General features: G+C 69.3%; 185 protein-coding genes, 1 tRNA gene and 2 pseudogenes (2 of these 188 only partly in view). 111 read left to right on the top strand and 77 right to left on the bottom strand.

Annotated elements, in window-relative coordinates:
- The 11 genes and pseudogenes from LV79_RS10155 to LV79_RS10200 all read left to right on the top strand — a co-directional run.
- Positions 1 to 6,744: pseudogene (locus LV79_RS10155) on the top strand (type I polyketide synthase); its annotated part reaches 7,539 nt to the left of the window's first position; the annotation flags it as partial.
- 141 nt (positions 6,745 to 6,885) lie between these two features.
- Positions 6,886 to 7,935 (top strand): annotated as a pseudogene (locus LV79_RS34875) (alpha/beta fold hydrolase); the annotation flags it as partial.
- Positions 7,932 to 8,825, top strand: coding sequence for an ABC transporter ATP-binding protein (locus LV79_RS10160; RefSeq protein WP_253834431.1), 894 nt, complete (start codon positions 7,932 to 7,934; stop codon positions 8,823 to 8,825). The pseudogene LV79_RS34875 and the gene LV79_RS10160, both read left to right, overlap by 4 nt.
- A 10-nt stretch (positions 8,826 to 8,835) precedes the next feature.
- Positions 8,836 to 9,573 carry a hypothetical protein gene (locus LV79_RS10165; RefSeq protein WP_253834433.1) on the top strand — a complete coding sequence of 246 codons (738 nt, stop codon included), beginning with the start codon at positions 8,836 to 8,838 and terminating at the stop codon, positions 9,571 to 9,573.
- Between the two features lie 15 nt (positions 9,574 to 9,588).
- Positions 9,589 to 10,194, top strand: a complete 606-nt coding sequence (locus tag LV79_RS10170; RefSeq protein ID WP_253834435.1) for a dTDP-4-dehydrorhamnose 3,5-epimerase family protein — start codon at positions 9,589 to 9,591, stop codon at positions 10,192 to 10,194.
- Positions 10,191 to 11,126 (top strand): NAD-dependent epimerase/dehydratase family protein, encoded by a 936-nt coding sequence (locus LV79_RS10175; protein ID WP_253834436.1) that lies wholly within the window; start codon positions 10,191 to 10,193, stop codon positions 11,124 to 11,126. The genes LV79_RS10170 and LV79_RS10175 overlap by 4 nt, the downstream gene beginning before the upstream one ends.
- 1 nt (position 11,127) lies before the next feature.
- Complete coding sequence (locus LV79_RS10180) at positions 11,128 to 12,318, top strand: macrolide family glycosyltransferase (RefSeq protein WP_253834437.1); 1,191 nt, start codon at positions 11,128 to 11,130, stop codon at positions 12,316 to 12,318.
- A 63-nt stretch (positions 12,319 to 12,381) separates the two neighbouring features.
- Entirely contained in the window at positions 12,382 to 13,611 is a 1,230-nt protein-coding gene (locus LV79_RS10185) for an activator-dependent family glycosyltransferase (RefSeq protein WP_253834438.1), read from the top strand.
- Positions 13,598 to 14,311 (top strand): class I SAM-dependent DNA methyltransferase, encoded by a 714-nt coding sequence (locus LV79_RS10190; protein ID WP_253834439.1) that lies wholly within the window; start codon positions 13,598 to 13,600, stop codon positions 14,309 to 14,311. The genes LV79_RS10185 and LV79_RS10190 overlap by 14 nt, the downstream gene beginning before the upstream one ends.
- 90 nt (positions 14,312 to 14,401) lie before the next feature.
- A complete protein-coding gene (locus LV79_RS10195) occupies positions 14,402 to 15,829 on the top strand; it encodes an NDP-hexose 2,3-dehydratase family protein (RefSeq protein ID WP_253834440.1) in 1,428 nt (475 codons plus the stop codon).
- Positions 15,826 to 16,935 carry a DegT/DnrJ/EryC1/StrS family aminotransferase gene (locus LV79_RS10200; RefSeq protein WP_253834441.1) on the top strand — a complete coding sequence of 370 codons (1,110 nt, stop codon included), beginning with the start codon at positions 15,826 to 15,828 and terminating at the stop codon, positions 16,933 to 16,935. The genes LV79_RS10195 and LV79_RS10200 overlap by 4 nt, the downstream gene beginning before the upstream one ends.
- 43 nt (positions 16,936 to 16,978) lie before the next feature.
- On the opposite strand, the gene LV79_RS10205 is transcribed toward LV79_RS10200, so the two are convergent.
- On the bottom strand, positions 16,979 to 18,166 hold the full coding sequence (locus tag LV79_RS10205; protein WP_253834442.1) for a fibronectin type III domain-containing protein: 1,188 nt from the start codon (positions 18,164 to 18,166) through the stop codon (positions 16,979 to 16,981).
- 425 nt (positions 18,167 to 18,591) lie between these two features.
- Between LV79_RS10205 and LV79_RS10210 the strand changes: the two genes are divergently transcribed.
- Positions 18,592 to 19,872, top strand: a complete 1,281-nt coding sequence (locus LV79_RS10210) for a cytochrome P450 (RefSeq protein WP_253834444.1) — start codon at positions 18,592 to 18,594, stop codon at positions 19,870 to 19,872.
- A 206-nt stretch (positions 19,873 to 20,078) separates the two neighbouring features.
- A complete protein-coding gene (locus LV79_RS10215) occupies positions 20,079 to 20,675 on the top strand; it encodes a copper resistance CopC family protein (RefSeq protein ID WP_253834446.1) in 597 nt (198 codons plus the stop codon).
- Between the two features lie 698 nt (positions 20,676 to 21,373).
- Here the strand turns inward: LV79_RS10215 and LV79_RS10220 are convergent.
- Complete coding sequence (locus tag LV79_RS10220) at positions 21,374 to 21,967, bottom strand: DinB family protein (RefSeq protein WP_253834448.1); 594 nt, start codon at positions 21,965 to 21,967, stop codon at positions 21,374 to 21,376.
- Between the two features lie 124 nt (positions 21,968 to 22,091).
- Here LV79_RS10220 and LV79_RS10225 point away from each other — a divergent pair, with 124 nt between their 5' ends.
- On the top strand, positions 22,092 to 23,795 hold the full coding sequence (locus tag LV79_RS10225) for a PstS family phosphate ABC transporter substrate-binding protein (RefSeq protein ID WP_253834450.1): 1,704 nt from the start codon (positions 22,092 to 22,094) through the stop codon (positions 23,793 to 23,795).
- Here the strand turns inward: LV79_RS10225 and LV79_RS10230 are convergent.
- From LV79_RS10230 to LV79_RS10240, 3 genes are all read right to left on the bottom strand, one after another.
- Positions 23,792 to 26,218: a P-loop NTPase fold protein gene (locus LV79_RS10230; protein ID WP_253834452.1), complete on the bottom strand. Its 2,427-nt coding sequence runs from the start codon at positions 26,216 to 26,218 to the stop codon at positions 23,792 to 23,794. The two genes, LV79_RS10225 and LV79_RS10230, sit on opposite strands and share 4 nt — an antisense overlap.
- An 83-nt stretch (positions 26,219 to 26,301) precedes the next feature.
- Positions 26,302 to 27,210, bottom strand: coding sequence for a hypothetical protein (locus LV79_RS10235; RefSeq protein ID WP_253834453.1), 909 nt, complete (start codon positions 27,208 to 27,210; stop codon positions 26,302 to 26,304).
- A gap of 653 nt (positions 27,211 to 27,863) precedes the next feature.
- Entirely contained in the window at positions 27,864 to 29,063 is a 1,200-nt protein-coding gene (locus tag LV79_RS10240) for a cytochrome P450 (protein WP_253834454.1), read from the bottom strand.
- Between the two features lie 410 nt (positions 29,064 to 29,473).
- Here LV79_RS10240 and LV79_RS10245 point away from each other — a divergent pair, with 410 nt between their 5' ends.
- On the top strand, positions 29,474 to 29,734 hold the full coding sequence (locus LV79_RS10245) for a hypothetical protein (protein ID WP_253834455.1): 261 nt from the start codon (positions 29,474 to 29,476) through the stop codon (positions 29,732 to 29,734).
- A 184-nt stretch (positions 29,735 to 29,918) separates the two neighbouring features.
- Here LV79_RS10245 and LV79_RS10250 read toward each other — a convergent pair whose 3' ends face one another.
- Positions 29,919 to 30,365, bottom strand: coding sequence for an ester cyclase (locus tag LV79_RS10250; protein WP_253834456.1), 447 nt, complete (start codon positions 30,363 to 30,365; stop codon positions 29,919 to 29,921).
- Positions 30,366 to 30,370: 5 nt separating this feature from the next.
- Positions 30,371 to 30,925: an acyl-CoA thioesterase gene (locus LV79_RS10255; RefSeq protein ID WP_253834457.1), complete on the bottom strand. Its 555-nt coding sequence runs from the start codon at positions 30,923 to 30,925 to the stop codon at positions 30,371 to 30,373.
- A gap of 366 nt (positions 30,926 to 31,291) precedes the next feature.
- Here LV79_RS10255 and LV79_RS10260 point away from each other — a divergent pair, with 366 nt between their 5' ends.
- Both LV79_RS10260 and LV79_RS10265 read left to right on the top strand, forming a co-directional pair.
- Positions 31,292 to 34,270, top strand: a complete 2,979-nt coding sequence (locus tag LV79_RS10260) for a glycine--tRNA ligase (protein ID WP_253835974.1) — start codon at positions 31,292 to 31,294, stop codon at positions 34,268 to 34,270.
- 676 nt (positions 34,271 to 34,946) lie between these two features.
- A complete protein-coding gene (locus tag LV79_RS10265) occupies positions 34,947 to 35,348 on the top strand; it encodes a histone-like nucleoid-structuring protein Lsr2 (protein ID WP_092775693.1) in 402 nt (133 codons plus the stop codon).
- A gap of 72 nt (positions 35,349 to 35,420) precedes the next feature.
- Here LV79_RS10265 and LV79_RS10270 read toward each other — a convergent pair whose 3' ends face one another.
- The 4 genes from LV79_RS10270 to LV79_RS10285 all read right to left on the bottom strand — a co-directional run bounded on the left by LV79_RS10270 (position 35,421) and on the right by LV79_RS10285 (position 39,462).
- A complete protein-coding gene (locus LV79_RS10270; RefSeq protein ID WP_253834459.1) occupies positions 35,421 to 35,768 on the bottom strand; it encodes a hypothetical protein in 348 nt (115 codons plus the stop codon).
- Between the two features lie 397 nt (positions 35,769 to 36,165).
- Entirely contained in the window at positions 36,166 to 37,221 is a 1,056-nt protein-coding gene (locus LV79_RS10275; protein WP_253834461.1) for a hypothetical protein, read from the bottom strand.
- Between the two features lie 54 nt (positions 37,222 to 37,275).
- On the bottom strand, positions 37,276 to 37,491 hold the full coding sequence (locus LV79_RS10280) for a hypothetical protein (protein ID WP_253834463.1): 216 nt from the start codon (positions 37,489 to 37,491) through the stop codon (positions 37,276 to 37,278).
- A gap of 807 nt (positions 37,492 to 38,298) precedes the next feature.
- Positions 38,299 to 39,462: a cytochrome P450 gene (locus tag LV79_RS10285; RefSeq protein ID WP_253834465.1), complete on the bottom strand. Its 1,164-nt coding sequence runs from the start codon at positions 39,460 to 39,462 to the stop codon at positions 38,299 to 38,301.
- Between the two features lie 86 nt (positions 39,463 to 39,548).
- Here LV79_RS10285 and LV79_RS10290 point away from each other — a divergent pair, with 86 nt between their 5' ends.
- The gene (locus tag LV79_RS10290; RefSeq protein ID WP_253834468.1) at positions 39,549 to 40,583 is read left to right on the top strand and encodes a TetR/AcrR family transcriptional regulator; all 1,035 of its coding nucleotides are present in this window, start codon (positions 39,549 to 39,551) and stop codon (positions 40,581 to 40,583) included.
- Positions 40,584 to 41,104: 521 nt separating this feature from the next.
- On the opposite strand, the gene LV79_RS10295 is transcribed toward LV79_RS10290, so the two are convergent.
- From LV79_RS10295 to LV79_RS10310, 4 genes are read right to left on the bottom strand one after another with little or no spacing between them, the layout of a single operon-like run.
- Positions 41,105 to 41,728 carry an alpha-ketoglutarate-dependent dioxygenase AlkB family protein gene (locus tag LV79_RS10295; protein WP_253834470.1) on the bottom strand — a complete coding sequence of 208 codons (624 nt, stop codon included), beginning with the start codon at positions 41,726 to 41,728 and terminating at the stop codon, positions 41,105 to 41,107.
- On the bottom strand, positions 41,719 to 42,192 hold the full coding sequence (locus tag LV79_RS10300; protein ID WP_253834472.1) for a hypothetical protein: 474 nt from the start codon (positions 42,190 to 42,192) through the stop codon (positions 41,719 to 41,721). The genes LV79_RS10295 and LV79_RS10300 overlap by 10 nt, the downstream gene beginning before the upstream one ends.
- A complete protein-coding gene (locus LV79_RS10305; RefSeq protein WP_253834473.1) occupies positions 42,165 to 42,920 on the bottom strand; it encodes a methylated-DNA--[protein]-cysteine S-methyltransferase in 756 nt (251 codons plus the stop codon). Before LV79_RS10305 ends, LV79_RS10300 begins: the two co-directional genes overlap by 28 nt.
- The gene (locus LV79_RS10310; protein WP_253835976.1) at positions 42,917 to 43,495 is read right to left on the bottom strand and encodes an RNA polymerase sigma factor; all 579 of its coding nucleotides are present in this window, start codon (positions 43,493 to 43,495) and stop codon (positions 42,917 to 42,919) included. Before LV79_RS10310 ends, LV79_RS10305 begins: the two co-directional genes overlap by 4 nt.
- Before the next feature lie 115 nt (positions 43,496 to 43,610).
- Here LV79_RS10310 and LV79_RS10315 point away from each other — a divergent pair, with 115 nt between their 5' ends.
- Positions 43,611 to 44,894, top strand: coding sequence for an aminotransferase class V-fold PLP-dependent enzyme (locus LV79_RS10315; RefSeq protein WP_253834475.1), 1,284 nt, complete (start codon positions 43,611 to 43,613; stop codon positions 44,892 to 44,894).
- Here LV79_RS10315 and LV79_RS10320 read toward each other — a convergent pair.
- On the bottom strand, positions 44,891 to 45,928 hold the full coding sequence (locus LV79_RS10320) for a TRM11 family SAM-dependent methyltransferase (protein ID WP_253834477.1): 1,038 nt from the start codon (positions 45,926 to 45,928) through the stop codon (positions 44,891 to 44,893). The genes LV79_RS10315 and LV79_RS10320 overlap by 4 nt on opposite strands.
- Positions 45,929 to 46,052: 124 nt before the next feature.
- Here LV79_RS10320 and LV79_RS10325 point away from each other — a divergent pair, with 124 nt between their 5' ends.
- Together LV79_RS10325 and LV79_RS10330 are read left to right on the top strand one after the other, a co-directional pair.
- A complete protein-coding gene (locus tag LV79_RS10325) occupies positions 46,053 to 46,646 on the top strand; it encodes an ArsR/SmtB family transcription factor (protein WP_253834479.1) in 594 nt (197 codons plus the stop codon).
- A 20-nt stretch (positions 46,647 to 46,666) separates the two neighbouring features.
- Positions 46,667 to 47,374, top strand: a complete 708-nt coding sequence (locus LV79_RS10330; protein ID WP_253834481.1) for an SRPBCC family protein — start codon at positions 46,667 to 46,669, stop codon at positions 47,372 to 47,374.
- A gap of 277 nt (positions 47,375 to 47,651) precedes the next feature.
- Here LV79_RS10330 and LV79_RS10335 read toward each other — a convergent pair whose 3' ends face one another.
- Positions 47,652 to 48,002, bottom strand: a complete 351-nt coding sequence (locus tag LV79_RS10335; RefSeq protein WP_253834484.1) for a hypothetical protein — start codon at positions 48,000 to 48,002, stop codon at positions 47,652 to 47,654.
- A gap of 160 nt (positions 48,003 to 48,162) precedes the next feature.
- Here LV79_RS10335 and LV79_RS10340 point away from each other — a divergent pair, with 160 nt between their 5' ends.
- The 7 genes from LV79_RS10340 to LV79_RS10370 all read left to right on the top strand — a co-directional run bounded on the left by LV79_RS10340 (position 48,163) and on the right by LV79_RS10370 (position 54,847).
- The gene (locus LV79_RS10340) at positions 48,163 to 48,981 is read left to right on the top strand and encodes a helix-turn-helix domain-containing protein (RefSeq protein ID WP_253834487.1); all 819 of its coding nucleotides are present in this window, start codon (positions 48,163 to 48,165) and stop codon (positions 48,979 to 48,981) included.
- Between the two features lie 206 nt (positions 48,982 to 49,187).
- Entirely contained in the window at positions 49,188 to 50,315 is a 1,128-nt protein-coding gene (locus tag LV79_RS10345) for an efflux RND transporter periplasmic adaptor subunit (RefSeq protein WP_253834489.1), read from the top strand.
- Positions 50,312 to 50,998 carry an ABC transporter ATP-binding protein gene (locus tag LV79_RS10350; protein ID WP_253834491.1) on the top strand — a complete coding sequence of 229 codons (687 nt, stop codon included), beginning with the start codon at positions 50,312 to 50,314 and terminating at the stop codon, positions 50,996 to 50,998. Before LV79_RS10345 ends, LV79_RS10350 begins: the two co-directional genes overlap by 4 nt.
- A complete protein-coding gene (locus LV79_RS10355; RefSeq protein WP_253834493.1) occupies positions 50,995 to 52,194 on the top strand; it encodes an ABC transporter permease in 1,200 nt (399 codons plus the stop codon). The genes LV79_RS10350 and LV79_RS10355 overlap by 4 nt, the downstream gene beginning before the upstream one ends.
- A 9-nt stretch (positions 52,195 to 52,203) precedes the next feature.
- Positions 52,204 to 52,719, top strand: coding sequence for a DUF5666 domain-containing protein (locus LV79_RS10360; protein WP_253834495.1), 516 nt, complete (start codon positions 52,204 to 52,206; stop codon positions 52,717 to 52,719).
- Positions 52,716 to 53,399, top strand: coding sequence for a response regulator transcription factor (locus LV79_RS10365; protein WP_253834502.1), 684 nt, complete (start codon positions 52,716 to 52,718; stop codon positions 53,397 to 53,399). The genes LV79_RS10360 and LV79_RS10365 overlap by 4 nt, the downstream gene beginning before the upstream one ends.
- Before the next feature lie 5 nt (positions 53,400 to 53,404).
- On the top strand, positions 53,405 to 54,847 hold the full coding sequence (locus LV79_RS10370) for a sensor histidine kinase (protein WP_253834504.1): 1,443 nt from the start codon (positions 53,405 to 53,407) through the stop codon (positions 54,845 to 54,847).
- On the opposite strand, the gene LV79_RS10375 is transcribed toward LV79_RS10370, so the two are convergent.
- From LV79_RS10375 to modA, 4 genes are read right to left on the bottom strand one after another with little or no spacing between them, the layout of a single operon-like run.
- Positions 54,803 to 55,558 (bottom strand): 2-phosphosulfolactate phosphatase, encoded by a 756-nt coding sequence (locus LV79_RS10375; protein WP_253834506.1) that lies wholly within the window; start codon positions 55,556 to 55,558, stop codon positions 54,803 to 54,805. The two genes, LV79_RS10370 and LV79_RS10375, sit on opposite strands and share 45 nt — an antisense overlap.
- A 38-nt stretch (positions 55,559 to 55,596) precedes the next feature.
- Positions 55,597 to 56,619 (bottom strand): ABC transporter ATP-binding protein, encoded by a 1,023-nt coding sequence (locus tag LV79_RS10380; RefSeq protein ID WP_253834508.1) that lies wholly within the window; start codon positions 56,617 to 56,619, stop codon positions 55,597 to 55,599.
- Positions 56,616 to 57,413, bottom strand: coding sequence for a molybdate ABC transporter permease subunit (gene modB, locus LV79_RS10385; protein WP_253834512.1), 798 nt, complete (start codon positions 57,411 to 57,413; stop codon positions 56,616 to 56,618). The genes LV79_RS10380 and modB overlap by 4 nt, the downstream gene beginning before the upstream one ends.
- Entirely contained in the window at positions 57,410 to 58,135 is a 726-nt protein-coding gene (gene modA, locus LV79_RS10390; RefSeq protein ID WP_253834514.1) for a molybdate ABC transporter substrate-binding protein, read from the bottom strand. The genes modB and modA overlap by 4 nt, the downstream gene beginning before the upstream one ends.
- 171 nt (positions 58,136 to 58,306) lie before the next feature.
- On the opposite strand from modA, the gene LV79_RS10395 reads away from it, so the two are divergent.
- A complete protein-coding gene (locus tag LV79_RS10395) occupies positions 58,307 to 58,840 on the top strand; it encodes an EF-hand domain-containing protein (RefSeq protein WP_253834516.1) in 534 nt (177 codons plus the stop codon).
- 87 nt (positions 58,841 to 58,927) lie between these two features.
- Here LV79_RS10395 and LV79_RS10400 read toward each other — a convergent pair whose 3' ends face one another.
- The 4 genes from LV79_RS10400 to LV79_RS10415 form a co-directional block, all read right to left on the bottom strand.
- Complete coding sequence (locus LV79_RS10400; protein ID WP_253834518.1) at positions 58,928 to 59,518, bottom strand: hypothetical protein; 591 nt, start codon at positions 59,516 to 59,518, stop codon at positions 58,928 to 58,930.
- Between the two features lie 11 nt (positions 59,519 to 59,529).
- On the bottom strand, positions 59,530 to 60,210 hold the full coding sequence (locus tag LV79_RS10405; protein ID WP_285469362.1) for a response regulator transcription factor: 681 nt from the start codon (positions 60,208 to 60,210) through the stop codon (positions 59,530 to 59,532).
- 50 nt (positions 60,211 to 60,260) lie between these two features.
- Positions 60,261 to 61,391 carry a hypothetical protein gene (locus LV79_RS10410; RefSeq protein ID WP_253834522.1) on the bottom strand — a complete coding sequence of 377 codons (1,131 nt, stop codon included), beginning with the start codon at positions 61,389 to 61,391 and terminating at the stop codon, positions 60,261 to 60,263.
- Positions 61,392 to 62,010: 619 nt separating this feature from the next.
- A complete protein-coding gene (locus LV79_RS10415) occupies positions 62,011 to 63,141 on the bottom strand; it encodes a sensor histidine kinase (protein ID WP_253834524.1) in 1,131 nt (376 codons plus the stop codon).
- Positions 63,142 to 63,353: 212 nt separating this feature from the next.
- On the opposite strand from LV79_RS10415, the gene LV79_RS10420 reads away from it, so the two are divergent.
- On the top strand, positions 63,354 to 63,638 hold the full coding sequence (locus tag LV79_RS10420; RefSeq protein ID WP_253834526.1) for a hypothetical protein: 285 nt from the start codon (positions 63,354 to 63,356) through the stop codon (positions 63,636 to 63,638).
- On the opposite strand, the gene LV79_RS10425 is transcribed toward LV79_RS10420, so the two are convergent.
- From LV79_RS10425 to LV79_RS10435, 3 genes are read right to left on the bottom strand one after another with little or no spacing between them, the layout of a single operon-like run.
- Positions 63,635 to 64,459, bottom strand: a complete 825-nt coding sequence (locus tag LV79_RS10425) for an ABC transporter permease (protein WP_253834529.1) — start codon at positions 64,457 to 64,459, stop codon at positions 63,635 to 63,637. The two genes, LV79_RS10420 and LV79_RS10425, sit on opposite strands and share 4 nt — an antisense overlap.
- Entirely contained in the window at positions 64,460 to 65,284 is an 825-nt protein-coding gene (locus LV79_RS10430) for an ABC transporter permease (protein ID WP_253834531.1), read from the bottom strand.
- On the bottom strand, positions 65,284 to 66,243 hold the full coding sequence (locus LV79_RS10435) for an ABC transporter ATP-binding protein (RefSeq protein WP_372495302.1): 960 nt from the start codon (positions 66,241 to 66,243) through the stop codon (positions 65,284 to 65,286). The genes LV79_RS10430 and LV79_RS10435 overlap by 1 nt, the downstream gene beginning before the upstream one ends.
- A 183-nt stretch (positions 66,244 to 66,426) precedes the next feature.
- Here LV79_RS10435 and LV79_RS10440 point away from each other — a divergent pair, with 183 nt between their 5' ends.
- On the top strand, positions 66,427 to 66,789 hold the full coding sequence (locus LV79_RS10440; RefSeq protein WP_253834535.1) for a hypothetical protein: 363 nt from the start codon (positions 66,427 to 66,429) through the stop codon (positions 66,787 to 66,789).
- A 12-nt stretch (positions 66,790 to 66,801) separates the two neighbouring features.
- Entirely contained in the window at positions 66,802 to 67,560 is a 759-nt protein-coding gene (locus LV79_RS10445) for an SDR family oxidoreductase (protein ID WP_253834537.1), read from the top strand.
- A 607-nt stretch (positions 67,561 to 68,167) separates the two neighbouring features.
- On the opposite strand, the gene LV79_RS10450 is transcribed toward LV79_RS10445, so the two are convergent.
- The 7 genes from LV79_RS10450 to LV79_RS10480 form a co-directional block, all read right to left on the bottom strand.
- On the bottom strand, positions 68,168 to 69,880 hold the full coding sequence (locus LV79_RS10450; RefSeq protein ID WP_253834539.1) for a carbamoyltransferase family protein: 1,713 nt from the start codon (positions 69,878 to 69,880) through the stop codon (positions 68,168 to 68,170).
- 15 nt (positions 69,881 to 69,895) lie between these two features.
- On the bottom strand, positions 69,896 to 71,038 hold the full coding sequence (locus tag LV79_RS10455) for a glycine amidinotransferase (protein ID WP_253834541.1): 1,143 nt from the start codon (positions 71,036 to 71,038) through the stop codon (positions 69,896 to 69,898).
- A gap of 189 nt (positions 71,039 to 71,227) precedes the next feature.
- The gene (locus LV79_RS10460) at positions 71,228 to 72,262 is read right to left on the bottom strand and encodes an isopenicillin N synthase family dioxygenase (protein ID WP_253834543.1); all 1,035 of its coding nucleotides are present in this window, start codon (positions 72,260 to 72,262) and stop codon (positions 71,228 to 71,230) included.
- The gene (locus tag LV79_RS10465) at positions 72,259 to 77,991 is read right to left on the bottom strand and encodes a type I polyketide synthase (protein WP_285469353.1); all 5,733 of its coding nucleotides are present in this window, start codon (positions 77,989 to 77,991) and stop codon (positions 72,259 to 72,261) included. The genes LV79_RS10460 and LV79_RS10465 overlap by 4 nt, the downstream gene beginning before the upstream one ends.
- A 37-nt stretch (positions 77,992 to 78,028) precedes the next feature.
- On the bottom strand, positions 78,029 to 83,896 hold the full coding sequence (locus LV79_RS10470; protein ID WP_253834545.1) for a type I polyketide synthase: 5,868 nt from the start codon (positions 83,894 to 83,896) through the stop codon (positions 78,029 to 78,031).
- A 13-nt stretch (positions 83,897 to 83,909) separates the two neighbouring features.
- Entirely contained in the window at positions 83,910 to 88,106 is a 4,197-nt protein-coding gene (locus LV79_RS10475) for a type I polyketide synthase (RefSeq protein ID WP_253834547.1), read from the bottom strand.
- Positions 88,103 to 95,050 (bottom strand): type I polyketide synthase, encoded by a 6,948-nt coding sequence (locus tag LV79_RS10480; RefSeq protein ID WP_253834549.1) that lies wholly within the window; start codon positions 95,048 to 95,050, stop codon positions 88,103 to 88,105. Before LV79_RS10480 ends, LV79_RS10475 begins: the two co-directional genes overlap by 4 nt.
- Positions 95,051 to 95,498: 448 nt before the next feature.
- Between LV79_RS10480 and LV79_RS10485 the strand changes: the two genes are divergently transcribed.
- Genes LV79_RS10485 through LV79_RS10500 form a run of 4 tightly spaced genes read left to right on the top strand, consistent with a single transcriptional unit; the run spans position 95,499 to position 98,900 of the window.
- Entirely contained in the window at positions 95,499 to 96,359 is an 861-nt protein-coding gene (locus tag LV79_RS10485; RefSeq protein ID WP_308208937.1) for a 3-hydroxyacyl-CoA dehydrogenase family protein, read from the top strand.
- Positions 96,360 to 96,605: a phosphopantetheine-binding protein gene (locus tag LV79_RS10490; RefSeq protein WP_253834554.1), complete on the top strand. Its 246-nt coding sequence runs from the start codon at positions 96,360 to 96,362 to the stop codon at positions 96,603 to 96,605. It begins immediately after the preceding gene.
- Positions 96,605 to 97,807: a class-II aminoacyl-tRNA synthetase family protein gene (locus LV79_RS10495; RefSeq protein WP_253834556.1), complete on the top strand. Its 1,203-nt coding sequence runs from the start codon at positions 96,605 to 96,607 to the stop codon at positions 97,805 to 97,807. Before LV79_RS10490 ends, LV79_RS10495 begins: the two co-directional genes overlap by 1 nt.
- Positions 97,791 to 98,900, top strand: coding sequence for an acyl-CoA dehydrogenase family protein (locus tag LV79_RS10500; RefSeq protein ID WP_253834558.1), 1,110 nt, complete (start codon positions 97,791 to 97,793; stop codon positions 98,898 to 98,900). Before LV79_RS10495 ends, LV79_RS10500 begins: the two co-directional genes overlap by 17 nt.
- A gap of 317 nt (positions 98,901 to 99,217) precedes the next feature.
- On the opposite strand, the gene LV79_RS10505 is transcribed toward LV79_RS10500, so the two are convergent.
- From LV79_RS10505 to queC, 4 genes are read right to left on the bottom strand one after another with little or no spacing between them, the layout of a single operon-like run.
- A complete protein-coding gene (locus LV79_RS10505; RefSeq protein WP_253834561.1) occupies positions 99,218 to 100,171 on the bottom strand; it encodes a TIGR01777 family oxidoreductase in 954 nt (317 codons plus the stop codon).
- Positions 100,172 to 100,202: 31 nt separating this feature from the next.
- On the bottom strand, positions 100,203 to 100,559 hold the full coding sequence (queD, locus tag LV79_RS10510; RefSeq protein WP_253834563.1) for a 6-carboxytetrahydropterin synthase QueD: 357 nt from the start codon (positions 100,557 to 100,559) through the stop codon (positions 100,203 to 100,205).
- Positions 100,559 to 101,197, bottom strand: coding sequence for a 7-carboxy-7-deazaguanine synthase (queE, locus tag LV79_RS10515; protein WP_253834564.1), 639 nt, complete (start codon positions 101,195 to 101,197; stop codon positions 100,559 to 100,561). The genes queD and queE overlap by 1 nt, the downstream gene beginning before the upstream one ends.
- Positions 101,197 to 101,886, bottom strand: coding sequence for a 7-cyano-7-deazaguanine synthase QueC (queC, locus tag LV79_RS10520; protein WP_253834565.1), 690 nt, complete (start codon positions 101,884 to 101,886; stop codon positions 101,197 to 101,199). Before queC ends, queE begins: the two co-directional genes overlap by 1 nt.
- Before the next feature lie 146 nt (positions 101,887 to 102,032).
- Between queC and LV79_RS10525 the strand changes: the two genes are divergently transcribed.
- Positions 102,033 to 103,052: a tRNA-guanine transglycosylase gene (locus LV79_RS10525; protein WP_253834566.1), complete on the top strand. Its 1,020-nt coding sequence runs from the start codon at positions 102,033 to 102,035 to the stop codon at positions 103,050 to 103,052.
- A gap of 12 nt (positions 103,053 to 103,064) precedes the next feature.
- A complete protein-coding gene (locus tag LV79_RS10530) occupies positions 103,065 to 103,910 on the top strand; it encodes a class I SAM-dependent methyltransferase (protein ID WP_253834567.1) in 846 nt (281 codons plus the stop codon).
- Between the two features lie 45 nt (positions 103,911 to 103,955).
- Here LV79_RS10530 and LV79_RS10535 read toward each other — a convergent pair whose 3' ends face one another.
- The 3 genes from LV79_RS10535 to LV79_RS34380 all read right to left on the bottom strand — a co-directional run bounded on the left by LV79_RS10535 (position 103,956) and on the right by LV79_RS34380 (position 107,487).
- Positions 103,956 to 105,272, bottom strand: coding sequence for an ATP-grasp domain-containing protein (locus LV79_RS10535; RefSeq protein ID WP_253835980.1), 1,317 nt, complete (start codon positions 105,270 to 105,272; stop codon positions 103,956 to 103,958).
- A gap of 368 nt (positions 105,273 to 105,640) precedes the next feature.
- Positions 105,641 to 106,309: a response regulator gene (locus tag LV79_RS10540; RefSeq protein ID WP_253834568.1), complete on the bottom strand. Its 669-nt coding sequence runs from the start codon at positions 106,307 to 106,309 to the stop codon at positions 105,641 to 105,643.
- Positions 106,285 to 107,487: a sensor histidine kinase gene (locus tag LV79_RS34380; RefSeq protein WP_253834569.1), complete on the bottom strand. Its 1,203-nt coding sequence runs from the start codon at positions 107,485 to 107,487 to the stop codon at positions 106,285 to 106,287. The genes LV79_RS10540 and LV79_RS34380 overlap by 25 nt, the downstream gene beginning before the upstream one ends.
- A 109-nt stretch (positions 107,488 to 107,596) precedes the next feature.
- On the opposite strand from LV79_RS34380, the gene LV79_RS10550 reads away from it, so the two are divergent.
- The 7 genes from LV79_RS10550 to LV79_RS10580 all read left to right on the top strand — a co-directional run bounded on the left by LV79_RS10550 (position 107,597) and on the right by LV79_RS10580 (position 116,714).
- Positions 107,597 to 108,334, top strand: coding sequence for an ABC transporter ATP-binding protein (locus tag LV79_RS10550; protein WP_253834570.1), 738 nt, complete (start codon positions 107,597 to 107,599; stop codon positions 108,332 to 108,334).
- Positions 108,328 to 110,721 (top strand): ABC transporter permease, encoded by a 2,394-nt coding sequence (locus LV79_RS10555; RefSeq protein ID WP_253834572.1) that lies wholly within the window; start codon positions 108,328 to 108,330, stop codon positions 110,719 to 110,721. The genes LV79_RS10550 and LV79_RS10555 overlap by 7 nt, the downstream gene beginning before the upstream one ends.
- 424 nt (positions 110,722 to 111,145) lie before the next feature.
- A complete protein-coding gene (locus LV79_RS10560; protein ID WP_253834574.1) occupies positions 111,146 to 112,312 on the top strand; it encodes a sensor histidine kinase in 1,167 nt (388 codons plus the stop codon).
- A 5-nt stretch (positions 112,313 to 112,317) separates the two neighbouring features.
- Positions 112,318 to 113,070, top strand: coding sequence for a response regulator (locus LV79_RS10565; protein WP_253834576.1), 753 nt, complete (start codon positions 112,318 to 112,320; stop codon positions 113,068 to 113,070).
- Positions 113,067 to 113,480 carry a hypothetical protein gene (locus LV79_RS10570; RefSeq protein WP_253834578.1) on the top strand — a complete coding sequence of 138 codons (414 nt, stop codon included), beginning with the start codon at positions 113,067 to 113,069 and terminating at the stop codon, positions 113,478 to 113,480. The genes LV79_RS10565 and LV79_RS10570 overlap by 4 nt, the downstream gene beginning before the upstream one ends.
- A gap of 106 nt (positions 113,481 to 113,586) precedes the next feature.
- Positions 113,587 to 113,967 (top strand): hypothetical protein, encoded by a 381-nt coding sequence (locus LV79_RS10575; RefSeq protein WP_253834580.1) that lies wholly within the window; start codon positions 113,587 to 113,589, stop codon positions 113,965 to 113,967.
- A gap of 344 nt (positions 113,968 to 114,311) precedes the next feature.
- Entirely contained in the window at positions 114,312 to 116,714 is a 2,403-nt protein-coding gene (locus tag LV79_RS10580; RefSeq protein WP_253834582.1) for a hypothetical protein, read from the top strand.
- Positions 116,715 to 116,841: 127 nt separating this feature from the next.
- Here LV79_RS10580 and LV79_RS10585 read toward each other — a convergent pair whose 3' ends face one another.
- On the bottom strand, positions 116,842 to 117,483 hold the full coding sequence (locus LV79_RS10585) for a TetR/AcrR family transcriptional regulator (protein WP_253834583.1): 642 nt from the start codon (positions 117,481 to 117,483) through the stop codon (positions 116,842 to 116,844).
- Between the two features lie 84 nt (positions 117,484 to 117,567).
- Here LV79_RS10585 and LV79_RS10590 point away from each other — a divergent pair, with 84 nt between their 5' ends.
- Together LV79_RS10590 and LV79_RS10595 are read left to right on the top strand one after the other, a co-directional pair.
- Entirely contained in the window at positions 117,568 to 119,271 is a 1,704-nt protein-coding gene (locus LV79_RS10590) for an ABC transporter ATP-binding protein (protein WP_301320965.1), read from the top strand.
- On the top strand, positions 119,268 to 121,025 hold the full coding sequence (locus LV79_RS10595) for an ABC transporter ATP-binding protein (RefSeq protein ID WP_253834585.1): 1,758 nt from the start codon (positions 119,268 to 119,270) through the stop codon (positions 121,023 to 121,025). The genes LV79_RS10590 and LV79_RS10595 overlap by 4 nt, the downstream gene beginning before the upstream one ends.
- Here the strand turns inward: LV79_RS10595 and LV79_RS10600 are convergent.
- From LV79_RS10600 to LV79_RS10610, 3 genes are read right to left on the bottom strand one after another with little or no spacing between them, the layout of a single operon-like run.
- Positions 120,985 to 121,167, bottom strand: a complete 183-nt coding sequence (locus LV79_RS10600) for a hypothetical protein (protein ID WP_253834587.1) — start codon at positions 121,165 to 121,167, stop codon at positions 120,985 to 120,987. The genes LV79_RS10595 and LV79_RS10600 overlap by 41 nt on opposite strands.
- Before the next feature lie 30 nt (positions 121,168 to 121,197).
- Complete coding sequence (locus tag LV79_RS10605; protein WP_253834589.1) at positions 121,198 to 121,626, bottom strand: nitroreductase family deazaflavin-dependent oxidoreductase; 429 nt, start codon at positions 121,624 to 121,626, stop codon at positions 121,198 to 121,200.
- 58 nt (positions 121,627 to 121,684) lie between these two features.
- On the bottom strand, positions 121,685 to 122,188 hold the full coding sequence (locus LV79_RS10610; protein ID WP_253834591.1) for a hemerythrin domain-containing protein: 504 nt from the start codon (positions 122,186 to 122,188) through the stop codon (positions 121,685 to 121,687).
- A 1,080-nt stretch (positions 122,189 to 123,268) separates the two neighbouring features.
- On the opposite strand from LV79_RS10610, the gene LV79_RS10615 reads away from it, so the two are divergent.
- From LV79_RS10615 to LV79_RS10660, 10 genes are all read left to right on the top strand, one after another.
- Positions 123,269 to 123,664: a hypothetical protein gene (locus LV79_RS10615; RefSeq protein WP_253834593.1), complete on the top strand. Its 396-nt coding sequence runs from the start codon at positions 123,269 to 123,271 to the stop codon at positions 123,662 to 123,664.
- A 518-nt stretch (positions 123,665 to 124,182) separates the two neighbouring features.
- Entirely contained in the window at positions 124,183 to 125,358 is a 1,176-nt protein-coding gene (locus LV79_RS10620; protein WP_253834595.1) for a glycosyltransferase family 4 protein, read from the top strand.
- Complete coding sequence (locus LV79_RS10625) at positions 125,358 to 125,855, top strand: hypothetical protein (RefSeq protein ID WP_253834597.1); 498 nt, start codon at positions 125,358 to 125,360, stop codon at positions 125,853 to 125,855. The genes LV79_RS10620 and LV79_RS10625 overlap by 1 nt, the downstream gene beginning before the upstream one ends.
- Positions 125,852 to 126,466 (top strand): glycosyltransferase, encoded by a 615-nt coding sequence (locus LV79_RS10630; protein ID WP_253834599.1) that lies wholly within the window; start codon positions 125,852 to 125,854, stop codon positions 126,464 to 126,466. Before LV79_RS10625 ends, LV79_RS10630 begins: the two co-directional genes overlap by 4 nt.
- Positions 126,466 to 126,963 carry a hypothetical protein gene (locus LV79_RS10635; RefSeq protein ID WP_253834601.1) on the top strand — a complete coding sequence of 166 codons (498 nt, stop codon included), beginning with the start codon at positions 126,466 to 126,468 and terminating at the stop codon, positions 126,961 to 126,963. Before LV79_RS10630 ends, LV79_RS10635 begins: the two co-directional genes overlap by 1 nt.
- 46 nt (positions 126,964 to 127,009) lie before the next feature.
- Complete coding sequence (locus LV79_RS10640) at positions 127,010 to 128,644, top strand: hypothetical protein (RefSeq protein ID WP_253834603.1); 1,635 nt, start codon at positions 127,010 to 127,012, stop codon at positions 128,642 to 128,644.
- A 717-nt stretch (positions 128,645 to 129,361) separates the two neighbouring features.
- A complete protein-coding gene (locus LV79_RS34385; RefSeq protein WP_308208932.1) occupies positions 129,362 to 129,541 on the top strand; it encodes a hypothetical protein in 180 nt (59 codons plus the stop codon).
- 414 nt (positions 129,542 to 129,955) lie between these two features.
- Entirely contained in the window at positions 129,956 to 131,473 is a 1,518-nt protein-coding gene (locus tag LV79_RS10650) for a type I restriction-modification system subunit M (protein ID WP_253834605.1), read from the top strand.
- Positions 131,470 to 132,690 carry a restriction endonuclease subunit S gene (locus LV79_RS10655; protein WP_253834609.1) on the top strand — a complete coding sequence of 407 codons (1,221 nt, stop codon included), beginning with the start codon at positions 131,470 to 131,472 and terminating at the stop codon, positions 132,688 to 132,690. Before LV79_RS10650 ends, LV79_RS10655 begins: the two co-directional genes overlap by 4 nt.
- Positions 132,691 to 132,738: 48 nt before the next feature.
- Positions 132,739 to 136,173, top strand: coding sequence for a DEAD/DEAH box helicase family protein (locus LV79_RS10660; RefSeq protein ID WP_253834610.1), 3,435 nt, complete (start codon positions 132,739 to 132,741; stop codon positions 136,171 to 136,173).
- Between the two features lie 212 nt (positions 136,174 to 136,385).
- Here the strand turns inward: LV79_RS10660 and LV79_RS10665 are convergent, their stop codons facing one another.
- The gene (locus tag LV79_RS10665; RefSeq protein WP_308208938.1) at positions 136,386 to 136,913 is read right to left on the bottom strand and encodes a phosphotransferase family protein; all 528 of its coding nucleotides are present in this window, start codon (positions 136,911 to 136,913) and stop codon (positions 136,386 to 136,388) included.
- Between LV79_RS10665 and LV79_RS10670 the strand changes: the two genes are divergently transcribed.
- Together LV79_RS10670 and LV79_RS10675 are read left to right on the top strand one after the other, a co-directional pair.
- The gene (locus tag LV79_RS10670; RefSeq protein ID WP_253834611.1) at positions 136,912 to 137,316 is read left to right on the top strand and encodes a hypothetical protein; all 405 of its coding nucleotides are present in this window, start codon (positions 136,912 to 136,914) and stop codon (positions 137,314 to 137,316) included. The two genes, LV79_RS10665 and LV79_RS10670, sit on opposite strands and share 2 nt — an antisense overlap.
- Before the next feature lie 248 nt (positions 137,317 to 137,564).
- Positions 137,565 to 138,410 (top strand): pentapeptide repeat-containing protein, encoded by an 846-nt coding sequence (locus LV79_RS10675; protein WP_253834613.1) that lies wholly within the window; start codon positions 137,565 to 137,567, stop codon positions 138,408 to 138,410.
- 5 nt (positions 138,411 to 138,415) lie between these two features.
- Here LV79_RS10675 and LV79_RS10680 read toward each other — a convergent pair whose 3' ends face one another.
- Positions 138,416 to 139,204 (bottom strand): hypothetical protein, encoded by a 789-nt coding sequence (locus LV79_RS10680; RefSeq protein ID WP_253834615.1) that lies wholly within the window; start codon positions 139,202 to 139,204, stop codon positions 138,416 to 138,418.
- A 1,042-nt stretch (positions 139,205 to 140,246) separates the two neighbouring features.
- On the opposite strand from LV79_RS10680, the gene LV79_RS10685 reads away from it, so the two are divergent.
- A complete protein-coding gene (locus LV79_RS10685; protein WP_253834617.1) occupies positions 140,247 to 140,510 on the top strand; it encodes an AAA family ATPase in 264 nt (87 codons plus the stop codon).
- A gap of 99 nt (positions 140,511 to 140,609) precedes the next feature.
- The gene (locus LV79_RS10690; RefSeq protein ID WP_253834619.1) at positions 140,610 to 142,154 is read left to right on the top strand and encodes an ATP-dependent nuclease; all 1,545 of its coding nucleotides are present in this window, start codon (positions 140,610 to 140,612) and stop codon (positions 142,152 to 142,154) included.
- A 487-nt stretch (positions 142,155 to 142,641) separates the two neighbouring features.
- Here LV79_RS10690 and LV79_RS10695 read toward each other — a convergent pair whose 3' ends face one another.
- The gene (locus tag LV79_RS10695) at positions 142,642 to 143,499 is read right to left on the bottom strand and encodes a DUF2690 domain-containing protein (RefSeq protein ID WP_253834623.1); all 858 of its coding nucleotides are present in this window, start codon (positions 143,497 to 143,499) and stop codon (positions 142,642 to 142,644) included.
- 412 nt (positions 143,500 to 143,911) lie between these two features.
- Here LV79_RS10695 and LV79_RS33785 point away from each other — a divergent pair, with 412 nt between their 5' ends.
- Complete coding sequence (locus LV79_RS33785; protein WP_285469322.1) at positions 143,912 to 144,427, top strand: C40 family peptidase; 516 nt, start codon at positions 143,912 to 143,914, stop codon at positions 144,425 to 144,427.
- Between the two features lie 841 nt (positions 144,428 to 145,268).
- Positions 145,269 to 150,365 (top strand): hypothetical protein, encoded by a 5,097-nt coding sequence (locus tag LV79_RS10705; protein ID WP_253834625.1) that lies wholly within the window; start codon positions 145,269 to 145,271, stop codon positions 150,363 to 150,365.
- Positions 150,366 to 150,423: 58 nt separating this feature from the next.
- On the opposite strand, the gene LV79_RS10710 is transcribed toward LV79_RS10705, so the two are convergent.
- The 5 genes from LV79_RS10710 to LV79_RS10730 all read right to left on the bottom strand — a co-directional run bounded on the left by LV79_RS10710 (position 150,424) and on the right by LV79_RS10730 (position 155,141).
- Positions 150,424 to 153,255: a CHAT domain-containing protein gene (locus LV79_RS10710; protein ID WP_253834627.1), complete on the bottom strand. Its 2,832-nt coding sequence runs from the start codon at positions 153,253 to 153,255 to the stop codon at positions 150,424 to 150,426.
- Positions 153,256 to 153,354: 99 nt separating this feature from the next.
- Positions 153,355 to 153,600, bottom strand: a complete 246-nt coding sequence (locus LV79_RS10715; protein WP_253834629.1) for a hypothetical protein — start codon at positions 153,598 to 153,600, stop codon at positions 153,355 to 153,357.
- The gene (locus LV79_RS10720) at positions 153,597 to 154,286 is read right to left on the bottom strand and encodes an RNA polymerase sigma factor (protein ID WP_253835984.1); all 690 of its coding nucleotides are present in this window, start codon (positions 154,284 to 154,286) and stop codon (positions 153,597 to 153,599) included. The genes LV79_RS10715 and LV79_RS10720 overlap by 4 nt, the downstream gene beginning before the upstream one ends.
- 62 nt (positions 154,287 to 154,348) lie before the next feature.
- Positions 154,349 to 154,618: a hypothetical protein gene (locus LV79_RS10725; protein WP_253834631.1), complete on the bottom strand. Its 270-nt coding sequence runs from the start codon at positions 154,616 to 154,618 to the stop codon at positions 154,349 to 154,351.
- Positions 154,619 to 155,066: 448 nt separating this feature from the next.
- Positions 155,067 to 155,141: transfer RNA gene (locus LV79_RS10730), tRNA-Arg, on the bottom strand.
- A 196-nt stretch (positions 155,142 to 155,337) separates the two neighbouring features.
- Between LV79_RS10730 and LV79_RS10735 the strand changes: the two genes are divergently transcribed.
- Positions 155,338 to 156,438, top strand: coding sequence for an ABC transporter ATP-binding protein (locus LV79_RS10735; protein WP_253834633.1), 1,101 nt, complete (start codon positions 155,338 to 155,340; stop codon positions 156,436 to 156,438).
- On the opposite strand, the gene LV79_RS10740 is transcribed toward LV79_RS10735, so the two are convergent.
- Positions 156,435 to 157,580, bottom strand: a complete 1,146-nt coding sequence (locus LV79_RS10740) for a lytic transglycosylase domain-containing protein (protein WP_253834635.1) — start codon at positions 157,578 to 157,580, stop codon at positions 156,435 to 156,437. The two genes, LV79_RS10735 and LV79_RS10740, sit on opposite strands and share 4 nt — an antisense overlap.
- 153 nt (positions 157,581 to 157,733) lie before the next feature.
- On the opposite strand from LV79_RS10740, the gene LV79_RS10745 reads away from it, so the two are divergent.
- Positions 157,734 to 158,648, top strand: a complete 915-nt coding sequence (locus LV79_RS10745; protein ID WP_253834637.1) for a cation diffusion facilitator family transporter — start codon at positions 157,734 to 157,736, stop codon at positions 158,646 to 158,648.
- Between the two features lie 635 nt (positions 158,649 to 159,283).
- On the opposite strand, the gene LV79_RS10750 is transcribed toward LV79_RS10745, so the two are convergent.
- The 3 genes from LV79_RS10750 to LV79_RS10760 all read right to left on the bottom strand — a co-directional run bounded on the left by LV79_RS10750 (position 159,284) and on the right by LV79_RS10760 (position 161,625).
- Entirely contained in the window at positions 159,284 to 159,964 is a 681-nt protein-coding gene (locus tag LV79_RS10750; RefSeq protein ID WP_253834639.1) for a DUF305 domain-containing protein, read from the bottom strand.
- Positions 159,961 to 160,803, bottom strand: a complete 843-nt coding sequence (locus LV79_RS10755) for a thioredoxin-like domain-containing protein (protein ID WP_253834641.1) — start codon at positions 160,801 to 160,803, stop codon at positions 159,961 to 159,963. The genes LV79_RS10750 and LV79_RS10755 overlap by 4 nt, the downstream gene beginning before the upstream one ends.
- A 126-nt stretch (positions 160,804 to 160,929) precedes the next feature.
- A complete protein-coding gene (locus LV79_RS10760) occupies positions 160,930 to 161,625 on the bottom strand; it encodes a thioredoxin-like domain-containing protein (RefSeq protein WP_253834643.1) in 696 nt (231 codons plus the stop codon).
- 81 nt (positions 161,626 to 161,706) lie between these two features.
- Between LV79_RS10760 and LV79_RS10765 the strand changes: the two genes are divergently transcribed.
- From LV79_RS10765 to rho, 6 genes are all read left to right on the top strand, one after another.
- Positions 161,707 to 162,567 carry an arginine--tRNA ligase gene (locus LV79_RS10765; protein ID WP_253834645.1) on the top strand — a complete coding sequence of 287 codons (861 nt, stop codon included), beginning with the start codon at positions 161,707 to 161,709 and terminating at the stop codon, positions 162,565 to 162,567.
- Positions 162,568 to 162,572: 5 nt separating this feature from the next.
- Positions 162,573 to 164,009, top strand: coding sequence for a diaminopimelate decarboxylase (gene lysA, locus LV79_RS10770; RefSeq protein ID WP_253834647.1), 1,437 nt, complete (start codon positions 162,573 to 162,575; stop codon positions 164,007 to 164,009).
- Positions 164,006 to 165,313, top strand: coding sequence for a homoserine dehydrogenase (locus LV79_RS10775; protein ID WP_253834649.1), 1,308 nt, complete (start codon positions 164,006 to 164,008; stop codon positions 165,311 to 165,313). The genes lysA and LV79_RS10775 overlap by 4 nt, the downstream gene beginning before the upstream one ends.
- Positions 165,310 to 166,386 carry a threonine synthase gene (gene thrC, locus LV79_RS10780; protein WP_253834651.1) on the top strand — a complete coding sequence of 359 codons (1,077 nt, stop codon included), beginning with the start codon at positions 165,310 to 165,312 and terminating at the stop codon, positions 166,384 to 166,386. The genes LV79_RS10775 and thrC overlap by 4 nt, the downstream gene beginning before the upstream one ends.
- Positions 166,383 to 167,279: a homoserine kinase gene (gene thrB, locus LV79_RS10785; RefSeq protein WP_253834653.1), complete on the top strand. Its 897-nt coding sequence runs from the start codon at positions 166,383 to 166,385 to the stop codon at positions 167,277 to 167,279. The genes thrC and thrB overlap by 4 nt, the downstream gene beginning before the upstream one ends.
- A gap of 448 nt (positions 167,280 to 167,727) precedes the next feature.
- Positions 167,728 to 169,845, top strand: a complete 2,118-nt coding sequence (gene rho, locus LV79_RS10790; protein ID WP_253834655.1) for a transcription termination factor Rho — start codon at positions 167,728 to 167,730, stop codon at positions 169,843 to 169,845.
- 6 nt (positions 169,846 to 169,851) lie between these two features.
- Here rho and LV79_RS10795 read toward each other — a convergent pair whose 3' ends face one another.
- Complete coding sequence (locus LV79_RS10795) at positions 169,852 to 170,244, bottom strand: hypothetical protein (RefSeq protein ID WP_253834657.1); 393 nt, start codon at positions 170,242 to 170,244, stop codon at positions 169,852 to 169,854.
- 278 nt (positions 170,245 to 170,522) lie between these two features.
- Here LV79_RS10795 and rpmE point away from each other — a divergent pair, with 278 nt between their 5' ends.
- The 3 genes from rpmE (at position 170,523) to prmC (ending at position 172,773) form a co-directional block, all read left to right on the top strand.
- The gene (gene rpmE / locus LV79_RS10800) at positions 170,523 to 170,744 is read left to right on the top strand and encodes a 50S ribosomal protein L31 (protein ID WP_253834660.1); all 222 of its coding nucleotides are present in this window, start codon (positions 170,523 to 170,525) and stop codon (positions 170,742 to 170,744) included.
- An 81-nt stretch (positions 170,745 to 170,825) separates the two neighbouring features.
- A complete protein-coding gene (prfA, locus tag LV79_RS10805; protein WP_253834662.1) occupies positions 170,826 to 171,902 on the top strand; it encodes a peptide chain release factor 1 in 1,077 nt (358 codons plus the stop codon).
- A 4-nt stretch (positions 171,903 to 171,906) separates the two neighbouring features.
- Entirely contained in the window at positions 171,907 to 172,773 is an 867-nt protein-coding gene (gene prmC / locus LV79_RS10810; RefSeq protein WP_253834664.1) for a peptide chain release factor N(5)-glutamine methyltransferase, read from the top strand.
- 217 nt (positions 172,774 to 172,990) lie between these two features.
- Here the strand turns inward: prmC and LV79_RS10815 are convergent, their stop codons facing one another.
- Positions 172,991 to 173,569: a serine/threonine kinase C-terminal domain-containing protein gene (locus tag LV79_RS10815; RefSeq protein WP_253834666.1), complete on the bottom strand. Its 579-nt coding sequence runs from the start codon at positions 173,567 to 173,569 to the stop codon at positions 172,991 to 172,993.
- Between the two features lie 173 nt (positions 173,570 to 173,742).
- On the opposite strand from LV79_RS10815, the gene LV79_RS10820 reads away from it, so the two are divergent.
- The 11 genes from LV79_RS10820 (at position 173,743) to atpD (ending at position 184,265) form a co-directional block, all read left to right on the top strand.
- Complete coding sequence (locus tag LV79_RS10820; RefSeq protein ID WP_253834668.1) at positions 173,743 to 174,570, top strand: tetratricopeptide repeat protein; 828 nt, start codon at positions 173,743 to 173,745, stop codon at positions 174,568 to 174,570.
- Between the two features lie 461 nt (positions 174,571 to 175,031).
- A complete protein-coding gene (locus tag LV79_RS10825; protein ID WP_253834670.1) occupies positions 175,032 to 175,679 on the top strand; it encodes an L-threonylcarbamoyladenylate synthase in 648 nt (215 codons plus the stop codon).
- Positions 175,680 to 175,785: 106 nt separating this feature from the next.
- Positions 175,786 to 176,940, top strand: a complete 1,155-nt coding sequence (locus LV79_RS10830; protein WP_253834672.1) for a glycosyltransferase family 4 protein — start codon at positions 175,786 to 175,788, stop codon at positions 176,938 to 176,940.
- Positions 176,937 to 177,434, top strand: coding sequence for a Cg1360 family ATP-synthase-associated protein (locus LV79_RS10835; protein ID WP_253834674.1), 498 nt, complete (start codon positions 176,937 to 176,939; stop codon positions 177,432 to 177,434). The genes LV79_RS10830 and LV79_RS10835 overlap by 4 nt, the downstream gene beginning before the upstream one ends.
- Before the next feature lie 235 nt (positions 177,435 to 177,669).
- Entirely contained in the window at positions 177,670 to 178,455 is a 786-nt protein-coding gene (atpB, locus tag LV79_RS10840) for a F0F1 ATP synthase subunit A (protein ID WP_253834676.1), read from the top strand.
- A gap of 62 nt (positions 178,456 to 178,517) precedes the next feature.
- Positions 178,518 to 178,772 (top strand): ATP synthase subunit C-like protein, encoded by a 255-nt coding sequence (locus LV79_RS10845; RefSeq protein ID WP_253834677.1) that lies wholly within the window; start codon positions 178,518 to 178,520, stop codon positions 178,770 to 178,772.
- 34 nt (positions 178,773 to 178,806) lie between these two features.
- Positions 178,807 to 179,358 (top strand): F0F1 ATP synthase subunit B, encoded by a 552-nt coding sequence (locus LV79_RS10850; RefSeq protein ID WP_372495303.1) that lies wholly within the window; start codon positions 178,807 to 178,809, stop codon positions 179,356 to 179,358.
- Between the two features lie 12 nt (positions 179,359 to 179,370).
- Positions 179,371 to 180,207 carry a F0F1 ATP synthase subunit delta gene (locus tag LV79_RS10855; RefSeq protein WP_253834679.1) on the top strand — a complete coding sequence of 279 codons (837 nt, stop codon included), beginning with the start codon at positions 179,371 to 179,373 and terminating at the stop codon, positions 180,205 to 180,207.
- Between the two features lie 44 nt (positions 180,208 to 180,251).
- Positions 180,252 to 181,892 (top strand): F0F1 ATP synthase subunit alpha, encoded by a 1,641-nt coding sequence (gene atpA / locus LV79_RS10860; RefSeq protein WP_253834680.1) that lies wholly within the window; start codon positions 180,252 to 180,254, stop codon positions 181,890 to 181,892.
- A gap of 10 nt (positions 181,893 to 181,902) precedes the next feature.
- Positions 181,903 to 182,829 (top strand): F0F1 ATP synthase subunit gamma, encoded by a 927-nt coding sequence (locus tag LV79_RS10865; RefSeq protein ID WP_253834681.1) that lies wholly within the window; start codon positions 181,903 to 181,905, stop codon positions 182,827 to 182,829.
- Positions 182,829 to 184,265 (top strand): F0F1 ATP synthase subunit beta, encoded by a 1,437-nt coding sequence (gene atpD / locus LV79_RS10870; RefSeq protein WP_121390066.1) that lies wholly within the window; start codon positions 182,829 to 182,831, stop codon positions 184,263 to 184,265. The genes LV79_RS10865 and atpD overlap by 1 nt, the downstream gene beginning before the upstream one ends.
- 63 nt (positions 184,266 to 184,328) lie before the next feature.
- Here atpD and LV79_RS10875 read toward each other — a convergent pair whose 3' ends face one another.
- A complete protein-coding gene (locus LV79_RS10875; RefSeq protein WP_253834682.1) occupies positions 184,329 to 185,654 on the bottom strand; it encodes a hypothetical protein in 1,326 nt (441 codons plus the stop codon).
- Position 185,655: 1 nt separating this feature from the next.
- Positions 185,656 to 186,171 carry a SigE family RNA polymerase sigma factor gene (locus LV79_RS10880; protein WP_253834684.1) on the bottom strand — a complete coding sequence of 172 codons (516 nt, stop codon included), beginning with the start codon at positions 186,169 to 186,171 and terminating at the stop codon, positions 185,656 to 185,658.
- A gap of 108 nt (positions 186,172 to 186,279) precedes the next feature.
- Here LV79_RS10880 and LV79_RS10885 point away from each other — a divergent pair, with 108 nt between their 5' ends.
- Positions 186,280 to 186,645: a F0F1 ATP synthase subunit epsilon gene (locus LV79_RS10885; RefSeq protein WP_253834686.1), complete on the top strand. Its 366-nt coding sequence runs from the start codon at positions 186,280 to 186,282 to the stop codon at positions 186,643 to 186,645.
- Between the two features lie 27 nt (positions 186,646 to 186,672).
- A complete protein-coding gene (locus tag LV79_RS10890) occupies positions 186,673 to 187,110 on the top strand; it encodes a DUF2550 domain-containing protein (protein ID WP_253834691.1) in 438 nt (145 codons plus the stop codon).
- Here LV79_RS10890 and LV79_RS10895 read toward each other — a convergent pair.
- Complete coding sequence (locus LV79_RS10895) at positions 187,103 to 187,507, bottom strand: hypothetical protein (protein ID WP_253834692.1); 405 nt, start codon at positions 187,505 to 187,507, stop codon at positions 187,103 to 187,105. The two genes, LV79_RS10890 and LV79_RS10895, sit on opposite strands and share 8 nt — an antisense overlap.
- A 240-nt stretch (positions 187,508 to 187,747) precedes the next feature.
- Here LV79_RS10895 and LV79_RS10900 point away from each other — a divergent pair, with 240 nt between their 5' ends.
- On the top strand, positions 187,748 to 189,058 hold the full coding sequence (locus LV79_RS10900; RefSeq protein ID WP_253834693.1) for a helix-turn-helix domain-containing protein: 1,311 nt from the start codon (positions 187,748 to 187,750) through the stop codon (positions 189,056 to 189,058).
- Here LV79_RS10900 and LV79_RS10905 read toward each other — a convergent pair.
- A complete protein-coding gene (locus LV79_RS10905; protein ID WP_253834694.1) occupies positions 189,055 to 189,627 on the bottom strand; it encodes a cob(I)yrinic acid a,c-diamide adenosyltransferase in 573 nt (190 codons plus the stop codon). The two genes, LV79_RS10900 and LV79_RS10905, sit on opposite strands and share 4 nt — an antisense overlap.
- A gap of 62 nt (positions 189,628 to 189,689) precedes the next feature.
- Between LV79_RS10905 and murA the strand changes: the two genes are divergently transcribed.
- From murA to LV79_RS10920, 3 genes are all read left to right on the top strand, one after another.
- Complete coding sequence (gene murA / locus LV79_RS10910; protein ID WP_253834695.1) at positions 189,690 to 190,961, top strand: UDP-N-acetylglucosamine 1-carboxyvinyltransferase; 1,272 nt, start codon at positions 189,690 to 189,692, stop codon at positions 190,959 to 190,961.
- 126 nt (positions 190,962 to 191,087) lie between these two features.
- The gene (ggt, locus tag LV79_RS10915; protein WP_253834697.1) at positions 191,088 to 192,896 is read left to right on the top strand and encodes a gamma-glutamyltransferase; all 1,809 of its coding nucleotides are present in this window, start codon (positions 191,088 to 191,090) and stop codon (positions 192,894 to 192,896) included.
- Between the two features lie 89 nt (positions 192,897 to 192,985).
- Positions 192,986 to 194,041, top strand: a complete 1,056-nt coding sequence (locus LV79_RS10920) for a pentapeptide repeat-containing protein (protein ID WP_253834699.1) — start codon at positions 192,986 to 192,988, stop codon at positions 194,039 to 194,041.
- Between the two features lie 238 nt (positions 194,042 to 194,279).
- Here LV79_RS10920 and LV79_RS10925 read toward each other — a convergent pair whose 3' ends face one another.
- Positions 194,280 to 194,567 (bottom strand): hypothetical protein, encoded by a 288-nt coding sequence (locus LV79_RS10925; protein WP_253834701.1) that lies wholly within the window; start codon positions 194,565 to 194,567, stop codon positions 194,280 to 194,282.
- An 88-nt stretch (positions 194,568 to 194,655) separates the two neighbouring features.
- Between LV79_RS10925 and LV79_RS10930 the strand changes: the two genes are divergently transcribed.
- Complete coding sequence (locus LV79_RS10930; RefSeq protein WP_253834703.1) at positions 194,656 to 196,716, top strand: ethylmalonyl-CoA mutase; 2,061 nt, start codon at positions 194,656 to 194,658, stop codon at positions 196,714 to 196,716.
- Here LV79_RS10930 and LV79_RS10935 read toward each other — a convergent pair.
- Positions 196,702 to 197,253, bottom strand: coding sequence for a cysteine hydrolase family protein (locus tag LV79_RS10935; protein WP_253834705.1), 552 nt, complete (start codon positions 197,251 to 197,253; stop codon positions 196,702 to 196,704). The two genes, LV79_RS10930 and LV79_RS10935, sit on opposite strands and share 15 nt — an antisense overlap.
- Positions 197,254 to 197,324: 71 nt before the next feature.
- On the opposite strand from LV79_RS10935, the gene LV79_RS10940 reads away from it, so the two are divergent.
- Complete coding sequence (locus tag LV79_RS10940) at positions 197,325 to 198,266, top strand: GlxA family transcriptional regulator (protein WP_253834709.1); 942 nt, start codon at positions 197,325 to 197,327, stop codon at positions 198,264 to 198,266.
- On the opposite strand, the gene LV79_RS10945 is transcribed toward LV79_RS10940, so the two are convergent.
- Entirely contained in the window at positions 198,263 to 198,418 is a 156-nt protein-coding gene (locus tag LV79_RS10945; RefSeq protein ID WP_253834710.1) for a hypothetical protein, read from the bottom strand. The two genes, LV79_RS10940 and LV79_RS10945, sit on opposite strands and share 4 nt — an antisense overlap.
- A gap of 27 nt (positions 198,419 to 198,445) precedes the next feature.
- On the opposite strand from LV79_RS10945, the gene LV79_RS10950 reads away from it, so the two are divergent.
- Positions 198,446 to 199,087, top strand: a complete 642-nt coding sequence (locus tag LV79_RS10950; protein WP_253834711.1) for a C40 family peptidase — start codon at positions 198,446 to 198,448, stop codon at positions 199,085 to 199,087.
- On the opposite strand, the gene LV79_RS10955 is transcribed toward LV79_RS10950, so the two are convergent.
- Both LV79_RS10955 and LV79_RS34390 read right to left on the bottom strand, forming a co-directional pair.
- Positions 199,084 to 199,731: a response regulator gene (locus LV79_RS10955; protein ID WP_285469282.1), complete on the bottom strand. Its 648-nt coding sequence runs from the start codon at positions 199,729 to 199,731 to the stop codon at positions 199,084 to 199,086. The genes LV79_RS10950 and LV79_RS10955 overlap by 4 nt on opposite strands.
- Positions 199,728 to 200,876, bottom strand: coding sequence for a sensor histidine kinase (locus LV79_RS34390; protein ID WP_253834713.1), 1,149 nt, complete (start codon positions 200,874 to 200,876; stop codon positions 199,728 to 199,730). Before LV79_RS34390 ends, LV79_RS10955 begins: the two co-directional genes overlap by 4 nt.
- 372 nt (positions 200,877 to 201,248) lie before the next feature.
- Between LV79_RS34390 and LV79_RS10965 the strand changes: the two genes are divergently transcribed.
- Positions 201,249 to 202,793: a chitinase gene (locus tag LV79_RS10965; RefSeq protein ID WP_253834715.1), complete on the top strand. Its 1,545-nt coding sequence runs from the start codon at positions 201,249 to 201,251 to the stop codon at positions 202,791 to 202,793.
- A 63-nt stretch (positions 202,794 to 202,856) separates the two neighbouring features.
- On the opposite strand, the gene LV79_RS10970 is transcribed toward LV79_RS10965, so the two are convergent.
- From LV79_RS10970 to LV79_RS10980, 3 genes are all read right to left on the bottom strand, one after another.
- Positions 202,857 to 203,630: an enoyl-CoA hydratase-related protein gene (locus LV79_RS10970; protein ID WP_253834717.1), complete on the bottom strand. Its 774-nt coding sequence runs from the start codon at positions 203,628 to 203,630 to the stop codon at positions 202,857 to 202,859.
- A 9-nt stretch (positions 203,631 to 203,639) separates the two neighbouring features.
- Complete coding sequence (locus tag LV79_RS10975) at positions 203,640 to 207,413, bottom strand: HD domain-containing protein (RefSeq protein ID WP_253834720.1); 3,774 nt, start codon at positions 207,411 to 207,413, stop codon at positions 203,640 to 203,642.
- Positions 207,414 to 207,658: 245 nt separating this feature from the next.
- Positions 207,659 to 208,201, bottom strand: coding sequence for an NUDIX domain-containing protein (locus tag LV79_RS10980; protein WP_253835988.1), 543 nt, complete (start codon positions 208,199 to 208,201; stop codon positions 207,659 to 207,661).
- A 35-nt stretch (positions 208,202 to 208,236) separates the two neighbouring features.
- Here LV79_RS10980 and nucS point away from each other — a divergent pair, with 35 nt between their 5' ends.
- Positions 208,237 to 208,896: an endonuclease NucS gene (gene nucS / locus LV79_RS10985; RefSeq protein WP_253834722.1), complete on the top strand. Its 660-nt coding sequence runs from the start codon at positions 208,237 to 208,239 to the stop codon at positions 208,894 to 208,896.
- 21 nt (positions 208,897 to 208,917) lie between these two features.
- Here nucS and LV79_RS10990 read toward each other — a convergent pair whose 3' ends face one another.
- Positions 208,918 to 209,544 carry a hypothetical protein gene (locus LV79_RS10990; protein ID WP_253834724.1) on the bottom strand — a complete coding sequence of 209 codons (627 nt, stop codon included), beginning with the start codon at positions 209,542 to 209,544 and terminating at the stop codon, positions 208,918 to 208,920.
- A gap of 406 nt (positions 209,545 to 209,950) precedes the next feature.
- Here LV79_RS10990 and LV79_RS10995 point away from each other — a divergent pair, with 406 nt between their 5' ends.
- From LV79_RS10995 to LV79_RS11045, 11 genes are all read left to right on the top strand, one after another.
- Positions 209,951 to 210,733: a phytanoyl-CoA dioxygenase family protein gene (locus LV79_RS10995; RefSeq protein WP_253834726.1), complete on the top strand. Its 783-nt coding sequence runs from the start codon at positions 209,951 to 209,953 to the stop codon at positions 210,731 to 210,733.
- On the top strand, positions 210,733 to 212,541 hold the full coding sequence (locus LV79_RS11000; RefSeq protein WP_253834728.1) for an NAD-dependent epimerase/dehydratase family protein: 1,809 nt from the start codon (positions 210,733 to 210,735) through the stop codon (positions 212,539 to 212,541). The genes LV79_RS10995 and LV79_RS11000 overlap by 1 nt, the downstream gene beginning before the upstream one ends.
- Positions 212,542 to 212,623: 82 nt before the next feature.
- Complete coding sequence (gene asnB / locus LV79_RS11005) at positions 212,624 to 214,429, top strand: asparagine synthase (glutamine-hydrolyzing) (protein WP_253834729.1); 1,806 nt, start codon at positions 212,624 to 212,626, stop codon at positions 214,427 to 214,429.
- 104 nt (positions 214,430 to 214,533) lie between these two features.
- Positions 214,534 to 215,757, top strand: a complete 1,224-nt coding sequence (locus tag LV79_RS11010; RefSeq protein WP_253834731.1) for an MFS transporter — start codon at positions 214,534 to 214,536, stop codon at positions 215,755 to 215,757.
- 22 nt (positions 215,758 to 215,779) lie between these two features.
- Entirely contained in the window at positions 215,780 to 217,069 is a 1,290-nt protein-coding gene (locus LV79_RS11015; RefSeq protein WP_253834733.1) for a UDP-glucose dehydrogenase family protein, read from the top strand.
- 165 nt (positions 217,070 to 217,234) lie between these two features.
- Positions 217,235 to 218,923: a sodium:solute symporter family protein gene (locus tag LV79_RS11020; RefSeq protein WP_253834735.1), complete on the top strand. Its 1,689-nt coding sequence runs from the start codon at positions 217,235 to 217,237 to the stop codon at positions 218,921 to 218,923.
- A 10-nt stretch (positions 218,924 to 218,933) separates the two neighbouring features.
- Positions 218,934 to 219,185 (top strand): hypothetical protein, encoded by a 252-nt coding sequence (locus LV79_RS11025; RefSeq protein ID WP_253834737.1) that lies wholly within the window; start codon positions 218,934 to 218,936, stop codon positions 219,183 to 219,185.
- Positions 219,186 to 219,230: 45 nt separating this feature from the next.
- Positions 219,231 to 220,208 carry a DUF3558 family protein gene (locus LV79_RS11030; RefSeq protein WP_253834739.1) on the top strand — a complete coding sequence of 326 codons (978 nt, stop codon included), beginning with the start codon at positions 219,231 to 219,233 and terminating at the stop codon, positions 220,206 to 220,208.
- A gap of 480 nt (positions 220,209 to 220,688) precedes the next feature.
- Complete coding sequence (locus tag LV79_RS11035; RefSeq protein ID WP_253834741.1) at positions 220,689 to 222,470, top strand: 3-hydroxyacyl-CoA dehydrogenase family protein; 1,782 nt, start codon at positions 220,689 to 220,691, stop codon at positions 222,468 to 222,470.
- A 13-nt stretch (positions 222,471 to 222,483) separates the two neighbouring features.
- Complete coding sequence (locus LV79_RS11040) at positions 222,484 to 222,690, top strand: FmdB family zinc ribbon protein (protein WP_253834743.1); 207 nt, start codon at positions 222,484 to 222,486, stop codon at positions 222,688 to 222,690.
- 230 nt (positions 222,691 to 222,920) lie between these two features.
- Positions 222,921 to 224,690, top strand: a complete 1,770-nt coding sequence (locus tag LV79_RS11045; RefSeq protein ID WP_253834745.1) for a DUF262 domain-containing protein — start codon at positions 222,921 to 222,923, stop codon at positions 224,688 to 224,690.
- Positions 224,691 to 224,723: 33 nt separating this feature from the next.
- Here the strand turns inward: LV79_RS11045 and map are convergent, their stop codons facing one another.
- A complete protein-coding gene (map, locus tag LV79_RS11050; protein ID WP_253834751.1) occupies positions 224,724 to 225,488 on the bottom strand; it encodes a type I methionyl aminopeptidase in 765 nt (254 codons plus the stop codon).
- 46 nt (positions 225,489 to 225,534) lie between these two features.
- Here map and LV79_RS11055 point away from each other — a divergent pair, with 46 nt between their 5' ends.
- Positions 225,535 to 225,801 carry a helix-turn-helix domain-containing protein gene (locus tag LV79_RS11055; RefSeq protein WP_253834752.1) on the top strand — a complete coding sequence of 89 codons (267 nt, stop codon included), beginning with the start codon at positions 225,535 to 225,537 and terminating at the stop codon, positions 225,799 to 225,801.
- A gap of 575 nt (positions 225,802 to 226,376) precedes the next feature.
- Here the strand turns inward: LV79_RS11055 and LV79_RS11060 are convergent.
- Positions 226,377 to 227,312: a carbohydrate kinase family protein gene (locus LV79_RS11060; RefSeq protein WP_253835990.1), complete on the bottom strand. Its 936-nt coding sequence runs from the start codon at positions 227,310 to 227,312 to the stop codon at positions 226,377 to 226,379.
- A 208-nt stretch (positions 227,313 to 227,520) separates the two neighbouring features.
- On the opposite strand from LV79_RS11060, the gene LV79_RS11065 reads away from it, so the two are divergent.
- Positions 227,521 to 227,754 (top strand): hypothetical protein, encoded by a 234-nt coding sequence (locus LV79_RS11065; protein WP_253836061.1) that lies wholly within the window; start codon positions 227,521 to 227,523, stop codon positions 227,752 to 227,754.
- A gap of 147 nt (positions 227,755 to 227,901) precedes the next feature.
- Here LV79_RS11065 and LV79_RS11070 read toward each other — a convergent pair whose 3' ends face one another.
- Positions 227,902 to 228,264 carry a HesB/IscA family protein gene (locus tag LV79_RS11070; RefSeq protein ID WP_253834753.1) on the bottom strand — a complete coding sequence of 121 codons (363 nt, stop codon included), beginning with the start codon at positions 228,262 to 228,264 and terminating at the stop codon, positions 227,902 to 227,904.
- Between the two features lie 122 nt (positions 228,265 to 228,386).
- The gene (locus tag LV79_RS11075) at positions 228,387 to 229,415 is read right to left on the bottom strand and encodes a glycerate kinase family protein (RefSeq protein WP_253834755.1); all 1,029 of its coding nucleotides are present in this window, start codon (positions 229,413 to 229,415) and stop codon (positions 228,387 to 228,389) included.
- 44 nt (positions 229,416 to 229,459) lie between these two features.
- Here LV79_RS11075 and LV79_RS11080 point away from each other — a divergent pair, with 44 nt between their 5' ends.
- Positions 229,460 to 230,110, top strand: coding sequence for a DUF3043 domain-containing protein (locus LV79_RS11080; RefSeq protein WP_253834757.1), 651 nt, complete (start codon positions 229,460 to 229,462; stop codon positions 230,108 to 230,110).
- 10 nt (positions 230,111 to 230,120) lie between these two features.
- Positions 230,121 to 230,686 carry the 5' portion of an aldo/keto reductase family protein gene (locus LV79_RS11085; protein WP_253834759.1) on the top strand. The gene runs 418 nt beyond the window's last position, so only the first 566 of its 984 coding nucleotides appear in the window; the start codon lies at positions 230,121 to 230,123; its stop codon lies off the right edge, out of view.

The following is a 230,686-nucleotide window of genomic DNA, read 5'->3' on the forward strand; positions in this document are numbered from 1 at the left end:
GTGGCCTGCGATCTCACCGACCGCGCGGCGGTAGTGGAGCTTGTAAGGCGGTTCAAGGTCTCTGCTGTGGTCCACGCGGCTGGGGTACTTGATGACGGCCTCCTTGCCGGGTTGACGCCGGAGCGGTTGTCGGCGGTAGAGGCCGCCAAGTCCGGTTCGGCGGAGTTGCTGGATGAGCTGATTCCCGCAGATGCGGTATTCGTCGCCTTCACCTCTCTGGCTGGTGTGCTCGGTAGTCCTGGGCAGGGCGCTTACGCCGCCGCGAACGCATACGTTGACGCGCTCGTGGAGCGCAGGAGGCTAAGAGGCTCTCCCGCGTTGTCCTTGGCATGGGGAGCCTGGGCTGGTGAGGGGATGGCCGCAGCTGTGGCCGACCGCCTTGTCCGGACCGGGATGCGCCCCATGGCCGTCCCACGCGCGGTCAAGGCGTTGTCGGACGCGTGGGGGCAGCAGGGTTCGCTCGTCATCGCGGATATCGACTGGGATCTCCTCGGGCCGGGATTCACCTCGGCCCGACCGAGCCCGCTGCTCTCCGACCTCGTCCACAAGGCCCCCAACCAGCCACAGCAGCAACCGCCCAGCCGTGTCCGCGGGGACCTGGCCGCGGTTGTCATCGAACTGGCCGCGTCCGTGCTCGGGCACGCCGACACCAGCGCTATCGAGGCGGGACGCCCATTCCGCGACCTGGGGTTCGACTCGTTGACCGCCCTGGAACTGCGCAACCTGCTCTCCACAGAGCTCGGTGTGCCGCTCCCCGCCGGTCTCGTCTTCGACCACCCCACCCCGGCGGAACTCGCCAAGCACCTGGCTGACCTGGCAGGTGGGGCTAACACCGTCGAGATCGTCGATAGGCCCACCGAGCGCGGTGTGGTCGAACCGATCGCCATCGTCGGTATGAGCTGTCGGTTCCCCGGCGGCGTCGACAGCCCGGAAGCACTGTGGTCGCTGGTGCGCGACGGCGGCGACGCGATGGTCGACTTCCCGACCGATCGCGGCTGGGACCTGGACGCGCTCGGCGGTTCAGCCGCTCGCGTCGGCGGTTTCCTCAATGACATCGCCGGGTTCGACGCTGGACTGTTTGGCATCTCCCCGCGCGAAGCCCTGGCCATGGACCCGCAGCAACGCCTCTTGCTGGAAGCGTCGTGGGAGGTGTTCGAGCGGGCAGGCATCAACCCGCTGTCGGTTCGTGACAGCGACATCGGCGTGTTCGCGGGCACCAACGGTCAGGACTACGCGACGCTGCTCCTCGGGTCCGACGCCGCTGTTGAGGGGCATCTAGGCACGGGCAACACCGCGAGCGTCCTCTCAGGACGGATCTCCTACGCGTTCGGTCTCCGTGGTCCCGCCATCACTGTTGACACTGCCTGCTCCAGCAGCCTGGTAGCGATGCATCTGGCCGCTAGGGCACTACGGGATGGCGAGTGCTCAATGGCGTTGGCCGGAGGCATCACGGTCATGCCTCAGCCCAGCACCTTTATCGAGTTCAGCGTTCAAGGCGGACTTGCCTTCGACGGCCGGTGCAAGGCGTTCGCGGAGGGCGCGGACGGAACTGGGTGGGGGGAGGGCGTCGGCGTTCTTCTGCTGACCCGCCTGTCTAACGCTATCGCCAAGGGGTACCGGGTCTTGGCGGTCGTGCGCGGTAGCGCTGTCAACCAGGATGGTGCCTCCAACGGGCTGACCGCTCCTAACGGCCCGGCTCAGCAGAGGGTCATCCGGGCAGCACTAGAGGACGCGCGGCTCCAGCCGTTGGACATCGACGTCGTCGAGGCCCATGGCACCGGCACCACACTCGGCGACCCGATCGAAGCGGAAGCGTTGCTCTCCACCTACGGCCGCGACCGGCAGGCTCCCCTGTGGCTCGGCTCGGTCAAGTCCAACATCGGCCACACGCAGGCAGCAGCCGGGGTGGCCGGGGTCATCAAGATGGTCATGGCGTTGCGGCACCGCGAGCTGCCCAAGACCCTGCACGCCACCCGGCCCACATCTCACGTGAACTGGTCGGCGGGCTCGGTAGCGCTACTCACTGAGAACCAGCCCTGGCCGTCAGAGGGCCTTCGCCGCGCGGCAGTGTCATCGTTCGGTCTTAGCGGCACCAACGCGCACACGATCATCGAGGAATACCCGCTAGAGGAACGGGACAGCACACGGTCCGAGGATGGCGACCTCCCGTGGCTGCTATCCGCGCGCAGTTCCGCAGCACTACGCGACTTGGCCGTGCGACTCGGCCAGGTCGACGCTGACCCGGTCGATGTAGCGACAACGCTGGCCAGCGCCCGGGCGGTCCTAGAGCACCGCGCGGTGATCGTGGGCGACTACGCGGCAGGGTTGAAGGCGCTGGCCGCAGGTGAGGAATCGCCGCACCTGCTCCAAGGCGTCGTGCGGACGCCGGTCCCGGCCGTAGAGCCGTTGCCGGATGACTTGCTGGCGCTTGCCCGAGCTTACGTCGAAGGTGTCGACATTGATTGGCCCGCGAAGGCTGGCGACTGGGGCGGGAACATCATTGACCTCCCCACCTACCCGTTCGACCGCGCTCGGTACTGGCCGGACACCGCTAAGCCTGTCTTCGCCGTCGACCCGGGGGAGCAGATCTTCTGGACGGCGGTAGAGCAAGAGGACGCTGCGGCGATCGCCGACACCCTCAGGGTTGACGTCGACACGCTCGCCGACCTCCTGCCCGCCCTGTCAGCCTGGCGCAAGACCCGACGCGATGAGTCCACTGTTGACTCTTGGCTCTACCGCGTCACCTGGCGCCCGATAGAGCTACCTGCCGCCAAGCCGACGGGTCGCTGGCTCCTCGTTACCGCTGACGACTGCCCCGCGGACCTTCGCGACCTCCTCCCAGACCTGACCGTGGCGAACCTGTCCGCAGGGCTCCCCGCAGGCGACTGGGACGGCATCCTCTCGTTGCTCCCAGCCCGGGACACCATCACGCTGCTGACCACGGTCGACGCGCCGATCTGGGCGCTCACCAGGGGCGCCGTGAGCACCGGCCGGGCCGACGCGCCACCCGACCCCGACCAGGCGCTCCTCTGGGGCCTGGGCCGGGTCGCCGCCTTGGAGCACCCGGCCCGCTGGGGTGGCTTGATCGACCTCCCCACCGCACTGGACGACCGGGCGCGCACCCGGCTCCTAGCCGTCCTCGCGCAGCCCGGCGAGGACCAGGTCGCCATCCGGCCGTCAGGGGTGTTCGCGCGACGACTCACCCGCGCTACCAACACTCACCGCCCAACGGCAGCCCCCGCAGGCCAGATCCTCATCACGGGCGGCACCGGCGCGCTCGGCGGGGCAGCGGCGCGGTGGTTGGCCGACCGTGGCGTGACCGAGCTGCTGCTGGTCAACCGTTCCGGCGCGCCGAGCCGCGACCTCGTCGACGACCTGGCCAGCCGGGGCGCCACCGCGAAGGTCGTCGCGTGCGATGTGGCCGACCGGGACGCGCTCGCGGCGCTGCTGGCCGAGCACCAGGTCACCGGCGTGATCCACGCGGCGGGTGTGGCGAGCACCGTCCCGCTGGAATTCACCTCGCCTGACGAGTTCGACGACGCCCTGAGCGCCAAGGTCCTCGGTGCGCATCACCTCGACGAACTCGTCCCCGATGCGGAGTTGTTCGTCCTCTTCTCGTCAATCGCCGGTGTCTGGGGTAGTGGCGGACAAGCCTCTTACTCTGCTGCGAACGCTTACCTAGACGCGTTGGCTGAGCGTCGTCGAGCACAAGGCAAGGCTGGCGCCGCACTCGCGTGGGGACCATGGGCAGGCGCGGGTATGGCCGAACGCGCTCATGACTACCTGCGCAAGCGCGGCATCAACCCGCTACGACCCGACCTCGCTGTCACCGCGTTGGCGTTGACCGAGTCGACCACCGTGGCAGACATCGACTGGGCCAGGTTCGAGCCCTCTTTCACCACTGGGCGACCTAGTCCGCTCTTGGCCGAGTTCGCCACGGTCACCGCTGACACGCCCGTTGTCACCAGCATCGATGGGATCCGCGAGCTGGTCTGCCTAGAGGTGGCCGGCGTTCTCGGTTACCCCGAACCCGTGGCCGCTGACGTGCCGTTCACCGACCTCGGTGTCGACTCGCTGACGGCCGTCCAGGTCAGGGACCGGATCGCGGCCGCGACCGGCGTCCGGCTGCCGTCAACCCTGGTCTTCGACTATCCGACCCCGGACGCTGTGGCGGACGAACTGGTGGCCCGGATCGGGGGCGACGCAAGTACCGCCATAGAGGCTGCGACACCCGCCGAGGTCGCGGACGACGCCATCGCCATCGTGGCCATGAGCTGTCGCTTCCCAGGCGGGGCTACCTCGCCAGAGGCGTTGTGGGACCTCGTGGCCGATGGGGTCGACGCGATGTCGCCGTTCCCCGATGACCGAGGCTGGGACCTCGCGGCCGCCGGTGAGATCACCGCTGAGGGCGGGTTCGTGCACGACGCCACGGACTTCGACGCGGAACTCTTCGGCATCTCACCCCGCGAAGCCGCCGCGATGGACCCCCAGCAGCGCCTCTTGCTCGAATCCACCTGGGAGCTCCTAGAGCGCGCAGGCATCGCACCCGACTCGCTGCGCGGCAGCACTACCGGCGTGTTCGTCGGCGCCTCAGCCTCTGGTTACGGGGCTGGCGGTGTGCTTCCGGCAGGGTCGGAGGGCCACGCGATGACCGGGACGTCCAACAGCGTCCTGTCCGGCAGGGTCGCCTACTCGTTCGGCCTGGAAGGCCCAGCGGTTACCGTTGACACTGCCTGCTCCAGCAGCCTTGTCGCGCTACACCTGGCTGCCCAAGCACTGCGCTCCGGAGACTGTGCCTTGGCGGTCGCGGGTGGCGTCGCGGTCATGCCGACGCCCACGGTGTTCGCCGAGTTCTCGCGCCAAGGCGGGCTTGCCACCTCCGGTCGATGCCGCTCGTTCGCGGAAGGCGCGGACGGCACGGGATGGGGCGAGGGCGTCGGCCTCTTGCTCGTGGAACGGCTCTCCGACGCGCGGCGCAACGGCCACCAAGTGCTGGCCTTGGTCCGCGGCTCGGCCGTGAACTCCGATGGTGCCTCCAACGGCCTGACCGCCCCGAACGGCCCTTCCCAGCAGCGAGTCATCCGGGCCGCGCTCGCGGGCGCCGGGCTGGCTCACTCCGATGTGGACGCGGTGGAGGCGCACGGTACGGGCACCGCTCTGGGCGACCCGGTCGAGGCGCAGGCCTTGCTCGCCACCTACGGGCGCGATCGCGTCGAACCGCTGTGGCTGGGGTCGGTGAAGTCGAACATCGGCCACACGCAGGCGGCGGCGGGCGCGGCCGGGATCATCAAGATGGTCGAGGCCATGCGGCGCGGAGTGCTGCCCGGCACCCTGCACGTCGACGAACCGTCCAGCCACGTCGACTGGGACTCTGGCGCGGTGCGGCTGCTCACCTCGCCGCGCCCATGGCCCGAGGTCGACCGCGCCCGTCGGGCCGGTGTGTCGTCGTTCGGGATGAGCGGGACCAACGCGCACGTCATCATCGAAGGCGTCGCGGAGGTTGCGGTAGCGCAAGAGGACGGCACCGCGCCGACCGTCGTGCCGTGGGTGATGTCGGGACGATCCGATGCCGCACTACGAGCCCAGGCACGACAACTGCTGACCGTTGCGGACTACGACCTAGTCGGTGCCTCTAGGGCTCTAGCAACCGAACGGGCCAGGTTGCCCCACCGCGCTGTCGTCCTCGCTGGCGATGCCGTCGGACTACGTCGCAGCCTCACCGCGTTGGCCGAAGGGCACACCGATGCCGCTGTCGTGCGAGGTACCGCAGGCAAGGGCGGGTTGGCCTACCTGTTCCCCGGCCAAGGCGCGCAGCGTGCTGGCATGGGCAAGGGGCTCTACGCCGCCTTCCCCGCTTACGCCGACGCTTTCGATGCCGTCTGTGCGCATCTTGACCTACCGCTGCACGACGTCATCGACACCGAGGGCGTTCACGAAGCCATCTATACCCAGACCGGCCTCTTCGCGGTCGAGGTCGCGTTGTTCAGGCTGCTTGAGTCGTGGGGGCTAACGCCTGATGTCCTAGCCGGACACTCCTTCGGCGAACTGGCGGCCGCGCACGTGGCTGGCATCCTGTCGCTTCAAGACGCGTGCACGCTGGTGAGCGCCCGGGCCCGGTTGATGCAGGAGTTGCCTGATGGCGGCGCCATGCTCGCCGTCCGTATGACCGAGGCCGAGGTTCTTACGGCCATTGAAGGCCACCAGGTCGACATTGCCGCCATCAACGCCCGGGACTCGGTAGTCCTGTCTGGCGACGTTGACGTCATCGACGAGTTGGAAGCTCTAGCCCGCTCCTCCGACCGGCAGGTCAAACGCTTGCGGGCCGCCCGTGCCTTCCACTCGCACCGCATGGAGCCGGTGCTTGAGTCCTTCGCGAAGGTCGCGCGAACCGTCCACTACGACCCCGCGAGGCTCCCGATTGTGTCGACCCTGACCGGGCAACTCGACACCGGCGACATGTCGACACCGGACTACTGGGTCCGCCAGATCCGTTCTACTGTCCGCTTCGCCGACGCCGTCCGCGCACTACGCGATCGCGGCGCGACCAGGTTCCTGGAGATCGGCCCCGACAGCCAGCTCACGGCCCTCGCCGACCAGACCCTCACCCACCCCGGCGACACGCGCCCGGCGACCGCCGTCGCGGCCCAGCGCGCGGGCAAGGACGAGGCCGCCTGGCTCGTGGCCGCGGTGGCTGCCCTGCACGTCAACGGCCAAGACGTCGGCTGGGAACACCTCCTGCGGGGTTGGGGCGGCCAACGAGTCGCTCTACCCACCTACGCATTCCAGCGGAAGCGCTACTGGGTCGACGCCGTAGGCACGCCCGTCGCCGCCGAGCACACACCCGCACCCCTGGCGACGACATCCACGCTCGACCTAGTCCAAGCCGCGACAGCGCGCGTCCTCGGCCACGCCGACCCGGCCGCCGTCGAAGTCGACCGCGAGTTCCTAGAGCTCGGCCTGGACTCTCTTACAGCGCTGGACCTGCGCGCGCTGCTCAAGGACGAGACCGGCGTCGACCTGCCCGCGAGCATCGTGTTCGACCACCCGACGCCCGCCGACCTAGCCCGCCACCTGGAGGGCGAGCCCACCGCCGCCACGACCTCAGGACTCCTGGAAGGCCTCTATAAGGAGGCTCTCCGTACCGGCAGGGTGTCCGAGTTCCTGGCCTTCCTCGGCGACGCCGCCAAGTTCCGCCCCGCCGCCGACCGCCTCACCGAGATCACCAATCCCGCGCGCCGGGTAGCCCTAGCGAGCGGCGACGCACCAGGGCTCCTCTTGTGTTGCAGTGGCCTAACCGCTGGCGGCGGCCCCCACGAGTTCGCACGACTCGCCGCCGCGCTGCGGGGCAAGCGGGCGGTGTCAGCTATACCGCTGCTCGGCTACGGCCGCGACGACCTTCTCCCGTCCACTCAAGAGGTCGCGTTGGACTGGCTGGCCGAAGCAGTCCCACAGGACACCCCGGTCGTCCTGCTCGGGCACTCCGGTGGCGCCACCCTCGCCCACAGCCTTGCCAGCAGACTTGCCGCTCTAGGCAGGCCCCCGGCCGGACTCGTCCTTGTCGACATCTACCCCTTAGACCACCCGGTGATGACTGAGTGGTCAGGCGAGCTGTCCGAGGGCGTGTTCGAGCGCCGCGACCAGTACGTGTCCATGGACGACGCCAGGCTGACCGCGATGGCCTGGTACGGACGGCTGTTCTGGCGGGTGCCCGACGCGGAACCCGCCATCCCCACGCTCTTGGTGCGCGCGACCGAGCCGCTGGGGGAGACGACCGGTGAGTGGCGCAGCGCATGGCCCGGGGCGTCCACTGTGGACGTCGCGGGCAACCACTTCACCATGATGGCCGAACACGCCGGGTCGACCGCCGACGCGGTCAACCACTGGATCGCCGAACTCGTCGGCGACCAGCCCCAGGAAAGGAAGCACCAGCGATGACCGAAGTCCTGGCCCGCGCGAGCGGCGTGACCCGCCGCTACGGCGACGTGGTCGCCGTGGACAACCTCACCGTGGAGATCCCGGCCGGGCAGCTGCTCGGCCTGCTCGGTCCCAACGGCGCGGGCAAGTCCACCCTGATCAACATGTTCGTCGGCCTGCGCAAGCCCAGCTCGGGCACGGTCGAGCTGTTCGGCCACGACCCGCGCGACGTGCGGGCGCGGCGGCGGATGGGGATGACCCCGCAGGAGACCGGCATGCCGGAGACCCTGCTCGCCGGTGAGGTGATCGAGTTCGTCGCCGCGCACTACCCGAACCCGATCTCGCGCAAGGAGCTGCTGGCCCAGTTCCACCTCGAGGACGTCGAGCGCCGCCAGACCGGTGGCCTCTCCGGCGGCGAGAAGCGCAGGCTGGCCATCGCGCTGGCCTTCGTCGGCCGCCCCGACCTGGTGTTCCTCGACGAGCCCACCACCGGCCTGGACGTCGAGGTGCGGCGCGCGCTGTGGGACGGGGTGAAGGCCTACAACGCCGCGGGCGGCACGGCCGTCATCACCAGCCACTACCTCGAGGAGATCGAGGAGCTGGCCCAGCGGGTCATCATCATCGACAACGGCCGCGCGGTCGCCGACGACAGCGTCGAGGCGCTGCGCCGGGTCAGCGGGCTGCGCAAGGTCACCATCCGCGCGCTCGAGGTCCCGTCGCTGCCCGGTGTCGTCGGCGTCGAGCAGTCCGGTGACGTGGTCAGCCTCATCACCGCCGACTCCGACCAGCTGGTGCGCGACCTGGTCGCCTCCGGGGCCCCGTTCGCCGACCTCGAGGTCAGCTCGGGCTCGCTGGAGGACGCCTTCCTCGCCTACACCACCAAAGCCCCGACCGCGGCCCCCACGGCCTAGGAGACCTGACGTGAACACGATCGCCGCCTACACCAAGTTCGAGATCCTGGGTGCGATCCGCATCCCGATGGTCTTCGTCGCCCTGCTGTTCCTGCCCACCGTGGGCATGCTGCTGTTCGTGGTGCCCGCGCTCGGCGACGACCCGGTCGCCGCGACGCTGAGCACCGGCTCGATGTGCCTGTTCACCGTGCTGATCATCTGCTCCGCCCAGTACGGGCTGGGCATCGCCGACGCGCGGATGAAGCCGTGGGGCGGCTACGTGCGCACCCTGCCCGGCGGTCCGCTGCCCAAGATGGTCAGCATGATCGTGATGAGCTCGGTGTTCGTGGTCGCGGGCAGCATCCCGCTGATCGGCATCGCGGTCATCGGCACCGAGGCCACCGCGTCGTTCCTCGACATCGTGCTCGGCCTCGGCGCGCTCGTGCTCGCCGTGGTGCCGTTCTCGCTGCTCATGCTCGCCATCGGCTACGCGGTCAACCCGTACCTGGTCAGTGTCATCACCAGCATCGCGCCGATCATCTTGGCCTACCTCGGTGGTCTGTTCACCGATCCCAACAGCACCGGTGGCTTTACCGCCAACGTGTCGCCGTTCATCCCCACGCGTGGATCGGCCGAACTGGTGTGGGCCGCGATCGGGGACTACACCCCCAACGCACTCTCGATGGTGATGCTGGGTGTGTGGACCGTGGTCCTGGCGTTCCTCGCTTACCGCGCCTACCGGTCCGACGAGGGCAAGCGTTTCCGCTGACACAGGAGGAGCAAGGTGCAGTTCCGCAAGCTCAAGGTCGATGGCGCGTTGGAGTTCACCCCCAAGGTGTTCCCCGACGACCGCGGGTTGTTCCTGTCGCCGTTCCAGGAGCCCACGTTCGTCGAGGCCACCGGGCACAAGCTGTTCCCGGTAGCGCAGACCAACCACAGCCGATCCCAGCGCGGTGTGGTGCGCGGCGTGCACTTCACCGTCACGCGGCCCGGCTCGGCGAAGTACGTGTACTGCGCGCGCGGTAAGGCCATCGACATCGTGGTCGATATCCGCGTCGGTTCCCCCACCTTCGGGCAGTGGGACTCGGTGCTGCTGGACCAGGACGACTTCCGGGCGATGTACTTCCCGGTCGGGTGCGGCCACGCGTTCATCGCGCTGGAGGACGACACCGTCATGTCTTACATGGTGTCCAGCAGTTACGTGCCGGAGCACGAGTTGGCGCTGTCCGTGGTTGACCCGGCGTTGGGGCTACCCATCCCGGACGACATCACCGAGCCGATCATCTCGGACCGCGACCAGGTAGCGCCGACGTTGGCCGAGGCGAAGGACGCGGGGATCCTGCCCGTGTACTCGCTCTGCCAGGAGATCGAGCGGGAGCTCTACCGGTGAAGGTCGTCGTCCTCGGTGCATCGGGCTTCATCGGCACCGGCATCGTTCGTGCTCTCGCCCAGCGTGAGGTCCAACTGCGGCTGGTAGCCCGGCGGCCGACCCCGGTGCCCGCGGACGCGGTCGCCGAGGTCGAGACGCGGGCGGTGGACCTGCGCGAGGGCGTGGCCGAGCACGTCGCCGACGCGGACGCGGTCGTGCACCTTGTCGCGTACACCGACGGTGGGTGGCGCGTCGCTGATGGGGATAAGACCGCTAAGCGGGTCAACGTCGGTCTTGTCGCGGACCTCATCGAGGCACTGCGGTCACGCCCGACCCCGCCAGTGGTTCTCTTCTCCGGCACCGAGACGCAGGTAGGTCTAGCTGACCGCGTCCGGATCGACGGGACGGAGACAGACAACCCGCTCAGCGCCTACACCCGTCAGAAGCTCGCCGCGGAGACCCTGCTCAAGGACGCCACCCGGGACGGCGTTGTCCGCGCGGTGTCACTCCGGTTGCCGACCATCTATGGCGAACAGGGTGACCGCGGTGTGGTGGCGTTCATGGCGCGCAAAGCCTTCGCGAACGAGCCGCTGACCATGTGGCACGACGGCACCGTCCGCCGCGACCTGGTGTTCGCCGACGACGTGACCTCCGCGTTCCTCGCCGCCCTCGACCACGCCGACGTCCTCGCCGGGCGGCACTACGTGCTGGGCAGCGGTGTCGGCGTGCCGCTGCGCAAGGTGTTCGAACTGGTGGCCGCCGAGGTTTCCGCCGTCACTGGGCAGCCGCCCGTGCCGGTGGTGTCGGTGCCCCCGCCCGGGCACATGGAGCCGACTGACCTCAAGAGCGTGGAGGTGGACGCCTCCGCGTTCCGCGAAGTCACCGGATGGACGACCCAGGTGAGTCTCGAAGAGGGCGTTCGTCGCACGGTCGCCGCCGTCGCTGGGAGCTGACATGCGCGTGTTGCACCTGAACAACTCCGGGTTCGGCCACGTCATCCCGTCGCTGGGGGTGGTCGAGGAGTTGGTCCGCCGTGGTCATGAAGTCACCTATGTGACAGCGGCAGGCCCAGTGGCGAAGGTAGAGGCAACCGGCGCGACCGTGCTGCCCTACGAGTCACGCCTGCCGGGCATAGACCTCTCGGAGTACAACACCGCCGACGAGACGGCAGCGCTCACTGGGATCTACCTGACCGAGAGCGAGGAGATCCTTAAGGCGGTCGACAAGCACTACGAGGGCGTGCCGGACGTCATCTGCTATGACCTCACCGTCTACCACGCCGCCCGGGTGCTCGGTCGCCAGTGGGATGTGCCGCTCGCCCAGTGCCTGCCGGTGTTCGCGTCCAACGACCACTTCTCCCTGCTGGAGAAGATGGTCGAGAAGATGGGCCGCGCGGACCTGTCCCACCCCGAGCTGCGGGCGTTCTTCCGCAGGCTCACCGGCTTGCTGGCCGACCGGGGCCAGGGCGACACCGACCTGGAGGACTTCATCGGGCGCACCGAGGACCTCAACCTCGTGTACTTCCCGCGCGCCTTCCAGTTCGCTGGGGACACCTTCGACGACCGGTTCGTGTTCGTCGGCCCCGGCCTGGCCGCCGACCCGACCGCGTGGACACCGCCGGACGACGGCAAACCCCTGCTGTTCGTCTCGCTCGGCACCTGCGTGAACCGCCGCGCGGGCTTCTTCCGGGCCTGCGTCGACGCCTTCCGCGACCAGCCGTGGCACGTCGTCATGGCCGTGCACGAGGGCGTCGACCGCGCCGAGCTGGGGCCGATCCCGTCCAATGTGGAGGTGCACGGCTGGCTGCCGAACCTGGACGTGCTCGCCCACACGACCGTGTTCTTGTCCCACGCGGGCCTAGGCAGCGTCATGGGTGCCCTCTCTCGTGAAGTCCCCTTGGTGGTGGTGCCTTCATCGCCAGAGGACTGGGTCAACGCGCGGCGAGTAGCGGAACTGGGACTCGGCAAGGTAATCCGCGACGAGTTGCCGCCACCGGCTCGCCTGCGTTCCGCGGTGCTAGAGGTCAACAGGGACAAACGGACCCGCGAGCGTGTCGCCCGGATGCGTGCCGACATCGAGGCATCTGGCGGTGGCGCTGCCGGTGCGGACGCCCTTGAGACACACGCTGCCAAGAGGGGCTTATAGGGGTTGTTAGCCCTCTCAGACGGCCCTTAGCGTCCTGGGCAAATAGGACGATAGGGGCAAGACGTGCGAATCCTGTTCGTGGCGCACTCCGAGAAAACCCACTACTTCAGCATGGTGCCGCTGGCCTCGGCGCTGCGCACCGCGGGCCACGAGGTGCGGGTCGCCACGCAGCCCGACATGGCCGCCGCGGTGGTCGAGTCCGGACTCGTCGCCGTGCCGCTGGGCGCCGACCACAAGTGGAAGCAGGTCATGCAGGAGAAGGGCGACGACTCGTGGGCGGGCCGGGTCGTCGACGCGGTCACCAACGACGTCGACCACGACGCGCTGTTCACCTTCTTCGACGAGACAACCCGGGACTACTTCCGCACGGTCAACAACGAGGAGTTCGTCGCCGACCTCGTCGCCCACGCGAAGTCCTGGCGGCCCGACCTCCTCGTGTGGGAGCAGTTCACCTGGGCGGGCGCGGTGGCGGCCGAGGCCATCGGCGTGCCGCACGCCCGCATGCTCTGGGGCGCCGACGTCGTCACCCGCAGCCGGCTGCGCTTCCTCGACGGCGTCGACCACCGGGGCGATCCGCTGGCGGACTGGCTGACCGAGCTGCTCGAGCGCCACGGTGGCCAGTTCAGCGAACGCGTCGTCACCGGCCACTGGACGATCGACCCCGGCCCGCCCAGCCACCGCATCGACAACGGCCTGGACGTCCAGCCGGTGCGCTACATCCCCTACAACGGGCCCGCGTCGCTGCCCGCGTGGCTCGCCGAGCCGCCCACCAAGCCCCGGGTGGCGGTGACCGCGGGCGTGTCGGTCCGCGGGTACTTCGGCTTCGACATGTTCTCCCTCGGCGCGCTGCACGCCTTCGCCGACCTGGACATCGAGATCGTCGCGACCCTGCTGCCGATGCCCGGTGAGACTGTCGACGCCGCACCGCCCAACGCCAAGGTGTTCGACTTCGTCCCCATGGCGGGCTTGCTGCCCACGTGTGCCGCTGTCGTGCACATCGGCGGCGCGGGCATCCAGTCCACCGCAGCCGTGCACGGTGTCCCGCAGCTCGTCTTACCCGGCTTCTGGGACACGGTCGTGCGCGCTACCAAGCTGGTCGAGTCTGGTGCGGGGCTGTCCATCCTGCCGCACGAGGTGACGCTAGAGCGCGTGCGTGACGATCTAGTCCGACTCCTGGAAGACCCGTCCTTCGCCGAAGGCGCCAAGAGGCTGCGTGATGACGTGCTCTCCGCGCCCTCGCCCAACGCCGTAGTGGCCGAGCTGGAACGGCGGGTCGCCGATGTACGGGCGTGAGTTCGCGGAGATCTACGACCTGCTGCACCACGGCCGGGGCAAGGACTACCACGCCGAGGCCGCGTTCGTCGCCGACCTGATCCGCGCCAGAGCACCGCACGCCAGGTCCCTTGTGGACATCGCGTGCGCCACCGGTGCCCACCTGGTCGCGTTCGCTGGCCTGTTCGACGAGGTCGCAGGCGTGGAGCTCTCCGAACCGATGGTCCAGGTCGCGCGCAAGAAGTTCGACGGCGAGGTCGTGCACCCCGGCGACATGCGGGACTTCGCCCTCGGGCGCCGCTTCGACGCCGTCACCTGCATGTTCGGTTCCATCGGGCACACCATGTCCGAGGCGGAACTCGACGCCGCGCTGACCTGCTTCGCCAACCACCTCAACCCCGGCGGCGTGCTCGTCGTCGACCCGTGGTGGTTCGCCGAGACATTCACAGAGGGCTACATCGCCGGTGACATTGTCGAGGTCGAGGGCCTGACAGTGGCAAGAGTCTCGCACGCGACAAGAGTGTCCGGTAAGTCGCGCATGGAGGTCCACTACACCGTCGCGCGGCCCGAGGGCATCACCCACTTCGCAGAGACCTACCTGGCGTCCCTCTACACCAGACAGCAGTACGAGGACGCGTTCGCGCGCGCGGGGTTCACGGCCGAGTACCTCCCCGGAGTCCAGAACGGTCGGGGTGCCTTCGTCGCGGCGCGGAAGTCCTAGGGGTGGCAAGGGGTTGTCGCTGGTGAGCGGCGTTCATAGGTTCGCAGTGACGGGGCGATTCGCCGACACCGCAGGCGTTGGGACACCACCGTGACCGAACTCTCCGAGGCCATGCGGGTGGACTTCGCCGCCGGGGTCGCCAGGTCCGCGCTCGCGGGCCCCACCGGCGACTTCGCGGGCTGGCTCGCCGACTGCCGCGCCCGGTTCCACACCCGCGTCGAGCCGGTGCCGCTCGACCGGCTCGACGGCTGGTCGGTGCACCCCGAGACCGGCGACATCGGCCACCACAGCGGCAAGTTCTTCACCGTGCGCGGGCTCGACGTCGAGGTCGCGGGCGCCCCGGTGCCCCGCTGGAGCCAGCCGATCATCAGCCAGCCCGAGATCGGCATCCTCGGCATCCTGGTGCGCGAGTTCGACGGCGTGCCGCACCTGCTGATGCAGGCCAAGGTCGAGCCGGGCAACGTCAACGGCGTGCAGCTCTCGCCGACCGTGCAGGCGACCCGCAGCAACTACACCAGCGTGCACGGCGGCAAGGCGGTGCCGTACCTGGACTACTTCCGCGACACCGGCAGGCACACCGTGCTCGCCGACGTCCGCCAGTCCGAGCAGGGCGCCTGGTTCCACCGCAAGCGCAACCGCAACATGGTGGTCCTCGTCGACGAGCCGGTCGAGGTGCTCGACGGGTTCTGCTGGCTGACCCTCGCCCAGGTCCACCAGCTGCTGCGGCTCGACGACCTGGTCAACATGGACACCCGCACCGTGCTGTGCTGCCTGCCGTTCTCCGGCGCGGGCCTGGCCGAGCGCTACCCCGGCGTCGACGGGTTCCGCGCCGACCTGGTGCACGCGCTCGACGAAGGCGCCGCGACCGCGCACACGATGGGCGAGGTGCTGAGCTGGATCACCGAGGCGCGCACCCGCCACGACGTGCGGGTCCGCGAGATCCCGCTCAACGAGGTCACCGACTGGCGGTGGACCGACGGGCGGATCAGCCACGACACCGGCCTGTTCTTCGACGTCGTGGGGGTCGGGGTGACGGCGGCGGGGCGCGAGGTCGGCCGCTGGCACCAGCCGATGCTGCGACCGCGCGGGCAGGGGCTCGCCGCGTTCCTGGTGCGCCAGGTCGACGGGGTCCCGCACGTCCTCATGCACGCCAGGGTCGAACCCGGCTACTTCGACGTCGTCGAGCTGGCCCCGACCGTGCAGTGCACCCCCGACACCTACGACAAGCTGCCCGCCGAGGCCAGGCCCGAGTTCCTGGACGAGGTGCTGGCCGCCGACCCGAGCCGGATCCTGTTCGACGCCGTGCACTCCGAGGAGGGCGGCCGGTTCATGCACGCGCGCACCCGGTACGTGGTCCTGTCCTCGGACGCCGACGTGGCCGCCGACCACCCCGACTACCGCTGGCTCGCCCCGCACCAGCTGGCGACCCTGCTGCGGCACAGCCACTACCTCAACGTCCAGGCGCGCAGCGTGCTCGCCTGCCTGCACAGCCTGGTCACCCCGGAGGGAACGCCATGACCACCCGCGTCTGGGACTACCTGCCCGAGTACGAGAACGAGCGCGAGGACATCCTCGACGCGGTCGACACCGTGTTCCGGTCCGGCCAGCTCGTCTTCGGGCCGAGCGTGCGCGGGTTCGAGGAGGAGTTCGCGGCCTACCACGGCCTCGGGCACTCGGTCGGTGTCGACAACGGCACCAACGCCCTGGTCCTGGCCCTGCGCGCGCTCGGCGTCCGCCCGGGTGACGAGGTCATCACCGTGTCGAACACGGCGGCCCCCACGGTCATCGCCATCGACCAGGTCGGCGCCACCCCGGTGTTCGTCGACGTGCACGAGCGCAACTACCTGATGGACGTCAGCCAGGTCGAGGCCGCGATCACCCCGCGTACGACCTGCCTGCTGCCGGTTCACCTCTACGGCCAGTGCGTCGACTTGGCGCCTCTAGAGGCGTTGTCGGCCAAGCACGGGATCCCGATTCTGGAAGACTGCGCACAGTCGCACGGTGCCCGGCAGAACGGTCGCATCGCTGGCGCTACCGGCAAGGCAGCAGCGTTCTCGTTCTACCCCACCAAGGTTCTTGGCGCATACGGCGACGGTGGTGCTGTCGTCACCGATGACGCCGCCGTGGACGCCGAGCTGCGCAGGCTCCGGTACTACGGCATGGACAAGCAGTACTACGTGGTGCAGACCCCCGGCCACAACTCGCGCCTCGACGAGGTCCACGCCGAGATCCTGCGCCGCAAACTCCGCAGGCTCGACGGCTACCTAGAGGCCCGCCGCAAGGTCGCGGCCCGCTACGCGGAAGCCCTGTCCGACACGGATCTGATCCTGCCGTCGGTAGAGCCGGGCAACGACCACGTCTACTACGTCTACGTCGTTCGCCACCCCCGCCGGGACGCGATCCTGGAGGCCCTCCAGGCCTACGACATCTCCCTCAACATCAGCTACCGCTGGCCGGTCCACACCATGAGCGGCTTCGCCCACCTCGGCTACGCCCCCGGCTCCCTCCCGGTGACCGAACACCTGGCCGACGAGATCTTCTCGCTCCCCATGTACTCCTCCCTGTCCGAAGACCTCCAGGACAAGGTCATCTCCGCCCTCCGGGAGGTCCTGCGCACGGTGTGACGCGAGTGCCCTGGTGGACCCGCTCCACCAGGGCACACCCGTCTCAGGAGTACGGGGTGTAGATCAGGTTCGCGGTGTTGCCGGAGCCGGGCACCGTGTAGTTGATGAGATTGGTGAACTGCCCGCAGTTCGTGAACGGCGGGATCGTGAAGGTGGCGGCTAGAGTGCCACCATCGTTGGGGTTGAAGTTAGGGCCAGAGCTCAGCGGTAGGTCCACCTCCGTCGAGCAGTTCGGCAGATTGTGCACCTGCCCCTGGACCGTTATCCGCGACAGCGTCACCTTCTGCCGGGACGCCACGGTGTAGACCCCGCCCTGATACGTACCTGTTGCGGTAGCGATAGGCGAGAACTCCGCGTGCCCGGTGCCATAGCGGCCCAGGCGGATGTCCGTCGGGTTGAAGGCCAGGGATGACGCGTGCGTGCCAGTGGCCAAGTCCATGGTCCCCACGTGCTCGCCGCGCACCGCGGTCTTCGAGCCCTTGACGGTGAAGGTGCCGTTGGTGTCGAAGTAATGCGTGGTGTGCGTTCCCAGGGTTCGCAACAAGAGCGGATTGCTGCGGCGTTCGCCACCCAGCTCGATAGCCTTAACGCGTAGCCAGTACCCGGTGTCGGGCTTGAGTCCGGTTACCGTGCCGGTGAGCGTGTCGGCGCCCATGACCCGGGTCGCCACGACGTCGTCTAACAGGATCTCGTAGCCGTAGGGCGGACCCATCAACCCGTAGCTCTTGTTCCAGGCCAAGGTGATGCTGTCTGTGGTCGTCCCGGTGACCCGGAAGTTGTTGGGGGCCGGGTGGAACTCGTAGATAGCGCTATCGGTGACGATCGACATCCAGCGCGCGGGCGGGGTGGAGCACAGGGCGGTGATGCCCTTGCGCGGCCACGGCGCGGTGTCTGCCCGACGGGTCTTGAGCGCCAGGTCGACCCCGGTGACGTCCACGAAGGTGTCGCCGCTCAGGTAACTGGCGTAGGCGCCCGCGTAGCCGACGACTTCGACCACCAGGTCTTGGCCCGCGACGACCGGGGTTCGTGGGAAGTGCAGTGTGGTCGACGCCCGCCAGCTGAACTTGCCGGTGATCGCCAGCTGCAAGGTCACCTGACCTTCGACGGTAGCCACACCGAGCGCGGCGATGGTGTCGGCAGGCAGCGTGGCGGTGCCGGTGATCCGCCGGTGCTCGGGGACGGGGCCGAGGTGGGCGGGGTTCTCGATGTCAGCGCTAACGGCTACCCGCACCGAGGTGACTGTCGGGTCGGAGCACTGTGCTGTCGCGGTGACCGGCATGACCTGGCTGCCAACTGCCGCAGGCAGGCTAAGAGCAACAGGTGGGCTAAGAACGGTAATGGCTGCCGCGGTGAGGGTGGCCGCGGTAAGTCTTCTTTTTCGCACCGGAATTCCATTCTGTAGGGAATCGGGGCGCGCGAATTCTAGGGCCGCCACCCGCGGCACCCAATGGCGTTCGCCCGAAAGCAGGCCGGTCGTTCCGCCGTCGAGCGATTCGGTGACCGGGTGCCACGACCGGCCAAAGCGGACTGAAGTTCGCCAAGCGGACACCGGTGTGAGTTGGGTCATGTCGGTGGCCGCCGGGCTGAGAGGTCGCTGAGACCGCCGCGGGCACCCCGGTAGGGTCGGGCCGGGCAAGCGTCCCGGGGGAGGTCGCCATGGGTCTCATGCGGACGGTCAGCGGGACCGTCGCGTCCAGGCTGGCGCGCACCGCGCTGGCCCGGTTCGTGCTGCGCAAGGCGGGCACCAGGGCGTTGTCCCTGCTGCCCGAGGGCGCGCTCATCCCGCTGCGCCGCGACGGGCTCGAGCCGGTCGCCGAGCTGGACCGGATCCGCGAGCAGGCGCCGATCACCAAGCTGCCCATCCCGTTCGCGGTCAACATCTGGCTGGTCACCGGGCACGCGGAGAACAAGCGGGTACTCGCCGACACCACCTCGTTCAGCAACGACTACACCCACCTCGGCGAGCTCGTCGGCGCCCAGGACCAGAACCCCGGCGGCCTCGGGTTCGCCGACCCGCCCGACCACACCCGGCTGCGCAAGCTGCTCACGCCGGAGTTCACCATGCGCAGGCTGTCCCGGCTCGGACCGCGCATCGACGCGATCGTCGCGGGCTGCCTGGACCGGATGGCCACCTCACCCGATCCGGTCGACCTGGTCGAGCACTTCGCGCTGCCCATCCCGTCGCTGACCATCTGCGAACTGCTCGGCGTCCCCTACTCCGACCGCGACGAGTTCCAGCGGCTCGCGGTGGCCAGGTTCGACCTGTTCAGCGGCGCGGGCGCGTCCATCGGCGCCATCTCCGAGTCGCTGGTCTACCTGGAGGGCGTGGTCAAGGCCCAGCGCGCCGACCCGGGCGACGGGCTGCTCGGCATGATCATCCGCGAGCACGGCGACCAGGTCGACGACAAGGAACTCGCGGGCCTTGCCGACGGCATCCTCACCGGCGGCTTCGAGACCACCGCCAGCATGCTCGCCCTCGGCGCCCTCATGCTGCTGCGCGACCCGGCCACCGGCACGCTGATCCGCACCGACGACGCGGCCATCGGCCCGTTCGTCGAGGAACTGCTGCGCTACCTGACCGTCGTCCAGGTCGCTTTCCCCCGCTTCGCCCGCCGCGACCTGGAGATCTCCGGCGCGCACATCAGCGCGGGCGACGTGGTCGTCTGCTCGCTGAGCGCGGCCAACCGCGACGACGCGCTGGTCGGCGGCGAACCCGCGTTCGACCCGGCCCGGCTGCCCACCCAGCACATGGCGTTCGGCCACGGCGCGCACCGCTGCATCGGCGCGGAACTGGCCAGGATGGAACTGCGCGCCGCCTACCCGGCGCTGATCCGGCGGTTCCCGGACCTGCGGCTGGCGATACCGGAGTCGGAGCTGCGCTTCCGCAAGACGTCCATCGTCTACGGCGTCGAGGAAATCCCGGTCACCACGCGCTGAACGCCGGGAATCACCGGATCGGGTGGTGCGGGGACGGGTAACCTGAGGTCAGGCGTCTTGGCGGTCCGTGGCTGGGGACCCGGGGTGGCTGGGTACGCTGCGCCCCCGAGGGATCACGGCACCCGCTCGCGCCGTCCCCGTCGGGGCAGGCCCCCGACGCGCGAGGCGCCCGCGGTCCCGCCTGTCCCGACGAAGGAAGGTCCCCGATGGTCCTCCGCCGCCTCGCCGCCACCCTGCTCCTGGCGGGCGCAGCTGTCCTGGGCGCCGCGCTGCCCGCCTCGGCGCACGCCGAACTGAAGTCGAGCGACCCGGCCAAGGGCGCCACCGTCGCCCAACTGCCCACCACGCTCACCCTGACCTTCACCGACACCGTCACCACCGTGGTCGACTCGATCTCGGTCACCGGCCCCGACTCGGTCCGCTGGGTCGTCGGCACCCCCCAGGTCGCGGGCGCCGTGGTCACCGTCGCGGTCCAACCCCAAGGCCCGGCAGGCCCCTACCAGATCGAATACCGCGTCAACTCCGACGACGGCCACATCGTCAGCGGCGCCATCGACTTCACCATGGCCATCGCCGCCCCCGCACCGACCACCACCACTGAGGAAGCGGCCCCAACCACCTCCCAGGAGGTGGCCACCGAGGCCCCAGCCACCACCACGCCCCCCGCGGCCCAACCCGCCGCCGCGGACTCCGGCCTCCCAAAGTGGATCTGGTTCGTCGTAGGCCTAGCCGCCCTAGCCGCCATCGTCGTAGCCCTCCTAGCCCGCTCCCGCCGCAGCGGCCCCCCAGGACCCACCAACTAACACCCCCCTCCGGCGGGTCAGGCCCCCAGCCTGACCCGCCACCCCAATGCCTATCGAGGCCGCTGACGGCATGGGTAAAGGCCACCCAGAGCAGACAGTCCGGTGGCCAGGCTCCCCCAACTCAACGCCCTACCTCATTTGGCCCGTCGCAAACGACGTTGGCCCCAAGCACCCGCCAAACGACGTTGGCCCGCCACCGCTCCACGAAGGCGCTGGTGCCAACTGCTCGATGGGGCGGACTTGTTGTGTGTGGGGGAGGACCACCCGTAGCTTCGGTAGCGGACAGGGCCATGCTTTTCGGCCTCGGCTTTGCGGTCCTGCCACGGGTGGTCTCGGGGCCCCGCGCAAAATAAGTTCGCCCCATCGAGCTCTTCGCATTCTCGCGCCTGTTCGATGCCGCAGGCGAGCCGTCCACCGCAGCGAAGCGAAGGCCACGAGACCCGGACTTCCCCAGCTCAACGCACTGCCGCCCACGGCCAGCAAGATCAACCCGCCCCAAAGACCCCCGAATACACAGGCTACCCGCGGGAACGCAAGCGCAGAGAGGCTGAAAGCCGCCCCTGTGGACAACTCAGCCCCTTGTGGACAACTGACACACAGCCAACGCCACCGCAGATCGCGCACTTGGCACGCGCCGCAGTCCATTCGCGGCCGACCGGTCGACCGACGATCCGGCCAGCAGCGGCGATGGTTCGCCGTCAGACCTCAGTGCCACCAGCCTCCCGCGCAACCCGTTCCAACTCGCTCCGATACTTCGCCCACCAAGCCGCATCCCCTTCCGGCATGTTGTCCGCCGATTCCCGATGGCCAGCGGCGCCGTCCAGGGTCTCGCGGAGGATGTCGGCGTGGCCTGCGTGGCGGTGGGTTTCGGCGATCATGTGGATGAGGAGGCGGTGCAGGGTGGTTTCGGCGCGGTCGGCTGGCCAGTGGGGGACGACGGCGCGGGCTTCGAGGGGGTGGGTTTCGATTGTGTGGTCGGAGTGGGCCCAGACGTCGCGGTAGAGGGTGGTGATGTGGGCTCGGGATTCGGTGGCGGTGGCCCACATGTCGGCGTTGGGGGGCGCGTCGTCGGCGAGCCAGGGGTAGGTGGTGGGGTAGGGGCGGGCGAAGCTGGCGCCGAAGTAGGCGATCTCGCAGCCCGCCACGTGCTTGACCAGGCCGAGCAGGTTGGTCCCCGTGCTGGTCATCGGCCTGCGGATGTCGTAGTCCGAGAGCCCGTCGAGCTTCCACAGCAGGGCCTCGCGGGCGACGGTCAGGTAGCGGTGCAGGTCGGCCTTGGGCTCGGAGGTCATGGCGCCAGCATCCCACCGGCCGCCGACACTTGCGCGGGGCTGAACCGCAGGTGAACGGATGGCGGCAGTGGTGTCCGGCCGCCGCGCCGCTGCCTAGGCTCTCGCGCGGGGGAGGGAGATCATCGTGACCGAGCTCAGAGACGCGTTGCGGGCGGTCCTGGACTTCCTCGGCGCGGGCAACCTCGTGCTGGGCATCGTGCTGCTCGTCGCCACGCCGTTCGTCGACCGGTTCCTGATCCGGCGCAAGCGGGTCAGCTTCCGGGTGCACTACAACTCCAAGATCGGGCTCGGGCCGGAGAAGCTGACCGACGAGACCTCCGACTCCGGCCAGCTGACCAGGCTGACCCGGCTGCTCGACCGGCTGAGCATCGTGGTGATCCGCATCCGCAACACCGGCGGGTACGACATCGACCCCGACGACTTCGACCGCCCGTTGACCTTCACCTTCGGCGAGCGGGTCGTCTGGAACGCGCGCATCTCCGAGGCAGGCTCGGCCGAGGTACGGGAGAAGCTGCGCGCGGGCCTGCGCTTCTTCCGTACTGATGGCACCGATAGCGCTAACGGGACCAACGGCCAGGTAGGCCCACCGGTGGCCGACGAGCGAGACAGTCTGCGCACGGTCCGGGACAAGATGGCGCAACGCATGGTCCGCTGGATCGGCGGCCAGGCGCCCGCGCCCAAGGAGCCCGAGGCCGAGCCGCGCTGGCACGGTGTGCGGCTGGAGACCCTGGCGCTCAAGCGCAAGCAGAAGATCAAGCTGGTCGTGGTGCTGGAGGAACCCGAGGACCACCCGGGCGGCGAGACCAGCAAGGAGATCACCGCCACCGGCAAGCTCGCGGACAACGGCATCATCAAGGACGAGAAGCGGCAGCGGCGGTTCACCCTGCCCCGGCTCACCGGCGCGCTGGCGCTGGTCCTCACCGCGTTCCTGGTGCTGAGCCTGGTGTTCGCCTCGCCGCCGGACGACCCGTCGGTGCGCTGCGTGTCCGGCGACATCACCATCCGCGGCTCCAGCGTCTTCATGCCCACCATGAAGGCCATGGCCGCCGACTACACCGCGGCCTGCGCGGACGCCACGATCACCACCCAGGCCACCGGCAGCATCGACGGCGTGCGCTGGCTCGCCTCGGCCGACCCGGCCACCTCCGCCGCGCTCTCGGACGGCCTGCAGCAGAACCCCGGCGGCCTGGTCGCCCAGCAGCTGGCTGTCGTCGTCTACCACGTTGTCGTGCACGCCGGGGTCCCGGTGGAGACGCTGAGCACCGAGGACCTGCGCCGGATCTACGACGGCACCTACACCGACTGGAACCAGGTCAGCCCTGGGTCGCCGTCGCTGCCGATCCGCATCGTCGGCCGGGGCCAGTCCTCCGGCACCCGCCAGCTGTTCGAGAAGCAGGTCCTCAACGGCGGCGAGGGCGGCCTGTCGTCGGACGAGTGCGTCGAGAAGAACCGCGACCCCAGGGCCCGCACCACCCGCTGCGAGCGCGAGTCGAACTCCGACGTGGTCGCGATGATCGGGGCTGTGGCGGGCGCCATCGGGTACGCGGACGCGCCGTCGGTCGCCGAGGCCCGCAAGAAGGGCGACCTGAAGGCGGTCAGCATCGACGGCAAGACCTTCGACACCGCGGCCGGTCTGGCGTCGAACTACCCGTTCTGGACCGTCGAGCACCTCTACCTCAAGGGCGAGCCCGGCGCGGACTCCCTGCTGGCCGCGTTCGCCGAGCACGTCCGCAAGCACGACAGCGCGCGGCTGCGGCTCAAGGACTCGGGCTACCTGCCGTGCGTCACACCAGAGGGGACACCGCTGGAGCTCTGCAGCACCCGCTAGCTCCCGCAGGACTGGCGGATCAGCTCGGGGGTGAGCAGTGCCGCAGGACCGACCAGGGCCGGGTCGGCGAAGACCTGCCGCAGCGCCTCGGGCACCTCGTCGGTGGCGGCGTCGACCAACTCGATCGCCTCGGGGTGCGCGCGCAGGTGGTCGGCGAGGCCGGGCCAGCGGATCTCGATGACCGTCCACGCCGCGAGGGCCTGGACCGGGACCGGGTTGCCCTCCAGGGTCCGGACGGCCCGCGCCATGCTGTAGGTGTTGATGAACCGCTTCATCGCGCGCGGGTTCGGCGGCAGCATCCCGGCGTACCGCTGGAGGCTGTGCTCGGTCGCCGCGACCGCGCCCGGTGTGGTCATCTTGCGCAGCGCCTCCGCCGCGACCCGGCCGCGCACCACCGGGCTCGCCGTGCTCAGGGCGTCGACGACCTGCTCCTCCGTGGCGCTGCTGTCGAGCTGGGCCCGCACGCGGCTCTCCTCCGCGGCGGCACCTCGCGGCTGGGCGACCTCGCTGGAACGCAACAGGTGGCTCAGGTAGTCCTCCCGGCGCGGGGAGTCGATCGCCGGTACCTGGACGCGGAGCTGGAAGAACTTGTCCAGGAACAGGTAGCCCAACGGCCTGCCCGGTTCGGCGACGGCCGTGGCGAACCGCTCGTAGGCCTGTTCGTAGCTCGCCCGGATCCAGGCGCCGTCCGCGGCGACGATGAAGTGCGGGCCGGTGTCGCGCACCAACGTCTGCACGGTGTCCAGCAGTTCGACCACAGTGGACTCCTTGCACCGGTCGAGATCGTCCACAAGGAACACGACCGGCCGTTTCGCCTTGCGTGCCAACCACCCGAAGTGCCGGTTGACCTCCAGCATCGGGTTGGTGTTGGACTGCTCGAACAACCGAGCCCCGCGCGCGGAGTCCCACAGCAGGAACCGGCTGGCCACCAGCAAGCCCGCCCAGATCGTGCCCACCCCGGCGATCGCCCCGGTGACGGTCTTGGCCACCTCGGCGATGCCCTTGACGTCGGAGACGAACAGCCAGACACCGCCGCCCAACGCCAGCAGCAGGATGAAGGCGAACACGATCGGCGCGCCGACTCGTCGCAGTCGCGCCACGGATTCGCTTATCCGCAGCCAGATCCGGCCTAAGAACCCGCGTTGCCCTCGGACGGCGGTGCGCATGGCGGTCAGCAGCGCCCACCAGGACGGGCCGACCCCCGCCTCGCGCCACGCGTCGAACGGCACGGTGGTGAAGTCGCGATCCAGTTCCGCGCGCAGGAAGCCGAGGATGGTGCTCTTGCCGGATCCCCACGGGCCGTCGAGGTGGACGAGGAAGGAGGAGTCGACTTGGCGCAGCTGTTGGGCTATCAGGTCGGCGAGGGGGCGGCGTTGCAGCCAGTCCTGGGTGGCGGGGGCGTCGGCGGCCCAGTCGACGTGGTCGGTCATCGGGCGCGCCCACACCCGCACGGTGCCGTCCTCGCCGCCGCTTACCACGACCGGGCGCTCGTCGACGGTGCCGAACGCGACGCCCCGCACCGGGCCCGCGTGGCCGGGGAGGTTGCTGAGAGCGCCGGTTTCGGGCTGCCACAACCGGATCAGGCCGTCGGCGCCGCCGATGGCCACGGTCGTGACGTCGTCGACCTTGGTGACGGCGATGGACCGGGGCTCGGCGCTGAGCCGGAGCACGGACCCGTCGACGTGGACCTCGTTGTCCGCTGTGCCCAGGGCGGTCGTGGACCCGTGGGCCGCGACGCAGGTCGCCTGGATGAGGGCGCCCCTGGGCCGGTCGTGCTTGTCCCAGATCAGCCACTGCCCGTCGGTCGAGATCGACACGGGCGTGATCTCGTCGGTCAGGGCGACCCCGGTGACGAAGTCGGTGTGGCCGCGCAACTCCCGCACGTCGCCGTTGGTCCAGCGGAACACGGCGTTGTCGTCGCCACCGCTGACGACCGTGCTGCCCCGACCGGCGGCGACCGCGTTCGCGATGCCGTTGTGCTGGTAGAGGACGACGCCGTCGCCGGTCCCGTAGAGCGACCACGCGCGGACGGTGCCGTCCTGGCCGCAGCTGAAGACCTGGCCGGGGGAGTACCTGCTGGCCGCGACCGACCAGACCGGTCCGGCGTGACCGCGGAACTCCCGCTCGCCCGGCTCGCCCAGGTTCCACGCGCGGACCACGCTGTCCTCGCAGCCCGCGACCAGCAGGGGCGGCGCTTCCTCCGCGACCGCGACTGACGTCACCGGCGTCCCGACCTGGATGAGTTGCTGCTCGCGGAAGGGCGCCATCGCGGGCTGCGCCAATCCGGTGATCGCGTCGGGGGTGATGACCTGGTCGGCGTCGCCTGGAGCGGCGACCAGCACGTAGCCCGCGTCGATCAACGCGTCCGGCAGCCGTTCGGTGGCACCGTCGACGAAGAGTCGGGTCTCCCACTGCGATGCCATGCTCCGAGGCTAGTGGCCCGCGGTGGTTCCCGGACAGCCAAACAGCGGCACCGGGAGTCGGCGCCGCTGGTGGTGGCGGGGGCTCAGCCGAAGAAGACCGAGGTGGCGAGGTTGTCGAAACCGAGCGCGGCCAGGTCGGGGACGTCGCCGGTGACGACCAGCGACTTGCCCTTGCAGTCCTTCTCCGACCACAGCTTCAGCGATCCGAGCGCCGACAGCGACGACGCGTTGCCCGGTCGGGCGAGGTTCTTGCAGCCGCTGCCCGCCGTGCCCTCGGCGGCGCCGTCCTCGCTGAACCTGGGCTCGTCGAACAGGACGACGCTGGTCGCCTTCTGGCCGCTGGGCGCGGTGGTGGGCGGGGCGGTGGTGGTTGGGGTGCCCGCTTTGGCGCCGGTCGGGGTCACGCCGAACCAGGTGCCGCCGACGCCCTGGCCCTTGGTGTCACCCGCCTTGGTGTCCTTGGCGAAGCGGTACACCGGCCAGCCGCCGATGGTCACCTGGGTGCTGCCGTCGTCGCGGGTGACGAACCCGACCGCCGACTTCGGTACGCCTGCCACGAACACCTTGCTCCCCTTGGCCACGGTCACCGGCGGCCACGTCTTCGCGCAGTCACCGGCGCACACCGACTTCGACGGCGCCGCCGAGTCCTTGTCGAACCGGTACAGCGTGAGCCCGGACCCGTTGACCACCACCGGGTCCAACGCCCCCGCCTTGCCCGCCTTCAGCTGAACCCACTTGCGCGAACTCTCCGCCCGCGCCGAGTTCACCGTGCCGTCGTCCCCCTTCGCCCAGTCCCCGGTCCCCTCGGCGGCGTTGTTCGCCTTGGCCGTCCCCGCGAAGAACGACACGTCGCTCCGCTCTTTGTCCACACTGTACTCATCGGTCGCTGTGACCTCTGTGGACACCGGCGCGGCCTTCTCCCCGCAGGCCGACAACACGACCGCCCCCACGGCGACCAGCGCAGCGACGGACAACGCGTACTTGCGATTCATCTCGACTCCCCATTCCCCGGCATCTTCAACACCACCACCACGTGGCCCCGCCCCCGCCGGTTCACCACCGAGTGAACTTCCCCGCTCCCCCTGCTCTTCCCCCAGGTCGCGTTGTCCACAACCCCTCGAGTTGTCCACAGGCCAACCGCACCCCTAGGTCGCCACCCCCACCCCCGGTAGACTGGCACTGGGGACGCCCCCCGGAGAGGGTGGGGGCTGGGGTGCCGGAGGCGGCCCCTGCGACGGCTGGCCAGGCGGTTTCCGCGGCCGTGGATCAGGCGTTTCCGGGACGGCGGACCGGGTGGTTCCCGGGGTGTCGGGCGGGCGTTGGGGGGATGCGGGTCTGATGGGGTCAGCGGCCAGGCGTTTGCGCTGCGGGGCTTGGTGCGGCCGAGACTGGCGCGGAGCGGATCTCCCGGAGCCGGGCTAGGGCGGCGCGTTGAGGCCTGGGTGATGTGGGTCGACATGCTGCCAACCAGGCGAGCGGTCCAGGACCGCAGGCGGCGGAGGCTGGTCCGGGCGCGGTGGGCGGCGCGGGCAGAGTCGAATTGAGGCGACCCGGGGTAAAGGATGAGCGGGGGCGATTTCGGGGGTATATCCGCGGCTCGAAGGCGAGGGCGAAGGCGGGAAGTCGCGGGGGGAAAGCGGGGTATTCAGCGGCCCAGGTGGAGGGGGAGGTGGGTGAGGCCGCGGAGGTTGAAGTGGGAGTGCCAGTGGAGGTCGTCGGTCGCCAGTTCGATGGTGGAGTAGCGGGAGAGGAGTTCGGTGAAGACCGTGCTCGCTTCGAGTTTGCCGAGGACGGCGCCGAGGCAGTAGTGGTTGCCGGAGCTGAAGGCGAGGGATTTGGGGTCCGTGCGGCCCAGGTCGAGGCGGTCCGGGTCCGGGTAGCGGTCGGGGTCGCGGCCCGCGGCGTCGAAGAGGACGAGGACGGTCTCGCCCGCGGGGATGACCTTGTCGCCGATGGGGGTGTCCTGGGTCATGATGCGGGCGGCGAGTTGGACCGGGGGGTCGAACCGGGACAGCTCCTCCACCGCGGTGCCCATCAGGGACGGGTCGGCGCGCAGGGCGGCCAGCGCCTCGGGCTGCTGGAGCAGGGCGAGCATGCCGTTGGCGATCAGGTTGACGGTGGTCTCGTGGCCCGCGTTGAAGATGAGCAGGATGTTGGCGACGATCTCTTCGTCGGTCAGCTTCTCCCCGTCGGCGTCGGCCTGCATCAGCACCGAGAGCAGGTCGTGCTCGGGGTCGGCGTCGCGGCGGGAGTCCATCAGGTCGAGCAGGTAGGCGCGGAACTCGGGCTCGGCCTTGTTCATCGCGATGCGGCGCTGCGGGGTGACCCCGGGGTCGATGACGTAGCCGACCTTGTCGGTCCAGTCCCGGCACTTCGCGCGGTCCTCCGGCGGGATGCCCAGCAGCTCGCCGACCACCAGGATCGGCATCGGCAGCGCCAGGCCCGCGATCAGGTCGACCTGGCCGTCGCCCATGTCGTCGATGAGCCGGTCGACGACCTGCTGGATGCGCGGCCGCATCCGGTCGATGCTGCGCGGGGTGAACACGCGCGCGATGAGCCTGCGCATCCGGCGGTGCGCCTGGCCGTCCTGCATCAGCATCCACTTGCTGGTGCTCTTGACCACCGGGCAGGTCGGGCCGCCGCGCACCATGGCCCAGCCTGGGTCGGCGGGGAAGTTGCTCGACGCCGACGGCGCGCGCAGCAGGGCGTCCACGTCGTCGTAGCGGGTGAGCACCCAGTAGCCGAAGGGCGAGCGGTGCACCGGGTCGGTCTCGCGCAGCCGCCGGTAGTAGCCGAAGCGGTCGGCGGCCAGTGCCGGGTCGTTCAGGTCGAACAGTGCGGTCATAGCGGGATCCGTCCCTGACAGGCCTGGTCGGGTCCGATCGTGCTTTTTGTCATACGTACCGTCAACCCCTAGGTAGACCCCTAGTGACCGAGGCGGTCACGCTCCGGAGTTTCCCAAGGCCATCACGTTGCGTGATCACGACGATGGCGTTCGGTACAAGATCACTCGGACGCGGGCCATCTAGGAGCGTCGTCCCCGATGGGCGCGTCGTTACTTTACGGTTCAACGTGTACGCCGTACGAGTGATACTTGGTTGCGAGTCGGTTGTCATAAGTCACGACCTGTAACTGATGTTATGGGTCGGTGCGATGGAACGGGCAACAGAGCCCCCGTGCGGACCAACGAGCGCCAGGACCTCCGCGCTCAGATCGGCACCCGGGCTTGGCAATACGAGAAGAATCGACATCGCCATGACACTGCTGTGGATCTTCGGTGGACTCGCGGTCATCGCCGCGCTCACCTGGCGTCTGCGCCGGGCCTCGGCACTGGTCGACCGCATGCTGCTCGAGGAGCGGGTCGGCGCGGAACACGACGCCAGGATGGCTGAGCACGCCCGCGGGCTCGAGGTGGAGCAGGCACCCGAGCGGACCGTCGACTGGCCGCACCCGCCGCGCCTGGCCTGGTCGCGGCCGAGGCCGCGCGCAGGCGCGCACAACCGGCTCGCAGGCTGAGCGAAAGACCCGATCACCCGGGCCGGGTGGCCCTGGCCGGTGCACGCGGAAGGGGTCGACCATGGAACGGACGAGCAGGGACTGGACGCGGTGGGCGCCGCGTCGCGGGCGGGGAACGCACCCGCTCGGTCCCCCGGTCGGTGGGCGCCGACCGGGGGACCCCTCCAGCGGAGCTGGGGCAGCGTCAGTACGGGTCGCCGAGCGCGGCGCGCAGACCGCGGTGGTCGACCCAGCCCAGGTGCGCGTGCGCTAGCGGGCCGCGGAAGGACCACAGGTGGTGCTGGCACCAGGTCGCCGAGCGGCCGTGCCGCTGGCTGGGTGCCAGGTTCGACCCCAGGTAGGTGCCGGAGAGCTCCAGCCGGGTCTCGACCGTGTCCGGCCCGGTGCGCCGGGCGCTGAGCACCCTGGCGTGCAGATCGGGCATCAACCGCCGGGCGGCGAGCACGCGGTGGCGCAGCCCGGGAATCCCGTCGTCGAATAGCCGGACGTCGGAGAGATCTCGGATATCGGGGTGCGCGAACTCCGCGAGAACGGCGCAATCCCCCTCGTTCACCGTTTCCCGGATGAACGCGACAGCGATGTCGACCTGCTCGGTCGCGCGGACCGACGGCGGCGACGGCAGGGCGAGCACGCCGGTCACCTCGGTGCGGGCAGCGCGACCTCGGCCAGTGCCGCGGAAAGGGCTCTGCGGTGCTCGCGGCGGATGGCCGCGGCGCGGTGCTTGGCGTACTCCGCGTCGGTCTCCGGGTGCACCGGGCGGACCGGGCGGGGCGCGCCGTCGGCGTCGACCGCGACGAACACCAGGTGCGCCTCGGCGATCACCTCCAGCTCGTCGCGGCCCTGCCAGCGCCGGGCGCTGACCTGCACGCCGACCTCCATGGAGGTGCGGCCGGTGCTCTCCACGTGCGCCACCGCGGTGACGATGTCGCCCGCCCAGAACGGGGTGAAGAAGGTCATGTCGTTGACCGAGGCGGTGACCGCGTGCCCGTCGCTGTGGCGCACCGCGGCGGCCCAGCCGACCTCGTCGGCCAGTTCCAGGATGAGCTTGCCCTTGCCGGAGCCGAACATGTTCTCGTCGCCTGGCCAGATCACCCGGGACAGCTCGCAGCGCGAGTGGCCCATCGGCCGCCCGGTCGGCAGCGGCGGCGAGTCGGCCAGCGGTGCCCGTGTTGGTGTGTCGACAGGGGTCATCGGAAGAGGTTCTCCAAAGTGGGGTATTCGGTCACGTCGGGCGGAAAACGGCGCGGCGGGGGAGATGCGGCCAGTCTAAACGATCACTTGGGTGACCCCGGCCAATTTCGCATGATCACCGAATATCTCCCTGTGTCGGGCGACAGAGTTCACTGATAGTGATTGAACTCGGCGCAAAATGTCGGATACGACTAACTCGATCCGGTGATGGGGACGGCGGAGTCCGGGCCGCCCGGGTGCTCCGGTGCTCAAGCCTGTGGGTGACCCCACTCGCCCGCCCGCGTGCGCGGGGATGACCGGGAGGCACCCCTCTAGACTTCGCGGGCACCCCCCACCAGCCCATAGTGAGGTTTCGCCGTGCTGACCATGCAGGACGCGTTGCTGGCGTTGACCAGGTACTGGACCGAGCGCGGCGCCATGGTGGTGCAGCCGTTCAACACCGAGGTCGGCGCGGGCACCCTGAACCCGGCCACGGTGCTGCGCGTGCTCGGCCCCGAGCCGTGGCGGGTCGCCTACGTCGAGCCCAGCGTGCGCCCCGACGACGCGCGCTACGGCGAGAACCCGAACCGGCTGCAGACCCACACCCAGTTCCAGGTGATCCTCAAGCCGGACCCGGGCAACCCGCAGGAGCTCTACCTGGGCAGCCTGCAGGCGCTGGGCATCGATGTCGCCGCGCACGACGTCCGCTTCGTCGAGGACAACTGGGCCTCGCCCGCGCTCGGCGCCTGGGGCCTCGGCTGGGAGGTGTGGCTCGACGGGTTGGAGATCACCCAGTTCACCTACTTCCAGCAGGCCGGTGGCCAGACCCTGGACCCGGTGTCGGTGGAGATCACCTACGGCGTCGAGCGGATCATGATGGCGCTGCAGGGCGTCGACCACTTCAAGGACATCGCCTACGCCCCGGGCATCTCCTACGGCGAGGCCTTCGGGCAGGCCGAGTACGAGATGAGCCGGTTCTACCTCGACGACGCCGACGTCGAGACCCAGCGCAGGCTCTTCGAGGACTACGCCGCCGAGGCCCGCAGGCTGCTCGACGCCCGGCTGCCGGTGCCCGCGCACATCCACGTCCTCAAGTGCTCGCACACCTTCAACGTCCTCGACGCGCGCGGCGCGGTCAGCACCACCGAGCGCGCCAAGGCGTTCGCGAGGATGCGCGGTCTGGCCCGCGAGGTCGCCGGCCTGTGGTCGGAGCGGCGGTCCGAACTGGAGCACCCGCTCGGCACCGTCCCCGCCCTGCCGCTGGCAGCCGCGCCCACCGAGTTCGCCGCCGTCGACGGCACGCACCCGCTGCTGTTCGAGATCGGCACCGAGGAACTGCCGCCGCACGAGGTGACCCGCACCGCGGCCGCCGTCGAGCGCGCGCTGACCGACAAGCTCGCCGCCACCAGGCTCGGCCACGGCACCGTCACCACCTACGCCACCCCGCGCCGGGTCATCGCCGTCGTCGACGCCGTCGAGCCGGTCGAGCCGGACGCCGAGCGCACGGTGCGCGGACCGCGTGCCTCCGCCGCGTTCGACGCCGACGGCAACCCCACCAAGGCCGCCGCCGGGTTCGCCAGGGGCCAGGGCGTGGACCCGGCTGAGCTGCGCCGCATCGACGTCGACGGCGTCGAGTACGTCGGCATCACCCGCACCGACATCGGCAAGGGCGCGGTGGAGGTGCTCAGCGGGGTCCTCGGTGAGGTCGTCGCCGAGCTGCGGGCCGACAAGAATATGCGGTGGAGCGACCCGAAGCTGTCGTTCACCAGGCCGGTGCGCTGGCTGCTCGCGCTGCTGGGCAGCACCCCGGTGCCGGTCGCGGTGTCGGCGCTCGCCGCCGGGACCACGACCCGCGTGCACCGCACCGCTGGCGACCCCGTCGTCGCGGTGTCCACCGCCGACGGGTACCTGGACTTCCTCGCCGGGCACGGCATCGTGGCCGACCAGGACAAGCGCCGGGCGCTGGTGGTGTCCTCCGCCGCCGAGTTGGCCGTGACGGTCGGCGGTGTGATCGACGGCGACTCGCCGCTGGTCGACGAGATCACGAACCTGGTGGAGGAGCCCAACGCGCTGCTCGGCTCGTTCGACGCCCGCTACCTGGAGCTGCCCGCCGAGATCCTCACCACCGTCATGCGCAAGCACCAGCGGTACCTGCCGGTGCGCGACGCCGACGGCGCCCTGCTGCCGCACTTCGTCGCCGTCGCCAACGGCGCGTGCGACCACGACAAGGTCCGCGCGGGCAACGAGGCCGTGCTGCGCGCCCGCTACGAGGACGCCAGCTTCTTCTGGCGCGCCGACCTGCGCACCCCGCCGGAGCGGATGAAGGAGGGCATCGCCAAGCTCGCGTTCGAGGAGCGGCTCGGCTCGGTCGCCCAGCGCGCCGACCGGATCGCGGGCGTCGCGCTCGTGCTCGGCGCGGCGGCCGGTCTGTCCGAAGAGGACTCGGCGACGCTGCGCGCGGCGGCCGGGCTGGCCAAGTTCGACCTCGGCTCGCAGATGGTGATCGAGCTGACCAGCCTCGCGGGCACCATGGCGCGCGAGTACGCCCGCCGGGCCGGGCAGCCGGAGGCGGTCGCCCAGGCGCTGTTCGACATGGAGCTGCCCCGCTCGGGCGGTGGCGCGGTGCCGACCACGGTGCCCGGCGCGCTGCTCGCCCTCGCCGACCGGTTCGACCTGCTCGTCGGGTTGTTCGCCGTCGGCGCCAAGCCGACCGGAAGCTCCGACCCGTTCGGCCTGCGCCGCGCCGGTGCCGGTGTCGTGGCGATCCTGCGCGCCTTCCCGGCGTTGGCCGAGCTGACTGTCCCGTTCGGACTGTCCACCGCGGCGGAGAAGGTGCGCGCGCAGGGCATCGCGGTCGACGACGCGGTGCTCGCCGAGGTCGCCGAGTTCGTCAAGCGCCGCTACGAGCAGGTGCTGCTCGACGCCGGTGTCGCGCACGAGCAGGTCGCCGCCGTGCTGCCGCTCGCCGACGCCCCCGCGCTCGCGGACGCGACGGTCGCGGAGCTGGCCGGTCTCACCGCCGACCCCGGGTTCGCCGGTCTGGTCGCCGCGCTGCAGCGCGTCCGCCGCATCGTGCCCGCCGACACCGGGGCGGGCTACGACCCGGCCGCGCTGGTGGAACCCGCGGAGCTGGAGCTGCACCAGGTGTTCACCAAGGCGAGTGCGGTGGGTGGCACCGGGCTGGCCGGGTTCGTCGTGGCCGCCTCGCCGCTGACCGACCCGATCAACACCTTCTTCGACGCCGTGCTCGTCATGGCGCCGGAACCCGCGCTGCGCGCGGCCCGGCTCGGCCTGCTCGCCGCCGTGCGCGACTGGGCGGCGCCGGTGCTCGACTGGCAGGCGCTGGGCACCACGCTGGAGGCCTGAGCGCGCACGTCCCGCCCGAGAACCCGGTCCAGGTCCGCCTGGGCCGGGTTCTCGCTATCCGGGGCCGGGCGCGGTCAGTCTTACTGCGCAACCCACTCGGCCCATTGTCCCGGGACGGGGCCATTCGGCGCACCGGTGCGGGCTTCGGCATATGTCGAACCGCCCGCGCCGCCGGTGTCGCTTTTCGGCGCGGGCGGCGGCACCGTTAACGAACACCCACGGTGGTCGCCCGGTGGCCGAATTGCGTGGTCACCTCACCCGCCGCGCGGTCGTTCGCCGACCATTCGCCCACCGCCCGACCGGTGCGGCGCGCGGCCGGGCGACCGTAATCGCCCGGTTCGGGTGAGTGGCGGTCCGGGTAATCCTGACGCCGCCCGTCGCCCGGATTGCCCGGACCGGCTTTCGTATGGTGTCCGCCGCGCCGCCCACCCGCTCGGCCCGACCGGCGGAATGGCCACCTCCCCGGGGGTGGCCGGTGTGCGGCGAAATCGGGGTGGACCGGCGGATATGTGCTCCGGCGACCCGGTTTCGCCGAACCGGGGCGCGCCAGCGGCCGACACGCGGGCATTAGCCGAACGACACCTATTTGAAACACCGTTGCGCAACGGGTACTGTTCACGCCAAGTGGGTAGCTGTTTTCAATTCCCGTGACACCCCGTGTGCAGTGAGGTGCCCTATGGCTCAGAAGACCATCGTCCAGCTTTACGACGACCTCGACGGCTCGGCTGGCGAGGACATCCGCCCGGTCGAATTCAGCCTGGACGGGGCGAACTACGAGATCGACCTGAATGAGGCGAACGCGACCCGGCTGCGCGAGCAGCTGGCGGAGTTCGTCGCCGCGGCCCGGCGCACCGGTGGGCGGGTCAAGCGGCACTCGGCGCCGTCGACCAAGCCCGCGGGTGACACCAGGTCCAAGGAGCAGACCAAGGCGATCCGGGACTGGGCGCGGCAGAACGGCCACGACATCTCCGAGCGCGGGCGCATCCCGTCCGCCGTCGTGGAGGCCTTCGAGGAGGCGCACACGGTGAAGGCCAAGGGCAACGGCGGCAAGGCCAAGAAGGCCGCGTTCTCCGGCTGAACCAGCCACCGGGACGGACCGCGGCGGGGATGACCCGCCGCGGTCCCGCTGTGTGCGGGGGCGTCCCCGCGCTCAGAAGCTGACCCCACCCTGGATGTCGCGGGCCTGCAGCACCTTGCCGTTCACGGTGCCGGTGATCTGGTTGATCACGCCGCCGTGCTCGGCGCGCGTCCCGGCCGATTCGACCGCCCAGTTCGCGCGCAGCTCCTCGGCGAACTCGGGATCGACCCGTTCGACCTGTTCCAGTTCCGCGGCGAGCACCGCCACTTCCGCGGACTCCGGTGCCGCCCCGGCCGCGGCGGTGAGCGCGGCCTCGGCCTGCTCGCGCCGGGCGAACCTGGTCCGCACCAGTTCGTAGAGCGCGCCTGCCGACTTGGCCGCCAGGGCCGCCGCGATGGATACCAACACCGGTTCGGGCATCCGAACCCCTCCTTAGCCTGCGTTCGGTTCCTCCCCACCGTACGACCTTCTCCTCGGCGGGCGCACCGCCGACCCGGGTCCGCTTCCGCTCGGCATTCGTGCCGCCGCCGGTCGGTTTCTTGCCCTCCCGCCGCCGCTAAGCCCGGTCGACGTCCGCCCGGCGTTACCCGGTTATTCACGTTCCACCCGCCGCCTGCTGGCCGGGTGTGGGGGATTGCGCCACCAGGGGGCGCTGCGCGAGATCCGTGGGTTATCCACCACCAAGATCCACTGGCCGGACCCCGCGAATCGATTCGCCCGGTGCGGCCCGCCGGTGGACCGGCGTTGGTCCCCCGAGGGGAAACACGTGGTGCAATCGGCGCCATACCGGCTGGATTGGGCCGGGGCGCACTCGTGATCAGCCCGCAGGCGGATCCACCGCGTGTTCGGCCAATCCGGTGAGCACGGGTCGCGCCCCGACCCGGGCGGCGGCGAGCAATTCGGCGTCCGCGATCGGCAGGGTGTTCGCCAGATCACGCAACAGCGGCGTCACGATGTCGGCGGCCACCGCTTCCCGGTCCCGCACATCCGCGTGCAGCGTTGTCGCCGGGTCGACTCCGCGCGGCACGACGTCGCCACCATTCACCACGACAACGACCGGTGCACCCGCTTCGCGCAACACCACCGCCGCGCGTGTGTCGGCGTCACACCAATGGCCCCGGACCACCTGCAGGACGACATCCGCGGCCAAGTCGTCGACCACGTGCAGATCGGTGCTGACCGCGACCGCGCCGGTGCCGGGCAGGTCCCAGAGGGCGATGGGCACCCGTTCGCGCTCGACCACCACCTCGCGGACCGCGTGGGGTGCCTCGGCCGCGATCGTGGCGGCCGTGCGCGGGTCGTCGACCAGCAGCGGGCCGCCCTGGCGGTCCAGCAGCTCCACAGAGGACGAGCGGATGGCCCGCAGGTCGGCGAGCAGGCTGGGGTGGGCGCAGGCCAGGTAGTCCTGGTCGCCGGGCTCGGGGTAGCGCCAGGTCCGGAGGTCCGCCGCGGAGGTCGGGATGTCGGGGAGGCCGAGCAGCAGGTGCCGGGGCCGCAGGTGGGTCGCGCGCAGGTCGGCGAAGGTGCGGGGGACGACGGTGGCGGCGCGGCGCGGACCTGCCCGCAGCGCCAGCCGCACCCCCGCGACGGACGGCAGCGCGGCGGGACCCAACCCGGCGATGGCCCGCACCAGCGTCGACTTCCCCGTCCCCGGCTTGCCCCCGACGGCGACGGTGATCGCGCCCTGGTCCGCCCTGGCCAGCACCCGGCGCAGGTCGCTGATCACCCCGGACACCCCGGCGAGCAACCGGGACCCCGCCCCGGCCCTGGTCAACGCCTGCTCCACCCGGCGCCACCCGGCGACCTCGGCCACCACCCCCGGCACCCACGCCCGCCTGGCCGCCCCCACCGCGGCGACCTCGTCCTCAAGCACCGCGCGACGCTATCGCCGTTCTCCCCCTTGCCGGCCTGATCGGCGGATTCCCGCTCAGCCCGCGCCGACGTACCGGACCGGCGTGTAGTCGAGCTCCCCCGGTCCACCCCAGACGTAGACGCGGTGCTTGACCGGCGTGGAGCCGAAGTCGTAGGCCAGGTACCGGCTCCGCTCCCGGTCGACCCAGCGCTCGAACAACCGCACGTGCTCCCCGGCCCGCACCAACGCGTCCCCGGCGACCAACGCCGACCGCTCCACGACCCGCGTCACATCCCCCAGGTCCCTCCCCGCCCCATCCCGCGGGGTCGCGTAACTGACCGGCAACCCCCACGCCATCGACACAAACCCCGGACAATCAGTCCGATACGCCGGTCGGTGGCACCCACCCAGCACCCCAGCCAGTCGGTGCCGCTGTACCCGGCAACGGGGTCGAAACACCCATCTTGGTTGTAACTGGGCCCCGCCCGAAACCGCATCTCCGCCCGGGCCCCCGCCGCCACCCCAAAGTTCCCCCAACGCGACCCGATCCGGCCCAGCCGCATCCGCCGCCACGACCAGCCCACACACGGCCACCACCACAATCCCCCTACGACCAGCCCTTTCTAACACGCCCCCCTCCCACGGTGCTGGCCTAGACCACCCACCCCTTGGCCGGTTCCGAGACGGACCTCGGGACAACTCTCCTGGTCCATCAGCACATCCGCCGCCCATCTCCTGCAGCGCGAGATGAGACTTGACGAGTGACCCCCCCGCCGCGTTGCGCCAACCTGCCGGAATCCGCCCCGCACCCTGCTGGCCGACACCGACCGGAGACGCTCCAGCAGCCGTCAGCCGCCGCAGCTCCGGCCGCCTTCGCCAGTCCGCTGGGGGCCATCCCCGGCCGCTCAAACCCCGCCGGGCAGTGCTTGGCGGAGGGCGTCCCCGTGAACCCCGGCCCCCACCCTGTCCCGGGGGGCGTCCCCAGGCCCAGTTTACCGGGACCCCCTCCCCCGAAGGGGTGACGGCGAAAACCTGTGGATAACTCGAGGGCCTGTGGACAGCGGCGACCTCGGCATCAGGCGCGGTGGAGGAAAGGAATCACCCGGTCAGGGAGACGGGGAGTTCGGCCAGGCGCCAGGTTCCTGGGTCGGGGGTGCGGGTGGTGTGGGGGCTGGTGGGGGTCAGGTTGGGGAAGCGGTGGAGGAGGGTGGTGAGGGCTAGTTCGGTTTGGAGGCGGGCCAGCGGGGCGCCGAGGCAGAAGTGGGGGCCGTGGGAGAAGCCGAGGTGGCCGGGGGCGCCGAGGGGGCGGGTGATGTCGAGGCGGTCGGGGTCGGCGAAGGCGGCGGGGTCGCGGTTGGCGGAGCAGATGGCGACGGTCATGGCGCCGCCCTGGGGGATGGTGGCGCCGTCGATGGTGATGTCGGTGGTGGCGAAGCGCGGGGTGGTGAGCAGTTGCGGGCCGCACCAGCGCATCAGCTCCTCCACCGCCTGCGGCGCGAGCCCGGGGTCGCCGCGCAGCAGGTCGAGCTGCGCGGGGTGGGCGAACAGCGCGGCGACGCCGTTGCCGATCAGGTTGGTCGGGGTCTGCCCGGCCAGCGCCAGGTGCCACACGAGCGTCACCAGCTCGGTCTCGGTCAGCTCGCCGCCCAGCAGTTGCGACAGGATGTCCGCGCCCGGTGAGACCCGCTTCGCCGCCACGGCCGCCTGTGCGCTGGCGATGATCCCGGGGATCGCGGCGAGGAACCCGGGGCCGTAGCCCGCCGCCACCGCCGTCCCGTACCCGCGCCAGTCCGGTCGGTCCGCCTCTGGGATGCCGATCAGCTCGCAGATGACCTCCATCGGCAGCGGTCCGGCGAAGTCGCGCAGCAGGTCGGCGTCCGGCGCGAGCGAGTCGAGCAGCCGGTCGACCACGGCCTGGATCCGGGGGCGTAAGGCGGCGGTCCGACGCGCGGTGAACGCGGGCGCGGCGGCGGCGCGGACGCGCGCGTGCTCGGGACCGTCCATCTCGGCCATCGTGTGCAGGTAGCGCTGACAGTGCTCGGGGATGCCCGGCGGCCGCATGAAGCTGGCCTCACTCAGCACGAACCGGGGGTCGGTCAGCACCGCTCGTGCGGGTTCGTGCCGGGTGACCGCCCACATCGGCGGCATGCCCGCGCCGGTCAGCTTGGCGACCGGTGAGACCGCCCTGGCCTGCGCGTACGCGCTGAACGGGTCGGCGAGCACGGCCGGATCGGTGACCGCTACCTCGGGGATGGGACCCACGTCGGACCTCCGCTGTCGTTCGGATGTTCTTGTCAGATGATGACATCATCTGAAACTGGAGTCGCGAGAGGGGGGATGATGTGCCGGTGAAGGGTGCGCTGAGCCGGGCGGAGATCCAGGAGATCAACCGGGACCGGGTACTGGACGCCGCGCGCGGGGAGTTCCTCGCCCGGGGGTACCGGGACGCCAAGGTCGACGAGATCGCCGCGCGGGCAGGGCTGACCCGGGGCGCGGTCTACTCGAACTTCCCCGGCAAGCGCGCCCTCTATCTAGAGGTGCTCGCCAAGCAGGCCGAGAAGTTGCCTCTACGCGATCCGTCGGCCAGTTCGCTGTGGGACGCGGTGGGCGCGTTCGCGCACAGCTGGGTAGCGCGGCTAGAGGAACCTGGCCTCGGTACATACCTGGCCCCGGAAGTGCTGACGGATCTCGCGCTGCCGTACGCGCGCCTCCAGCAACTTAGCGCTCTCTTGCTCGGGCTGGCCATGGAGCGGATCGAACCCGTGCCCTCTTCGGAAGACGCGCCGCCCGCCCGACGAGTCCGGCAAGCGCAGATGATCCTGACGACGCTGCACGGTGCTACAGCGCTCGCGGCAGTCGCGCCAGGAACAGTCGAGCCGTTCGACGTGATCAGCGCGTGCGAGCAGCTGTCGCGACTAGAGCTGAACGACTGGTGGTCTTATCCGCACAGTCCCGCTCCCGCTCACGCCGTGAACGAGCCCTGGGACGGGTCGACCGCGCGAGACCTCGTCAGCGGTGAACCGCTCCCGGAAGACGACGGCGTGGTTGCGATCGTCGGTACTCACCGGCTGGTGGCGGTAGAGGAAGCGTTGCGCCTAGGGCATCGCGTGACCCTGGTGGTGGTGACTAGCCAACCCGCGGAACTGGATCCCTTGACGCGCCTGGTGCTCGCCGAGTCCGTCGCCTGCTTGCGACAGTCGTTCGGGGGTGGCTTGCCGCTCACGGTGATCCGCGATGACACGCTGGCCGGGCGGGTGGGGATCACGGCGGTGAGCGACGCGACCGAGGTGGCGCTGCTGGTGCGCGGCGGCCGGATCGTCGCCAGGGCCGAGGGCTCCGGTGCCTGCCACGCCGTGGCGACCGAGGATCGAATCCGAGTCTGAAATGCCGCGCCCCAAGGGAAATTCGAGTTCCAAGAGGACAGTTCATCCTAATAGGACAGTGTTCCGATAGGGCAGTGGTGTGCGAACTGCAGTGGTGTCCCGGACCCCGCCACAGCGGAGTGACCCCGCGGGGCCCGGGACGGTGGGTCCGCGCTAGCCGAGCAGGCCTCCGATGAGACCCGTGACGGTTCCGATGACGGTGTCGAGGATGCTGGTGACCACGCCGAGCAACTGGCTGAGCATTTGTGGACCTCCTCTATCTCTGGACCGTCGGAGCGGACTACCCCGACACCGTCCTTTGTACGGTTCGGACGGTGCCCGGGGCGAGCAAGTCCGCACTGTGGGGTGACACCCAATCGAGTGGATTGGCGAAACGTTCTTGACCCCTGATCGGGGGTATGGCATCTACCAGCGGTTTGTTCGGAAACCGAGGAATGCTCATCGGTGGGGTGCTTTGCCCCGTTCGGTACGGAGCGCGTCACGCAGTGCGGCTGTGTGGGTGACCTTCGGCGCTGGACGGACTAGTCCATCCCGGACACCCGCAGGGTGATGTTGAGCCTGCCGCTCAGGCCGAGGTCCGGATCGGCCGTCCCCGGCCGGATCTTGGTCACCCCGTGGTAGGCCAGCCGGGACTCGCCGCCGAACACGACCAGGTCGCCGGAGCGGAGGTCGACGTCGGTCCACGGCCGCCCCCGGTTCTCGGTGTTGCCGAACCGGAACACCCCGGTGTCGCCGAGGCTGAACGAGACGACCGGGTCCATCGACCGCTCGTCCTTGTCCTGGTGCAGGCCCATCCTGGCGTCGGCGTCGTAGAAGTTCACCAGCGCGATGTCCGGCCGGTAGTCCACGGCGAACCCGGCCGCTGCCACCGCCCGCCTGCCGAGGTCGCCGAGCCACTCCGGGAACGGCAGCACGGCCGTCCCGTCGTCGAGCACCCTCGTGTAGCGGTAGGGCACCCAATGCCACCCCAGGCACACCATCCGCACCGACATGACACCGCCGTTGGGCAGTCGCTGCTGCCGCATCCCCGGCGCCCACTCCCGGCAAGCGGCCAAGAGATCGCGCTGGGTAGCTAGGTCGAGCCAGTCCGGCAGGTGCACCGCCCCCGGAGCCAGGTCGAGCCGGGGACGTGGGATCAGTTCCACGTGGACTCTGCCGACCAGTGCAGGTCACCGTCGAAAAAGGACCAGCTCGACCCGTCCGAACCCGCGCCGCACAACCCGTCCACATCGCCGACGAGCGCAGGCAGGTCGGGGCTGGCCAATCCGGCGAACGCGATCGTCCGGTTGGGACGCCACTGCGGCAGGGTCGCCAACCGCCGTCCCATGCCCGCCCAGGTCGCCGCGTCGTCGGCGATCACCCACAGGTCCGGGCTGCCGTCGGCGAACCGGCACGCCTGCCGCAACCACGACGCCGCCACCGGCGGCCACGACACCACCGCGCACACGGTCCCCTCCCAGGCCGCGGCGAACGCCTCCGCCGCGGCCGTCGAGACCGGGTCCCGCCCATGTCCCACGGTGACCAACCCGCCCCCGCGCCGCCGCGCCAGGGCCAACACCGTCGCCAGTTCCCGGTCGGTCATCAGCCTGCCGGGGTGCAGAGGTCGCACGGGCGCAGACCGGCCGCCTCCGCCGCCGCGAGGGTGCGGAACCCGCGCGGGTCCGCCGCCGACCGCGCACGGGTGCACGTCGGGTAGCAGACCACGCCGTCGGCGCCCACGTAGGCGATGCGGGACCTGGCGAAGTCCAGCAGTTCGTCCACATTGGTCTCCTCGGCGCGCAGCAGCCGCTCCTTGGTGTCGGCGCCGAAGACGTACTGGCCGAGGTTGCCGTCGGACCGGGTGACCCGGTGGCACGGGATCAGCAGCGGCACCGGGTTGTTGCCCAGCGCCGTGCCGACCGCGCGGACCGCCTTGGGCCGCCCGATCGCCCGGGCCACCCAGGCGTACGGGCGGGTCTGGCCGGTCGGGATCGCCCTGGTCGCGGTCAGCACGTCCCGTTCGAACGCGGTCAGCACCCGCAGGTCGACCGGGACCTGTGCGGCACCGTGGCCGCGCACCGCCTGCCGCAACCCGGCCGGTGCGTCGCTGGTGCGCCGCAGCGGGCGCTGGAACAGGGCGTGGAAGCGCTCGCGGAAGGTGTCGTCGTCGTCACCGACCGACTCCGCGGTGCGGATGTAGCTCACGCCGACCTCGGTGAAGGCGACCAGCAGCTCGCCGACCGGGCCGTCGAGCCTGGTCCAGTCCCCGTACACGGCCCCGGTCAGGTCGCGTGGTGGGGCCACCGCCAGCCCGCCGAGGCGCAGCGCGAACTCGTCGAAGCTGTCGTCGCCGGTCATCGGACCACCTCCTTCGCGTACTGCTCCCGCAGCCGGGCCAGGCCCCGGGAGATGTGTGACTTGACGGTCCCCTCGGGGATCCGCATGACGGCGGCGATCTCGGCCACCGGCAGCTCGACGACGTGGCGCAGCACCACGGCGAGGCGCTGATTCTCCGGCAGCGCCGACACCAGCGCGCCCAGCTCGCCCCTGGTCTCGGTGTTGGCGACCACGTCCTCGACGGTCGGGCCGGGCGCCGGGCGGTCGGGCAGCTCCGCCATCGCCACCGCGGGCCGCCGGGTGGCGCCGCGCACGGTGTTGCGCCAGGTGTTGAGCAGGATGGTCAACAACCACGACCGCGGCCGCAGCGCGAGGATGCGGGACCGGTCGTAGCCGAGCAGGGCGCGGTAGGCCCGCAGGAAGCACTCCGCGGCCAGGTCGTCCGCGTCCGCCCCGGCGCCCACGCGCAGGGCTACCGAGTAGACCACCCGCTGGTACCCGCGGACCATCCCCGCGAACCCCGCGTCGAGGTCGTCGGCGATGGCCGCGAGCATCGCCACGTCGGTCTCGGCGTCGCTCTCGGGCAGGTCATCCATACTCAAGTGAACACCGAGGGACCTTCCGGCGTTGCACATCCGTTCGGTATCCAGCGTACCTGCCCGAACGGGCGCGGGCCTGCGACACTGGGGCGCCCCGGACCGAGGAGCGCCCATGGACCTGACCCGTCGACGGTTCCTCGCCGCGGGCTCCGGGCTCGCCGTCGCGGCGGGTGCGGCGGCCTGCACGGCCGAGGTCGCGGCCACCGAGACCCCGTTCGACCCGGCCGACTGGGCGTCCGTGCGCGAGCAGTTCCCGCTAACGCGCGAGGTTCGGCAGTTCTCCGCTTACGTGCTCGCTGCCCCGCCGCGACCGGTGAACGACGCGATCAACCGCCACCGCGCTGGGTTGGACCGCGACACACACGCTTACCTTGACGCTCAAGCAGGTCCTGCCGTAGATGCTGTTCGTACTGCCGCTGCCGAGTACCTGGGTGGGCGCGCCGAGGACATCGCGCTAACCGACAGCACGACCATGGGGCTCGGCTTGCTCTATGCGGGCATCCGCCTCTTACCAGGGCAACAGGTTCTCACGACGGAACACGACTTCTACTCCACGCACCACGCGCTCAAGCTCCGTGGTGTGGAGGTCCACCGGGTTCGCCTGTATGACACCGCCGCTGCCGCCTCCGCCGAGGAGATGGTCGCCAGGCTCCGCGCGGGGTTGACGCCCCAGACCAGGATCGTCGCTATCACGTGGGTGCACTCCGTGACCGGGGTGAAGCTCCCCGTCCGCGCCATCGCCGACGCCATCGCGGCGCACAACGCGTCCTTACCACCAGGGCAACACGCCCTGCTGTGCGTCGACGCGGTGCACGCGCTTGGCGTCGAGGCGGCCACCCCGGCCGACCTCGGCTGCGACTTCTTGATCTCCGGCACGCACAAATGGTTGTTCGGACCTCGGGGAACGGGGGTCATCTGGGCGCGCCAGGGTGCCTGGGAGGCGACCGCGCCCGTCCTGCCGTCGTTCAGCGGACCGGCCTTCGACGAGTGGCTCAACGGCACCCCGACCGGTCCGACCACCGCCGAGGTGTTCACCCCGGGGGGTTATCACTCGTTCGAGTACCGCTGGGCGTTGGCCGAGGCGTTCCGGTTCCACCTGGCCATCGGGCGGGACCGGGTCCAGGCGCGGACCAGGGCGCAGGTCGAGCGGGTCCAGGCCGAACTGCGGTCGAACCCGTCGATCACCGTGGTCACCCCGGCCGCGCCGGAGCTGTCGGCCGGGATCATCTGCTTCGACGTGGCGGACACCCCGCCGCAGGCCGTGGTCGCGGCTTTGGCAGGCAAGGGCGTGTCGGCCTCGGTGACCCCGTACAACGAGCGGCACGTGCGGGTCGGCCCGAGCATCGTCACGTCCGATGAGGACGTGGACGCGCTCATCCGGGCCCTGCGTCCCTAGAGGACCTGCTTCCGCGCTACCACCACGTCGCGCACGATCGCCTGGTCGACTCGGTGGGAGAAACCGAGGTAAGCGCCCTCATCGAGCGGAGTCAGGTCTGCCGCCGCCAGTGCGTCGACAAGGGCCGCGCGCGGGACGACGTTCGTGTTCCACGACAGTGCGATCGCGCCTCCGGGGCGCAAGACCTTCGCCCAGCCAGGTAGCGCTGCCTGCATCAGTTCCAACGGGCCTCGGTGAAGGCCACCGCCAGCTCGGCTGCCGTGCTGCACGCCGTAAGGGGCGTCCGCGACGATGACGTCGAAGGTGGCCGTGCGGTGGAACCTCGGCGCTTCAGTCGTGTCCGCGTTGACGTAGTCGAGGTTAAGAGCCTCGCCCGCCTTGTAGCTCTCCTTGTCCACGCCGACCGACGCGGTCAAGCGGCGCGCGACGACCTTGCCGTCGCGGCGGACCCGGGTCACGTCCGCGGTGTGCTTGAGCCGTTTGCGCTTGAGCCAGGTCTGCAGGAAGGCCGCGTAGATGTCGAAGTCCTTGGTGTCCAGGTCGATCCCGGCGGTGTCGTAGCCGTACATCAGCGCCTGGTTGAGCGTCGTGCCCCGGCCGCACAGCGGGTCGAGCACGCGCAGCCTGCGGTCGAGCATCTCCCCGGCGAAGTCGGACGACGCCACCGCCAGGTTCAGCATCAACTTGGTGAAGTGCTCGTTGGTCTTACCCGAGTACTTCTGGATGGTGATCAGGTCGTCGTCGAACTTGTCCAGCGGCGTTAGCTCTACCGGAGCCAGGAGATCACCCTGCCGCTCGAACAGGGCGTACGCCGACGACAGGTTCGCCAGGTACCGGACGTCCCGCTCCTCGAGGTCCTGGGCCTCGAAGCCGAGGTAGGGCACCCCGCCGATCCGCACCGGCTCGATCCCGCCGACCCGCCCGCCCAGCGCCCGGTCGCCGAACACCGCGAGCTCGGCGGCCATCAGGTCGACCGAGGAGTCGGCGTAGACGCGGTTGAGCGCGGGCCGCACGAGCAGCGCGTAGGAGGGCATGAGCTCCCGATCTTCCAGGGGTGGGTTGGGGTGGATGGCCAGGTCGGAGGCAGGGTACGGGCTGCGCGCACCGACAACTCACGTCGTCCTTGACAAGAAAAGTTGTCGGTGAGAGGCTGGGCCCATGTTCGACGTGGCGGTGATCGAGGACCCGGCGGCTGCCGAGGTCACGCTGGACCCGGTGCGGTCGGCCCTGCTGGCCGCGCTCGCGGAGCCCGGTTCGGCCAGTTCGCTGGCCGCGATCGTGGGACTGCCGCGCCAGAAGGTCAACTACCACCTCCGCGCGCTCGAGAAGCACGGGTTGGTCGAGCTCGTGGAGGAGCGGCGCAAGGGGAACTGCACCGAGCGGGTTCTTCGCGCGACCGCTGCCTCTTACGTCATCTCGCCCGCCGCGCTGTCCGCTGTCGCTCCTGACCCGTCCAAGTCGCCGGACCAGCTCTCCGCGCGCTGGCTGCTCGCCCTCGCCGCGCGCCTGGTGCGCGAACTGGGCCAGCTCATCGTCGGGGCGACGGCGGCCAAGCAGCGGCTGGCGACCTACGCCAGCGACGCCGAGATCACCTTCGCGTCGGCGGCCGACCGCGCCGCCTTCGCCGGTGAGCTCCAGGACGCGGTCGCCGACCTAGTCCGCAAGTACCACACCGAGAACGCGCTGAACGGTCGCAAGCACCGGTTCATCGTCGCGCTGCACCCCAGTCCCAAGTCCTCGCAGGACCGCTGAACCCCTTGAAGGAAAGAGTCATGTCGAAGCCGTTCGAGATCCGCCGCGAGGTCGTCGTCGAGGCCACCCCCGAGCAGGTCTTCAACGCCATCACCGAGAACAACGGTTCCTGGCTGTTCCCGATGCCGTGGCCAGGGGCGGACGGCGCGGTCGACGAGTCGGGCAGCCGGGTGACGGTGTGGAACCCGCCGCACGAGGTGTCCGTGCGCACCGAGGGGCCGGACGGCTGGTTCAACGCTTTGGAGCACATCATCGAAGCGCGTGACGGTGGCACTACCGTGCTCCGGTACGTCCACAGCGGCATCTTCACCGACGACTGGGACACCCAGTACGACGGCGCGGGCAAGCACACGGACTTCTACCTGCACTCGCTCGGCCAGTACGTGAAGTACTTCCCGGGCAAGGCCGCGACCTACGTCGCCGCCGACGGCCCCGTTGCCTCTACCGCGCCAGGTTCGGTTGACGTGCTGCGCGGCGCGCTCGGCGTTACCGCTGTCGGTCAGCGTGTACGCATCGAGGTGCCCGGTATCGACGCGGTCGACGCGGAGGTCGACTACCTGGAGGGCCAGTTCGTCGGCCTCCGGTCCGGTGACGCCCTCTACCGCTTCTACTGCCGCGAGCCCTGGGGCGCGCCGGTGTCGCTGGCCCACCACCTGTTCGTTGCCCCTGCCGACCAGGACAAGACCTCCGCCGCGTGGCAGAACTGGCTGAACGCGGTGTTCGCCTGATTGCGGTAAGAGGGCTCGTTGCGGCTACCGCACCGGATTGTCGAACGGCCTAGGACCATTTGTGGCGAAACGCCCCGGGGCAGGAACCCGGGGCGTTTCGCCGTCTCCGCTCACATCCGTCGAACCGGACCCAAAACCAGCGGCTGGCCTGCGAAAGGTGTGCCTACAATCAATTACCTCCACCGGTCTCGGGAACAGCCCCACCACACCAGCGCCGCGTAGATCAGCAGCACCGGCACGATGAGTCCTAGGACCATCTGCCACACCTCGCCCGCGCTCACGGGATCCACAGCGAACTCGGCCGGATGACCAGGGCGGGTGCCCCCGGTTCACCGGGCGCGGGCAGGGACAGCAGGTCGTTGACCACTTCCACCAGGTCGTTCCCGTCCTTCATCCACACCACGCCGTCCTCGACGAGGCGGTTCGCCAGCACGTGGTGCTGGTCGAACACGAACACCGCGTCGGTGTAGCGCTCCTCGGTGTGCGTCGCGGCGACCGCGACCAACTGGTCGTTCTCGGTCAACAGGTGGAATCGCCACTGCCGCTCGCGCAGTGCCACCAGGGCGCCGAGTTCGGGGAAGCGCCGCAGCGCTTCCTCGGGCGAGATGGGCTCGCGGGTACCGGTCATCACCAACTCCGTGTGATCTACAATCGAAAACCGAATGCCAGGAGTTTCGCGCCACCGAGCCGACTCCGGCGACGGGTGTGCCGTACGTGCATCAAGCGATTCCACCACCCGGCCGGTCACTCTTCGTTGTCTCCGGCCTGTCAACACAAAGGGGAGAACCATGGCGAGGACACCCAAGGCCGCCGTGCTCGGCCGCGTGCTGCGCCGGGCCCGGGAGGCGTGCGAACTGTCCCTGCGCGAGGCGGCGCTATCGCTCAACCGTGACGCGCCAACGCTTTCGCGCTACGAGAGCGGCGTCCGGGTCCCCAAGCCCGAACTGGTGGCCCGCATGCTCACCACGTTCGGCGTCACCGGCGCGCGCCACGACGACCTGATGACCCTCGCCCACCGGGTGGGTGATCCGCAGTGGATCGCCACCACCGACGCCGAGCGCCGCCACCAGGCCGAGGCCTATGTGGAGTACGAGCGGAACGCGACCAGCATTGTGCAAGTCTCGCCCTTGGTCTTGCCCGAACTCCTCCAGACCCCGGCGGTTCTCCGGTCCACCCACCACACCGAGGAAGAGGTGCGAAGCACGCTGGAGCGCCAAGAGGTCCTCGCGGGCCGCAACCCGGCCAAGCTCACCGCTCTGATAGGCCTATCCGCTCTCCAGCAACACATCGGCGGCGTTGATGCTGCCGCTGAACAACTCGAACACCTCATAGAGCTATCCCGCCGCCCACATATAGAGCTGCGGGTCACCCCCTCCGGCCTAGGCTGGCACCCAGGCTTGGAAGGCCCCTTCACCGTCGTCGACTCGACCGCCATCGGCCAGATCGCCTTCGTGGAAACGAAGTTCTCCACCCTGTGGCTGCACCACCCCAAAGACGTGGCCACCTACCGCCAAGACGCCGAATCCATCCGCTCGCTGTCCTGCACCCCCACCAAATCCACCACCCTGCTCGCCGCGATGACCCGCCGCCTCCTCCCCGCCTGCTGACATCAGTCCTCAATGGATTTGGCCATCAGTTGGGTCGTCGTGTGCGGGCGCGTGGCTCGGCGGGCGGGCCGAGATCGCTGGTACGCGTTCTGGGAGTGCCTGGGGCTGCAGTTCCAGCGGGGGTCGGCGGCCTGCGGCGGGGTTCACAGGGAACTGCCGGCTTGCGCGTAGGTGGGGCACAGGGTCGGTGCCGAGGATAACCGGCCATGAGACGTGGGTGGCTCGTCAACGGGCTGTTGGTCGTGGTGTTGGTCGGGGTGGGCCTCGGCGGGTACTTCCTGTTCTTCGACTCCGGGACCGAGCAGGCGGCGGCCGCCACGACGCGGACGGCGGAGGTGGTGGCGCGCGACGTCACCGAGACGGTGACCGCGTCCGGGACGGTGGCCAGCGGGTACACCGGCACGGCGTCGTTCGGGACGTCCGGGGCGGTGGCCACGGTCAACGTCAAGGTCGGGGACGTGGTGACCAAGGGGCAGACCCTGGGGACGCTGGACACCACCGAGGCGAAGCTGGAGCTGTCGATCGCCCAGAACAGCCTGGCGCAGGCGGTGGACAGCCGGGACACGGCCGCGGCCGAGGGCAAGGACACCGACCAGCTCGACAACCAGGTCACCCAGGCGGTGCTGAACCGGGACAAGGCGAAGGCCGCGTTGGCCGGGATGACGCTGGCCGCGCCGGGCGATGGCACTGTCACGGCCGTTAACGTCACCGTCGGCGGTAAGTCGGGATCTGGTGGGTCGTCGACGGGCACTACCGCCTCCGGTGACTTCGTCATCACCGACCTCAAGAACCTCACCCTGCAAGCGAACGTCGCCGAAAGCGATGTCAGCAAGCTCAAGGTAGGACAAACGGCGACGGTTACCGTCAACGCGTTGCCCACCCAGCCCATCCAGGCGGCGGTAGCGGCGATCGACCTCCTGCCCACCACAGCCAACAACGTCGTCCAGTACGGCACCACGCTCTCGCTGACCAGCCCGCCCGCCAACCTCAAGCCCGGACAGTCCGCGAGTGTCACCATCACTGTCGCGAACGCGGCGAATGTGTTGGCGGTGCCTTCGGCGGCAGTGCAAACGGTCGGCAACGCCAGTTCTGTCACCGTTGTCGTCAACGGGCAAGAGACCCGCCGCACGGTAGAGCTAGGGGTCAAGGGCGACACCTACGTTGAGGTCACCTCTGGGCTTACCGCGAACGAGCAGGTCCTCTTGCCGCAGGTGGCCACTAGCACCCAGAACAGCAACAACAACCGCAACGCGGGTGGGCTGGGTGGCGGTACGGGTGGCTTCGGTGGGGGCACCAGGCCCGGCGGCACTGGTGGAACCGGACCGGGCCGGTGAACGCCCCCGTCATCGAGGTCCGCGATCTGCGTAAGACCTACGGCACCGGCGATACGGCCGTCCACGCGCTTAGAGGCTTGGATCTGACCGTCGCGCGTGGGGACTACCTGGCCATCATGGGAGCATCCGGCTCAGGCAAGTCAACCCTGCTCAACATCCTTGGCTGCCTGGACATCCCTAGCTCCGGTCGCTACCTGCTCGACGGCATCGACACCGCCGAGTTCGGCGAGGCGCAGCTGGGCATCCTGCGCAACCGCAAGATCGGGTTCGTCTTCCAGTCGTTCAACCTGATCCCGCGCACCTCCGCGCTGGCCAACGTCGAACTGCCGCTGGTCTACGCGGGTGTGCGGCGGGCCGAGCGCCGGGAGCGGGCGATGGCGGCGCTGCGCCTGGTCGGCCTGGACGACCGCGCCCACCATCGGCCCAACGAGCTCTCCGGCGGGCAGCAGCAGCGGGTCGCGATCGCCCGCGCGCTGGTCACCGCGCCCGCGATCGTGCTGGCCGACGAGCCGACCGGCAACCTGGACACCCGCAGCAGCCAGGACGTCATGGGCATCCTCGACCGGCTCAACGCCAGCGGCCGCACCGTCGTGCTGATCACCCACGAGGACGACGTCGCCGCGCACGCCGACCGGGTGGTCCGGGTGGTCGACGGCCGCGTCGCGCAGGGGGTGCCCGCGTGAGGTGCACCGAGGTCCTGGCCTTCGCGGTGCGCGGGGTGACGGCGAACAAGCTGCGCTCGGCGCTGACCACGCTCGGCATCATGATCGGCGTCGCCTCGGTGATCCTGCTGATCGCGGTCGGCAACGGCGCGTCCCAGTCGGTGCAGCAGAGCATCGCCGGGCTCGGCACCAACGTCCTGACCATCTCACCGCAGCGCGCCCAGCCCGGGTCCTCGGCCAAGGAGCTGACCACGGCCGACGCCAGGGCGCTCGCCGACCCGGTCGAGGCGCCCGCCGTGCGTTCGGCGTCCCCAGTGGCCTCCACCTCGGCGACCGCCGCGCACGCCGACGTCAGCTACAGCATCTCCCAGTTCATCGGCACCGACCCGGCCTACTTCTCCACCACGAACAGCGCCGTCGCCCAGGGCGCGTTGTTCACCGCCGACGACCTCGCCCAGGGCCGCAAGGTGGTCGTCATCGGCGCGACCGTGGCGACCCAGCTGTTCCCGTCGACCAGCCCGGTCGGGGAGTCGATCCTGGTCAACAACATCCCGTTCACCGTGGTGGGGGTGCTGGCCGGCAAGGGCTCGAGCGGGCTGCAGGACGCCGACGACACCGCCGTCGCGCCGCTGAGCACCGTGCAGAACGCGCTCACCGGGTACGGCAGCCTGTCGCAGATCGTCGTGCAGGCCACTAGCGCCGACACCATCAGCACGGCGCAGGCCCAGGTCACCACCATCCTGGACGGCCGCCACAAGGTCGGCTTCGGGCAGACCGCCGACTACCGGGTGCTCAGCCAGGAGCAGTTGCTCACGGCGCGCACCGCGACCACCGACACCTTCACCGTGCTGCTGGCCTCGGTCGCGGCCATCTCGCTGCTGGTCGGCGGGATCGGCGTCACCAACATCATGCTGGTCACCGTCACCGAGCGGATCCGCGAGATCGGCATCCGCAAGGCGGTGGGGGCCCGGCGCGGCGCGATCCTCGGGCAGTTCCTGCTGGAGGCCACCATGCTCAGCCTCTTCGGCGGCCTGCTCGGCGTGGCCGCGGGGTTCCTCGGCGCGCGGTTCACCATCGCGGGCATCACGCCGGTCATCGTGCCGTCCTCGGTGCTGCTCGCGTTCGCGGTGTCCGCGCTGATCGGCCTCTTCTTCGGCAGCTACCCGGCCAGCCGCGCCGCCCGCCTCCGTCCCATCGAAGCTCTGCGACACGAATAGGGGAATCCGTTGACCACACCAGACCAGGACCCGCTGTTGGCACAACCGGTCGGTGGTGACATCGACAAGGAGTTGCGCGCGGCGGGTAAGGGGATCAGCAAGGTCACCATCGGTCTTGCGGTCGCCGTGCTCGTAGTGCTGGCATTCGGTGGCGGGGCTCTAGCGCATAAGGCGCTCGCGACGACAACGACGGCCGCGCCCGCTACCGGTGGTAGAGGCGCCGGTGGCTATGGCGGCTTCGGCGGCGGACAGGGTGGACAAGGCGGGCAACCCGGGCAGGGCGGTCAGGGCCGGGGAGGGACAACGGGCACGATCGACCACGTCGACGGTTCCACCGTGTACGTGAAGACCCAGGACGGTAGAGTGATCAAGGTGTCCACATCGGACTCCACGACGGTAGACCTGACCAGCGCGGGCAAACTCGCCGACCTCGCCGCGGGCGACACCGTCGTGGTGCTCGGCCAGCAGGCCGCGGACGGGTCGGTGACCGCGCGGTCGCTGACCCGCAGGCAGGCGGCGGGGTGAGCCAGGCGTCGCTGCTGGTCGTCGAGGACGACGACGGCATCCGGGACCTGCTGGCGACCAGCCTGCGCTTCGCCGGGTTCACCGTGGCGACCGCCGCGACCGGCGCCGACGCGCTGCGCCAGGCCGAGCGGCTGCGCCCCGACCTGCTGGTGCTCGACGTGATGCTGCCCGACCGCGACGGCTTCGACGTGCTGCGCAGGCTGCGCGCGGGCGGGCACGGGGTGCCGGTGCTGTTCCTGACCGCGCGCGACGCCAACCAGGACAAGGTCACCGGGCTGACCATCGGCGGCGACGACTACGTCACCAAGCCGTTCAGCCTGGAAGAGGTCATCGCCAGGGTCTCCGCGATCCTGCGGCGCACCCGGCCTACGGACGGCGAGCCCGAGCGGTTGACCGTGGCTGACTTGGAGCTAGAGGTCGATAGTCACATAGTGCGCAAAGCAGGCCGCGCGGTCGAGTTGTCGCCGACCGAGTTCAAGCTCTTGCACTACCTGCTGCGCAACGCTGGACGGGTGGTGTCGAAGGCACAGATCCTCGACCAGGTGTGGAACTACGACTTCAACGGCGAGGCTGGTGTCGTCGAGTCCTACATCTCCTACCTGCGCCGCAAGGTCGACGATGGTGAGACCCGTCTTATCCACACCGTGCGTGGCTTCGGCTATGTGCTGCGGGCACAGTGAAGGGCATGGCGCGGGTTAGAGCTGCCTTCGGGCGGTTGCCGCTACGGGTCCACCTGGTCTTGGTCGTCGTCGTCCTCGCTGCGGCAGGGCTATTGGGCACGTGGGCGATCGGCGCGCAGGTGATGCAGGACTACCTGCTCGGCCAGGTGGACTCGCGGCTGGACCGGATGAGCGGGCTGGTCCAACGCCAGTTGACCACTGGCTTCGAACCGGCCCGCACGAACCGGGGGCAGGCCTGGACGCAGCAGGAGATTGTGCTGCTGCGCCACGCGGACGGCCAGGTCGTCGACCTGGCACCGCGCCGGGAGAGCGGGGCCCGGCCCGTGCTGCCCGCGTTCGGCGCGGTCGAGCCGGGCAGCTACCTGACCGTGGACTCGGCGGACGACGCGACGCCGCGGTGGCGGCTGCTGGTCCGGCCGTCGGGGGACGACGAGCTGGTGATCGCCACCAGCCAGGCCGATGTCGACACCGCCGTCGACGACCTGCGGCGGACCTTCCTGCTGATCAGCCTCGGCGCGTTGGTGCTGCTCGCGGGCACCGGGTACGCGCTGGTGCGGGGGAGCCTGCGGCCGCTGGAAGAGGTGGAGGGCACCGCGGAGGCCATCGCGGCGGGCGACCTGTCGCGCCGGGTACCGGTGCGGCGGCCGGGCAGCGAGGTCGGTCGGCTGGCGGTGTCGCTCAACGGCATGCTCGGCCAGATCGAACAGGCCTTCCACGCGCGCGCCCGGTCTGAAGAGGCCGCGCGGGTGTCGGAGGGACGCATGCGCCGGTTCGTCGCCGACGCCAGCCACGAACTTCGCACGCCTCTTACGTCTATCCGTGGCTACGCGGAGCTCTACCGGCAGGGTGCCGCTTCTGACGTCGGCGAAGTCATGTCCCGTATCGAGGGGCAGGCTGAACGAATGAGCGCGCTGGTAGCCGACTTGTTGTTGTTGGCGAGCTTGGACCGTCAGCGCCCGTTGGAGCTAGCGCCCGTCGACCTGGCGGTCATCGCCGTTGACGCTGTGCACGAGGCAACGGTGGTCGAGCCTGGTAGGTCTATCGCGCTGAAGCTAGACATCGGCGACCAGCAGGCGATGGTGCTGGGGGACACCCAGCGGCTCCGGCAGGTCGCGTCGAACCTGGTCGGCAACGCACTCCGGCACACCGACGGGGCCGTAGAGGTGCGGGTTCGACTGACCGGGCCAACAGCGGCGTTGGAGGTCATCGACGAAGGGCCAGGTCTGGCGCCCGAGCACAGACAGCGGGTATTCGAGCGCTTCTACCGGGCAGACCCATCACGAACGCAGGAAAGCGGCGGCACGGGCCTAGGACTGGCTATCGTCGACGCGGTAGTTACGGCCCACGGCGGCTCGGTCGCGGTGCAGTCGGAGCTGGGCAAGGGGACCACGTTCTCGGTACAGCTACCTCGCCTGGCGGAAACTCAGGCCTACCAGCACCGAGACTGAGGTACTGCTGTCGATCTCGGCGGCGATCTCAACGTCCTGTCGATACCCCATCTCTATGAGTTCGCGGCCGCTGGCGCAGTCGTGCAACTGCGCCGCGATGTCGCCGGACACGTCGCGGAACGCCGACGCGGCCAACCGCGCCTCGGGGGAGAACGGCCCGTGCTCGCTCAGGGCCGCCAAGTAGGCGCCCGCTCCCCACAGGTCCTCGGCGCCGGGCCGCAACGCTCCGGTGGACCGCCAGACCTCGCCTGCCGCGACCACCGCCACGCCCGCTGCCGCACCCGTTCGCAGGCGTTCCGCTGTCCAGGCGGCTGCTGCGGTGGTGTTGCGCAACGACACCCCGATGACGTCGTGCCCCTTGCTGCTCATCGCCTGCGCGATGGTCGACCCGTTGGGTGAGGGCAACACCAGCCGTCGCAGGTCACGGGCATTGCGCACGGTCTCCGGCGACAGGCTTACTGCGCCCGGTTCTGAACGCCCTACGGCTAGGACCGCGTCTTGCTTCTTCGCGAACTCCGCAGCCGACTCGTCTCGCCACCGGTAGGGGAAGACCTCGATACCGGCGTCAACCGCGACGGTCAGGGTTGTCGTGAATGACAGCACGTCAACGACCGCGACGATCCACGACGGCTCTGCGATCTCTTGTGCTCCCGACAGCCCCCAGTCGAAGCGGAATCGGTAGCCATCCTGCGCATACGGACTCTTGCCCACACGCGCGATCTTGCCCTGACCGGGTAAGACTGGACGAGCTATTTGTACGTCTGAAGACTTTCCGGATGGACCGTTGCCCATAGAGGCGTGTTGAGTTCCAGGTCGGCCACCGTGGCAGGGGTTAGATCGGCTGAGACGCCGTTGTCCAGGTGGATGCGGGTGGTGTGGGCGTGTTGCTCCACCCCGGTGACGGTCGCCAGCCACGTGTTGGGCTCTGAGGACCGCACGTGGTGCAGTGAGATTGCTGATGGGGGAAAGGCGACGTAGATAGAGCCGGAGTTAGCGCTAACCGTGGTGAGTGTGGTGCCGGTGTCGAGCGTGACGGTGGTGCCGTTGGCTTTGCCGCGTAGGAGGTTCAAGCCGACCAAGTCCGCGATGTAGGCCGTGCGTGGGTGTCGAGCTACCTCACGCGGGGCGCCCGTTTGCGTTACCTGGCCGTCCTCGATGACGACCAGACGATCGCCGAGGGCCATCGCGTCCACGGGATCGTGGGTGACCAAGACCGTGCGTCCGGGGAAGTCCCGCAGGTGGCGGGCCAGTTCCGCGCGGACCTTGAGCCGGGTCCCCGCGTCCAGTGCGGCGAGCGGCTCGTCCAGCAGCAGCACCTCCGGCTCGGTCGCCAACGCCCGGGCCAACGCCACTCGCTGGGCCTGACCGCCAGACAACGCGCCAGGTCGCTTCCGCGCTTGGTCCCCGATTCCCACCGCGTCCAGCCAGGTCATGGCCCGCGCTCGAGCCGCGTCCCTGGGCGTACCGCGCGCCCGGAGTCCGAAAGCGACGTTCTCTAGGACGGACATGTGCTGGAACAGGAGGTAGTCCTGGAAGACCACGCCGACCCGACGCTGTTGAGCGGGCACAAACGTGCGTGGCGGCTCGTCCCACACCTGGCCGTTGAGTCGGATGTGGCCCTCTTGCAACGGGAGCAGACCTGCGAGCGCACGCAACGCGGTTGTCTTACCGGCACCGTTAGGCCCCAGTACGACGACTACCTCGCCAGGTTCAACGGTGAGCGGTAGGTCTAACCCGGCTCGGTCAACCCGTAGTACTGCATCGAGGGTCATCCGCCCACCCACCGGTCACGCAGACTGGCCAAGACCGCGACGGACACGGCCAACAGCACCACGCTCAACACGATCGCGGCTTGCGGATCGGTCTCCAACGCCAGGTACACCGCTAGCGGCATCGTCGTGGTCTCGCCGGGGAAGTTGCCCGCGAACGTGATCGTCGCACCGAACTCGCCCAACGCGCGCGCCCAGCACAACACCGTGCCCGCCACGACCCCCGGCATCACCGACGGCAGTGTGATCCGGCGGAAGGTCAGCCACCGTGACGCCCCGAGCGTCGCAGCGGCCTCTTCGGCCCGGGGATCGGCGGCCCGGAGCGCGCCCTCCACCGAGATCACCAGGAACGGCATCGCCACGAACGCCTCGGCGACCACCACCCCGGCGGTCGTGAAGGGCAACGACACCCCGAACCAGCTCTCGAGCAACCCACCTACCGGCCCGCGTTTACCCAAGACCAGCAGTAGAGCCACACCACCCACTACGGGCGGTAGCACCAACGGCACAGTCACGAGTGCACGCACCAACCGGCGCCCAGGTATGTCCCCGCGAGCCAACATCCACGCCAGCGGGACACCCAACACCACACACACGACCGTCGCCAGGCTCGCGCACACCAACGACAACCGCAGCGCTTCGCCTACCTCCGCGCTCAGCAGTCGCGAAGGGAACTCAGACCACTCGGTCCGCGCGAGCAGACCCACCAGCGGTAGGACTAAGAACGCCAGACCGAGAACGGCGGGCACGACAAGGACAACGGGGAGCCGTCCCTTGCGCACCCGCCGACCGCTCACGGCGCGGAGAACCCGGCCTCGGCGAGCACGGCCTTGCCCCGGTCGGACCGGACGAAGTCGACGAACGCCTTGGCCTGCGCGGAGTTCGGCGCCTTGCCGAGCACCGCGATCGGGTAGTCGTTCACCGCCTTCGCGGCCTCGGGGAAGTCGATGCCCTCCACCTCGGCACCCGCGGCCTTGACGTCCGTCCGGTACACCAGCGCCGCGTCGACCTCGCCGAGGCGGACCTTCGTCAGCGCGGCCTTGACGTCCTGCTCCAAGGTGTCCGGCTTGGCGGTGATCCCGGCGGCGGCCAGCGCCTTCTTCGCCGCCGCGCCGCACGGCACCTGCTCGGCGCACAGCGCGATGTCCAGGCTCTCGTCGGCGAAGTTCGCCAGCCCGGTGACCTTGCCCGGGTTGCCCTTGGGGACCGCGATCTCCAGCTGGTTCTTGGCGAAGGTCACCGGCTCCTTGGCGTCGCCGACCTGCTGCATGTTCGCCGGGGCCGCCGAGGCGAACACGTCGGCGGGCGCGCCCTGGTTGATCTGCTGGGCCAGCGCGGAGCTGCCCGCGAAGTTGAAGGCGACCTGCACGCCGGGGTTGGCGGTCTCGAACTCCTTGCCGAGCGTGGTGAACGCCTCGGTGAGTGACGCCGCGGCGAACACCGTCACCGTCCTGGGTGGTTCTTCCTGGCTGGAGCAACCGGCTAAGACGAGGAGCACCGTGAGGAGCAGGGCACGCATCCAATCCTCCGCGTTTTCGGCGACATCAGCAGTCTAGTCACGCGGATGCGGTTCCGATGCGTCCTGATGGCTGTGGGTAACCGCCCGTTTGCCGTCCCGCACCACCGGGGTGGGGGCTGCCGGGACCGCGGTGGTGGGTGAGGCTGGACCTCCACCGAGCGGGGAGGCGGCATGGCCAGCGGGTTCCAACGCGACAAGATCACGGCGGTGTTCACCGCGATGGACCACGACGGTGACGGCCTGCTCACCGAGACCGACTTCGCCGCGCTCACCGACCGCTGGTGCCGGGAGCGCGGGGCGGCGCCCGGCTCCACCGACCACCAGCGCATCGCGACCATCATGCTCGGCTGGTGGCACACCCTGCGCGCCGCAGCCGGTGGCGCCGACCAGGCCACCATCGACGACGTGCTCGGCGTCGTCGACCAGCTCAGCGCCGCCCCCGACGCGGTCACCGAGACCGCCCTGGCCATGTTCGACGCCGTCGACGAGGACCGCGACGGCCGCATCACCCCCGCCGAACACCAACGCCTCGTCGACGTCTGGAACGGCCGCCCCACCCCCCTCGGCGACGCGTTCCATACCCTCGACTTAGACGCGAACGGCACCCTCTCCCGCGCCGAGTTCACCACCCTCTGGACCGAGTTCTGGGCGGGCGACGACCCAACCGCCCCCGGCAGCGCGCTGTTCGGCCCGCTGGGGGCGTGAAACCAGCGGTCACGGGTAACCGGGCTTGACCTGACAGGACGGAGATCGTCGGGCGACGAAAGCGCTTGCGGCCAACCCTGCGGGAAATCAGGGCAGGTTGAGGCGGGGGGTGTAGCCCGCGGTGAGGATCGCGACTGTCGTGGGTGGGGTGAGTACCGCGACAGGGCTGTCTGGCAGGGGGCGGGTTTCGGAGTAACCGGCCGGGGTCCAGAGGTGGAGTTGGTTGTGCGCGACCAGCCAGTGTTCGTGGTCGACGGTGATGAAGCTGCCGTGCGGGGGATTGGTCATAGATGTGGTGCGGCGTTGACCGTCTACTAGCGCGCGTTCGGCATCTAGGACCCGATCCATGGCGTCCGCGCTTTTGGGTTCCTCTGTGGATGGCCAGAGTGCGCGGTAGCGGAGGTAGTCCGCACGGCGGCACTCAGCGCAAGGGCGGTGGCCGGCGGCTAGAGCTACCGCTTCGTCCAAGAAGAACAGTTCCGTGTACCGGCCGGGCGCCATGATGGGACGGCGGCGGCCGCGGAACTGGAGTTCGCAGGTGATCCAACGGCGCACCTGGGCTCTACGGACGATCGCGCCGTTAGGGTTGTGCAGGACGCCGCGGTTACCGAACAAGGTGCCGCGGTGCGAGGTCTCGAAGAGGTCGCCGGTAGGGCTAACTCGGTTGCGTCGCGCCACGTTTACCCAGGCTACTGGTCCCCGGCGGCGTGCGAGCGGTACTCCCTGATCTCGTCCGCGCGGATGAGCCCGTCCTCGATGGCGCGCGCGAGCAACGCCGTCTTGGTCGGCGCCGGACGCCCCAGCTTCGCGTACTTCACCCTGGCCCGGTCGATGTACTGGCGCACCGTCGCCTCGCTCAACCCCATCCGCCTGGCCACCGACGCCTTCGACATCGACTGGAACCACAGCAGCAACGCCGTCCGCTCCTGCACGGACAGGTGCGGCGCCTCCGCCAACAACGCCCCCGCCACCGACGGCGTGACGTAGGGCCGGTCCGTGGCCACGGCGACGATCGTGTCCACGCAGTGACTGCCCGCCTCGTGCTTGGACAGGAACGCGGACGCACCCGCCTCCAACACGGTCAGGATGGTCTCCGGATCATCAAGCGCCGAATACACCACTACGCGCCTGCCCTCGGTGCACAACTGCGCGACCCGGTCGACTACAACTGTGTCGCCCAACTGCAGGTCGAGCAGCAACACATCCGCCTCACCGCCGGGCCCCGCGAGCACGACGTCGACATCGTCCCCACTCCCCACCACAACCGCCCGCCGCTCCGGATCAGCCCCAATCCACGTCGTCACCCCATCCACCACCACCGGGTGATCCTCGACAATCGCCACCGTCACCGGCCGCTCAGCCCCCACCATCGCTCGCCTCGCTCCTCTCGGTCATCCCCGGTCAACTCGGTAGCAGGCCCTCAGCCATGCCCACCACCGGTCGCGGGTGCTGGTTGGTTGTTGTTGGTCCACTTGGTTTGCAGCCACAGCTCGGTGCCGTCGTGGTCGTGGTCGAGGGTGACGCCGGTGGGGGTGGTGGGGTGCAGGTCGGGGGCGTCGGCGACCACGGCGACGGTTACCTCCTGGGTGCTGGCCACGACCGTCACCCTGGCCAGTGACCGGGCGGCGCTCAGGCCCACGATCGGGGCCTCGGTCAACGCCCGGCGTAGGTCGACGGGGAGTTCGGGCACTGTGCCGACCACCGACAGCGACACCTGGACCCCGCGTCGTTCGGCCACGTCGGCGCCCGCGCGTAGTTCGTGCAGCAGGGAGTCGGGTACGTCGTCGGTCTCGGCCATCAGCCTGCGGAGTCGGGCCGCGCCCACGGCCGCCCTGCGCCGGATCGCGGGGTCGGAAGGGTCGGCGCCCGCGGCCAGCTCGGCGAGCAGTGTGGCGGTGACCCGGTGCAGCTCCTGGTACCGGACGGCCCGGTCGGCGGCCACGGCCTCGGCAGCGGCGCGGTTCGCGGTCGCCGCCGTCCGGGCCGCCGAGCTGCGGGCTGCCCACTGCGCCGCCGCGTGCAGGCCGTGCGCGCCGAGGCTGTAGCCGAGCTGGAGGGTGAACGCGCCCAGCAGCACCATGATCGCGCGGGACACCTGCTCGCTGCTGCCCACGTCGAGCACCACCATGCCCGCCACCAGGATCGCGGTGTCCGCCACCACGAACGCCACCAGGTGCGCCGCCCGGTGCCGCCAGAACGCGATCACCGCCACCCAGCCGACCGACCCCCACGCCCAGTTCGCAGGCAACACCACCGCCCCCGGCGCCGCGACGAGCAACAACACATCCACCCCGAGCGCCCCCAGCCCCAACACCCACGCGTACGCCCGAGACCCGCCCCGCAACAACAAGACCGACGCGACACCCCCGACACCCAGGTACAACACCCACCCAGCGGCGGCCGCCCACGCCCTGCTGTAGACACCCCAATTCGTCACCGTGGCCACCAGGTCATACCCCAGATGCCAAAACCCGGCGATCACCACCGCCGCCACCGTCGCCCCACGCGCGTACCGCTCAGCCACCAGCACACTGGGATCAGCCTTCACCACACCCCTTCACCTCCCCAGCGCAGAGTTCGAGCTTTTCCTTGCCCCAGTGGCAACCCTGACCCCGCACCACTGGCCTGCCTCGCCCCACGCCCGACGCGCGGAGTTGGCCCCCAACTCCGACAACGCTTCGGCCCCATCCCCCAGCCTCGAGCGCGCCCCAACCCTGACCGCGTTCCGGCCTCTGCCCGCAGGTCCGACCCCAGTCCCCGACAGCGCCTCGACGACCGCGCTCCGGCCTCTACCCGCCGGGCCCAACCTCCGACAGCGTTCCGGCCTCTGCCCGTGTGCCTGCCCCTCGCCCCGACAGCGCCCTGGCCTTGGCCGCTGAATGCGCTCTGGCCTCCGCCCACGCGGGCCCGACCGCTGTCCGTCCGCGCCTCGGGCGTCAGCCCAGAACAAGCCCCCCACCAGCGCCAATCGCGCCGTGACCTGCCCGGATTTCCCCTGCCCCGCACCGCCTCGCGCGCGCGAAAAGCGAGTGCCCGGCCCCCACCCTCTCCGGGGGGCGTCCCTGGGCCAGTCTACCGGGACCCCCCGACAGTGGATCTTGGAAGCACCCCGGTGGAGATCCACATGTGGATAACTTCTGTACCCCATAAGAGGGAAATTCGAGGGGAGGTCAGGGGGCATCGGGGCTCCCGGCGGGCCAGCGGAGGGTGATGGTGGTGCCGGTGGGGGTTGAGTCGACGGTGGCGGTGCCGTCGACGGTGCGCATTCGGCCGATGATGCCTTCGCGGACGCCGTAGCGGTGGTGGGGGATGGTGCGGGGGTCGAAGCCGGGGCCGGTGTCGGTGACGGTGACCAGGACCGAGGTGCAGTCGGTGGTCAGCGAGAGGCGGGCGGCGGTGACCCGCGTGTGCCGGGCGGTGTTGGCCAGGGCTTGCGCGGCCGCTGCGGCGAATGCTGTTGCGACGTGGACCGGGACCTTGCACGGCACCAAGTCCGCTGTCACAACGATGTCCGCTCGGTCCGCCACGACGCGCAACTGGTGGCGTAAGTCGACATCGGTGTCCGGTTCCCCGACGTCGATGCTCCCCTCGACCACCGCGAGGTCAGCCGCCGCTCTAGTGCGCAACGCTGTCGTCGACGCGGTAGCGCCATCTGTCCCGATGGTGGTTAGCGTCGCCAGCACCGTGTCGTGCAGCCTGCGCTTGTGTTCCCGCTCGTCCGCGCGGCGTGCGTGCATGACGGCGGCGGCGCGTTCGGTGGCGCGCAGGTCGGCGAGCACGTCGTCGGCCACCCCGGCGGCCCGGCGCAGCACGGTCATCAGCGCGGCGGTCGCGGCGATCTGCAGCAGGTGGATGCCCAGCGTGCCGAGCGCGCCACCGGTCTGCCACGCGCCGACCACGTGCGCCAGGGCGACCACCAGACCGGCGGGGACGGCCAGGCGCGGGCGCCACGCGAAGTGGGCGATGACGATGGTCATCGATGTCAGGCCGTCCACCCAGCTCGCCCCGCCTGACCGCAGCTCCGGCGCGACGAGCCACGGTTGCAGCAGGCACAACGCGGTGGTCAGGGCGATGTCGACAACCACGACCCGGCCGCGTACCCCGCGCTGGATCACCGTCCACGCGAACACCACGGACCACACCACGCTAACGGCGACAGCTAGCGCTACCCACGCCAACGACACTGGTGGCGCTACCGAAGCGATCGCGGCCACCCCGCCCAAGACCGCGACAGCACCACGCATCGCCGCACCGCACCGCGCGGTCACCCTGTCTAACGCGGCCTGAGCGTCTTCGGTCACCGGTCCCGCCACGCCCCTGTGATCGATCCGGGCCCCGCCGCCGTTTCGCGGTCCACGCCACTTCGGCGGGTGACCGCCGCCGCGGCCACCCTGTGCAACGCGTGCGACGGCCCCGGGATACGTGACGGTCGAACGGCTGTCAGCCGAACACCCGTCGTTCCCCCGTCCGCCGCCGGGGGCTCTACTGGCGGCATGGAATCGCACCGGAAGGCGTGGGCACCGTGGTCGGCGGGACGGACGCTCTGATCATCACCCGGTTGGCCGCGGCGGTCGGGGCCGTGGTCGCCGACCGCGGCCCCATCGACCTGCGCTTCGCTGTGGTCGCCCGCACCTCTGGGCTCGCGGCGGGACTGCGCTGGCTCATCGGCGCGCTCCGCGTGACCGGCGGCGTGGTCGGCCTGGTCGCGGTGCTGCGCGGGTTGCTGGAGGCCGTCGAGTCCGGTGAGTCGCGCCGGACCGTGCTGCGCGTCATCGCCGTCATCGAGGCGGCCCGCTAGTTCAGCAGCAGCTTGCCGATGCGCCGGGACGTCCCGTAGAGGCCCGCCGCCGTCAGCGCCACGAGGTAGGCGGTGTGGCCGAGCATCGACGGCGACAGCACGCCGACCGAGAAGCCCCTGGCCAGTTCCACGCCGTGGTAGAGCGGCGAGAGCTCCGCGAGGACCCGCAGCGGCAGCGGGTAGCGGTCCACGGCGAAGAACGTGCCGGAGAACAGGAACATCGGCACGACGATGAGGTGGATGTACTCGAACTGCGCCGACGACCGCAGCAACGTCGCGCACACCATCCCGATCGCGGCGAACGCCATCGACACCAGCAACGCGACCGGCACCAGCAGCAACGCCCACGGCGTCGTGACCAGCCCCATCACCGACATGACCGCGAAGAACGCCACCGCGTACAGGCCGCTGCGCAGCACCGTCCAGGTCAGCTCGCCGAGCGCGACGTCGTAGGTGCCCAGCGGGGTCGCCAGGACCGAGTCGTAGAGGCCGTCGAAGCGGAGCTTGTAGAACATGCTCATCGTCTCCGACACCGCGCCGTTCATCGCCGACGCGACCAGCAACGCGGGCGCGACATAAGCGACGTAGCTCAGTTCGACGCCGCCGGGACCAACGACGACCGGTACCAGCGCACCGAAGCCGATCTGGAACGCCAGCACGTAGAACAGCGGCTCGAAGATGCCCGACAGCAGCACCATCCACGCCCGCGCGTACAGCAGCGCCGAGCGCTCGACCAGCCGGCGCGCCATCCCGGCGTAGCTGCCCGAGGGCAACACCCGCTGCAGCACGGCCGTGCGCCGCCCAGTGTCCACAACAGACATTCAGACCACCAGCCTGCGTCGGAAGCACCGGCGGCCCAGCACCAGGCCGAACGCGAGCAGACCCAGCAGCACCGCGACGTGGCCGAGCGCTGGCCACAGCCGCAGCCCGCCCAGCGCCACGCCCCTGGCCAGCTCGTTGCCGTGCCACAGCGGGGAGATCCAGGCCAGCGGCCGCACCACCTCGGGCAGCCGGTCGACCGGGAAGAAGGTGCCCGCGAACAGCGTCATCGGCATGACCACGAACCGGTTCACGGCGGCGAACGCGTGCCCGTCGCCCTTGGTCGTCGCCGCGAAGGCCATCACCGGTGTCGCGCAGGCGGCCCCGGTCAGGATCGCGATCGGCGCGACCAGCAGCGCCCCCGGGCTGGTCCAGCCGCCCACCAGCGCCGTGACCACCAGGTACAGCGCCGCGCCGAGCACCAGCCGCAGCGTGATCCACAGCAGTTCCGCGGTGAACAGCTGCCCCGGGGTGACCGGCGAGGACGCGACCGCCCAGTAGTCCTGCTTCCACTTGAACCCCGACAGCACGGGCAGACCGGCCTCGGCGACCGCGATCGTGATCAGACCGCTGACCAGGATCGTGGGCGCGACGTAGGCCAGGTACGGCTCACCGCCGGTCAGCGGGCCGGGCCGCACCTGCGAGCCGAAGCCGATGCCCATGGCGGCCAGGAACAGCACCGGCTGCAACCCTGACGACAGCAGGCTCGCGGTCCAGTGTCTGCGGTACCAGGTCCACTGCCCCTCGATGCGCAGCAGCACCGCGCGCCACGGCCGGACCACCACACCGGTGGCCACCGCGATTGGCTGCTCTACCGTCGCGGTCATCAGTCGACCAGCGTTCGGCCGGTGAGCCTGAGGAACACGTCTTCCAGCGTCGACCGGCGCACCAACGTGGACGTCGGTCGCACACCGCGGTCGTGCGCGCAGGCCGCGGCCTTGTCGCCGTCGGCGGTGTAGAGCAGCAGCCGGTCCGGCAGCACCTCGACGCGGTCGGCGAGGTCGAGCACGGCGTCGACCGCGTTGTGCTGGTCGCCGGGGGAGAAGCGCAGTTCCAGGACCTCGCGGGTCACGTGGCGGGCGATCAGCTCGGCCGGGCTGCCTTCGTCGACGATCTTGCCCGCGTCCATGACCACCAGCCGGTCGCAGAGCTGCTCGGCCTCGTCCATGTAGTGCGTGGTGATGATGAGCGTGACGCCGCGCTGCTTGAGCGCGAACAGCTTCTCCCACAACAGGTGCCGCGCCTGCGGGTCGAGCCCGGTGGTGGGTTCGTCGAGCAGCAGCACCTCGGGGTCGTTGACCAGCGCGCGGGCGATGGTCAGCCGCCGCTTCATGCCCCCGGAGAGCGGCTCGACCTCGTGGTCGGCGCGGTCGGTGAGCCGGGCGAACTCGATCAGCTCGACGGCCTTGGCGCGCACCTGCTTGCGGGTGAGGCCGAAGTAGCGGCCGTACACGTGCAGGTTCTGCCGGACGGTCAACTCGCGGTCGAGGTTGTCCTCCTGCGGCACCAGGCCGATCCTGGCGCGGATCGCCGGGCCGTGCGTGTCCGGGTCCATGCCGAGCACCCGCAGGTCGCCGCCGGTGCGCGGGGACATGCAGGACACCATGCGCATGGTGGAGGACTTGCCCGCGCCGTTGGGGCCGAGGAAGCCGAAGGCCTCACCCCGGCGCACCTGGAAATCGATGCCGCGGACCGCTTCGAAATCAGCGAACCGCTTCACCAGACCGCTACTGGAGATGACCGGTTCCCCCACGGCGGAGCTGACCTCCGAACCCACGAATACCATCCTCTTCGGTGTGCGGTGACCGTCCCGACACTACCAGCGAGCGACTCGCCGGGGCGAGGGTCGGTTACTCACCCACCGGCGCCCGCCGGGTGTACGGTCACCGGTTCCGTTGATCCACTGTGTCCGTCCATTGAGGACGATCAACTTCCGTTGGGGTCGCCCACAAGGGTGATGTTGTCCACCGTGGACGAACATGTGTTCGACGATGGGGCTAGGGTGGCGGTCATGTACGACAACCGCCCGGCCGACGTGGCCGTCCGTTACCGCACGAGCGACATCGGTGAGCGCGTCGCCATCCTCCCCGCCACCTGCAAGGTGGGCGCGCACTCGCTGGCCCGCGTCGGCTACCGCGCGCAAGCGAGCGAACAGGACGGCGTGGTCCGCGTGTCCTGCAACGCCTGCAACGAGAACGTCGACGTCGACCACTTCTGGGCGCTCACCCTGGTCGGCGCCCCACCGGCCAGGGTCGAACTCGACGACACCCCGTACGCCGACGTCGTCCCGGTCATGGTCGACCCGAGGGGCAAGTCGGCGCGCGTGCCCTGATAGACAGCGGGGGTGAACGACCTCCCGCTGACCGGCCGGGTCGCCCTGGTGACGGGGGTGAGCAGGCGCGCGGGCATCGGCTACGCCGCCGCCGCCCGCCTCGCCGCCGCGGGCGCCACCCTGTTCCTGCACCACCACGCCCCGCACGACACAACCCAACCCTGGGGCGCCGACCCCTCCGGCCCAGAAGCCATCGCCGCCGAACTGGGCGCTGGGCACCTGGGCCTTGACCTGGTCGACCTCGGCGCGCCTGAACGGCTGATCGCTTCCGTGCCGGGTCATGTCGACATCCTTGTCTGCAACCACGCTCGTAGCGGTGGTGATGGTCCGTTGGGTGAGCTGGACGCGGCGATGCTTGACGCGCACTGGGCGGTGAACACCCGCTCGACTTTGCTGTTGGTGCAGGCATTTGCTGCCCAACACGATGGTCGGGCTGGTGGGCGGGTGGTGCTGATGACGTCGGGGCAGGACCTCGGGCCGATGACGGGGGAGATCGCTTACGCCGCCAGCAAGGCTGCGCTGTCTGGGATTACGCGGACGTTGGCTGATGCCTTGGCTGATCGGGGGATCACGGTGAACGCGGTGAACCCTGGGCCGGTTGATACGGGGTGGGCGTCCGCGGAACTGTTGGAGCGTGTTCGGCCCGCGTTCCCGGCGGGGCGGTGGGGACGGCCGGATGATGCGGCGCGGCTGATCGGGTGGCTGGTTTCTGGTGATGCTGAGTGGGTTACCGGGCAGGTGATCAATTCGGAGGGCGGGTTTCGGCGGTGAGGGGGGTGGGTGTGCGTTGGGTTGGGGGAGGTTGTCCACAAGGGGTTGAGTTGTCCACAGGGGCGAACTTCAGCCTCTCTGGCCCTGGCGTTCCCTGGGTAGGCTGTGTATTCGGGGGTCTTTGGTTCGGGTTGATCTTGGCGGCCGCGGCTGGGTAGGCGTTGAGCTGGGGGAAGTCCGGGTCTCGGGCCTCCGTTGCGCTGCGGGAAACGCCTCGGCTGCGCCATCGGACTGACGCGAGTTTCGAGCAGAGCTCGATGCGGCGAACTTGTTTTGCGTGGGGCCCCTACGACACCCGCGGCAGGACCGCAAAGCAGAGGCCAAAAAGCATGGCCCTGTCCGCTGAACGACGCTACGGGTACCGCTCCCCCACACAAAACAAGTCCACCCCATCGAGCCGGCCTGGCACCAGCGACTTCGTGGAGCGCGGGAGGCCAACGTTGTCAGCGGGCGGTCTTGGGCCAACTTTGTCGGCGGGCGCTTGTAGTCAACGTTCTGGGGTCTTGCCAGTCGTGGCGGGTGGGTTGGGACTGGGCGCGGGGGCTTGGTGGAGCGGGGGAGGGCTGGGCGGCGGCGCGAGGGGAAGGGGGCGCCGCCGCCGAGGGGGTTAGGGGGTGGGGGGTTTGGTGACCAGGTAGGGGCCGATGGCCAGGTAGTCGATTTCGGTTTTTTGGTAGGTGGTGATGGCGTCGGCGGGGGTGCAGATGATGGGTTCTTGGTCGTTGAAGGAGGTGTTGAGGACCATGGGGACGCCGGTTCGGGTGCGGAATTCGGTGATGATGCGGTGGAAGGTGGGGTTGGTGGACTGGTGGACGGCCTGGATGCGGCAGGTGTTGTCGACGTGCAGGACGGCGCCCATGTCGGGGTGTTTGGCGGGGTTGGCCGGGTAGGCCATGAGCATGTAGTCGGCCGCTGTGGTGGGTTTGGCGACGGTGAACCAGTCCGCGACGTGTTCGGCCAGGACGCTGGGGGCCAGGGGGCGGAAGTACTCGCGGTGCTTGACCTTGTGGTTCAGGGTTTCCCGCATGGCGCGGGCGCGGGGGTCGCCGATGATGCTGCGGTTGCCGAGGGCGCGGGGGCCCAGTTCCATCGCGCCCTGGAAGAGGCCGATGACGTTGCCCTCGACCAGCAGGTCGGCGACGGCGGCGGCGAAGTCCGGCGGTGAGGTGACCACCAGCGACGGGTGCTTCGCCAGTTCCGCCGCGATCTCCGCGTCGCTGAAGGACGGGCCCCAGTACGCGTGCGGCATCTCGGGCGACCGGGACTGCCCCAGCACGTGGTTCCACACGTGCAGCGCCGCGCCCACGGACAGCCCGCCGTCGTGGGCCGCTGGTTGGACGTAGAGTTCGGCGAAGTCCGAGTGCTCGAACGCGATCTGGTTCGCCACGCAGTTCAGCGCCACGCCGCCCGCCAGGCACAGGCGGGTCGAGCCGGTGGTGCGCTGGAGGTGGTTGGCCATGTGCAGCACCAACTCGTTCGTCTTCTCCTGCAGTGCCGCCGCGACGTCCTGGTGGACCTGTTCCAGCTCACCGGTGCGCGGCTCCACCCCCAGCGCCGCGACCAGGCCGGAGGTGTCGGCGGACGGCGGGTAGTACAGGATGTCCGCGAACCGCAGCACATCCGTGGCCATGTCGAAGCCGCCGTCGGGGGTGGTCCAGGCCAGCTGGTCGAACGCGGCGGCGAAGCGCTTGGGGTCGCCGTAGGCCGCGAGGCCCATGACCTTCGCCGCGTCGTACACGCCGAATCCCAAGTAGATGGACACCAGCTCCCACAGGTACCCGATGGACGCCGGGTAGCGCACGCTCTGCACGCACTCCAGCTTCGTGCCCTCCGCGCGGTAGAACCGCGTCGAGAACGCGTCGTCGCCGAGCGCGTCGATCACCAGGACCGCCGCGTCGTCGAACGTGGACGCGAAGTAGGCCGACGCGGCGTGCGCGGTGTGGTGGGCGACCCAGTGGAACTCGCCGGTGAAGCCGAGTTCGGTGAACCGGCGCGGGATGTCGGGCAGCTTGCCCAGGAACAACTCCTGCTTCTCCCGGTTGTTCCACGGCGACGGCCGCCCCTGCCGCAGGACGTCGGCGATGATCTCCGGGTCCGCCGCCACGGTCACGTGGTCGACCTCGGCCAGGGTGATGCCCGCCTCGGCGAGGCAGAACTCGATGGCGGCGCTCGGCAGCTCGTCCGGGTTGTCCGCGCGCGCCTCCTTGCCGTGCTTGACCCGGTTGAACCGCTCCTCCTCGGCGGCGGCGAGCACCACGCCGTCGCGCAGCAGGCAGGCCGAGGACTCGTGGTAGACGGAGTTGATCCCGAGGATGTACATGGCGACCCCTTCCGGTCAGGCCAGCGGCTGGTAGTCGGCGTTCGGGAAGTAGTCCTCGCCCGCCCCGGTGCGCCGCACGTCCCAGGTGGCGCAGTGCAGCGACCCGCCGTACTCGAACACGTTGCGGAAGGGGATGGGGAACACCTCGAAGTCCAGCGCGTACAGCAGCTCCTGCAGCGGCTTCTCCTGCTGCTCGCAGATGACCTTGTTCGGCCCGATGCTGAGCACGTTCATCGACAGCCACTTCGACGACTGGCAGAACTCGGGCATCTCGTTGTTGCCGGTGGTCGGCTCCGGCGCCGCCACCAACTCCCAGTCGTTGCTCTCGAACAGCTTCTCCTCACCCTCGCGCAGCGGCCGGTCCGGGTTGGTGAGCACCAGACCCGGGCGCAGCGGCACGAAAGTGCAGTCGATGTGCGAGGGGAAGAAGTCCAAGGGGAAGTGCACTGGGCGGATCCGGAACCCCTTGGGCTCCAGGTGCCGCTTGAGCCAGGTGATGCCCGCGCGGTTGGTGGTCATCGACTCCTGCACCACGATGTCGCGCCCGAACCGGCTCATGTCGGCCGCGTCGAACACCACCTCGTCCTGGGTGACGCAGAACTCGAAGGAGTGCATCCGCTCGTGCCGCTCGGCCAGCGGCCAGTCCCAGAACCCGTCGCGGTACATCTTGTCGGCCATCGACGGCTTCGGCGCGGTCGTCCAGACCACCCGGGGGTCGGCGTTCCAGTACTCGTACACCAGCTCCCGGTACGGCTGGTACTCGAAGTACCGCGACCGCCGCGACATCGGCGCCTCGATGATCTCGTTGCCGATGGTGATCATCACGTCCCGCGGGCACACCGCGCAGTACTGGTTGGCCGCCTCGAAGTCGGGCGTGCGCACCGGCTGGGAGAAGTCGTGCGGCGCGGGCCTGCGCACCCGGACGCCCTCGGACTCCAGCAGCGACACCAGACCGGCGAGCTCCTCGTTGGCCCGGTCGACGGCCTCGGCCGACTTCGGCCCGCTCGGGAACGGCGTCCCCGGCGGCGCGTTGCGGATCTGCGGCCGGTTGCCCGGCTCGGTCGGCTCGAAGTTGGCCCCGTCGGCCGACCCGACGACGATCTCCTCCAGCGGGTCCCACTCGTTCCACGAGTTGACGACCTCGGACACTTGCTGCATGCGGCGCCTGCCTTCAGTGTGCGGAAACGGACTTCTCGAACGGGTCGAACGGGACGGGTGTCAAGTGGACTGTGTCGGCAACGCCGCCGAGTCGGCAACGGTGCCGGGCCAGGAAACGGGTGGTTGTCGAGTGGACGCTGCCAGGTCGGGCACGATGCCGGGCGGGGGCGGGCGGCGGGAAGGAGTGTTTCAGTCGTATGCCTTGGAGAACAGGCCCACCACGTAGGGGCCGAACTCGCACGGCTCGTAGCGCGGCGGGTTGTCGGCGTCGACGCACTGCGGCAGCGGCTCGACCACCGCGTCGAAGCGCGGTTCGAAGAAGAACGGGATGGAGTACCGGTCGCTGGTGCCCGGGATCTGCACCCGGTGCCAGGTCGCCTGGTAGCGGTCGTTGGTCCAGCGCTGCATCATCAGCCCGATGTTGACCAGGAACGTGCCGGGGATGTGCGGCGCGGCGATCCACTCGCCCTCGGCGTTGCGCACCTCGAGCCCGCCGACCCCGTCCTGGTGCAGCACCGCCAGGAACCCGTAGTCGACGTGCGCGCCGAAACCGAGTTCGGTCTGGTCGATGCTGACGCCCTCCGGCGCGTGCGGGTGCGCTTCCCTGGTGAACGGCGGGTAGTGCACCATCCGCAGGTCGCTGAGCTCGGCGCCCTCGAACTGGGCGAAGAAGTGCTCGTCGAGCCCGAGGCTCAGCGCCATCCCGGCGGCGATCCGCGCGCTCAGCGCCCACAGCTGGTCCCAGGACCGCATCATCACGGTGCGGAACTCGGGCAGGGCGGCTGGCCACTGCTCGGGGTCGTCGAGCGGGTGACCGGCGCGCGGGGCGCGGACGGTGGCGGCGCTGGCCGCGTCCCTACCCCACTTCGGTTGCAGGTCAAGGCATTCGTGCCAGTCGGTCTTGCCAGCGGTGACCTCGCCGCCGAGCGGGACGAAGCCGCGGAACTGGTCGGTGGTGCCGCCGAGCCGGATGGCCATCTTGTCCGCGAGCGGCAACGCGAAGAACGCGCGGGCGGCGGCGAACATCTCGGTGCTGTCGGCCGGGTCGATGCCGTGGTTGGCGACGTAGAAGAACCCGATGTCGCGGCACGCGGCCCCGATCTCGGCGACCACCCGCGCCAGCGCGCCGGGGTCCGGGTCGGCGGCCACCAGCGCACCGATGTCGATCACCGGGACCTCGGTGAACGCGGTGTGGTTGTCCACGGCCGGACTGCTGGTCGTCATCGGGTCGCTCCTGGGGTGGGCAGCTGGTCCAGGGGTCGGTCCTGGTCCGCCAGCGCGGTCAACAACGTCAGGTAGTGCTCGCACCACCGGCGCGCGGTGGCCTCGTCGAACGACCCGGCCCGGTAGTCGCAGTCGAACCGGATACCGCCGTCGGTCTCGATGCCGTCGACCCGGAAGTCGACCAGGGCGTACCGCGCGGGCACCGGCTCGAAGCGGCCGGTCAACCCGGCGAACTCCGGCACCGGTACGGACCGGTCCAGGTTGAACACCGTGCGCAGCGGTGCCGGGTACTCGCCGCCGGGGTGCACGCGGGCGAACGGCAGGTCTTGGTTCTCGAACGCGGCCAGCACGGACTCCCTGGTCCGCCGCAGGTGCTCGCCGACGGTCAGGCCGGGGGTGAGGGTGCTGCGGATGGGCAGGAAGTGGGCGCAGTAGCCGACGACCGAGCCGCTGCCGGGGAACCCGCGACCGGCCTGCGGCACCCCGACGACGATGTCGTCCTGGCCGGTGACCTGGTGGGTGAGCAACGTGTACCCGGCGAGCAACGCCATGAACAACGTTGCTTTCGCCGCCTTCCCGGCGTCCTTCAGCGCGGCCACCCGCGCCGATCCCAGCTCCAGGGTGACCCGCTCACCTCGCCGCGAGGTCGACGGCGTTTCCGTCGGGAACACGGTGTCGGGGAAGCCGTCGGCGAACCTGTCCGCCCAGTAACGCTCTTGCGACACCAGGTCACGGGGGTGCTCGACGAAGTCCCGGTACTGGAGTGGTTCGGGCAGGTCGGCCGGCTTGCCGTCCCGGGCGGCCGAGTACGCGGCGGCCAGCTCCTCCAGGACGACCGCCATCGACCAGCCGTCGGAGATCACGTGGTGGGTCAGCAGCGCCAAGTGCTGGGTTCCTGCGTCGACGCGCAGCACCGCGACCCGCAGCAACGGGCCGTTGACCAGGTCGAACGGCTCCGCCAGCGCCCGGTCCCACCACTCCCGCCCGCCCTGCTCGACCGGCACGTCGACCGACGGCAGCACGACCGCCCCGTCGCGGAACACCGTCCGCAACGCCTCGTGCCGTGACGTCACCACCCGGACCGCCTCGCGCAGGGCCCCGAGGTCCAGGTCCCCGGTCAGCAGCACGTCTTCCGCGACTGTCCACGATGGACCGCCTGCGGGGAGCGCCAGCACGGCTCCCTGCTCGTCACCGATCGGCGCGGCCACCGGGGTCGACGACGGCAGGAACCCGCCCACGCGCATCGCCGCAACGGTGTCCTTCACCGCCGTGATCACCGCAACGATGTCCTCGTCGGTGTGCGCGGTCGACAGGAAGCAGGTGCGGCCCTCCCACAGGTAGACGCCGCGGTTGAGCAGGTGGAAGTGGAAGACCTCGATCTCCAGCGGCTGGTAGGCGTAGCTGGCGTTGCCCTTCCACGCGAACCGGAACACCGAGGCGAAGCGCAGCACCCGGATCGGCACCGACTCGGCCTGGAAGAACCCGTTGAGCGTGTCGGCCAGGTGCGCGGCTCGCTCGGTCAGCCGCCGTTGCAGGTCGGGGCCGTGCTCGCGCAGGTGCAGCAGCATGGCGCGGGTGGAGGCCATGGCGTACGGGTGCATCTCGAAGGTGCTGCCGATGTAGGTCTTCTGGCTGTCGGGGTCCGGCCCCGGCCCGTCGACCCAGTCACCGCCGTCGACCTGGTCGAGGAACTCGGCCCGGCCCGCAACGATGCTCACCGGCAGACCGCCGCCGACAACCTTGCCGTACGTGGCGATGTCGGCCCGGACCCCGAAGTGCGCCTGCGCGCCGCCGGGGTGCACCCGGAACCCGGTGATCACCTCGTCGAAGATCAGCGGGATTCCCAACCGGGTGGTCAGCGCGCGCAGGTCGCGCAGGAACACCTCGGGCTGCAGCGTCGGGTTGCGGCTCTGCACCGGCTCGACCAGCACGCCCGCCAACTCGTCGGCGTGCGCCTCGATGGCCTGCAGCGCGGACGCGGCGCCGTAGGTGAGCACCAGCGCGTCCGCGGCCGCCCCAGGTGCGATGCCGGGTGCCATCGGGACGGATCGCTCCGGGTCGCCGAGGACGTCCGGCAGGGCGAGGACCCGGTCGTCCTGGCCGTGGTACGAGCCGGAGAACATGGCGAACCGGGTCTTGCCGGTCTTGGCCTGCGCGATCCGCAGCGCCCCGCGCACCGCGTCGCTGCCGGTGACGGCGAAGAACATCCGCTCCATGCCGGTCAGCTCGCGCACCAGCTCCGCGACCTCGTCGGCCAGGTCCGTGATGGGGCCAAGCTGCAACCCCCGGTCGAGCCGCTCGCGCACCGCCGCCGTCACGAAGTCCGGGTCGTGCCCGCAGAGCAGCACCCCCACACCCATTGCGATGTCCACGTACTCGTTGCCGTCGATGTCGTGGAACCGAGCACCGTTGCCCCGGTCGGCGATGATCGGGTACGACACCGACCTGGTCTCCGGCCGCACGGACCGCATCCGGGTGTCGGCCCGGATCGCCCGGTGGTCGGTGGCCCTGGCCAGCGACCCGGCGGTGCGCTTCTTGTGCGTCGCCAGCAGGTCGGCGAGGTGGTCGCGCTGCTGGTCGGTCAGCTCGCGGACCGGGGCAGGGGCGGGCTTCGGCGCGCGGGCCGGGGGTGCCTGGGGCTGGGGGCGGGCCCCGGAGAGGATGTCGAGCTGCCGGGACATGATCTCCAGCTGAGTGGCGAACAGCTTGCCCACGGCGTCCTGGTCACCGGCGTCGACCGGGGCCGGGGCCGGGGCCTGCGGGAGAACGGGCGCGGCCGGGGTCGCGATCGGGGTCTGGCCGGGCAGCGGATGCCCCGCGGGCACCACGGCGTCCAGATGGGTGGCGACCGCCTCCACCGTGTCGAGCTCGTCGAACAGGTGCCCGACGGTCAACACCACCCCGTACAGGTCGATGATGTCCTGGATCAGCTTGGCGATCAGCAGCGAGTCGGCGCCCAGGTCGACGAACGTGGTGCGCGGCGGCAGGTCGGCCAGCTCCAGGCCCGCCGCCAGCCGGTCGCGCAGGTCGTCCAGGATCGCCTGCCGCCGGTCGCTCGACTGGGGCGCGGTGCTCACCCGTGGTCCTCCCTGGGGCTTCGACTCGGTGAACCAGTGCCGTTCGCGCTGGAACGGGGAGGTGGGGACCGGGATCCGGCGACGCGGGTAGGGCCGGTCGAACTCGGCCCAGTCGATGTCGACCCCGGCGGCGTGCAGGTCGGCGACGCTCTGCAGCACCTGCTTCCAGTCGTCGCGCCCCTCCCACAGCGACGACAGCCAGCGCACCGGCGGCCCCTGCCAGCTCTGCCTGCCCAGCAGCTGCAGCACCGGCTGCGGGCCGATCTCCAGCACCACCTGGCAGCTCTCGCCCGCCAGGGTCGTCATCCCGTCGGCGAAGAGCACCGGCTCACGGGTGTGCCTGCGCCAGTGCTCGGCGTCGATCGACGACACGATCCCGCCGGTCACGTTGGAGATCATCCGCACGACGGGTTCCCGGTACGCGGCCTTCTCCGCTGCGGCAACCAAATCGGGCAGCACCGGCTCGACAAGGGGAGAGTGCGGGGCGTGCGGGATCTTCAGCGGGCGACCGTCCAACCCGGACGCCTTCGCCGCGGCCACTGCTTCAGCCACCGCGTCGGACTCGCCCGCGATCAGTGTCTCACGTGGACCATTGACGCCCGCCACGCTGACCCTGCCAGCAAATGGTGCGAGGACGGGTTCGACCTCTTCACGCGAAGCCAACACCGCTGCCGTGGCGCCACCGCCGGTCGCGTCCTCGATCAGGCGAGCCCGGCGGGTGAGCAGAGCCAGAGCGTCCTCGACGTCCAGGAACCCGGCGGCGCAGGCGGCGGCGAACTCGCCGGTGCTGTGCCCCATCACGACGTGCGGCCGTACGCCCCAGGACTCCCACAGCTGGGTGAGGGCGTACTCCAGCGCGAAGATCGCGGGCTGGGCGTAGGCGGTGCGGTCGATGAGGCCGGTGGTGTCGGAATAGAGCACCTCCAGCAGCGGCACGTCGTGCGCGCGGAGGATCTCGTCGCAGCGGATCAACGCGTCGCGGAAACCGGGGTGGGTGTCGAACAGGGCCTTGCCCATGCCCGTGTACTGCGAGCCCTGGCCGGTGAACAGGAAAGCCACGCGGGGCGTCTCATCGACCTGCCCGCTGGCGCTGGGCCTGCCTTCGGTGAACCGGGTCAGCGCCTTGGCGGCTTCCTCACCGGTCGACGCGGTGATCGCCAGCCGGTGCGCGAAGGTGGTGCGGCCGGTCGCGGCGGTGTGGAAGTGATCGCCGATGGTGGTGGAGTCGGCCAGTGCGGCCGCGTGACGTGCCGCCAGCTCCCGCAGGGCCTCCGGGGACCTGGCGGACAACGGGAGGACGTGTCGCGGGCGATCCGTCGCGTCTGATGTGGACACAGGTGGGGCGGCGGTGAGGACGACGTGGGCGTTGGTGCCGCTGAACCCGAACGAGCTGACGCCTGCCGCCGTCGTGCCTGCGGGCCAAGGTGTCACCTCAGTCGGGACCGACACCGGCGCCGATTCCCAGGGGATGTGCGAGCTGGGCTGGTGGAAGTTGCGGTTCGGCGGGATCTCGCCGTGGCCGAGGGTGAGCACCGCCTTGATCAGCCCAGCCGCGCCCGCCGCCGCCTCCAAGTGGCCGATGTTGGTCTTCGCCGCACCCAGCAGCACCGGCGTGGGGCGGCCCGCGAACACCGCGCTCAACGCCCCGACCTCCACCGGGTCGCCGAGTTGCGTCCCGGTGCCGTGCGTCTCGACGTAGCCGACGGCGGCGGGCTCGATCTTGGCATCAGCGAGGGCGGCGCGGATCACCTCTTGCTGTGCGGGACCATTGGGTGCCGTGAGGCCGTTCGTGCGGCCGTCCTGGTTGACGGCGCTGCCCCGGATGACCGCGCGAATCGGGTCACCAGCGGCGATGGCGTCATCGAGCCGCTTCAGCACGACTACCCCGGCACCCTCGCCTCGGCCGTAGCCGTCGGCGGACGCGTCGAACGTCTTGCACCGGCCGTCGGCCGCCAACGCGTTGCCGTCGGCGAACGCCACGAACGCGTCCGGTGACACCATCAGGCTCACGCCGCCCGCCAGTGCGAGATCCGACTCGCCCCGCCGGAGGCTGGCGACCGCCAGGTGCACAGCGACCAACGCCGACGAACATGCTGTGTCCAAGGCCAGGTTCGGCCCACGCAGACCGAGCAGGTACGACAGCCGTCCACTGGCGACACTCAGCGCGTTGCCGGTGAGGTCGTGCATCTGGACGGGGCTCTCGGTGTTCGCGCGCATGACCGGCAGGTACTCGGCCTCGGAGATGCCGACGAACACCCCGGTCTTGCTTCCTGTCAACGACCTCGGATCGCGCCCGGAGTCCTCAATGGCCTCCCAGGCGACTTCGAGGAGCAGCCGCTGCTGTGGGTCGATGTGCCTGGCCTCGCGCGGCGAGATGCCGAAGAAGGCCGGATCGAACCCCGCGATGTCGGAAAGGAACCCGCCACGCTCGGTTCCGCCATCCCAACGACCGGCGGGCACGGTCGAGATCGCTTCGCCGCCGGAGCGCAGCAACTCCCAGTAGGCCGCCGGATCCGGTGCCCCGGGGAAGCGGCACCCCAAGCCGACAACCGCGATCGGTGAGTCGGCGGCTTCCAGTTCCTTGACGCGGCCTTGGAGGGTGCGGATGGCTGACAGCGCCCGGTGTAGCCGCTGCTCGTCAGTGGTCGTCACAGGTCCCCCTCCGAGAAGTCGAGCGAGGTGCGGGTGCTCACAGTTCTCCCTCCGGGAAGTCGCCCAGGAGGGCGTCCAGTTCGGCGCGGGGATCTGCGGTGTCCAGGCCGAGGAGGGTGGTGAGGTGGGTGTGGAGTTGGCCCACGGTCGGGTAGTCGAAGGCGATGGTGGCCGCCAAGGGCACGTCGAGGTCCCGGTGGAGGCGGTTGCGGAGTTCGACCACCATCAGGGAGTCCATGCCCAGTTCGGTGAAAGCCGAGCCCGGGTCGACGCGGTAGGCCGGGGGCAGGCCCAGGAGGCGCCTGAGATCCTGGGTCAGGTGCTCCAGGAGTGCCTGGGGATCCTGTGGGCGCGATGACCTGGGAGCAGAACCCACAGCGGAGCTGGTGGGCTCCGAGGAGATCACGAGCTGGGCTGTCGGGGCACCGAGCAGACTGACGGCGGCGTCGGTGCCCTCGCTCGGGGGGATCAGGCCGGTGCTGGGCAGGCGCTCGGTGCGTGCGGCCATGCCGATCTCGGCCCACGGGCCCCAGTTGAGGGACAGGCCGGGCTTGCCCTCGGCTCGGCGGCGGGCGGCGAGGCCGTCCAGGAAAGCGTTTGCGGCCGCGTAGTTGCCCTGGCCGCCGTCGTCGAGCAGGGCCGCGACCGAGGAGTACGCGACGAAGAAGTCCAGGTCTCCGGCGAGTTCGTGCAGGTGCCAGCCCGCGTCGACCTTCGGCGCCAGGACAGCGTGGAACCGGTCGGCGCTCTGGTGGGCGAGGATGCCGTCGTCGAGCACACCCGCCGCGTGGACGACACCCCGGAGCGGCCCGTGCTGAGCCACGATCCGTTCCACAGTAGACCGATCGCTGACGTCGCCGATGTGCACGTCCACCCGAGCGTCGATCGCGGCGATCTCCGTCTCCTGCTCTGGGCTCGGTGCGCGCCGACTGGTCAAGACCAGGTGCCCGGCCCCACGCTCAGCTAGCTCCCGTGCTGTCCGCGAACCAAGGGCGCCAAGACCGCCGGTGATCAGGTAGGTCCCGTCTTGTCGTAGCCGCACCGGCCGGTCGAAGGTGAGCACCACCTTGCCGACGTGCCGGGCCCGCTGCATGAACGTGTACGCGCCCACCGCGTCGGCCCGGGGGAACGGTGTCACCGGTAGCGGCCGGAGAGTGCCCTCGACGAACCCAGCTGCGATCTCGGCGAACAGGCCAGGTATCAGCGCAGGGTCTCGCTCGCCGTCGTCTCCGAGGTCGAACGGGAAGTACTCGATGTCGGCCCGGATCTGTTCGGGCGAGCGGATGTCGAGCTTGCCCATCTCGACGAACCGGCCACCCTCGGCAAGGACAGACAGGCCCGCGTCGATGAACTCGCCCGTCAGGCTGTTGAGCACCACGTCGACCGGCGCCAGCCCCTCGGCGAACGAAGTCGACCGCGAGTCGAGCACCTGCGTGACTCCCAGCGCCCGCACCGCGTCCCGTTTGGACTCGCTCGCGGTCGCGATCACTTCGGCGCCGAGAGCCAACGCGATCTGCACGGCCGCCTGCCCGACCCCGCCCGACGCGGCGTGGATCAGCACCCGCTCACCCGCCTTCAGCTTGGCGAGCCTGGTCAGTGCGTACTGCGCGGTGAGGAAGGCGAGCGGCACCGTGGCGCCCTCGATCAGTGAAAGGCCAGCGGGCAGGGCCGCCACGTAGGAGGCGGCCACGGTGACGTAGTCCGCGAACCCGCCTTCGGCCATGGCGATCACCTTGTCGCCGGGGGAGAAGGCAGTGACGTCTGCGCCGACAGCGACAACCGTGCCCGCGCATTCGAAGCCCAATGCCACGTCCCGCGCGCGGTCGATGCCGTATGCCTCCGCGTAGTGCTCGCACATCATGCCGAGCGACACCAGCACGTCACGGAAGTTGAGGCCGGATGCGGCGACTTCGATCTCGATCTCCCTGGACCCGGGCTCCCGGCGGGTCATGGGCTCGGCCCGCAGGTTCTCAGGCGACCCGTACGAGTCCAACACCAACCGCGTGGGTTGACCGGATACATCCACAGTGGCCTTCCGGAGGACCGGCACGTGAACGGTGCCAGCCCGAACGGCGGTGTGCGGATGGGTCGTGCCGTAGGGGATCGAGTCGAGCGAGTCGACGTCGATGGTGGTCGCCTGGAGTTCGGGGTGTTCGGCGGTGATGGTGTGGGTGAGCCCCCACAGCGCCGTGTGCGCTGGATCCGGGAGGTCGCCGGGAGCGACTGCCTGCGCGGAGCGGGTGATGACGTACAGCCGTGGCGGCACGAGTTCCTGGGTCAAACGCTGCACCAACGCCAGCAGTTCGGTCGTCAACCGGTGCGCGTGCGCGGCGGTCTCGGCTGGCGTCGAAGGCTCCGGACGGTAAACGACAGCGTCGATGCCATCCAGGGAGTCCATGGCCACACTTTTCACCACGAGCAGACGGCCGGGGTCGGACTCCTCGGACTCGACCGGCTCCCAGTGGATCTCGCGCAGCCACTCAGTCCAGGCCCGGGTCAGCGTAGGCGCTGGGCGGTCCTCGAAGCCCTCCGCCCGTACGACCGCGTTGCCGTCCACGTCGAGCAGGTCGATGTCCCACCGGTCACCGGCACGCCGCGCGTGCACCCACCGACCACGGAGGTCCGCGTCCGCGCCGACCCACAGCCGCCGCACGGCGAACGGCACCCGTGCGCCATCCTCGGTCCGCGCGGCCTCGGTGGCCTGGAACAACGCGTCCAGCAGCCCCGGGTGCACGGGCGCGACCTTCCGCGTACCCGACGGCCGGGTCACGGCAGCCAGCACCTCGTCGCCACCGGCGTACACCTCGGTCAACCAGCGGAACCTGGGACCGAGTTCGATACCACCGTCAGCGAGCCGCTGGTACAGCTCACCCGCGTCGACCTGCTCGGTCAGCCTCGCCCGAATCGCGTCCAGCGCCCCCGCCTCAGGTGCTCCGCCCTGTCCGATGGACCCGACGGCGTGCACGGGAGCGGCTGCCGCCAGGTCCTCGGGCACGCTGATCAGCTGGAAGTCATCCCCGGTCAGTTCGATTTGGACAGTCTGGGTTCCGCTGTCCGGCAGTGCCAGCGGCTCCGGGAACACCACGTCGGTGAGGACCACGTCACCAGGAGCAACAACCTCGGCCGCGCTAGCGACTATGGCCAAGTGCGCCGCGGCGGGCGAGACGACTCGACCGCCCACCCGGTGCTCGGCGAAGAAGTCCGTCGCGCCGATCTCGGACTGGAACACGGTCGACCGGTGCGCGGGCAACCGCAGCCGCACGTCCAGCAACGGCCGTACGTTGCCCTTGCTCGGGGCCTTCGGCTCCAGCCAGTGGCGGTCCCGCTGGAACGGGTAGCTGGGGATGGCCACCTTGCGGTGCCCACCATCCACAGCGGACCAGTCGACCGGCACGCCACGCAGGTGCAGCGCGGCAGCCGTGGTCAACGGTTCTGCCCAGTGGCGGTCCTGTCGCAGACTCGGCAGCCAGGTCGCCTCCGGGGCACTGATCTGCGCCGATGCCAGGAGTACCGGCTTCGGGCCAACCTCTACGAACACCCGTGCCCCAGCAGCGTGCGCGGCCTTGACCCCGTCGGCGAAGCGGACCGGCTCCAGCGCGTGCCGCACCCAGTACTCCGGGTCAGCCAGATCCTCGACGACCTCGCCCGTCAGGTCCGACACCACGCTGATCTGCGGCGAGGCGAACGTGATCCGGCGGGCAGCCTCGCGAAGCCCATCCGCGACCTGGGCCATCAGAGGTGAGTGGAACGCGTGCGACACCGGGAGGTACTTTCCCTGCACGCCCAGTTCTGCCAGGGCGGTTGCCACCTGGTCGCGGTCGCCGGAGAGCACGACCTCGCCAGGCGCGTTCACCGCCGCTACCGAGACCAGCGGGAACTTGGCGACCACGTCCGCGACCTCGGCCCGGACCGCGACCATCACCCCTGTGGGCTGCTCCTGCATCAACCTGGCCCGTTCAACGGCGAACGCCATGCCGTCCGCCACGCTGAAGACACCGGCGACGCACGCCGCCACGATGCCGCCCACGCTGTGCCCCAGCACGATGTCCGGCCGCACGCCCCACGACTGCCACATCCGGGCCAAGGCGTACTCGACGGCGAACAACACGGGCTGAGTGTTGGCGGTGCGGTCCAGGTCGCCGCCCTCGTAGAGCAGCGGGACAAGTTGGTCGTGAACCTCCGCGCACTCCAGGATCGCTTGTCGGAACGCCGGTTCGCTGTCGAACAGCTCCCGCCCCATGCCCGGGTACTGCGATCCCTGCCCGGAGAACAAGAACGCGACCTTGGGCGGCGCCTGGTGGGTCGGCACGTGGCCGGTCGGCGCGTCCGCTCGCAGTCGCTCCGCCAGCTCGGCGCTCGTGGCCCCGACAACGGCCATCCGGTGCTCGTGGTGGTCGCGGCCGGTGTTGGCGGTGAAGCAGACGTCGGCGACCGGCGGATCCGTGGCCAGGAACCCGGCCATCCGCGCCGCCGCGTCCGCGAGTGCCCCTTCGGTTCGCCCGGATAGCGTCAACACCCGGAGCCGGTCGACACCGTCCACTGTGGGTTGAGCAGGAGCCTCGGCCAAGACGATGTGGGAGTTGGTGCCGCTCATCCCGAACGAACTGACCCCGGCGACCCGGTGCTCGGTCCACGGTCGGAGCGCCGTCGGCACTTCGAACGGCAGCCGCGTCCAGTCGACGTGCGGGGAGGGGGTGGTGAAGTGCACATTCGGCGGAATCATGCCGTGCCGCAACGCCAACACGGTCTTGATCACGCCCGCGATCCCCGCGGCGCCCTCGGTGTGGCCGATGTTGCTCTTCACCGCGCCGAGGACAACAGCGTGCTCGCTCTTGCCGAACACCGTACCCAGCGCGCTGACCTCGATCGGATCACCCAGCGCCGTTCCCGTGCCGTGCGCCTCCACATAGCCGACCGCGCCCGCCTCCACCTCGGCGTTGCGCAACGCGTCCCGGATCAGCGACACCTGGGCGCCCTCGTTCGGCACGGTGAACCCGCTGGCCGGGCCGTCGTGGTTCACCGCGGAGCCGCGGATCACCGCCAGCACGGTGTCACCGTCCCGCTCGGCGTCCGAGAGTCGCTTGAGGACGATCATCCCGCAGCCCTCGCTGCGGCCGAAACCATCAGCGGAGGCGTCGAACGTCTTGCACCTGCCGTCTGGGGCGAGCGCGCGAGTCCTGGCCAGCGACAACGATGTCGTTGGCGTCAGCCGCAGGTGCACACCGCCTGCCAGCGCGTGGTCACACTCGCCGAGCCGCAACGCGCTCACCGCTTGGTGGATGGCCACCAGGGAACTCGAACACCCCGTGTCGACGGCGATGTTCGGCCCCTGGAAGCCGAACACGTGCGAGATCCGGCCGGACGCGAAGCAGAACCCGGTGCCGGTGGCGTCGTAATGCTCCAGCTCGCCCGCGTCCTCAACCAGCCGCGCGTAGTCGTTCTCCGCGATGCCCACGAACACGCCGGTGCGAGTGCGACGCAGCGACCGGGGCGGGATACCCGCGTCCTCCAAGGCCTCCCACGAGACCTCCAGCAGCAGTCGGTGCTGAGGGTCGAGCCGGGCGGCTTCCCTGGGGGAGATGCCGAAGAACAGCGGGTCGAACTTGTCGACGTCCGCGACGAACCCGCCGCTGCGGGCGTACAGGGTGCCGGGGGTTTCCGGGTCGGGGTCGTAGAGGGCGTCGGCGTCCCACCGGTCCGGCGGCACCTCGGTGATCGCGTCCACCCCGTCGCGCAGCAGGTCCCAGAACTCGGCCACCGACCCAGCGCCCGGGAACCGGCACGCCATGCCCACCACCGCGATCGGTTCGCGGGCACGGGCGAGCCTGCCCTCGAGCCGGTCGATCACGCGCACCGATTGGCGCAGCGCGGTGACCAGCTCGTCGGTCGACCCGGGTCCGGACATCCGTGGGTTCCTCTCAGTCCTCGTCGAGGTGGGTGCTGGCGCTGCGCGTGATGCGGGCGAGGAGGTCGGCCGCGGACATGGTGTCCTCCTCGCCCGTCTCCTGTGGACCTAGGCCGATCTCCTCGGCCAGGTGGGGGATGAGGTCGTCGAGCGTGGCGTACTTGAACACGGCGGTGGGCGGGATCGAGACCTGGAGCGCGGCGGTCAGCCGGAGGTGGAACTCCACGGCCATCAGCGAGTCCATGCCCATGCTGAAGAAGCCCTGGTGCCTGCCCAGCTCCGATCGTTCACCCAGGACGTCCCGCAGGATCAACTCGACCTGCTCGCCGAGGTACGCGACCTTGTCCTTCGCGGCGTTGATCTCGTCCCGCAGCGACGGCCCGTCGTTCGACTCCACCGGCTCGACGCCGAAGAAGCCGGGTGCGACACCGGTCGTCGTGCTGAGCTTGGTCCAGTCGGCGTTGAGCACGGCGGTGGTGCCGCTACCGGCCAGCGCACGGGCCAAGCGAGCACCTCGGTCGGGCGAGATCATCCGGAGCCCGGACTTCTCGTGCGCGGTCTCGTCGGCGGCCATGCCGATGCCCGACCACGGGCCCCACTGGATCGCGGTGCCGGGAAGTCCAGCCGCTCGACGGTGCGCCATCAGGCCTTCCAGGAAGGCGTTCGCGGCGGCGTAGGCGCCTGAGGCGAAGGTTGGCACGAACGTCGAGATGGAGGAGAACGCGATGAAGAAGTCCAGGTCTGCGGCCAACCTGTGCAGGTGCCAGGCGCCGTCCACCTTGGGGGCGAGCACCGCGTCGAACCGCTTGGCGTTCTGCTGGGCCAGGATCGCGTCGTCGAGCACTCCCGCCGCGTGGACGATCCCGTGCAGCGGGCCGTGGGTGCGCAGCAGATCAGCCACAGCTTCGGGGTCGCTGATGTCGGCGAGGTGGATGTGGACGGTGGCGAACCGCTCGACCTCGGCGATCTTCGTGCACTGTTCGGCTGTCGGCCTGCGGCGGCTGGTGAGCACAATCGTGCCCGCACCACCCTTGGCTAGCTCCTCGGCCGTCCGCAGGCCCAACGCACCGAGACCGCCGGTGATCAGGTACGTGCCGTCCCGCCTCAGCTCGACGGGGCTCGGTGGAGTCGTCGGAGCTAGCGCGGGCCTGTGGTGGATCCCGTTGCGGATGACGGTGTAGGGCGCGCCGGTGGGCAGGTCGACGTCATCGGTGTCGACGACCGTGAGGCGCAGTTCGGGGTGCTCGGCGGCGATGGTGTGCACGAGTCCCCAGACGGCGGTGTGCGTCGGGTCGGTCGACTCGCCAGGGGTGAGGGCGTGTGCGTTCTTGGTGACCACATGGAGCCGTGGCGGCTTGGGACGGGCCGTGACCTCTTGGACCAGCTCCAGCAGCTCAGCTGCCAAGCGGTGCGTGTGCGCCACCGGATCGCCGGGGTTGGGCTCGGGCTCGTAGCGGACTGTCTCCACGTCGATCGGCGGTTGCGGTTCCGTGGGTTCCCAGGTGACCTGGTGCAGCCACTGCTCGTCTGATGTGGACTCAGCGGCGAACCAGTGCCGTTCGCGCTGGAACGAGTAGCTCGGCAACGAGACCCGCAGACGCGAATAGGGCTTGCCGTAACCGGCCCAGTCAATCGGATAGCCCCGCACGTACAGCTCGGCGAGTCCCTTGGGCAGGTCGTCGAAGGTCACGTCCCGGCGCGCGCTCGGCACCCACAGGTACTCGTCGCCAGGCAGCGCCGCTCGTCCGAGAGCGGACAGCACTGGCTGCGGCCCTACCTCGATGAACGCCCGTACCCCCAGATCGGCCAGCGCCTGCACACCGTCGGCGAACAGCACCGGCTCCAACGCCTGCCGCACCCAATACGCCGCGTCCGCGATCTCCTCCCCGACCACACGACCGGTCACAGTGGACACAATCGGGATGGTGGGCTTCGAGAAGGTGATGCCGCGCAGCACCTCGGTGAACGCATCGACGATCGGCAGCATCAACGGCGAGTGGAACGCGTGTGAGACCTGGAGTTCGCGTCCAGTAACACCGTGCGCAGCTAGCGTGTCGGCCGCCTGTCGAACCTGCGCGCCATCGCCGGAGATGACCACCTCCTGCGGTCCGTTCACCGCCGCCACGCCCACTAGCGGGTGCTCGGCGATGACCTGCTCAACCAGCGCCCGGTCGCCGCGCAGCGACACCATCGCACCGCCCGCGGGTAGGGCCTGCATCAGCCGGCCACGCGCCACGACCAGGCGCAAGGCGTCTTCCAGTGAGAACACGCCTGCCAGGCAAGCCGCCACCACCTCGCCGATGCTGTGGCCGAGCAAGGCGTCCGGCTGGACGCCACACGACTGCCACACTCTGGCCATGGCGTACTCGTAGACGAACAGCGCGGGCTGGGCGAACTCGGTGCGTGAGATCTCCTCCGCGCTGGACTCGTTGTTCAGCAAGGCGTTCAGGTCCAGGTCGACCAGCCGGTCACACTCGGCGAACGCAGTGAGGAAGGCGTGGTCGGTGACGCTCAACCGAGCGCCCATGCGCGGGTACTGCGCGCCCTGCCCGGTGAACAGGAACGCCACCTTGGGCGCCGGTTGCCCCGCGGGCACATACCCCGTGCGCACGGTCGTCGTCCGGTCCGCCAACTCGTCCAACGACTGTGCGACGATCGCGGCCCGGTGCTCGAAGTCGCTGCGCGCGGTGTTCGCGGTGTGGCAGATGTCGTGGAAGTTGGCCGTGCTCGTGGCGGCGAACTCCGCCAGTCGATCCAGCGACTCGCGCAGGGCGGGCTCGGAGGCCGCTGAGACCGTCACGACGTCGGCCAGTCGGTCGCTGAGCATCACGGGTGGCTGCTGTCGCTGCTGTTCCGGGGCGTTGGCCAGCACGATGTGGCAGTTCGAGCCGCTGAAGCCGAACGAGCTGATCCCGGCCACGCGGCGGCCCTCGGGCCACGGCTCGGCGGCGGTCGGCACGTGCAACGGCAGCGACCAGTCCACGAAGGTGCTCGGTTCGGCGAAGTGCAGGTTCGGCGGGATGGTGCCGTGCCGGACCGACAGCACCGCCTTGATCACGCCCGCGATGCCCGCCGCCGACTCCAGGTGGCCCACGTTCGACTTCACCGCGCCCAGCACTAGCGGCCGGTCTCGCTCGCCGAACACCGCGCCAAGAGCGGCAGCCTCGATGGGGTCGCCGAGAGCGGTGCCGGTGCCGTGGGTCTCTACATAACCGACCTCGGTAGGGGACACGCCAGCGTCGCGCAGGGCCTCCCGGATCACGGCCTGCTGCGACGGTCCGTGCGGCACGGTCAGTCCGCTGCGCTTGCCGTCCTGGTTGGTAGCGCTACCTAGCACTACCGCGAGGATGTCGTCACCGTCGCGTTGAGCGTCTGACAGCCTCTTGAGCACGACCATGCCGCAGCCCTCGGCGCGCACGTAGCCGTTCGCGGCTGCCGAGAACGGCTTGCACCGGCCGTCCGGGGCCATCATCCGTGCCTTGGAGAGGCTGATGGTCTCGTGCGGGGTCAGGATCTGGTTGACGCCACCGGCCACCGCGACATCACACGCGCCTGTGCGCAGGTCACGCGCGGCGAGGTGCAGGGCGACCGACGACGACGAGCACGCTGTGTCGACCGACAGCGAGGGTCCGTTGAGACCCAGGAAGTACGACAGACGACCACTCGCGGTGCTGGTAGTGCTACCCGAGCTGAAGTAGCCGTCGATGCTGTCTTCGCCGTGGAGGACTATCGCCTCGCGGTAGTCGACGTTGCTGATCCCGACATAGACACCCGTGCGGCTGGGCAGGTCTCTTACCGGCATCCCAGCGTGCTCGAAGGCCTGCCAGGTGACCTCTAGCAGCATCCGCTGCTGTGGGTCGATGCTGGCGGCCTCCCGCGCGGAGATGCCGAACGCTGTCGCGTCGAAGCCCGCCGGGTTGGGCACGAACCCGCCGTACCGGGTGGTCATCCGGCCGGGTCGGTCGGGATCGGGGTCGTAGTAGGCGTCGACGTCCCACCGGTCCGGCGGCACCTCGGTGATCGCGTCGTGACCCTCGGACAGAAGCCGCCAGAACTCGTCCGGGCCGTCCGCGCCCGGGAACCGGCAGCCGATCCCGACCACCGCGATCGGCTCCGGCGCCAGCACCTTGGCGAGGGAGAGTTCGGACTCCAGGTGCTCGATCCGGGCCAGTGCCTTGCGCAGCAGCGCGCCGTAGCCGGGGTTGCTCATAGGCCGTCCTCGGACAGGCCGAGCTTGGCCGCCAGCAACCGCGCCACGTCATCGGTGGTGTTGTCGTCTACCGCGAGCACAGTGGCTAGGTGGTCGGTAAGACCGGACAGCGTCGGGTAGTCGAATACAACTGTCTGCCCTAGTGGTTCACCTACCGCTGCCTGGAGCCGGTTACGCAGTTCAATCGAACTGAGCGAGTCGAGCCCTAGCGAGAAGAACCCGACTTCCGGTCCGAGCCCGTTGTCCGTACCGATGCTGCGCACCACCTGTTCGCGTACTTCCGCTTCCAGGAGTTCGCGACGCTTCTCCGGTGGCGCTGCGTCCAGCTCTTGGCGGAACGAGCGGTCCACCGGTTTGCTCGTCTTCTGCTGGAAGCGCGCGAACACCGGGGGCACGCTGATCTGGTGGTTGAGGAACTTCGGCCACTCGATCGGTAGGACTGCCCGGACACCGTTAGTACCGAGCAATGCACTTAGCGCCGCCAAGCCGTCTTCGGTGGGAATGACCCCTTCGCCGAGTGACGCCAACTTGTCGTTCAGGCCCAACCGCGCGCTCATCCCGGTGTCGGCCCAAGAGCCCCACTGCACCGCCAGCGCAGGTAGGCCAAGACCGCGCCGGTACTCGGCGAGACCGTCGAGGAAAGCGTTTGCGGTGGCGTAGTTCCCCTGGCCGGGGGCACCGAGCGCCGAGCTGACCGACGAGAACAGCACGAAGTGGTCCAGGTCCTCGGTCAACCGGTGCAGGTGCCAGGCCGCGTCCGCCTTCGGGCCGACCACGGTGCGGAACCGCTCCGGTGTCTGCTGGGCCAGCACACCGTCGTCCAGCACCCCGGCCAGGTGGAAGACGCCACGCAGGGTGTCGAGTTCGGCCAGGAACGCCGCCAACGCCACTGGATCGGTGACATCCACCTGGGCGGTGCGGACCTCGGCGCCCGCGGCTCGGAGCTCACCGATGACCTGCTCGGCGTCCGGTCCGGGTGCTGACCGGCCGACCAGGGCCAGCCGCCGCGCGCCGAGGCGGTGCAGCAGTCGGGCGGTCTCCAGGCCGAGGCCGCCGAGCCCGCCGGTGATCAGGTACGTCCCCTCGGGGCCGATCGCGGGCGCCGCGGCGGGAGCGGTCACCCGGGACAGCCGGGCGACGTAGCGGGTGCTGCCCTGGTAGGCGACCTGGTTCTCCTCGCCGGACAGCTCGCTGGCCAGGACCGCCGTCGGTCCGTCCGGATCCAGGTCGACCAGCGTCAGGTCCAGGTCCGGGTGCTCCAGGGCGATCACCCGACCGAGGCCCCACAGCGCGGCCTGGGCCGGGTTGGCGACCGTGCGGGTGCCCGCGGGCTGCGCGCCCCGGGTGACCAGGACGAGCTTCGACCCGACATCGCCCACCTCGCGGACCAGCCGCAGCAGGGGAGCGGCGAGCTCGGCCAGGTCGGTGGTCGTCGACTCAGCGGACAGGCAGGCCAGCACCGTCCGACCGGGGACGAGCCCACCCGCGGGGACGGGATCGCCCAGGTCGGCGAACTCGCCGCCGGTGATCACCAGCGGCCGCTCGGTCGGCGGGGGACAGGCGGGCGCGGTGACCCACTCCGTCGCGTAGAGCCAGTCGCGCCACGCCTCGGCGCCCAGCATGGCCCGGCGGCTGGCCAGCTTCAGCAGGACGCCGCGCATGGTCAGCGCCAGCGTCCCGTCGGCGTCGAACAGGTCGACGTCGCCGTGCAGGGTCTCCGGGGTCTCGCTGTCGCTGGGCCGCAGCCGCGCGTGGCACCAGGCGTGCGTGCCGACCGCGCGGTGCAGGGTCAGCCGCTCCACCCCCACGGGGACGTACGTGCGCCTGCCGTACTTCTCCGGGTAGGTGACCGTCAGGGCGAGGAAGCAGGCCTCCAGCAGCACCGGGTGAACGCGGTGCTCGGTCTCACCGCGCAGGGCGGCGGGCAGCGCGATCTCAGCGAGGCAACTGGTGTCTTCCCGCCACAGCCGCTCGGTCGCCCAGAACGACGCGCCGAGGTCGATCTCCCGTTCCCGCTCGCCCTGGTAGATCTCGGCGACGGGGATCTCAGTGGTGAACCTGCTGCGCACCTGGGTCAACGGTTCGACATCGAGCGGAGCCGTTGGTGCGGCGGTGATTCCCGAGGCATGCAGAGTCCACTGAGGATCGCTGGGAAGACGGGAGTGGACCCGCAGGCGGTGCTCGTTGCCCTCGGGCAGCAGGGCGATCTGGACCTGGCGGAGGGTGCTGTCGTCGGCGAAGGGCATCGCGCGGTGCACGAAGAAGTCCCGCACCACGGCGCCCTCACCGCCGAACGCGTCGTGGTGAGCGGCGAGACCAGTCTCCAGGAAGGCCACGCCGGGCATGACGATCGCCTGGAAGACCCGGTGGTCGCCCAGCCAGGACAGGGTTCGCGGCCCGAGGGTCGTCTGGAAGCGGACGTCGTCGCTGTCGGCGATGTCCAGTCGCTCGCCGATGAGCGGTTTGCCTCTTGTCGGCGGCGCCTGGGGTTCGGGCGCGTCGATCCAGTGCCGTTCGCGCTGCCACGGGTACGTCGGTAGGGCGACCTTGCGGTACTCGCCCTGGAACAACCCGGCCAGGTCGATGTCAACCCCGGCGGTGAACAGATCCCGTGCGGCGCGCAGCACCTGCTCCCGTTCCTGGCCTGGGCGCAGGGTCGGCACCAGCAGCGCATCGGCGTCCACATGGGACAGCAGGGTCGGTTTCGGGGAGACCTCGAGGAACACATCGACGCCGGAATCGATCAGGGTGTGGACCCCGTCGCCGAACCGGACGGTGTCGAGCACGTGGTCGACCCAGTACTCCGGCGTCGCGACATCCCCGCTGGTGATGATCGGGATGCTCGGCTCGTGGTAGGTGATGCCGTGGGCGATCCGGGTGAACTCCTCTACTACCGGCTGCATCAACGGCGAGTGGAACGCATGTGAGACAACGAGGTCCTTGGTCCGCACGCCGCACCGGCCGAGTTCCGCGCTGATCGCCTCGACCTCGTCCGCGGCACCGGAGATCACAGTCGCCGATGGCCCGTTCACCGCCGCGATCGACACCCCGGCGTGCTGCGCGACCAACTCCGCGACGGTGCTCTCATCAGCGGCCACCGCCACCATTCGGCCCGGTGCGTCAAGCGCCTGCATGAGCCGACCCCGGTGCGCGACCAGGATCACCGCGTGCATCAGCGAGAACACGCCCGCCAGGTGTGCGGCCACGAACTCGCCCACACTGTGCCCCAGCAAGGCCTCCGGACGCACACCCCACGACAGCCACAACTTGGCCAGGGCGTACTCGATGGCGAACAGCGCGGGCTGGGCGTAGGCGGTGTCATTGACGCGGTCGTCGGCCACGACCTCGTGCAGGTCGAACATCCCGGACATCAGCGCGGCGCACTCGTCGAACGCCTCCCGGAACACCGGGTACTCGTCGTAGAGGTCCTGCCCCATCCCCGGGTACTGAGAGCCCTGGCCGCTGAACAGGAACGCGACCTTCGACCGCCGTGCAGGTTCCACATAGGACTCAAGTCCCTGCCGGGCGTCGTCCGAGGTCTCGACGACGGCGGCGAACCGGTGCCCGAACAGGTGCCGTCCGGTCGCGGCTGTCGCGCACACGTCGGACAGCGGCAGGTCATGTTCGGCGAGGTGCTTGGCATAGCGGGAAACCATTTCCCGCAACGCATCCGGTGTCCGGGCACTCAACGCGAGCAGGTGCGGACCGGGCTTGGCGGGCAAGGCCGGGCGGTCTGGCGCCTGCTCCAGCACGACGTGGCAGTTCGTGCCGCCCATGCCGAACGAGCTGACCCCCGCTCGACGCACCTGCGACCACTCCGGCCACGGCGTCACCTCAGCGGACACCGCGAACGGACCGGCGGCGAAGTCGATCTCCGGGTTCGGCGCGCTGAAGTGCACCGTCGGCGGCACCGTGCCCCGCTCGACCGCCAACGCGGCCTTCACCAGCCCGGCGATCCCGGCCGCCTCGTCCAGGTGCCCGATGTTGGTCTTCACCGACCCGAGCACGCAACTGCCCGCGGGCAACGGGCCGTCGACCTGGAACGCCGCGTTCAACGCCGCCACCTCGATGGGGTCACCGATCGCGGTCCCGGTGCCGTGCGCCTCCACGTACCCGATGGACCCCGCTGGCACGCTGGCGTCCGCGAGCGCGTCCGCGACGACCTCGGCCTGCCGCTGCGCGCTCGGCGCGGTGAACCCGACCTTCGCCGAGCCATCGTTGTTGACCGCCGACCCCTTGACCACCGCGATCACCCGGTCGCCGTCGGCCAGCGCGGCCTCGAGCGGCTTGAGCAGCACCACCCCGCAGCCGTTGCCGAACAACGTCCCGTCGGCCGCCGCGTCGAACGCCCGGCAGTGCCCGTCGCGCGACCGGACCATGCCCTCCTCGTGGACGTACCCGCCGTGCTGCGGGACGATCACCGACACCCCACCGGCCAACGCCAGGTCGCTCTCGCCCGACCGCAGGCTCTGGCAGGCCAGGTGCACCGCCACCAGCGACGTCGAGCACGCCGTCTGCACCGCGACACTGGGCCCGCGCAGGTCGAGCTTGTAGGACACCCTGGTCGGCAGGTAGTTGCGGTCGTTGCCCAACTTCGCCTGGAACTGCGCCATGTCCGCCTCGACGAACGGGCCGCCCGCGCCGCGGGTGAGGTTGTTCACCAGGTAGGTGCTCAGGCTGGACCCGGCGAACACACCGACCGCGCCGTGGTCTGGACCTGGCCGGTAGCCCGCGTCCTCGAAGGCCTCCCACGCGCACTCCAGGAACAGCCGGTGCTGCGGGTCGGTCGCGGCGGCCTCCTTCGCGTTGATGTCGAAGAACGCCGCGTCGAACCGGTCGACGCCGGGCAGGGCCGCCGCCGCGCGCACGTGGTCGGGGTGCTCCCGCAGCGCGGGGTCCACCTCGCCGAGGTCGTCGAACTCGGCGATCGACTCGACACCCGCGACCAGGTTGCGCCAGAAGGTGGCGACGTCGTCCGCACCGGGGAACCGGCCCGCCATGCCGATGATCGCGATGTCCGCGTTGTGCCCGCCGTTGTGCCCCCGGCCGAGCTCCCTGCGGTGCGGCGACAGGGCGGGTGCGTCCCGGTCGAGGTGGGCCGCCAGTGCCCTGATCGTGGGATTGCCGAACAGGTCGACGAGGGAGAACGCGGTGCCGGTGCGCTCGGTCAGCGCCTGCCGCAGGTCGACCAGGTGCAGCGAGGTCCCGCCGATGTCGAAGAAGTTGTCCGTCGTGCTGACCTCGTCGAGCCCCAGCACCTCGCGCCACACCTCGCTGAGCAGGCGCTCGGTCGGGGTGCGCGCGGCGACCACGGGCTCGTCCGACAGCCGTTCGAACTCCTCGGGCGCCAGCAGGGCGCGGCGGTCGGTCTTCCCGCTGGCGGTCCTGGGCATCGCCACGAGCAGCTCGTACACCTCGGGCACCAGGTACCGGGGCAGCTGAGCGGACAGCAGCCGGTGCAGGCGCCGCGCCAGGGTTCCGTCGTCGACGCCGGTGGTCACCAGGTGCGCGACCAGCCTGCGCACGCCACCGACCTCTTGGGCGAGCACGACCGCCTCCCGGACCTCCGGGTGCGCGGCCAGCGCCGACTCCACCTCGCCCGGCTCGACCCGCACGCCGTGCACCTTGACCTGGTCGTCGGCCCGGCCCAGGTGCTCCACCGTTCCGTCGGCCGACACCCGCGCCAGGTCACCCGTGCGGTAGAGCCTGCCCGGCCCGAACGGGTTGTCCAGGAAACGCTCCGTCGTCAGGTCCGGCCGGTTGAGGTACCCGGACGCGACCCCCACGCCACCCACGTACAGCTCGCCCTCCGGCACCGGGCGCAGCTCGTCGTCGAGCACGTGCACCGTGACCCCGGTGATGGGTCGGCCGATGGGGACCGCCTCCGGCCATCCGGCCGGGTCGCCGTCGAGGGTGTGCGTGGTCGCATCCTGGAACTCCGTGGCGCCGTAGTGGTTGTGCAGCCGGGCGCCCGCGGCGCGCTGGAAGAACTCCCGCAGCGCCGGGGTCACCCGCAGCCGCTCGCCGGTGGTCACCACATCCCGGACGGCCAGCGCGCCCGAACGCCCGCGCGCCGCCTCCGCGAGCTGGGTGAGTGTGGTGACCGGGGCGAACAACCGCTCGATCCCTTGCCCCTCAAGGAACTCCGCCAGCGCGAACGGGTCCCGGCGGGTCCGCTCGTCGGCCACGACCAGCGTCCCGCCGAAGCCCAGGGTGGCGAAGACCTCGTGGAAGGAGAAGTCGAAGCTCACCGCGCACACCTGCGCGGTGCGGCCCTGGTTGGCGCCCGGTCGCTCGTGTTCGTGCCACCACAGCAGGTTGGTCAACGACCGGTGCGTCATCGGGACACCCTTGGGGCGCCCGGTGGAGCCGGAGGTGAAGACCGCGTACGCCGGGTCGTCCGGGTCCACGTGGACCGGTGCGCTCGGCGGGAGTTCCCGGTTGTCCTGTTCCTGCCACATCTCATCGAGCACCAACGTGGACGCGTCGAACGGCGTCGGCCGCGCGCCATCGGTGACGAGCACGGCTATGTCGGCGTCCTCGGCGATCGCACGCAGCCGCGCCACCGGGTCCTCGACGTCCATGGGCACGTAGCACGCGCCCGCCTTGAGCACGCCCAGCATCGCGGCGAACAGCTCCGGGCCGCGCCGCAGGTGCAGCGCCACCAGGTGGCCGCGCCCGACACCCGCTGCCAGCAACCAAGAGCAGACCCGTTGCGCCATCCGGTCGAGTTCGGGGTAGCTCACTTGGCGGTTGCCGTCGACCACCGCGACCGTGTCGGGCGGACGCTCGGTGAGCACCCGCTCGACGAGACCGTGCACTGTGAGCACTGGCACAGCGCCGTGTACTGGCGCGGCACTGTTCGCCGTCGCGGCACTGGTCCCGGGCGCGGCACCTGCCACTGGCACGGTGTCGGTCACCGGCACGGCGGCGCGGTCATCCATCTGCGAGCCCCCAACGAGCATGCGTCGACGCCTGCGGTGTTCACCGGCGTGACTACTGGTCCGACAACAGCGAGCGGGCAATAGGGGTGGCTCGTCCAACGCGGCGAACAACGGCCCCGGCTTTCGACTATACCCAGTGCCGCCGCGAGTTCTACTCCCTCGCGAGTGGAATCGGGAGAATCCGCGTTCGAGGGCTGCCACACCGGCGCCCCGTTGGGGTAGTGTCGGTCGAGGGCCCCGGATGGGGCCCGTTGTTCGGCGCGGGGAGGATCGTGCACAGTGGACTCCACCGACAAATCCGGTAATACCCGGAGCGGGTTCCGCCTCGGTGTCGGCGTGCCGTCGTCTTGTGCGTGACCACCGGTCCGAACTCACCTGATTTCCCGCCCGGCGCGGGCGGTGCGGCGAGGGGGTTGAATCGGCAGTGTCCAGTGTTCACACCGTGGGTGTGGTCGGGGCTGGGGTAATGGGTCGGGGCGTCACCATCGCCCTGCGCCAGGCCGGGTTCCCGGTCATTCTCATCGACCGCGACAGCGAAATACTGGACGGCGTACGGCGCGCGATCGCCCACGACGTCCGGCTCTACGCGCTGCTGGCGCCCGAGTCGGCGATCACCGCCGCCGAGGTCGCCGACGGCACGGTGTTCAGCACCGACCTGGCCGACCTCAACGGGGTCGACCTGGTGGTGGAGAACGTGACCGAGCGGTTCGCGGTCAAGGAACCGGTCTACCGGCGGCTCGGCGAGCTGCTCGCCCCCGGTACCCCGATCGGGGTGAACACGTCGGCCATCCCGATCACCCGGCTCGGCGGGCTCACCGGTCGGCCCGAGGACGTCGTGGGCACGCACTTCATGAACCCGGTGCCGCTCAAGCCGACCGTTGAGGTCATCCGGGGTCGGCGCACGTCCGAGGAGACGCTGGCGCGGATGCGGGAGTTCATCGCGGCGCTGGGCAAGAAGAGCGTGGTGGTCAACGACTCGCCGGGCTTCGTCACCAACCGGGTGATGATGCTGACGGTCAACGAGGCGGTGTTCCTGCTGCACGAGGGCGTGGGCACCGCGGCCGACATCGACCGGCTCTTCGTCGAGTGCTTCGGGCACACCATGGGGCCGCTGGAGACCGCCGACCTGATCGGCCTGGACACCGTGCTGCTGTCCATCGAGGTGCTCCACGACGAGTTCAAGGACAGCAAGTACCGGCCGTGCCCGCTGCTGACCAGCATGGTCGACGCGGGGCTGCACGGCCGCAAGAGCGGGCAGGGGTTCTTCGACTACGGGTCCGGCGCGAGCGGGCCGGGGAGGGCGGGCTAGATGGGTGCCGAGGGCAAGGCGAGGATCCGGGAGTTCATCCTGGACAACATCACCGAGACCGAACTCGCCGATGACGACGACATCTTCGAGCGCGGCCTGGTCCGGTCGATGTTCGTGATGCAGTTGGTGGTGTTCGTCGAGCAGGAGTTCGGCGTCCAGGTCACCGGGGACGACCTGCGCTTCGAGCATTTCCGCAGTGTCGACCGGGTCGACGAGTTGGTCGCCCGCAAACTCGCCGCGGTGTGATGCGCGCGGTGCGGGTGGCGCTGGCCGATCCCGTTCCCGACGGGTTGGCCGGTGAACTGGCGAAACGGCTGTTCTTCGTCTCCAGTGCGATTGCCGAGTTCGACCTGGTGGCCGCCGGTGGCGTTATCACCGGTGTCGACCTGGTCCTTTCCGGCGACGAGTCGGAATCAGCCATCGCGGCGAAAATCGGGAAAGTCGTGACGGCCGAGGTGCTCACCCAGCGCGCGTTGCCGCCCCGGCAGGTGTGGCGTTCGGCGATATCGGTCGAGTCGTTCACCGACCCGTTCCCGCTGTTGTTGGCGGCCGACTCGGCGTTCGTCGCCGGGGAGGGGCAGGTCGGGTTCGGCGAGCCGGTGCTGTCGCTTGTGGACTACCTGGACGAGCGGCTGCGGTCGATCGCGTTGGCGCTGCCCCGGTCCAGGGAGTTCCGGTACCCGACGCTGCTGCCGACCAGCGTGCTCGACCGGTTCGGCTACTTCGGGTCGTTCCCGCAGTTCGCGATGTTCGTGACCCGGCTGCACAACGACATCGACGTCTACAACGGATTCGTCGACCGCTACCGCGCCGCGGGGCGGCTGCCCGACGACCTGTTCGACCAGTGCGGCGACAAGGAGTACTGCCTGCCGCCGACGATGTGCTACCACACCTACCACCAGTACACCGGCCGCCGGTTGGCCGACGAGATGGTGGTGACCGCGCGCGGCAAGTCCTTCCGGTACGAGTCGCGCTACCACACCAGCATGGAACGCCTGTGGGACTTCACCATCCGCGAGATCGTGTTCCTCGGCGGCGAGTCGTTCGCCACCGAGTGCCGCGATTCCGTGATGGCCCAGGCGTACGCGCTGCTGGAGGAGTTGGGGCTCGCGGGGCACTGCGAGGTCGCCAACGACCCGTTCTTCGGCAACCCCGACACCGCGGGCAAGATCCTGTCGCAGCGCATGCTGGAGCTGAAGTTCGAGCTGCGGGTGCCGGTCGCCGAGGACCGCACCATCGCCGTCGGCTCGTTCAACCTGCACGGCCAGTTCTTCGGTGAGTCCTTCGACATCACCGGGTCCGACGCCGCACCGGTGGCCAGCGGCTGCGTCGGCTTCGGCCTGGAACGCCTCGCCTACGCCTTCCTCTGCCAGCACGGCACCGATCCCGCCGGTTGGCCGACCTCCGTCACCGACCGGATTGGGGACCCAGGTGCCGCACGACCCTGACGCCTTCGCCCGCTTCACCGACGAGCGGCTCATCCCGAACGCGGGCGCCTGGGACCAGGCCGAGCACCTCGACGACGAGATCGTCAAGGACCTGGCGGCCGCGCGCTGGCTGGTCCCCACGCTGCCCTCGGCCGCGGGCGGCACCGGGATGGACGTCGAGACCTACGGCCTGCTCAGCGAGGAGTTGGGCCGGGGCTGCGGGTCGGTCCGCAACCTGGTCGCCGTGCAGGGCATGGTCGCGCACGCCATCCTCCGCTGGGGCAGCAAGGACCTGGCCGACCGGTGGGCACCCGCGATCGGCACCGGGACGACCATCGGTGCCTTCGCGCTGACCGAGCCCGACGTCGGCAGCGACGCCCGCAACGGCACCACCACGGCCCGCGCGGTCCCGGGCGGGTACGAGATCACCGGCCGCAAGAAGTGGATCAGCTTCGCCCAGCGCGCGGGCGTGTTCCTGGTGTTCGCCCAACTTGACGGTGACCCGGCCGCGTTCGTGGTGGAGCGGGACACACCCGGGCTGACGGTGTCGCCCATCAGCGGGCTGCTCGGTCTGCGGGCGTCGGAACTGGGTGAGGTGGTTCTAGACGCGGTTGAGGTGCCCTCGTCGAACCTGCTCAGCCACGGTCGACTGACCTTCGACCTCGTCGCCACGTCCTCTTTGGACTATGGCCGCTTCAGCACCGCTTGTGGCTGTGTCGGTCTGGCCCAGGCTTGCCTCACTGCCAGCCTGGACTACGCGCGCGATCGGGTTCAGTTCGGCGTTCCGTTGGCCGAGCACCAGTTGGTCCGCCGAGCACTGACCGAGATGATCACCTCGGTCGAGGCCGCCCGGCTGCTGTGCCGCCAGGCGGGCACCATGCGCGCCACCTCGCACCGCGACGCCATCCGGCAAACGCTGATCGCCAAGTACGCCGCGTCCCGCACCGCGTTCGACGTCGCCACCAACGCGGTGCAACTCCACGGCGCCAACGGCATCGGCTCGGGCTTCCCGGTCCAACGCCACCTCCGCGACGCCAAGATCCAGGAGATCATCGAGGGCACCACCCAGATCCAACAACTCCAGATCGCCGACCTCACCCTGGCCCGCCACTAGCCAGCCCGCCCGACGTCCCCCGTTCGGGTCGACTTCTCCGGCGTCAGACCCGGCGACCACGGCATCCGCCTGGTGACCACGGCATCCGTCTGTCCACAACCCCCCGAGTTGTCCACAGGCAACGCCACACCCTTCGCCGCGGGTGGGGGTGCCGGTAGACTGGACCAGGGGACGCCCCCCGGAGAGGGTGGGGGCTGGGGTCCGGCCGGTGGCGGTGATCTTGCCGGGGCGAGGCGCGGTTTTGCGGGGCTCCGGGCGACTTCAGCGGGGACTTCGGGGACGGTTGTGGCCTTGCGGTCGATGCGCGGGCCGCGGGTCTAGGTGCTTGAACGTCGGGCTCGGACGAGGTCGGTCGCGGCGGCGGACCAGGTGGGGTGCTCGAAGGTGAAGCCCGCGTCGACCAGGTGGCCGGGGATCACGCGGCGGCTCTTGAGGAGCAGTTCGGTGTCCGAGCGCAGGGCGAAGGCGCCGATCTCGGCCATCCACTTGGTCGCGGGTAGGCCCAACGGCATACCCCAGGTGCGGCGCAAGGTCCGCATGAAGTCGCGCTGGGGTTGGGGATCCGGCGCGGCGAGGTTCACCGGACCGTCCAAACTGGACTCTGTGAGCAGGAACTGAACGGCGCGCAGGAAGTCCTGGCCGTGGATCCAGGACACGTACTGCCGTCCGCCGCCCACCGGCCCGCCCAGGCCGACCCGCGCCATCCAGGACAGGACGTCGAAAACGCTGCCCCGGTCCGGGCTCATCACCATCGCGGTCCGGAGAGCGACCTTGCGGGTGTCGGGCGTCGCCGCCTCCTGCTGCGCGAGTTCCCACTGCTTGGCGATCTCGACGCTGAACGCCCAGTACCCCGGTACATCGGGTTCCGCACCGCCGATGATCCCCGACTCGTCGTTGGGCGCGTCGTAGCGGTGGGCGTAGATCGTCGCCGTGCTCATCTGCAGCCACACCCGGGGCGGCGCGGACGCGGCCGCGATCGCCGAGCCGACCACGCGCGCGGAGTCCACACGGGACTCCATCATCTCGCGCAGGTTCTCGTCGGTGTAGCGGCAACTGACGCTGCGCCCGGCGAGGTTGATCACCGCGTCGGCGCCGTCGACCTCGCTGGCCCACGCGTCCAGGGTGCGCCCGTCCCACCGCGCGGAACGAACACCGCCGCCGACGTCGACCGCCCGTCTGCTCAGCACGACCACGTCGTGCCCGGCCGCCGCGAGCGCGCGGCTCAGGAATCCCCCGACATTCCCGGTTCCCCCGGGCACCACGACCTTCATGAGTCAGGCTACCGCCGGACCCGGGGGTGGGTCAGTGTGAGCCGCGATAAGTGCAGCCGGAGGTGCAGGTCTCCCGCACGGTGATCGCCGACAGCGGCAGCGCGCCGCTCAGCCGCCCCCACAACCACTCCGCCAGCACCTCGCTGGTCGGGTTCTCCAAACCGGGGATCTCGTTGAGGTAGTAGTGGTCCAACTCGGCGATCACCGGCTTCACCGCGGCCTTGAGGTCGCCGAAGTCCATCACCCAACCCGCGACCGGGTCCAGCGGCCCGGACACCGCGACCACCACGCGGTACGAGTGCCCGTGCAGGCGCGCGCACTTGTGCCCCTCCGGGACGTTGGGCAACCGGTGCGCCGCCTCGAAGGTGAACTCGCGGAAGATCTCCATCAGGCTATTCCCAGGTACTTGTGGGTCTGCAGGCTCAGGTGCCACTGCGGGTGGCGCAGGCAGTACTCGACGGTGGCGCGGGTGTTGGCCTCGACGTCCGGGCCGTCCATCGGCTGGAGTAGGAAGTGCGTGAAGTCCAGGTGCTCGAAGCGCTCCGGCAGCGCGTCGGGCTGCGGGTAGACCAGCTTCAGGTCGTCGCCGCTGGTCAGCACGACCTCGGCGGTGGCCTTCGGCGACACGCACACCCAGTCGAGCCCGGGCGGCGCCGGACGGGTCCCGTTGGTCTCGACCGCGACCTCGAAGCCCGCGTCGTGCAGCGCGTCGACCGCGGCCTTGTCCAGCTGCAGCAGCGGTTCCCCGCCGGTGCAGACGACGTAGGGCTTGCTGCGCGGGTGCGCGGCGCCCTCCCACGCGGCGGAGACGGCGGCGGCCAAGTCCGCGGCGGTGGCGAACTTGCCGCCCCCGGGGCCGTCGGTGCCGATGAAGTCGGTGTCGCAGAACGTGCAGATGGCGCGGTGGCGGTCCTTCTCGCGGCCGGTCCAAAGGTTGCAGAGGCTGAACCGGCAGAACACCGACGGCCTGCCCGCGTGGGTTCCCTCGCCCTGCAGGGTGTAGAAGATCTCCTTGACCTTGTACATCAGGCCAGCGCCGGGTCGGTGAGCCCGAGTTCGGCGAAGCCGCGGCCGCGCAGCAGGCAGGAGTCGCAGGTGCCGCAGGCCCGGCCGTCGACCGGGTCGTAGCAGCTGTGCGTGAGGCCGTAGTCGACGCCGAGGTCCAGGCCGCGCTGGATGGTCTGCGCCTTGGTCAGCGCGACCAACGGCATGTGGATGGTGAGGTTCTGTGTGCCCTCGACCCCGGCCTTCGTCGCCAAGTTCGCCATCGCCTGGTAGGCCTCGATGTACTCCGGCCTGCAGTCGGGGTAGCCGCTGTAGTCCAGCGCGTTCACCCCGATGAAGATGTCCTGCGACCCCAGGGTCTCGGCCCAGGCCAGCGCGAAGGACAGGAAGATCGTGTTGCGCGCCGGGACGTAGGTGATCGGGATGTCCTGGGTCACACCGTCGACGTCGTCGTGGTGCGGGACCGCGATGCTGTCGTCGGTCAGCGCCGATCCGCCGAACACCCGCAGGTCGATGTCGGCGACCACGTGCTTGCTCGCACCCAGTGCGGTCGCGACCCGGCCGGCCGCGTCGAGTTCGACCGAGTGCCGCTGGCCGTAGCGGAAGCTCAGCGCGTACGTCTCGAAGCCGTCCGCCGCCGCGATGGCCAGGACCGTCGCCGAGTCCAGACCCCCGCTGAGCAGCACAACCGCCCTCGGCCTCGTCGCCATCACGCTTGTCCGACCCTCTCCGTCTTCTCCAGGCCAGGTGCCCGTGTTCCCCGGGTCAGCCTACTCCGGTCGGGTCAGTGGCCCGGCTCACCCGGGGCCCCGCGCCTGCCTCGGTGACGGGTGTTCACGCTGGTTAGACTGGGTCGATGCGGGCCTCGCGGGTATTCGTGACCAATCGGGAGAGCAAACACCGGCTCCCCCTGTTCCTCCCGGTGTACCAGCCGCACCGCCAGCACGGCCTGCTGGAGAGCTGGGTCGACGGGCCGAGGGTGGACGGCTGCATCGTCAACTCCTACTTCCTCTACAAGCAGCGCGACCTGCGCGAACAGGTGCTCGAGCAGGGCCTGCACAGCTACCTGGGGTTCGACGGGCTGGTCACCACCGACTCCGGGGCGTTCCAGGGGTTCACCCGCAAGCTGTACCTGGACAACCGCGACATCGTCCGGTTCCAGGACCGCATCGGCAGCGACATCCTGGCGCCGCTGGACCTGGTCACCCCGCCCGGCGACTCCCGGTCGACCGCGGAGGCGAAGCTGACCGCCACCGAGAAGCGCATCCGGCAGGCGCTGGGGCTGGTGGAGCGCGGCATCCTGGCGGGGGTCACCCAGGGCGGTCGGTACATGGACCTGCGGCACCGCAGCGTGCGCACCCTGCGGGACATGGGCGTGCGGTACCTGGCGCTGGGCAGCCTGGTGCCGTTCTTCAACCGCAACCACGACATGGGCTTCGTGGGTGCTGTGGCTAGAGACGCGCGTGAGGTCATCGGGCCTGATGTGCCGATGCACCTCTATGGCGCGGGCGACCCGTGTGAGCTGCCGTTCCTAGTGGCCTGTGGGGTCAACATCTTCGACTCGGCCTCTTACGGCCACTTCGCTCGTGACGGGTGGTACATGACCCCGTACGGCGCGATTAGGGACCCGGGACCGCTTAAGGCGGGCGAGTACCGCTGCGGTTGTCCTGCCTGCGCTGAGGACCCCACCTCGTTCCCCGAGGGCGAGGACCTGTTCTTGCACAACCTGTGGACGATCTGCGCCACCATGGAGGAGATCAACGCCCGGCTCGACGCGGACACGCTGGACGCGTACCTGGCGGAGATCCTGGAGGTGCACGGCCGGTGGTTCCCGAACAGCGCGCTGGAGCGGTCGTGGCGGGAACTGGTGGGCTGAGTCATCGACCTGATGCGCTCGCTCGCCGCTGACCTGGCAGGCGACATCGTCCGGCGCTACCGCATCGAGCACGACGCCGCGGTGGACATGGTGGTCGAGTCCTTCAACCGCAACCGCGCCCTGGTCAGCGCGGTTGGCGACGCCGAATCGGTGGACAAGGTCAAGCGGCTGCGGGTGTACCGGGACGCGGCCACGGCGGCGAAGAAGGAGATCTACCACCACCTGCGCCGGTACCGGCCCGCGGAGTCGTCGGCGACCGAGGCCGTCGACCGGTTGGTGGCGGAGCACTCAGCTGAAGCCATCCAGGCCGTCGTCGCCGGGCACGTGTCGACCGCTGAGCGGCTCAGTGGCATAGAGGACTTCTTCAGCCAGCTGTTCGACCACATCGGTAGTCCTAACAGCATCATCGACGTCGGTTGCGGTGTCTTGCCGCTGGTGTTCCCGCTCGACGACCCGCCCGTGGCGCAGTTGTGGGCCGTCGACACGGACCCGGAGGCCATCCGGGCCGTGTCCGCGCACGCGCGGGTCGACCAGCGCGTCCACCCGGTGCGGTGGGACCTGACCGAGGACTGGCCCGCGCTGCACGCCCAGGGCCTGCCCGCCCGGCTGGACGTGGCCCTGGTGCTCAAGGTGCTGCCGGTGGTCGCCCGGCGCTCGCCGCAGGCGCTGGCGGTGCTGGCCAGCACACCCGCCGACCTGCTGGTCTTCAGCGGGTCGCGCACCGCCATGGCCAAGCGCCAGGACATCGAACGCCGGGAGACCGGGGTGCTGCGCCGGTTCTTCGCCGAGCACGGGTTCACCGAGGTCGGCGAGTTCCGCACCGAGGACGAGATCTGCCTGGTGGTCCGCCGGGGCTAGTGCCGCTTGTCAGTGCGCCTCGGCTTGTCAGTCCACCTCGGCTTGTCAGTGCGCCTCGGCGAACCGCAGCCGCACCCGCTTGCGCGTCTCGGCGTAGAGCCGGTCGATCTGGTCGACGTCGTGGCAGTCGTAGAACGCGTCGTAGCAGTACAACCAGTGCACCCGGTGCGCCTTCGACCCGTCGCGCGGCGGGATGTGCTGGCCCTCCTTGAGGTACTTCTGCTCGAAGCTGAACTCCGGCTGCTCGTGCACCCAGGACAGGCCCTCCAGCTCGCGGAAGGTGCCCGACTCGTGCGCGTTGACGAACACGCCCAGGGTGAACCCGTCGCGGCCCTCGAACTTCTCCGGCAGGGTCTCGCCGACCAGCAGCTGGAACCGCATCTGCCGGGTGTCGACGCCGAACCAGTTGTCCAGTGTCTGCGGCACGGCACCGCCGCCCAGGCGCGGGTTCAGCTCGATCATGTGCACCCGGCTGCCGTCCCACTTGAACTCGATGTGGACGAAGGTGTCGTCCACCCCGAGCGCGGTGACCGCCTCCTGCATCGCGGCGTGGATGACCGCGTGCTCGGACTCGCTGAGGAACGGCGTCGGGCACAGGTTCGCCGTCTCGAACCGGTAGGCGCCGTCGCTGTCCCAGAAGTACTTCTCCTGGGTGAGCATGCTGGTCAGCTGCCCGTGCTGGACGAACGCCTCCAGCGACAGCTCGCGGCCGGTGACGAACTGCTCCACCAGCAGTTGCGTGCGCGGGTCCCACTCCCGGCCGTCGTCGGTGCGGAAGGTGTGGATGTCGTTGTCCTCGGCCAGTTCGGTGAAGACCGTGCTGATCAGGTCGTACCCCTGCTCGGGCCCGTCGATGATCTCCACGTAGGACCCGCCGCTGCCCCAGATCGGCTTCACGATGAACGGGTACCCCAGCCGCTCACCCAGCTCGGCGACCCGCTCCCGGGACAGCTCGTCGCGGCCGAGCACCACGAACCCCGTCGGCATGATGTCCGACAACACCTCACGCAGCAGCGGCTTGATCCGGCAGTTGAGCTGCCCGCGCCGACCGGGGAACGAGATGCCCAAGAGGTCGGACACCCCCAGCTGCATGTGCCACACCTTGTCGTTCAACGTGACCCAGTTCGCCAACCGCCCCCGGTACGGCTCCAACACCGCCGCCGTCACCTCGGTCGAGTAGACGTCCTCACACGCCAACACCACATCGGCGTGGTCCACATATCGCTGCACCGACTCCGGCGCCGCCAACACCAGCGACCGCAACCCCATCTTCCGCAGCAACCCACACCGGATCTCCACCTCCCCGAACCCCTCAAGCCCGGGAAGCGCCACGTCGACGTAAAACTCGCCGCCGTCCTGCATCGATCTCACCCCTGTTGCCATCATCCGGATTCGACTCACCAACCCCCGAGCGCGACCCCCGCACCCAGCCCCCACCCCAACCCTAGTGCGATTCCCCCACGATTGCGAACAACTCCAACATCTTTCGGTGGAATCGGGTGAACTCCCACCTGTCCAGCGATGTCGGCGGCGTGACGGCGACGGAGTGTGTACGCGATGTCCGGGGTCTTGGGTAGAGCTACTCGGCGGAACCTGGCCGATGCGTTTCCGGGCAACGGGAACTCGTCGGCCGTCGTGCTGGTATGTCCATAAAGGACATATGGCTACCTTGATCGATGCGACAGTGCGCATCGGTGGGTCCGCTCGGGGTGTACCGCGGCCTGGAGAGGTCAGGCAGGCTCGGAGTCCCGGAGGTAAGCGAGGACGGCGAGGACTCGGCGGTGGCCCTCGGTGGCTGGGGGGAGGTCGAGTTTGGTGAGGATGGAGGCGATGTGCTTGGCCACGGCGGCGTCGGTGACGACCAGGGTGGTGCCGATGGCGGCGTTCGAGCGGCCCTCGGCCATCAGGGCGAGGACCTCGCGCTCGCGGCCGGTGAGGCGGTGGATGGGTTGGTTGGTCTGCGACACGAGGGTGCGCACGACCTCCGGGTCGATGGCGGTGCCGCCGTCGGCGACCCGGACCACGGCGTCGACGAACTGGGCCACGTCGCCGACGCGGTCCTTGAGCAGGTAGCCGATGCCCACGCCGCCGCCGGTGTCGAGCAGGTCGGCGGCGGAGGACTGCTCGACGTACTGGCTCAGCACCAGCACCGGGAGCCCCGGCCAGGTCCGCCGCAGCGCCAGCGCCGCGCGCATGCCCTCGTCGGTGAACGTCGGCGGCATCCGCACGTCGGTCAGCACGATGTCCAACTCGTCCGCGTGCACGGCGGCCAGCAGCGAGTCGGGGTCGCCGACCGAAGCGACGACGGTGTGCCCGAAGCGCTCCAGCACCCCGACCAGGCCCTCGCGCAGCAGCACGGCGTCGTCGGCGACGGCTATCCGGAGTCGTCGGTCTGGCACGGTATCCCCACTCGCAGCGTGGTCGGCCCACCGACCGGACTGGACACCACCAGTGTGCCGTCGACCACGGCCAGCCGGTCGGCCAGCCCCTGCAGCCCGGAGCCGCGACTGATGTCCGCGCCGCCGACCCCGTCGTCGGACACCTCCACCACCAGCGAGCCGCCGCGCACCTCGCCCCGCACCGAGCACTGGGTGGCCCCGCTGTGCTTGACGACGTTGGTGAGCGCCTCCGACACCGCGTAGTAGACGGCGGTCTCGATGGTGGCGGACAGCCGGCCACCCAGCCGCAGGTCGACCTTGACCGGCACCTCCGAGTGCCCGGCGACGTCCTGCACCGCGGCGGCCAACCCCCGGTCGGTGAGCACCTTCGGGTGAATGCCGCGGATCAGCTCCCGCAGCTCGGCCAGCGCCCCGGTCGCGAGGTCGTGCGCGTCGCGCAGGTCGGTGGCCAGCGCGGACCCGGGCGGCAGGTCGAGCCGCGCCAGACCCAGCTTCATGGTCAGCGTCACCAACCGCTGCTGCGCGCCGTCGTGCAGGTCCCGTTCGATGCGCCGCCGCTCGGCCTCGAACGCGTCGACCAACCGCGCGCGGGACCGCACGACCTCACCGAGCACCCGGTCCTGCGGGAAGAGGATCGCGCGCGCCATCGCGGCGCGTGCCCCGACCCACGCGGTCATCGGGTAAGCGGACACGAGTAAGAGCAGTGCCCCGAACGGGCACAGCCAGATCGCCAGCCAGGTCGGCGCGGTGGGTTGCAGTGGCGCGCTGAGCATGAACAGCGGCACGCCCAGCGAGAAGACCAGGACCCCGAGGTCTATCCACCACAGCGCCAACATCGAGGCCACCACGTAGCTGAGCTGCCTGGGTGCCAGCCGTCTGCGGATCTGGATGCGCGTGGCCAACTCCGCGTCGACCAACCGCAGCCGCCACAGCTCGAACGGCAACCCGATGAGCCGCATGAAGATGACCATGAGCACCGCGGCGAGGGCGACCACCACGACATCGGGCACGTCGAGCTTGAAGATCAGCAGGAGTGGGATCGTCAGCACCGCGGCGCCCGAGACAGCACTCAGCGCCAGGTACGACAACGACCGCCACGGCCACCCCGAAGCCAGGAGCTTCAGCGGGCCGCGCGTGATGGCCGAGAGGGCGTCGTGGCGCGGAGAGGACGGGAACACGGGGTCCAGCGTAGGCGGGATATCCCGGCCGGGCAGTAGTGCTAGGTATAGTCCCAACACTAGTGCTAGGGCGATTGTCGCAGGTCAGCGTCCACGCTTTCCTTGTCGCATGCCAACACCAGACACCGTGCGGCTCCGATCGGTCAGCAAGGTCTACGGCTCAGCACCCCGCTCGGTCACCGCGCTCGACAGCGTGACGACCGAGTTCCCGGCGGGTTCCTTCACCGCCGTGATGGGCCCCTCCGGTTCGGGGAAGTCCACGCTGCTGCACTGCGCCGCCGGGCTGGACCGCCCGACCGGCGGCGAGGTCCTGCTCGGCGGCACCGACCTCGGCGGCCTCGACGAGACCAAGCTGACCGAGCTGCGCCGCGAGCGGATCGGGTTCGTCTTCCAGTCCTACAACCTCGTCTCCGCGTTGACCGCCGCCCAGAACGTGGCGTTGCCCTTGCGCCTGGCCGGGCGTCGGCCGCGACCGAGCGAGGTCGACGGCGCGCTCGCCGAGGTCGGTCTCGGAGCCAGGGGTACGCACCTGCCCAGTGAGATGTCCGGCGGCGAGCAGCAGCGGGTCGCCCTGGCCAGGGCACTGGTCACCAGGCCAGCGGCGGTGTTCGCGGACGAGCCGACCGGCGCGTTGGACTCCAAGACTTCCCGCGACGTGCTCACGCTGCTCCGCGGCGTCGTCGACCGGCACCGGCAGACGGTCGTCATGGTGACCCACGACCCGGTCGCCGCCTCTTACGCCGACCGCGTGCTGCTCATGGTGGACGGGCGGATCACCGAGGAGCTGACCGGTTCGTTGACCGCCGAGTCCATCGCGACGGCGAACCGCAGGGGGACGTCGTGCTGAGTATCGCCTCTATCAAGAGCCGTTGGACCAGTTTCATCGGCACCTTCGTCGCGGTCTTCCTCGGCGTCGCGATCCTGTCGATGACCGGCTTGGTGTTGCTGTCCGCCCACCCCACGGTCCCTGAGCGCTATCGCGACACCCCGGTGTTCGCCCAGAGCCCCACGGTCGACCAACAAGACAGCATGTTCACCGACGGCAAGCCGTGGTCGGCGGCCAAGGCCGGGGACCTGGTCGTGGCGTTCGAGCAGATCCCCGGTGTGGCGCGGGCGATCCCCGACCGCACCTTCTACGCCCAGCCGGTCTTGGGCGGTGACCCGGTGACGGATGTCGATCAGGGCTACCCGTGGTCGGCCGCGGAGCTGGCGCCGTACCGCCTCGCGTCTGGATCGCCTCCGCATCAGGCCGACGATGTCGTCGTGCCCGAGACCTTGGGCGTAAGCGCGGGGACAACGCTGACGATGCTCACCGCGGCCGGGCCAGCTCAGTACCGGGTCGTCGGCACCGTTGACGGTCCAGGTATCTACCTCAGCGACAGCGAGGCGGCCCGGATGTCGCCCGGAGTCCGGGCGATCGGCCTGCGACTAGACCCAGGTGCGGATCAGGACGCGGTCCAAGCGGGGGCGCGGACGGCTCTCGGTGCGGACGGGCAGGTGTTAGCCGGGGCGGCCAGGGCCGAGCTCGAGCCGATGGCCGACCAGCGGGTGCGGTGGATCGGTGACCAGGTGCTGACCGGTCTCGGCAGCCTCAGCGCGTTCGTCTCGATGTTCGTCGTGGCGTCCACCTTCGCGTTCGTCGTCGCCCAGCGGCGCCGAGAGCTCGGGTTGCTGCGCGCGATCGGGGCGACACCCCGTCAGGTCCGCCGAGTGCTCTTCGGTGAGGCGCTCGCGATCGCGGTGGTCGCTGGATTGCTCGGGTCGGTGCTGGGCGGGGTCTTGGCGCCGGTGCTGGGCGATCTGTTGATCAGCGCGGGGCTCGAGCCGAGGACCTTCGTCGTCGAGACCCAGCTCTTGGCGCTCGCGGGTGCGTTCGTCGTCGGGCTGCTGGTCGCGATGGCCGGGGTCTGGGCAGCGGGTCGCCGCGCGGCGCGGATCCGTCCACTGGAGGCGCTGCGCGAGGCCACCGTGGACTCGACGCCGATGACCAAGGGCCGCTGGTGGGCCGGGGGAGTGTGCAGCGGGATCGGGTTGCTGCTCATCGGGCTCACCGTGCTGGGTGATCCGGAGGACATGACCACGAACTCGCTCTACGCGGCGATGGCGTTGATCGTCGGCAGCACCTTGCTCGCACCGGTGGTCATCCCGCCCGTCGTCCGACTGCTCACCGCTCCGCTGGCCAGCAGCGCGGTGGGGATGATCGTCCGGGGGAGCGCGCTGACGGCCGTGCGCCGCACCGCGTCGACCGCGGCACCCGTGCTGCTCACGGTCGGGCTGGCGGTCCTCATCTCCGGGATGGTCGAGACATCGATGGGCGGCTACGCGGCAGCGCGGGAACTCGCGACCCGGGCCGTGGCCATCGTCATCCCCAACGGGACGCCGGGTCTCTCCGACCAAGCCGCCACCGCCTCGCCAGGTGCCGCGCTCCTGCCCACCGAGCTCTACACCGACGACCGCAGGCACTTCCCCGCCACCGGCATCGACCCCGCGGCCTTCGCCCAGGCCAACACCAAGCTCGACAACGCGCTGGACGGCCTCGTCGGCCCGGACACGGCCGCGATCACGGCGTCCGCGGCCAGCCAACTCGGCGTGCGGGCAGGCGACACCACCCGACTGACCTTTGAGGACGGTCTACTGGTCACCCTCCGAGTGGTGGCAGTGCTCCCCAACAGCGCCGCACCCACCCCGATCCTGCTACCCCGCAAGACAGTCCGCGACCACGCCCCCACCGCCCTCACCGCCGCGGTCCACGTCCTCGGCTCACCACCCACCACCGCACCCCTCGGCGCACAAGCCCTGGACCGAGCCGCCTACGCCGCCAGCGCCGACGCCGACGAAGACCGCCTGGTCCGCATCTTCGTCGCACTCCTGGTGATCGTCGCCCTCGGCTACACCGCCCTCTCCATCGCCAACACCCTCCTCATGGCCACCGCCTCCCGCATCACCGACTTCACCACCCTCCGCCGCGCAGGCGCCACCCGCCGCCAAGTAACCCTCACCGCCGCAGCCGAATCCGCCCTATCCGTAACCATCGGCGCGACCCTAGGTTTCCTCATCGCCCTACTAGCCCTCTACGCCAACGCCACCGGCCTATCCCACCACCTAGGCACCCCCCTCTCCCTCTCCATCCCCTGGCAAGTCCCCTTAACCGCCATAACCCTCAGCCTCGCCCTAGCCCTCACCGCCACCACCCTCCCCATCCACCTCTCCCTCCGCCACCGCCCCCTCACCTAGCCCCCGCCAACTGGCATTACTCGCCTCGCCTCTCGGTAGTTGGGTGCTTCGCTGCGCCCAACTGCCCTGGCGAGTCCGACAGCTGAAGAGGGCGATCCAGAGTGGGCAAAGAGGCATAGTCCGTTGGCTGCAGCGATGGCGAAAGCGAAAGAGTCGGATGGGAAACCGGTTGTCGGGCGTGGGTGTTCTCGAGGAGTCACGCGCAAGGCAACTCCACACTGGCGATCGCTTGCTCATCGCTAAACCGCACTCTGAATAGTCTTCGGCACCCGCTTGTCATCGTTGTTTCGCTCACTCGGCTTGCGGAGGGGATCTCGGTATCCCTTGGGGACGCGGACCACCCGTTTGCGAGCTGGTTCCGCTTGGCGTGACCGGGTATCGGATGCATCATCGAGGGTGTGGACGACTCGGTGCGAGTTCCTGGATGACGGGACCTGCGGCGCTCGGGCGGCCGGACGTGGTCCTGCTGGCGGCGACCACGAACAAGCTGCTCAAGCCGTTCGAGGCGGTCGTGCTGTTGCTGCAGGCGACGAACCTCGTCATGAGCGCCGTCAACGACCGGTACCGCCCGGGTGCGATCTGGATCGTCGTGGTGCTGGGGATCGTGCACTTGGCGCTGGCGGTGTTGGTGCTGTACCAGCGCGGGCCGTTGACCCGTGGGCACGCATGGACGTTCACCTGGATCGCCATGATCTTCGTGGTCCAGCTCGCTTTGGCGCACCTGCTCGCGCCCGGGGACTTCGCGTCCTACGGCAACGGTGTGCCGTTGGGCAACTACGCCCTCATCCCGCTCACGGTCTTCGCGTTCTACCCGTGGGGCGGGTTCCGCAGCTCGCGGCAGCGGTGGGCCATCGAGTGCGGGTTGGTCGTGGCGGTCGCGCTGCACCCGCTGCTGATCATCGGACTGCTTCGCCGCTGGGATCTCACCACGATGCACCTGCGCAGCGTGGCCCTCTACGCGGTGTGGGCAGTGGTGTGGTTCCTGGTGGGCAAGGGGATCGCCTGGCTGTGCCGGATCGCGGTGCAGGTGGAGAAGGAGGCCCTGACCCGGAGCTACGAGGCGGCACTCGGCGACTTCCACTCACACGTCGAGAGCGCCGCGCGTCGCATCGACTCCGGACAGGACCCGCGCGAAGTGGGGCGTGAACTCCGCGAGACCACCTACCAGCGACGCCGACAGCTCTTGCTGCAAGAGCACAACGCGGGAGCGGTCGACATCGTCAAGAACGCGGTGCGGCTGCACGGCGACCAGCTGACCCTGTTGTCGTCTCCTGAGATGGGCGCCTTGACCATCCCGCGCGAGCAGGCGATCGTCCTGGAACAGGGGCTGGCCGACCTGCTCAAGAACGTCGTCGACCACGGCGGTGGCGCCGTAGACCTCAAGTTCGCGCTGCACGGCGCCACCATGGTCTTCGACGTCACCGACCGCGGACCGGGGCTGGCGCCCGGGACGTTCGCCGATCCGGCGAGCAACATGCAACGCCTGCGCGCCTCACTCGTGGCCCTCGGTGGTGACCTGGTCCTGCGAGAACCCGGCCCCGAGGGCGGTGCGGCACTGCGCCTGACACTGCCCCTGCGAGCGGACAGGTGAGCGGGATGCGCGTGCTGCTGGTCGAGGACGAGGGCGTGGCGGCGCAGATGGCGGTCACCGAGCTCCGCGATGCACTGCCGTGCGAGGTGACCGTGGTGCCCGACCCGGTGGAAGCGCTGACTCGCCTGCACCGCGAGCGTTTCGACATCGCTGTCGTGGACATGCTCTACCAAGCGCACTCGGTGGAGTTCGAGCGGCGCAGGCGGCTGGGCTCGGTTCGGCTCACCGACCCGCGGCTGCACCTGAGCGGCTTGGCGGTGTTGCACGCGGCTCGCACGGCCACCCCAGAGGTCCGGACGGTCTTGTGGACCAACGGCGAGTCCAACCGGCGGCTGCACATGCTGTTCGCTCGCGAACAGCTCGGCTGCCGGGTCATGTGCCCGAAGGACGCTGTGGGCAAGCTCGTCACGGCGGTCCGTGCGGCCGTTGACGAGCAGGACCACGTCGACCCCGTGCTGAGGATGTACTTCCCGCCAGCGAACGCGCCGACCCTGGCCGAGACGTTCTTCACCTCCAGCACGAGACTGGCGGTGTGGCGCGCGATGGCGCTCGGGGTGCACGAGCACGCCGCCATCGGCAAGATCGTCGGGGTCACCGCGGGTACCGTCCGCCGCGGCATGGACGCGATCCGCGCCAAGCTGGTGGCCTTCGACCCCGGTTGCACCGAGGACGGCCCACCCACCGCCGAGGTCGTCCGCTACGCGAGCCAGAACTGGCAGTTCTTCCTCGACGACACCGTTCGGGGGTTCCACCGGTGACCGCGCCAAGCCGCTGGTACACCGGTTCCTGGTTGCCCCACGGCCTGCTCGCTGGGTTGATCGTGATCTGGGTCGTGCTCGCGGCGACGGTGCCCGCGGCCAACAGCAGGCAGTTGACCATCGACGTGTCCTGTTCGTCCGGCAACCCACCCGTAGGGGTGTGGGTGGAGTCCAGCACTGGCGGGTCCTGGTGGGCCGACCCGGGAGAGCCGGGGACGGGCGTGGCCCGCCGGTACGTGTTCCAGCAGGAGTTCAGCGGGCCGTACCGCGTCAACGTGGGTTGTGGTGGCACGGCGGGGGCCTGGGGGATCTCCGTCTCCTCGGTGGACGCCACACAACCGTTCCGGTGCTTGGTGTGCGAGGACCGCCGCACCACGGGCGGCCGGTGCGAGGACCAGTTCGCCGGGTAGCGGGCGGCATCCACATTTGTCCGTTCTCCCCGGGCTCGGGTCCGACCAGAGTCAGTGGTGCAGGTGGCGCGACCCGCGCCACCGAAACCACGAGGAGTCCGACGTCATGAAGACCTTGACCCGCGTCCTGGGCACGGCGGCGGCGACCGCGGCGCTCGCGCTCATCGCGCCGACGGCCGACGCCACACCGGTCCGCTCCGACGGCGAGAGCACGGTGCAGTACGCGACCATGCTGGTCCAGTCGGGTGCGGCGGCCCGCAACGCCCCCTATCTCAACAACACCTTCCTCGGTTGGGTCACCGCCGACCCCGGCTCCAACCACCAGGTGTCCTGGGTCGACTGCTGGAAGGACGGCGACTGGGCCACCGGCAACTACTCCAGCAACCGCTGGTTCAAGGCGTACGTGACCCACACCGGTGGCGCGACGCAGTGGGCGTTCGTCCACTCCTCCTACGTCACCAACCAGTCGGCCGTGCGGGGCTGCTGACTCGTCGCCTGGTCCGCGGGGTGGCCCTGCGGACCAGGCCTCAGCACTCGAGCCGGAACCAACGCCAAGTACGGCAACGAACACCTGCTGATGGCCGGGCCGAATGGGCAGGTTTGGTTGCACGTAAGGGCAAATCGGTGCGGCCGGATGATGTCTGTTGGGCTTGGTGGGGCGGACGTACGCTCGGGGGTGGGGTATGTGGACGGGTGGTGGCGATGGACAGGGTTCAGGTCAAGCCGGAGCGTGGGGTTGTAGGTAGTGGGGGGAGGCGGGGGGAGGGGCGATTACCCGGGGTGCGGCCGGGGGAGGCGTTGCGGTTGCAGGGGTTGGTGGGGAATGCCGCTGTGGCTCGGATGGTGGTGCAGCGGGTGGGGGAGAAGAAGCCGCTGGATGAGGTTTTGGCGGGGACTGACGCGGGCTTGTTGCGGGAGCACCGGCCGTTCGGGGCGATCTCGGTGGAGCAGGGGCGGAAGATCTGCCGGTTGGTGCTCGACCACAGCTTCCTCTGGGTTGGGCGGGACGAGGAGATCACGCTGGAGTCGGCTTGGCGGGCGATGTACCCGTACCGGGATTCGTTGGGGGAGCAGGACTGGGCGCTGTGGAAGGAGTGCGCGGAGCACGGTGCGGAGATCAAGTACGTCCCGTGGATGAACGACCTGCGGACCGGGTTCGCCGACCGGGTGCGGGAGCGGGCGGTGGGCAACGTCGAGGCGAACGTGCGGGCCATCGAGGGGGAGGCGAAGCGGCTCGGGGTGGCGCTCGACGGGGGGCCAGCCACGGCGACGGCGGAGAGCGACGCGGCTATCGCTGAGCAGAAGCAGTTGGCGCAGCAGATCAAGGACGCGCAGGCGCGGCTGGGGGCGTTGCGCAAGTTGAACGTCGGCTACGGGCCGCCGCAGCCTGGGGCCGAGCGCGACGGTGACAACTCGCCGGTTGGTGGGTCGACGGTCCCGGTGCCGAAACCGTTGGTGACGTTCGACCCGGAGCGCCCACCCGCGGCGCGGTCGACGCCGGACCCCGCGCCAGAGCTGGGAATCGCGAACTACGAGGCCGTCCTCGCGGTACACACCGAACTCACCCAGGTCACCGCGCGCATCCTCAACAAGAACCCCGCCCTGTACGCCCTAGCGGCCCGCGGCGGCACGGATCCGTTGCTACAACAGGACACCAACTCCGCGCGCAAAGCCCTTACCGCCGCACTGAAAGACATCCTCGCCAACGCCGCCACGACCAAAGGTGACATCCAGTCCCGCGCGCTCGACTTCGCCGAGATGACGCCCGTGCACCGGCAAGTCCTCGCCGCGGATCCCTCCTACCAGAAGCTCTTCCCGCAGAAGCTCGCCGCCGACCACGTCCAGGAACACGCCGAGGACGCCGCCGCGGGCAGCAAGTTGGTCGGCTTGGTGACGTTGGCGCTCATCGTCGCCGTCGAGGTCGGGTCGGTGGGGACCGCGACCCCGGTGGTGGCGGCGGTCATCAGCCTGGCGTCGTCGGCCGGGACGGCGGCGGCCAGCTGGAACGACTGGGCCAAGCTGGAAACGGCCGCGAAGTCGACGGTCACCGACGAGAACTCCGTTGTCACCCAAGGACAAGCCGACGACGCGATGCTCAGCGCACTGATGGCGACCGCGATGGCGCTGGTCGACGTCTACGGGCTGGGCAAGGCGGCGCGCGCGTCGACGCAGGCAGTCAAGGCGTTGGAAGCCAAGGTCGCGGATGCGGTGGCGCTCAAGGGCATCGCGCGCGGTGCGACGGTCGGCGCGAAGGAGGCGATCGAGCGGTCGGTCACCTCGCTGGGACCGGCCGCGACCGTGCGCAACGTGGGCAGCTGGCAGAAGATCCTCAGCGCGGTCGGCCCCGAGTCGGCGGCGATGGGCAAGATCGTGGCCTGGCGCGACGGCGTGTTCCGCTCCGCCGAGGAGATCGCGATGAAGGCGACCGGGGCTAGCCGCGAGGAGTTGGCGCGGGCGGCGTTGGCGACGGCGAGCGGCATCGGCCAGGCCGCGGTCGGCGAGGCGTTGGACGCGGTCATCGAGATCATCGGCGGCGGCGAGTCGTCCACGGAGGGGCACATCGGAGTGGGCGGCAAGGTGGCCGAGGTGTCCATCGAGGCCGCGGCGGCCAGGGTCCCGAAGGTCGCGGCGCGCACCGTGCAGCGGGTCGTCGAGGTGGTGAACGTGCCCTACTCGGAGCTCAAGCTCGCGACCATGTCCTCCGCCGAGTTCGAGCACGTCATCCGCTACGGCGTCGCGTCCGGGTACTTCGCCGCGCACGGCCTGCCCCGGATGACGGTCATCGACGCGAAGCTGCACGGCGGCGGGCACGGCTACGACGGCCTCGGGGTGTCCAAGCAGGGTGACCTGATCAAGCTGTACAACCTGGAGTGCAAGCACGTCGCGGGCGACTCGAACCACATCCCCACGCTCGGCGCCACGGCCTTCGGCACCCAGGGCGGTCTGCGCTGGAGCGACGCCAAGGCCGCGACGCTCCTCTCGGCCGACAACCCGTTCGCCGAGGACACCTACGACGCGCTGCAGAAGGCCGTGAAGCGCAGGCTCGGTCCCGGCATCCCGTTCTCCGACCACGCGCTCCAGGAGTCGCTGGGCGGGGCGCTGCGCTCGGCGGAGTTCAACCTCTTCCTCCCGGTGTGGGCGCAGACCGAGCACATCGTGGCCCAGATGCGCGGCCTGGCCCGCTCCGGCGTCAAGGTCGGCACCCTGTTCCGCATCGCCCCACGCAAACGGTGACACCGCCGCGTCCACAACCCCCGCGGTTGTCCACAGCCCCGCCTCGGACCGTGCTCCCCATGTGTGCCGACAACTAGGCTGGATTCGGGGGCTGCTCGGTCGGCCTGCACGACATCGGGCAGGGGTTCTACGAGCGGCGCAAGAGGTCGCCCAGACCGTGTTCGAGCAGGTGGTAGGCGTGTTCGGTGGCCACGACCGCGTCGGCGTGGATGGTGTCGAGGGGGTCGCCCGCCATGACCCGGTGGGTGTTCTCGGTGACGAGGACGCGGTGCGTGCCGTGGATCTGGGCGGCGACCAGCCGGGCGACCAGCTCGGGTGTGCCCTCGTCGACCAGTGCCTGGACCAGCAGCCGCAGGCAGTCCTGGTGGTACTGCGCCTCGCGGTGGGCCAGTTCGGGGGTGACGTCGATGAGCCGGTTGAGCCGCAGGACGTCGGGGTCGTCGGTGAGCCCGGTCGACGGGCGGCGCTCGGCCAGGCCCGCCAGGTGGTGGTCGCGCAGGGCGGCGTGCGGGCTTTGCCCCGGCGGGCGGGCGCGGACGACGTCGGCGGGTTCGTGGACGTGCGGCCGCCGGGCGATCTCGAGCACCAGGTCCGCCTTGAGGGAGAAGTAGTTGAACAGGGTCTTCTTGGAGACGTTGGCCGCCTCGGCGATCGCGGCGCAGGACGCGCCCTCGAAGCCGTGCGCCTCGAACAGGGTCAGCGCGGCCGCCGAGAGCTGGCGCCGCGTCGTGTCCTTCTTCCGCTCGCGCAGGCCCGGGTGATCATCCACGAGCTGACCCTACACCAGGGTGATTTCTCATCCCACTAAATAAGTACACCCGGTGCAAGTTTCCCTGCTAGCGTCGGCCCGGTGATGATCTCCCTGCTCCGGCGGTGGGCCCGGCCGGTCGCCCTGGTCGCCGCGGTGCACCTGGTGCAGGCGCTGGCGTTGCTGCACCTGCCGACGCTCAACGCCGACGTGATCGACAACGGCGTGCTCACCGGCGACACCGGGTACGTCCTGGGCCGCGGCGCGCTGATGCTGGTGGCGACCGTGGTGCAGGCGACCTGCGCGGCGGTCGCGGTGTACCTGGGCGCCCGGGTCGGCATGGGCGTGGGCGCCGACCTGCGCGCCGCCACGTTCACCCACGTCCAGCGGTTCTCGGCGCGCGAGTTCAGCCGGTTCGGGACGCCGTCGCTGATCACGCGCACGACCAACGACGTCCAGCAGGTGCAGGTCCTGGTGTTCACCACCCTGTCCGCCCTGCTCAGCGCGCCTTTGCTGGCGGTGGGCGGCGTCGTGCTCGCGAGCAGGCTCGACGTGCCGCTGTCGGGGGTGCTGCTGGTGGCCATCCCGGTCGCGGCGGCGGCGATGGTCCTGATCATCCGGCGGATGACGCCGCCGTCGCGGTTGACGCAGGTCCGCACGGACGCGGTCAACCGGGTGCTGCGCGAGCAGATCACCGGCGTGCGGGTCATCCGGGCGTTCGTCCGCGACGCGCACGAGCGGCGCCGGTTCGCCGGGGCCAACGGCGACCTGATGGCGGTGGCGCTGCGGCTGGGCCGGTTGCAGGCGTTCTCCGGGGCGTCCGCGCTGCTGGTGATCAACCTGGCGGCGATCGCGGTGGTCGCGTTCGGCGGTCCGCGCGTGCTCGGCGGGGACCTGCGGGTGGGCGCGCTGGTCGCGTTCCTCGGCTACCTGGCGCAGATCCTGATGTCGGTCATGGTCGCGATGACGGTCTTCGAGATGCTGCCGCGCGCCCGGGTCAGCATGGACCGGATCACCGAGGTGCTGGCCACGCAGCCGAGCGTTCCCGAGCCAGGCAAGCGCGTTTACCCGTCTGGGCCGGGGGATTTGGACGTCCGGGGGGTGAGTTTCGGCTATCCCGGGGCTGAGAATGCGGCTGTGCGCGGGGTCGATCTCGTCGCTAGACCTGGCCAGACGACGGCGATCGTTGGGTCTACCGGTGCCGGTAAGACGACCTTGGTGAACCTGCTGGCTCGGCTTATCGACGTGGACAGCGGTTCGGTGTCAGTCAACGGGGTGGACGTACGGCAGCTTGACAGGGTTGTCCTGTCGCGCCTGATTGGCCTTGTGCCGCAGCGGTCCTACCTGTTCTCGGGGACCATCGCGTCGAACCTGCGCTACGGCTCCCCTGACGCTACCGACGACGAGCTGTGGCACGCACTAGAGGTCGCCCAGGCTCGCGACTTCGTGGCCGCTATGCCTGAAGGTCTGGACACACCGGTCGCGCAGGGCGGTACCACTGTCTCCGGTGGTCAACGTCAACGGCTGGCGATAGCTCGGGCACTTGTCGGCCGACATCAGATCTACCTGTTCGACGACGCGTTCTCGGCGCTAGATGCTGCAACCGACGCCGCACTACGGGCTGCGTTAGCCAGAGAGATAGGCGACGCGACGGTGGTGGTGGTCGCGCAACGGCTGTCCTCGATCCGCTCGGCCGACCGCATCGTGGTGCTCGGCGCGGGGCTGGTGGAGGCGGTTGGGACCCACGCGGAGCTGTCGCGGATCAGCCCGACGTACCAGGAGATCCTGCGGTCACAGGGGGAGAAGTGAGCGACTTCCGTGCGACGGTGGTGCGGTTGCTCGGCGCGATGCGGCCGGATCGCCCGCGCGTGATCGGGGTCGTGGCGGCCGGGGTGGCTGGGCTGGGGCTGACGATCACGGTCCCGGTGCTGCTGGGGTCGGCGACCGACGCTGCCTTGGGTGGAGATCTCGTTGGTATGGCACGGCTTCTCGCGGTGGCCGGGGCCTTGTCGGCCGGGTCGTGGGGGTGCCTGGTCGTGCAGGGGCGGCTGATCGCGACGGTGGCGCAGCGGCTGGCGTACCGGCTGCGGGAGCGGGCCAGTGCGAAGCTGAGCCGGGTGCCGGTCGGCTACCTCGACACGCAGCCGCGGGGTGACCTGCTGTCGCGGGCGACCAACGACATCGAGAACGTCACGCAGACCGTGCAGCACATCACCTTCCGGGTCGTGGCGTCGCTGATCAACGCCGTCGGCGCGCTGGTCGTGATGCTGCTGATCTCGCCGCTGCTGTCCGCGGTGCTGCTGGTGACGATGCCCGCCGCGGTGCTGCTGACCAGGGTGATCGGCAGGCGCGCGCAGCCCGGGTTCGACGAGCAGTGGGCGGCGACCGGGCAGCTGAGCGGTCAGGTCGAGCAGGTGTACACGGGGCATGAGGTCGTTACCGCTTTCGGGCGTCACCCGGAGGCGGGGCAGGACTTCGCCGAGCACCACGAGAGGGTGCGGGCGGCGAGCGTTCGGGCCGAGTTCACCGCGGGCCTCATCGGACCGGCGGTTGCCTTCCTCGGGAACATCAACTACCTGGTGGTGGCGGTCCTCGGCGCGGTGCGGGTGACGGCGGGGGCGCTGACCATCGGCGACGTCCAGGCGTTCCTGCACTACGTCACGCAGGTCAACCAACCGGTGACCACGTTCGGGTTCCTCGCGGGCCGCATCCAGTCCGCCATCGCGTCCGCCGCCCGGGTCTTCGACCTGCTCGACGCCGAGGAACAGACCCCGGACCCGCCCCGCTCTCCGGTGCGGTCCACCGGCGCGATCGAGTTCCGGGAGGTGACGTTCGGCTACGGGGAACCGTTGCTGCGCGGCCTGTCCATCACCGTCCAACCAGGACAGGCGGTCGCGGTCGTCGGGCCGACCGGGGCGGGCAAGTCGACGCTGGTGAACCTGCTGCTGCGGTTCTACGACCCCGACAGCGGCGCGATCCTGCTCGACGGCACCAACACCCGCACCATGTCCCGCGACGACCTGCGCTCCGCCATCACCGTCGTACCGCAGGACACCTGGCTGTTCCACGGCACCATCGCCGACAACATCGGCTACGGCCGCCCCGACGCCGACCCCGCTGCCATCGTCACCGCCGCCCGCACCGTGCACGCCGACCACCTGATCCGCACCCTGCCCGCGGGCTACGACACGGTGATCGACGACTCCAGCCTGTCCACCGGCGAACGCCAACTGATCACCCTGGCCCGCGCGTCACTGGCCCGCTCCACGGTCCTGGTCCTCGACGAGGCGACCAGCTCGGTCGACACCCGCACGGAGGTCCTGGTCCAACAAGCCATGACCACCCTCCGCCGCGACCGCACCACCTTCGTCATCGCCCACCGCCTCTCCACCATCCGCTCCGCCGACCTCATCCTGGTCATGGAAGACGGCGCGGTGGTCGAACAGGGCACCCATGCCGAACTACTTGCGGCCGACGGCCCCTACACCCGCCTGTGCGCCGCCCAATTCGCCCCCTCGCAGCTCAACGGAAAACCCGCCGAGCAACCACCACCGCCGCGATGATCAGCGCCACAAAGGGAATGGCGGGGATCAGCGCTAAAACTCGACCGCCAATGGTGAGAAGAAGCACGATCGCCACACTGCCGAATACCGCCATGACAACAAGCAACTTGGCCGCCTGTCGACTGGCCCGTTCGTCAACCATGTTCCCCCTTGTCGACAGGTCCGCGGGAACTCAGACGCGGTGGAGGGTGATGACGGGGATGGTTCGTGTGGTGCCTGCTTGGTAGTCGCCATAGCCGGGGGCGAGGGCGGTTGCCTTGGCGAAGAGGTCGTCCCGTTCGGCTGGTGGGGCGATGTCCGCGCGGGCCGGGTACTCCTCGGTGCCGATCTCGACGGTTACCTGCGGGTTCTTGCGGATGTTGTGGTACCACGCCGGGTGGGTGTCGGCGCCGCCCTTCGACCCGATGATGACCGTCTTGCCGTCGATCTCGAGGTACACCAGCGGAACGGTGTGCTCCTTGCCGCTCTTCGCACCGGTCGTAGTCAGCAGGACCATGGTGGCCCCGGCGAACATGCCGCCCACTTTTCCGTCGTTCGCGCGGAATTCCGCGATGATCTCCCGGTTGAACGCCGCCGGGTCGAACTGCTGTTCCTCGCTCATGAAATCCTTTCGTTGACTCTTCGAATACCAGAGAACAAGACGGAAGCTGCGGCGATGCTCAGCCGGTGGGGACCGAGAGGCCGAGGAGGCTCTCGGTGGTCCCGTCCTCGGCCGTGAGTTCGTTGAGCGCCTTGACGATGCGGCCCTCTTCGAAGATGAAGTGCGATTCGAGGATCGCGGTCAACCCGTCCAACTCGCCGCGCACCCGTCGTGCCTCGGCTTCGTCCGGCGAGTCGGATATGCCGTTGATCAGCCGCTCGAGGCTCAGCACGATCGAGCTCACCATCTGGTGGTCTTCTTCGAGCTTGACGATGATCGGCCGGAGATCTGGGAAGTCCTTCGCCAGCACCGGAAACGCCCCCGCGTCCTCACCGGTGTGATGCTTGGTCAGCGCCGTGCAGAACGACAGGCAGTGCGCCTTCAACTCCCGCGGCCGCTCGCCCCGCCCATCGAGATAGGCCCCAACATCACCCCGGAGTTGCGCGAGCTCTTCCCGAAGCCACTGGTGAATCCGAACCAGTTCATCCCCAAACGCCACAAGCCGTGCCCCCGGAGTACTCATAACCCCTAACCTTACCGACCCCGCCACCCCATTAACGGCCACAGCGGAACCCTCACCACTGTGAGCGCATCGTGCCGCCCTGTGCTGATCCGGTGGTGACCCGCCCATTGGCTGTGGATGGGGTGGTGTTCGGTGTTCTCGACGTGTGGTCGGTCGCGATGTGGCAGTCTTGCGCGGCGGCGTTCGGGGGAACGTCGCCGGGCTGATCTGACCGCCGTGGGGGACGTGTTGCGACAGTGTCGTGCGAGGGGATCGGGGGCTCAGGTGCCGCCGAGCGTTGATACCCGAGCCACCGGCTCATGACGCGCAGGCGCAGCGGCACGTCCCACCATGACGGGTCGAGCACGCCGGGCCCGGTCGGTTCCGGCGGCTCTGGCGTCACGACGGGCACGGGCCTGGACCCCGACGCCCTGGACTCCGTGGGGCGCCGCTTCTCCGGCCGGGCAGGGCAGATCCGCGACAGCGTCGGCGGCAGGCTGAACATCGGCGCGTCGTCGCAGAGCGCGGGGGTGTTCGGTCAGGTCGCGATGGTCAAGGCTGACGAGGCCATTCGCACCGCTCGCGAAGGCGTGGCCCGTGCGGCCACTTCGGCGGAGACCAGTGGCCAGAAGGTCAAGGACACCGCCCAGGCGGCTCGGGGCGCCGACCAGTCGAACGCGACCGACCTCCGCCAGTCCGGCGATGGCCTGGGCAAGTCCGCTCCCCGCCCGTCCGGGAGTGCGGGCACTGCAGCTCCGCGCACCTCAGGGACCCCAGCGTCCACACCGTCCCGCGCCCCGACCACCGCAGGCCCGCGTTCCGACACCCCTGGGTCCCCTCCCCGCCCATCGCGCTCGCCGAGCGTGCCCGACGGCGCGAGTGCTCCGCGTTCGGGGACGCCGACCACACGGGATGTCCGGAGCGCTCCAGCCGCGCACTCACCTGGTTCGCCCTCTGCTCCCACATCAGCGCCGGGAGCGCGGGGGACGCCCACCCCACCCGCCGCCTCCCCCGGCCTGTCCGGATCCCGACCGGCGTCGTCGTCCAGCTGGCAGGGCTCGACCCCGAGCACGCCGCCAGGGCCACCCACAGGACGTCCAAGTGGTCCGCCTACCACGCCCGTGCAGGGCCAGCCCGGCCACGCGCCACCTCTGCGGGCACCCGGTCAGCAGGGCCGCCAGCCTGCACAGGGACCTGGCTCACCCGGGCAAGGCGGCGGCACTCCGTCCCAAGGACAGGGCTCGCCGCGAGCCGGTCAGCGGCAAGGGCACGGCGCACCGCACCCTGGTCGACAGGGCCCAGCGCCCGGTTCGCCGCAGCCGGACCGCGCCCAGTCCCACCAGCGCGCACACAGTCCACCAGGGCCGAGCCAGCCGCAACGGGGTCTCCCGCGACCTGGGCACGGCGTACCCGAGTCGGGCACACCAGGCGAACGCCCGCGGCAGGCAGCAGGCATACCGCCCCAGCCGGGCCTGCCGCGGGACCAGCGCCCCATAGGCCCGCCCCAGCCGTATGGCCCTCCGCCCCGAGCGGGTAACGCTCCGCCGCAGGGCCATCGTCAGCCCCAGCCGGGCGCGGGATCGTCCCACCGGGGGCCCACGCCTGGTCCGCCGCGACCGGGCGCCGGTCCGCTACCGGGCGCGCACCCGCCGATCGATCCGGCCGCCGCGCGGCCGGACCCGACGGGTCCCCACCAGGGCCACACGCCAGCGCGGCGGGAGCAGGTAGCGCCGAACCCAGGGGCCGAACCGCGTCGTCCGGAGCGCCACGGCTGGCCGGAGCAGGGGCACGACCGACGCGACCCGAACACCACCGACGAGCCGCGCACCAGTGGCGACCCCAACCGGAGCCAGGACGCAGCCCGAGACCGGACTTCGGGCCAAGACCCGACCGGCAACAGGGGCCAGCGCGGGGCCGATCCGGACCTGACGACCGATCCGGGGCCCACGCCCGACGAGCGCAGGGACGCCGCGGACGCGCAGGACGCCGACGACGCCACCTACACCTTCCTGCTGATGTGCGGCGAGTACGGCCCGGACAGGGGTGGCGTCACGGTCTTCAACCGGGCGCTCGCCGAGGCGCTGGCCGACGCCGGGCACAGCGTGGTCGTGCGGATCGGCGAGGACGCCGCCCGCTACGCGGACGCCCAGCGGCCCAACCTGCGGATCCTCGGTCCACGGGACCTGCCGGACGCACCCGATTCGCGCACACTGCTCGGCACAGCGGACGATCCCGACGACATGCCCGACAACGTCGACTTCGTCATCGGGCACACGCGCTTCTCCGGCCCGGCCGCCGCGGCGACCCGGGACACCAGGTTCCCGGACGCGAAGCTGATCCACTTCGTCCACATGGTGCCCGAGGCCCTCGGTCGGGTGAAGGCGGACGATGACCCGAGAGACCTGGCCGCGGGCATCGTGAACCACGCCATCGAGCGCGACCTGGTGGCGAACGCGGACCTCGCGGTCGGCGTCGGACCAGCCATCGCCGAGAACGTGCGGGAGATGGTCGAGCAGGCCAGGGCGGCGGGAGCACCGGTGGTGACGAAGGGGGTGCACGAGCTGATCCCCGGGATGGAGTTCGTGGACCGCAGACCACGCTCCATCGAGGGACGTCCGATGGAGGTGCTCCTGTTCGGCCGGGCCGACGTCGGCCAGAAGGGCGCCAAGGAGGCGGCGCGAGTGGTCGGTAGGTTGCAGCGCGCAGGGGTCCCCGTCAGGTTGACCGTACGCGGTGTGCCTGCGGCACAGGCGGCGAATCAGCAGAGAGTGCTCTCCGACATCGCCAAGGCCGATGTCGAGGTCCGCCCGTTCACGACGGACCGCGCCGACCTCCACACCGACTTGGACGGGGCCGATGTGATGGTCATGACCTCGCGCGCCGAGGGTTTCGGGCTCACCGCCCAGGAGGCCGCCGGGGCGGGGGTGCCCGTCGTGGTCCCGTCCAGCAGCGGCTTCGGCCGCTGGCTCGGCGACGAGTTCTCGGCGGCCAACGCCGGGCCGAGCATCGTGGAGCAGGGCTTCGAGGACCGGGTGCCGGAAGACCGCTGGTTGGAGGCGCTGAAGGATGTGGCGGACGATTACGACGACGCGCAGAACCGCGCCCTGGCGTTGCAGCAGGAGTTCAGGGACCAGGATGTCACGTGGTCCGGCACCGTGCGGAAGTTGATCGAGGCCCTTGGGAGGCTGTGATGTCCGGTGATGAACTCGCGGACCGCTACGCGCGGTTGCGGCGGGCTGCTGCGGCGTTGCTCGAGGTGACGGCGGTTGCCGAGGTGTCTGTGGTGCACCAGCGGAAGTTGGATGGTCTGGCGGCGGCGCTGGCGGAGTCCGGGGCCGCGGGTGCCACCACCAGGGAGCTTGTCGATCCCAGCCTGCACCTGCTGTGCTCGCGGAACTACCAGGGCGGTGCGCCCGATGGTGCGCCGCGCCCGTTCGCGGGCGAGGCACAGGGTATTCGGGAGAGCCTGGCCCTCGACGACGCGACTGAGGAGCCACCCGGGGAATGGCCCGATGTGTGGGACCCGGCGTTGACGGAGGTGCAGGCCATGGTGGTGGGGACGCTGCTGCGGGAGTTGGCGGCGCGGCTGGTGGCCACGGGCGATCCTGGTGGTCGGGAGTTGGCGGTCGTGGTGGGGGAGTTGGCCGACGAGGTGCTGGCGCCGACGTTCGTCGGGGCGCAGCGATGAGCGGCGGGCGGCCGCTGGTGGTCTATTCCGGGCGCAGCGACCTCATGCAGCATGGTGCGCACGAATCCGCGTTGATGGTGCGCGGCATCGGGCCGGAGCGCGCGGTGCGCATGATCGTGAACGGCGCGCCGCCGGAGACGGTGCGGGCGGCCCGGCGGTTGCTGTCGCAGGTCGCCGGACGTGCGGTTGAGGTGCGCCCGTACTCCGCGGACAAGGCGGCGCAGCGCGAGTTGGTCCGCGCGGCGGACATGGTCATCGTGCCCGCGCACGCGGAGAACGTCGGCATGACCGCGCTGGACGCGATCATGGCGGACGTGCCGGTGCTGGTGCCGGACACCTGCGGGGTGGGCAACTTCCTGGCCAGGAGCGGCCGGGTCGACCCGCGGTTGGCCGAGCACTCGGTGATCCGGCGCGCCGAGGGGGAGGACATGGCGCCGATCGGGCGATGGGTAGCCGGACTCGCGGCGGTTGTGGACGACCCGCGGACGGCCCGGCGGCGGGCGGCGGAACTGCGCGAGGCGGTGGTGACCGCGCTGCGGACGCTGCAGAGCGCGGGTCAGTCGGCAGGCGATCTGATCAAGTCCATCATGACCGTGCGCGAGGAGAAGTGATGACCGACGACTTGGCGGCGCGGTACGAAGTCCTTCGGGCGGCCGCGGCCGATGTGGTCCACCACCAAACGCCGCACGACCCCCCGGTGCCGTACACGGCGGAGCTGGATGAGTTGTACCGGTTGCTGTTGGCTGATCAGGGTTCGGCCACGCAGGTGGGGACATCGGCGGGCCCTGTCGATCCGACGCGGTTCAGCCTGGCGTTCACCGACTTCCGGGACGACGGGTCGTCGGCCCCTTATGGTTTGGTGGAGTTGGCGGCTCAGCTTCGCGAGGACCTCGCGGGTGATCGCGGTCTCGGCGAGCACGCGCCGGGCGAGCCGGATCGAGATGTGCACTTGTCGCAGGTGCGGGCGTTGGTGATCGGTCAACTCCTCGAAGAGGTGGCGGGGCGACTTGCTCCGGGGCCCGCCGTCGGCATGGCGGAAGCGGGTCGTGGCCTCGCCGAGCTGGCGACCAAACTCTCCGAGCAGCTGATCAACATGACCTCCGTGTGACCTCCGTCGGGTCCTCATGAGACGGAACGACCGGCAGGGGTTCGCCATGCGCATTGGGATCATCGGCGGTGTGGCCGTTCTCCTCGAGGAGGGACCGGGCCGGACCGCGCATATCGCGGCGGACGCCCCGGTGGCCGGGCAGGTCGTCACGCTGCCGGACGGGCGGCGGGTCAAGCGGCTACCGCTGAGCGAGTTCGAGTCCACGTTCACCTCGAGCATACTGCCGTCCAAAATGGATGCGCTCGGGTTCGACCCAAGAATGGGATTCCTGGCCGAGGAACCCGTCCGGCAGATCCGCACGGAGGTCCCGAACGGCCACGCGGTGGCCGATTTCGCCTCGGTGCTAACGGAACCCGCCGCGGGCACCGAGCCGGGCACGGCCCCGCTCGACGTGGTCCCCGGTTTCGAGCGCGCGCTTCTCGCGGCCATGCCGGAGGGGTACCAACGGCTGCTGGTCGACTGCGAGGCCACGGGGCCGCGGATGAAGATCGCGGGCATCGTCCAGGGTGTGGACGGCCACATCCGGTACTGGTCGCCGCCCGCCATGATCGGTCAGTGGTTGCACCGGCAGCGGATGCGGGACTACCACCCCACCCGGGGGACGTGGTGGCGCGCGCAGTTCGAGGTGCGCCAAGGCGTCCTGGCGAAGATCACCTACCTCGTCGAGCCCGTGGACTTGGCGACCGACGCGGACGCCGAGGCCGAGCTGCGCACGCTTCCCCGCAGCGCGGCCGCCACCCCGGATTGGCTGCTCGCGGCGGCCGTGCGCGGTGCGCAGGTCCGTACCGCGCGGCGGGCCGAGCAGGCGCTTGCCGGACCGCCGGAACCGGTCCGGTTGTTCGACGGAGTGGACGACGAGGGGCGGCCGACGTGGTACCGGCCGGTGCTCGGGGCGCTGGAACGCGAGGCCGTGCTGGCCTACCTGGAGGGCGCGCCACTCGTGCTGTCCGCCAGCGGCAAGAATCGGGACGCGCTGGGCACCGAGGACGTGGTGCCGATGGGCTTCCACACCGACGGCCGGTTCGTCTGGCCGAGCGCGGTGGCGTACTACCTGCGGGCACATGGGGTCCCGCCGGTCCTGCCGCTGGTGGAGTGGATCAGGGCGGCGCGGTACCGGCTGCCGGACGGCGTCGCGACCATCACGATGGACCGGGCGGCGGCATCGGTCGTCGGCCGCCCGTGGGACGAGTCCGAAGTGGAGGCCAAAGCGCGCCGGGCGCTGGGGCTGGTGGAGGCGGTGGTCATCGACAAGCGGATCAACCCCCGGTACTACAGCCTGTTCGCCGAGCGAGAAGACGCCTGGTGCCTGATCCGCGACGGAGACCGATACCGCGTCCAGTGGTCGTCGAACCAGTCAAGCGCGGTCCGCTTCAACAACATCCAACAGGCCGCCGCTTACCTAGCAGGTCAGCTATCCGCCACCGCCGCCACCCTCAAGCTCAACCCAAGCGACAAGCCCCCACCACCCCCGCCCGCCCTGCCGAAAGGCCACAACCCCCGCGAGAACGCCCCCTTCACCGCCGAGACCTACCTGAACGAGGACTACCGCCCAACCCCTGACCCCGGCATGGACATCCCGACCAACCATATCGACAACTTTCGCCACCATAAGGTTCCCCACCAGAACCACCCCAGGCCCCCATGGACTCCCCAAACATCGGCCCCACGGAACGGCCTCTAAATGATCAGATATCTCACCAACCACTAAGAATTCCAGAGACAAAGCCTCCCAGCAGACAACCGTGTCCACCGCATTCGGGTTCCGGAGGCGAACCCTCCCAGATAACCAAACGCCCCCACCACACTTAAGGGTCCGAGGCGAAGACTCCCGGACACAGTCAAACGTGCCCACTCACTCGGCGGTCCGGAGGCAAAGCCTCCCAGACGGGCCTGGGGTCGCACCCCAGAAAAACAACGAGCGACCCAGTTCGCGCTTTTCGCGAAACACAGGTCACCCAGAGTGAGTGCCCCCGGCGCGGCTCGTACAGCATCCACACGAAACCGTATCCGCCGTGAGCTGCTGGTTTCCGCCGCCGTCGAGGTCGTTCGGCGTCGTCGCCGGTCAGGCGGTGGTGCCTCATGAACTCGGAGAAGATCGTCACCGGGTTGACCCTGGTGCAGGCCGATAGACTGGCCTGCGTTGTGTGTGGAGCCGACTACCTCTGGGTTCACGTTGCGCATGTTCCGGCTGGCCGGTCGGGAACTGGCTCGCAGGTCGTCGCTTGCGTAAGCTGCCGCCCGGATGATCAGCATAGCGAGGCCGGAGGTGTGCTGTGGTGAGCGTCACCACGAATCCGGCTCGGCGGGATCGCTCGCTGTGAGCGCAGGGCGCCTGCATCGCGTGGGTCGCGCTTGGCGCGCCGAACGCCTCGCACCGGCATGGTCAGGAGATCACGTCATGGTTCGGCGTGGGCCAGACCAGGGCGGCGATCGGTCCGCTGATAGTGGACGGCTTGCTGACTACGGCCACGGTCGAGTTGTGGAAGACCGGGGCAGTGGCTGGTGGGCGACGTGGATGGCGTTCGTGTTCGGCATATGCCTGTCGCTGTGCGCCAACGTCGTGGCCGCCCCGGAGTGAACGTATTCGCCGTCACGGTTGCCGCGTGCCCGCCGCTGGCGCTGCTGCTGGCGGTCGGCTGCCCAACCGTGCGCTTAAGCGGCACCGCGCCGAGACCGCGAGCAAGACCAGTACCGAGCCGTGCGAGACCGGCGACGAGACGGCTCCGGTGATGCGTCTCGTGGTGGTCCCAGGCGAGTCTCGCCAGGTGGAGCTGACCGCTCGAAGGGCCGCATGCCGACCGGCGCGGAGTTGGACCGGATCGCGGGCACGAACAACTATGGTCGTGTCTTGCGCAGGCGGCAGGAAGTTGGACGGCCCCCAGCGTCGTCCGAGGTCAGTCACCCCTGCCGCCTACAGCAGTCAATCAAAGAGTAGGGCGGACGCTGCTGGGCAGCTACGGATGCCAGGTGGGCGGTCCGATAGCCTGAGCCGGTGATCACAGGTGAGCTAAAGAGTAAGATCGACCGCGTGTGGGACGCCTTCTGGTCTGGGGGGAAGTCCAACCCGTTGGAGGTCATCGAGCAGATCACCTACCTGATGTTCATCCGCAGACTTGATGACATCGAGAAGCTTAAAGAGCGTAGAGCGGCTCGGACCGGCAAGCCGGTGGAGAACCCGATCTATACCGAGGACAACCAGTTGCTGCGCTGGTCCCATTTTGTCAACGAATCCCCCGAGAACATGCTCAGCCGAGTACGCGACGGGGTGTTTCCCTGGCTACGAAGGCTCGGTGGCGAGGAGTCGACGTACTCGCACCACATGAAGGACGCCCGCTTCGCCATCCCCACGGCCAATCTGCTCGCCAAGGTCGTCGATATGCTCGACGGCATCCCACTGGACGAGCAGGACACCAAGGGCGATCTGTACGAGTACATGCTCGGCAAGATCGCGACCGCTGGACAGAACGGGCAGTTCCGCACCCCGCGGCACATCATCCAGCTGATCGTCGAGATGACGGCTCCGGGGCCCAAGGACGAGATCTGTGACCCAGCATGCGGTACTGCGGGCTTCCTCGTCGCTTCCGCAGAGTACGTGAACCGAACGCATCGTGAGGCCCTGATGGGGCCCGAGCAGCGCAGGCACTTCAACGAGAGCATGTTCCACGGGTTTGACTTCGATGACACGATGCTGCGCATCGGCAGTATGAACATGCTGCTGCACGGCGTCGAGAACCCCGATATCCGATATCGCGACTCCCTCGCACAGAGCGCGGCCGGTGAGGCCGAGCGGTACTCGCTGATCCTCGCCAACCCGCCGTTCGCGGGGAGCCTGGATTACGAGGTTACCGCAAAGGACTTGCAGGCGGTCGTCAAGACCAAGAAAACTGAACTGCTCTTCCTCGCCCTGTTCCTGCGGCTGCTGAAGCCCGGTGGGCGAGCGGCTGTCATCGTGCCAGACGGCGTGCTGTTCGGCTCTAGCAAGGCGCACAAAGACTTGCGCCGCATTTTGGTTGAGGACCACACGCTCGACGCCGTGGTAAAACTCCCGGGCGGGGTCTTCAAGCCGTACGCCGGGGTATCCACCGCGATCCTGTTCTTTACCAAGACCAACAGTGGTGGAACCCAAAATGTTTGGTTCTACGAGGTCACGGCGGACGGCTGGAGCCTGGACGACAAGCGTAACCCGCTACTGACCGAGGACAAGCTCGGCCCGATCCCCAACGAAGCGTTGGACGAGGCAGAACATACCAAGAACAACCTGCCCGACGTGCTGGCCCGATGGAACCGGCGTAACGGCACCGAGCAGGAGCGGGTCAGGACTGAACAGAGCTTCTGCGTCCCGAAAGCGGACATCGCCGCCCTGGGCTACGACCTCAGCCTCAACCGATACAAGGAGATCGTCCACGAGGAAGTCAAACACCGGGCACCGGGCGACATCCTGGACGAGTTGGCACGAATTGAGGCGGAGATCCAGCAGGGCATGAGCGAGCTGAAGGGAATGCTGGGATGAGCGTTCCCGCGATCAAGCTGGGCGAAGTAGCGGAGATTAATCCGCGCCTGCACGCACGTCCTGCGGATGACGCACTCGTCTCATTTCTTGGCATGGCCGATGTGGATGCCGAGAGTGGAACGACTTCACGAGGCAAGGAACGCAGGTTCAGTGAAGTTTCCAAAGGGTACACGCAGTTCGCGGATGATGATCTCCTCGTGGCCAAGATCACCCCCTGCTTCGAGAATGGCAAGATCGCTCAAGCGAAGCTTGAGCACCCCTATGGCGTCGGATCTACCGAGTTTCATGTCATTCGACCAAATATGGCCAAGCTTGACAAACGATTCCTGCTAAGATTCCTCCGCCAGCCTTACGTGCGTGTTGCTGGTGAAAGAAGGATGACCGGGAGTGCTGGACAACGGCGGGTTCCCGAAGCCTATCTTGCCAATTTGCCCATTCCGCTCTACTCTATGGAAAAGCAGCGCGGGATCGCACAAGTTCTCGACACTGTAGATGCACTGCGCGCCAAGCGCCGCCGAGCCGTCGCCCTACTCGATGACCTCGCCCAATCCATCTTTCTTGATATGTTTGGCGATCCCTTGGATAATCCGATGGGGTGGGATCGAGTACGAATGGGAGACTTTCTGAAGCGTATCGATAGTGGGAAAAGTCCCCGGTGTCTAGACCGTTCGGCATCGCCAGAAGAGTGGGGGGTGTTGAAGCTGGGAGCGGTGACGCGATGTACGTACTTGCCTGAACAGAACAAAGCCCTTCCTAGCGACAGTGAAGTCGATGAGAGAAACGAGGTGAAACCCGGAGACCTGCTATTTAGCCGAAAGAACACGCCTGAATTGGTTGCCGCTTCGGCGTATGTTCGAGAGACGAGAGAGCGCCTTCTTTTGCCGGACCTCATCTTTCGTCTGGTTGTCGAGAATGAATCTCGTGTAGATAAAGTCTATTTGCACGGCTTGTTGACCTATTCAACCAAAAGGCGAAAGCTTCAAGAGCTTGCATCTGGTAGTGCTGCGTCGATGTCAAACATATCCAAATCTAAGCTTTCTGAGTTTGAATGTGAAATTCCTCCGGTGCACCTGCAGTGGAAATTTGCCTCTCGACTTGAGGCGTTGGAAGGTGTCAAGCGCACCCACCTAGACCACCTCACCCAACTCGACGCGCTGTTCGCCTCTCTCCAACACCGAGCCTTCCGGGGTGAACTCTGGGACAGCGCGGCCGAGTGACGCTACCCTCGGGGGTCGGACTGTCGGCCGCCGGAAGGGCAACCAACTGTGAGCAACTTCGGGTTCCTTGAGGCCGAGTGGCCTGACCTGTGCGTCGAGGCGAGGAACGCCGAGCGACTGGCCATTGGGGACCCGCGCGCGTCCTGCTTCTACGCGCGCCGAACCTTGGAGTTGGCCCTCACCTGGCTGTATGACGCCGAAGGCTCACTGCGGCACCCCTACAAGCACGATCTTTCGGCGATGATCGCAGAACCTACCCTGATCGCGCTGGTAGGCCCTGGCCTGCGCATGAAGATGGACGTTATCCGCCGCGAGGGCAACATCGCGGTGCATCGACGCACTCCGGTGGCGGCCAATGACGCGGTCCGGGTCGTTACCGAGCTGTTCCACGTCTTGTACTGGGTGGCCCGCACCTACTCGCGCAACCCGACCAACCTGCCCGAACCCGGTATCGCTTTCAACCAGGCTGTCATCCCCCGTCCACTTCTGCCGAGTATGTGCTTGGCCAAGCAGGCTGAGCTCAGGGAGCAGGAGAAGAAGTACGCGGACCAGGATGCCGCCTTAGCCGCCGAGCGCAAGAAGAACGAGAACCTCGACGCCGAACTCGCCGAACTGCAGGCCCAGATCAAGGCCGCCAAAGCGGCGAACGAGACGCGGCCCGACACGCACGACTACAAAGAGGCTGAGACCCGAACCAACATCATCGATCTCCTGCTCAAAGAGGCGGGCTGGGCACTTGACCAGCCGCAGGATCGCGAATACCCGGTCACGGGCTTGCCCGCCTCCGCTGCACCCTCGGGCAAGGGCAAGGTCGACTACGTGCTGTGGGACGACGACGGCAAGCCGCTCGCCGTCGTGGAGGCGAAGGCGACCAGCAGGACCGCGGAACAGGGTAAACACAAGGCCAAGCTGTATGCCGACTGCCTGGAGAAGGAGTTCGGGCAGCGTCCGATCATCTTCTATACCAACGGCTACCAGACCTACCTGTGGGACGACCTCAACTACCCGCAGCGCGAGGTGCAGGGCTTTTACACCAAGGACGAGCTGCGCCTGCTGATCCAGCGGCGGGTGAGCCGCCTCACCCTCGCCAAGCTCCCTATTAACGAGCAGATCGCCGGACGCGACTATCAGTCCCAAGCCATCCGCCGTATCGCCGAGGATTTCGAGAACAAGTCTCAGCGTCATGCCCTGCTGGTCATGGCGACTGGTTCCGGTAAGACCCGTACCGTGATCGCGCTGACAGACCTGATGATGCGGGCGAACTGGGCCAAGCGCATCCTGTTCCTCGCCGACCGCAAAGCATTGGTTACGCAGGCTGTGAACGCCTTCAAGCAACACCTTCCTGGCACCACGACTGTCAATCTGGTCACCGAGAAGGATCTGAACGCTCGCGTGTTCGTCTCGACATATCCGACACTGATGAACATGATTAACGAGGTGGACGGCAGCGGGCTGCGGCGCTTCGGTCCCGGCTGCTTCGACATGATCGTCATCGATGAGGCGCACCGTTCCATCTACCAGAAGTACAGCGCGATCTTCGAGTACTTCGACGCCCTGCTCGTCGGGCTGACCGCCACCCCCAAGGACGAGATCGACCGCAACACCTATCGCCGTTTCCAACTCGAGGATGGCGTGCCCACCGACGTCTACACCCTGGACGAAGCGGTCAGCCAGGGCTATCTCGTCGCGCCTCGAGCGGTGGACGTGCCGCTGAAGTTCCAGCGCGACGGTATCAGGTACGCCGATCTGTCCGAGGAGGAAAAGGAGTACTGGGATCAGCAGGAGTGGGACGAGGACGGCAACGTTCCTGACGAGATCACCGTTCCTGAGCTTAACAAGTACCTCTTCAATAAGGACACCGTCGACAAAGCCCTTCAGACCCTGATGACGCATGGCCTCAAGGTTGCAGCCCGCGACCGGCTCGGCAAGACCATCATCTTCGCGGCGAACAACAAGCACGCCGAGTTCATCGCCGAACGTTTCGACGTGAACTACCCCGAGTACAAGAGCGAGTTCGCGCAGGTCATCACTTATCGTAAGGATTACGCGCAGAGCCTGATCGACCAGTTCTCCGACCCGGCCAAGGCGCCGCACATCGCCATTTCTGTCGACATGCTCGACACCGGCATCGACGTGCCCGAGGTCGTCAACCTCGTCTTCTTCAAACTAGTGCGCTCCAAGACCAAGTTCTGGCAGATGATCGGCCGCGGTACCCGACTGGCTCCGAACCTGTTCGGCCCAAACCGAGACAAGACCGGCTTCCTCGTCTTCGACCTCTGCCAAAACGTCGAGTTCTTCAACCAGGACCTCATGCCCGCTGAGGGCAGGCTCGCACCGTCCCTGGGACAGCGCTTGTTCGAGCGCCGTGCCGACCTGCTGCTCGCTCTCGGCGAGCATTACCCGGACCAGATCCCTGCCGCCAGGAAGGACGCCAACGGGACAACGAGCGAGCCCGGCCTGCGTTGGGACCTGGCCCAGCGCCTGCACGATGAGGTCACGGGCATGAACCCGGAGAACTTCCTGGTCCGCCCGCACCGTCAGCAGATCGACACCTTCAGCGACTTCGACAACTGGCTCAAGCTCACCCCCGAGGCTCATGCGGAGGTTGTGGATCACCTTGCGGGCTTGCCGACAGCCCACCGCGATAACGACGACAACAGCGAGGAGGCGAAGCGCTTCGACCTGCTCGCGTTGCGCCTCCAGCTTGCCCTCATCCATGTCGAGCCCGGATACGCTCGGCTACAGGCGCAGGTCCAGGAGATCGTTTCCGCACTGCTCGACCAGCTGACCATCCCCGCTGTCCGTGCGCAGCAGGAACTTCTCGGTGAACTCGCCGACGACCACTGGTGGCAGGACGTCACCCTGCCCATGCTGGAGAACATGCGTCGACGTGTTCGTGGCCTGGTGAAACTGATCGAGAAAACCAAGCGCAACATCGTTTATACTGACTTCGAGGATCGTCTCGGTGACCTGACGGCAGCATCTCTGAACGGCATGGCCCTCGGTGCCGATCTCAGCCGGTTCGAGCAGAAACTGCGCATCTACCTGCGCACGCACGAAAATCAGCTCGCGGTCCAGAAGATCCGCCGCAACCGGCAGATCACCGCCACCGATCTCGCGGACCTTGAGCGAATATTCATCGAGTCCGGGATCGGTACCGAGGTCGAGATCGAGCAGGCCAAGTCCGAGGCCGGGGGACTGGGGATCTTCCTTCGATCGCTTACTGGACTCGACCGGGCGGCCGCTGCCGCCGCGTTCGGGAAGTTCCAAGCGGGCAAGACCCTTACCTCCGTCCAGCTCCGCTTCGTCAACGAGCTGATCGACTACCTGGCCCACAACGGCACCATCACCGTCGACGTGCTCTACCTGTCCCCGTTCAACGCCATCGCCCCAGGCGGGCCGGAAGACCTATTCCTCGAAGTTGACATCGAGGCGATGACCACGGTCATGCACTCCATCAATGCAACCGCGGTGCCCGCGTAAGCGGGCTTGTCAGTTTGGCGTTGCCACTGCGCCCGTATGCAGGCGACAGCCTGGACACTAAATGGTCCCCTTGCCGGTAAGCGCATATGCCTACTGTGGGGTAGTAAATGAGCCAGTCGGGCAGCACATCGAGAGCGAACCAATGGACGGCGGAGCACTTGTCGGGCTCGCGTTTGATGGGTTCGCCGAGGCGGCGGAGTGGCCGCTCTCGATCAACTGGGTGCCGAGTCCTGCCTCTTCGCCAGGTCGGCGGCGACTGCCTGTACAGATGCGTAGAGCTGGTCGTGAGGTGCGGTGGTGTCGTTGAGGATCTTGGCGCAGTGGAACAACGCCATGAGTCGTCCGGAGGGGCTGGTGAGGTCAGCTTGGCGGGCTCGGTGGATGCGTTCGGCCAGTTCGGGGTCGCCTAGGGAGGTGATCCACAGGGTTGCGGCGTCGAGGCCGCGGGGGGCGAGGCCGAAGTCTTCCCAGTCGATGATGGTGCAGTTCGGTGCGAGGAGGTTGGACCAGTTCAGGTCGGCATGGGTGGGGACCCAGTCCAGGGTGTCCAGTCGGGTTTCGACTTGTCCGGGGAAGACCTGCTCGATGGTGGTGACCAGGTCTTGGGTGATGAGTTGGGTGTCCGGGGTCGCGGTTCGGGTGGTGTGATGCGTGGCCAGGGCGTGGAGTGACTGGTTGAAGGTGTCCCACCAGGTAGGCGACAGGGCAGACGCGGTCGCCAGTGACGCTCCCTGGCGGATGGGTGTGCCCTGGACGTATTCGACCTCGTCGGCTCGCCAGACGGCGTCCTACGCCGGGGGCCTCGCCGACGCCACCGTCGCCCTGCACAACGCCAGGGTGGCCACCGGCGGCGTGCCCTGGAAGGCCACCACCGGCCACCGCTCCGACACTGTCACATTCGGGCCAAGAAGGATCTGCGGAGTTCGGACCACCACCGACGTCCAACCCGCCCTCCGCAGCGTCGATATCGCCGACCACGACTACTTCAGCACTCACGGCCATCCAGAGGTGGACCCAACGGTGGCCAGTGACCACTACGCCGAGGTGGTCACCTACGACCCGCTGGCGCTGCACGGGCGCGGCCGTTCACCTGCTCTTGGCGGGTTGGCTCGCACGACCAGCAAGCTGCCGCCTGCTGGATAGAGGTCGTGCCGATGATCGTTTGGTCTGCTTTGTGTCGACGTGCCCGTCCGCACCCGGCGTTGATCGTTGTGGGGAGCGTCCAGAGTGACCGCTTGGGTATGCGTTCTCGCGTGGCCGGCTGGCTGAGGTGCCAGCCGGAGTACAGCGAGGGTGGTCGGTGTGCTAGCGGTGGCAGCGGCCGAGCCGGATCGAGTCGGCTTGATACGCTCTGGGGAATCGACCCGCCTCGACCGTGTGAGGTGAGACACTTGCGACGACCGGCGACTGAGCAGGACTCCTGGGACGCGGCTGTAGACAGCTTCAAGGTGGGGCGTCGTTCTCTGCTCGTGGGTGCCGTCGCGCTTCCTCTCGGCGCTCTTGGTTCATATCTGGGCGTCGCGGCGACCAAGGACTACTGGCCATTCGGCACGTCGGCAAAGTCCGTCACTGAACTTGCTCGCGCGCTTAACGGGGCAGCCAGTAGCGGGGAACGTATTGCCATATTACAGGAGATGAGCGCCAAAGGAGTAATCGGTCACCCCGATCGAGGCGCTGTAGTGGGGGTTCTCGCCGAATTCTTGCGGACTCAGAATGGAATATCTCAGACGCGGCGCGCTACGGCGGCCGACACCAGGAACAAGGCGCCCGAGGAGATCTCCGTGGCGTTCAGCATCCTTGGGAAGTCGGGGACCAACTACCTAGAGGCCGATCTGCGTGGAGCCAACCTGTCTGGAATTGATGTGCGCGGCCTTGATTTTTCCGGCGGCATAACAATGTACGGCGCAAAGATGACGGGCTCCGTCCTGGCTGACTGCAACTTCGGCGGAGGAAACTGGGGAGCGATCGACCTGTCCGGCTCCTGGTTTGCGGGGGGCCACCTCAACGGGTTGAACTTGACCGACAGCGTGTTGAATGGAGCCGTGTTCCCTGGCTCGCGACTACTTGGGTGCCAATTCGCGGGCGCGGAGATCTCGGATGTGGACTTCTCATCCAGCGACCTCGACGAATGCGACTTCTCGGGACAGCGCCTCGACTCGTCGGGCCGCCGGAACGCCCACTGGCTCCCCGGTAAGTCGCCTTCCTGGCCGACTGGATACAAACCGAACTTTCCATGAAATGGTTAGCCCGCCAGCGCTTTGAATGCCTCCCAGACCGCGTTTCCTCCCGCGCCGACGATGAGCGTTCCGGCAAGGTTGAGTACAGAGCGAACGGCTACCCTTAGTCCGGGCCCTTTGCGTTCGGGAGAAGCGGAAGCCTCCACTAGGACTTCAATGGAATCGCTCAGCTCGCGAACTTGTTCGTCTGTGAGATCTAGGGTGTGACGCCCCTCGTTGAGGATCTTGACTACCTGAACAATGATGTTCGCAACATCGTTGGGCGAAGTGTTTGCGGCGCTGGCGGTTGCATGTGAACCTCCGGCAAACGATGAGCCTGTCACTGTGGAGTGTGAGAAGTTGATGACCTGATTTGCAGTCGTCGGCTGCTCGGTAGTCATTGCGCCTTCCAGAAGTTCGATGCCTTGACGGCGTCGTTCCGCATACCACCAAATACGCCCGGCTTCGCTGATTCGACCATCGAGAACCAGTCCCCAGCGAGAAGCGGTCTTCAGGGCGAGAGTGGCGGAATGCTCGTCATGGCCAAGTTGTACTAGTCGAAAGATGAAATCGGGTGCCAGGCGTCGGTAGAGACACTGGACATCCTGTGTCATAAAGAGTTCGATTAGGTCGACCAGGGCCGATCCGGCCGCGCATTCGCCGTCAAAATCGCAACCTCTACCCGAGCTCTCCTCAATCCAGACTTTCGCCGACGGATGCTTCTCGATCGTCACTCCGGAATGGAGGGCTATCTGGACGGGTGCGCCTATACGGCCAAAGTTTTGGAAAGTGGCGATGACGAACCCGACGCTCACCCCAGTTGGAGTCCTATTGAGGCCGAGTGATTCCCTAAAACGGTAGTCGTCGCTCCTGCATGGATCCCTATGGGCTCTAATCGCCTCTGCTTCGTCGAAGAACGTGATGTAGTTACCAGCACGGACGCCATCGGCGTTTCTGGAAACCGGCGAGTACGTGCGTCGGCCGTACTCGACGGGAAAGCTTGCAGGAACGTGAGGAGGCTGGCGGGGGCGGCGCAGCGAGAACCTCCGAGGTGGAGGGCTGCATTCTTGCTCCCGCGTCAGCTCTTCGGCTGCATCACGAGCCTCCGCGATTCGGCGTTCCTCATCTCTGGCCTCACAGGCGAGCACTGCGGGCGAGATACATGACGCACCTTTCGTGGTTGTCACCTGCGCAACACCTCGGACTAGCTCAATTCTGCCATGATGGCAACGGTCAGGTTGTCCAGGTCAGGGTACCCGCTGTCGCCTGCCTGCCTTGAGTGCGCTGGCGGGAGCACATTTCCTTCAGCGCCACCGAGGGTGTCAGGCACAGCGGGCCGCCCCGATGGTGTTCGGGGATGAAATCTTGCCGCCGGTGAGCCGGTGAGCGGTGGCCGTACCGGTGGGTGGCCAGTGGAAGGTCTATGAGCGCTGCTCGTCGGGGATACCCACAGGGTCCGGCTGGATGCTCCGGTCGTTCGGAGGCGTCGACAGGGACAACCGTGACGGCGGGCTAGCTGTAGCTCTTCTAGTGTCCTGCTTGCTCGGCCAGGCGTTGACCTCGGTCCCGGTCTCGCCTGCGACCACGACAGGCCGAACATCGCGGGTGGTGTCCAACTCGGTGTAGGTGCTGGCTGTCCCGGATGGGGAGTGCGGTCGGGATCTCGGCCTCCGACGCTACGATCAGCATTGGTACAGAAACCCCGGCGCTCGCGCTCGATGGGCGGGCACCGGGGTCGTCCCGATTGGCGTCAGGACCATATCCCGAAACGCTCACGCACCGGCAGGGGCAACAGCCGTGACGCGAGCTAGTCCTCTCCATCGTGCGCGGCCCGGCCAGCCCGTGGAGGAAGCACGAGTGAGACTGATCAACGTCCATGTCGTCAACTACCGGTCGGTCGAGGACTCCGATCGGTTCGACGTCGAGCCGGACGTCACCAGCTTGGTCGGCAAGAACGAGTCGGGCAAGACGGCGACCTTGCGTGCGATCTACCGGCTGAACCCGGTTGAGGCGTCGGCGAAGTTCGACGAGGTCATCGACTTCCCCGCGAAGCGGTCCAAGGATCGCAAGGTAACCGAGGGCTTCATCCCGGCAGTGCGCGCCACCTTCGAACTTACCTAGTACGAGGTCCAACTCGTCACCGTTCACTTCGGCAGTGAAGCCCTCACCACGCGACACCTCAGACTCAAACGAGGTTACCGCACAGGCGGCACGTTCGAGGTGGACTACGACGAGCAGAACATGGTCGCTCACCTGCTTGACGGGCTTGACCCCACCTCGAAGGACGCGATCAAGAACCCGAAGTCCATCGCGGACTTCGTCGAGGCGCTTCGGGAGCTCCCGGACCGGCCGACCGCGGCGACCCAGTTGCTGGAGAAGTTGGACGGGTGGGGCGGCACGGCCTGGCACTGCCTCCACAAGATCCTCTCGCCACGACTGCCGAAGTTCGTCTACTTCGACGACTACGACTCCATGCCCGGCAAGGTCTCCGTTCCCGACCTGATCCGCCGCCGCGACGGGGGCAAGCTCGACCGCGGTGAACAGGCGCTGCTGAGCCTGCTGGGCATGGCAGGCGCCGAACTCGAGGACTTCCACATCACCAACGAGCACGAACACGTTGTCCGTGAACTCGAGAACGCCAGCGCGGGCATCTCCGACGAGGTGTTCGAGTACTGGTCGCAGAACACCCAGCTCGCGGTGAAGCTCCAGCCCTTCCAGCCCGAGGCGAACGCCAAGGCCCCGCTCAACGAGGGCCCGATCCTGCAGATCCGTGTTGACAACAGCCGACACCGCGCCTCGGTCCCCTTCGACGAGCGATCCCGAGGGTTCGTCTGGTTCTTCTCCTTCCTCGCCTACTTCACCGAACTCGAGGAAGCCGCCAAGCATGACCTGATCCTTCTGCTGGACGAGCCCGGCCTGTCGCTGCACGGCCGAGCCCAGCAGGACCTGCTGCGGTTGATCGACAAGCGCTTGGCGCCCAAACACCAGGTCCTCTACACCACCCACTCGCCGTTCATGGTCTCCGCAGACCACCTCCAGCGCGTCCGGACGGTGATCGACCAAGACAACTCCGGCACCAAGGTCTCCGCCGAGATCTTCAAGGCCGACGAGGACACCGCGTTCCCCCTCTACGCGGCGATGGGCATCGAGATGACCCAAAGCCTGTTCATCGGCGAACACACCCTCCTGCTGAAGGGTCCTAGCGACCTGATCTACCTGGACATCCTCTCCGATGCCCTGACCGACCAAGGCCGCACCGGCCTGGACCCCCGCTGGGTCAAGACCCCCATCGGCGGCTCAGGCAAGCTCTCCACCTTCGTCACCCTCCTCGGCGCCAACAAGCTCCACGTCGCCGTCCTGGTCGACTCCAGCACCAAGGACCTCGGCGCCGTCAAACGCCTCCGCGACAACGACCAATTAGCCAAGGACGGACTGCTCGAAGTCGGCCAGTTCACCGGCACCAAAGACGCCGACATCGAAGACCTGTTCGAGCCCGTCTTCTACCTCGACCTGGTCAACCGCGCCTACAGCCAGCACCTCCCGACACCGATCACCACGGGCGATCTCAACCCTCACGACCCCCGCATCGTCCGCAAGATCGAAACCTACTTCCGCGACAACACCATCGCGACCGGCAACTTCGATCACTACAAGCCCGCCGCCAAACTGCTGCGTGAGCAGGTCGCCCTCGTCCCCAACATCGCCGAGGTCACCCTGGCTCGTGCAGAGCAGCTCTTCGTCGCCCTGAACAACCTGCTGCCCTAAGGTGAGAAGCAGCCCGACCGCGTGGTCGGGCTGCTTCTCCTCTGCAGGCTGGGGGAATCGCGGTGTGGATCACCCTCGGTCACCTCACTGGACACCACCTCACCGAACGACCGCGCAGACGGCAGGCCATGTAGCGGATGGCGGGGTTTGGTCCTTGCCACGGCCATCGGCGCCGCCGCCGGAGCCGCGGTGGCACGGGTGCCGAGGGCGTACTCGGCGCAGTTGCGAGGTGGGTCAACCAGCTCGTTGAGCGCGGCAGTCGTCCAGCCATCTCCTCGACTCCCCGACAGATCGTCCGAGGCGACGAGGAGCTATCACGATTGGCGGAACTGGGTACCGTCGCGGTCTTTGCACCGCACCTGGTGATCAAGTCCGCGCCTGCAGACGCCTGAGCGATCGAGGCCGAGGTGCGGCAGTGGCGGCACTTGTAGATTTCCGGCTGCTGCTGACCGCGCGGCGGGAGGTCAAGGACCGGCCAGGGTGCGGGTCACACACGTCGCGTCTTGCCGTAGGCGTCGCCTGCTTGCGCATCGGCGTACGCGCTGCTTCCCCGGTCACTGAGTTGGTTGGTGGTGCATTGGCCGTTGTGGCCCGCCGTGCACCGCAGTTCCCGGCCGTCGGCGCGGTGCAGTGTGGCGTGTGTGCCGGGCGGCGCGCCTTCGAGGACCGCCCACACCGTCCGGCATTTCGGGCTGTACCTGAGGGTGATCATCGCGCTGGTCATGCTGGTGGTGCTGGGCCAGTCGCGGTATAGGTGCGTGTAGTACGTCTGCTCGCGCATGTCCGGTGAACAGCCGGTGGCGACAGGGTCCGTGTTGTCCATGGTCGGGTCGATGTGTTCGACCGGCGGCGAGGCTGCGGACTGGTTGGCGTCGCCCCCTAGCAACCAGGCGCCAAGTGCCGCGGCCGCGACCCCGCTCACCGCGCCCATGAGCAGCCGGGGTTTGCGTCGCCACCAAGTTGGGGGTGCAGGTGCGGTCGTCTCACCGGCTTTGCTGGTCTTGCCGTCACTGCTGGCGGGCCGCGCTCGCCACTCATCCTGGGCCTCCTTCCACCGCGGCTCCAACTCTGCGGGGTCGAGCCCGAGCAACGGGAGCAGCAACGCGTAGTACTTCCAGTCGGGCAGGCTTCGGTCCCGGGAATTGGGCGACAGGATTCTGCTGATTGTCGCTGGGACCAGGAAACCCTGTTGGGTCCGGCTGCTGCGGTCGCCCAGTTCTTTGTAGGGTGGCGAATCAGACGCCTCATAGGCCGTACGGATGTCGTAAGTGAGTTTACGGGTCAGCGGTGGCATTGAATCCGGCAGTTCGAGGAGTTCGCGTAGTCTTCGGCGGTCACTGGGCATGGCATCACCTTGCCCGTCCGCGCGGCGGCCCGCAAGGTGAAACGCCAGGTCGGAACACTGAAACGTTCCTGAAACGGCTGGGGTCTTGCCCGCCGAGGTTGGGCTGCCCACGATGGTCTCGTGCCGATCGTGAACCTCCGGCGCATCACCCCAGGACCGCACAAATCCCGTCGGGGATGGCGGTTTTCCGCGCATCTCCGATGATGGTTTGGGGATCATTTCAGCCTCGCGTAACCGACGAGGGGCGCTTCAAGAAGATGGAAATGGATTGAGTGTGACATTGTCAGTCAAGGGATCGTTGAACCGGGCTCGCCTGGTGACATTGGGACTCATAGTCGTCGCGGCCACGGTGGGCGGGTCGACTCTGACGACTCCGGCGCACGCGAGTTCACCGCAGGCCCAGGTGACGCCCGTGGCCGCTGTCCAAGCGGAGACCGCTGCCGAGCGGAGCACCGCGAGCAAGATCGTGAAGTACGCGCAAAGGGTAGCGCAGGGACACAAACTGCCCGGCTGGAAGGGTGGCAAGGTGCCCTACTCGTGGGGCGGCGGCCACAGCGCCAAGCCTCGCCCCACGCTCGGCACCTGCGACGGGTACACCGGTTCGATCCGGCCCTGCCCCGCCGACCGCACGGTGGGCGTCGACTGTTCCGGGTTCACCCGCTGGGTCTACTCGCTCGCCTACGGCAGGGACGTGCTCGGCTCGGGTAACACCAACAACCAGATCGCCAACCGGCACCTACACAAGGTCAGCAAGCCCAGGCCCGGTGACCTGGTCTTCTACGGCCGCAACAAGACCGACACCCACCACGTCGGCATCTATATCGGCGGCGGGAAGATGATCGATGCGCTGCGCACGGGTACATCTGTACATATCGACAAGGTGACCGTCCTGTCTGACCTCGTCGGTTACTACCGCTACGCCGTGTAGGTCGTCGAGTTGCCCGGGCTGCCCGGACCGAACGGTCCGGGCAGCCCTCGATTGCTGGTCGCAACCGTCGGCGTGTGTGGGTCTACTGCTGCCTTGGTACTCAGCCCGCCGACGCCGCCCGGGCGGGTCAGACGGGACCGACGACGCAAGCAACGACTAACACTCACACCGTGTAGGTGTCTTCGAGTGTCAGCCGCCCGCTTGTTGATGTTGTCCACGTTCTGTGTGCCCCCGGCAGGACTTGAACCTGCACCCCGCCGAACCGGGCCCTGAGCAGGGCGGCGGTGCAGTCTTGGCGGTGCTGGTTCGTGTTTATGGATTCGAACCGGCGCGGTCGCTGCCCTCGTCCTGCTCGGTGCGGCCCTCGACGTGCTGTGCGGCGAAGACCCAAATCACCCTGTTCGGTGACCGCGTCGACACCGACGGCCAGGCATTGGGGCTATGCCCCGACGCCGGGCACCTGCGCACTTTGCCCAGCGGTCCCGTCTCGGGTGTGGTCCGTGCCTTCGACGCCATCACCCGTAGCCGGAATGAGGGGCTGCTGAAGCCGCAACCTTGCATCGCCTTCGATTCAGGCGCAACGCTGCCTACCTCTCGGTGCTCCGGTTGCCGGTGAGCTGTTCGGGCGCGCCGCCCACTCCCGGCTGCGCCAGCCAGTTGGTAGGCGAGGACTCCACCATTGCCGGTTGGACGCCGGTCGTCTCATCGACACCGCGACTAGTCTCAACACCTGGTCGCGATGCGGACCGGCATGGTGCCCGCCTGCGGCTGCGCTGCTCAGGGGACGTCGCTACAGTCAGATGCTCGGCGAGTCACGAGACGACGTCATGTGTGGGGGGCCATGAGCGAACCTGTTGGATCGGAGCAGGTCGTCCGCTCCAAGGGTGATGGGCCGTCCACGCTGGCCGGTGTTGCTCGGGACGGGGAGGTCGAGGCTGGCGCGGAGGCATCTGACGAGACCGAGTGGGGTTCAAGCACGTATGCGACCGGTGGTGGTGGAGTTTCGTTCGCGCATCGTGTCGCGGCGGTCTACTTGGCTGGCATGTTGACCGGTGGTCGGCGGCCGGAGGTCTTCGAGCTCCCGGTGAGGAAGGTGTCGTTTCAGACCGGTCCGGCACATCCGATCGATGACCTTCTTATAGTGGGCGGGGACGGAACGGCTGAGGCAACACTCGCCGTAGCCTGTCGGGCGACGCCGAACTTCGTCCAGAGCGATGGCGCGACGGTGAAGCTCGTCGGGTCGCTGCTCGCCGAGGTCGACAAGTTCGACGCTGATTCCCACCAGGTCGCGGTGGCGGTCGCTGGTCGATCCAATCAGTGGGAGCAGCTCGCGACTGTATGCGACATCGCGCGGGCTCATGCTGACCACAGGTCGTTCCAATCGTCCATGGATGTGGACCGTCGCTGGTCTAAACCGGTGCGTGACAGGTACGCCCAGTTCCGGAAAATGGTTGAAGCGGTCGTCGACCAAGGGACCTCGGCCGAGGAAGGTCTGCGGTTGGCGTGGCGACTCCTGGGGCGGCTGCACCTCCTGGGGTTCGCGGTTCAGAGCCCGGACGCCGGTGATCGCACAGCCGCGGCGATATCGCTGGATCGTGTCGCTGCGGCACATGTCGACGGGGTCACCGTCCGGGACCGGCTCGAGGTTGAGGCGACTCGCTATGACGCGACCGGCGCCGTGGTGGATCTCAACCTCCTGCGCCGGGACCTGCACGTCGTCATCGACTCGGGCAAGACGCGACATCAGCGAGCGTGGTCGGTCGTCGCCGAACACCGAAAACTGGCTATCGCTGGTGTACGGAGCACCATCGGTGGCGGGGGTGCCGGGGAGCCGGTTCAGATAGCTTTCGTCGATCGTCGAGGGCAACTCGCCACGGCCCTGCGCGACGCGGGTTCCTCCGGTTCAGCTCTGCTGGTATTCGGCGAGTCCGGTACTGGTAAGAGCGCGTTGACGCTCTCGGTGATCGCCGAGCTCGAAGCCGCGGACCCAGCGGGGTTCGAAGCGATGGTGCTGAACTTTCGCAGCCTCCCCCAGTCGAGCCTGGAGCTTCGGGCCGTGCTTGGGATGTCGATGCAAGACGTGCTCGCCGAGCTTTCAGCACCGAGCCGGGTGCTGGTAATCGATGCCGCTGATGTCGTGCTCGAGCGGTCCGCCGCTCTGCTGGGCGACTTGGTGTCAGCCGCAGCTGCCGCGCGAGTGGGGGTCGTGGCGGTCACGTCCGATCAGGCTTCCGGCTTCGTACGCGAACAACTGGAGTTGGGCTTCGGGAGGGTTCAGCCATCTTTCACGATGAGCCCATTGGGAGACGAAGACGTCTCGGTGGTCGCCGACCGCTTCCCCCTCTTGCGTGCGGTCTTGCGGGACCTGCCCGCAAACTCGCTGCTTCGCCGACCCGTGGTGTTGGACTTGCTCGCGCGGACCGGCTCGGAGCCTGACAACTCGCTGGGCGAGTGGGAGTGTCTGCAGTTGGTGTGGAGCAGGGTGGTCAGGGGGGACGGGCGCCCGGGCACTGGCTCGGCGGAGGCGCGCGAACAGACGTTGCTCGCGGTGGCGGCCTCGACGATGCGACTGCCCGAGAGCCAGCAACCTCGCGCCAGCCTCGACGCGACCGCGGTGGATGCGCTGCGCCGGGATCATCTGCTCGCACCTCCCAACCCGTATCTTGACCAGCCGGAGTTCGCACACGACGAACTCCGACGATATGCCACCGCCATCCTCCTGATTCGCAGCCAGAGTCCAACCGAGTTGCTCGAAGCGGCCAACGTTCCCAGATGGGCACTGTCAGCCACCACACTCGCTTGCAAGGCATTGCTGAAGGCGCCAGGTGTCCGGCCCGACAGTGTCTTCCACCAACTGCTCTCGAGTTTCATACCGTTCGCGGCTGCGCATGGATCGCGGTGGGCCGACGTCCCTGTTGAGGCGGTGCTGGAGACGCCCTACGCGTACCAGAGTCTTGAGTCCGCATTGAGGGATCAATCCGTAGGGTTGCGCCTCGACGACGTCGTTCGGGTGGTGCAACAGAGGCACAAGACCAAAACGGTGGTCGATATCGCCGTCGCGGCCTCTGTCGTTCAGATTCTGCTCGACACGGCAGCGCCGTGGGAGGTGTCGACCGAGTCGTTCGAGCTGCTCGCAGACTGGTTGCAGGCCCTGTCTCTGGCGGCTGCACCAGCGGGGAACCCATTGCGCGTCAGACTGCGCAACCGCCTGCTTGACTACTGGAAGTCGTTCCCTCTCCGCAGCGCCAGCGAGGATCTGACTCCGAGTTGGATATCCAGGCGGCATCGGCGTCGACGCGACCTGGATTACCACCTCACAGGGGAGGAGTTCGTCGAGACTTTGGCGATGCTGGGGCCGGATATCGACGATGATGCCGAAGCGTGCTTGCGGGCCATCGCCGACGACGCGCCAGCGTTCCTGGCTCCTGCCGTTGACTCGCCATTGAGCGCCCACGCTGTAGCGCAGAAGAACCCAGAGCTCTTGGCGACGCTGATGGAGTCCTACTACATCGATGAGGTGCGCGACTGGCGCAGCGATGAAGGCGTCCGTTCACATCAAGGCCGCTGGAAAGGCGCAGGACCACCGTTCGCTCAATACTGGTTCGGCGGGTTCTGGCAGCTAATCCATACCGCATCAATATCGACAGCGGTGCGGGTTGTGAACAATGTCTTGAACAGTGGCGCGCAAGCCCGGGTAAGAAGGTTAGCGCGGTTTGATCCGCCGAAAGTGTCACCTGGAGAGACAAGCGAACCAAACGAAGGAGTCGACGCTGAGGACGGCGGCAATGAAAGCCGAGGGTTCGTCCTGAACCTCGACGGCGCCGCTCGTTTGTACCTAGGCGATCCCCATGTGTGGAGCTGGTATCGGGGTACGTCGGTCGGCCCGTACCCGGCGATGAGCGCTCTCCTGGCGATGGAGCGTGTTGCTGACAGTTGGCTGAGTCAGGGGGCGTCACCTACAAGGGTCATGGAGATTCTCCTGACTGGATGCGAGAATCTTGCGGTCCCGGGTTTGCTGTTCGGCCTCTTGGTGCGCCACCTGGAAAAGGTCGATACCGAACTAGATGGGTTCCTCGCCGAGCCGTTCGTATGGGAACTGGAGTTCGCTCGTCGGGCGGGTGAGGCGTACAGTTTGAATGCGCGGACCGAAGGTCTCGTGAACCTGGAACGTCGCCAATGGACTCCACGTGAGGTGGCCGCGCACCTGCTGTTGCAGGGCGGAGAAGCGCGCGCTGCGGTGTTGAGGAGCGTCGCCGAAAAACTCGTCGTGAAGGGTGACCGACTCGGGATCCCTCGAGACTCGACGAGGAACTGGGCAGCGAGTTTGGACTCAGACCAGTATCGGATCACGCAGCATGGTGACCAGTACTACATGGAGGTCGTTCCGCCACCCGAGATCCAGGCCGCCCAAGAAGCGCACGAGGCGCGCCAAACCATCGTGTACACCGCCATGCGGCTGCAGAACAGGTACTGGGGCGCGCCGAAGCACACTACTGACTACGTGCCTCCCTCCTCGGCGGAGATCGCCGCAGACCTGACTGTCAGCCGTTCGCTACTCGAAGCCGATAGCGATTTGATGCCAACCCGACCTGAAGACGCCGTGGCCCACGTCGTCCGCGCAGCAATCGAACGAGCTGCGACCGGTGACATGAGCGCGCTGGGCGACGAGGCGAAGTTCGCAACTGAGTTCGTGCTCGAGGTTGCCTTGTCATTCCAGGAAGCCGAGGACCAGCGCGATGAAGGTCAGTACTTCGACCGGGGATACGACCGAGCCGTGGCACAAGCCCTACCCGCGTTCCTCACGCCAGCGATGACCACCCTCTTGGCTACTATCGAACGCTCGATTCAAGACGTCGCCACAGCTGGTCTCGCCATGGCAGGCAAAGCATCCTTAGAAACAAGACTATACCTAGCACGTGGATGCGATGTTGTTTGGTCGGCTCCGTGCCACGGTGACCCGTGTATCCACCGAATTGCAGGAGATTGGCTTGCCGAAACGGCTCGTTTCGCGGAAGTCGGACCATGGGACCAGAACGGCCAGCAACGGTCGCGCATCAAGATCGTCGGCGACATCGCCGAACGCCTTCACAAGCTGGCAGCAGACTCCGTAGACATCGCCACACTCGACGCAGCCATTCGCGGATTTGGCGCAGCCGCGGCTGCGGACCACTGCCGTACCGACTTTGCCAACGCGCAACTCACCACCCTTCTGAACGTCACGAGACAAGCAATGGTCGCCCAAGAGGCGAAGGGCTGGGCAGCGGACGACCGAGGGGAGCACACGCTCATCGCCGCGCGAGCACTGCTCGAAGGCTTCGCGAAGCACGGCGATGTCGGGTCGCTGCTCGAACACCTCGATGCCCTGCGCGCGGATGCGCATCTGATGTCGAACCTTCTTCACGGCCTCGCCGCGGCAGGCGCGGAGAACGAGCGCCTAGCCGCGGCCGCTCGAACGGCATGGCCGTCGTTGCTGCACCACGCCACCGGCTACCTGAGCGGCGACCTGAATCCATATCAGGATCATCACTGGGGCAAATGGGCCGCCGCCGCACTGCTGCCAGATCCGCTGATGTGGGCGCAAGACCTGTACAACGAGGTCACCGGCGAACCCATCGACTGGGTCCGTGCTGAAGACCTCATCGAACTGATCGACGATTGGGTGCCTGTCGCTCGGGGTGAGTTTCAATGCGTCGACGGGCTAATTCGAATCCTGCGAAAACTCCCGGCACAGACGCAAGTCACCCGTGGGATATGCTGGGTGATCGCTTTGTGTCTCCACGATGGCCGTGTCACGGTCAAGCAGTCATGGCTGTCCAACGACTGGCTCAAGGAAATCCGAAGCGCGGCTGAAGAACTAGGGCATCTTGCGCATTGGCAGATGCTAGTCGATTCTCTGGTAGTCGCCGGAAATGAAGGTCTGGCGCTGTACAGCAGGTGAGAATCGTTGGTTCGTATCTTGCTTGACGGTCGATTTTGAATGAATGGGTTAGGCTGGCTTATGGGCCGATATGAATCATGGCCATCCACCACATGCGCCACTCGGGTTTCTGTATCCGCAACGCTTCGGTTGCGGCATGCAGGGCCAGGGCGGAGTGTTCAGGGTTCGGACGGCCGTCGTACTCCAAGTGCTTGTAGAACAGGTGGGCGACTCTTCTTGCTACATTATCGGCCACCGGCCACAAAGCTGCAGTTACGTGTCTGAATCCGATCACTTGGAAAGCTGTCGCTACGTGGATCGCCTCGTCGGCCAAGGTCGGAGCGGAGGTGCCAGTGCTGCAAGCGGAAAGGTAGACGAGTTCGGCGTTGTCCAACCGGATCCCTGCCAGATCAAGCACGGTCAGCCTCTGGTCGGCCAGCACCAATCCGCTGGACGACGGGCTGACAGGATCGGTGACGCCGTGGCATGCGAAGTGTGCAATTGTGCCACGGGGGATCGCGGCGAGCACGGCGTCCCGAGTGGCTGCGGCTTCGACTAACACTTCCACGCTCGTGGGGAACATGTCGCGCAGCTCCGCCACTTCGGGTCCCGCAGCAGGTAGGTAGGGTGTACCAGGGACGTAGGACGTTGCCACAGCCAGCACATGCGGCGCGCATGCCTTCGCCTCGCGCTGGCGACGTGCGTGAATCAAGGCGCGGATCGTCGGCGTGTAGGACGAAATGACCAAGTCCGGTACAGTTTCCGGGACATCGCCCGCAGGCGTGTCGTGATAACCCGCCATGTGAAGCGGAAGAAATGACAACATACCCGACGGACACCACCATAGGCGCGGAAGATCATCATCAGGTGCGTGACGACCAGTCAGGCCGATGCCGTCGAACACCGGCTTGGCGATTGCCTCCCAGAGCCACCCGAGAATATCGCCCAGCAGGCGGTTTTCCTGATGTGGAGATCCCTCCCGTGTCATTGCGGCCTTCAGCGTGACTAGCCGGAGCTCAATCTCCTTTGGGTTCACTCTCGGCAGCCGAATCACCGATACGCCGCTTCTGGTCAACACGAGAGCATCAGACCGGTACCTACTCACGTTGAGCAGTACGACAGGGCCCGCCGTAGCCGCGTCTAGCAGGTCGGTGGTCGCCATCCGACCCAGAAACCCTTCGAATCCAGGCAAACTACGAATCTCCTCCATCACCTCATCCCACTCACGCCGAGCAACACGCTTGGACCATTCCAATGACGACGGCGGATCGTCGTGTCCGTGCGGCGTGAGGTGGTTGAACCGGTCGCGCAAGGCCGCGAAACGGGCCGCGAGATGCGGTGCGCGCTCCGCGAGTTCGGTCAGATCCGTGGACAGGTCGAGCGACCGCGTCAGCAGCACACCCCGACCGTGTTCCCACAATTCGATGGCGCGGGAGGGATCACCTGCATTCAACGCGCACGCGGCAGCGTCCGACGCGAGCCCAGAAAACCTGGCGAGGTGGAACTCGCTGTCGTCGCGGTCGGCTCCGTGCCACACCATCTGGTCGACTGCGTGGATCGCGATGTCAAAGACCTCCACGGCCAACGGCCAGTCACCGGCGGCTGCGGCGGCCCGACCCAGGTGGGTCGTAACGAGCGCGCGCATCGGTGAGCCGACTGCCGTGGTGTTCGAGGCAGCGCGGAGCACGCTGACGGCTTCGTTCAGCAACTCCTGATCACCGCGCAATTCACCGTTCGCCAGCAGCGTGCCGCCGAGGTTCAGGAGGGCACCCGATCGGTCGGGGTGGTCGACGGGTGTGGCGTGGACTGCTTGGCGGGCGACGTCGATGGCGGTGTCCAGGTCCGCGACGTTGCCGGTGCGTTCATAGCGCGCACGGAGGGCGATGCCGAGGTTGGACAGGTGGCGTGGGAGGTTGGGGTGGTCGATGGGTGTGGCGTGGACTGCTTGGCGGGCGACGTCGATGGCGGTGTCCAGGTCCGCGACGTTGCCGGTGCGTTCATAGCGCGCACGGAGGGCGATGCCGAGGTTGGACAGCCTTCCCGCCAGTTCGGGACGCTCATGGTTCGCGCCAGCGACAGCATGACTGCTGGCATCGATCGCGCGGTCGAGTTCGTGCGATTCACCCGTGTGCTGGAACCGGGCGTAATGTGCGATCGCCAGTAGAGACAGCAGGCGGAAGTGCTCGGGATCATCCCGCGGTACCGACGCCGCAGCCTCATTTCCGACTTCGACGATCTCCTGCAGATCGTCGGGATGTCCGTGACGCCGGTAGCGGAGGTACAGCGCGGCCATCAGGCCCGTGAGACCGGGACGGCGATCCCGGTCGCCGAGATCCACTGACTTGCGAAAGATGTCTACCGCCTCGTCCAGTCCGGAGGGCGAGCCGGTTGACTCGACATGCAGCAGCAATGCGCTGCCGAGCCTTTGCAACGTCACCAGCTGTGCGCGGTAGTCCTCCGTAGTTACGCGGGTGAGTGCCAGCCGGAAAGCAGCGATGGAGGTGTCCAGCATGTCCCGGTCGCCGGTAGCCTCGTACTCGTGGATGAGGTCGTCGCCCATCAACATCCACGGGTCGCTATCCGGTCGAAGGGTGTCGGCGGGGACCAGAGTTTCCCGCAGCGCGTCTGGAACAAGATCCGGTCGCGACCGCTGAACCTGGCGGAAGACTTCGATCGCCTCATCCAAGTCGGGACGATCGTCGGGTGCGGGCAGCAGGAGGTAGCGATACCAGTGCAGCAGCCCGACCACCGCTGCAGCCTCCACGTGCTTGGTGACGCGATTGCCAATCGCCTCTCGGAGCGCGATGGCGTCAGCAAGTGCGGCTGGCGCGAGTACTGCCGCCGGATCATAATCCGCGTCGTATCGATCGAGGCAGGCGCGCAAGCGGCGGGTCAAGTCATCAGTCGTCATGGTGACCGCCGATCAGGGAACAGAGCCCGACCGTCATAGGCCGCGCGATGGCGGTCGGTGACGGCCGGGCGGGCACTCAGGCTGATCATCAGGTGGTGGTCATGAGGTCGACGCGACAGGCCACGTTTGGTAGGGCGGCGACGCAGATTCGCCGTCGGCCCTCGTCCGCCGGGCCTCCACCCCAGCCGCAACCTCGGCCACGATCGCATCCATGTCGTTGATGTCGGTGGTCGAGCCGGGCTCACTCGTGCGAAGCAGGACGTCGAGCTTCAACTCGGTGAGCGATCGCTTCATTTCAACGATCGACCGCACGGCCGCGTCGTCCTCGTGCTCCGGCATGGTCACGACTCGTCCTCCTTCGACTGTGCGATGTGGCGCCGTAGCTTCGCCAGTGCGCTGCTGATTCGGTTGTCCACGGTACGCAGTGAGATCCCCGTTCGGTCGGCGATCCACCGCCGGTGGTGGCCGTCGAGGTACCGGTACTCCACCACCTGCCGCTCCTGAAGGCTCAGGACGCGGTGCAGCAGGTCGTTGAGCAGGATCCGATAGTCGAACTCGGCCACGGTCGACTCGCCCGCGGCACGCTTGACGGTCCGCTCCGTACGCAGCGCCTCGCGCTCAAAATGCTTGATGGCTACTCGCGTCCCCACCGTCGCGAGCCACGCCGCAGGGTCTTCGAGCTCGTTGAGCCGATCGCGGCGGCGATAAGCGGCAAGGAATGTCTCTTGGGCGACGTCCTCTGCCAGCCGGGCGTCGCCCGCGCACACCTTGGTGAGTTTTGCGATCAGACGGGGCCTATGCGCGAAGTAGAAGCCGTCGAAGTCGATTCTTTTGAACTGGGTCGCCCGCTGTTGCCTGGCTTCTACCGAGTCAGTACGGTCGACCGGGCCGTCCGAGGCAACCGGGACGACCCGCTCGACCGCCTCGACGTCGCCGTTCCACACCGCGCGCAGCGGGGTGGTGGCAGGACGGCCCGGCCGCGATGCGAGTTCGACATCCCGTAAAGTGGCTGGGTCTTCATCTGCGGGCATGGTCAACGACCCGCCTCCAGTCGACGGCTCGTCGGCGTCGGACTCGTCGACATGCTTGTGGCTCAACCCGTCACCTCATTGTCATCCTGACCCTCCGGCCGAACGACCAGCCGAAGCCCATTCTCTACTGAGTGGGACAACTCTGTGCCCGGCGGCAGCGGCAACGTGGCCATCCGAACCTGCTCCCGAACAATCTGTACTGCGGCCCGCTCACGCCGGAGGCGTTCGACAGTGCCCAACAACCCTGATCGGCGCAATGCGCTCGCGGCAACCGGTAGTAGCGCGACCAGCCCGGTGATCACGGTCGACAGCAGTGCGGCATCCGGTGTCATGGTCACCTCCTCGTCTTACCCACAGGACCGCTGGCGGCGGGGAAAGCTGCAACTTGTGCCACCGGTTACGCCGAACGAGTCCTGTCGACGTGAGAGCCACGCCCGGCAACAGGCCATGTCATGGGAGCGGGCGGGCTTTACCTCGAAGATCGGGCGGACGTTCGAAGACCCGCAGCGCGCTAGGTTCGCGACCGGACGAACATCCGCTCATGCCGCGATGCTGTTGCTCCGGCGAAACGGCCGGTGTATGAGATGGTCAACAGGCTGGCAAGACGAACAACCGATCGACGGTCAGTGATCAGATGCCGTTGTCCTCTGCACGATGGGTGCCGTCGGAGTTGACATTGGCGGGTAGGACGGAGTCATCGGCACCAGAAGCAGCTGGTACTCACACCTGATAGGTGTCTTCGAGTACCAGGCGCTTAGCCGTGGATGTTGCCCATGTTTTTGGTGCCCCCGGCAGGATTCGAACCTGCGCTCCCGCCTCCGGAGGGCGGTGCTCTATCCCCTGAGCTACGGGGGCGGCTGTGTGACGGGGGAAAGAGTAGCGCATGTGGGGTAGTGGGGGGTTGGCGGGGGTGGGTCACGGGTGGGCTGCGGTGCTCGAAGTGGTCTGGACCTTTTGCGGATCTGGCACTAGCCTCTGGGCGATTGCTGCGGGTAATCGCGGGTTGGCGGGGCGTCTGGAGGGATTCGGGCGCGACGGCTAGGAGGGTGTTGTGGCCGAGGTCCGGTACGAAGCTGCGTCGAGGGTGTACCCGGGGTCGCCCCCGGTCCGGGCGGTGGACGGGTTGGACCTGTCGATCGAGGACGGGGAGTTCCTCGTCCTGGTGGGGCCCTCCGGGTCGGGGAAGTCGACCGCGCTGCGGATGCTCGCCGGGTTGGAGGACGTGGACGAGGGCGCGATCCGCATCGGTGACCGCGACGTCACCGCGGTGCCGCCCAAGGGGCGCGACATCGCCATGGTGTTCCAGTCCTACGCGCTCTACCCGCACATGACCGTCGCGCAGAACATGGGCTTCGCGCTCAAGCTGCAGGGGCTGTCCAAGCAGGTCATCGCCGAGAAGGTGACCGAGGCGGCCAAGCTGCTCGACCTGGAGAAGTACCTGGCCCGCAAGCCCAAGGCGCTCTCCGGCGGCCAGCGCCAGCGCGTGGCCATGGGCCGGGCCATCGTGCGCGACCCCGCCGTCTTCCTGATGGACGAGCCGCTGTCCAACCTGGACGCGAAGCTGCGCGTGGAGACCCGCGCCAACATCGCCGCACTGCAGCGCCGCCTGGGCACCACCACCATCTACGTGACGCACGACCAGGTGGAGGCCATGACCATGGGCCACCGGGTCGCCGTGCTCAAGGACGGCCTGCTGCAGCAGTGCGACACCCCGCGCGCCCTCTACGACAACCCGGCCAACGCCTTCGTCGCGGGCTTCATCGGTTCGCCGTCGATGAACCTGCGGCCCAGCGCGGTCGGCAACGGCACGCTCAGCCTCGGTGAGCTCAACGTCCCGCTGACCCGCGACACCGTCGCCGCCATCTCGAAGGCGAACCTCGCGTCGGTGACCGTCGGTGTCCGCCCGGAGTCGCTCGGCCTGGTGCCCGCCGGCTCGCCCAACGCCTTCGACCTGGTGGTCGAGCTGGTCGAGGAGCTCGGCGCGGACGCCCTGGTGCACGGCTCGGTCGCCAACGACCCCGGCGGCCCCCGCCTGGTGCTGCGCGTCGACGGCCGGACCCCGCCCGGGCTCGGCCAGACCGTGCGCGTCGTGCTCCGCGACCCGAGCGAGATCCACCTGTTCCACCCGGAGAACGGCGACCGGCTGATCTAGCCCGCCGCGCAGTCACCCTCCGGCGCGGTTGTCGCAGCCGCGCCGGAGGTGTTTTCCACCCCCGTGCAGCCGCCGGTCACCGGACGGTTCGGGTGCGGGCGGTGCGGACGTGCAGGCCGCACCGCTGGCGCCGCCTCGGCGGTCTCCGTCGGGGCCACCGCCTCCGACGGGTCCGGGGGCTCTGAGGGCTCCGTTGACGGCGGCTCGCTCGGCACTGACGTCTCCGTCGGCGCCGGCGTCTCCGAGGGCGGCTGCGTCGTCGTCGGGGCGGGCTCCGGTGACGGTGACGGCGGCTGCTCCGGCACCGCGACCACGGGTGCCTCCTCCACCGGCGGCGCGGGCGGGATCGGCGTGACGCCACCCGAGTACGCGGTCAACCACGTCGTCACCGCGACCACGTAGTCGCCGGAGTGGTTGTAGCGGAAGATCGCCGCGCCCAGGTCGTCGACGTTGTTCAGGTCCATGCCGCCCGAGCACAGGTAGCGCCCCGCCGCGAGGGCCGCGTCGTAGATGTTGTGCGGGCTGCGCACCCCGTCGCCGTTGCCGTCGGCGGCGTACTTCCGCCAGGTCGACGGGATGAACTGCATCGGGCCGACCGCGCGGTCCCACGTGGTGTCCCCGTCCAGCTCCCCGCCGTCGGTGTCGGCGATGGCCGCGATGCCGGGACCGCCGGAGAGCACCGGCCCCAGGATGCGCGGCGCCGTGTCGCCGTTGTCGTCGGCGCGCCCACCGCCCGCGTGCCCGGACTCGACCCGGCCGATCGCGGCCAGGTGGTACCACTTCAGCCCGCACGCGCGCGGGGCCAGCCGCTCGGCCTTGCGGTACGCGTCGAGCATGTTGCTCGGCACCCCGGTCGAGGTGACCGGCGCCTGCGGCTCGATCCGCTCGACGGCGACGGGCGGGGGCAGCTGGGTCACCGGGCCGATCGCGGGGAACGCGGACATCACCCGTTGCGTCGACGTGCCCGCTTGGTCGGCCGCCGCGGCGACCGGTTCGCGCACCGGGGTCATCGCGATCGGGGACGCGTTCGCCGGGGGTTGGGCCGGGCCGGACGCTTGGGCCGCGGCCGTGGCCAGCGACAACAGGACGAGGGCGAGGGCGGTGACCGGGCGCGCGCCCCCCGGCTGCGATGGGGTAACCACACCTTCCCGTTTACCAGAGCGCTGACAACGCCTCGGGGAGTCCGCGACCATGATCCCTCGTTCGAGTGGCGAACGCCGCCGATCGAGTCACAGCGGGTTGTACGTATGCGCATGTGACTATATGTTGGACGGTGACGGGGAGAGGGGTGCGTGGTGGGACACGGACACGGGCACGGCCTACCGGCGGGCAGCGCGTCGGGGCGGCTCGCGGGCAGGCTCTGGGCCGCCTTCGGCATCGCCGCCGCGATCATGGTCGTGGAGTTCGCGGTCGGCGTCGCCACCGGCTCGCTCGCCCTCATCTCCGACGCCGCCCACATGCTCACCGACGTGGTCGGCGTCGGCCTCGCCCTGGCCGCGATCGTCGTCGCCCGCCGCGCGGTCGCCAAACCCGGCCGCACGTTCGGCCTGTACCGCGCCGAGGTCCTCGCCGCCCTCGCCAACGCCATCCTGCTCTTCGGCGTCGCCGGCTACGTCGTCTTCGAGGCCGTCGAGCGCCTCGGCGACCCCCCGGCCGTCGCCGGTCTCCCGGTCCTGCTCGCGGCCGCCGCGGGCCTGGCCGCCAACGTCGTCTCGTTCTTCCTGCTGCGCGACGGCGCCCAGGAGAGCCTCAACGTCCGCGGCGCGTACCTGGAGGTCGTCGCCGACCTCATCGGCTCCGTCGGCGTCCTGATCAGCGCCCTCATCACCCTCACCACCGGCTGGCGCTGGGCCGACCCGATCATCGGCGTCGCCATCGGCCTGTGGGTCCTGCCCCGAACCTGGTCCCTGGCCCGCCGCGCCCTCCGCATCCTCTTCCAACACGCCCCCGAACGAGTCGACGTCGGCGAAGTAGCCGCCCGCCTCAGCGCCATCCCCGGCGTCGCCGAGGTCCACGACCTGCACGTGTGGACCCTGACCTCGGGCATGGAGGTCGCCTCAGCCCACCTGACGATGTCGGAGAACGCGGACCAGGGCGCCGTGCTGGACGCGGCCAGGGAGCTGCTGCAGCACGAGTACGGCCTGGAACACGCGACCCTGCAGGTAGAACACCGAGACGCAGCCACGAAGTGCAGACAACTTTCCTGGTAGCCCTCAACGGCGCGACGGCCTATTCACCTGGTTGGCCCGAGTCGTCGAATCCCATGGACCTCTTGCCGTAGAAATAAGCTCGCCGCAACACGCCAAACCCTGACCTACCTGGACCAAATGCCGACAACGTTGGCCCAGACCGCCCGCCGACGACGTTGGCCGACACCCGCTCCACCACGGCGCTGGTGCCAAGTGCTCGATGGGGCGGACTTGTTTTGTGTGGGGGGACGGCACCCGTAGCGTCGACAGGGGCAGGGGAGGGCCGCTCTTTGGCCCCCTGCTTTTAGCCCTTCCCAGGGTGTCGTAGGGGCCCCGCGCAAAATAAGTTCGCCCCATCGAGCTCTTCGCATAATCGCGCCTGTCCGATGGCCAGCCGAGGCGTCTACCGCAGCGCAGCGAAGGCACGAGAGCCAGACTTCCCCAGCTCACCGCCCACTCGGCCACGGCCGCCAAGATCAACCCGACCCAAAGACCCCCGAATACACAGCCTACCCAGGGGAACGCAAGGCCAGAGAGGCTGAAACCAGGGCCTGTGGACAACCAGAGGCCTTGTGGATAACCCGCCCCAAGCGGCAGTTCGGCGTCGTGGACCACTCAAGTCGCAACAGACACCCACGCCGACGGATAACCCAAGCTCAGCCAGGAAGCGGCTGCGCGCCCCGACTGGTGAGCATCGAGGTCAGCAGCTTGACCTCCGCCGACTGCCCCTGCTGAATCTTCGAAGCCAGATTCCGCACATAAGGAACCCGAGCATGATCAGCCGCATAGCTGGCCATTTCCAGCCCACCTTCATGGTGCCGGAGCATGAGCTGCAGGAAGTAAACAGTGAACTCCGGGTCCTTGAGGGCCCGAAGCTTCATCAGCTCTTCCGAAGTAGCCATTCCCGGCATCAGGTCCAGGCCGGAGGGGGACGAATGGGAGTGCGTAGCGCCTGCCATCCAGCGCATGTGGGGTTGGTCGGTGGGGGGGAGGGTGGGTTGGCCCCAGGCGGTGAGCCAGCCGCTGAGTTGGCCGCTTTGGTCTAGTTGGGTGGACTCGATGTCGAAGGCCAGTTGGCGGACCTCGGTGTCGTCGCTGCGGTCTCGGGCCATGCCCGCGAGGGTGATGGCCTGGAGGTGGTGCACGCGCATGTCCTGGGCGAAGCCGACGTCGATCGAGTCGGCGCCTGGGGTGTCCTCGCCGCCGCCGGTGGCGGCGAGGGTGATGAGCATGCCCGCGGTGGCGCCGACCAGGAGGACGACCAGGGCGGCGGCCGCGTAAACGAGCGTCGACCGCCCCCGGGTGGTGGGGGCGGTCGACGGCTGTGACGAGGTCACTGGGAGGGCTGGGCGGCCGAGGTGGTCGGGGCCGCGGGGGTCGAGGCGGGGGCGGAGGCCGGGGCCGACGGGTCGGTGCTGGCGCCGGGGGCCTTGCCGTCCATGCCGACGGCGTCCGCGCCGGGCTTCTCGGCGACGAAGGGCGGCGGGTTGGCCGGGTCGAAGCCGGTCTGGTTGCTGTCGCAGCGGCCGCCGGGCTCGGGGTTCTGGTAGTTGTTCGTGCGCAGCGACTTGATGAACTGGTCGATGCGCTCGTCGTCCGCGCTGTCGAGCTTGAGCTGGTGGCCCCACGACTGCAGCGAGATCGGCCGGTCGAGACCGGGGTAGGGCGACATCACCATGTACGCCTTGCCCTCGACCCTGGCCTTCAGCTTGTCCAGCGCCTCGCCCTGGACCTTGTCCGGGTTGTAGGCGATCCACACCGAGCCGTGCTCCAGGGTGTGGACCATGTTCTCGCTGCGCACCGGGGCCGGGTACACGATGCCGGTGCAGTCGGCCCAGACACCGTCGTGCGGGCCGCCGAAGGGCGGGCTCTGGTCGTAGGCGACGCGCTGGGTGGACTGCACGTGCTGGCCGGACGCGTAGGCGACCTTGACCACGCCGTCGATGGCCTCGGACGGGTCCTTGTTGTCCTCGCCTGCGATGAACTTCTCCGAGGCCGAGACCTGGACATAGGCATAGGTGAACACGCCACCGGCCAGCAGCACGATCGCGGTGATACCGCTGATCAGTCCCCAGGGCGGGCCCTTCTTGGTGACCACGGATGCCCGCGCGGCCGACACCGCGCTCTTGCCACCCTTGCCGCCGTGTGGGCCCTTCTTCTGCGTTCCGCTGGCCATGCCGTCCCTCGGACCTCTGAGCGCGTCGGCTCCCCGGGACGACCGGGAAGCCCGCACCTGGTGGGTGCGGAGGCCAAGTCTAGGGAACCGGTGTCTGGTCGGTGTCAACCGAGGTCCGGGTACCGGCTACCGGCCGGTCGGCGGGATCGCTCCAGGTCCGGGGTCCGACGGGTCGAACGGCGGCGGGTCGTCCTGGTCGAAGCGGCCCGCGCCGAGCTGGTCGCAGGACGCCCCCGGCTCGGGCGTCAGGTACTGGTTGGCCCTGGTCGCCTGGATGAACTGGTCGACCCGCTCGTCGTCGACCTCGTCGACCTGCAGCTGCCGCCCCCACGACTGCGCCGACACCGCCTTGCCCTGGCCGGGGTACGGCGACATGACGGTGTACGGCTTGCCGTTGACCTTCTTCGCCAGCGCCGCGACCCCGGCCTTGTCGAGCTTGTCCGGGTCGTAGCTCAGCCACACCGCGCCGTGCTCGAGCGAGTGCACGAGGTTCTCGGTGCGGACCGCGACCTTGTAGACCACGCCGTTGCAGGCCGCCCACACCGCGTCGTGCGCGCCGCCGAGCGGGGGCTTGTGGTCGTAGGCGACCCGCTCGGTCGGCTTGACGTGCTGGGCGCCCTTGTACTCGATCGAGAGCACCCCGTCGATCTTCTCCGTGGGGTCCTGGTTGTCCTCGGTCGGGCTGAACCCCTTGTCGGCCGTGGTCGACTTCCCGGTCGAGGGCGACGAGACGCTGACCGGGCTGCCCGACTGCGTGCTCGAACAGCCGACGAGGGCCGCGGCGGCCGCGGCGAGCGCGAGGGGACGGGCGTACCGAATCATGTGGGTGAGTCTATGGACCCCGGGCCGCTGGGGACATGGGCCCCGGCCAGCGCGGGGAACCCCGCTACCTAGACTTGCCCGGTGACCCCCGCCGTGCTCGCTGACCTGGTTCGTTCCGCCGCCGTGCGCGTGCTGGACGACCGGGGGCTCGACACCCGCGCGGTCCCCGACGACGTCGCCGTCACCCGTCCGCGTGATCGCAACCGGGGGGACTACGCCACCGCCGTCGCCCTGCGCGCCGCCGGTCCGCTCGGTGTCCCGCCCCGGCTGCTGGCGCACTGGCTGGCCGACGAGCTGGTCACCGACCCCGCCGTCGCCGAGGTCGAGGTCGCGGGCGCCGGGTACGTCAACCTCTGGCTGACGGCCGAGACCCGCGCCGACGCCGTCCGCCGCGCCATCGAGGCGCGCCCGCTGCGCACCCGGGAGATCACCCTCCCGGCGACCGTCCGCACCACGACCGGCGAGATGACCACCGCCGACCTGGCCGACACCGTCGGTGCCGACGCCGCCCGGTTCGCCGCGCTCAGCGACTCCACTGTGGACGTCGACGTGCTCGCGGGCCAGACGGAGGAGAGCCCCTTCTACTGCGTCCTCTACGTGCACGCCCTGCTGTCGTCCTTGCTGCGCAACGGCGAGGAGCTCGGCGTCGTACCGACCACAGTGGACGTTCACTTGCTCGACAACCCGGACGAGGTCGACCTCGCGCGCACCATCGCCGAGTTCCCCGACGCCGTCACCGGTCCACCCGCGCGGGCCATCCGCTACCTGCGCAGGCTCTCCGACCAGGCCTGGGAGTTCACCGAGCGCCACCGGGTCCTGCCCCAGGGCGACCAGGAGCCGACCCGCGAGCACGACGCGCTGCTCGCGCTCTGCGCCGCCGCCCGCCAAGTGCTGGCTGCCGGGTTGCGGCAGCTGGGAATCACCGCACCGCAACGATTGTAGGAACAATGAGGGCACACCCGGCAGGTCCGCGGCACGCGGATGTCCTGTCGTCGAGCAACACCGCCAGCGAGCGGCCGACCACCGCGGCCGCGCTCGACGAGCTGGTCGAGTCGGTCTGGCCGCGCAACACCGCCCGCGGTGACGACGGGGCCGTGCGCGTCGCGGGCGTCGACGTCCGCGAGCTGGCCGAGACGTACGGGACCCCGCTGTTCGTCGTCGACGAGGACGACTTCCGCGCCCGCTGCCGCGAGCACGCGCGGGCCTTCGGCGACCCCGCCCTGGTGCACTACGCGTCCAAGGCGTTCCTGTCCGTCGAGATCGCCCGCTGGGTCGCCCAGGAGGGCCTGAGCATCGACGTGTGCAGCGGTGGCGAGCTCGCCGTCGCGCTGCGCGCCGACTTCCCGCCGGAGCGGATCACCCTGCACGGCAACAACAAGTCGACCGCCGAGCTGGCCGAGGCGCTGGACGCGGGCGTCGGCACGGTCGTGGTCGACTCCTTCTTCGAGATCGCCCGCCTCGACCACCTCGCCCGCGAGCGCGGCGTCGTCGCCGACGTCCTCATCCGCGTGACCGTCGGCGTCGAGGCGCACACCCACGAGTTCATCGCCACCGCGCACGAGGACCAGAAGTTCGGCTTCTCGCTGGCAGGCGGCGACGCGGCCGAGGCGGCGCGCCGGGTGCTCAAGTCCGGCGGGCTGCGCCTGGTCGGCCTGCACAGCCACATCGGCTCGCAGATCTTCGACGCCGACGGCTTCGAGGTCGCCGCGCACCGGGTCATCGGGCTGCTCGCCGAACTGCACGCCGAGCACGGCGCCGACGCGCTCACCGAGGTCACCACCGTCGACCTCGGCGGCGGCCTGGGCATCGCCTACACCGCCCAGGACGACCCGCCGCCGCCCGGCTGGCTGGCCGAGCAGCTGCGCACCATCGTCACCAAGGAGTGCGAGCACGCCGACCTGCCGCTGCCCAAGCTCGCCGTCGAGCCGGGCCGGGCCATCGTCGGCCCCGGCACCATCACCCTCTACGAGGTCGGCACCACCAAGGACGTCTCGCTCGGGCACGGCACCGGCCGCCGCTACGTCAGCGTCGACGGCGGCATGAGCGACAACATCCGCACCGCGCTCTACGACGCCGTCTACGACACCCGCCTGGTCTCGCGCGCCAGCGACGAGGGCGAACGCGGCGCGCGGGCCGTGCTGTCCCGAGTCGTGGGCAAGCACTGTGAGTCCGGCGACGTTGTGGTGCGAGACTGCTGGCTGCCCGACAACCTTGCACCCGGCGACCTGCTGGCCGTCGCGGCGACCGGCGCCTACTGCTACTCGATGGCGAGCAACTACAACCGGCTGCCCCGACCGGCGGTGGTGGCCGTGCGCGAGGGCTCGGCGCGGCTGCTGCTGCGCCGCGAGACCGTGGACGACCTGCTCAGACTGGAGACGACGTGACGCTCGAGGCCGGCAAACCGATCCGGGTGGCCCTGCTCGGCTGCGGCACCGTTGGCACCCAGATCGCCCGGCTGCTCACCGAGCAGGCCGACGACCTGGCCGCCAGGGTGGGTGCCAGGATCGACCTGGTCGGCATCGCGGTGCGCAGGCCCAACAAGCACCGCGAGGTGCCTGCCGAGCTGCTCACCACCGACGCCGCCGCCCTGGTCACCCGCGCCGACGTCGACGTGGTGGTCGAGGTCATCGGCGGCATCGAGCCGACCAGGGGCTGGCTGCTCGACGCCCTCAACGCGGGCAAGTCGGTGGTCACCGCCAACAAGGCGCTGCTGGCCGAGCACGCCGGCGAGCTGTTCGAGGCCGCCGACCGCACCGGTGCCGACCTGTACTTCGAGGCCGCCGTCGCCGGGGCCATCCCGCTGCTGCGGCCGCTGCGCGAGTCGCTGGCCGGTGACCGCATCACCCGGGTGATGGGCATCGTCAACGGCACCACGAACTTCATCCTGTCCGCGATGGACGAGACCGGCGCGGGCTACGGCGAGACCCTGGACGAGGCCTCCCGGCTCGGGTACGCCGAGGCCGACCCGACCGCCGACGTCGACGGGTTCGACGCCGCGTCCAAGGCCGCGATCCTGGCGTCGCTGTCGTTCCACACCCGCGTCACCGCGGGCGACGTCTACCGCGAGGGCATCTCCGCGGTGACCTCGGCCGACTTCGCCGCGGCCCGCGCGCTGGGCCGCACCATCAAGCTGCTGGCGATCTGCGAGCGCGTGCACACCGAGGACGGCGAGTCGGTCGCGGTCCGCGTGCACCCCGCGATGATCCCGCGCAGCCACCCCCTCGCGGGCGTCAGCGGCGCGTTCAACGCCGTGTTCGTCGAGGCGGAGGCCGCCGGCCAGCTCATGTTCTACGGGCAGGGAGCCGGCGGTGCACCCACCGCCAGCGCCGTGCTCGGCGACCTGGTGGCGGTAGCCCGCAACCGGGTCGTCGGCGGGCGCGGACCGCGCGAGTCGGCCTACGCCGACCTGGCGGTGCGCCCGATCGCGCAGGCGTCGACCAGGTACCACATCAGCCTGGACGTCGCCGACCGCGCGGGCGTGCTCTCGGCGGTCGCCGCCGAGTTCGCCCAGCACGAGGTGAGCATCGCCGCTGTCCGCCAGGAGGGCAGGGCGAACGACGCGAGCCTCGTGATCGTCACCCACTCGGCACCGGACGCCGCGCTACGCTCCACAGTGGACAAGGTCGCTGGGCTGCCGTTCGTGCACGAGGTGGTCAGCGTGATGCGGGTCGAAGGCGAGGACTCATGACCATCCCCACCGGTGTGCGGCCAGGGTGGCCGGGCATCATCCAGGCGTACCAGGACCGGATCCCCCTACCCGACGGCGCGCGCGTCGTCACCCTCGGCGAGGGCAACACCCCGCTGCTGGCCGCGCCGTACCTGTCGGAGCGCACCGGCAGCACCGTCTACCTCAAGGTCGAGGGCCACAACCCGACCGGGTCCTTCAAGGACCGCGGCATGACCGTGGCCATCACGCACGCCCTCGCGACGGGCCTCGAGGCGGTCATCTGCGCGTCCACCGGCAACACCTCGGCGTCGGCGTCGGCCTACGCCGCCCGCGCGGGCCTGACCTCGGCGGTGCTGGTGCCGCGCGGCAAGATCGCGCTCGGCAAGCTCGCCCAGGCCGTCGCCTACGGCGCGCGGGTGCTGCAGATCGACGGCAACTTCGACGACTGCCTGGAACTGGCCCGCAAGACCGCCAACGAGTACCCGATCGGGCTGGTCAACTCGGTCAACCCGGTGCGCCTGATCGGCCAGAAGACCGCGGCGTGGGAGGTCTGCGACGTCCTCGGGCGCGCGCCGGACATCCACTGCCTCCCGGTCGGCAACGCGGGCAACATCACCGCGTACTGGCGCGGGTACCGCGACTACGCCGAGGACGGCATCACCACCGGCACACCGCGGATGTTCGGCTTCCAGGCCGCGGGCGCCGCGCCGATCGTGCGCGGGGAACCGGTGCCCAACCCGGAGACCATCGCCACCGCGATCCGCGTGGGCAGCCCGGCGTCCTGGGCCGGTGCGGTCGCCGCCCGCGACGAGTCCGGCGGGCTCATCGACGCGGTCAGCGACGAGCAGATCCTCGAGGCGTACCGGCTGCTGCCGTTGCGCGAGGGCGTGTTCGTCGAACCCGGTTCGGCGGCCAGCATCGCCGGTCTGCTCGCCACCGCCGCCGACGGCAGGCTCCCCAAGGGCTCCGTCGTGGTCTGCACCGTCACCGGGCACGGCCTCAAGGACCCCGACACCGCGCTGGACGGGCTCGTCGAGGTCGAGCCGGTGCCGGTGGACGCCTCGGCGGTCGCCTCCGCGCTGGACCTGGGGTGAGCGCGGGCGTCCGCGTCCGGGTACCCGCCTCCTCGGCGAACCTGGGCGCGGGGTTCGACGCGCTCGGGCTCGCCCTGGGACTGCACGACGTGCTCGAGGTGCGCCCCGGCTCGACCCCGCTGGCCGTCGTGGTCAGCGGGGAGGGCGCGGGCGAGGTCCCGCTCGACGAGACGCACCTGGTCGTGCGCGCGCTGCGGGCGGCGAGCGCGCACCTCGGGCACGACCCGGGCGGCCTGGAACTGACCTGTGCCAACGCGATCCCGCACGCGCGCGGACTCGGCTCGTCGGCCGCCGCCATCGTCGCGGGCATCGCCGCCGGGTACGGCCTGGCGGGCGTCGAACTGGCCGGGACGGCGCTGGAGGACGCGCTGCACCTGGCCGCCGAGTTCGAGGGCCACGCGGACAACGTCGCCGCCAGCCTGCTCGGCGGGCTCGTGCTCGCCTGGACGGAGGAGACCACGGGCCGCTTCCGCGCCGCGCGGGTCGAACCGCATCCGGACCTGCGTCCGGTCGCGATCGTGCCCGCGGAGCAGTCCGCGACCCACGTGACCAGGGGCTTGTTGCCCGAGGTCGTCCCGCACACCGACGCCGCGTTCGCCGCCGGGCGCGCCGCGCTCGCGGTGCACGCCATCGCCGCGCGACCGGACCTGCTGCTGCCCGCCACGGCGGACACGCTGCACCAGGACTACCGGGAGAAGGCGTGGCCGGACACCCTGCGCGTGGTCCGGGACCTGCGCGCCAGGGGCGTCGCGGCAGCGGTTTCCGGGGCGGGGCCGACGGTGCTGGCGCTGACCACGGACGGTGTCCTGCCCGCCGCCCTCGATCTCACCGGTTTCACGGTGATCCCCGTTGGGGTGGACCGATCGGGCGTGCGGGTAGACCCGCTCGGCTGAACGCCGAACACTGGCGGTCACGGTGGTGGTGAGCCAAGGGCGTTCCCGAGTGACTCAGATCACCGTGTCGTACCGCGATTCCGGGGCGACGCGCTGTGAGCCGGTTGTTGCACCTTGAGTGACTGCCGTCTACTCTCGGGGTCGTTCAGTCACCGCGCGCACGGGCGCCCGGTGTCGTTCCCGGGGGAGTTCTTCCCCCGGGTCGCATCATCTGCCGGGGTATCGGCTCAGTCCTTAGCCAAGGTCCGAGCCGGGGCTCGCAGGTACCCGATGGCCGCGGTGGCCAGCAGCTCCCTGTTTTGGCGGCCGTGTCGCAACGGTTGGCCCGGACCCGTGGCCACCTCCGTGGCGCGGAAGTTCAGCACAGGGAAGTCACGCCGTCTCGCGTTCCGTCGGACGGCGGCCGCTGGTCCACGTAGGAGGCGGGGACCGGTCAGGAAGGACATGTGTGAGCAATACCGATCTACTGAGCAGCGACCCGGCCGCGAAGGCACAAGCCAACGGGGGCGCACCCCGGCGCAGGGCGGGCCTGTCCGGCATGGTCCTCGCCGAACTGCGTGAGCTCGCGGGCCAACTGGGGATCACCAGCACCACCGGCATGCGCAAGGGCGACCTGATCGCGGCCATCAAGGAGCGGCAGGACGGCGGCTCTGGCGGGACCGCGCAGCAGCTGCCGCTCAACGGCACCGACACCGCGGTCGAGACCAAGCCCAAGCGCGAGCGGGCGAGCAAGGTCGAGCGGCCGGTCGAGGCGACCGAGGTCGCCGCGCCGCCCGCGCCCGTGGAGACCGCCGTGGAGGCGCCGCGCCAGGACGGCGGCCGGGACAACCGCCGCCGCCGCGGGTCCAGCCGCGCCGCGGGCAGCCCGGAGGCGATCGCCGCGACGGCGACCACGGCCACCGCGCCGCAGGCCCCGGCCGAGCAGGCGTCCGCGCCCGCCCAGGTCGAGCAGCCGCGCCGCACCGAGTCCAGGGAGGACAACCGTCCCGAGCGCCGCGACCGCAACGACCGCGGCCGTGACCGCGGCGACCGCCAGGACCGCGGCGACCGCAACGACCGGGGTGACCGGTCCGACCGCGGTGAGCGCAACGATCGCGGCGACCGCAACGACCGTGGCGACCGTCAGGACCGGGGCGACCGCAACGACAGGGGCGACCGCAACGACCGCGGGGACCGCAACGACCGGGGTGACCGCGGGGATCGCAACGACCGCGGCGACCGTGGCGACCGCAACCGGCAGGACCGCCAGGACCGGCAGTCCGAGGGCCGCCAGTCCGACCGCCAGGACAACCGCCCGCTCGACGATGACGACGACGGCGAGGGCGGCGGTCGCCGCGGTCGCCGCTTCCGGGACCGCCGCCGTCGCGGTGGTCGCGTCGAGGGTGGCAGCACCGGCGGGCAGAACGACACCGACGTGCGCGACGACGACGTCCTGCTCCCGGTCGCGGGCGTGCTCGACGTGCTGGAGAACTACGCCTTCGTGCGCACCTCCGGCTACCTCGCGGGCCCCAACGACGTCTACGTCTCGCTGTCGCTGGTGCGCAAGTACGGGCTGCGCCGCGGCGACGCCATCACCGGCCAGGTCCGCCAGCCGCGCGAGGGCGAGGCCCAGCGGCAGAAGTTCAACCCGCTGGTCCGGGTGGAGTCGATCAACGGCCTCGAGCCCGACCAGGCGCGCAACCGCCCGGAGTTCACCAAGCTCACGCCGCTCTACCCCAATGAGCGGCTGCGCCTGGAGACCGAGCCGCACATCCTCACCACCCGCGTCATCGACCTGGTGATGCCGGTCGGCAAGGGGCAGCGCGCGCTCATCGTGTCGCCGCCCAAGGCGGGCAAGACCTCGGTGCTGCAGGCGATCGCCAACGCGATCACCACCAACAACCCCGAGGTCTACCTCATGGTGGTGCTCGTCGACGAGCGCCCGGAAGAGGTCACCGACATGCAGCGCTCGGTCAAGGGTGAGGTCATCGCCTCCACCTTCGACCGGCCGCCGGGTGACCACACCACGGTCGCGGAGCTGTCCATCGAGCGCGCCAAGCGCCTGGTGGAGATGGGCCACGACGTGGTGGTGCTGCTCGACTCGATCACCCGCCTCGGCCGCGCGTACAACCTCGCGGCCCCGGCGTCCGGCCGGATCCTCTCCGGTGGTGTCGACTCGACGGCGCTGTTCCCGCCCAAGCGCTTCCTCGGCGCGGCGCGCAACATCGAGGGTGGCGGTTCGCTGACCATCTTCGCCACCGCGCTGGTGGAGACCGGTTCCGCCGGTGACACCGTGATCTTCGAGGAGTTCAAGGGCACCGGCAACGCCGAGCTCAAGCTGGACCGCAAGATCGCCGACAAGCGGATCTTCCCCGCCGTCGACGTCGACCCGTCCGGCACCCGCAAGGAGGAGCTGCTGCTCCCGCCGGACGAGCTCGCGGTCACCGTCAAGCTGCGCCGGGTGCTGCACGCGCTCGACAGCCAGGCCGCCATCGAGCTGCTGCTCGACCGGCTGCGCAAGTCCCGCACCAACATCGAGTTCCTGATGCAGGTCGCGAAGAACACCCCGGCCGGGAACGACGACTAGTCGTCCCTAGCCACCACCGAGTCCCCGCGGGCCACTGGCGCGCGGGGACTCGGTCGTCGCGGCGGCCACCAGCGCCACCGTGGCCGGGATGCCCAGGCTCATCGCGAGCCCGCTGGGCACCGCCACCCCGTGCAGCGCCAGCCCGGCGCCGAACACCGCGACCGGGTAGGGCAGCGCCAGCGCGGCCCGCTGCGCGGTCGACCACCAGGTGACCGACGGTCCCAGTGCGACGGTCACCGCGGCGGCCGCGCCGAGCAGGCCGCTGGAGAGGGTCACCGGCCACGACGCGCCCAGCAGCAGCCCGCCGAGCGCGGTGAGGCCGAGCACGGACAGCGTGAACAGCACGGGCACCGCCAGCCACGCCACGGGCGAGAGCGGCCGGCCCAGAGCAGGGCGCACCCGTCGATTCTCCGTCGACCCGGGCGCTTCCCCGGGTGGGCATCGGTGAGCGGGCGCGGGGCTGCGGCGGGAGGGCACCCTGGTCCGACGAGCGGTGGACCGGCCCGGACCACGGGCCGGGTGCTCCGACCTGGGGCTGGAATACCCCGACCGGGGGCCGCGTTACACCGATCGCCAGCCCGTCTGGCAGACTGCTAGGTCGAGTCCGGCTCCGGTTCACCCCGCCAGCGACACCTGGTCCGCGGGGACCCGGCGGCCACACGAGAGAGGCGACCACCGTGAAGAACGGTATCCACCCCGAGTACGTCACCACCGCGGTGACCTGCGGCTGCGGGAACTCCTTCAGCACCCGCAGCACCAAGACCAGCGGCAGCATCTTCGTCGAGGTCTGCTCCGCCTGCCACCCGTTCTACACCGGCAAGCAGAAGATCCTCGACACCGGCGGCCGGGTCGCGCGGTTCGAGGCCCGCTACGGCAAGCGGACCAAGACCGCCAAGTAGCCACGCTCACGGCGCCCGCCCGGGACTCGGGCGGGCGCCGTTCGCATGGCGGGGTCTTGGCGCACTACGAGGGGAGTCGGCGTGGACGCCGGAACACTGAGCCAGCTGCGGGCCGAGCACGCCGAGCTGGAGTCCGAGCTGGCTGACCCGTCGGTGCACGCCGACCAGGACCGGGCCCGCAAGCTGGGGCGCCGCTACGCCCAGCTGTCGCCGGTGATCAAGGCCCACCGCGAGCTCGAGGCCGCCCGCAGCGACCTGGAGGCCGCCCGCGAGCTGGCCGGTGAGGACGCCGCGTTCGCCGCGGAGGCCGAGGAGCTGGCCGCGCGCATCCCCGGGCTGGAGACCAAGCTCACCGAGCTGCTGCTGCCGCGCGACCCGCACGACGGCGCCGACGTGCTGCTGGAGGTCAAGTCCGGCGAGGGCGGCGAGGAGTCCGCGCTGTTCGCTGGCGACCTGCTGCGGATGTACCTGCGCTACGCCGAGCGGCACGGCTGGAAGGCCGAGGTGCTCGACGGCACCGAGTCCGACCTCGGCGGCTACAAGGACGTCACCGTCGCCATCAAGAGCAAGGCCAGCGACCCCGAGGGCGTGTGGGCCAGGCTCAAGTTCGAGGGCGGCGTGCACCGGGTGCAGCGGGTCCCGGTGACCGAGTCGCAGGGCCGCATCCACACCTCCGCCGCCGGTGTCCTGGTGGTGCCCGAGGTCGAGGACACCGAGGACGTCGGCGAGATCCCGGACAAGGACCTGCGCATCGACGTGTACCGGTCCTCCGGCAAGGGCGGGCAGAGCGTCAACACGACCGACTCCGCGGTGCGCATCACGCACCTGCCCACCGGCATCGTGGTGTCCTGCCAGAACGAGCGCTCGCAGCTGCAGAACAAGGCGCGCGCCATGATGGTGCTGCGCGCCAGGCTGCTCGCCGCCGCCGAGGAGGAGGCCGCGCGGCAGGCCTCCGACGCGCGCCGCAGCCAGATCCGCACCGTGGACCGCTCCGAGCGGGTGCGCACGTACAACTTCCCGGAGAACCGCATCTCCGACCACCGCGTCGGCTACAAGGCGCACAACCTGGAAGCCGTGCTGGACGGCGAACTCGACGGCGTGCTCGACGCCCTCGCCGAGGCAGACCGCGCCGAGCGCCTCGCCAACTCGGCGGGCTGACCCCGTGCGCCACCCCCTCCGCCTGGCCATCCGCGACGCCGAACGCCTGCTCACCGCCGCCGGGGTGGACTCCCCGCGGGTCGACGCGGAACTGCTGGCCGCGCACGTGCTGGGGGTGGAGCGGGGGACGCTGGTCATGGTCCCGCTGGTCGACTCGTCCCAAGTGGACGAACTGGCCGGTCTGGTCCGCCGTCGCGCGGCCCGGGAACCGTTGCAGCACTTGACCGGCACCGCCGCGATGGGTGCGCTCGACGTGCTGGTGGGGCCGGGGGTGTTCGTGCCCCGACCGGAGACGGAACTGCTGCTGGAGTGGGGGCTTGCCGCGCTGGACGGGGTCACGGCGCCGGTGGTCGTGGACTTGTGCACGGGCTCGGGGGTGCTCGCTTTGGCTGTGGCCCAGGCCCGCCCGGACGCCGTCGTGCACGCGGTGGAGCTGGACTCGTCGGCGCTGGCTTGGGCTCGACGGAACTCTGACGTCCGGGTCAGCGCTGGGGACACGCCGATTCGGTTGCACCACGGGGATGTGACCGACCGGGCGGTTCTGTCCGAGATGGACGGACAGGTGGACCTTGTGCTGTGCAACCCGCCTTACGTGCCGGAGGGCACGGAGGTCCCACCCGAGGTGTCCACTTTCGACCCCGCCCACGCCGTGTTCTCCGGCCCGGACGGCCTCACGGTCATCCGCTCGGTCGTCTCCCTCGCCGCCCGCTTACTCCGCCCCGGCGCCCCAGTGGCAATCGAACACGACGACACCCACGGCGAATCAGTCCCAGCCCTCCTCCGCGCCCGCCGAGTCCTCACGGACGTCCGCGCCCACACCGACCTAGCCGGCCGCCCCCGATTCGCCACAGCGGTCCGCGCCACCAGCTGAGCGCCCCTGCCCCCGGTCGCATTTCCCACAGGGCGATGACCGCCAGCGCGACCACCACCGTGTCGACCAGCTCGCGCCTGCGCTTGGCGTCGTCGCGGCGGGCGGTGGGGTGTTCCGTCATCCGTACCCCGGAAGCGGGATTCGTATCGAGTACGGTCACTCGTGGTGGGTCACAGTCCACCAAGGAGTGAAATCGGTCAACCCTCGCCCGGAGCGCTCAGGGGGTGCTGTTGTCGACCATCGTGTTGAAGATCGGCTTGGTCTCCGACCAGCGCGCGGCCGGCGCGCTGGCGTAGAGGAAGTACTCGGTGCCGCCGATCCGCCAGTACAGCGAGTGCGCCCGCCGCCTGCCCGCCGCCGAGTCGTGCTCGAACTCCCAGTCCAGCGCCTCCACGTCGTGGTAGGTCGCCGTGCCCAGGCTGTGCCGCTGGAAGCCCCGGTGCGCGCCCGCGAAGCGCAGTTCGTAGTCCACGTGCGAGGCCACCAGGTCCTCGGCCGGTGCCGGGGCGCCGCCGTAGCGGACGTACCTGCCGGGGTCGTCGGGGTCGGTGGCCTGCATGGCGCCGGGGCCGGACGAGCGGGTGATCGTCCAGCCGACCGGGATCGTGGTGATCAGCCCGCCGGGACCGGCCACGCGCTGGTAGCCCTCGGGCACCGGCATCGCGACCGGCGACGGCGTGCCCGCGGTCGTGGTCGACGGTGGTGTGGGGGCCTCGGTGTAGACGTAGACCGGGTAGGCCTGGACCTGGGGTTCCCGCGGGGCGACCAGCAGCACCGTGCCGACCGCCGCGCTCACCGCGGCGTAGGCGACGACGAGTGAGGACGCCAGCCATCGCGAGCTGAGCTGGTATCCCCTGCCCGCCCGATGTCCCCGTCGGCGGTAACTGGTCGTGGTGGCTCCCCTGGCGTCCGGTGGGTCAGATCCCCGGTATGGCGTACTGAGGGTAGCGTGCGCACCTGGGTGATCCAATGCTACGAACATGGCAGGACATCACCGCCAAGTGGCGGCTGGTGACCGACAGCGACCACGGCGCCGACGACACCGGTCCGGTCGCCGCACGGCAGTTCGCCGCGGCGGCGCGGGCCGAGTTGGTCGCGGGCCGCCTGGACGCCGCTGTCGCGGGTTTCGAGGAGGCAGCGGCCCTGCGCGCCCACCCCTTGGACCAGGTGGGCATCGGCGACGTCCTGCTGGCCCGGGGGCACTGGCGAACGGCGGCGGGCCACTACCGCGCGGCCGCCGAGATGGACCCGGACAACGTGCTCGTCGCCCTCGGCCTGTCCCAGGTGATGGTCGCCGCGGGCGAGGCCGAGCGTGCCGCTGAGGAGTTGGAGCGCCGCTTCGGGGACAGCGCGGACCCGGTGCTGCGGTACTACCTGGCGAGCACGTGGACCTCCGTCGGCGACCAGGTGCGCGCGGCCACGGACGACGAGGTCCTGGTGATCGCGAACGAACACCAACTCCGCCTCTGCGAACACGCCGCGACCCGAGTACTCGCGCTGGACGTGGAAGACCACGAACTCCGGCGAGGGGCCGAACGCCTCCTGGCCGAGGTGCGCTCCGGCCGACGGTGGCAGTGGAAGCCCGAGGGAATCGCGGTGAGCCTGGCCGTGCTGGCGGTCTCGTTGGGACTGACCCTTGTGGCCGTCGGCGGCATCACGGGCAGCGCCTTGGTGGTGGCGGCGGGGATCGTCGCGGGCAGCGGCCTGCTGTACTTGATCGTCGTCCGCTTCCGACGCCAGGTGTGGGAGCAACGGGCCGCGGCGCTGGCTGATCGGATCGTGCGGCCTGGGGCTTGAGTCCATTGTGGACTCTCTATGGGTGGTCGTGGCGCTTGATGATCTCTGTCGGGGCGATGTGCCAGCGTTGCTGATCTTCGTTTGGTGATCATGGCTGCGACCAGGGGATCGTTGTGGGGCTCTGCTTCGATATTCATGCTTATGGGGTACAGAAGTTATCCACATGTGGATCTCTGCGGGGGTCGGTTCAAGATCGACTGTCGGTGGGTCCCGGTAGACTGGCCCAGGGACGCCCCCCGGAGAGGGTGGGGGCTGGGCAGGGGGTTGCCTGCGCGCGCGGGCGCGAAGCGGGGTTGGTGGGGCCGCCGAGTCGGTGCGGCTGGCGAGACGGTGGGCCGATGGGGGACGGGTAAGGCCATCGCGTTGGTGGGGTTGGCGGGGGCAGGGCCGATGGTGGGTGGGTGGGGGCGGGAGCAGTAGGGGCGTGTCGGGGGTGGGGTGGGCAGCGCTAGGCTCGTTGGGTGACGGTCTTTGACTGTGGTGATCGCGGGCAGCGGGTGGATGGGTTGGGGGCCGCGGCCAGTGCGGTGAGGGCTGGGCGGTTGGTGGTGGTGCCTACCGACACCGTGTACGGGATCGGGTGTGATGCCTTCTCGGCCACCGCGGTCGCTGGGTTGTTGGCGGCGAAGAACCGGGGGCCGGACATGCCGGTCGGGGTTCTGGTGGGGTCGTGGTCGACCATCGACGGGCTCGTGCTGTCGGTTCCGCACACCGCGCGGACGTTGGTCGAGGCGTTCTGGCCGGGTGACCTGTCGATCGTGTTGCCGCACGCGCCGTCGTTGAACTGGGACCTGGGGCGGACCGGGGGGACGGTCATGTTGCGCATGCCGTTGCACCCGGTGGCCATCGAGTTGCTGCGCGAGGTCGGGCCGATGGCGGTCACGAGCGCCAACAAGTCCGGGCAGCCCCCCGCCGCGACCGCGCAAGAGGCCGTCGAGCAGTTCGGGGACCTGGTTTCCATCTACCTCGACGGCGGGCCGTCCAAGGACCTGGTTCCGTCCACGATCGTCGACCTGACCGGGGACGAGCCGCTGGTGCTGCGCGAGGGCGCGGTCAGCATCGCCGCCGTGCGCGAGGCGTTGGGCACCGAGGTGCGGTCCGCGCGGTAGGGTCGGTCCCTCCCCGCTAGACCTGTGTGAAATTCCCGTCCGACCTGCAGGAGACGCGACCCGCCGTGCCCCCGTCGTCCTACCCCAGTGCCAGGGACGCCCGCGCGTGATCCCCACGGGCGACCTCGCTCCAGCGGGCCTTCCGGTCCGCGAGTACCTGCTGGTCGGACTGGTCACCGCGGTGCTGACCTTCCTGCTCACCGGCCTGGTCCGGCTCTTCGCGATCCGCTTCGGCGCGGTCGCCTACCCCCGCCAGCGCGACGTGCACGTGGTGCCGATGCCGCGCCTGGGCGGGCTCGCGATGTACCTGGGCGTGTGCGGCGGCATGCTGCTCGCCCACCAACTGCCCGTGCTGCGCCGCGCGTTCGACTACTCGTTCGACCCGACGGCCGTGCTCATCGGCGGCGGGATCATCGTGTTCATCGGGATCCTCGACGACCGGTTCGAGCTGGACTCGCTGACCAAGCTCGCGGGCCAGACGACCTGCGCGGGCATCCTGGTGCTCTACGGGATCCAGTGGTCGGTGCTGTGGGTGCCGTGGGGCGGCGACGAGAACGCCTTCGGGTCGGTGCTGATCCTCGACCAGAACCAGGGCGGCCTGCTGGCCATCCTGCTCGCCGTCACCCTGATCAACGCGATCAACTTCATCGACGGCCTGGACGGGCTCGCCGCCGGGGTCGGCATGATCGCCGCCGCCGCCACCGCGGTGTTCGCGCTGCACCTGCTCGACCTCTCCGGCGGCGACGTCGGCACCTACTCGCCCGCGCTGATCGCCGCGACCCTGGCCGGGGCGTGCCTGGGCTTCCTGCCGCACAACTTCCAGCCCGCCCGGCTGTTCATGGGCGACTCCGGCTCGATGCTCATCGGCCTGATGCTCGCCGCCGCCAGCACCACCGCCTCCGGCCGGGCCAACCCGCCGATCTGGGGCCTGTCCGACGCCATCGCGCTGTTCTCGCCGCTGCTGATCGTGGCCGCGGTGCTGTTCATCCCGGTGCTCGACCTGCTGCTGGCCATCATCCGCCGCACCAGGCGCGGGGTCAGCCCGTTCTCCGCGGACAAGATGCACCTGCACCACCGGCTGCTGGAGATCGGCCACTCCCAGCGCCGCGCGGTCCTGCTCATCTACTTGTGGGCCGGTCTGCTCGCCTTCGGCGCGGTCGCGGTCACCGTGTACGACATCTCGGCGGTCATCTGGGTGGTCGGCATCGGCGTCCTGATCGCGGTGATCATCTCCGCCATCCCTAGACTGAGGTCACGATGAGCGACGACGACCAGAGCGCAGGCACCGCGACCTCGGGGACCCCGGCTGCCGACAGCGCGACGCCCCGGACCGATCCGCACGCCCAGTCGCTGCTGACGTTGGCCAACGCCATGTTCCGCTACGCACTGTGGCCCTCGCTGGCCACGATCGCGATCGGCGCCGCGCTGTTCGGTGTGCTCAACGGCACTCCAGGGCTCCTCGGCGCGCTGGTCGGCGGGCTGCTGGCGGCCGGGTCGTCGCTGCTGACCCTGGTGCTGATGCGCAAGACCGCCCACCTCGGCCCGCACATAGGCATGGCGGCGTCGCTCGGCGGTTTCGTGGGCAAGCTGCTCGTGCTGCTGCTGGTGATGACGGCGCTGCGCGGGGTGGACGCGTTGCACGCCAAGTCGCTGGGTATCACGATGGTCGCGGTGGTCGTCGTCGCCGCGGCGGCCGAGGCCTTGGCGTTTCGCAGGACCAAGCTGCCGACCATCATCCCGGCGGGCGAGAAGTAGCCGCCCACCAGGGAATCGGCGACTAGCAGTACGTCTGTCCGGCGTGGCGGGGCTGCCTGCTATCGTTCGCGTCAACGGTGGGTGGCACTTCTCCACGCCCGCTCACCATGGCCGCCCGGGAGACCCGGGTGGCCGCCTCAAGACATGCCAAGTTCGTCAGGTACGTTACGTCCTGATCGTGACGATTCCCCCGGCGGAGTGAACGCCGGCCGGGAGAACCGGAAGGAGCCCACAGGTGGGCAGGCTGGTGCTGGCCGAGGGTGCCGAGAAGTTCGCACCCCCCGGAGTCAAGGACTTTTTCCTCCCGCCGATCTTCGGCGATGTCACCAAGCCGATGGTGTTGATGGTCCTATCCGTCGTCATCGTCTCGGCGTTCTTCCTCATCACCTCGCGGAACCTCAAGATCGTCCCGACTCGCTGGCAGTTCGCCGCGGAGTCGGTCTACGACTTCGGCCGCAACAACATCGCGCGTGAGCAGATCGGCTCGAAGGACTTCAAGCCCTTCGTCCCGCTAATTCTCACGTTGTTCACCTTCGTGTTGGTGAACAACCTCTACGGGATCATTCCGATCATCCAGTTCCCGACCATGGCGCGCATCGGGTTCCCGCTGGCGCTCTCGCTCCTGGTGGTCTACCCGGTCTACCACTACGTCGGGTTCAAGCGGCACGGCTTCGTCGGCTACCTCAAGCACGCGACCGTCCCGCCCGGCGCCCCGACTGCGATCTACTTCCTGCTTACGCCGATCGAGTTCCTGCAGAAGTTCGTCCTGAACCCGGTCACGCTGGCGATCCGAGTCTTCGCAGCCATGTTCGCGGGCCACCTCATTCTGCTGGTGTTCACCCTTGGTGGTGAGTACCTGCTCCTGCACGCCGCCGGACCGCTCAAGCCGGTCTCGATCATCTCCTGGGCCTTCGCCATCGCGATGACCTTCCTCGAGGCGTTCATCCAGGTGCTGCAGGCGTACATCTTCGCGCTGCTGTCGGCCAACTACATCGGCATGGCACTCGCGGAAGACCACTAAGGAACACCATCAAGCCCCCGATCCGCGGGTTCCCGCGGACCGAGTTGGAAAGGGATACACAAGTGAGCAGTGTTCTTCTCGCTCAGGAAGCCGCCAGCGCGAACATCAACGCTGGTCTGGCCGCGATCGGCTACGGGCTCGGCGCCATCGGCCCCGGCATCGGCGTCGGTCTGATCTGGGCCGCGGTCATCAACGGCACCGCCCGCCAGCCGGAGGCCCAGGGCAAGCTCATGGGCATCGCGTGGACGACCTTCGTGCTCGTCGAGGTGCTCGCCCTGATCGGTCTGGTCGTTTACTTCATCGCTTCCGGCGGCTGATCCAAAGCCCTTCGTTCGTTAGGGAGTCGACGTGGTGAAGTCAGCCGCAGTGCTATTCCTCGCTGAGGACACGCCCAGCCCGGTGCTGCCGCACATCGCTGAGGTCATCCTCGGCCTGGTGGCCTTCCTGCTCCTGCTGTTCGTGATCTCGAAGTTCGTCTCGCCCAAGTTCGAGGCGCTCTACACCGAGCGGACCGCGAAGATCGAGGGTGGCATCGAGAAGGCCGAGGCCGCGCAGAAGGAGGCCGAGGCCGCGCTCGTGCAGTACAAGGCGCAGCTGGCCGAGGCACGGGCCGAGTCGGCGCGCATCCGCGACGACGCCAGGGCCGAGGCCGAGCAGATCAAGGAAGAGCTGCGCGCCCAGGCCCAGGAGGAGTCCGCGCGGATCGTCGCGCAGGGCCAGGCCCAGCTGGAGGCCCAGCGGGCCCAGATCGTCGCCGAGCTGCGCGCCGAGCTGGGGCGCCAGGCCGTCGAGCTGGCCAGCCGCATCGTGGGTGAGTCCCTGGAGGACGAGGCCCGCCGCCGCGGCACGGTCGACCGCTTCCTGGCCGATCTCGACTCGGTGTCCGCACCGGCGAAGCGCTAGGGGACGTCCTCGATGACCTCAACTGTGACCAGCGCGCTGCACGCAGCCAGCCGGGAAGCCCTCGCCGCCGTCGAGCTCACGCTGCTCGACGTGCTGGAGGCCACCCCGACCGGCTCGGCGGCGCTGGGCGGCGAGCTGTTCGCCGTCGTCGGCCTGTTCGACCGCGAGATCGGCCTGCGCCGCACGCTGGCCGACTCCTCGACCGCACCGGAGGCCAGGGCGCGCCTGGTCACCGACCTGCTCACCGGCAAGGTCGGCGTGGACACGCTCAAGGTGCTGACCACCGCGGCCTCGGCCCGCTGGTCGAGCCCCCGCGAGCTGGTCGACGGCCTCGAGTCGCTCGCGGTCACCGCCCTGCTCGTCGGGGCGGAGCGCGCGGGCAGGCTCGACGCGGTCGAGGACGAGCTGTTCCGGCTCGGCCGCATCCTGGCCGACCAGAGCGAGCTCGAGCAGGTCCTGTCCAACCGGACCGGTGACCTCGACGGCAAGCGGGCGCTCGTCCGCGAGCTCATCGGGTCCAAGGTGGACGCGACGACCGAGACCCTGGTGCAGAACCTGGTGGCCCGGCCGCGTGGCCGCCAGCTGGTGCCCGGGCTCGAGGCGCTCGCCGCCGAGGCGGCGCGGCGCAGGGAGCGGTCGGTGGCCCACGTGGTGTCCTCCGGCGCGCTCTCCGCCGAGCAGCAGGAGCGCCTGTCGGCGACCCTGCAGCGGATCTACTCGCGGCCCATCGCGCTGCACCTGGAGGTCAACCCCGCCATCGGTGGCGGGTTGGTCGTCCGGGTCGGCGACGAGGTCATCGACGGCAGCACCTCAGGACAGCTCGACGCGCTGCGGCGTCGGTTCTCCTGACCCCTAACTTCCCCCGAAGCAACGAAGTGAGAGCAGGAACTTTCATGGCGGAGCTGACGATCTCGTCGGACGAGATCCGCAGTGCGATCGAAAACTACGTCTCCAGCTACTCCCCGGACGTCAACCGGGAAGAGGTCGGAACGGTTTCCGACACCGGCGACGGCATCGCCCACGTGGAGGGCCTGCCCTCGGCCATGGCCAACGAGCTGCTGGCCTTCCCCGGCGGCATCGTCGGCGTGGCGCTGAACCTCGACGCGCGCGAGCTGGGTGTCGCGATCCTCGGTGACTACGACAAGATCGAGGAGGGCCAGGAGGTCAAGCGGACCGGCAAGGTCCTCTCGGTCCCCGTCGGCGACGCCTTCCTCGGCCGGGTCATCGACCCGCTCGGCAACCCGATCGACGGCCTCGGCGAGATCGCCGCGACCGGCGAGCGCGTGCTCGAGCTGCAGGCGGCCACCGTGGTGCAGCGCCAGCCGGTCGAGGAGCCGCTGCAGACCGGCATCAAGGCCATCGACTCGATGACCCCGATCGGCCGCGGCCAGCGCCAGCTGATCATCGGTGACCGCAAGACCGGCAAGACCGCGGTCTGCGTCGACACCATCATCAACCAGAAGAAGGCCTGGGCGACCGGCGACCCGAAGCAGCAGGTCCGCTGCATCTACGTCGCCGTCGGCCAGAAGGGCTCCACCATCGCGGGCGTCAAGTCCGCGCTGGAGGAGGCGGGCGCGCTGGAGTACACCACCATCGTCGCCGCCCCCGCGTCGGACTCCGCGGGCTTCAAGTGGCTGGCGCCCTACACCGGCTCGGCCATCGGCCAGGACTGGATGTACCAGGGCAAGCACGTCCTGATCATCTTCGACGACCTGACCAAGCAGGCCGAGGCGTACCGCGCGATCTCGCTGCTGCTGCGCCGCCCGCCGGGCCGCGAGGCCTACCCCGGCGACGTCTTCTACTTGCACTCCCGCCTGCTGGAGCGCTGCGCGAAGCTCTCCGACGAGCTCGGTGGCGGCTCGATGACCGGTCTGCCGATCATCGAGACCAAGGCGAACGACATCTCCGCCTACATCCCCACCAACGTCATCTCCATCACCGACGGGCAGTGCTTCCTCGAGTCCGACCTGTTCAACGCCGGTCAGCGCCCGGCGGTCAACGTCGGCACCTCGGTGTCGCGCGTTGGTGGCGCCGCGCAGACCAAGGCGATGAAGTCGATCTCCGGCACGCTGCGCCTCGAGCTGGCCCAGTTCCGCGAGCTGGAGGCGTTCGCCGCCTTCGCCTCCGACCTGGACGCCACCTCCAAGGCGCAGCTCGAGCGCGGCACCCGGATGATGGAGCTGCTCAAGCAGGGCCAGTACTCGCCGCTGCCGGTCGAGGAGCAGATCGTCTCGATCTACGTCGGCACCAAGGGCTTCCTCGACTCGCTCGCCGTCGCCGACGTGCGCCGCTTCGAGTCCGAGCTGCACGAGCACCTGCGCCACCGCCACGCGGGCGTGCTGGAGGAGATCCGGGTGTCGGGCAAGTTCTCCCCGGACAACGAGGAGCGCCTGGTCGCCGCGGTCACCGCGTTCAAGGACTCGTTCACCGCTGGGTCCGGCGCCTCGGTGACCGACACCCCCGCGTCCGCGCTCGACGCCGCCGAGGTGGGTCAGGAGACCGTCAAGGTCAACAAGCCCGCCCCGACGGAGTAGGCGGACCGCCATGGCACAGCTTCGCGAGATCCGGCAGCGGATCAAGTCGGCCCAGTCGTTCAAGAAGATCTTCAAGGCGCAGGAGCTGATCGCCACCTCGCGGATCAGCAAGGCCCAGGCCAGGGTCGCCTCGGCCAAGCCGTACGCCGACGAGATCACCTCCGTGCTGACCGCGCTGGCGACCGGCGCGGCCAACCTCGACTCGCCGCTGCTCACCCCGCGTGAGCGCTACCGGCGGGCCGCGGTGCTCGTGGTGACCTCCGACCGCGGTCTGTGCGGTGGCTACAACGCCAACGCGCTGCGGCGGGCGGAGGAACTGGTCACGCTCCTGCGCGAGCAGGGCAAGGAGCCGGTGGTCTACGTCATCGGCCGCAAGGGCGTCAACTTCTACAAGTTCCGCCAGCGGGCCGTGAAGGCGAGCTGGACCGGCTTCTCCGAGCGGCCCACCTACGCCGACGCGGTCGCCGCCAGCGAGGCGCTCATCCAGGCCTTCCTGCACGGCGCGGACGACGTGGACGACAAGCCGGGCGCCGACGGCGTGCTGGGCGTGGACGAGTTGCACATCGTCTACACCGAGTTCAACTCGATGCTCTCGCAGCGGCCCATCGCCGTGCGGGTCGCCCCGCTCGAGCTGGAGTACGACGAGACGCCGGGGTTGAGTTCGACCTACGAGTTCGAGCCGAGCGCGGAGACGCTGCTGGGCAACCTGCTCCCGAAGTACATCAACACCCGCATCTTCGCGGCACTGCTGGAATCGGCCGCGTCCGAGTCCGCCGCACGCCGCACGGCGATGAAGTCCGCGACGGACAACGCCGACGAGCTCGTCAAGAGCTTCACCCGTGTCGCCAACCAGGTCCGCCAGGCGCAGATCACCCAGGAGATCAGCGAGATCGTCGGTGGCGTCGAGGCGCTCGCTGCCGCAGGAAGTGATGACTAATGACTGCCATTCAGGAACCAGGCACCAAGAACGCGGTCGGTCGCGTCGTCCGGGTGATCGGCCCCGTCGTCGACGTGGAGTTCCCGCGGGGCTCCGTGCCCGAGCTCTACAACGCGCTCAAGGTCGAGGTCGACCTCGAGTCGCTGCGCAAGACCATCACCCTCGAGGTCGCCCAGCACCTGGGTGACAACCTGGTGCGCTGCATCTCCATGGCGCCCCAGGACGGCCTGGTGCGCGGCGCGCCGGTCACCGACACCGGCGAGGCCATCTCGGTGCCGGTCGGCGACGCGGTCAAGGGCCACGTGTTCAACGCCCTCGGCGAGTGCCTGGACAAGCCGGGCCACGCCGCGGACGCCGAGCGCTGGCGCATCCACCGCCGCCCCCCGGCCTTCGACCAGCTCGAGGGCAAGACGAAGGTCCTCGAGACCGGCGTCAAGGTCATCGACCTGCTCACCCCGTACGTCGAGGGCGGCAAGATCGGCCTGTTCGGCGGCGCGGGCGTGGGCAAGACGGTGCTCATCCAGGAGATGATCACCCGTATCGCCCGCAACTTCGGTGGCACCTCGGTGTTCGCCGGGGTCGGCGAGCGCACCCGCGAGGGCACCGACCTCTTCCTCGAGATGGAGGAGATGGGCGTTCTGCCCGACACCGCGCTGGTGTTCGGTCAGATGGACGAGCCGCCGGGCACCCGCATGCGGGTCGCGCTGTCCGCGCTGACCATGGCGGAGTACTTCCGCGATGTGCAGAACCAGGACGTGCTGCTGTTCATCGACAACATCTTCCGGTTCACCCAGGCGGGCTCCGAGGTGTCGACCCTGCTGGGCCGCATGCCTTCCGCGGTGGGGTACCAGCCGACGCTGGCCGACGAGATGGGTGAGCTCCAGGAGCGCATCACCTCGACGCGCGGTCGCTCGATCACCTCGATGCAGGCGATCTACGTGCCCGCCGACGACTACACCGACCCGGCCCCGGCGACCACCTTCGCCCACCTGGACGCGACGACGGAGCTCTCCCGTCCGATCTCCCAGAAGGGCATCTACCCGGCGGTCGACCCGCTGACCTCGTCCTCCCGGATCCTCGACCCGGCCGTGGTCGGCGACGAGCACTACCGGGTTGCGCAGGAGGTCAAGCGGATCCTGCAGAAGTACAAGGAGCTGCAGGACATCATCGCCATCCTCGGCATGGACGAGCTGTCCGAAGAGGACAAGGTGACGGTGAACCGGGCCCGCCGCATCGAGCGCTTCCTGTCCCAGAACTTCTTCGTCGCGCAGAAGTTCACCGGCGAGGAGGGCTCGTTCGTCAAGGTCGCCGACACCATCGAGGCCTTCGACCGCGTCGCCAAGGGCGAGTACGACCACATCCCGGAGCAGGCCTTCCTCTCCATCGGTGGTCTCGACGACCTGGAGCGCAAGTACCAGGCCCTCACCAAGAAGTGAGCTAGCCCCGAACACCCGGAACGGGCCGGTGTCCACAGTGGACACCGGCCCGCTGCCGTTGGGTCACTGCTTGAGCAGACCGTGGGACTCCGAGCGGCCTTGTGGGTCGCGCAGGTGGATGGTGTGCACCGATGACGGGACGACCGCCGCGTTCGTGCCCACCTCGACCCGGTTGCCCGGGAGGGCGCCCTCGCCCTCGGCCTCGTAGCTCAGCGCCATTCCCGGGGCCAGGGCGAGGATCCCGGAGTCGCCGGGGAGCACGCAGGCGCCGATGAGGCCGCCGCCGTCGCGTCGGACCGGTTCGCAGTGCAGCCAGCCGGTGATCGTGTCGTTGGTGTCGCGCAGGGCGAGGAACAGGTCGCTGGTGACGAAGGTGGTCACGACCTCCACCGCCACCACGCTGCCGCCGCCCTGCAGGTCCACCACGGCCTGGGCGCCGGTCGGGGAGACGCCCGCGAGCGGGTCGAGCAGGCCCGCCATGGTCAGCGTCTCGTGGATGTCGTCGCCCAAGCGGCCCGATCTGCTGCCGTTGACCGAGAACACGTCGCCGGGCTTGGTGCGCAGGACGTTCTCCGGCACCGGCTTGCGCTGCCGGTCGATACCCAGGGCCCACCGCGAGCTGGGCAGCATCGTGAGGGACTGGTCGTAGCCCGCCTTCGCCGGGTCGCCGGTGACCACGCGGATGTCCTCGACCGGGCCGGGGCCGTCGGCTTTCCCGAACCACAGGCCGTCGCGCTTGACCATGGGCTTCCAGTCCGTGCGCACGGACCGCTCCGCCGTCGGGTTGAGCTGCCACCGCGAGGAGATGCTCAGGCTGTCCGCGCCCAGCGCGATGACGTCGCGGTTGAGCGGGCCGTAGACGAACGCGAAGCCCTTAGCCGGGGTGCCGTAGGGCTGGGGGAAGGAGTTCACCAGGACTGGCTTGGCGCCCACCAGCAAACCGACGACCGACGTGCCCGAGACGCTGCCGCTGGCCCTCGTCAGCTCGACCTCCTGCGCGACCACGGCCACCTTGCCGCCGTCCGTCGTGCCTGCCCAGTAGACGTGCGGGCGACCCAGGCGGGCGTTGTCCGGCTCGTTGGGCATGCCCGCGTCGAAGGCGGCCACGGCGGCGTCCAGGTACGCCTTGTCGCCCGCCAGGTCGCCCCGGGTCGGCGCGGTCAGCATCGGGTTGGCGGCGACGGCGATCTGGGGTTCGTTCGACCCGGTCACCTCGACGACGACCAGCCCCGCGGCGGCGATGACCACGGCCATGCCGCCCGCCAGGACAGCGCGGCGGCGGGTGCGGCGCCGCTTGCCGCCGCGCAGGACGGCCGCGGCCAGGTCCGGTGGGGCCTGCAGCCCCTCGGTGGCGTCCCGCAGCGCGCGGGACAGCTCGGTGGTGTCCACCTCATCCCCTCGTCTTCTCGTGGGCGGGGTCGGCGAGCAGCTCGCGCAGCCGCGCCACCCCCCGCGCGGTCTGGCTCTTGACCGTCCCCGGCGACACCCCCAGTGCCGCCGCGGTATCGGCTTCCGACAGGTCGTCGAAGAACCGCAGGACCAGCACCACGCGCATCCGCGATGGCAGGGATCCCAGGGCCTTGGCGACCTGGTCGCGCTCGAGCACCTCGCGTTCGTGACCACCGACCCGCTGCTCACCGGCGTGCTCCAGCGGCGCCTCGCTGACCCGGCGCGACCGCGCCCGCCAGCGGTTCGCCGACGCGTTGGCCAGCGCGGCCCGCACGTACGGCTCCAGGCCGCCGCGGACCCTGCGGCGCTTGGCGTAGACGCGTTCCAGCACGTCCTGGAGCAGGTCCTCGGCCGCCGCGCGGTCCCCGCCGCAGAGCAGGTACGCGGTGCGCAGCAGCGCCGTGGACCGGTGCGCCACGAACTCGGTGAACTCGTCGTCCGGTCTGATCGTGCTCACCCCCTGTGTTCGACTCGATCTGTGCCTGCTTCGACACCGGGCTGGCTGGGACGGTTGTCATGAGGCCGACTAGACTGGCCGAGAACCGCGAGCTGTGAGGAGATACGCGTGGCTGAGATGTCGGTCCAACTGGTCGCCGTGGAACGACGCCTGTGGTCGGGCACCGGCACCTTCGTCGTCGCGCAGACCACCGAGGGCGAGATCGGGATCCTGCCCGGCCACGAACCCGTCCTGGGGCAGCTCGTGCACGGCGGTGTGGTGAAGATCGTCACCACCGACGGCGAGACCATCGTCGCCGCGGTCTACGGCGGCTTCCTGTCGGTCACCGCCGACTCGGTGAGCATCCTCGCCGAGTCCGCCGAGCTCTCCCACGAGATCGACGTGGACAAGGCCCGCTCGGGCCTCACCGCGCAGGACCCGGACCAGCGCGACCGCGCCGCGGCGAGCCTGCGGGCCGCCGGACAGACAGCCTGATGACGGCGTAGCGGGCAGGGGGCGGCCGTGGACATCAGCGTGGTGGTCGTCGCGCTCATGGCCGTCGTCCTGCTCGTGCTGCTCCTGCTGGTGGGCCGCCGCGTCCGCCTCCTGCGCTCCGGCGGCATCCACGTCGCCCTGCGCACCCGCGTCGACGAGTCCGGCAAGGGCTGGGCCTGGGGCGTCGGCCGCTACCACGGCGACCAGTTCGCCTGGTTCCGCGCCATCAGTCTCCGCACCGGCCCCGACCGCATCCTGCACCGCGACGGCCTGGAAATCGCCTCCCGCCGCGAACCGGACCACGTCGAAACCCCCAACCTCCCCTCGGGCTCCCGCGTCCTGCGCTTCGAACCCCCGGGCGGCGGCGCCCCGATCGAGGTAGCCATGGGCCCAGACGCCCTCACCGGCTTCCTCTCGTGGATGGAAAGCGCCCCTCCCGGCACCCGCCTCCCGTGGGCTAGCTGACGGCCTGCATCCGCAGCCAGTGCAACACCCACTCGCCCGTCCGGTCCCTGCTCACCCCGCGCACGTCCTCTTCTGCCAAGGGGGCCGCGACCATGGCGGTAGTGCTGTCGTGCAACTGACCGAACACCAGCGCCCTCGGCTGCATGGGGTTGTCCTCGACCTCTAGGCACAACGACGCCCTCTTGAGGCTGTCGCGCCACTCCAGCAGCCGCGCGCACGCCCTGGCTCGTTGGCCCGAGACGTAGACCTCTGCCCGGCCTGCTCCCACCTCGGTGGCGAACACGTCGACGCTCCCGATCCACAGGGTCGGGTGCCGGTCGACGTGGTCCCGGACGGATCCGACCAACCTGGTCAACTCGCTCCACAGGCCGGTCCGCGTGTCGAGCACGGTCGTCATGCCGGTTGTTCCTCCGCTGGTGTCGTCGGCTCGGTCTTGACCGAGCCTGCAGCGCGGCAGGCCGCCGAGGCGAGGTCGCGACCCTGTTCCTGTGCCCACAACGAGTCGCGGTTGTCGTCGTGTCACCGGGTTGATATGCCCGGCATATAGGCCGCGCTTCTTCGCGTGACCTGGCGGCCCCGCCGTTGTTACCGTGGGTACCGGGTCGGCTACCAGGGTCGACGCGCCGAAGGAGTCAGCATGTGGGGTGACCCGCACGAGCGGCCGGACCCGGGGATCTGGGAACTGCCCGCGATGCGCGCCGCCCTGGCGCGCCGGGACATCACGGCGGTCTACCGGCTGCTCAAGCGGCACGGGATCTCCCAGCGCCGCATCGCGCTGCTGACCGGTCAGGCGCAGCCCGAGGTGTCGGTGATCGCCCGTGGCAGGCAGGTGATGTCCTACGACGTGCTCGACCGGATCGCCGAGGGGATGGGCATCCCGCGCGGGCACATGGGCCTGGCTTACGGCGCACCGGGCGAGCCCGCGGACGAGGCGAGGGACGGGGTGGTGGACGTGCCGGATCGACGGGAGTTCATGGGGCTGCTGGCCAAGGTCGCCATGGGGGCGGCGGTGACGGGAGGCGACCTGGCGCTGTTGGCGAATCCGGCCGTGGCGACGCCGGTTCCGAACCGAGTGGGGGCCACCGAGGTCGGGCAGTTGCGGGATCTGACGCACATGCTGTGGGCGCAAGAGAGGGCCTTGGGCGGCGGGGCGATGCGGGAGGCTGTCATCGCGCAGCTCGGTTGGGCGCGCGGGTTGCTACGGGCTTCGCACACCGATGTTGTCGGCAGAGCGCTCCGAGCAGAGATGTCGGACCTGCTGGCGCTGGCGGGATGGGCGTCCCACGATGTCGGCCTACCGGGTGCTGCTTTGCGCTACCTCGGGCAGGCGGTGACAACGGCGAAGGAAGCCGATGACCCTGTCCGAACCGCTAGCGCGCTAGGAAAGATCGGGCGGGTCTATACCCACCAGCGAAACCTCGATGACGCGCGCGATGTACTCGGCCTGAGCCTGGTGGTCGCCGATCCGGCGAGGTCTGGCGAGCTCACCGCTCAGTTGCTGTGCAACCAGGCCCGCGCACACGCTGAGGCGGGTACCGCCTCCCGAGCCGCCGAATGCCTCTCCCGGGCCGCAGACGCACTCGCCACCCCCGCAGACCAGCCGCTGTCCGCGCCCGACGCGGTCTTCAACCCCACCCTGCTGGCCAGCGAGCGTGGTCGAGTCCTGACCATTCTCACCATCCACGACCGCCGCCACGCGCCGAAGGCGATCGAGACCCTCACCGCGTCCAACGCACGTCTCGACCCTTCCCGCACCAAGCGCTTGGCGTTCGGGCTGACCGAGCTGGCTACCTGCCACCTGCGCGGCGGCGACACCGAGACCGGTGTGCGTCTAGGTCACCAGGTGGTCGACATGGCGGCGGGCATCCGGTCGGAGCGGCTCGCGGAGCACCTCAAGCTGCTCCGCGCGGCCGCCCACCGCCAGCCCGAGCTGGCCCAGCGGATCTAGCGTTCGCCGCCCGGCTTCCACAGGACGTCGCCGTCGGGGTTGGCTACGCGGGAGAGGACGAAGAGCAGGTCTGACAGGCGGTTGAGGTATTTGGCCGCCAGTACGTTCGTCGTCTCCGCCTCGACCTCCACCAGTGCCCACGCCCCCCGTTCCGCCCGTCGTGTCACCGTTCGCGCCGTGTGCAGCAGCGCGGCCCCCGGAGTGCCCCCGGGCAGGATGAACGACGTCAGCTTCCCCACGCGCTCGTTGAACGAGTCGATCTGCGATTCCAGCCGGGTCACGTAGTCCTCGGTGATCCGCAGCGGCTCGTACGGGGGGTTCGGGGCGATCGGGGTGCACAGGTCGGCGCCGACGTCGAAGAGGTCGTTCTGCACCGAGCGCAGCAGGTCCGCGATGTCGGACGGGAGGGCGCCGAGGGCGATGGCGACGCCGATGGCGGAGTTGGCCTCGTCGACGTCGGCGTAGGCGGTCAGGCGGGGGGAGGTCTTGGGGACGCGGGAGCCGTCGCCGAGCGCGGTGGTGCCGTTGTCGCCGACCTTGGTGTACACGCGGTTGATGCGTACCGACATGCGGCCAAGCCTAGACCGCCCCGGCCGTCCGGGACCGGGAGCGCGGGGGCATCATTGCCCCCGTGACAGAGCACTTCCAGGTTCACGGCGGCGCACGGCTCGTCGGCGAGGTCGAGGTCGTCGGCGCCAAGAACAGCGTGCTCAAGCTGATGGCGGCCGCGTTGCTCGCCGAGGGCACGACCACCCTGACCAACTGCCCGGAGATCCTGGACGTCCCGCTGATGGGCGACGTGCTGCGCAGCCTCGGCTGCACCGTCGACATCGACGGCGGCACGGTCCGGATCACCACCCCCGCCGAGCTCGAGCACCGCGCGGACTCCGCGTCGATGGGCAAGCTGCGCGCCTCGGTGTGCGTGCTCGGCCCGCTCGTGGGCAGGCTCAAGCACGCCGTGGTGGCGCTGCCCGGCGGTGACGCGATCGGGTCGCGGCCGCTGGACATGCACCAGAACGGCCTGCGCCAGCTGGGCGCGAGCAGCGAGATCGAGCACGGCTGCGTGGTCGCCAAGGCCGACGAGCTGCGCGGCGCCCAGATCTGGCTGGACTTCCCCAGCGTCGGGGCCACCGAGAACATCCTGATGGCCGCCGTGCTCGCCGAGGGCACCACGGTGATCGACAACGCCGCGCGCGAGCCGGAGATCGTCGACCTGTGCGTGATGCTGCAGCAGATGGGCGCCAAGATCGCGGGCGCTGGCACGTCGACGCTCACGGTGGACGGCGTCACCTCGCTCGAACCGACCGAGCACAGCGTTGTCGGTGACCGCATCGTTGGCGCTACCTGGGCGTTCGCTGCGGTCATGACTAGAGGCGACATCACCGTCAAGGGCGTCAACCCGCACCACCTGGATCTGGTGCTGGAGAAGCTGCGCACCGCGGGCGCGGAGGTCACCACGTTCGACGACGGGTTCCGCGTCGTGCAGCACGACCGCCCCACCGCTGTCGACTTCGTGACCTTGCCCTACCCGGGTTTCGCGACCGACCTGCAGCCGTTCGCGATAGCGCTAACCGCTGTCGCCGACGGCACCTCGATGATCACCGAGAACCTGTTCGAGGCCCGGTTCCGGTTCGTCGAGGAGATGATCCGGTTGGGCGCCGACGCGCGCACGGACGGTCACCACGCGGTGGTGCGCGGGGTGCCGCGGCTCTCCAGCGCGCCGGTGTGGGCGTCCGACATCCGCGCGGGCGTCGGGCTGGTGCTGGCCGGGTTGTGCGCGGACGGGGTCACCGAGGTGTGGGACGTCTTCCACATCGACCGGGGCTACCCGCGGTTCGTGGAGAACATGCAGCGCCTCGGTGCCGACGTGCGGCGCGTGCTCGGCGACCCGACGCGGGCCTGACTCACCCGTTCGGCCCACGTCGACCCGCCTGACTCACCGGGTGACGCGGTCCGAACAGCGGTCCCGCGGGCAGGGGTGGCCGAGTACAAACAGGACCACCTGTGTGACCGACGGGAAGAGGTCCTGATGCGTGCTCGGCGCGGTATAGGTGTTAGCTCGATAGCGGCGGTCGCCGTGACAGGGGCGTTGCTCGTGGCCCCCGCCGCGTCGGCCACGCCCGAGGGGTCCCGTGAGCTGCCGAAGGTACCGGTGGCCAAGGGGTACGGCGGCGCTGTCGTCTCTGACACCGTGCAAGCCACCCAGGCCGGTCTGGACGTGCTGCGCCGCGGCGGCACGGCGGCGGACGCGGCGGTAGCGGTAGCGGCGGTGCTCGGGGTAACCGACCCGAACATGGCCGGTATCGGCGGTGGAGGCTACTTCGTCTACTACGACGCCAAGACCCGCAAGGTCTCTACCATCGACGGCCGCGAGACCACGCCCGCCGCTGGGGACCAGAACCTGTTCATCAACCCCGCGACCGGGCAGGCCTATCCGTTCGCGGACGCGGTGACCAGCGGACTGTCGGTCGGCACGCCGGGCAACCTGGCGGTGTGGGAGCGGGCGTTGCAGCGGTGGGGTCGCTACGACCTCGACGAGGTCCTCAAGCCCGCGATCCGGGTCGCCGAGCAGGGCTTCCCGGTGACGCCGCAGCTGCGCAAGGAGATCGAGCAGAACCAGCCCCGGTTCAAGCAGTTCAGCTCGACGGCCGCGTTGTACCTACCGGGCGGCGCTCCCCCTGCCGTGGGTTCCACGCTACGCAACCCGGACCTGGGTAAGACCTACCGCGAGATCGCCCGCAACGGCACGCGTGCCTTCTATGGCGGCACCATCGGCCGCGATGTCGCCAACGCCGCCCAGAACCCGCCGCTGGCCTCTGACGCCACCATCAACCCGCCCAAGGGCAAGCTCGCGATCGGCGACCTGCGCTCTTACCGCACTCTTGACCAGGCACCCACGCACGTCCGGTACCGCAACGTGGACGTGTACGGCATGGCCCCGTCGTCGTCGGGTGGCACTACCGTCGGCGAGTCGCTCAACATCCTCGAGCGGTTCGACCTGAAGAAGGCCCCGCGGGACCAGGCGCTGCACTTCTACCTAGAGGCCACGAAGCTCGCTTACGCCGACCGCGGCCGCTATGTCGGTGACCCCAAGTTCGTCAACGTCCCGACCTCGCAGCTGCTGTCGGACTCTTACGCTGCCGTCCGCGCCTGCCGTATCGACCCGATCCGCGCGACCCCGGCACCGGTCGCCCCGGGCAACCCGCTCAACCCCGGTGACTGCACCCCGCCCCCGCCGTCGGCCACGCCGACCAGCGAGAACGAGGTCCACACCAACCACTTCGTCGTCGCCGACGCGCGCGGCAACACGGTGACCTACACCAACACCCTGGAGCAGGTCGGCGGCAGCGGCATCGTCGTCCCCGGCCGCGGGTTCCTGCTCAACAACGAGCTGACCGACTTCAACTTCACCCCCACCCAGGGCACCGCGCCGGACCCCAACCTCCCGGCCGCCGGTAAGCGCCCGCGCTCCAGCATGTCGCCGACGATCGTGCTCAAGGACGGCAAGCCGTGGCTCGCCCTCGGCTCCCCGGGCGGCTCCACGATCATCACCACCGTCCTGCAGATCCTCATCAACCGCGTCGACTTCGGCCTCTCCCTCCCCGACGCCGTCGCCGCCCCTCGCGCCACCCAGCGCAACACCCCCGCGGTGACCGCCGAACCGGCCTTCATCACCGCCAACCCCCTCCTCGCCCGCTACGGCCACACCTTCACCGAACAAGCCGAGATCGGCGCCGCGGCCACCCTCGAGTTCACCGACCGAGGCCAAATCCTCGCCGTCGGCGAACCCACCCGCCGCAACGGCACCTCCGCAGGCGTAGTCCACCCCGTCAGGTAGTCCTACCTCAGCAAACGGGCCGCCCCTTCGCGCTTGGGGGCGGCCCGTTCGTTGTCACGGTGCCTCGGGTCAGGACGATCTTTGCGGGTATGACCAGAACACCGCGCTACCGCGTCATCCTGAGCAGCGCGCGAAGCCGCCCCCGTCGGAGGGCCCGTGCCGTCGCCGCCCACTCCACCGCGCAGTCGATCACCGCCCTGGTCACGGCGGTCACCGCCATCGGTGCGCTGGTCTTCACCGGTCTGTCGCTCAACGCCACGCGGGACCAGGTCGCGGCCGCCCAGCGGCAGAACGAGGTGGTCCAGCAGGGGCAGTACACCGATCGCTTCACCAAGGCGGTCGACCAGCTGGACCAGGCGGGACCGCAGCACCTGCAGGCCCGCCTGGGGGGCATCTACGCCTTGCAACGCCTGGCCGCCGACTCGCCCCGCGACGTGCCGATCGTCGTCAGCGTCCTGGTCGGCTTCATCACCTCCACCGTCGAGCGCGCCGACCCGATCACCGGATCCGGCTGCGCGGACCGCGTCTCGCCCGACATCCAGGCCGGCTTCGCCGTGCTGGTCGACCAGCACGGCGGCGACGAGGTCCGGGACATGGACCTGGCACGGGCGTGCCTGAACGGCAGCGATCTGGCGCAGCTGATCCGCTTCGACCTCGACGGGAACAAACCCCGCCGATTCGGGCAGAAGCCCGCCAGGCTCAACCTGAGCGAGGCACATCTGGTCGGAGCGGATCTGGGTGAGGTGGACCTGGCGACCGCCAACCTCACCGGGGCCCGACTCCGGGGTGCGCGCTTCGGCCTGTCGTTCCTGAGCGGCGCCGACCTGACGGGAGCGGACCTCACCGACGCCTATCTCGAGCGCGCGTGGCTGAGCGAGGCGAATCTAGGTTCGGCCGGGCTCCGGCGCGCCCACTTGGCAGGCGCGGACCTGAGCGGAGCACGGTTGACCGGCGCCGACCTGGTCGACGCGGACTTGACCGGCGCGAACCTGCGCGCCACAGGCCTCACCGGCGCAGACCTGACCGCCACAGACCTCACCGGCGCAGACCTCACCGCCGCGAACCTCACCGGCGCAGACCGAAACGCCACCACCACGATCACCGGCACGACCACCACCCCCACCACGAAGGGCACGTGGTGGTGAGCCGCGTCCCCACGTCGCGGCTACGTCGTGCATCTGGGTCCGTGTCTGACCAGCGCAGTCCGAGCAGGCGGAACGCTCTAGTCGCGGGGCCGGGCGGCCGTCAATGAGCGAGCGGGCAGCACATAGAGCCAGTGTCGAACCACGCCCCGTCGACGCCAGTGAACGACCCGTTCCAGAACTGCGTCGAGCACACGTAGGGGTACCTGGACGTCCCTGCCGCTGTTCTAGGCCGGCGAGCTCAGGAGTCGAGTAGGGCGTTGATGGCGGTGCGTTCGTCGGCGGGGAAGACGAGGATTCGGTAGGCGGTGCCGTCGGGGGTGGGGGCTGTGGTGGATTTGATGCCTGCTTGGCGGAGGTGGTGTTCGACGGCTTTGGCGGCGGTGGGGGTGGGGGCGGTGGCGACCTCGCGGAGGAGGCCGTAGTCGCGGGTGGGGTTGTCGGGGGCGAAGGCCCAGCGCAGGACCAGGCCGAGGAGGCCGATGACGAGGAGCGCCACCAGCAGCAGGTACGGCGCGGGGAGGTCCATGCGGTCCATGATGCCGGGTGTGAGCAAGTCCACGCGCCAAGGGGGTTACCGGCCAGTACTCTCGGCTCACAGTGAACGGAGGTTAACCGTGCCGTATCCCTCTGATCGCGAGCGCGACCGGCCGTGGGTCATGCGGACTTATGCGGGGCACTCCTCTGCCGCGAAGTCCAACGAGCTCTACCGGCGCAACCTGGCCAAGGGGCAGACAGGGCTATCGGTGGCGTTCGACCTACCGACGCAGACCGGGTACGACCCTGACCACGAGTTGGCCAGGGGGGAGGTCGGCAAGGTCGGCGTCCCGGTGGGGCACCTCGGTGACATGCGGACCCTCTTCGACGGGATCCCGCTCGGCTCCGCGAACACGTCGATGACCATCAACGCGACGGCGATGTGGTTGCTCGCCCTCTATGTCACTGTCGCCCAAGAGCAGGCTGACGCTGAGGGGACCGACTGGCACGAGGTCGTCGCGCGCCTGGCAGGGACAACGCAGAACGACATCATCAAGGAGTACCTGTCCCGCGGCACCTACGTCTTCCCGCCCGGTCCCAGCCTCCGCCTGATCACCGACATGGTGGCGTTCACCGTGGCCAACGTGCCGAAGTGGAACCCCATCAACATCTGCAGCTACCACCTGCAAGAGGTCGGCGCGACGCCGGTGCAAGAGGTCGCGTACTCGATGTGCACCGCGATCGCCGTTCTTGACGCTGTGCGGGACTCCGGCCAGTTGCCGCAAGAGGAGTTCGGCAACGTTGTCGCGCGGATCTCGTTCTTCGTGAACGCGGGCGTTCGGTTCATCGAAGAGATGTGCAAGATGCGCGCCTTCACCGAACTCTGGGACGAGATCTGCCGCGACCGCTACGGCATCGATGACCCTAAGCAGCGCCGTTTCCGCTATGGGGTGCAGGTCAACTCTCTAGGCCTTACCGAGGCTCAACCGGAGAACAATGTCCAGCGGATCGTGCTGGAGATGCTCGCGGTGTCCCTGTCGCGCAAGGCAAGGGCGCGCGCGATCCAGCTCCCCGCGTGGAATGAGGCTCTAGGCCTACCGCGCCCGTGGGACCAGCAGTGGGCGTTGCGCATGCAGCAGGTTCTCGCCTACGAGACCGACCTGCTGGAGTACGAAGACATCTTCGACGGCTCCCCAGTCATCCAGGCCAAGGTGGACGAGATCCTCGCGGGCGCGCGCGCCGAGATCGACCGCGTTCAGGCAATGGGTGGTGCTGTTGCCGCTGTCGAAAGCGGTTACATGAAGACCCAGATGGTCGGCTCCCTAGCCGAACGCCGCCGCCGGATCGAGGTAGGCGAAGAGGTCATCGTTGGTGTCAACAAGTTCGACACCACCGAGCCGAGCCCTCTCCAAGCCGAGGGCGCGAAGGCCATCGAGACCGTTGACCCTGTCGCCGAACGCGAAGCCGTTGCCGCTATCGCCCAGTGGCGCGCTACCCGCGACGACAAGGCTGTGCAGGACTCTCTAGACGTCCTGCGCGCGGCCGCTAAGACCGACGCGAACCTGATGGCCGCAACCCTCTCCTGCGCCAAGGCAGGCGTAACGACGGGGGAGTGGTCTGCCGCTCTACGCGAGGTCTTTGGCGAGTACCGCGCCCCTACGGGTGTCTCCGGTGCGTCCGCGATAGGAGAAGCAGGCGCCGAACTGGCCAAGGTCCGCGACTGGGTTAGGTCTACCGGCGACGAACTCGGCGAGCGGCTGCGTGTGCTGGTCGGTAAGCCCGGCCTCGACGGGCACTCCAACGGCGCCGAGCAGATCGCCGTGCGGGCCCGTGACACCGGTTTCGAGGTGGTCTACCAGGGCATCAGGCTCACCGCCGACCAGATCGTCTCCGCCGCCGTGCAGGAGGGTGTGCACGTGGTGGGGCTGTCGATCCTGTCTGGATCGCACCTGGAGGCCGTGCCCGCGGTCGTCGAAGGTCTCCGAGCCGCGGGCGCGGGCGACATCCCGGTGGTGGTGGGCGGCATCATCCCGCCGGACGACGCCGAGACGCTGCTGGCGGGCGGGGTCGCGCGGGTCTTCACGCCCAAGGACTACGAGATGACCCAGATCATGGCCGAGATCGTGCGCGTCATCCGCGAAGCCCACGACCTACCCGACCAAGACGGCCTAAGCGACCAAGACGGCCTAACCGAGCAGTGACAGCACCTCCTTGGTGCTGGTGACCGTGGCGAACCCGCCGCCGTGGAGGTTGGTGGCGGTCGCCCGGCTCAACTCGTCCGCGGTCAGGACAGTGCCATCCGGACCGGCCTGGTCGAACGTGAAGGTCGCGTCCAACGCCACGTGGACCTCGTAGCCGAGGTTGCCGCCAACGCGCGCGGTTGTCTCAACGCACATGTTGGTCTGGATGCCCGCGAGCACGATCCGGTTGATACCGCGGGCGGTAAGCCAACCGTGCAGGTCCGCCGCGCCGTGGAAGGCGGAGTTGACGTGCTTGGTGAACATCAGGTCCGGCTCGGCGCCGTCCAATTCCGGCTTGAACCGGGCGCCGGGGGTGCCCTGCTCCAGCGGTGACCCCTTGATCAGGGAGTCGTGGCGCACCAGCACGAGCGGCTGCCCCGCCGCGGTCCAGGCGTCGAGCAGGACCTTGATGTTGGCCTCCGCCTCGGGGTTGTTGCGCTTGCCCGCGCGCGGGTCGTCGAAGCCGCGCTGCACGTCGATCAGGATCAGTGCTGTCATGCGGTCAACGGTGCCGGGTCCACAGCGGGTTCTCCAGGTGCAGGAAAGGCGCGATGCGATACTTTCCTGCCATGCGCGCGATCGGGATTCTCCTGCTGCCGGGCACCCGCCTATTCGACTTCGCCGTCGTCAACGAGGTGTGGTCGGTGGGCCGCGCCGGGGTCGGCCCGTTCGAGGTCCGGATTTGCGGCCCGGCGCGGCGCCCGGTCGACCTGCACCCGGCGGGCGGCGTCACCCCGACGCACGGCCTCACCGGCCTGACCGGGTGCGACCTGGTCGTCGTACTGGGGCGGGCCGATCCGACCGCCGAGGTGCCCGCCGCCGTACGCACCGCTCTGCGGGCCGCTCACGCCTCGGGCGTCACGGTGGCGGCTCTGTGCTCCGGCGCGTTCACCCTCGCCGCAGCGGGCCTGCTGGACGGCCGCCGGGCCACCACCCACTGGGCGCTGCTGGACGCCCTCGCCGAGGCGTTCCCGGCCGTCGTGGTCGAGCGGGATGTCCTGTTCACCGAAGACGACGGCCTGCTCACCTCCGCGGGCGTCGTAGGCGGCCTGGATCTGTGCCTACACCTCGTGCGCCGCGATCTCGGCCCTAGAGCCGCCAACACGCTCGCGCGCAGACTTGTCATGCCGCCAGTTCGCGAAGGCGGCCAAGCGCAGTACGTCGACGCTCCCGTCCCGACCCGCCCGGAACGCGGCGACATCGCCACCACCATCGACTGGGCTCTATCGGTGCTTAGCGACCCGATCGGAGTCCCAGACCTAGCCACTAGAGCCCGCATGAGCCCGCGCGCGTTCCACCGGGCTTTCGTCGCCGCTATGGGCGATACGCCTGGCCGCTGGCTCTTGCTGCAACGACTCCGGCTGGCTCAACTTCTCCTAGAGACGACCACCCTGTCCGTCGACCGTGTCGCTACCCGCAGCGGTCTTGGCACGCCCGCCAACCTGCGTCGCCGGATGCGGGCCGAGTTCGGCACCACGCCGTCGACCTATAGGCGCACCTTCGCGAGCTAGCGCTCGGTCTCGGCGCCGCGCTCACGGAGACGGTCGCGGATCTCGTCCGGGGTGTAGGCGCGGCGCTGGCGTTCCGCGCGCGCGATAGCCGCCCCGGTAGCGGCAACGCCAACGACCCCGGCTAGGCCTAGGAACTTCCAAACGCGTCGCATGGGCCGAGGTTACCTAGGCTCACAGGCATGGGCTCTCTCACGCTGGACGAGGCCGTCGGCCTGACCCGCACCGGTGACCTGTGGCTCTTCCGCGGCCGCACCCCCGCCGACCGGGCGATCCAGACCCTCACCAACTCCCCGGTCAACCACGTCGGCATGGCCGTCGTGCTCGACGACATGCCGCCGCTGATGTGGCACGCCGAGCTCGGCCGGTCGCTGCCGGACCGCTGGACCGGGGAGCGCCAGCGCGGCGTCCAGCTGCACGACCTGCGCGACGCCGTGGTCGTGTGGTCCACCAGGTACGGGCAGAAGGGCTGGCTGCGGCAGCTACCGGATCCGATCACCCAGGCCCAAGAGGACGCCGTCCTGCGCACCATCGCCCGGCTGGACGGCACGCCGTTCCCGTCGACCGCGCGGCTGGCCGGTCGGTGGGCGAAGGGGCGGGTGCCGCTGACGCGCTGGCAGAAGCCGAGGCAGGCCGAGTTCGAGAGCGCGTACTGCGCCGAGGTCGTGGCCGCCACCATGATCGAGATGGGTCTGCTCCCGGCCACCGACCGCGCCCACGCCTACGACCCCGGCACGTTCTGGAGCGGCGACGGCCTCGACCTGCCGCACGGCCGCGAGATCGCCGTCGACGTCCCGCCCGGCAGTACACCCACGGGCGTCTAGCCGACCAGGCCCGCCTCCTGCGCCAGCACCGCCGCCTGGACCCGCGAGCGCAGGTCCAGCTTGGTCAGCACCCGCGACACGTGGGTCTTCACGGTGGCCTCGCCGATGCCGAGGCGGCGGGCGATCTGCTGGTTGGACAGGCCCTCGCCGACGCAGACGAGCACCTCCGACTCCCGGTCGGTCAGCTGGTCAAGGCCGGGCGGCGGCACGACCTCGCGGGGTTGGGCCGCGGCGAAGGCGTGGATCAGGCGGCGCGTCACGCTCGGTTCGATGACCCCATCACCCGCTGCCACCACGCGGATCGCGTCGATCAGTCTGGGTGCGTCGACGGACTTAAGAAGGAACCCGGATGCGCCCGCGCGGAGCGCCCCATAGACGTAAGAGTCCATGTCGAACGTAGTGAGCACTAGGACCGCGCAGACACTGTCCGCGACCAACCTGCGCGTGGCCTCTATACCGTCGACCTCCGGCATGCGAACGTCCATCAGCACCACGTCGGGGCGTAGAGCCGTTGCCTTGCGAACCGCCGAGGCACCGTCACCTGCCTCGGCGACGACCTCGATGTCGGGGGCGTTGTCGAGGATCATCGCCAGGCCGCTGCGGATCGCGGCGTGGTCGTCGGCCACCAAGACCCTGATCGTCACGCTTCCTCCACTGGGAACTCGGCACGCACGCGCCAACCGCCTTCCACCGGCCCCGCGGAGAGTGTCCCGTGGACCGCGTCGACCCGTTCGGACATCCCCAGCAAACCGGCCCCAGCGGGATTGGGCGGACCGGCAGGCCTATCGCTGGTCACTTCGACTATCAGGGTGTCGCTGGATCTGTTGATCCGCAGCAGCACGTTCGCCCCCGCGGCGTGTTTCACGGCGTTGGTAAGAGACTCCTGCACGATGCGGTACGCGGTGAGGTCCACTGCCGCTGGTAGGTCGTCTATCCCGTCTACCTCAACCGTCACCGTCAGTCCTGCCGCAGTCGCCGATCGGACAAGGCGCTCGAACTCGGCTAGCCGCGCGGGCGAGGTGAACGCGTCTTGCCCGTCGGTCGAGCGCAGGAGCCCGATCATCGCGCGCATCTCGGCCAGCGATGCCAGGCTGTTCTCCCGCATCGACCGCAGCACGGTCTTGGTGCGCTGCGGGTCGTGTTCGCGCATCGTGAGCAGCGCTTCGGACTGGATCGCGATGGCCGAGAGGTGACCGGCGATCACGTCGTGCAGGTCCCGCGCCATGCTCGCCCGCTCGGCGGCCACCGCCGCGTCCCGGTCCAGCTCGGCGATCCGCGCCAGTTGGTCCGCCCGCGCCCGCTCCACCTCGGCGATCTCCCGCTGCTGGCGCACGTTGAGCGCCCACCAGACGGGCATCGCCGGTAGCGAGCACGCGCTGATGATGATGAGCAGCGCTAGCCGGAACGAGTCAGCGAAGACGATCGTCATCATGATGACCGCGCCGAGGTAGCACCACAGGATGATGACCACCGTCTGGCTTGACCGTCGAGATCCGTAGAGCACGGCCAGGTAGATCAGATCGCCGAAGGCCAGGGCAATCGCCAGCGTTAGACCCATCGCGATGTCTATGGCCAACAAGGGCACACCTGCGACTAGTGCTAGCGCCGGTGCCTTGTGCTTAGCGAGTTGGAGCAGGCATAGGCCTGCCAACACCGCGTACCGCACCCAGAACGGCCCCTTGACCGCCGCCAACTCGACGAGGCTGGGCGCGTCCAAGACGAAGAGGACGACACCGAGCAGGTAGACGAAGACGATCTGCGCGAGCCGCCTGCCCCACTCCTTGACCACCCGGCAATCACAGCACACGCCCGCCTGCCGCGGCTCATCCGACAGTCGAGGGCCGGGGTCCCCCGAAGTGATGACCCCGGCGCCGCCGCCCATGATCGTCCACAGCGGACCGGGCCTGCCGGGCGACCTGGTTCGACCACAAAGGACGGTCACTGGGTCGATCACCCAGGTGGGTGGGCTGTCTCGCCGTGCGCCATACGCCACCCGGCGGTGGTCACGCACCGTTGATGGTCCACCCCGCGCGCGGGGGACGCACGGGGTGGACAGGGGTTGCCACTCGGCGCCCCGGGGGTTGACAGCGCGCAATGGTCTAGTCCATTTTGAGGTGGTCCCGATCACCCTGCACCTGCACATGCCCCCTTGGAGGCAGCCATGACGTCCCGCGCCAAGCGGGCGATCATCGCCCTGCTGTCCGCCCTATCGGTCACCGTTGGCCTTGTCCTGGCCTTCGCGGGCAACGCCGCCGCGGCCAACCTGGTCGCCAACCCCGGATTCGAGGCAGGCAGCCTCTCCGGCTGGACCTGCTCGGGCGGCGGTAGCGTCACCGGCGGCGACAAGCGCACCGGCAACTACGCGCTGACGGCCGCTCCGGCAGGCTCGGACAACGCCCGTTGTTCGCAGTCCGTGACCGTCAACCCGAGCTCGCGCTACACCCTGACCGCGTGGGTCAAGGGCTCTTACGTCTACCTCGGCGCCTCCGGGACTGGCACCACCGACGTCAGCACCTGGCACCCCGGTGGCGGCGCGTGGACGCAGCTGTCGACCAGCTTCAGCACCGGTGCCAACACCCGGTCGGTCACCGTCTACCTGCACGGTTGGTACGGCCAGCCCGCGTACCTCGCCGACGACGTGAGCCTCGACGGCCCGGGTACACCGCCGACCTCCACCACGACCACCACGACGACGACCCGTCCCACGTCGTCCACCACCACCACGACGACCACTCCGCCGTCGAGCACCACGACCACGACCACCACGACGACGTCGACCACCACTACGACGACGACGCCCAACCCGAACCTGCCGCTGCCCAAGCACGTGCTGACCGGCTACTGGCACAACTTCGACAACGGTGCCAAGGCGCTGACCATCGCGCAGGTGCCGACCACCTACGACATCATCGCGGTGTCGTTCGCCGACGCGGTGCCCGCCGTGCGCGGCCGGGTCGAGTTCAACCTCGACCCCGGGCTGTCCAAGAAGCTCGGCGGCTACACGATCGAGCAGTTCAAGGCCGACGTGAAGACCGCTCAGGGCCGCGGCCAGAAGGTCATCATCTCGGTCGGTGGCGAGAAGGGCACCATCTGGGCAGGCGACACCGCCTCGGCGACCGCGTTCGCCAACAGCGTGATCGAGCTGATCCGCACCTACGGCTTCGACGGCGTCGACATCGACCTGGAGAACGGCGTCAGCGCCCAGTACATGGGCCCGGCGCTGCGCAGCATCTACAACGCGGGCGGCAAGATCATCACGATGGCCCCGCAGACCATCGACGGCCAGTCGTCGGGTCAGCAGTACTTCCAGCTGGCGCTGGCGGTCAAGGACATCCTGACCATCTGGAACATGCAGTACTACAACTCCGGCACGATGCTGGGCTGCGACCAGCAGGTCTACTCCCAGGGCACGGTCAACTTCCTGACCGCGCTGGCCTGCATCCAGCTGCAGAGCGGTCTGCGCGCCGACCAGGTCGGCCTCGGCCTGCCCGCGTCGCCGTCCGGGGCCGGTGGCGGCTACCAGTCACCGACCAACGTCAACAACGCGCTGAACTGCCTGGCGCGGGGCACCAACTGCGGCACCTTCAAGCCGTCGACCACGTACCCGGACATCCGGGGCGCGATGACCTGGTCGATCAACTGGGACGCCTCTAACGGGTACGCGTTCGCCAACACGGTGGCGCCGTTCCTGGACACCCTGCCGTAAGAGGGGGCGGACCGGTTAGGCGTGCGCGGCGGGGCGAGGGTGCCCGCCGCGCACGTTTCCGTCTTAGTCCGGCCAGACTGGAGCGCGTTTCTCCAAGAAGGCCGCCATCCCCTCCTTAGCCCCCTTGAGCTGGGACGCCGACGCCATGACCTCTATGGCCAACGCGTAGGCGTCCTGCTCGGGGCGGTCTATCTGCGCGTAGATCGTCTGCTTACCGAGCGCCTTGGACGCTCCGCTGCCTCTTGTGGCCCGCTGCATCAGGTCATTGACGGCCGCGTCGAGCTCGTCGTCCGGGACCGCCTTGTTGATAAGACCCCACTCTTGCGCAGTCCTGGCGTCGATGACGTCACCGGTGAGAGTCAGCTCCATCAAACGCTTACGCCCAATCGTCCGCGCGACGGGCACCGCCGGGGTGTGGCAGAACCAACCCCCCTTGCCTCCCGGTAGCGCGAACCCAGCCGACTCCGCGGCCACCGCTAGATCGCACGTAGCCACCAACTGACACCCCGCCGCGGTAGCCAACCCGTGCACCCGCGCGATCACCACCTGCGGCACGGTCTGGATAGTCCGCATCAACTCGGTGCACAGCCGCAGCAGCCCTCTTACCCCGAGCAGATCCCGCCCCGCCACATCGGCGAAGTCATGCCCCGCGGAGAAAACCGGCCCAGCCCCCGCCAACACAATCCCCTTGGCGTCCGTCGTCCCCACCACGCAAAACGCCGCCAACAACTCAGCCAAGTGCTCCGCCGACAACGCGTTCCGCCGCCGCGCCCGGTTCATAGTGATCCGCACGGTGTCCCCATCCCGGTCGACCAGGATGTGCTGGTACTCGCCCATACCCCGACCCTAACCACCAGCCCGCGGGACCCGCCCCATCAACCGCGTGATGGCCTCCTCCACCGGCTCGACCTCCAGTTCCCAGGCCTCGAGCCGCTCCGCCACCTCCGCTACCGGCAGGTTGTGCGCCAAGGCGAGTCCGAGGATCTGCCTGATCGGTATCGGCTTGTCGGGTACGTGGAACGCCGGTTGATCGAATTCTTCGAGCAGGTGGGAGTCTGCGGAGTCTCCTCCCGGCTTGAAGTGGACATCGAGATCGATCCCCAGTTCCCTCAGGCGTTCGACTGTCTCCCAGAAATGGGATTCATGGCCTTCGAATAGTGTGTAGGGTAAATGGCGTGGCGCATGCTTCCACGAGAGAAGTAGTTCGCAACTCCTCGGGTAGCCAAAGATTGTTCGATCACGGAGAGTGGGGACACCTTGTGGAAGTAACGTGTCTGGTATCGGAATTCCCTGGTTGCGAAACCAGACAAGCACTTCCTTTAGCGGTAGATTCTGTTTGTGGGCCAGTTCAACCGAAGAGCTCAAGGCGTTTGCGAACTTCCATTGACGTGGCAAAGAATCCAATCGTTCTGCCATTGCTAAGAAGTCTTTTTTGATCGCCTCCAAGCTTTCCGCCGCATGGCTGGGTGCGTCGATATTCCGCTCTTCGGCTGCGATGGTGTAGCCAAGGGCGTGCAGTCTCTCGGTTGCCCGCGAGTCTGACCACCCCAGCTTCTTCGCCGCTTTTTCGACGTGCGTTTTTCTGATTGTATCGCCCGTCAACCAAGGTTCCTGCCCGTCGAGGTCGCGGCTGAGAATAACAAGATCGGAATCATTCCAGGGCTCTGATATATCTATTTCTTCAATCGTGATTGCGTAGTGCTCTAACCGTTGCACCACTTCCTTGATCGACAATCCTGTTATGCGAGAACTCTGTAGGATGCGGCCCCGGGGTGTCGTTCTGTTGAAGTCTCGCCGTTCGATGTAATTCGATACACCGAGAATGTTCCTGTCCATCGACTGTGTCTCGATGTCTTCGGGGATATTTTCCGCATTAGCGAACCGATATCCCTGTGTGCTGGCCCGTTCGACAACTCCCTTGGCATTCCTTTCAAGGGAGTTCGCCGCCTCAAGAATGTTGCCGAAATGGGCGGGATCTGTGTGAAGGTATTCAATTAAGGTCGCATCCGAAGGTAGGGCTGGCAGGATAGCTGTCTGTCCGGAGTCGATGCTTTCGGGAAGCAGGTGCGGTCGCAGGGCGATGAGACGCCACAGCAAGATCCAGTCGGGTATCCTGGTCGTCGTATGGCCCAAGTCTTTCTTTGGTGGGACAAGTGTCTTGTCCGCGGTGAGGCAACCGGTGGTGGCCGTGTCCAGGTTGCCCCAGTCGGATCGGAGCCCTAGTCGAGAGTTGATGGCTGCCTCGGTCACGATGTCCGCCACATCGGGACTGTCCAGCACGATGGAGCTGATCCAGTCGAATGACAGGAAACGTGGATTAGTGGAGATCAGTTCGGATGCCGCCTCGGTGATCAACGTTTTGACCCGATCCGAGACGTTGCCAAGTGCCTGAGTGCGGTCGACCGTCAAGCGGGGAACCCATTCGCGAGTCAGGTTCACCACCGCGCCTGCGATCTTGGTGAGCGCCTTGGTCACGAATAGGCCGTCGGCGAGCAGCGCGCCGCCGCTTCCGCACCAGACGACCTGACCGTTCTCCTGCCGCGTGCTGTGGACGAGTTCGCCAGCCGCATGGATGCCGTTGCCTTGCAAGTTCATTCGCCGCCGGAACACGTAGGGCTCCCACTCAGCCGTCGCGCTGGTATCGGTGGCGGTGGTGGCGAACTCCGCGATGCCCAGCAGGCGGTTCAGGACTTCGACGCAGGAGGGGGCGTCTTTGCCGTCGCGCAAGTACAGGGTGACGGTGGTGCCCGGTTGTGTCCCGTGTTCCTTACCGGGGGTGATCCGGAAGAAGTGGCCGGGGCCCACGATCCGCACGTGCCACTCAGGGCCGGGGCGGCCGCCGTGGCGGTCCATGCGGCACGTGGTGACCTCTATCTCGTCGGCCAGCATGAAGTAGCTCAAGACCCCGATGCCGAAGCGACTGTTGGGGTACAGGTGGATGTCGCGCTCGGCCCATTGCGCCTGTTCCTCGAGGAACTCCGGGCGGTCGGCGAAGCGGACGCCTGCCTGGGAGAAGACCTCGCGCAGTTCCTGCGCGCCCATGCCGATGCCGTTGTCGGTGCAGCTGAGGTAGTGCCTTCCCTGCTCGTCCATCCCTTGGTCGAAAGTGATGCTGCCGGTCCACCCACCTGCGCCGGGGAGGTACCGCTGCCGGGCGTCGCGGTAGCGGCAGGCGTCCAGGGCGTTCTGGTACAGCTCGCGGATCGCCAGTGAGCGGTCGCCGTAGAGCTGCTGGCCCATCAGGAGTTCGCGGACGCGGTCCTCGTCGAGGCGGAACCGGGTCACCGGAACGGCGAAGGCGGGGTGACCGTCGTGCACGGTGGGTTCGACGCGGTCGGCCGAGGTGCGGGTGGGCAGGTGCAGCAGCGGCTGGAGGTGGGCGTCGTCCATGGCGACGGCGTGCACCGCGTTGAGGATGGCGTCGGCGCGGGCCGCGTGGTCGCGCAAGGCCTGCAGGACCGCTTCGTGGTCGCACCTGGCGACCATGCCGCGCCCGATGCTGACGCGCTCCCAGGTCAACCTGGTCAGCGTCGTCCGCAACCGCCCGAGGTCCACCGCGTTGGGCACGCCGAGGTGTTCGACCACCGCGGGCGAGAGCGTGATCGGCTCGACCGCGAACGCGTGGCCCACGGTGAGCAGCATGCCGAGCAGCCGCTCGCGGACCGTCACACCGAGGTGGGTGGTTCTCGACAGCAGCCCGAGGCGTTGCGGGTTGGCGAGGTCGCCAGGTGACAGGCGCAAGAGCCGGGTCAGCCGGTTGAGGATGTCGACCAGCGACTCGCTGGTCGACGGGTCATCCAGACTGATCGTGGTCGTTGCCGTGGGCTGGGTCTCGATCCAACGGTGGAACAACCACCAGCCGATCTCCTCCGGCGCGGCGGTGCGGTCTGACAAACCGCGTTGCGCCGCCCGTGCGACCAGGCGACGTTCCTCCTGACCGCCCAGGTGCCGTTCGTAGGACGTGCGGACCTCGGTACCTCTGATCGAGAGGTCGGTGGGGTCAACCCGCACTGCCGCCGCCGCGGTCACCGCGACGCGGGTCTGGTGCGCCAGCGGAGCCAACGACAGCACGGCGGCCTCCAGCGGCGTGAACTCCAACCGCTCGTGCTCGCCGATCAGCGAGATCATCGCGCTGACCTGGTCGGTCATCCGCATGGGCAGCTCGGGGTCGCGCCACGGGTCACCGGCGAGGGTGCGGTCGGCGCGGTGGTGCGCGGCGAACAGCTGCTCGGCCGCGGTCATGGCGTTGCCCAAGGCCTTGCTCGCGTCCGCCACACCGTTCCACGCGGGGTGCACCCGCACCAGGTCGGTCCAGTCAGTCGCGGCCGTGGGCGGCGCGGCCGGACGGAGGGCGGCTTCGGCTTGACCGTGCAACGTGCGCCAGTACGCGAGGTCGGCGGTCAGTGACGGAGCGCCCTTGGCGAGCTCGAAGCAGCCCTCCACCAATTTCCTGACCACGTCCCACGCAGGCGCTTTCGCCACCTTGCCGGTGAGGATCGCCGAGATCTGGCTCTTCGACCGGCCGCACCGCTGCCCGAGGCTGCTCTGCCCCGGCTCGCCGCTCTCTTCCCACAGCAGCCTGAGCTTCGCGCACAGCTCCTCGATCTCCGCTGCCGCCATCCGGTGTCCTCGCCTCCGCTGGCCCGTCCGGTGTGGCCGGGTTCCCACCTGCGGTTCTACCGCGCGTCGTCCGGAGTCGTCCGCGATCGAGGACACCAGGAGGTACCGGACGGCAGGGTTTCCCTCGAACGGCCTACTGAGGAGGAGTCGATGATCGCGATCGTCGAGTTGGTCACCGCTGTGCTTGAGGCCGCCGCCGCGGGGGTTGCGGTCGCGGCGGCGGTGCGGCACTACCGGAAGCGGGGTTAGCGGTGGTGTTCGTGCAGGAGGAGTTGGGTGTAGGCGGCGACGGTTTGGGCGTCGGTTATGTCGCCGGTGCGGATCATGGATTCGAAGGTGGCGCGGGGGAACCAGGCGGCGCGCATGTCTTGTTCTTCGAGTTCGCGGTCGGGGGGACCCTCGGTGAGGTCGGTGGCGAGGTAGACGTGGCCGCGTTGGCTGGACATGCCCGCGGCGACGTCGAGGGTGCCGATGGCGGTCATGGTGCCCGCGACCAGGCCGGTCTCCTCGCGGAGTTCGCGGGCGGCGAGCTGGTCGGGGGGCAGGGCGGCGCGGTCCGGGGCGGTGCCCTGGGGGAACTCCCAGCGGCGGCGGCCCAGCGGGTAGCGGAACTGCTCCACCAGCATCACCCGCTCGCCGTCGAGGGGGATGACCAGCGCGTAGTCGGGTTTGTCGATCACTCCGTAGATGCCGGGGCTGCCGTCGTGGCGGCGCACGCGGTCCTCGCGGACCGTCATCCAGGCGTTGGCGTAGACCTGCGTCGAGTCGAGGCGTTGCACAGGGTCGATCCTGCCGTGCCCGCCGGACGGGCTAACCTGCCCCGGTGCGTCTCGTGATCGCTCGTTGCCAGGTCGACTACGCCGGGCGGCTCACCGCCCACCTGCCGATGGCCAACCGCCTGCTGTTGGTCAAGGCGGACGGCTCGCTGTCGGTGCACTCCGACGACCGCGCGTACAAACCGCTGAACTGGATGACCCCGCCGTGCTGGCTCACCGAGGAGCCCGGCGTGTGGACGGTGCAGAACAAGGCGGGGGAGAAGCTGGTGATCACCCTCGCCGAGGTCATGCACGACTCGGCGCACGAGCTGGGTGCCGAGCCTGGCCTGGTCAAGGACGGCGTCGAGGCGCACCTGCAGGTCCTGCTCGCCGAGCACATCACCACCCTCGGCGACGGCTACACCCTGGTCCGCCGCGAGTTCCCCACCGCCATCGGCCCGGTCGACATCATGTGCCGCGACGCCGACGGCGCCTCGGTCGCCGTCGAGATCAAGCGCCGCGGCGAGATCGACGGCGTCGAGCAGCTCACCCGGTACCTCGAACTGCTCAACCGCGACCCCCTGCTGGCCCCGGTCCGCGGCGTGTTCGCGGCGCAGCTGATCAAGCCGCAGGCACGGGTGTTGGCGGAGGACCGCGGAATCCGGTGCGTGACGTTGGATTACGACACGCTGCGCGGGATCGAGTCGGACGAGTTCCGGCTGTTCTAGGTCACAGGCGAACCTGCCGGGTCACTCCGAGAAGAAGGCCACCATGTCGTGGTAGCGGTGGTGGGCGGGTTCGCCGTCCGGTGAGAGCCAGTTGACGGCGCCGAGGGTGTCTTCCCAGGTGCGGTGGGCGGCGGTGATCGCCTCGATGAGGTCGGTGGCGAGTAGGCCCGCCTCGTAGAGGTCCTGGTCGGTGGATTGGGAGCTGGCGGCGGTGATGAGGCCGCGGACCTGGGTGGAGTGGCCGTAGCGGAAGCTGCCGGAGCCCAGCAGGTGCGGGTCGACCAGGACGGCGTCGCCGTGGTCGCGGCCGGTGTGGCGGTGGCCCGCGGCCTTGGCGGCGGCGTTGGGCAGGAAGCGCAGCGCGTCGTCGCCGACGGTGATGGCGGCGAGTACCACATCCGCGTCGGTTTCCCATTTCCGCGCGGTCGGGTCGAGGATGACGAATGCCATGCTGGCGCGGGGGTAGACGCCGCGCGGCGGGGTTCCGGTCGTGGAGTGGTTGCGCCACACCGATTCCGCGCGGCGCAGGCCCGCGGCGAGGAGCAGTTCCGCGAACGCGGTGTCGTCGAGCGCGTAGTCATAGGGGTTGCGCCGGTGCCGTGCCCGCACTACAAGTCCGTGCGCCGAGACGCCTTCCGCGACAGTCACCTGTTCTCCTTTGAATTCCGGTCGATTCCTGGCCGGGATACTCGCAGTCCGACCGGGGAAAAGCCAGTGGTGGTGGTCACGATTGGTTTAGACCTTGCTCGGATGTTGGTCCTATGCCACCATGATCAAGCGCTGCCGAGACTGGGGAGGACGCGGTGCGAGGTGCCCGTGCGCGGTGATTTCCGCGATCATCGAATTGTCCTGATCCGCGCTGTCGACCGCCTGTGACCTGGGAGGTCTGACCTCTCATCCGCTGGGCGGTGGCGGAATTCCGGCATTGTGACCGGTTTGCCGCACGTTTTACCGGTGTTCTCCTAATGCGCGACAAGGCACTGGATTCGCTTTCCCCGTCCTGGCCGTGTGCTGCCCCGGTCGGGACGGGACTACCTGGGGAAAGGGTATGGTTGTGACTGCGAGCACTTCCCTGACTCGAACGCAGGTGTTCGAGCGCGATGGTTTCGCCTCGACCGGCGAACTGCTCTCCGCCGCGGAGGTCGAGTCCTACCGTGACATCTACGACCGATTCCTGCGCGGCGACATCGACAGCGGTGAGAAGCGGTCCGACCTCGGGTCGCACGCCCCGCGCCGCGACGGGGTGGTGGAGAACATCACCCAGATCATGTGGCCGTCCGCGCTGCACCCGCCGCTGGCCGACCTGCCGCTGCACGCGAGGGCGTTGGCCGTGGCGCGCGGGCTGATCGGCGAGGACGCGCGGCTCGACTTCGACATGCTGATCCACAAGGCGCCGCACTCGGCGACGCCGACGCCGTGGCACCAGGACGCCGCCTACTGGATCGACCTGCCCGACACCCGCGCGGTGTCCATCTGGGTCGCGCTCGACGACGCGGACCTGGACAACGGGTGCATGTGGTACATCGCCGGGTCGCACCGCGAGCCGCTGCGCCCGCACCGGCCCACCAGCGACGGCAAGAACATCCAGACCGACGCGTCGGAGACCGAGCCCGGTGCCACCGCGGTGCCGTTGCCCGCTGGTCACGGCGTTGCGCACACGGGCGGCACGTTGCACTCGTCGCGCGGCAACACCACCGATGGCGTGCGCCGCGCGTACATCCTCAACTACCGCCCCGCCGCGATGATCGAGCTGGAGCGGCGCCAGGGGGCCGACCACGGCCTCAAGCGCAACGAACGCAAGGTCCGCAACGCCGGCGCCGACGAGACGGGGGCCTGATGACCACGGTCAAGCTCAGCGGTGCGGTCATGACGCACCCCAAGCGGCTCACGGAAGCCCAGGTCATCGCCGATGCCGACGTCCAGGGCCGGATCGCCGTGATTCTCGATCCCGAGCCGGAAGGCAAGCCGACCGCGTTGCGCGTTGCTCCGCTGTCGTGGTCGTGCGTCCCCGAGGACGCCACCCACCACGTGGTGCTGCAGGACGACGTGGTGCTCGCCGACGGGTTCTACGACCACGCCGAGCGCGCGGCCGCGGCCTTCCCGGACGAGGCGGTCGCCTTCTACGGCGGCTGGGAGGCGCGCAACGGTGCGGTGGCGCGATTAGCGGCGCTCACCGGTGTCGAGTGGGCGTACACCTTGCAGGAGCACGTGCCGTGCCAGGCATTGATGCTCCCGGCCGAGCTGGCACGCGGCTACGAGCGGTTCCAGCGCGAGCACGGCGACGGCTGGCCCTATGACGTGGTCATCCAGCGGTTCCTCAACGACCAGGGCGTCCCGGTCCGGTTCTGCACGCCGAGCACGGTCCAGCACGACGACCTGCCCAGCCTCGCGGGCAACAGCTACCACGGGTTCCGGCAGGCCACCTGGTTCACGCCGACCATCAAGGAATCCACGACCGACCGCGCTCCCCGGTTCCCGGTCGTGCCGTTCTACCAATACGGCGAGGCGCGCACGGCCGTCCAGCGCGGCGCGGAGTGGGAGTTCCTGGAGACCGACCGGTACCTGGCCCGCGTCGGCCTGCTCGACCAGTGCCTGGCCGACCGCGCGGTCGTCGAGTCCGACCTGTCCGAGCGGATCAGCCGCGCGGTCTGGTTGACCGGGTACGCGCTGGGGGTGGTCACGGCCGATGCCCCCGAGCCGGACCCCGTCGCCGCGGTCGCCGTCATGGACACCTTGGGGCCAGGCGGTTTGTGCGAGGACTACACCGCCGAGGAACTGCTGACGCTCGCCCCCGTCGTGCGCGACCTCGCATTGGCCGCCTACAAGCGAGGCAGGTCGGCCGAGCCCGTTGCCTTGCCCGCCAGGGACAGCGTGATCGCCGTTACGGGGGGCGGTGTCGACTTCGGTCGCCAGCTCGCCCGGTACATCGCTGACGAGGGCCATCGAGCTGACTACGGCAATCCCACTGGCGCGGACTATCTGGTCCACATCGGACGTCCAGTCGTGCCCGTGGGCGAGATCCTCGCAGCCGCCGAGGAAGCTGGCGTTCGGCGGGTCGTCTACCTCAGCTCGGCTGCCGTCTACCGGGGTAGCGTGGCGGAGAACCTCACCGAGGACAGCATCACGGCGGAACCGGCGGACGCCGTCGCCCGGTCGTGGTGGCTGGAGGAGCAGCAGGTCCGGCACTGGGGCGAACGCATCGGCGTCCCCGTGCAGGTGCTGCGCATCGCCGACCCGGTCGGCCCGTTCGCCCCTGAGGGCACCCCGTCGCTGGAGTGGGTGCACCTGGCCTGGACTCGCCGCCCGTTGACCCTGGACGCGCGTGGCGTGCACCAGATCCTCGACTACCGCGACCTCGCCAACGTCGTCCACACAGTACTGACAAACCCGCCGACCCAGCCGGTCTACAACGTCTCGACGGCCACCCACGGCGAGGAGGAACTGGCGGGTCTGCTCGCCGAGGTCTCCCGTCGCACGCCGTGGGAGCAGGCCGAGAACCCCGACCTCCAGCGCTGGACCATGTCCACCGCGCTGGTCGAGTCCGAACTGGACTGGCGACCGACCCACCCGGTCCAGGAGGCGATGCGCGCACTGGCCCAGTGGTACGCCTGCGATATCCACGGCGACTACCACGTCCCGAGCTAGGCGCTGTCCCGATCCGCGGTGGCCGCGCGCCTCGGACCGCGCGCGGCCACCGCACCCCCACTCACCCCTGGAGCGAGCAGATATGTCCGGAATCGCAGGTTGGGTCGACTTCGCCCGGGACGTGGCGCGGGAGCGCGCCATCCCGACCGCCATGACCGACACCCTGGCGGGCCGCGGGCCCGAAGGCGCTGGCCTGTGGTGCGCCGAGCGCGTCGCCCTCGGCCACCGCCGCAGCGGGGGCGAGCACCTGCCCGTCGCCGTCACCGACAGCTCTGGCGCCCAAGCGGCGGTGACCTACGCGGGCGACGTCCACAACGTGCCCGAACTGCGCACCCGCCTCGGGGTCGCGGGCACGGTCGGCGAGGTGCTGCTGCGGGCCTACCAGGTGTGGGGCCCGGAGTTCGCCGAGCACGTCCACGGCACCTACGCCATCGCGGTGTGGGACGCGCGGCGCGAGGAGTTGCTGCTGGTCCGCGACCGCATGGGCGTCAAGCCGTTGTTCTACGCCGAGATCGCCTCCGGGGTGCTGTTCGGCTCCGAGCCCAAGGCGATCCTCGCGCACCCCGACTTCCAGCCCGAGGTGGACGCCGTCGGACTGCGCGACATCCTGTCGGTGGCTCGGGTCCCCGGTCAGGCGTTCTTCAGCGGGATGCGGGAAGTGCTGCCGGGCGGAGTTGTCCGAATTAGACGATCCGGCACGTCCGAGCGGCGGTACTGGCAACTGCGGATCGGTGAGCACACCGACTCCCAGGAGCAGACCATCGCCACCGTGCGGGACCTGCTGGAGGTAGCCGTCGCGCAGCACATGTCGGCGGACCAGGTGCCGATCTCGTTGCTGTCCGGCGGGTTGGACTCCAGCTCGCTCACCGCCCTCGCCGCCCAGGTCTCCGCTGACCGGGGGTGGGGCGCGGTGCGGTCCCTCGCGGTCAACGACCAGGACCCCGGCGCGGGCGCGGCGGACGGCAACGAGGACCACATCTACGCACGGCTCATGGCCGACCACGTCGGCGCCGACCACAGCGAGATCTCGCTGTCCGGTTTGGACTTGCTCGACCCGGCGTTGCGCGCCAGGGTCCTGGAGGCCTACGACGTACCGATCAACAAGGGTGACCAGTACGCGTCGTTGAGCCTGCTGTTCGGAGTCGCCCGCGAGCACGCTCCCCTGGCGTTCTCCGGTGAGCTGGGCGATGACGTGTTCGGCGGCTACAACTGGAACCGGTTGCCGCAGTGGGTCGCCACCAGCACCTTCCCGTGGGTCGAGGAGGGCCGCCCGAGGTTCACCGGCTACGACACCATCTTCGACCACGGCCTGCTGACCACATTGGACCTGGGCAGCCACGAGCGGGACCGGCACAGCGCCGCCGTCGCCGAACTCGATGCCCACTCGGCCATCGACGACCCGACCGAGGCGCGGTACCGGGAGGTCACCTACCTCGCGCTCACCCGGCACGCCCGCGTCCTGTTCGACCGCCTGGACCGGCTCGGCATGGCGGCCGGGCTCGACATCCGCGTCCCGTTCGCCGACCCACGACTGGTCGAGTACACGTTCAACATCCCTTGGGCCATCAAGAGATTCGATGGACGAGAGAAGAGCCTGTTGCGAGCGGCCATGAACGGGCTGCTGCCGGAGTCGGTGTCGATGCGTGTCAAGACCCCGTACCCGAACCTGCGCGCGGGTGCGTACGACCAGGTGTTGCGGGAGCGGCTCGCGGACGTCGTCCGCGCGCCGGACAGCCTGATCGCACCGCTGATCTCCTCGGCGCTCAAGGAATCCGTGCGCACGCGGGGAGCGGACGCGCTGGCCGACGGGGTCAGCCGGGCCGCGCTGGAAACCGCACTGCAACTGGAGAGTTGGTTGCGCGGCTACGGTGTCCGACTGGCCATCTGAGCCGCATCCGGTGTCGGGCCGGGAAACTCCACCGACCCGACACCGCCGACCTCCTAGGCTTCCACCGCGGTTGCCGGTACCAGCCCGATCCGAAGGGGGCCCGCATGGCCACACCCGTCACCACCACCGAGACCAGCCGGACCCGGCTGTGGACGTCGAACTTCGCGCTGTACTTCGTCGCGCGGATCGTCTCCATGCTGGGCGACATGATGATCCCGGTGTCGATGTCGGTCGCGGTGCTCGGCCTCGGCTACGGGGTCACCGGCGTCGGGCTCGCCCTCGGCGCCTGGATGGGCGCTTTCGCGCTGTTCGTCGTGTTCGGCGGGGTGTTCGCCGACCGGTTCCACCCGTTGCCGCAGATGATCGGCGCCGACGCGGTGCGCTGCGCGCTGCAGTCCGCGCTGGCGGTGTACCTGTGGCTGGGCCACCCGCCGCTGTGGTTCATCGTCCTGGCGTCCCTGCTCGGCGGGGTCGCGACCGCGATGTTCCAGCCGGGGTTGACCAGCATGGTGCCGCAGGTCGCGTCCGATCCGCACCAGGCCAATGGGGTTCTGCGGGTCAGCCAAGGCCTCGCGACCATGCTCGGCCCGGCGTTGGCCGGTGTGCTCGTCGCGAGTTTCTCGGTGGGCTGGGCGTTCGCGGTGGACGCGGCGACCTTCGCGATCAGCGGTATCTGCCTACTGCTGTTGAAGATCCCCCGCTTCGAGGTGGACCGCTCGGAGTCGACGCTGCAGAACCTGAAGTCGGGCTGGCAGGAGTTCCGGTCCCGGTCGTGGCTGTGGGCGGTCATCCTGATCTGGTGGGTCCTGGGGGTCACCGTCTGGGGGCCGATCCACCCGCTGGGCGCCGCGTCGATCATCGGTGAGCACGGCAAGGCGGTCTTCGGCTACGCCGAGGCGGCGTTCGGCGCGGGCAGCATCCTCGGTGGTCTCGTCGCCATCAAGCTGCGCCCGGCCAGGCCGTTGTTCGGCGGCGGGATCGCGATGTTCCTGTTCCCGCTCATGCCGCTGGGCGCCGCGCTCGTCCCGTCGGTGCCGCTGCTGTTGCTGCTGTACGCGATCAGCGGGATCGGCTGGGCGTTCTGGGGTGTGCAGTGGGCGACCACCGTGCAGACGCAGATCCCGGAGGACAAGCTCAACCGGGTCGCCGCCTACGAGATCGCGGGCTCCATCCTCGCCGTGCCGCTCGGCCAGGTCCTCGCCGGACCGGCCAGCGCGCTGTTCGGCGTGCACCAACTGCTCTTCGTCGCCACGATCGCGGGCCTGGGGTGCGCCGTCGCACTCCTGGCGACCGCGCCCATCCGCCGGTTGCGGCGGGTGCCCGGATAGGCCATCCGCAAGGGGGACAACGATGCGCTACCGCATGACAGTGATCGGGACCGGCTACCTCGGCATCACGCACGCCGCGTGCATGGCCGCGCTCGGGTACGAGGTCCTCGGCCTGGACATCGACGTCGACAAGGTCCGCGGGCTCAACCAGGGGACACTGCCCATCTACGAGGAGGGCCTCGGTGACCTGCTGAAGGCGGGTCTGGAGTCGGGCAAGCTGCGGTTCACCACGTCGTACCAGGAGGCGGGGGAGTTCGGCGATGTCCACTTCCTGTGCCTGGGGACGCCGCAGCGGGCCGGTGGGTCCGCCGCTGACGTGTCGCAAGTGGACTCGGCGGTCGCCGCTCTGACGCCGTGGTTGACGCGGCCGAGCCTGGTGGTGGGCAAGTCGACGGTGCCGGTGGGCACGGCGCGGCGGCTGGCCTCGGGTTTACCGTCGCATGTGGAGCTCGCGTGGAACCCGGAGTTCCTGCGCGAGGGCTTCGCGGTCGAGGACACGCTGCACCCCGACCGGATCGTGCTGGGGGTCGCGTCCGACTCGGCCGAACGGGTGCTGCGGGAGGTGTACGCGCCGCTGGGGGACGTGCCTACTGTGGTGACGGACTACGCGACTGCGGAGCTGGTCAAGGTGGCCGCAAACGCTTTCCTGGCCACGAAGATCTCCTACATCAACGCGATGGCGGAGGTGTGCGAGGTGGCCGGTGCGGACGTCGTCCAGCTCTCGGAGGCGCTGGGCTACGACACCCGCATCGGCCGCCGCTTCCTCGGCTCCGGCCTGGGCTTCGGCGGCGGCTGCCTCCCCAAGGACATCCGTGCGTTCGCCGCCCGCGCCGACGAACTGGGCGTACCGCTCACTTTCCTGCGCGAGGTCGACGCCATCAACACCCGACGCCGACACCGCGCCGTCGACCTGGCCCGCGAGCTGGTCGGTGGCTCATTCGCGGGCCGCACGGTGGGGGTGCTGGGGGCCGCCTTCAAGCCGAACTCGGACGACATCCGTGACTCGCCCGCGCTGGACGTCGCCCTGGCGATCCACCGGGAGGGCGGGTCGGTCTCGGTGTACGACCCGGCCGCGCTGGACAACGCCCGGAAGGCGTACCCGGTCCTGGGGTACGCGCCCTCGGTGCTGGACGCGGTTCGGGGGGCGGACGTGGTGCTACTACTGACCGAGTGGCAGGAGTTCGTCGACCTCGACCCGGCCTCTCTCGGGGTGACCTCCTCCATTGTGGACGCCCGAAACGCCCTGAACCCCACCCACTGGCGAACCGCAGGCTGGACCTACCGAGCCCTCGGCCGCCCCGCCCTGGTCTGACCCCCTCCGACACCCCTGGTTGGCGGTGTACTGGGAGGCCGTCAACCAGAGGGCGGTGGGCGAAATCGGGTGAATCGGACACGATAGGAGTTCGTCGTGCGGTGGGGGCTGAGGGGGTTCATGCTGTCCCGGTGATCACAGCGAGGTGACTGGGTGGTGGTTGGCGTGCACCTTCTCGCGGATGCCGACTTGCGGTTGGACGCGGCTCCGATCGACTACGTGTTGCTGGGTGTGTACTTCGTCGTCGTGCTGGGGATCGGGGCGTTGGCGCGGCGGTCGGTGTCGAGCAGCCTCGACTTCTTCCTGTCCGGGCGGTCGTTGCCCGCGTGGGTGACCGGGTTGGCGTTCATCTCGGCGAACCTGGGCGCGGTGGAGATCTTCGGGATGACGGCGAACGGGGCCCAGTACGGGATCCCGACGATGCACTACTACTGGATCGGTGCCATCCCGGCGATGGTGTTCCTCGGTCTGGTGATGATGCCGTTCTACTACGGCTCGAAGGTGCGCAGCGTCCCCGAGTTCCTTCTGCGGCGCTTCGGGAAGTTCGCGCACCTGGTCAACGGGCTCAGCTTCGCCGCGGCCCAGGTGCTCATCGCGGGCGTGAACCTGTTCGCGCTGGCCACGGTGGTCAACCTGCTGCTCGGCTGGCCGTTGTGGCTCAGCGTGGTGGTCGCGGCGGTCATCGTGCTGGCGTACACCTCGCTCGGCGGGTTGAAGGCCGCTGTCTACAACGAGGTCATGCAGTTCTTCGTCATCGTGGCCATGTTGCTGCCGCTGACTTTCGTGGGACTGCACAAGGTCGGCGGCTGGGACGGGCTGGTCGCCAAGATCACCGCCGCCTCGCCCGACACCGCGTCCGAGCAGCTGAACTCGTGGCCGGGCATGAACCTCACCGGTATCGGCAACGCCACGTTGAGCGTGCTCGGCATCGTGTTCGGGCTCGGCTTCGTGCTCTCCTTCGGCTACTGGACGACGAACTTCGCCGAGGTGCAGCGGGCGATGTCGGCCAAGAGCATGTCGGCGGCCAGGCGCACCCCGCTGATCGGCGCGTACCCGAAGACGTTCATCGCGCTGATCATCATCATCCCCGGCATGATCGCCGCGGTGCTGGTGCCGGAGCTGGCGGCGTTCAAGCAGGGCCAGGACACCGGGGTCACCTACAACAACGCGATCCTGCTGCTGATCCGCGACCTGCTGCCCAACGGCATGCTCGGCATCGCGATCACCGGTCTGCTGGCGGCGTTCATGGCGGGCATGGCGGCCAACGTCAGCTCGTTCAACACCGTGTTCACCTACGACCTGTGGCAGGCCTACGTCCGCAAGGACAAGCCGGACGCCTACTACCTCAAGGTCGGCCGGGTGGTCACCGCGCTGGGCTGCCTGGTGGCGATCGGCACGGCGTTCATCGCCAGCAACTTCACCAACATCATGGACTACCTGCAGACCCTGTTCGGCTTCTTCAACGCGCCGCTGTTCGCGACCTTCCTGCTCGGCATGTTCTGGAAGCGGATGACCCCGCTGGCCGGTGGTCTCGGCCTGATCGCGGGCACGGCGTCGGCGATCACCGTGGACGTGCTCAACCGCAACGACGTGCTGAACCTCGCGGGCCAGGGCGCCAGTTTCGTCGCCGCCAGCGCCGCGTTCGTGGTCGACATCGTGGTCAGCGTGCTGGTGTCGTTGGCGACCAGGCCCAAGCCGGACTCCGAGCTGGTCGGCCTGGTGTGGTCGCTGACCCCGCGCGACCAGCTCCGCCACGACGACACCGGCGAGAACGCGGGCTGGTACCGCAAACCCGGGGTGCTCGCGGCCGGGGTGCTGGTCGTGACGGTGGCCCTCAACATCGTCTTCTGGTGAGGAGCGGGACATGGCTGAGAAGCGGGCCGCGGGCCTGTTCGACCTGCGCAGCGTGCTGGCGCTGCTGTTCGCGGTGTACGGGTTCGTGCTGACCGTGCTGGGGATCGCGTTCACCACGCAGGAGGACCTGGACAAGGCGGCCGGGACGAACGTGAACCTGTGGATGGGCATCGGGATGCTCGGCGTGGCGCTGCTGTTCGCACTCTGGGTGCGCGTCCGACCGCTGACCGTGCCCGAGCCGGAGTCCGATCAGGACGCTTGACCGGTTCCCCGCACGGTCCTGGCCGCCGGTGGTTACCGTTGGACCGTGCGGGGTTCCTTATCTCTGATCGTGGCCGGTGCGGCCCTGGTGCTCGTCGCGGGCTGCGGCACGTCGGTCGACCTGGCCAAGTCCACGTCGGCGCGCAGTACCGTGCCCGCGACCTCCGGCTTCAAGGCGCCGGTGCCCACCGGCACGCTCGACCCGGAGGAACTGCGCCGGATCAATCCGTGCGCGCTCATGGACGACGCCGCGCTCAAGCCGCTCGGCCAGCCCGCGCAGAGCAGGCTGCGGGACTACTCGCAGTGCTCGAACTACATGAAGGACAAGAACGGCGACGAGCTCAACCTCACGCTGAGCATCGGTGACCTCACCATCGGTCAACCCGACGCGGGCGCCGAGATCGCCGGACTGCCCTACGTCGAGTCCGAATTGGACGACAAGACCGCGTGCTTCCTCACCGCGATCACCGACACCAACCCGAACCGCGGCATCACGGTGCAGGCCGGGCGCCGGAACAAGGGTGACCTGTGCACACCGGGGCGCGCGTTGCTGGAGTCCGCGCTGGCCCGCATCCGCAAGGACGCGCCGAAGCTCGAACTGGCGAAGAACACGCTGGTCGACCTGGAACCGTGCACCCTTGTCTCGGACACCGTCGTCGCCACCCTCGTCGGCGAGAAGTCCCGCAAACGCCCCTCCGGCGCGCACGCGTGCGCCTGGAACGGCGACGGTGTGTCGTTCATGCTCACCTTCCGCATCGGTGCGCGCCCGGACACCGTCGCCGAAGCCGCAGGCACCACCCCGGTCAACCTCGGCGACGGCGTCACCGCCCAGCAAAAACCCGACGACGACGGCTCCCGCTGCCGCATCGACTGGTCCCACGCGACCTTCCCGGAGGACGAGGAACGCGCCGAGGTCATCGCCCTGGACTACAGCCGGTACTCGGGCAAGGTGGCAGGGGAGGACCCCTGCGCCAAGCTCCAGACCGTCGCCAAGGCCCTCATCCCCCGCCTCCCCAAGCGCTAAGCCTGGTTGTTGCTGCCCGCCCGGCGCCGGTCATTGCCGCCTGCCGGTTCTCGCCGCGTGTCCCCGGTGGTGGTTCTCGCTGCTCGGCCCACGACACTGGCGCACGCCCGGCTCCCTAGCAGCCGCAGTTATCCACAACCCCTTAAGCCATCCACAGCTCCTCGCCGCCCCTCTTGACAAGTGCCCGTTTTCGCTAGGCTCGAACGTGGGACCTCAGACCCCGGGAGGGAGGGCCCCACCACGCGAGTTGATCTTGGTCGGCGGGCGCCGTGAGCGAGCGAGGGGGCTGGCCCGGGGCGGTCGGTGACGGGTGACCTGCATCACGACTGCCGTGGTGGCGGGGGGCCTGGGGCGGCGTGAGCGGGTGGGGCGGAACCGGTTCAGTGGTGTAGTTCACGGTGTGGCGGGATTGGGGCGTGGCATCATCGGGCCAGATGTTACCGGCAGGTAGCAACGCGGGACGCGAGCGCGGAGGTCGGTGTGGCGCGGGAGATCGCAGTCGTCGGCGTGGTGGGGTTGGGCACGATGGGGGCCGGGATCGCCGAGGTGGTGGCGCGCAGCGGGATTCGGGTGGTGGCGGTGGACCTCGACGCCGCGGGGGTGGAGCGGGGGAGGGGGCATGTCGAGCACTCCACGGCGCGGGCGGTCGCCAAGGGGAAGCTTGACGACGACGCTCGGCAGGGCTTGCTGGACCTCGTCAGCTATGGAACCGACCTGGCCGACCTCGCCGACGCCGACCTGGTGATCGAGGCCGTGCCGGAGTCGTTGGGGCTCAAGGCGCGCGTGTTCGCGGAGTTGGACCGGGTCGTGGCGCCGGACGTGGTGCTGGCGTCGAACACCTCGGCGCTGTCGATCACCCAGATCAGTGTCCACACGGGACGCCCGGGGAAGGTCGTCGGGCTGCACTTCTTCAACCCGGCGCCGGTGCAGCGGCTGACCGAGGTCGTGCGCACCGTGGTCACCGAGCCGGACGTGGTCGCCGACGTGGTCGCGTTCACCCGGCGGCTGGGCAAGGAACCGGTGGTCATCGGCGACCGCGCCGGGTTCATCGCCAACGCGCTGCTGTTCGGCTACCTCAACCACGCCGTGGCGATGTACGAGTCGCGCTACGCCACCCGCGAGGACCTGGACGCCGCCATGCGCTTCGGCTGCGGCTATCCCATGGGACCGTTGGCGCTACTGGATCTCATCGGGCTCGACACCGCGTACGAGATCCTGGAGACGATGTACGCGCAGTCGCGCAACCGGTTGCACGCCCCGACGCCGATCCTCAAGCAGATGATCACCGCCGGTCTCCTGGGTCGCAAGAGCGGGCGCGGTTTCTACACCTACGACGGTCCGGACTCGCCCACAGTTGTCCCCGACGGCCAGACCCCCGCGGCCTCGTCCGACGACACGACCGGCGTTCGGGACGTGCGCCTGGTCGGGGTCGTCGGCACCGGCACCATGGCGACCGGGATCGTGGAAGTGTTCGCCCGCAAGGGTTTCTCCGTTGTTCTCCGCGCGAGGTCGGCCGAGAAGGCGGAGGCGGCAATCGGCAAAGTTCGCAAGTCGCTGGATCGTCAAGTCGCCAAGGGTAGACTGTCCGAAGAGGACCGAGACGCTGTGTTGGCGCGCGTCAGCCCTGTGGTCGACTTCGCCGAATTGTCCACTTGCGACTTGGTGATCGAAGCGGTGGCCGAGGAGCTTTCGGTCAAGCAAGCCGTTTTCCGGGCGTTGGACGAGGCGGTCAAGCCCGGCGCGATCCTGGCGACCACGACGTCGTCGCTGCCGGTCATCGAGTGCGCGGCCGCGACCAGCCGCCCGCAGGATGTCATCGGGCTGCACTTCTTCAACCCGGCGCCGGTGATGAAGCTGGTGGAGGTCGTCGAGACGATCTCCACGGGCGCCGACGTCGTGGCCACCGCCAGGGCGCTGTGCCTGCGCGTGGGCAAGCACCCGGTGCACTGCGGCGACCGGGCCGGGTTCATCGTCAACGCCCTGCTGTTCCCGTACCTCAACGACGCGGTGCGGATGCTGGAGGCGCACTACGCCGACGCCGACGACATCGACACCGCGATGAAGGTCGGCTGCGGGCTGCCGATGGGGCCGTTCGAGCTGCTCGACGTGGTCGGCCTGGACGTGTCGCTGGCCATCGAGCGGACCCTCTACAACGAGTTCCACGAGTCCGGCTACGCGCCCGCTCCGCTGCTGGAGCACCTGGTGACCGCCGGTCGGCTCGGCCGCAAAACCGGGAAGGGTTTCCGCGACTACAGCCGGTGAGGATAATGGCGCCGTGCCCACCTACGAGTTCCGCTGCCGCGAGTGCGGCGCCACCTACGACGTCAACCGCCCCATGATCGCCGCCAACGACCCGGCCCCCTGCCCCGACGGCCACGCCGACACCGTCAAGCTGCTCACCATGGCGGGCCTGTCGGGCCGTTCCGGCGCGGGCGCACCCCCTGCGGGCGGCGGCTGCTGCGGCGGGGGTTGCTGCAGCTAGCGCGCTGGCGTGTGTGGCCGGGGTGCGCGCCGTGAGTGCCTGTCGGGTTGGTAGGTGAGTACCGGCCGTCGCGGCTCCCGACCGCGGCGCTGGTTCTGCTAAATGGGACTCGCCTACCCGCGCCAATTATGTGACAGCGGCTCACATTGTTGACGCGGGTGTGGGAGAAACCTTTGCGCCCACCGCGCGATACAGCCCTCGACAGCACAGCGAAACGGGGTTGGTCCACCATGGGCGTCGAGGCCTTGGGCATCGAGAAGGAATTCCTGAAAGACCTGCTCACCCAGGTCGACAGCGGCGAGGCGCAACTCCCCGACTTCCAGCGCGGTTGGGTGTGGCCCGACCGCAACATCGCCAGTCTGATCGCCTCGATCTCGTTGGGCTACCCGGCGGGCACCGTGATGATGCTGAAGCAGGGTGGCGACGTCCGCTTCAAGACCAGGTCGGTCGAAGGAGCACCGCAGGCGGGTGTCGTTCCCGATCGGCTGATCCTGGACGGCCAGCAGCGGTTGACCTCGCTCTACCAGTCGCTTTTCCGCGACGCGCCGGTGCAGACCCACGACGAGGCGCGCGGCTGGTTCTACATCGATATGGAGAAAGCCCTCTTCAGCGACGGTGACCGCGAAGAGGCCGTGGTCTTCGTCCCCGAGACGAAGGTCCGCGTGGACTTCCGCAGACAAGCGCTGTTGGACCTATCTACACCCGAGCGCGAGTACACGAACCGCATGTTCCCCTGCACGGCCGTGTTCGACACGATGCAGTGGATGATGGGATTCGCCCAGCACGAGTCCGGGCGGCAGTCGGACAACCTGAAGTTCTGGGGCAGGTTCCACGAGACCGTGGTCAAGCGGTTCGAGCAGTACCAGTTGCCGGTGATCGAGCTGGGCAAGAGCACCCCCCGCCAGGCGGTGTGCCAGGTCTTCGAGAAGGTCAACACCGGCGGGGTCACCCTGACCGTGTTCGAGTTGCTGACCGCCACCTTCGCCGCCGACGACTTCGCCCTCCGCCAGGACTGGGACGACCGCCGGTCGCGGTGGGCGGGCGGCCAGTACCGGATCCTCACCGAGGTCGCCAACACCGACTTCCTCCAGGCGGTGACCCTGCTGGCCACGCACGAGCGCCGCCAGGCCGCGCTGGAGTCCGGCCGGGACGAGGTCACCGCCGCGCGCATCGGTTGCCGGCGGGCGGACATGCTCAACCTCACGCTGCCGGAGTACCGCAAGTGGGCGCCCGCGGTGAGCGACGGGCTCAGGTCGGCGGCGCAGTTCCTGCACTCGCAGCGCATCTTCGACATGCGGTTCCTGCCCTACGGGAGCCAGCTCATCCCGATGGCCGCGATCTTCGCCCTGCTCGGCACCAAGGCCGAGACCGTCGGTGCGCGGGAGAAGATCTCCCGCTGGTACTGGTCCGGGGTGTTCGGCGAGCTCTACAGCGGAACCACCGAGACCCGCTTCGCGCACGACGTTCCGGAGGTCGTCGCCTGGGTGACGGGGCAGGGCGGCGAGCCGCGCACCGTGCAGGACGCCCAGTTCTTCTCCAGTCGCCTGCACTCGTTGCGCACTCGCGGTTCCGCTGCCTACAAGGGCCTCTACGCGCTGCTGCTCCAGGTTGGGCCGGTGGACTGGGCCACCGGTTCCGACATGTCCAACGAGAACTACTTCGACAACGCGGTCGACATCCACCACGTGTTCCCCAAGGCGTGGTGCGAGAAGCAGGGAATCGACCGCGCCGACTACAACTCCATCCTCAACAAGACGCCGCTGACCGCTCGCACCAACCGCCTCATCGGCGGCCGGGCCCCGTCTGCCTACCTGCGCGGATTGGCCAAGCCCGCGGATGCCACGCCCGAGCAGATCGACCGGAACGTGGGGTCGCACCTGATCTCGGCGACGGACCTGCGCGGCGACGATTTCGCCGCCGCGATGAAGGCTCGGCAGGGGGCGCTGCTTGCTCTCGTCGGGAAGGCCATGGGTAAGGACGCGCAGATCGACACCGAGTAGCCGTCTTTCGGGCTGGTCTGGGGAACCCGACGGTCAGAGGGCTGTGAGCACTTGGGGGCCGTCGTCGGTGATGGCCACGGTGTGTTCCACGTGGGCGGCGCGGCGGCCGTCGGTGGTGCGCAAGGTCCAGCCGTCGGGGTCCGTTGTGTAGTCGTCGCCGCCCGCGTGCAGCATGGGTTCGATGGCGAGCACCATGCCCGGGCGCAATCGCAAACCGCGGCCGGGGCGGGCTTCGTTGGGGACCGAGGGCGCTTCGTGCATTTCCCGACCGATGCCGTGGCCACCGAAGTCGCCCGGGATGCCGTAGCCGCCGCCACGCGCAACGGTTGCGACGGCGTGGCCGATGTCGCCGAGGCGGTTGCCGGGGATGGCCACCGCGATCGCGGCCGCCAGCGCGCGTTCGGCGGTCTCGATCAGCAGCAGGTCCGCCGGGTCGGGCGTGCCGACCACGAACGAGCGCGCCGAGTCGCCGTGCCAGCCGTTGACGTGCGCGCCGAAGTCGATGCTCAGCAGGTCGCCGTCGCGCAGGCGGGTCCCGTCGGGGATGCCGTGCACGATCGCGTCGTTGACCGACGTGCACAGCACCGCGGGGAACGGCGTCGGCGCGAAGCCCGGCTGGTAGTCCAGGAACGACGACCCGGCGCCGTGCTCGGCCAGCACCTCCCGCGCCACCTCGTCCAGCTCCAGCAGCGTGACCCCCACCTCGGCGGCCTTCCACACCCGCTCCAGCGCCGTCGCCACAACCCGCCCCGCCACCCGCATCGCGGCCACCTCGGCCGCCGTCTTCAGCTCGATCATGCGGATAACTATACCGGTATACCTATCCCGCGCTAGTATCGACCCCATGGTCCGCCCCCCACTGAGCGACGACGAACGCCTCCGCGGCGAACTCCTCGGCGCCCTCCTCCGCTCCGCCCGCGGCCCCCGCAGCATGGTCGAGGTAGCCGCCGCGGCAGGCATCTCAGTGGAAACCCTCCGCAAAATCGAACGCGGCCGCGTCCCGACCCCTGCGTTCTTCACCGTCGCCGCCATCGCGGGAGCGGTGGACCTGCCCTTGGCCGACCTGATCGCCCAGACGGTCCCCGAGGAACCCGGCAAGCTCTCCGCCTAGGCGGGCCTTCGCCTCGATCGCTCGCGGCGACGGGCTCCGTGCGTGACTCCCTCGGCGAGCGGCACGCGGCGGCGGTCGCCACCCACCTCGGCAAATGGCGCACCTTCCGCAGACCGATCGCGACTCATGCCGCCCGCCCAGATGCCCAGCCACTAGCGACATGCCTAACCGATGTCTTCGGGTTTGACCACGTCGATGGGGAAGGGTGGCCAAGGTCGGGACTGGCGATGCTGGTTCGAACCCTTGTCGCTGCGATCTGGGACTCATCCCGTGTTCCAGTGCCTATCCCGCTGAGGATTGCCCGCTCCGCTGCGCGCAAGTGCCACGCCACAGTCACCAGAGCGCACCGCCCGCGAATCGAGCGCTAGTCGTAAGTCCGCGGCGACCATCAGAGTGGCGGCCAGGGGCACTGTTTCCGAGTTGGTTGTCGAGTGAGCAGGGCGGGCGGCCTGCGGAGGCCAATTGGGGGATCTGAGGTGGTCGTGATTATCGGGGCTGGCGTGAAATGTGACTGTGGTCACGGGGGTGCGAAAAGGGCCGCCACCCGGAGGTGACGGCCCTGGAGGAGCTGGGGGTCAGGCGGGGAGGATGGTGGAGATTTCGGTGCCTGCTTGGGGGCCGAAGGCCTCGCTGATGCGGGATACGGCCGTGGTCCGGTCGTAGGTCCACTCCTGGGGGCCGTCGGCTTCGAGGACCAGGACGGCGATCATGGAGCCGAGTTGGGCGCAGCGTTCGAGGGGGAGGCCCTGGGTCAGGGCTGCGATGAAGCCCGCGCGGAAGCCGTCGCCTACGCCGGTGGGGTCGACCTTGGCTAGCTCGGGGACGGCACCGACCTGCAGTGACGTGCCGTCCTTGGTGACGATCTCCACGCCCTTCTCGCCCAGGGTGGTGATGCGCAGGCCGACGCGGTCCATCACCTCTGCTTCGGACCAGCCGGTCTTGCGGCGGAGCAGTTCCCACTCGTAGTCGTTGCCGAAGAGGTAGTCCGCGCCGGTGATGAACTCGCGGATCTGGTCGCCGTCCATGCGCGCCAGCTGCTGGGACGGGTCGACGGCGAGGGTGTAGCCGCGCTCTCGGCACTCCTGGGCGTGGCGGAGCATGGCGGCGGGGTCGTTCGGGCTGATGAGCACCAGGTCGAGGCCACCGACACCGGCGGCGATGGGGGCCAGTTCGATCTGCCGGGCCTCCGACATCGCGCCCGCGTAGAAGGAGGCGATCTGGCACTGCTCGTCGTCGGTGGTGCAGACGAAGCGGGCGGTGTTGGCGACCTCGGAGACGTGCACGCCCGAGGTGTTGACGCCGTGGCGGTCGAGCCAGGAGCGGTAGTCGCCGAAGTCGTCGCCCGCCGCGCCGACCAGGACGGGGTTGGTGCCCAGGACTCCGAGCGCGAAGGCGATGTTGGCGCCGTTGCCGCCGCGCCGCACGACGAGGTCGTCGACGAGGAAGCTCAGCGAGATGCGGTGCAGCTGTTCGGTGACGAGTTGTTCGGCGAACCTGCCCGGGAAGTGCATCAGGTGGTCGGTGGCGATGCTTCCGGTGACGGCAACGGGCACGGAGCCCTCCCTGTCTCCTCGGCCCGGCGACGCCAGATCGACGTCGAACCAGGGTCGGCGCGGTCATGGCGGGACTGCCACCCACCCGGGTGGCATCCGATCACCTTCGAACACTACCGCCTGGTACCCCTGCCAACCGTCCCCGCCAGCGCCTAGCGTGACCGGAATGAGCGCATCGCAGCAGGTCAAGGGGCGGGTGGACACCAAACCGGAATCTCCGCCACATCGGCCGGGCAACCAGCTGCCGGAGACGTTGGACGAGCTCATCGCCGACTGCGCGGGCATCCCGCCGGAGCTCACCCACCACCGGCCGGTGCTGCCGACACCACGCGGCCACGCGCCCTGGCGGGTCGACGAGGCCTGCCACGCCCAAGTAGCCGACCTGGACGAATACGTATAACTCTCCCCCGCCGCCCGCCCCCTCGTCCCCGCCCGGCATCGTTCCCGGCTTGCGTGGGGACGCTGAATCCGCCCTGCACCGCTCGGGGGGTCACCAAGACGCGCGAAAGGCCCGTGACCAGGTCACGGGCCTTTCGACGAGCTTCGACTAGTGGAACGAGTCGCCGCAGGCGCAGCTGCCGCCCGCGTTCGGGTTGTCGATCGTGAAGCCCTGCTTCTCGATGGTGTCGACGAAGTCGATGGTCGCGCCCTGCACGTACGGGGCGCTCATCCGGTCGACAGCGACCTTCAGGCCGTTGAAGTCGCGGAACAGGTCCCCGTCGAGGGTGCGCTCGTCGAAGAACAGCTGGTAGCGCAGGCCCGCGCAGCCACCGGGCTGCACGGCGATGCGCAGGTGCATGTCGTCGCGGCCCTCCTGCTCGAGCAGGGCCTTGGCCTTCTCGGCGGCGGCATCGGACAGTTCGACACCGTGGGTCGCCGCCTCGGTGCCAGTCTCCTGAGCGGTGGTCATCGTTCTCCCTGGGAAAGTCCTACTCGGGCTGGTAACCGGCTCAACAGCGCTCGCCCGGTGTTTGTTCCGTGCCTACCGCGTCCATGGTGGCACACCTGGGGGCGGCCGCGGCACGGATGCGGTCACCGCCACTGCCTGCCCACGTGTTCGGCCAGGTCAGCCAAGGTCCCGACGGGGTCGAACAGCGCCGCGTCGACCGATCCGGCGTGCTCGGCGACCGAGTGCGCCTCGGCGACCCCGACCGACCCGGCCTGCCTGCGGCCCACCGACACCTGACCGGCCAGCACCACGCACGGCACCCCGCGCTCCGCGGCCGCCCGCGCTACCGACGTCACGAGCTTGCCCCGCAGGGACTGCCAGTCGAAGCTGCCTTCCCCGGTTATAACCAGGTCGGCCCGGTCCAACACGTGGTCGAGCCGGGTCGCCGCCTGCACGACCTCCGCGCCCGACACGACTGACGCGCCGACTGCCAGCAACGCGAACCCCAGTCCACCCGCCGCGCCCGCCCCTGGCTCGTCACGCGGGTCATTGCCGTACCGGGCGGCGACCTCGTCCGCCCAGGCCGCCAGTCGCGCCTCCAGACGGGCCACCGCGGCCTCGTCAGCGCCCTTCTGTGGTCCGAACGTCGTCGCCGCGCCGTGCGGGCCGAGGAGCGGGTTCTCCACGTCGACAGCGGCGAACAGCTCCGGCAGCGGGCCGTCCAGGACCGCCAGCGCGCCGCGTCCGCCGTCGGTGGTCGCCGTGCCGCCCAAGCCGATCACCACGCGGGAGACCCCGGCGTCGCGGGCAGCCAAGATCAGCTCGCCGACGCCCCTGGTCGTGGCCGTCTCGCAGGACTCGGCGCGCCGGTCGGCTGGGACCAGGTGCAGGCCGATGGCCTCGGCGGACTCCACGTAGGCGACGTCCTCGTGGACCAGCCACTTGGCGTCGACGGGCTCACCCAAGGGGCCGGTGACGGTGGTCAGGTGGGCGGTGGCGGACTCCAGGGCGCCGAGCAGGACCTCGACGAACCCGGTGCCGCCGTCGGCCAGGGGTCTGGTCACCAGGCGGTGCTCCGGAGCGCCGCGGCGCCAACCCGCGGCGATCGCGTCAGCCGCTTGCGCCGAGGTGAGGGTCCCGCCGAAACCATCGGGGGCGATGACGACACGCACGGGCGCAGCGTAGCGACCGACGGCCTTGTCCTACCCTTGTCGACGTGAGGTTCCTGCGCCGCAATTCCGCCGACAACTCCGAAGCCGCCGAGGTGGCGGACGATGCCGTCACCGTCGGCGAGGGCGTGCCGAAGGGGCACACACCCGGCAAGGGCAAGCCGACGCCCAAGCGCCGCGAGGCCGAGGGCCGCAAGCGCGGTCCGGTCGCGCCGCCGCCCAAGACCACCCGCGAGGCCATCCGGCGCGCCAGGGGCAACAAAGAGGACCGCAAGGCCCTCGCCGCCCAGCGCCGCGAGCAGCGCACCGAGCAGCGCCGCAGGATGGCCGAGGGCGACGACCGCTACCTGATGCCGCGCGACCGGGGTCCGGTCAAGGCGTACGTGCGGGACCTGGTCGACAGCAAGCGCAACCTGCTTGGCCTGTTCATGCCGCTGGCGATCCTGGTGTTCGTGTCGCTGCTGTCGACGTCGTTGGTCGTGCAGCAGTACGCCACCCTGGTCTGCCTGGTGATGCTGGTGGCGATGGTCGTCGAGGCGGTGTTCAACGGTCGCCGCGTGGTCCGCCGGGTCCGGGAGAAGTTCCCGAAGGAGACCGTCGGCGGCGCGTCGATCGGCTGGTACGCCTTCGTCCGGGCGACCCAGCTGCGCAAGCTGCGGGTCCCCAAGCCGCGCGTCACCCCGGGCACCGCCGTCTAGCCTGAGGGGCATGGAGTTCCGTCGCCTGGGCCGCAGCGGCCTCAACGTCAGTGAGATCTCGTTCGGCAACTGGCTGACCCACGCCTCGCAGGTCGAGGAGGAGACGGCGCACGCCTGCGTGCGGGCCGCGCTCGACGCGGGGATCACCACGTTCGACACCGCCGACGTCTACGCGGAGACGCGGGCGGAGGAGGTCTTGGGGCGCGCGCTCAAGGGCCACCGGCGGGCCGGGGTGGAGATCTTCACCAAAGTCTACGGGGTGACCGGGCCCGGGTTGAACGACCGCGGGTTGGGGCGCAAGCACATCATGGAGTCGGCCCACGCCTCGCTCCGTCGACTTGGTACGGACTATGTGGACCTCTACCAGGCGCACCGGTTCGACCGGACGGTGCCGCTGGAGGAGACCTTCCTGGCCTTCGCTGACTTGGTGCGGCAGGGGAAGGTGCTCTACGTCGGGGTCTCGGAGTGGACCGCCGACCAGATCACCCGAGGCGCCGCGCTGGCCCGGGAATTGCACGTGCCGCTCGTGTCCAACCAGCCGCAGTACTCGCTGCTGTGGCGGGTGATCGAGGAACA

It is taken from the genome of Actinokineospora globicatena (assembly GCF_024171945.1).
GTDB lineage: Bacteria > Actinomycetota > Actinomycetes > Mycobacteriales > Pseudonocardiaceae > Actinokineospora > Actinokineospora globicatena.

Excerpts from the sequence above, each read along its gene's own strand:
- LV79_RS10160 (WP_253834431.1), top strand. The coding sequence starts at position 7,932 with ATGACCGAAGTCCTGGCCCGCGCGAGCGGCGTGACCCGCCGCTACGGC.
- LV79_RS10180 (WP_253834437.1), top strand. The coding sequence starts at position 11,128 with ATGCGCGTGTTGCACCTGAACAACTCCGGGTTCGGCCACGTCATCCCG.
- LV79_RS10190 (WP_253834439.1), top strand. The coding sequence starts at position 13,598 with ATGTACGGGCGTGAGTTCGCGGAGATCTACGACCTGCTGCACCACGGC.
- LV79_RS10200 (WP_253834441.1), top strand. The coding sequence starts at position 15,826 with ATGACCACCCGCGTCTGGGACTACCTGCCCGAGTACGAGAACGAGCGC.
- LV79_RS10210 (WP_253834444.1), top strand. The coding sequence starts at position 18,592 with ATGGGTCTCATGCGGACGGTCAGCGGGACCGTCGCGTCCAGGCTGGCG.
- LV79_RS10215 (WP_253834446.1), top strand. The coding sequence starts at position 20,079 with ATGGTCCTCCGCCGCCTCGCCGCCACCCTGCTCCTGGCGGGCGCAGCT.
- LV79_RS10220 (WP_253834448.1), bottom strand. The coding sequence starts at position 21,967 with ATGACCTCCGAGCCCAAGGCCGACCTGCACCGCTACCTGACCGTCGCC.
- LV79_RS10230 (WP_253834452.1), bottom strand. The coding sequence starts at position 26,218 with ATGGCATCGCAGTGGGAGACCCGACTCTTCGTCGACGGTGCCACCGAA.
- LV79_RS10235 (WP_253834453.1), bottom strand. The coding sequence starts at position 27,210 with ATGAATCGCAAGTACGCGTTGTCCGTCGCTGCGCTGGTCGCCGTGGGG.
- LV79_RS10240 (WP_253834454.1), bottom strand. The coding sequence starts at position 29,063 with ATGACCGCACTGTTCGACCTGAACGACCCGGCACTGGCCGCCGACCGC.
- LV79_RS10245 (WP_253834455.1), top strand. The coding sequence starts at position 29,474 with ATGACACTGCTGTGGATCTTCGGTGGACTCGCGGTCATCGCCGCGCTC.
- LV79_RS10255 (WP_253834457.1), bottom strand. The coding sequence starts at position 30,925 with ATGACCCCTGTCGACACACCAACACGGGCACCGCTGGCCGACTCGCCG.
- LV79_RS10260 (WP_253835974.1), top strand. The coding sequence starts at position 31,292 with ATGCAGGACGCGTTGCTGGCGTTGACCAGGTACTGGACCGAGCGCGGC.
- LV79_RS10265 (WP_092775693.1), top strand. The coding sequence starts at position 34,947 with ATGGCTCAGAAGACCATCGTCCAGCTTTACGACGACCTCGACGGCTCG.
- LV79_RS10270 (WP_253834459.1), bottom strand. The coding sequence starts at position 35,768 with ATGCCCGAACCGGTGTTGGTATCCATCGCGGCGGCCCTGGCGGCCAAG.
- LV79_RS10305 (WP_253834473.1), bottom strand. The coding sequence starts at position 42,920 with ATGACCGGCGACGACAGCTTCGACGAGTTCGCGCTGCGCCTCGGCGGG.
- LV79_RS10310 (WP_253835976.1), bottom strand. The coding sequence starts at position 43,495 with ATGGATGACCTGCCCGAGAGCGACGCCGAGACCGACGTGGCGATGCTC.
- LV79_RS10315 (WP_253834475.1), top strand. The coding sequence starts at position 43,611 with ATGGACCTGACCCGTCGACGGTTCCTCGCCGCGGGCTCCGGGCTCGCC.
- LV79_RS10320 (WP_253834477.1), bottom strand. The coding sequence starts at position 45,928 with ATGCCCTCCTACGCGCTGCTCGTGCGGCCCGCGCTCAACCGCGTCTAC.
- LV79_RS10325 (WP_253834479.1), top strand. The coding sequence starts at position 46,053 with ATGTTCGACGTGGCGGTGATCGAGGACCCGGCGGCTGCCGAGGTCACG.
- LV79_RS10330 (WP_253834481.1), top strand. The coding sequence starts at position 46,667 with ATGTCGAAGCCGTTCGAGATCCGCCGCGAGGTCGTCGTCGAGGCCACC.
- LV79_RS10335 (WP_253834484.1), bottom strand. The coding sequence starts at position 48,002 with ATGACCGGTACCCGCGAGCCCATCTCGCCCGAGGAAGCGCTGCGGCGC.
- LV79_RS10340 (WP_253834487.1), top strand. The coding sequence starts at position 48,163 with ATGGCGAGGACACCCAAGGCCGCCGTGCTCGGCCGCGTGCTGCGCCGG.
- LV79_RS10345 (WP_253834489.1), top strand. The coding sequence starts at position 49,188 with ATGAGACGTGGGTGGCTCGTCAACGGGCTGTTGGTCGTGGTGTTGGTC.
- LV79_RS10370 (WP_253834504.1), top strand. The coding sequence starts at position 53,405 with ATGGCGCGGGTTAGAGCTGCCTTCGGGCGGTTGCCGCTACGGGTCCAC.
- LV79_RS10380 (WP_253834508.1), bottom strand. The coding sequence starts at position 56,619 with ATGACCCTCGATGCAGTACTACGGGTTGACCGAGCCGGGTTAGACCTA.
- modA (WP_253834514.1), bottom strand. The coding sequence starts at position 58,135 with ATGCGTGCCCTGCTCCTCACGGTGCTCCTCGTCTTAGCCGGTTGCTCC.
- LV79_RS10395 (WP_253834516.1), top strand. The coding sequence starts at position 58,307 with ATGGCCAGCGGGTTCCAACGCGACAAGATCACGGCGGTGTTCACCGCG.
- LV79_RS10405 (WP_285469362.1), bottom strand. The coding sequence starts at position 60,210 with ATGGTGGGGGCTGAGCGGCCGGTGACGGTGGCGATTGTCGAGGATCAC.
- LV79_RS10425 (WP_253834529.1), bottom strand. The coding sequence starts at position 64,459 with ATGTCTGTTGTGGACACTGGGCGGCGCACGGCCGTGCTGCAGCGGGTG.
- LV79_RS10430 (WP_253834531.1), bottom strand. The coding sequence starts at position 65,284 with ATGACCGCGACGGTAGAGCAGCCAATCGCGGTGGCCACCGGTGTGGTG.
- LV79_RS10435 (WP_372495302.1), bottom strand. The coding sequence starts at position 66,243 with ATGGTATTCGTGGGTTCGGAGGTCAGCTCCGCCGTGGGGGAACCGGTC.
- LV79_RS10450 (WP_253834539.1), bottom strand. The coding sequence starts at position 69,880 with ATGTACATCCTCGGGATCAACTCCGTCTACCACGAGTCCTCGGCCTGC.
- LV79_RS10455 (WP_253834541.1), bottom strand. The coding sequence starts at position 71,038 with ATGCAGCAAGTGTCCGAGGTCGTCAACTCGTGGAACGAGTGGGACCCG.
- LV79_RS10460 (WP_253834543.1), bottom strand. The coding sequence starts at position 72,262 with ATGACGACCAGCAGTCCGGCCGTGGACAACCACACCGCGTTCACCGAG.
- LV79_RS10470 (WP_253834545.1), bottom strand. The coding sequence starts at position 83,896 with ATGTCCGGACCCGGGTCGACCGACGAGCTGGTCACCGCGCTGCGCCAA.
- LV79_RS10475 (WP_253834547.1), bottom strand. The coding sequence starts at position 88,106 with ATGAGCAACCCCGGCTACGGCGCGCTGCTGCGCAAGGCACTGGCCCGG.
- LV79_RS10480 (WP_253834549.1), bottom strand. The coding sequence starts at position 95,050 with ATGGATGACCGCGCCGCCGTGCCGGTGACCGACACCGTGCCAGTGGCA.
- LV79_RS10490 (WP_253834554.1), top strand. The coding sequence starts at position 96,360 with ATGGGTGCCGAGGGCAAGGCGAGGATCCGGGAGTTCATCCTGGACAAC.
- LV79_RS10495 (WP_253834556.1), top strand. The coding sequence starts at position 96,605 with ATGCGCGCGGTGCGGGTGGCGCTGGCCGATCCCGTTCCCGACGGGTTG.
- LV79_RS10505 (WP_253834561.1), bottom strand. The coding sequence starts at position 100,171 with ATGAAGGTCGTGGTGCCCGGGGGAACCGGGAATGTCGGGGGATTCCTG.
- queD (WP_253834563.1), bottom strand. The coding sequence starts at position 100,559 with ATGGAGATCTTCCGCGAGTTCACCTTCGAGGCGGCGCACCGGTTGCCC.
- queE (WP_253834564.1), bottom strand. The coding sequence starts at position 101,197 with ATGTACAAGGTCAAGGAGATCTTCTACACCCTGCAGGGCGAGGGAACC.
- queC (WP_253834565.1), bottom strand. The coding sequence starts at position 101,886 with ATGGCGACGAGGCCGAGGGCGGTTGTGCTGCTCAGCGGGGGTCTGGAC.
- LV79_RS10525 (WP_253834566.1), top strand. The coding sequence starts at position 102,033 with ATGCGGGCCTCGCGGGTATTCGTGACCAATCGGGAGAGCAAACACCGG.
- LV79_RS10530 (WP_253834567.1), top strand. The coding sequence starts at position 103,065 with ATGCGCTCGCTCGCCGCTGACCTGGCAGGCGACATCGTCCGGCGCTAC.
- LV79_RS10535 (WP_253835980.1), bottom strand. The coding sequence starts at position 105,272 with ATGCAGGACGGCGGCGAGTTTTACGTCGACGTGGCGCTTCCCGGGCTT.
- LV79_RS10550 (WP_253834570.1), top strand. The coding sequence starts at position 107,597 with ATGCCAACACCAGACACCGTGCGGCTCCGATCGGTCAGCAAGGTCTAC.
- LV79_RS10560 (WP_253834574.1), top strand. The coding sequence starts at position 111,146 with ATGACGGGACCTGCGGCGCTCGGGCGGCCGGACGTGGTCCTGCTGGCG.
- LV79_RS10565 (WP_253834576.1), top strand. The coding sequence starts at position 112,318 with ATGCGCGTGCTGCTGGTCGAGGACGAGGGCGTGGCGGCGCAGATGGCG.
- LV79_RS10575 (WP_253834580.1), top strand. The coding sequence starts at position 113,587 with ATGAAGACCTTGACCCGCGTCCTGGGCACGGCGGCGGCGACCGCGGCG.
- LV79_RS10590 (WP_301320965.1), top strand. The coding sequence starts at position 117,568 with ATGATCTCCCTGCTCCGGCGGTGGGCCCGGCCGGTCGCCCTGGTCGCC.
- LV79_RS10600 (WP_253834587.1), bottom strand. The coding sequence starts at position 121,167 with ATGGTTGACGAACGGGCCAGTCGACAGGCGGCCAAGTTGCTTGTTGTC.
- LV79_RS10605 (WP_253834589.1), bottom strand. The coding sequence starts at position 121,626 with ATGAGCGAGGAACAGCAGTTCGACCCGGCGGCGTTCAACCGGGAGATC.
- LV79_RS10610 (WP_253834591.1), bottom strand. The coding sequence starts at position 122,188 with ATGAGTACTCCGGGGGCACGGCTTGTGGCGTTTGGGGATGAACTGGTT.
- LV79_RS10620 (WP_253834595.1), top strand. The coding sequence starts at position 124,183 with ATGTGCGGCGAGTACGGCCCGGACAGGGGTGGCGTCACGGTCTTCAAC.
- LV79_RS10625 (WP_253834597.1), top strand. The coding sequence starts at position 125,358 with ATGTCCGGTGATGAACTCGCGGACCGCTACGCGCGGTTGCGGCGGGCT.
- LV79_RS10630 (WP_253834599.1), top strand. The coding sequence starts at position 125,852 with ATGAGCGGCGGGCGGCCGCTGGTGGTCTATTCCGGGCGCAGCGACCTC.
- LV79_RS10635 (WP_253834601.1), top strand. The coding sequence starts at position 126,466 with ATGACCGACGACTTGGCGGCGCGGTACGAAGTCCTTCGGGCGGCCGCG.
- LV79_RS10640 (WP_253834603.1), top strand. The coding sequence starts at position 127,010 with ATGCGCATTGGGATCATCGGCGGTGTGGCCGTTCTCCTCGAGGAGGGA.
- LV79_RS34385 (WP_308208932.1), top strand. The coding sequence starts at position 129,362 with ATGGTTCGGCGTGGGCCAGACCAGGGCGGCGATCGGTCCGCTGATAGT.
- LV79_RS10655 (WP_253834609.1), top strand. The coding sequence starts at position 131,470 with ATGAGCGTTCCCGCGATCAAGCTGGGCGAAGTAGCGGAGATTAATCCG.
- LV79_RS10670 (WP_253834611.1), top strand. The coding sequence starts at position 136,912 with ATGGGTGTGCCCTGGACGTATTCGACCTCGTCGGCTCGCCAGACGGCG.
- LV79_RS10695 (WP_253834623.1), bottom strand. The coding sequence starts at position 143,499 with ATGCCCAGTGACCGCCGAAGACTACGCGAACTCCTCGAACTGCCGGAT.
- LV79_RS10705 (WP_253834625.1), top strand. The coding sequence starts at position 145,269 with ATGAGCGAACCTGTTGGATCGGAGCAGGTCGTCCGCTCCAAGGGTGAT.
- LV79_RS10710 (WP_253834627.1), bottom strand. The coding sequence starts at position 153,255 with ATGACGACTGATGACTTGACCCGCCGCTTGCGCGCCTGCCTCGATCGA.
- LV79_RS10720 (WP_253835984.1), bottom strand. The coding sequence starts at position 154,286 with ATGCCCGCAGATGAAGACCCAGCCACTTTACGGGATGTCGAACTCGCA.
- LV79_RS10725 (WP_253834631.1), bottom strand. The coding sequence starts at position 154,618 with ATGACACCGGATGCCGCACTGCTGTCGACCGTGATCACCGGGCTGGTC.
- LV79_RS10755 (WP_253834641.1), bottom strand. The coding sequence starts at position 160,803 with ATGGCCAGCGGAACGCAGAAGAAGGGCCCACACGGCGGCAAGGGTGGC.
- LV79_RS10760 (WP_253834643.1), bottom strand. The coding sequence starts at position 161,625 with ATGATTCGGTACGCCCGTCCCCTCGCGCTCGCCGCGGCCGCCGCGGCC.
- lysA (WP_253834647.1), top strand. The coding sequence starts at position 162,573 with ATGAGGGCACACCCGGCAGGTCCGCGGCACGCGGATGTCCTGTCGTCG.
- thrC (WP_253834651.1), top strand. The coding sequence starts at position 165,310 with ATGACCATCCCCACCGGTGTGCGGCCAGGGTGGCCGGGCATCATCCAG.
- LV79_RS10820 (WP_253834668.1), top strand. The coding sequence starts at position 173,743 with ATGCTACGAACATGGCAGGACATCACCGCCAAGTGGCGGCTGGTGACC.
- LV79_RS10835 (WP_253834674.1), top strand. The coding sequence starts at position 176,937 with ATGAGCGACGACGACCAGAGCGCAGGCACCGCGACCTCGGGGACCCCG.
- LV79_RS10855 (WP_253834679.1), top strand. The coding sequence starts at position 179,371 with ATGACCTCAACTGTGACCAGCGCGCTGCACGCAGCCAGCCGGGAAGCC.
- atpA (WP_253834680.1), top strand. The coding sequence starts at position 180,252 with ATGGCGGAGCTGACGATCTCGTCGGACGAGATCCGCAGTGCGATCGAA.
- LV79_RS10865 (WP_253834681.1), top strand. The coding sequence starts at position 181,903 with ATGGCACAGCTTCGCGAGATCCGGCAGCGGATCAAGTCGGCCCAGTCG.
- atpD (WP_121390066.1), top strand. The coding sequence starts at position 182,829 with ATGACTGCCATTCAGGAACCAGGCACCAAGAACGCGGTCGGTCGCGTC.
- LV79_RS10895 (WP_253834692.1), bottom strand. The coding sequence starts at position 187,507 with ATGACGACCGTGCTCGACACGCGGACCGGCCTGTGGAGCGAGTTGACC.
- LV79_RS10900 (WP_253834693.1), top strand. The coding sequence starts at position 187,748 with ATGTGGGGTGACCCGCACGAGCGGCCGGACCCGGGGATCTGGGAACTG.
- LV79_RS10905 (WP_253834694.1), bottom strand. The coding sequence starts at position 189,627 with ATGTCGGTACGCATCAACCGCGTGTACACCAAGGTCGGCGACAACGGC.
- ggt (WP_253834697.1), top strand. The coding sequence starts at position 191,088 with ATGCGTGCTCGGCGCGGTATAGGTGTTAGCTCGATAGCGGCGGTCGCC.
- LV79_RS10920 (WP_253834699.1), top strand. The coding sequence starts at position 192,986 with ATGACCAGAACACCGCGCTACCGCGTCATCCTGAGCAGCGCGCGAAGC.
- LV79_RS10925 (WP_253834701.1), bottom strand. The coding sequence starts at position 194,567 with ATGGACCTCCCCGCGCCGTACCTGCTGCTGGTGGCGCTCCTCGTCATC.
- LV79_RS10935 (WP_253834705.1), bottom strand. The coding sequence starts at position 197,253 with ATGACAGCACTGATCCTGATCGACGTGCAGCGCGGCTTCGACGACCCG.
- LV79_RS10940 (WP_253834709.1), top strand. The coding sequence starts at position 197,325 with ATGCGCGCGATCGGGATTCTCCTGCTGCCGGGCACCCGCCTATTCGAC.
- LV79_RS10945 (WP_253834710.1), bottom strand. The coding sequence starts at position 198,418 with ATGCGACGCGTTTGGAAGTTCCTAGGCCTAGCCGGGGTCGTTGGCGTT.
- LV79_RS10950 (WP_253834711.1), top strand. The coding sequence starts at position 198,446 with ATGGGCTCTCTCACGCTGGACGAGGCCGTCGGCCTGACCCGCACCGGT.
- LV79_RS10965 (WP_253834715.1), top strand. The coding sequence starts at position 201,249 with ATGACGTCCCGCGCCAAGCGGGCGATCATCGCCCTGCTGTCCGCCCTA.
- LV79_RS10970 (WP_253834717.1), bottom strand. The coding sequence starts at position 203,630 with ATGGGCGAGTACCAGCACATCCTGGTCGACCGGGATGGGGACACCGTG.
- LV79_RS10975 (WP_253834720.1), bottom strand. The coding sequence starts at position 207,413 with ATGGCGGCAGCGGAGATCGAGGAGCTGTGCGCGAAGCTCAGGCTGCTG.
- LV79_RS11000 (WP_253834728.1), top strand. The coding sequence starts at position 210,733 with ATGACCACGGTCAAGCTCAGCGGTGCGGTCATGACGCACCCCAAGCGG.
- asnB (WP_253834729.1), top strand. The coding sequence starts at position 212,624 with ATGTCCGGAATCGCAGGTTGGGTCGACTTCGCCCGGGACGTGGCGCGG.
- LV79_RS11010 (WP_253834731.1), top strand. The coding sequence starts at position 214,534 with ATGGCCACACCCGTCACCACCACCGAGACCAGCCGGACCCGGCTGTGG.
- LV79_RS11015 (WP_253834733.1), top strand. The coding sequence starts at position 215,780 with ATGCGCTACCGCATGACAGTGATCGGGACCGGCTACCTCGGCATCACG.
- LV79_RS11025 (WP_253834737.1), top strand. The coding sequence starts at position 218,934 with ATGGCTGAGAAGCGGGCCGCGGGCCTGTTCGACCTGCGCAGCGTGCTG.
- LV79_RS11045 (WP_253834745.1), top strand. The coding sequence starts at position 222,921 with ATGGGCGTCGAGGCCTTGGGCATCGAGAAGGAATTCCTGAAAGACCTG.
- map (WP_253834751.1), bottom strand. The coding sequence starts at position 225,488 with ATGATCGAGCTGAAGACGGCGGCCGAGGTGGCCGCGATGCGGGTGGCG.
- LV79_RS11055 (WP_253834752.1), top strand. The coding sequence starts at position 225,535 with ATGGTCCGCCCCCCACTGAGCGACGACGAACGCCTCCGCGGCGAACTC.
- LV79_RS11060 (WP_253835990.1), bottom strand. The coding sequence starts at position 227,312 with ATGCACTTCCCGGGCAGGTTCGCCGAACAACTCGTCACCGAACAGCTG.
- LV79_RS11065 (WP_253836061.1), top strand. The coding sequence starts at position 227,521 with ATGAGCGCATCGCAGCAGGTCAAGGGGCGGGTGGACACCAAACCGGAA.
- LV79_RS11070 (WP_253834753.1), bottom strand. The coding sequence starts at position 228,264 with ATGACCACCGCTCAGGAGACTGGCACCGAGGCGGCGACCCACGGTGTC.